The 226,068-nt window shown below is 66.5% G+C and carries 208 protein-coding genes, 12 tRNA genes, 9 pseudogenes and 1 riboswitch (1 of these 230 cut by a window edge); of the genes and pseudogenes, 105 read left to right on the top strand and 124 right to left on the bottom strand.

The annotated features are described in order from the left end of the window. Positions 1-379: 379 nt before the first annotated feature. The 3 genes from FQS62_RS08305 to rlmE form a co-directional block, all read right to left on the bottom strand. Positions 380-562, bottom strand: coding sequence for a hypothetical protein (locus FQS62_RS08305; protein ID WP_049447756.1), 183 nt, complete (start codon positions 560-562; stop codon positions 380-382). Between the two features lie 102 nt (positions 563-664). Next, positions 665-2,599: an ATP-dependent zinc metalloprotease FtsH gene (gene ftsH / locus FQS62_RS08300; protein WP_010485966.1), complete on the bottom strand. Its 1,935-nt coding sequence runs from the start codon at positions 2,597-2,599 to the stop codon at positions 665-667. Between the two features lie 69 nt (positions 2,600-2,668). Further along, on the bottom strand, positions 2,669-3,301 hold the full coding sequence (gene rlmE / locus FQS62_RS08295; RefSeq protein ID WP_005409014.1) for a 23S rRNA (uridine(2552)-2'-O)-methyltransferase RlmE: 633 nt from the start codon (positions 3,299-3,301) through the stop codon (positions 2,669-2,671). Positions 3,302-3,366: 65 nt separating this feature from the next. Here rlmE and yhbY point away from each other — a divergent pair, with 65 nt between their 5' ends. Together yhbY and FQS62_RS08285 are read left to right on the top strand one after the other, a co-directional pair. Continuing rightward, positions 3,367-3,672, top strand: coding sequence for a ribosome assembly RNA-binding protein YhbY (yhbY, locus tag FQS62_RS08290; protein ID WP_004152868.1), 306 nt, complete (start codon positions 3,367-3,369; stop codon positions 3,670-3,672). A 13-nt stretch (positions 3,673-3,685) separates the two neighbouring features. Then, complete coding sequence (locus FQS62_RS08285) at positions 3,686-4,060, top strand: Mth938-like domain-containing protein (RefSeq protein WP_208043831.1); 375 nt, start codon at positions 3,686-3,688, stop codon at positions 4,058-4,060. 322 nt (positions 4,061-4,382) lie between these two features. Here FQS62_RS08285 and FQS62_RS08280 read toward each other — a convergent pair whose 3' ends face one another. From FQS62_RS08280 to surE, 4 genes are read right to left on the bottom strand one after another with little or no spacing between them, the layout of a single operon-like run. Further along, a complete protein-coding gene (locus FQS62_RS08280; protein WP_088480345.1) occupies positions 4,383-5,168 on the bottom strand; it encodes a peptidoglycan DD-metalloendopeptidase family protein in 786 nt (261 codons plus the stop codon). Further along, positions 5,165-5,779 carry a YqaA family protein gene (locus tag FQS62_RS08275; RefSeq protein ID WP_005409010.1) on the bottom strand — a complete coding sequence of 205 codons (615 nt, stop codon included), beginning with the start codon at positions 5,777-5,779 and terminating at the stop codon, positions 5,165-5,167. Before FQS62_RS08275 ends, FQS62_RS08280 begins: the two co-directional genes overlap by 4 nt. 18 nt (positions 5,780-5,797) lie before the next feature. Beyond that, positions 5,798-6,475, bottom strand: coding sequence for a protein-L-isoaspartate(D-aspartate) O-methyltransferase (locus tag FQS62_RS08270; protein WP_010485977.1), 678 nt, complete (start codon positions 6,473-6,475; stop codon positions 5,798-5,800). Continuing rightward, positions 6,472-7,251, bottom strand: a complete 780-nt coding sequence (surE, locus tag FQS62_RS08265; RefSeq protein ID WP_010485979.1) for a 5'/3'-nucleotidase SurE — start codon at positions 7,249-7,251, stop codon at positions 6,472-6,474. Before surE ends, FQS62_RS08270 begins: the two co-directional genes overlap by 4 nt. Positions 7,252-7,460: 209 nt before the next feature. On the opposite strand from surE, the gene FQS62_RS08260 reads away from it, so the two are divergent. Further along, positions 7,461-8,000, top strand: coding sequence for a Smr/MutS family protein (locus FQS62_RS08260; RefSeq protein ID WP_049447759.1), 540 nt, complete (start codon positions 7,461-7,463; stop codon positions 7,998-8,000). 123 nt (positions 8,001-8,123) lie between these two features. Here FQS62_RS08260 and truD read toward each other — a convergent pair whose 3' ends face one another. The 10 genes and pseudogenes from truD to FQS62_RS08210 form a co-directional block, all read right to left on the bottom strand. Further along, positions 8,124-9,155: a tRNA pseudouridine(13) synthase TruD gene (gene truD, locus FQS62_RS08255; protein WP_208043323.1), complete on the bottom strand. Its 1,032-nt coding sequence runs from the start codon at positions 9,153-9,155 to the stop codon at positions 8,124-8,126. Then, entirely contained in the window at positions 9,152-9,649 is a 498-nt protein-coding gene (ispF, locus tag FQS62_RS08250) for a 2-C-methyl-D-erythritol 2,4-cyclodiphosphate synthase (RefSeq protein WP_208043322.1), read from the bottom strand. The genes truD and ispF overlap by 4 nt, the downstream gene beginning before the upstream one ends. A 34-nt stretch (positions 9,650-9,683) precedes the next feature. Next, positions 9,684-10,382 carry a 2-C-methyl-D-erythritol 4-phosphate cytidylyltransferase gene (gene ispD, locus FQS62_RS08245; protein ID WP_049447761.1) on the bottom strand — a complete coding sequence of 233 codons (699 nt, stop codon included), beginning with the start codon at positions 10,380-10,382 and terminating at the stop codon, positions 9,684-9,686. Further along, positions 10,379-10,732, bottom strand: a complete 354-nt coding sequence (ftsB, locus tag FQS62_RS08240; protein WP_049447762.1) for a cell division protein FtsB — start codon at positions 10,730-10,732, stop codon at positions 10,379-10,381. Before ftsB ends, ispD begins: the two co-directional genes overlap by 4 nt. A gap of 4 nt (positions 10,733-10,736) precedes the next feature. Further along, on the bottom strand, positions 10,737-12,029 hold the full coding sequence (gene eno, locus FQS62_RS08235) for a phosphopyruvate hydratase (protein WP_208043321.1): 1,293 nt from the start codon (positions 12,027-12,029) through the stop codon (positions 10,737-10,739). Between the two features lie 96 nt (positions 12,030-12,125). Continuing rightward, the gene (locus FQS62_RS08230) at positions 12,126-12,455 is read right to left on the bottom strand and encodes a hypothetical protein (RefSeq protein WP_049447765.1); all 330 of its coding nucleotides are present in this window, start codon (positions 12,453-12,455) and stop codon (positions 12,126-12,128) included. Beyond that, positions 12,455-12,802, bottom strand: coding sequence for a hypothetical protein (locus tag FQS62_RS08225; RefSeq protein ID WP_049447766.1), 348 nt, complete (start codon positions 12,800-12,802; stop codon positions 12,455-12,457). Before FQS62_RS08225 ends, FQS62_RS08230 begins: the two co-directional genes overlap by 1 nt. Continuing rightward, positions 12,799-13,628, bottom strand: a pseudogene (gene kdsA, locus FQS62_RS08220) (3-deoxy-8-phosphooctulonate synthase). The gene FQS62_RS08225 and the pseudogene kdsA overlap by 4 nt, the downstream one beginning before the upstream one ends. An 89-nt stretch (positions 13,629-13,717) precedes the next feature. After that, positions 13,718-15,382, bottom strand: a complete 1,665-nt coding sequence (locus tag FQS62_RS08215; protein ID WP_032130113.1) for a CTP synthase — start codon at positions 15,380-15,382, stop codon at positions 13,718-13,720. 400 nt (positions 15,383-15,782) lie between these two features. Further along, positions 15,783-16,016, bottom strand: a complete 234-nt coding sequence (locus FQS62_RS08210) for a hypothetical protein (protein ID WP_014036734.1) — start codon at positions 16,014-16,016, stop codon at positions 15,783-15,785. Between the two features lie 172 nt (positions 16,017-16,188). Here FQS62_RS08210 and parE point away from each other — a divergent pair, with 172 nt between their 5' ends. The 3 genes from parE to FQS62_RS08195 all read left to right on the top strand — a co-directional run bounded on the left by parE (position 16,189) and on the right by FQS62_RS08195 (position 20,438). Further along, on the top strand, positions 16,189-18,078 hold the full coding sequence (gene parE / locus FQS62_RS08205) for a DNA topoisomerase IV subunit B (protein ID WP_049447768.1): 1,890 nt from the start codon (positions 16,189-16,191) through the stop codon (positions 18,076-18,078). A gap of 177 nt (positions 18,079-18,255) precedes the next feature. Beyond that, entirely contained in the window at positions 18,256-18,831 is a 576-nt protein-coding gene (locus tag FQS62_RS08200; RefSeq protein ID WP_049447770.1) for a GNAT family N-acetyltransferase, read from the top strand. Between the two features lie 110 nt (positions 18,832-18,941). Next, complete coding sequence (locus tag FQS62_RS08195) at positions 18,942-20,438, top strand: S10 family peptidase (RefSeq protein WP_208043964.1); 1,497 nt, start codon at positions 18,942-18,944, stop codon at positions 20,436-20,438. A 364-nt stretch (positions 20,439-20,802) separates the two neighbouring features. On the opposite strand, the gene FQS62_RS08190 is transcribed toward FQS62_RS08195, so the two are convergent. Both FQS62_RS08190 and FQS62_RS08185 read right to left on the bottom strand, forming a co-directional pair. Then, positions 20,803-21,924, bottom strand: a complete 1,122-nt coding sequence (locus FQS62_RS08190) for an inorganic phosphate transporter (protein ID WP_057499497.1) — start codon at positions 21,922-21,924, stop codon at positions 20,803-20,805. Positions 21,925-21,937: 13 nt separating this feature from the next. After that, positions 21,938-22,564: a DUF47 domain-containing protein gene (locus tag FQS62_RS08185; protein ID WP_004152833.1), complete on the bottom strand. Its 627-nt coding sequence runs from the start codon at positions 22,562-22,564 to the stop codon at positions 21,938-21,940. Positions 22,565-22,856: 292 nt separating this feature from the next. Here FQS62_RS08185 and FQS62_RS08180 point away from each other — a divergent pair, with 292 nt between their 5' ends. Then, positions 22,857-24,161 carry a hemolysin family protein gene (locus FQS62_RS08180; protein WP_049448164.1) on the top strand — a complete coding sequence of 435 codons (1,305 nt, stop codon included), beginning with the start codon at positions 22,857-22,859 and terminating at the stop codon, positions 24,159-24,161. Continuing rightward, the gene (locus FQS62_RS08175) at positions 24,145-24,804 is read left to right on the top strand and encodes an exopolysaccharide biosynthesis protein (RefSeq protein ID WP_049448162.1); all 660 of its coding nucleotides are present in this window, start codon (positions 24,145-24,147) and stop codon (positions 24,802-24,804) included. Before FQS62_RS08180 ends, FQS62_RS08175 begins: the two co-directional genes overlap by 17 nt. Positions 24,805-24,896: 92 nt before the next feature. Here the strand turns inward: FQS62_RS08175 and FQS62_RS08170 are convergent, their stop codons facing one another. The 4 genes from FQS62_RS08170 to FQS62_RS08155 all read right to left on the bottom strand — a co-directional run bounded on the left by FQS62_RS08170 (position 24,897) and on the right by FQS62_RS08155 (position 28,341). Beyond that, a complete protein-coding gene (locus FQS62_RS08170) occupies positions 24,897-25,394 on the bottom strand; it encodes a pyridoxamine 5'-phosphate oxidase family protein (protein WP_154348824.1) in 498 nt (165 codons plus the stop codon). Between the two features lie 68 nt (positions 25,395-25,462). Beyond that, a complete protein-coding gene (locus FQS62_RS08165; protein ID WP_049448159.1) occupies positions 25,463-26,458 on the bottom strand; it encodes an LLM class flavin-dependent oxidoreductase in 996 nt (331 codons plus the stop codon). A gap of 380 nt (positions 26,459-26,838) precedes the next feature. Next, positions 26,839-27,606, bottom strand: coding sequence for a sulfurtransferase (locus FQS62_RS08160; protein ID WP_208043597.1), 768 nt, complete (start codon positions 27,604-27,606; stop codon positions 26,839-26,841). A gap of 369 nt (positions 27,607-27,975) precedes the next feature. Continuing rightward, the gene (locus FQS62_RS08155) at positions 27,976-28,341 is read right to left on the bottom strand and encodes a DUF6164 family protein (RefSeq protein WP_208043598.1); all 366 of its coding nucleotides are present in this window, start codon (positions 28,339-28,341) and stop codon (positions 27,976-27,978) included. Between the two features lie 69 nt (positions 28,342-28,410). Here FQS62_RS08155 and FQS62_RS08150 point away from each other — a divergent pair. Further along, positions 28,411-28,846 (top strand): annotated as a pseudogene (locus FQS62_RS08150) (FKBP-type peptidyl-prolyl cis-trans isomerase). Further along, positions 28,833-30,080, top strand: coding sequence for a TIGR03862 family flavoprotein (locus FQS62_RS08145; RefSeq protein ID WP_208043600.1), 1,248 nt, complete (start codon positions 28,833-28,835; stop codon positions 30,078-30,080). The pseudogene FQS62_RS08150 and the gene FQS62_RS08145 overlap by 14 nt, the downstream one beginning before the upstream one ends. A 26-nt stretch (positions 30,081-30,106) precedes the next feature. Here the strand turns inward: FQS62_RS08145 and FQS62_RS08140 are convergent, their stop codons facing one another. The 4 genes from FQS62_RS08140 to FQS62_RS08125 form a co-directional block, all read right to left on the bottom strand. Further along, positions 30,107-30,568, bottom strand: a complete 462-nt coding sequence (locus FQS62_RS08140; protein ID WP_049447500.1) for a GNAT family N-acetyltransferase — start codon at positions 30,566-30,568, stop codon at positions 30,107-30,109. Positions 30,569-30,670: 102 nt separating this feature from the next. Next, the gene (locus FQS62_RS08135) at positions 30,671-32,293 is read right to left on the bottom strand and encodes an FMN-binding glutamate synthase family protein (RefSeq protein WP_043402155.1); all 1,623 of its coding nucleotides are present in this window, start codon (positions 32,291-32,293) and stop codon (positions 30,671-30,673) included. A 55-nt stretch (positions 32,294-32,348) separates the two neighbouring features. Further along, a complete protein-coding gene (locus FQS62_RS08130) occupies positions 32,349-33,635 on the bottom strand; it encodes a nucleotide sugar dehydrogenase (protein ID WP_088479438.1) in 1,287 nt (428 codons plus the stop codon). A 141-nt stretch (positions 33,636-33,776) separates the two neighbouring features. Beyond that, positions 33,777-34,211 carry a BLUF domain-containing protein gene (locus FQS62_RS08125; RefSeq protein ID WP_049447502.1) on the bottom strand — a complete coding sequence of 145 codons (435 nt, stop codon included), beginning with the start codon at positions 34,209-34,211 and terminating at the stop codon, positions 33,777-33,779. A gap of 131 nt (positions 34,212-34,342) precedes the next feature. On the opposite strand from FQS62_RS08125, the gene FQS62_RS08120 reads away from it, so the two are divergent. After that, positions 34,343-34,429: transfer RNA gene (locus tag FQS62_RS08120), tRNA-Leu, on the top strand. 22 nt (positions 34,430-34,451) lie between these two features. Here the strand turns inward: FQS62_RS08120 and hemN are convergent. Further along, on the bottom strand, positions 34,452-35,861 hold the full coding sequence (gene hemN / locus FQS62_RS08115) for an oxygen-independent coproporphyrinogen III oxidase (protein WP_049447503.1): 1,410 nt from the start codon (positions 35,859-35,861) through the stop codon (positions 34,452-34,454). A gap of 44 nt (positions 35,862-35,905) precedes the next feature. Next, positions 35,906-36,347 (bottom strand): annotated as a pseudogene (locus tag FQS62_RS08110) (group III truncated hemoglobin). Between the two features lie 179 nt (positions 36,348-36,526). Here FQS62_RS08110 and FQS62_RS08105 point away from each other — a divergent pair. Further along, on the top strand, positions 36,527-36,814 hold the full coding sequence (locus tag FQS62_RS08105; RefSeq protein ID WP_049447519.1) for a hypothetical protein: 288 nt from the start codon (positions 36,527-36,529) through the stop codon (positions 36,812-36,814). Then, the gene (locus tag FQS62_RS08100; protein ID WP_164158735.1) at positions 36,811-37,860 is read left to right on the top strand and encodes a 4Fe-4S dicluster domain-containing protein; all 1,050 of its coding nucleotides are present in this window, start codon (positions 36,811-36,813) and stop codon (positions 37,858-37,860) included. The genes FQS62_RS08105 and FQS62_RS08100 overlap by 4 nt, the downstream gene beginning before the upstream one ends. A gap of 1 nt (position 37,861) precedes the next feature. On the opposite strand, the gene FQS62_RS08095 is transcribed toward FQS62_RS08100, so the two are convergent. Together FQS62_RS08095 and FQS62_RS08090 are read right to left on the bottom strand one after the other, a co-directional pair. Then, positions 37,862-38,098: a hypothetical protein gene (locus tag FQS62_RS08095; protein ID WP_032128931.1), complete on the bottom strand. Its 237-nt coding sequence runs from the start codon at positions 38,096-38,098 to the stop codon at positions 37,862-37,864. Positions 38,099-38,451: 353 nt separating this feature from the next. Further along, positions 38,452-38,661, bottom strand: a complete 210-nt coding sequence (locus FQS62_RS08090) for a helix-turn-helix domain-containing protein (protein WP_049447506.1) — start codon at positions 38,659-38,661, stop codon at positions 38,452-38,454. A 111-nt stretch (positions 38,662-38,772) separates the two neighbouring features. On the opposite strand from FQS62_RS08090, the gene FQS62_RS08085 reads away from it, so the two are divergent. Together FQS62_RS08085 and crcB are read left to right on the top strand one after the other, a co-directional pair. After that, positions 38,773-39,174 carry an XRE family transcriptional regulator gene (locus FQS62_RS08085; protein ID WP_049447507.1) on the top strand — a complete coding sequence of 134 codons (402 nt, stop codon included), beginning with the start codon at positions 38,773-38,775 and terminating at the stop codon, positions 39,172-39,174. 22 nt (positions 39,175-39,196) lie between these two features. Next, a riboswitch (Fluoride riboswitch) is annotated at positions 39,197-39,260 on the top strand. 82 nt (positions 39,261-39,342) lie between these two features. Further along, positions 39,343-39,735 carry a fluoride efflux transporter CrcB gene (crcB, locus tag FQS62_RS08080; RefSeq protein WP_049447508.1) on the top strand — a complete coding sequence of 131 codons (393 nt, stop codon included), beginning with the start codon at positions 39,343-39,345 and terminating at the stop codon, positions 39,733-39,735. A gap of 4 nt (positions 39,736-39,739) precedes the next feature. On the opposite strand, the gene FQS62_RS08075 is transcribed toward crcB, so the two are convergent. Beyond that, positions 39,740-40,573: an AraC family transcriptional regulator gene (locus FQS62_RS08075; RefSeq protein WP_049447509.1), complete on the bottom strand. Its 834-nt coding sequence runs from the start codon at positions 40,571-40,573 to the stop codon at positions 39,740-39,742. A gap of 134 nt (positions 40,574-40,707) precedes the next feature. On the opposite strand from FQS62_RS08075, the gene FQS62_RS08070 reads away from it, so the two are divergent. Then, entirely contained in the window at positions 40,708-41,202 is a 495-nt protein-coding gene (locus FQS62_RS08070; protein WP_088479436.1) for a DUF6265 family protein, read from the top strand. Positions 41,203-41,260: 58 nt separating this feature from the next. On the opposite strand, the gene FQS62_RS08065 is transcribed toward FQS62_RS08070, so the two are convergent. Together FQS62_RS08065 and FQS62_RS08060 are read right to left on the bottom strand one after the other, a co-directional pair. Next, complete coding sequence (locus tag FQS62_RS08065; protein ID WP_032959298.1) at positions 41,261-41,671, bottom strand: SRPBCC family protein; 411 nt, start codon at positions 41,669-41,671, stop codon at positions 41,261-41,263. Between the two features lie 20 nt (positions 41,672-41,691). Beyond that, positions 41,692-42,711, bottom strand: coding sequence for an aldo/keto reductase (locus tag FQS62_RS08060; RefSeq protein WP_107379381.1), 1,020 nt, complete (start codon positions 42,709-42,711; stop codon positions 41,692-41,694). Positions 42,712-42,813: 102 nt separating this feature from the next. Here FQS62_RS08060 and FQS62_RS08055 point away from each other — a divergent pair, with 102 nt between their 5' ends. Beyond that, positions 42,814-43,731 (top strand): LysR family transcriptional regulator, encoded by a 918-nt coding sequence (locus FQS62_RS08055; RefSeq protein ID WP_049447512.1) that lies wholly within the window; start codon positions 42,814-42,816, stop codon positions 43,729-43,731. A gap of 10 nt (positions 43,732-43,741) precedes the next feature. On the opposite strand, the gene FQS62_RS08050 is transcribed toward FQS62_RS08055, so the two are convergent. Then, positions 43,742-44,260, bottom strand: coding sequence for a P-loop nucleotide/nucleoside kinase family protein (locus tag FQS62_RS08050; RefSeq protein WP_208043751.1), 519 nt, complete (start codon positions 44,258-44,260; stop codon positions 43,742-43,744). Positions 44,261-44,521: 261 nt separating this feature from the next. Between FQS62_RS08050 and FQS62_RS08045 the strand changes: the two genes are divergently transcribed. After that, positions 44,522-45,595, top strand: a complete 1,074-nt coding sequence (locus FQS62_RS08045; RefSeq protein WP_208043750.1) for an alpha/beta hydrolase family protein — start codon at positions 44,522-44,524, stop codon at positions 45,593-45,595. A 119-nt stretch (positions 45,596-45,714) separates the two neighbouring features. Here the strand turns inward: FQS62_RS08045 and FQS62_RS08040 are convergent, their stop codons facing one another. Beyond that, positions 45,715-45,984 carry a hypothetical protein gene (locus tag FQS62_RS08040; protein WP_049447515.1) on the bottom strand — a complete coding sequence of 90 codons (270 nt, stop codon included), beginning with the start codon at positions 45,982-45,984 and terminating at the stop codon, positions 45,715-45,717. A 122-nt stretch (positions 45,985-46,106) separates the two neighbouring features. Beyond that, positions 46,107-46,811 carry an ArsR/SmtB family transcription factor gene (locus FQS62_RS08035; RefSeq protein WP_049447516.1) on the bottom strand — a complete coding sequence of 235 codons (705 nt, stop codon included), beginning with the start codon at positions 46,809-46,811 and terminating at the stop codon, positions 46,107-46,109. Between the two features lie 105 nt (positions 46,812-46,916). On the opposite strand from FQS62_RS08035, the gene FQS62_RS08030 reads away from it, so the two are divergent. Further along, positions 46,917-47,558 (top strand): flavin reductase family protein, encoded by a 642-nt coding sequence (locus FQS62_RS08030; protein WP_049447517.1) that lies wholly within the window; start codon positions 46,917-46,919, stop codon positions 47,556-47,558. A 4-nt stretch (positions 47,559-47,562) separates the two neighbouring features. On the opposite strand, the gene FQS62_RS08025 is transcribed toward FQS62_RS08030, so the two are convergent. The 5 genes from FQS62_RS08025 to FQS62_RS08005 form a co-directional block, all read right to left on the bottom strand. Then, the gene (locus FQS62_RS08025) at positions 47,563-48,075 is read right to left on the bottom strand and encodes a GNAT family N-acetyltransferase (protein WP_226053525.1); all 513 of its coding nucleotides are present in this window, start codon (positions 48,073-48,075) and stop codon (positions 47,563-47,565) included. Positions 48,076-48,157: 82 nt separating this feature from the next. Then, the gene (locus FQS62_RS08020) at positions 48,158-48,655 is read right to left on the bottom strand and encodes a GNAT family N-acetyltransferase (RefSeq protein WP_208043749.1); all 498 of its coding nucleotides are present in this window, start codon (positions 48,653-48,655) and stop codon (positions 48,158-48,160) included. Between the two features lie 123 nt (positions 48,656-48,778). After that, positions 48,779-48,852 (bottom strand) — tRNA-Cys (locus tag FQS62_RS08015). 66 nt (positions 48,853-48,918) lie between these two features. Then, a tRNA-Gly gene (locus FQS62_RS08010) sits at positions 48,919-48,994 on the bottom strand. A 142-nt stretch (positions 48,995-49,136) separates the two neighbouring features. Beyond that, a tRNA-Gly gene (locus FQS62_RS08005) sits at positions 49,137-49,212 on the bottom strand. Positions 49,213-49,342: 130 nt separating this feature from the next. On the opposite strand from FQS62_RS08005, the gene FQS62_RS08000 reads away from it, so the two are divergent. After that, complete coding sequence (locus FQS62_RS08000) at positions 49,343-49,744, top strand: hypothetical protein (protein WP_088479429.1); 402 nt, start codon at positions 49,343-49,345, stop codon at positions 49,742-49,744. Then, positions 49,737-50,165, top strand: a complete 429-nt coding sequence (locus tag FQS62_RS07995) for a hypothetical protein (RefSeq protein ID WP_049444656.1) — start codon at positions 49,737-49,739, stop codon at positions 50,163-50,165. The genes FQS62_RS08000 and FQS62_RS07995 overlap by 8 nt, the downstream gene beginning before the upstream one ends. Before the next feature lie 22 nt (positions 50,166-50,187). Here the strand turns inward: FQS62_RS07995 and FQS62_RS07990 are convergent, their stop codons facing one another. Genes FQS62_RS07990 through FQS62_RS07975 form a run of 4 tightly spaced genes read right to left on the bottom strand, consistent with a single transcriptional unit; the run spans position 50,188 to position 54,443 of the window. Further along, complete coding sequence (locus FQS62_RS07990; RefSeq protein ID WP_208043748.1) at positions 50,188-51,108, bottom strand: HlyD family secretion protein; 921 nt, start codon at positions 51,106-51,108, stop codon at positions 50,188-50,190. Next, on the bottom strand, positions 51,105-51,833 hold the full coding sequence (locus FQS62_RS07985; RefSeq protein ID WP_099589746.1) for an ABC transporter ATP-binding protein: 729 nt from the start codon (positions 51,831-51,833) through the stop codon (positions 51,105-51,107). The genes FQS62_RS07990 and FQS62_RS07985 overlap by 4 nt, the downstream gene beginning before the upstream one ends. A 10-nt stretch (positions 51,834-51,843) precedes the next feature. Then, positions 51,844-52,983: an ABC transporter permease gene (locus FQS62_RS07980; protein ID WP_208043747.1), complete on the bottom strand. Its 1,140-nt coding sequence runs from the start codon at positions 52,981-52,983 to the stop codon at positions 51,844-51,846. Further along, positions 52,980-54,443, bottom strand: coding sequence for an efflux transporter outer membrane subunit (locus FQS62_RS07975; protein ID WP_208043746.1), 1,464 nt, complete (start codon positions 54,441-54,443; stop codon positions 52,980-52,982). The genes FQS62_RS07980 and FQS62_RS07975 overlap by 4 nt, the downstream gene beginning before the upstream one ends. 189 nt (positions 54,444-54,632) lie before the next feature. Between FQS62_RS07975 and FQS62_RS07970 the strand changes: the two genes are divergently transcribed. Beyond that, a complete protein-coding gene (locus FQS62_RS07970; RefSeq protein WP_099589744.1) occupies positions 54,633-54,980 on the top strand; it encodes a hypothetical protein in 348 nt (115 codons plus the stop codon). Positions 54,981-55,047: 67 nt separating this feature from the next. Here FQS62_RS07970 and FQS62_RS07965 read toward each other — a convergent pair. From FQS62_RS07965 to FQS62_RS07895, 15 genes and pseudogenes are all read right to left on the bottom strand, one after another. Continuing rightward, a tRNA-Gly gene (locus FQS62_RS07965) sits at positions 55,048-55,123 on the bottom strand. A gap of 116 nt (positions 55,124-55,239) precedes the next feature. Further along, positions 55,240-56,346 carry an NAD(P)/FAD-dependent oxidoreductase gene (locus FQS62_RS07960; protein WP_208043745.1) on the bottom strand — a complete coding sequence of 369 codons (1,107 nt, stop codon included), beginning with the start codon at positions 56,344-56,346 and terminating at the stop codon, positions 55,240-55,242. Positions 56,347-56,484: 138 nt separating this feature from the next. Beyond that, positions 56,485-56,560: transfer RNA gene (locus FQS62_RS07955), tRNA-Gly, on the bottom strand. Between the two features lie 209 nt (positions 56,561-56,769). After that, on the bottom strand, positions 56,770-57,396 hold the full coding sequence (gene pgsA, locus FQS62_RS07950) for a CDP-diacylglycerol--glycerol-3-phosphate 3-phosphatidyltransferase (RefSeq protein ID WP_049444530.1): 627 nt from the start codon (positions 57,394-57,396) through the stop codon (positions 56,770-56,772). An 18-nt stretch (positions 57,397-57,414) separates the two neighbouring features. Beyond that, entirely contained in the window at positions 57,415-59,259 is a 1,845-nt protein-coding gene (gene uvrC / locus FQS62_RS07945) for an excinuclease ABC subunit UvrC (protein ID WP_049444528.1), read from the bottom strand. Then, entirely contained in the window at positions 59,256-60,668 is a 1,413-nt protein-coding gene (locus tag FQS62_RS07940) for a hypothetical protein (RefSeq protein ID WP_099590232.1), read from the bottom strand. Before FQS62_RS07940 ends, uvrC begins: the two co-directional genes overlap by 4 nt. Beyond that, the gene (locus tag FQS62_RS07935) at positions 60,665-61,153 is read right to left on the bottom strand and encodes a low molecular weight protein-tyrosine-phosphatase (protein WP_208043744.1); all 489 of its coding nucleotides are present in this window, start codon (positions 61,151-61,153) and stop codon (positions 60,665-60,667) included. Before FQS62_RS07935 ends, FQS62_RS07940 begins: the two co-directional genes overlap by 4 nt. Next, positions 61,150-61,923, bottom strand: a complete 774-nt coding sequence (gene kdsB, locus FQS62_RS07930) for a 3-deoxy-manno-octulosonate cytidylyltransferase (protein WP_208043743.1) — start codon at positions 61,921-61,923, stop codon at positions 61,150-61,152. The genes FQS62_RS07935 and kdsB overlap by 4 nt, the downstream gene beginning before the upstream one ends. Positions 61,924-61,997: 74 nt before the next feature. Beyond that, positions 61,998-63,019: pseudogene (gene lpxK / locus FQS62_RS07925) on the bottom strand (tetraacyldisaccharide 4'-kinase). Continuing rightward, the gene (gene msbA / locus FQS62_RS07920; protein WP_049444520.1) at positions 63,019-64,767 is read right to left on the bottom strand and encodes a lipid A export permease/ATP-binding protein MsbA; all 1,749 of its coding nucleotides are present in this window, start codon (positions 64,765-64,767) and stop codon (positions 63,019-63,021) included. Before msbA ends, lpxK begins: the two are co-directional and overlap by 1 nt. Continuing rightward, entirely contained in the window at positions 64,764-65,186 is a 423-nt protein-coding gene (locus FQS62_RS07915; protein WP_004152323.1) for an ExbD/TolR family protein, read from the bottom strand. The genes msbA and FQS62_RS07915 overlap by 4 nt, the downstream gene beginning before the upstream one ends. A gap of 3 nt (positions 65,187-65,189) precedes the next feature. Next, a complete protein-coding gene (locus FQS62_RS07910; protein WP_049444519.1) occupies positions 65,190-65,852 on the bottom strand; it encodes a MotA/TolQ/ExbB proton channel family protein in 663 nt (220 codons plus the stop codon). Positions 65,853-65,855: 3 nt separating this feature from the next. Next, the gene (locus FQS62_RS07905) at positions 65,856-68,255 is read right to left on the bottom strand and encodes a DNA internalization-related competence protein ComEC/Rec2 (RefSeq protein WP_208043741.1); all 2,400 of its coding nucleotides are present in this window, start codon (positions 68,253-68,255) and stop codon (positions 65,856-65,858) included. A 59-nt stretch (positions 68,256-68,314) separates the two neighbouring features. Beyond that, positions 68,315-69,658, bottom strand: a complete 1,344-nt coding sequence (locus tag FQS62_RS07900; protein WP_154348771.1) for a sensor histidine kinase — start codon at positions 69,656-69,658, stop codon at positions 68,315-68,317. A 1-nt stretch (position 69,659) separates the two neighbouring features. After that, on the bottom strand, positions 69,660-70,331 hold the full coding sequence (locus tag FQS62_RS07895; RefSeq protein ID WP_057500262.1) for a response regulator transcription factor: 672 nt from the start codon (positions 70,329-70,331) through the stop codon (positions 69,660-69,662). Positions 70,332-70,476: 145 nt separating this feature from the next. Between FQS62_RS07895 and FQS62_RS07890 the strand changes: the two genes are divergently transcribed. Further along, entirely contained in the window at positions 70,477-71,244 is a 768-nt protein-coding gene (locus FQS62_RS07890; protein ID WP_154348769.1) for a MipA/OmpV family protein, read from the top strand. Positions 71,245-71,274: 30 nt separating this feature from the next. Continuing rightward, positions 71,275-71,559: a hypothetical protein gene (locus FQS62_RS07885; protein WP_019337170.1), complete on the top strand. Its 285-nt coding sequence runs from the start codon at positions 71,275-71,277 to the stop codon at positions 71,557-71,559. A 10-nt stretch (positions 71,560-71,569) separates the two neighbouring features. On the opposite strand, the gene FQS62_RS07880 is transcribed toward FQS62_RS07885, so the two are convergent. Then, positions 71,570-71,710, bottom strand: a complete 141-nt coding sequence (locus tag FQS62_RS07880) for a hypothetical protein (protein WP_162838403.1) — start codon at positions 71,708-71,710, stop codon at positions 71,570-71,572. A 162-nt stretch (positions 71,711-71,872) separates the two neighbouring features. Here FQS62_RS07880 and FQS62_RS07875 point away from each other — a divergent pair, with 162 nt between their 5' ends. The 3 genes from FQS62_RS07875 to FQS62_RS07865 all read left to right on the top strand — a co-directional run bounded on the left by FQS62_RS07875 (position 71,873) and on the right by FQS62_RS07865 (position 73,336). Further along, a complete protein-coding gene (locus tag FQS62_RS07875; RefSeq protein WP_099590238.1) occupies positions 71,873-72,442 on the top strand; it encodes a TlpA family protein disulfide reductase in 570 nt (189 codons plus the stop codon). Positions 72,443-72,555: 113 nt separating this feature from the next. After that, a complete protein-coding gene (locus FQS62_RS07870) occupies positions 72,556-72,744 on the top strand; it encodes a hypothetical protein (protein ID WP_049444507.1) in 189 nt (62 codons plus the stop codon). 259 nt (positions 72,745-73,003) lie between these two features. Beyond that, positions 73,004-73,336 (top strand): hypothetical protein, encoded by a 333-nt coding sequence (locus FQS62_RS07865; RefSeq protein ID WP_088479415.1) that lies wholly within the window; start codon positions 73,004-73,006, stop codon positions 73,334-73,336. A 97-nt stretch (positions 73,337-73,433) separates the two neighbouring features. Here the strand turns inward: FQS62_RS07865 and FQS62_RS07860 are convergent. From FQS62_RS07860 to uvrB, 3 genes are all read right to left on the bottom strand, one after another. Then, positions 73,434-73,508 (bottom strand) — tRNA-Val (locus FQS62_RS07860). A 98-nt stretch (positions 73,509-73,606) separates the two neighbouring features. After that, positions 73,607-73,681, bottom strand: a tRNA-Val gene (locus FQS62_RS07855). A 107-nt stretch (positions 73,682-73,788) separates the two neighbouring features. Next, a complete protein-coding gene (gene uvrB, locus FQS62_RS07850; RefSeq protein ID WP_049445148.1) occupies positions 73,789-75,813 on the bottom strand; it encodes an excinuclease ABC subunit UvrB in 2,025 nt (674 codons plus the stop codon). 128 nt (positions 75,814-75,941) lie between these two features. On the opposite strand from uvrB, the gene FQS62_RS07845 reads away from it, so the two are divergent. Next, entirely contained in the window at positions 75,942-76,466 is a 525-nt protein-coding gene (locus FQS62_RS07845) for a GspH/FimT family pseudopilin (RefSeq protein WP_049445151.1), read from the top strand. 60 nt (positions 76,467-76,526) lie between these two features. Here the strand turns inward: FQS62_RS07845 and FQS62_RS07840 are convergent. The 11 genes and pseudogenes from FQS62_RS07840 to grxD all read right to left on the bottom strand — a co-directional run bounded on the left by FQS62_RS07840 (position 76,527) and on the right by grxD (position 90,794). Further along, positions 76,527-76,603 (bottom strand) — tRNA-Asn (locus tag FQS62_RS07840). Between the two features lie 73 nt (positions 76,604-76,676). Beyond that, complete coding sequence (locus tag FQS62_RS07835; RefSeq protein ID WP_154348767.1) at positions 76,677-77,090, bottom strand: type IV pilin protein; 414 nt, start codon at positions 77,088-77,090, stop codon at positions 76,677-76,679. Positions 77,091-77,113: 23 nt separating this feature from the next. Beyond that, the gene (locus FQS62_RS07830; RefSeq protein ID WP_208043535.1) at positions 77,114-81,793 is read right to left on the bottom strand and encodes a pilus assembly protein; all 4,680 of its coding nucleotides are present in this window, start codon (positions 81,791-81,793) and stop codon (positions 77,114-77,116) included. Further along, on the bottom strand, positions 81,790-82,272 hold the full coding sequence (locus tag FQS62_RS07825; protein ID WP_208043534.1) for a pilus assembly PilX family protein: 483 nt from the start codon (positions 82,270-82,272) through the stop codon (positions 81,790-81,792). The genes FQS62_RS07830 and FQS62_RS07825 overlap by 4 nt, the downstream gene beginning before the upstream one ends. 7 nt (positions 82,273-82,279) lie before the next feature. Further along, a complete protein-coding gene (locus FQS62_RS07820) occupies positions 82,280-83,407 on the bottom strand; it encodes a PilW family protein (RefSeq protein WP_243747339.1) in 1,128 nt (375 codons plus the stop codon). A gap of 53 nt (positions 83,408-83,460) precedes the next feature. Continuing rightward, a complete protein-coding gene (gene pilV, locus FQS62_RS07815; protein WP_049446490.1) occupies positions 83,461-83,931 on the bottom strand; it encodes a type IV pilus modification protein PilV in 471 nt (156 codons plus the stop codon). Beyond that, a pseudogene (locus FQS62_RS07810) lies at positions 83,928-84,444 on the bottom strand (Tfp pilus assembly protein FimT/FimU). The gene pilV and the pseudogene FQS62_RS07810 overlap by 4 nt, the downstream one beginning before the upstream one ends. A gap of 161 nt (positions 84,445-84,605) precedes the next feature. Continuing rightward, positions 84,606-85,994 (bottom strand): nucleotide 5'-monophosphate nucleosidase PpnN, encoded by a 1,389-nt coding sequence (gene ppnN / locus FQS62_RS07805; RefSeq protein ID WP_208043731.1) that lies wholly within the window; start codon positions 85,992-85,994, stop codon positions 84,606-84,608. A gap of 252 nt (positions 85,995-86,246) precedes the next feature. After that, positions 86,247-89,468 (bottom strand): TonB-dependent receptor, encoded by a 3,222-nt coding sequence (locus tag FQS62_RS07800; protein WP_049446486.1) that lies wholly within the window; start codon positions 89,466-89,468, stop codon positions 86,247-86,249. A 232-nt stretch (positions 89,469-89,700) separates the two neighbouring features. Further along, positions 89,701-90,477 carry an SDR family NAD(P)-dependent oxidoreductase gene (locus FQS62_RS07795; RefSeq protein WP_208043730.1) on the bottom strand — a complete coding sequence of 259 codons (777 nt, stop codon included), beginning with the start codon at positions 90,475-90,477 and terminating at the stop codon, positions 89,701-89,703. Further along, on the bottom strand, positions 90,474-90,794 hold the full coding sequence (gene grxD, locus FQS62_RS07790; RefSeq protein ID WP_005408852.1) for a Grx4 family monothiol glutaredoxin: 321 nt from the start codon (positions 90,792-90,794) through the stop codon (positions 90,474-90,476). Before grxD ends, FQS62_RS07795 begins: the two co-directional genes overlap by 4 nt. 120 nt (positions 90,795-90,914) lie before the next feature. On the opposite strand from grxD, the gene FQS62_RS07785 reads away from it, so the two are divergent. Beyond that, on the top strand, positions 90,915-91,493 hold the full coding sequence (locus FQS62_RS07785) for a superoxide dismutase (RefSeq protein WP_100442730.1): 579 nt from the start codon (positions 90,915-90,917) through the stop codon (positions 91,491-91,493). Between the two features lie 75 nt (positions 91,494-91,568). Here FQS62_RS07785 and FQS62_RS07780 read toward each other — a convergent pair whose 3' ends face one another. The 3 genes from FQS62_RS07780 to purE all read right to left on the bottom strand — a co-directional run bounded on the left by FQS62_RS07780 (position 91,569) and on the right by purE (position 93,670). After that, the gene (locus FQS62_RS07780; RefSeq protein WP_004152082.1) at positions 91,569-91,910 is read right to left on the bottom strand and encodes a carboxymuconolactone decarboxylase family protein; all 342 of its coding nucleotides are present in this window, start codon (positions 91,908-91,910) and stop codon (positions 91,569-91,571) included. Positions 91,911-92,021: 111 nt separating this feature from the next. Next, positions 92,022-93,170, bottom strand: a complete 1,149-nt coding sequence (locus FQS62_RS07775; protein ID WP_049446480.1) for a 5-(carboxyamino)imidazole ribonucleotide synthase — start codon at positions 93,168-93,170, stop codon at positions 92,022-92,024. Next, positions 93,167-93,670, bottom strand: coding sequence for a 5-(carboxyamino)imidazole ribonucleotide mutase (purE, locus tag FQS62_RS07770; protein WP_005412808.1), 504 nt, complete (start codon positions 93,668-93,670; stop codon positions 93,167-93,169). The genes FQS62_RS07775 and purE overlap by 4 nt, the downstream gene beginning before the upstream one ends. A 58-nt stretch (positions 93,671-93,728) precedes the next feature. Here purE and FQS62_RS07765 point away from each other — a divergent pair, with 58 nt between their 5' ends. The 4 genes from FQS62_RS07765 (at position 93,729) to FQS62_RS07750 (ending at position 96,436) form a co-directional block, all read left to right on the top strand. Continuing rightward, on the top strand, positions 93,729-93,998 hold the full coding sequence (locus tag FQS62_RS07765; protein ID WP_005408847.1) for a Trm112 family protein: 270 nt from the start codon (positions 93,729-93,731) through the stop codon (positions 93,996-93,998). After that, on the top strand, positions 93,995-94,846 hold the full coding sequence (gene nadC / locus FQS62_RS07760; RefSeq protein WP_088481072.1) for a carboxylating nicotinate-nucleotide diphosphorylase: 852 nt from the start codon (positions 93,995-93,997) through the stop codon (positions 94,844-94,846). The genes FQS62_RS07765 and nadC overlap by 4 nt, the downstream gene beginning before the upstream one ends. A 170-nt stretch (positions 94,847-95,016) precedes the next feature. Next, positions 95,017-96,018 carry a DUF2272 domain-containing protein gene (locus FQS62_RS07755; protein ID WP_208043359.1) on the top strand — a complete coding sequence of 334 codons (1,002 nt, stop codon included), beginning with the start codon at positions 95,017-95,019 and terminating at the stop codon, positions 96,016-96,018. Positions 96,019-96,085: 67 nt separating this feature from the next. Further along, complete coding sequence (locus tag FQS62_RS07750; protein ID WP_005408844.1) at positions 96,086-96,436, top strand: DUF3301 domain-containing protein; 351 nt, start codon at positions 96,086-96,088, stop codon at positions 96,434-96,436. 104 nt (positions 96,437-96,540) lie between these two features. Here the strand turns inward: FQS62_RS07750 and FQS62_RS07745 are convergent, their stop codons facing one another. The 7 genes from FQS62_RS07745 to FQS62_RS07715 all read right to left on the bottom strand — a co-directional run bounded on the left by FQS62_RS07745 (position 96,541) and on the right by FQS62_RS07715 (position 102,625). Then, positions 96,541-96,993: a ClpXP protease specificity-enhancing factor gene (locus FQS62_RS07745; protein WP_208043358.1), complete on the bottom strand. Its 453-nt coding sequence runs from the start codon at positions 96,991-96,993 to the stop codon at positions 96,541-96,543. A gap of 84 nt (positions 96,994-97,077) precedes the next feature. After that, on the bottom strand, positions 97,078-97,713 hold the full coding sequence (locus FQS62_RS07740; RefSeq protein ID WP_032128879.1) for a glutathione S-transferase N-terminal domain-containing protein: 636 nt from the start codon (positions 97,711-97,713) through the stop codon (positions 97,078-97,080). Between the two features lie 134 nt (positions 97,714-97,847). Further along, the gene (locus tag FQS62_RS07735) at positions 97,848-98,597 is read right to left on the bottom strand and encodes a cytochrome c1 (protein ID WP_208043357.1); all 750 of its coding nucleotides are present in this window, start codon (positions 98,595-98,597) and stop codon (positions 97,848-97,850) included. Beyond that, a complete protein-coding gene (locus FQS62_RS07730; RefSeq protein ID WP_032128877.1) occupies positions 98,590-99,849 on the bottom strand; it encodes a cytochrome b in 1,260 nt (419 codons plus the stop codon). Before FQS62_RS07730 ends, FQS62_RS07735 begins: the two co-directional genes overlap by 8 nt. Then, the gene (petA, locus tag FQS62_RS07725; protein ID WP_010486121.1) at positions 99,849-100,469 is read right to left on the bottom strand and encodes a ubiquinol-cytochrome c reductase iron-sulfur subunit; all 621 of its coding nucleotides are present in this window, start codon (positions 100,467-100,469) and stop codon (positions 99,849-99,851) included. Before petA ends, FQS62_RS07730 begins: the two co-directional genes overlap by 1 nt. Positions 100,470-100,689: 220 nt before the next feature. Then, complete coding sequence (locus FQS62_RS07720) at positions 100,690-101,610, bottom strand: lytic transglycosylase domain-containing protein (protein ID WP_049446472.1); 921 nt, start codon at positions 101,608-101,610, stop codon at positions 100,690-100,692. 46 nt (positions 101,611-101,656) lie between these two features. Continuing rightward, on the bottom strand, positions 101,657-102,625 hold the full coding sequence (locus tag FQS62_RS07715; protein ID WP_208043356.1) for a helix-turn-helix transcriptional regulator: 969 nt from the start codon (positions 102,623-102,625) through the stop codon (positions 101,657-101,659). An 80-nt stretch (positions 102,626-102,705) separates the two neighbouring features. On the opposite strand from FQS62_RS07715, the gene FQS62_RS07710 reads away from it, so the two are divergent. After that, complete coding sequence (locus FQS62_RS07710) at positions 102,706-103,326, top strand: glutathione S-transferase family protein (RefSeq protein ID WP_208043355.1); 621 nt, start codon at positions 102,706-102,708, stop codon at positions 103,324-103,326. 195 nt (positions 103,327-103,521) lie between these two features. Further along, a complete protein-coding gene (gene miaB, locus FQS62_RS07705; RefSeq protein WP_049446467.1) occupies positions 103,522-104,940 on the top strand; it encodes a tRNA (N6-isopentenyl adenosine(37)-C2)-methylthiotransferase MiaB in 1,419 nt (472 codons plus the stop codon). Between the two features lie 66 nt (positions 104,941-105,006). Here miaB and FQS62_RS07700 read toward each other — a convergent pair whose 3' ends face one another. The 3 genes from FQS62_RS07700 to FQS62_RS07690 are packed head-to-tail and all read right to left on the bottom strand — an operon-like array spanning position 105,007 to position 108,016. Further along, the gene (locus FQS62_RS07700; RefSeq protein WP_154348760.1) at positions 105,007-106,119 is read right to left on the bottom strand and encodes an ABC transporter permease; all 1,113 of its coding nucleotides are present in this window, start codon (positions 106,117-106,119) and stop codon (positions 105,007-105,009) included. Further along, on the bottom strand, positions 106,116-107,039 hold the full coding sequence (locus FQS62_RS07695) for an ABC transporter ATP-binding protein (protein WP_208043582.1): 924 nt from the start codon (positions 107,037-107,039) through the stop codon (positions 106,116-106,118). The genes FQS62_RS07700 and FQS62_RS07695 overlap by 4 nt, the downstream gene beginning before the upstream one ends. Before the next feature lie 20 nt (positions 107,040-107,059). Continuing rightward, entirely contained in the window at positions 107,060-108,016 is a 957-nt protein-coding gene (locus FQS62_RS07690) for an HlyD family secretion protein (RefSeq protein WP_099590245.1), read from the bottom strand. 482 nt (positions 108,017-108,498) lie between these two features. On the opposite strand from FQS62_RS07690, the gene FQS62_RS07685 reads away from it, so the two are divergent. The 8 genes and pseudogenes from FQS62_RS07685 (at position 108,499) to FQS62_RS07650 (ending at position 115,132) form a co-directional block, all read left to right on the top strand. Then, complete coding sequence (locus tag FQS62_RS07685; protein ID WP_057500244.1) at positions 108,499-109,485, top strand: PhoH family protein; 987 nt, start codon at positions 108,499-108,501, stop codon at positions 109,483-109,485. Next, a complete protein-coding gene (ybeY, locus tag FQS62_RS07680; protein WP_019659039.1) occupies positions 109,482-109,967 on the top strand; it encodes an rRNA maturation RNase YbeY in 486 nt (161 codons plus the stop codon). The genes FQS62_RS07685 and ybeY overlap by 4 nt, the downstream gene beginning before the upstream one ends. A gap of 48 nt (positions 109,968-110,015) precedes the next feature. After that, positions 110,016-110,624 (top strand): hypothetical protein, encoded by a 609-nt coding sequence (locus FQS62_RS07675; protein ID WP_049446460.1) that lies wholly within the window; start codon positions 110,016-110,018, stop codon positions 110,622-110,624. Positions 110,625-110,663: 39 nt separating this feature from the next. Then, on the top strand, positions 110,664-111,311 hold the full coding sequence (locus tag FQS62_RS07670) for a hypothetical protein (protein WP_226053652.1): 648 nt from the start codon (positions 110,664-110,666) through the stop codon (positions 111,309-111,311). Between the two features lie 27 nt (positions 111,312-111,338). Further along, positions 111,339-111,896, top strand: a complete 558-nt coding sequence (locus FQS62_RS07665) for a hypothetical protein (RefSeq protein WP_049446457.1) — start codon at positions 111,339-111,341, stop codon at positions 111,894-111,896. Between the two features lie 64 nt (positions 111,897-111,960). Beyond that, positions 111,961-112,842, top strand: a complete 882-nt coding sequence (locus FQS62_RS07660) for a CorC family transporter (RefSeq protein ID WP_005408827.1) — start codon at positions 111,961-111,963, stop codon at positions 112,840-112,842. Next, a pseudogene (locus FQS62_RS07655) lies at positions 112,839-114,103 on the top strand (DUF4105 domain-containing protein). Before FQS62_RS07660 ends, FQS62_RS07655 begins: the two are co-directional and overlap by 4 nt. A gap of 6 nt (positions 114,104-114,109) precedes the next feature. After that, the gene (locus FQS62_RS07650) at positions 114,110-115,132 is read left to right on the top strand and encodes a magnesium and cobalt transport protein CorA (RefSeq protein WP_208043583.1); all 1,023 of its coding nucleotides are present in this window, start codon (positions 114,110-114,112) and stop codon (positions 115,130-115,132) included. 125 nt (positions 115,133-115,257) lie between these two features. Here the strand turns inward: FQS62_RS07650 and FQS62_RS07645 are convergent, their stop codons facing one another. The 4 genes from FQS62_RS07645 to potA all read right to left on the bottom strand — a co-directional run bounded on the left by FQS62_RS07645 (position 115,258) and on the right by potA (position 119,610). Beyond that, complete coding sequence (locus FQS62_RS07645) at positions 115,258-116,622, bottom strand: NAD-dependent succinate-semialdehyde dehydrogenase (protein WP_049446452.1); 1,365 nt, start codon at positions 116,620-116,622, stop codon at positions 115,258-115,260. An 83-nt stretch (positions 116,623-116,705) separates the two neighbouring features. After that, positions 116,706-117,548: an ABC transporter permease subunit gene (locus FQS62_RS07640; RefSeq protein ID WP_049446450.1), complete on the bottom strand. Its 843-nt coding sequence runs from the start codon at positions 117,546-117,548 to the stop codon at positions 116,706-116,708. Next, positions 117,545-118,477, bottom strand: a complete 933-nt coding sequence (locus FQS62_RS07635; protein ID WP_049446448.1) for an ABC transporter permease subunit — start codon at positions 118,475-118,477, stop codon at positions 117,545-117,547. Before FQS62_RS07635 ends, FQS62_RS07640 begins: the two co-directional genes overlap by 4 nt. Beyond that, positions 118,474-119,610, bottom strand: a complete 1,137-nt coding sequence (potA, locus tag FQS62_RS07630) for an ABC transporter ATP-binding protein (RefSeq protein ID WP_019337141.1) — start codon at positions 119,608-119,610, stop codon at positions 118,474-118,476. Before potA ends, FQS62_RS07635 begins: the two co-directional genes overlap by 4 nt. A 275-nt stretch (positions 119,611-119,885) precedes the next feature. On the opposite strand from potA, the gene FQS62_RS07625 reads away from it, so the two are divergent. Continuing rightward, entirely contained in the window at positions 119,886-121,286 is a 1,401-nt protein-coding gene (locus FQS62_RS07625; protein ID WP_208043758.1) for a flavin-containing monooxygenase, read from the top strand. 39 nt (positions 121,287-121,325) lie between these two features. Here FQS62_RS07625 and FQS62_RS07620 read toward each other — a convergent pair whose 3' ends face one another. The 3 genes from FQS62_RS07620 to FQS62_RS07610 form a co-directional block, all read right to left on the bottom strand. Next, positions 121,326-122,435 (bottom strand): polyamine ABC transporter substrate-binding protein, encoded by a 1,110-nt coding sequence (locus FQS62_RS07620; RefSeq protein WP_154348755.1) that lies wholly within the window; start codon positions 122,433-122,435, stop codon positions 121,326-121,328. A gap of 91 nt (positions 122,436-122,526) precedes the next feature. Further along, entirely contained in the window at positions 122,527-123,924 is a 1,398-nt protein-coding gene (locus FQS62_RS07615) for a glutamine synthetase family protein (RefSeq protein ID WP_049446442.1), read from the bottom strand. After that, positions 123,921-124,682 carry a gamma-glutamyl-gamma-aminobutyrate hydrolase family protein gene (locus tag FQS62_RS07610; protein WP_208043193.1) on the bottom strand — a complete coding sequence of 254 codons (762 nt, stop codon included), beginning with the start codon at positions 124,680-124,682 and terminating at the stop codon, positions 123,921-123,923. The genes FQS62_RS07615 and FQS62_RS07610 overlap by 4 nt, the downstream gene beginning before the upstream one ends. 162 nt (positions 124,683-124,844) lie before the next feature. Between FQS62_RS07610 and FQS62_RS07605 the strand changes: the two genes are divergently transcribed. Continuing rightward, positions 124,845-126,122, top strand: a complete 1,278-nt coding sequence (locus FQS62_RS07605; protein ID WP_088479701.1) for an NAD(P)/FAD-dependent oxidoreductase — start codon at positions 124,845-124,847, stop codon at positions 126,120-126,122. A gap of 202 nt (positions 126,123-126,324) precedes the next feature. After that, on the top strand, positions 126,325-127,929 hold the full coding sequence (locus FQS62_RS07600; protein ID WP_170935767.1) for an MASE1 domain-containing protein: 1,605 nt from the start codon (positions 126,325-126,327) through the stop codon (positions 127,927-127,929). 115 nt (positions 127,930-128,044) lie between these two features. Here FQS62_RS07600 and FQS62_RS07595 read toward each other — a convergent pair whose 3' ends face one another. Further along, the gene (locus FQS62_RS07595) at positions 128,045-128,491 is read right to left on the bottom strand and encodes a hypothetical protein (RefSeq protein ID WP_129550549.1); all 447 of its coding nucleotides are present in this window, start codon (positions 128,489-128,491) and stop codon (positions 128,045-128,047) included. Between the two features lie 248 nt (positions 128,492-128,739). Between FQS62_RS07595 and FQS62_RS07590 the strand changes: the two genes are divergently transcribed. The 3 genes from FQS62_RS07590 to FQS62_RS07580 all read left to right on the top strand — a co-directional run bounded on the left by FQS62_RS07590 (position 128,740) and on the right by FQS62_RS07580 (position 132,279). Then, positions 128,740-130,293, top strand: coding sequence for an MASE1 domain-containing protein (locus tag FQS62_RS07590; RefSeq protein WP_208043194.1), 1,554 nt, complete (start codon positions 128,740-128,742; stop codon positions 130,291-130,293). 95 nt (positions 130,294-130,388) lie between these two features. Beyond that, a complete protein-coding gene (locus tag FQS62_RS07585; protein ID WP_208043195.1) occupies positions 130,389-131,732 on the top strand; it encodes a diguanylate cyclase in 1,344 nt (447 codons plus the stop codon). Between the two features lie 85 nt (positions 131,733-131,817). Next, the gene (locus FQS62_RS07580) at positions 131,818-132,279 is read left to right on the top strand and encodes a bacteriohemerythrin (RefSeq protein ID WP_004151683.1); all 462 of its coding nucleotides are present in this window, start codon (positions 131,818-131,820) and stop codon (positions 132,277-132,279) included. Here the strand turns inward: FQS62_RS07580 and FQS62_RS07575 are convergent. Then, on the bottom strand, positions 132,260-133,561 hold the full coding sequence (locus tag FQS62_RS07575; protein WP_010486179.1) for an MFS transporter: 1,302 nt from the start codon (positions 133,559-133,561) through the stop codon (positions 132,260-132,262). The two genes, FQS62_RS07580 and FQS62_RS07575, sit on opposite strands and share 20 nt — an antisense overlap. Before the next feature lie 147 nt (positions 133,562-133,708). On the opposite strand from FQS62_RS07575, the gene FQS62_RS07570 reads away from it, so the two are divergent. Next, the gene (locus tag FQS62_RS07570; protein WP_208043196.1) at positions 133,709-134,350 is read left to right on the top strand and encodes a hypothetical protein; all 642 of its coding nucleotides are present in this window, start codon (positions 133,709-133,711) and stop codon (positions 134,348-134,350) included. A 183-nt stretch (positions 134,351-134,533) separates the two neighbouring features. Here the strand turns inward: FQS62_RS07570 and FQS62_RS07565 are convergent, their stop codons facing one another. After that, a complete protein-coding gene (locus tag FQS62_RS07565; RefSeq protein ID WP_088479695.1) occupies positions 134,534-136,030 on the bottom strand; it encodes an aldehyde dehydrogenase in 1,497 nt (498 codons plus the stop codon). A gap of 104 nt (positions 136,031-136,134) precedes the next feature. On the opposite strand from FQS62_RS07565, the gene FQS62_RS07560 reads away from it, so the two are divergent. From FQS62_RS07560 to FQS62_RS07535, 6 genes are all read left to right on the top strand, one after another. After that, positions 136,135-137,487, top strand: coding sequence for an omega-aminotransferase AptA (locus FQS62_RS07560; protein ID WP_208043197.1), 1,353 nt, complete (start codon positions 136,135-136,137; stop codon positions 137,485-137,487). Positions 137,488-137,550: 63 nt separating this feature from the next. Next, positions 137,551-138,429: a ParB N-terminal domain-containing protein gene (locus tag FQS62_RS07555; RefSeq protein WP_010486183.1), complete on the top strand. Its 879-nt coding sequence runs from the start codon at positions 137,551-137,553 to the stop codon at positions 138,427-138,429. A 124-nt stretch (positions 138,430-138,553) separates the two neighbouring features. Further along, positions 138,554-139,840 carry a DUF445 domain-containing protein gene (locus FQS62_RS07550; protein WP_208043866.1) on the top strand — a complete coding sequence of 429 codons (1,287 nt, stop codon included), beginning with the start codon at positions 138,554-138,556 and terminating at the stop codon, positions 139,838-139,840. Between the two features lie 243 nt (positions 139,841-140,083). After that, positions 140,084-140,398, top strand: coding sequence for a DUF3649 domain-containing protein (locus FQS62_RS07545; RefSeq protein ID WP_049423314.1), 315 nt, complete (start codon positions 140,084-140,086; stop codon positions 140,396-140,398). After that, complete coding sequence (locus FQS62_RS07540) at positions 140,395-142,032, top strand: PepSY-associated TM helix domain-containing protein (protein ID WP_088479692.1); 1,638 nt, start codon at positions 140,395-140,397, stop codon at positions 142,030-142,032. Before FQS62_RS07545 ends, FQS62_RS07540 begins: the two co-directional genes overlap by 4 nt. Beyond that, positions 142,029-142,358 carry a DUF3325 domain-containing protein gene (locus FQS62_RS07535; RefSeq protein ID WP_088479691.1) on the top strand — a complete coding sequence of 110 codons (330 nt, stop codon included), beginning with the start codon at positions 142,029-142,031 and terminating at the stop codon, positions 142,356-142,358. The genes FQS62_RS07540 and FQS62_RS07535 overlap by 4 nt, the downstream gene beginning before the upstream one ends. Before the next feature lie 61 nt (positions 142,359-142,419). Here FQS62_RS07535 and rlmKL read toward each other — a convergent pair whose 3' ends face one another. Next, complete coding sequence (gene rlmKL, locus FQS62_RS07530; RefSeq protein ID WP_208043779.1) at positions 142,420-144,558, bottom strand: bifunctional 23S rRNA (guanine(2069)-N(7))-methyltransferase RlmK/23S rRNA (guanine(2445)-N(2))-methyltransferase RlmL; 2,139 nt, start codon at positions 144,556-144,558, stop codon at positions 142,420-142,422. 145 nt (positions 144,559-144,703) lie between these two features. Continuing rightward, complete coding sequence (locus FQS62_RS07525; protein ID WP_049446415.1) at positions 144,704-145,231, bottom strand: alpha/beta hydrolase; 528 nt, start codon at positions 145,229-145,231, stop codon at positions 144,704-144,706. Positions 145,232-145,303: 72 nt separating this feature from the next. Between FQS62_RS07525 and FQS62_RS07520 the strand changes: the two genes are divergently transcribed. Beyond that, on the top strand, positions 145,304-145,870 hold the full coding sequence (locus tag FQS62_RS07520; protein WP_049446413.1) for an N-acetylmuramoyl-L-alanine amidase: 567 nt from the start codon (positions 145,304-145,306) through the stop codon (positions 145,868-145,870). A 371-nt stretch (positions 145,871-146,241) separates the two neighbouring features. Here the strand turns inward: FQS62_RS07520 and FQS62_RS07515 are convergent, their stop codons facing one another. The 3 genes from FQS62_RS07515 to FQS62_RS07505 form a co-directional block, all read right to left on the bottom strand. Further along, positions 146,242-147,144 (bottom strand): sulfurtransferase, encoded by a 903-nt coding sequence (locus tag FQS62_RS07515; protein ID WP_208043780.1) that lies wholly within the window; start codon positions 147,142-147,144, stop codon positions 146,242-146,244. Continuing rightward, on the bottom strand, positions 147,141-147,944 hold the full coding sequence (locus tag FQS62_RS07510) for a CoA pyrophosphatase (protein WP_134958521.1): 804 nt from the start codon (positions 147,942-147,944) through the stop codon (positions 147,141-147,143). Before FQS62_RS07510 ends, FQS62_RS07515 begins: the two co-directional genes overlap by 4 nt. A 136-nt stretch (positions 147,945-148,080) precedes the next feature. Next, positions 148,081-148,782: an FKBP-type peptidyl-prolyl cis-trans isomerase gene (locus tag FQS62_RS07505; protein WP_032127896.1), complete on the bottom strand. Its 702-nt coding sequence runs from the start codon at positions 148,780-148,782 to the stop codon at positions 148,081-148,083. Between the two features lie 168 nt (positions 148,783-148,950). Between FQS62_RS07505 and FQS62_RS07500 the strand changes: the two genes are divergently transcribed. From FQS62_RS07500 to nth, 3 genes and pseudogenes are all read left to right on the top strand, one after another. Then, the gene (locus FQS62_RS07500) at positions 148,951-149,733 is read left to right on the top strand and encodes an enoyl-CoA hydratase/isomerase family protein (protein ID WP_154348745.1); all 783 of its coding nucleotides are present in this window, start codon (positions 148,951-148,953) and stop codon (positions 149,731-149,733) included. A 4-nt stretch (positions 149,734-149,737) separates the two neighbouring features. After that, positions 149,738-150,090 (top strand): annotated as a pseudogene (locus tag FQS62_RS07495) (hypothetical protein). Beyond that, positions 150,090-150,782 (top strand): endonuclease III, encoded by a 693-nt coding sequence (gene nth / locus FQS62_RS07490; RefSeq protein ID WP_057499821.1) that lies wholly within the window; start codon positions 150,090-150,092, stop codon positions 150,780-150,782. The pseudogene FQS62_RS07495 and the gene nth overlap by 1 nt, the downstream one beginning before the upstream one ends. 81 nt (positions 150,783-150,863) lie before the next feature. Here the strand turns inward: nth and FQS62_RS07485 are convergent, their stop codons facing one another. Further along, positions 150,864-152,096 (bottom strand): porin, encoded by a 1,233-nt coding sequence (locus FQS62_RS07485; RefSeq protein WP_014036551.1) that lies wholly within the window; start codon positions 152,094-152,096, stop codon positions 150,864-150,866. Between the two features lie 551 nt (positions 152,097-152,647). Between FQS62_RS07485 and pstS (FQS62_RS07480) the strand changes: the two genes are divergently transcribed. The 11 genes from pstS (FQS62_RS07480) to rnt all read left to right on the top strand — a co-directional run bounded on the left by pstS (FQS62_RS07480) (position 152,648) and on the right by rnt (position 162,415). After that, complete coding sequence (gene pstS / locus FQS62_RS07480) at positions 152,648-153,664, top strand: phosphate ABC transporter substrate-binding protein PstS (RefSeq protein ID WP_208043942.1); 1,017 nt, start codon at positions 152,648-152,650, stop codon at positions 153,662-153,664. Positions 153,665-154,266: 602 nt separating this feature from the next. Then, entirely contained in the window at positions 154,267-155,355 is a 1,089-nt protein-coding gene (gene pstS, locus FQS62_RS07475; RefSeq protein WP_057501775.1) for a phosphate ABC transporter substrate-binding protein PstS, read from the top strand. Between the two features lie 82 nt (positions 155,356-155,437). Beyond that, positions 155,438-156,406, top strand: a complete 969-nt coding sequence (gene pstC, locus FQS62_RS07470) for a phosphate ABC transporter permease subunit PstC (RefSeq protein WP_049444211.1) — start codon at positions 155,438-155,440, stop codon at positions 156,404-156,406. After that, entirely contained in the window at positions 156,406-157,269 is an 864-nt protein-coding gene (gene pstA, locus FQS62_RS07465; protein WP_208043782.1) for a phosphate ABC transporter permease PstA, read from the top strand. The genes pstC and pstA overlap by 1 nt, the downstream gene beginning before the upstream one ends. Positions 157,270-157,288: 19 nt before the next feature. Further along, positions 157,289-158,119 (top strand): phosphate ABC transporter ATP-binding protein PstB, encoded by an 831-nt coding sequence (gene pstB / locus FQS62_RS07460; protein ID WP_005408788.1) that lies wholly within the window; start codon positions 157,289-157,291, stop codon positions 158,117-158,119. A gap of 76 nt (positions 158,120-158,195) precedes the next feature. After that, entirely contained in the window at positions 158,196-158,903 is a 708-nt protein-coding gene (phoU, locus tag FQS62_RS07455; protein ID WP_049444209.1) for a phosphate signaling complex protein PhoU, read from the top strand. Positions 158,904-159,160: 257 nt separating this feature from the next. Continuing rightward, positions 159,161-159,517: an HvfA family oxazolone/thioamide-modified RiPP metallophore gene (locus FQS62_RS07450; RefSeq protein WP_057501774.1), complete on the top strand. Its 357-nt coding sequence runs from the start codon at positions 159,161-159,163 to the stop codon at positions 159,515-159,517. Continuing rightward, positions 159,504-160,379, top strand: coding sequence for an HvfB family MNIO-type RiPP peptide maturase (locus FQS62_RS07445; RefSeq protein ID WP_226053495.1), 876 nt, complete (start codon positions 159,504-159,506; stop codon positions 160,377-160,379). The genes FQS62_RS07450 and FQS62_RS07445 overlap by 14 nt, the downstream gene beginning before the upstream one ends. Next, a complete protein-coding gene (locus tag FQS62_RS07440) occupies positions 160,372-161,127 on the top strand; it encodes an HvfC family RiPP maturation protein (protein ID WP_208043886.1) in 756 nt (251 codons plus the stop codon). The genes FQS62_RS07445 and FQS62_RS07440 overlap by 8 nt, the downstream gene beginning before the upstream one ends. Positions 161,128-161,152: 25 nt before the next feature. Beyond that, a complete protein-coding gene (locus FQS62_RS07435) occupies positions 161,153-161,674 on the top strand; it encodes an HvfX family Cu-binding RiPP maturation protein (RefSeq protein ID WP_208043887.1) in 522 nt (173 codons plus the stop codon). Between the two features lie 156 nt (positions 161,675-161,830). Further along, on the top strand, positions 161,831-162,415 hold the full coding sequence (rnt, locus tag FQS62_RS07430) for a ribonuclease T (protein WP_049448385.1): 585 nt from the start codon (positions 161,831-161,833) through the stop codon (positions 162,413-162,415). 67 nt (positions 162,416-162,482) lie between these two features. On the opposite strand, the gene FQS62_RS07425 is transcribed toward rnt, so the two are convergent. The 3 genes from FQS62_RS07425 to FQS62_RS07415 all read right to left on the bottom strand — a co-directional run bounded on the left by FQS62_RS07425 (position 162,483) and on the right by FQS62_RS07415 (position 167,831). After that, complete coding sequence (locus FQS62_RS07425) at positions 162,483-165,509, bottom strand: ligand-binding sensor domain-containing diguanylate cyclase (RefSeq protein WP_208043888.1); 3,027 nt, start codon at positions 165,507-165,509, stop codon at positions 162,483-162,485. A gap of 177 nt (positions 165,510-165,686) precedes the next feature. Then, positions 165,687-167,096: an ATP-binding protein gene (locus FQS62_RS07420; RefSeq protein ID WP_049448383.1), complete on the bottom strand. Its 1,410-nt coding sequence runs from the start codon at positions 167,094-167,096 to the stop codon at positions 165,687-165,689. A 6-nt stretch (positions 167,097-167,102) separates the two neighbouring features. Further along, entirely contained in the window at positions 167,103-167,831 is a 729-nt protein-coding gene (locus tag FQS62_RS07415; protein ID WP_005408779.1) for a response regulator, read from the bottom strand. A gap of 203 nt (positions 167,832-168,034) precedes the next feature. Here FQS62_RS07415 and FQS62_RS07410 point away from each other — a divergent pair, with 203 nt between their 5' ends. The 3 genes and pseudogenes from FQS62_RS07410 (at position 168,035) to FQS62_RS07400 (ending at position 172,669) form a co-directional block, all read left to right on the top strand. After that, complete coding sequence (locus FQS62_RS07410) at positions 168,035-169,276, top strand: efflux RND transporter periplasmic adaptor subunit (RefSeq protein WP_208043889.1); 1,242 nt, start codon at positions 168,035-168,037, stop codon at positions 169,274-169,276. After that, entirely contained in the window at positions 169,273-171,231 is a 1,959-nt protein-coding gene (locus FQS62_RS07405; RefSeq protein WP_057501767.1) for a MacB family efflux pump subunit, read from the top strand. Before FQS62_RS07410 ends, FQS62_RS07405 begins: the two co-directional genes overlap by 4 nt. Beyond that, positions 171,228-172,669: pseudogene (locus tag FQS62_RS07400) on the top strand (efflux transporter outer membrane subunit). The gene FQS62_RS07405 and the pseudogene FQS62_RS07400 overlap by 4 nt, the downstream one beginning before the upstream one ends. 218 nt (positions 172,670-172,887) lie before the next feature. Here the strand turns inward: FQS62_RS07400 and rlmB are convergent. The 3 genes from rlmB to rnr form a co-directional block, all read right to left on the bottom strand. Continuing rightward, complete coding sequence (rlmB, locus tag FQS62_RS07395) at positions 172,888-173,631, bottom strand: 23S rRNA (guanosine(2251)-2'-O)-methyltransferase RlmB (protein ID WP_005408775.1); 744 nt, start codon at positions 173,629-173,631, stop codon at positions 172,888-172,890. Between the two features lie 94 nt (positions 173,632-173,725). Next, positions 173,726-174,208: a GFA family protein gene (locus tag FQS62_RS07390; protein ID WP_088479684.1), complete on the bottom strand. Its 483-nt coding sequence runs from the start codon at positions 174,206-174,208 to the stop codon at positions 173,726-173,728. Positions 174,209-174,273: 65 nt separating this feature from the next. Further along, entirely contained in the window at positions 174,274-176,733 is a 2,460-nt protein-coding gene (rnr, locus tag FQS62_RS07385; RefSeq protein WP_208043890.1) for a ribonuclease R, read from the bottom strand. A 128-nt stretch (positions 176,734-176,861) separates the two neighbouring features. On the opposite strand from rnr, the gene FQS62_RS07380 reads away from it, so the two are divergent. Next, positions 176,862-176,946, top strand: a tRNA-Leu gene (locus FQS62_RS07380). Between the two features lie 216 nt (positions 176,947-177,162). Continuing rightward, positions 177,163-177,247 (top strand) — tRNA-Leu (locus tag FQS62_RS07375). A 56-nt stretch (positions 177,248-177,303) separates the two neighbouring features. Here the strand turns inward: FQS62_RS07375 and FQS62_RS07370 are convergent. Beyond that, a complete protein-coding gene (locus tag FQS62_RS07370) occupies positions 177,304-178,050 on the bottom strand; it encodes a sulfite exporter TauE/SafE family protein (protein ID WP_208043891.1) in 747 nt (248 codons plus the stop codon). Positions 178,051-178,149: 99 nt separating this feature from the next. Between FQS62_RS07370 and FQS62_RS07365 the strand changes: the two genes are divergently transcribed. From FQS62_RS07365 to FQS62_RS07355, 3 genes are all read left to right on the top strand, one after another. After that, positions 178,150-179,061, top strand: coding sequence for a LysR family transcriptional regulator (locus FQS62_RS07365; RefSeq protein ID WP_268924297.1), 912 nt, complete (start codon positions 178,150-178,152; stop codon positions 179,059-179,061). 39 nt (positions 179,062-179,100) lie between these two features. Then, positions 179,101-179,187: transfer RNA gene (locus FQS62_RS07360), tRNA-Leu, on the top strand. A gap of 328 nt (positions 179,188-179,515) precedes the next feature. Next, positions 179,516-179,794, top strand: coding sequence for a hypothetical protein (locus FQS62_RS07355; protein ID WP_208043893.1), 279 nt, complete (start codon positions 179,516-179,518; stop codon positions 179,792-179,794). A 201-nt stretch (positions 179,795-179,995) separates the two neighbouring features. Here the strand turns inward: FQS62_RS07355 and emrB are convergent, their stop codons facing one another. The 4 genes from emrB to emrR are packed head-to-tail and all read right to left on the bottom strand — an operon-like array spanning position 179,996 to position 184,707. After that, positions 179,996-181,576 (bottom strand): multidrug efflux MFS transporter permease subunit EmrB, encoded by a 1,581-nt coding sequence (emrB, locus tag FQS62_RS07350; RefSeq protein ID WP_049447787.1) that lies wholly within the window; start codon positions 181,574-181,576, stop codon positions 179,996-179,998. Between the two features lie 7 nt (positions 181,577-181,583). Then, a complete protein-coding gene (gene emrA, locus FQS62_RS07345; RefSeq protein ID WP_088479681.1) occupies positions 181,584-182,762 on the bottom strand; it encodes a multidrug efflux MFS transporter periplasmic adaptor subunit EmrA in 1,179 nt (392 codons plus the stop codon). 11 nt (positions 182,763-182,773) lie between these two features. Next, positions 182,774-184,267: a multidrug efflux transporter outer membrane subunit EmrC gene (gene emrC / locus FQS62_RS07340; RefSeq protein ID WP_107379342.1), complete on the bottom strand. Its 1,494-nt coding sequence runs from the start codon at positions 184,265-184,267 to the stop codon at positions 182,774-182,776. Then, complete coding sequence (gene emrR, locus FQS62_RS07335; RefSeq protein WP_005408766.1) at positions 184,264-184,707, bottom strand: multidrug efflux system transcriptional regulator EmrR; 444 nt, start codon at positions 184,705-184,707, stop codon at positions 184,264-184,266. Before emrR ends, emrC begins: the two co-directional genes overlap by 4 nt. A 173-nt stretch (positions 184,708-184,880) precedes the next feature. Between emrR and FQS62_RS07330 the strand changes: the two genes are divergently transcribed. Both FQS62_RS07330 and parC read left to right on the top strand, forming a co-directional pair. Beyond that, the gene (locus tag FQS62_RS07330; protein WP_049447784.1) at positions 184,881-185,762 is read left to right on the top strand and encodes a helix-turn-helix domain-containing protein; all 882 of its coding nucleotides are present in this window, start codon (positions 184,881-184,883) and stop codon (positions 185,760-185,762) included. A gap of 60 nt (positions 185,763-185,822) precedes the next feature. After that, entirely contained in the window at positions 185,823-188,066 is a 2,244-nt protein-coding gene (parC, locus tag FQS62_RS07325; protein ID WP_049447783.1) for a DNA topoisomerase IV subunit A, read from the top strand. A 301-nt stretch (positions 188,067-188,367) separates the two neighbouring features. Here the strand turns inward: parC and bfr are convergent, their stop codons facing one another. Further along, positions 188,368-188,856, bottom strand: a complete 489-nt coding sequence (bfr, locus tag FQS62_RS07320) for a bacterioferritin (protein WP_005415872.1) — start codon at positions 188,854-188,856, stop codon at positions 188,368-188,370. A gap of 123 nt (positions 188,857-188,979) precedes the next feature. Here bfr and FQS62_RS07315 point away from each other — a divergent pair, with 123 nt between their 5' ends. Continuing rightward, the gene (locus FQS62_RS07315) at positions 188,980-191,307 is read left to right on the top strand and encodes a penicillin acylase family protein (RefSeq protein WP_208043894.1); all 2,328 of its coding nucleotides are present in this window, start codon (positions 188,980-188,982) and stop codon (positions 191,305-191,307) included. A 73-nt stretch (positions 191,308-191,380) separates the two neighbouring features. On the opposite strand, the gene asnB is transcribed toward FQS62_RS07315, so the two are convergent. Further along, entirely contained in the window at positions 191,381-193,072 is a 1,692-nt protein-coding gene (gene asnB, locus FQS62_RS07310) for an asparagine synthase B (RefSeq protein WP_049447781.1), read from the bottom strand. Between the two features lie 338 nt (positions 193,073-193,410). Here asnB and FQS62_RS07305 point away from each other — a divergent pair, with 338 nt between their 5' ends. Continuing rightward, positions 193,411-194,289: a tetratricopeptide repeat protein gene (locus FQS62_RS07305; RefSeq protein ID WP_208043895.1), complete on the top strand. Its 879-nt coding sequence runs from the start codon at positions 193,411-193,413 to the stop codon at positions 194,287-194,289. A 122-nt stretch (positions 194,290-194,411) separates the two neighbouring features. Here the strand turns inward: FQS62_RS07305 and dapE are convergent, their stop codons facing one another. The 6 genes from dapE to map are packed head-to-tail and all read right to left on the bottom strand — an operon-like array spanning position 194,412 to position 201,359. Beyond that, the gene (gene dapE / locus FQS62_RS07300) at positions 194,412-195,539 is read right to left on the bottom strand and encodes a succinyl-diaminopimelate desuccinylase (protein WP_154348737.1); all 1,128 of its coding nucleotides are present in this window, start codon (positions 195,537-195,539) and stop codon (positions 194,412-194,414) included. Beyond that, positions 195,536-195,907, bottom strand: coding sequence for a Spx/MgsR family RNA polymerase-binding regulatory protein (locus tag FQS62_RS07295; RefSeq protein ID WP_180839123.1), 372 nt, complete (start codon positions 195,905-195,907; stop codon positions 195,536-195,538). Before FQS62_RS07295 ends, dapE begins: the two co-directional genes overlap by 4 nt. A gap of 31 nt (positions 195,908-195,938) precedes the next feature. After that, positions 195,939-196,805, bottom strand: coding sequence for a hypothetical protein (locus FQS62_RS07290; RefSeq protein ID WP_049447779.1), 867 nt, complete (start codon positions 196,803-196,805; stop codon positions 195,939-195,941). A gap of 2 nt (positions 196,806-196,807) precedes the next feature. After that, a complete protein-coding gene (gene dapD / locus FQS62_RS07285) occupies positions 196,808-197,887 on the bottom strand; it encodes a 2,3,4,5-tetrahydropyridine-2,6-dicarboxylate N-succinyltransferase (protein WP_049447778.1) in 1,080 nt (359 codons plus the stop codon). Next, positions 197,887-200,514: a [protein-PII] uridylyltransferase gene (locus FQS62_RS07280; protein ID WP_049447777.1), complete on the bottom strand. Its 2,628-nt coding sequence runs from the start codon at positions 200,512-200,514 to the stop codon at positions 197,887-197,889. Before FQS62_RS07280 ends, dapD begins: the two co-directional genes overlap by 1 nt. 2 nt (positions 200,515-200,516) lie before the next feature. Then, positions 200,517-201,359 (bottom strand): type I methionyl aminopeptidase, encoded by an 843-nt coding sequence (gene map / locus FQS62_RS07275; RefSeq protein ID WP_014036515.1) that lies wholly within the window; start codon positions 201,357-201,359, stop codon positions 200,517-200,519. 173 nt (positions 201,360-201,532) lie between these two features. Between map and FQS62_RS07270 the strand changes: the two genes are divergently transcribed. The 22 genes and pseudogenes from FQS62_RS07270 to dnaE form a co-directional block, all read left to right on the top strand. Continuing rightward, entirely contained in the window at positions 201,533-202,063 is a 531-nt protein-coding gene (locus FQS62_RS07270) for a Csu type fimbrial protein (protein WP_049447776.1), read from the top strand. Next, entirely contained in the window at positions 202,063-202,812 is a 750-nt protein-coding gene (locus FQS62_RS07265; protein ID WP_107379337.1) for a fimbrial biogenesis chaperone, read from the top strand. The genes FQS62_RS07270 and FQS62_RS07265 overlap by 1 nt, the downstream gene beginning before the upstream one ends. Positions 202,813-202,819: 7 nt before the next feature. Continuing rightward, complete coding sequence (locus FQS62_RS07260) at positions 202,820-205,198, top strand: fimbria/pilus outer membrane usher protein (protein ID WP_208042880.1); 2,379 nt, start codon at positions 202,820-202,822, stop codon at positions 205,196-205,198. Continuing rightward, positions 205,195-206,229: a Csu type fimbrial protein gene (locus tag FQS62_RS07255; RefSeq protein WP_208042881.1), complete on the top strand. Its 1,035-nt coding sequence runs from the start codon at positions 205,195-205,197 to the stop codon at positions 206,227-206,229. The genes FQS62_RS07260 and FQS62_RS07255 overlap by 4 nt, the downstream gene beginning before the upstream one ends. A 225-nt stretch (positions 206,230-206,454) precedes the next feature. After that, the gene (locus FQS62_RS07250; protein ID WP_049447772.1) at positions 206,455-206,673 is read left to right on the top strand and encodes a hypothetical protein; all 219 of its coding nucleotides are present in this window, start codon (positions 206,455-206,457) and stop codon (positions 206,671-206,673) included. After that, a complete protein-coding gene (locus FQS62_RS07245) occupies positions 206,673-207,371 on the top strand; it encodes a fimbrial biogenesis chaperone (RefSeq protein ID WP_208042882.1) in 699 nt (232 codons plus the stop codon). The genes FQS62_RS07250 and FQS62_RS07245 overlap by 1 nt, the downstream gene beginning before the upstream one ends. A 219-nt stretch (positions 207,372-207,590) precedes the next feature. Further along, positions 207,591-208,397, top strand: coding sequence for a 30S ribosomal protein S2 (rpsB, locus tag FQS62_RS07240; RefSeq protein ID WP_005408748.1), 807 nt, complete (start codon positions 207,591-207,593; stop codon positions 208,395-208,397). A 126-nt stretch (positions 208,398-208,523) separates the two neighbouring features. Further along, a complete protein-coding gene (gene tsf, locus FQS62_RS07235) occupies positions 208,524-209,399 on the top strand; it encodes a translation elongation factor Ts (protein WP_049436477.1) in 876 nt (291 codons plus the stop codon). A gap of 259 nt (positions 209,400-209,658) precedes the next feature. Then, positions 209,659-211,197, top strand: a complete 1,539-nt coding sequence (locus tag FQS62_RS07230; protein WP_049445325.1) for a GGDEF domain-containing protein — start codon at positions 209,659-209,661, stop codon at positions 211,195-211,197. A gap of 121 nt (positions 211,198-211,318) precedes the next feature. Beyond that, the gene (pyrH, locus tag FQS62_RS07225; protein ID WP_010486325.1) at positions 211,319-212,047 is read left to right on the top strand and encodes a UMP kinase; all 729 of its coding nucleotides are present in this window, start codon (positions 211,319-211,321) and stop codon (positions 212,045-212,047) included. A gap of 96 nt (positions 212,048-212,143) precedes the next feature. Further along, positions 212,144-212,698, top strand: coding sequence for a ribosome recycling factor (gene frr / locus FQS62_RS07220; protein WP_032127942.1), 555 nt, complete (start codon positions 212,144-212,146; stop codon positions 212,696-212,698). A gap of 5 nt (positions 212,699-212,703) precedes the next feature. After that, on the top strand, positions 212,704-213,471 hold the full coding sequence (gene uppS / locus FQS62_RS07215; protein ID WP_049445328.1) for a polyprenyl diphosphate synthase: 768 nt from the start codon (positions 212,704-212,706) through the stop codon (positions 213,469-213,471). Further along, a complete protein-coding gene (locus tag FQS62_RS07210) occupies positions 213,468-214,304 on the top strand; it encodes a phosphatidate cytidylyltransferase (RefSeq protein WP_049445331.1) in 837 nt (278 codons plus the stop codon). The genes uppS and FQS62_RS07210 overlap by 4 nt, the downstream gene beginning before the upstream one ends. A 2-nt stretch (positions 214,305-214,306) precedes the next feature. Then, positions 214,307-215,497, top strand: coding sequence for a 1-deoxy-D-xylulose-5-phosphate reductoisomerase (locus tag FQS62_RS07205; protein ID WP_208042883.1), 1,191 nt, complete (start codon positions 214,307-214,309; stop codon positions 215,495-215,497). 55 nt (positions 215,498-215,552) lie between these two features. After that, positions 215,553-216,911 (top strand): RIP metalloprotease RseP, encoded by a 1,359-nt coding sequence (gene rseP / locus FQS62_RS07200; RefSeq protein ID WP_049445337.1) that lies wholly within the window; start codon positions 215,553-215,555, stop codon positions 216,909-216,911. Positions 216,912-216,985: 74 nt separating this feature from the next. Further along, positions 216,986-219,349 (top strand): outer membrane protein assembly factor BamA, encoded by a 2,364-nt coding sequence (gene bamA, locus FQS62_RS07195; RefSeq protein ID WP_049445340.1) that lies wholly within the window; start codon positions 216,986-216,988, stop codon positions 219,347-219,349. A gap of 368 nt (positions 219,350-219,717) precedes the next feature. Further along, positions 219,718-220,740, top strand: a complete 1,023-nt coding sequence (gene lpxD / locus FQS62_RS07190; protein ID WP_208043963.1) for a UDP-3-O-(3-hydroxymyristoyl)glucosamine N-acyltransferase — start codon at positions 219,718-219,720, stop codon at positions 220,738-220,740. Beyond that, the gene (fabZ, locus tag FQS62_RS07185) at positions 220,737-221,195 is read left to right on the top strand and encodes a 3-hydroxyacyl-ACP dehydratase FabZ (RefSeq protein ID WP_049445343.1); all 459 of its coding nucleotides are present in this window, start codon (positions 220,737-220,739) and stop codon (positions 221,193-221,195) included. Before lpxD ends, fabZ begins: the two co-directional genes overlap by 4 nt. A 16-nt stretch (positions 221,196-221,211) precedes the next feature. Next, positions 221,212-222,003, top strand: coding sequence for an acyl-ACP--UDP-N-acetylglucosamine O-acyltransferase (lpxA, locus tag FQS62_RS07180; protein ID WP_057499592.1), 792 nt, complete (start codon positions 221,212-221,214; stop codon positions 222,001-222,003). Positions 222,004-222,095: 92 nt separating this feature from the next. After that, a pseudogene (gene lpxB / locus FQS62_RS07175) lies at positions 222,096-223,259 on the top strand (lipid-A-disaccharide synthase); the annotation flags it as partial. After that, positions 223,256-223,918: a ribonuclease HII gene (locus tag FQS62_RS07170; RefSeq protein WP_057499594.1), complete on the top strand. Its 663-nt coding sequence runs from the start codon at positions 223,256-223,258 to the stop codon at positions 223,916-223,918. The pseudogene lpxB and the gene FQS62_RS07170, both read left to right, overlap by 4 nt. Positions 223,919-224,156: 238 nt before the next feature. Next, positions 224,157-226,068 carry the 5' portion of a DNA polymerase III subunit alpha gene (dnaE, locus tag FQS62_RS07165; protein ID WP_088480706.1) on the top strand. 1,682 nt of this gene lie beyond the right edge of the window, so 1,912 of the gene's 3,594 nt are visible here — the first part of the coding sequence; its start codon is at positions 224,157-224,159; the stop codon falls past the right edge of the window.

Genomic DNA, 226,068 nt, shown 5'->3' with positions numbered 1-226,068 from the left:
CCATGCTCGGCTCAGATCTCCCGGATATCGAGATGTTCGATTTAGATGGAGATTCATCCATGCATGGCGTGGATCTACGTGTCGACCAAGGTCGACACCTACCAACAGCACCAGGAAACTGTCAAAGGTGGGACGGTGTCGGAGGGCGGGGTGTCAGCCGCATGGGCCCGAGGCATGCCTCGGGCGGGTTGGGCTGGATGCCCAACCCCGGTCTTGCCGTGTGCGCAGGACAGCGCACACGAGCAAGCGGCTGCCAAGCTTACAGGGACGTACTTGCAGCGTCCCCGCACTCCGACACCGCCCCGCCAAATCATGGAATACCGCTGTTGCTGTTGCTCTGGCTCGTAGCAGGTGCAGGGCGCAGCCCTGCCGACACCACTCAACGGCGGCGCTTGCGGTCCACGTACAGGGTCTTGGCAATGCTCAGCACGATGCCGACACCGATACCCACCACGCAGCCCAGCAGCAGGTTGTCGGCCCCCAGGCCCACACCCACGCCGACCACGGTGGCGATGACCATTTCGGCAGTGTGGGAAATCGGTTCGGGCTTCGGGGCGGACATGCGGGCTCCAGCGTCAGTTCGGTTCTTCGGGATGGGCCAGTGGCCCGGAAACGACGAAGCCGGGTCGCCCCGGCCTCGTCTGGTGTCACGTGCAGCGGGCCGTCAGTGCGATTCGGCCGGGCCCGCGATCGGCGGCAGCGGACGGGCGTCGCCGCCCTTGTCGTTGCCACCATCCTTGTTCGACTTGTTCCAGCCGGCCGGCGGCGGCGGATCGCGGCCTTCCATGATGGCGTCGATCTGCGGCGCGTCGATGGTTTCGTACTGCAGCAGCAGCTGGGACATCGCGTGCAGCTTGTCCAGGTTGGCGGTCATCAGCTCGGTGGTGCGTGCGTATGCCTCGTCGAGGATGTTGCGCACTTCCTCGTCGATGCGGCGCGCAGTGTCGTTGGACACGCTCTTGTGCTGGGTGACCGAACGGCCCAGGAACACCTCGTCGTCCTCTTCGCCATACGCGATCGGGCCGAGCTGGTCGGACAGGCCCCACTTGGTGACCATGTTGCGGGCCATCTTGGTAGCGCGTTCGATGTCGTTGGAGGCACCGGTGGTGACCTTGTCGGCACCGAAGATCAGCTCCTCGGCCACGCGGCCACCGTACAGCGAGCACAGCTGCGACTTGATCGCCACGCGGTTCATCGAGTACTTGTCGCCTTCCGGCAGGTACATGGTCACACCCAGCGCACGACCGCGCGGAATGATGGTGACCTTGTAGACCGGGTCATGCTCGGGCACCAGACGGCCGACGATGGCGTGACCGGCTTCGTGGTAGGCGGTGAGGGTCTTCTCTTCTTCGCTCATGGCCATCGAGCGGCGCTCGGCACCCATCAGGATCTTGTCGCGGGCACGGTCGAAGTGATCCATGCGGACTTCCTTCTCGTTGCCACGCGCAGCGAACAGGGCGGCCTCGTTGCAGAGGTTGGCCAGGTCGGCACCGGAGAAGCCCGGAGTACCACGCGCGATCACCATCGGCTCGACGTCGTCGGCCAGCGGCAGCTTGCGCATGTGGACCTTCAGGATGTGCTCGCGGCCCTTCACGTCCGGCAGGCCGACCACGACCTGGCGGTCGAAGCGGCCCGGGCGCAGCAGTGCCGGGTCCAGCACGTCAGGACGGTTGGTCGCGGCGATCACGATCACGCCTTCGCCGCCTTCAAAACCGTCCATCTCGACCAGCAGCTGGTTCAGGGTCTGCTCGCGCTCGTCGTGACCGCCGCCCAGGCCGGCACCACGGTGGCGACCGACGGCGTCGATTTCGTCGATGAAGATGATGCACGGCGCGTGCTTCTTGGCCTGCTCGAACATGTCGCGTACGCGGCTGGCGCCGACGCCGACGAACATTTCCACGAAGTCCGAACCGGAGATCGAGAAGAACGGCACCTTGGCCTCGCCGGCGATGGCCTTGGCCAGCAGCGTCTTGCCGGTACCCGGCGGGCCCACCATCAGCACGCCGCGCGGGATCTTGCCGCCCAGCTTGGTGAACTTGGACGGGTCGCGCAGGAAGTCGACCAGTTCGCCCACTTCTTCCTTGGCCTCGTCGCAGCCGGCGACGTCGGCGAAGGTGACCTTGATCTGGTCTTCGCCCTGCAGCTTGGCGCGCGACTTGCCGAAGGACATCGCGCCCTTGGCACCGCCGCCACCGCCCTGCATCTGGCGCATGATGAACAACCAGAAACCGATGATCAGGATGACCGGCAGGAAATTCATCAGGATCGCGCCGAGGGAAATGCCGCTGGACGGCTCCTCCTGCACGATCTCCACGTTCTTCGTACGCAGCACGTTGATCAGGTCACGATCGAACGGCGCGGTGATGGTGGACGACTGCCCACCGCGGGTGGTGTAGGTCAGCTGGCTGGTGCCGCCGCGCATGTCGCCGCCAAAGGCGACCTTCTGCACGTTGCCGCTGTCCACCTGGTCCAGGAACTGCGAGTACGACGCGCCCTGCGCGCCGGCCCCGGAGGACTTCGGCGAGAAGCTCTGGAAGACCACCATCAGCACGACGGCGACGACCACCCATAGCAGGAGGTTCTTGGTCAAGTCGTTCATCCTCATTGGCTCCGGTGTTCCTCTCAGTGCTGGCGTTGCGTTGGGGTCGAACTTGCGTACGTTGCGAGCTTACTTCATGTGGGCGCGTTTTCCCTGACCCAAGGCATACACCTCGGGAGAGCGCTTGCGCGACGCTTCCGGCTTGCGGATGGAGACCTTGTCGTACCGGCGGCGCATGTCACGCACGTAGTCGTCAAAGCCTTCGCCCTGGAACAGCTTGATCAGGAACGCCCCACCGGTCTTCAGGTGGTTGTCGGCAAAATCCAGGGCCAGCTCCGCCAGGTGCATCATCCGCGGCTGGTCGACCGCGCCTACACCACTCTTATTGGGGGCCATGTCCGACAGCACAAGGTCTACCGGCTGATCCCCGAGCATGGCTTCAAACTGTGATAGGACGGCTTCTTCCCTGAAGTCACCATGAAGGAACTCCACGCCGGCCAGCGGCGGCATGTCCAGGATGTCCAGGGCCAGCACGCGGCCGGTGTCGCCGATCTGTCTCCGAACCTGCTGAGACCAGCCGCCCGGGGCGGCGCCGAGGTCCACGACCACCATGTGCGGCTTCAGCAACCGGTCACGTTCCAGCAGCTCTTCGAGCTTGTAGGCGGCGCGCGAGCGCATGCCTTCGGCCTGGGCCTTCTTCACGAAGGGGTCGGAGAAGTGTTCCTTGAGCCAGCGCTGGCTGCTTTTGCTGCGGGTAGCCATTGAAAATAGGGGCTGATGGGGTCCTCATGATACCCTGATCGCCCCATTCAACCGTGTTTTCCTGCATGTCCATCGCCCTGACCGCCTCCCAGACCCGTTTCCTGCGCGGCCAAGCCCACGACCTGAAGGCCCTGCTGCAGACCGGCGGCAAGGGCGTGACCCCGGCCTTCATCGCTGAGCTGAACGAAGTGCTGGAGCGCCACGAGCTGGTCAAGGTGAAGGTCGCTGCCGAAGACCGCGACGCCCGTGACGTGATGATCGGCGAGATCGTCGAAGCCACCGAAAGCGCGCTGGTGCAGCGCATCGGCCATGTCGCCGTGCTGTACCGCCCGAGCAAGGAACAGCGCCAGATCGTGCTGCCGCGCGGCTGATCGCCCTACCGCCATGCAGCTGAACCACGAACCGCCAGATTACGCCTACAGCCTGCGTGCCGCCGATGGCCGCTCGGCCAAGGTGAATGACCAGGCGCTGGGCAGCAGCTTCTTCCTGACCCCGGACCAGCTGGTCACGCAATGGCCGGTGGTGAGCGCCACTGCGCTGCAGCTGGCTGACCTGGAGCCGATCCTGGCGCTGAACCCGGCGCTGATCGTGCTCGGCACGGGTGACCGTCAGGTGTTCCCGCCGGCGGCGGTGATGGCCGCCTGCCTGTCACGCGGCATCGGCCTGGAAGTGATGAACAATCCGGCCGCCGCGCGCACCTTCAACATCCTGGCGGGCGAAGGCCGCAAGGTTGCCGCCGCCTTCATTCTGGAAGGTTGAGGCGCCGCCGCCGGGCATGGTCCGGCGCTCCTCTGGATCACACACCGCCTGTAGCGCCCGAGCTCATGCTCGGGCGTCGTCGTTTATCGGCGAAGAGCAGCCGAGCATGGGCTCGGCTGTACAGGTGAAGCACGCCGGGCCTGGCCCGGCGCTACCTACTCGATCACACGCGATCAGCGCGCCGGCAGGTACTGCTGCGGGTCGACCGGCTTGCCGTTGTAGCGGGTGAGCCGGCGGTGTTTGCGGCCCATGGGCCGCACCGTCGGCGAACGCCCGGCGCGCTGCGCCGGGCCGGGGATCCGCCCGGATTACGAATCGACGATCAGCGTGCCGGCAGGTACTGCTGCGGGTCGACCGGCTTGCCGTTGTAGCGGATCTCGAAGTGCACCATGTCGCGGTTCGCACCGGTACGGCCCATTTCGGCGATCTGCTCGCCAGCCTTCACGCTCTGCCCTTCATTCACCAGGCGCTTGCGGTTGTGGCCATAGGCCGACAACCACTGGTCGCTGTGCTTGATGATGATCAGCTCTCCGTAGCCGACCAGACCGGCACCGGAATACACCACCACGCCATTGGCGGTGGCCTTGACCGCCTGGCCGCTGGTGCCGGCGATGTCCACGCCCTGCTTGGTCGCGTCACCGGCCACGTAGCGACCAACGATGGCGCCGTCAGCCGGCCACCGCCAGGCGATGTTGCTCTTCACCGGTCCCACCGGCGCCGGGGCCGGTGTGGTGCTGCCGCCACTGCTGGCACCGGAACGCGGCGGGGTCACCACCGTGGTCGGCGCGCGGCCGGCGCCGGCACCGGCCGGATACAGCCGGATCACCTGCCCCGGATGGATGGTCGAGGGGTTGTCCAGGCTGTTCCAGGCAATCAGGTCGGCCGGGGTGATGTCATGGATGCGGGCCAGCGCATAGATGGTGTCGCCCTTGCGCACCACCACGGTCTGCCCGGGCTTGGGCACCGAGGTCTTCGGCGTGGTCACACCACCCGCGGTGCTGCCACCACCAGGACGAACCACAGTCGCGGTACCGCAGGCGGCCAGGGTGGAAACCAGCAACGCCAGCGCGCCGATGCGCACTCCTTTGCTCAGACGATCAGGACTCATGCGAACTTCGACCTCCATACAAGCCAGGCGATCAGCACCACCACCAACGCGGTGGCGATCCAGCCCAGCGGTTCAATCCAGCGACGCAGTGCCGCTTCAGCACGCGCACCACCGATACGGATGACCGCAGCCAGCACGAATACGCGCTTGCCGCGACCGATCAGCATGCTCAGCAGGTACTGCGGCATCGGTACGCCGACGATACCCGATGCCCACGTGAAGACCTTCATCGGGATGGGCATGAATCCGCCCAGCACCAGGAAGGTGAACACCGCCCACGGCGACTCGGCCATCTTCGCCTGCACGGTGGTGATGCCCTGCTCGATGGCCGGCAGCATGCCCAGTGCTTCGAACAACGGCTTGATCGCTTCGAAGGCGTAATGACCCAGTGCATAGCCAATCAGCGCGCCGACCATCGAGCCGGCCAGGCTGAGGGTGGCGAACCACCAGCCGCGCTTGGGCTGGGCCACGCACATCGGTGCCAGCATCACCTCCGGCATCACCGGGAAGATGATCGCCTCGAAGAAGCTCAACACCGTCAGGTAGGTCGGCGCGCGTTCGTGCGCCGCCCACTTCATCGCCCGCTCGTACAGCGGCCCGAAAATCTTCATGCAACCCTGCTCCGTGGATTAGTCGAGCATGCCAGACAGCAGCGGCACGAACGTGACCGGCGCCAACACGTGTTGTTCGATGCTGCCGTCGGCCTTGCGGTCCAGCTGTACCAGCGACTGCGCCCCTGGGCCACCGACCGGCGCCACCAGGCGGCCGCCCTCGGCGAGCTGCTCGATCAGGGCGTCGACCAGTGCCGGCGCCGCCGCAGTGACCACGATGGCATCGAACGGTCCGTGCTCGGCCCAGCCGACGCGGCCGTCGTCATGCTTGGTGCGGATGTTCATGCCCAGCGCACGGAAGCGCTTGCGCGCCTGGCGCAGCAGGTCACCGATGCGCTCCACGGTGTAGACCTCCAGGCCCAGCGCACCGAGGATGGCGGCCTGGTAACCGGATCCGGTGCCGACTTCCAGCACCCGCTTCGGCGCGACCTGGAGCACCGCCTCGGTCATCCGCGCGACCACCCAGGGTTGCGAGATGGTCTGGCCGTGGCCGATCGGCAGCGCGGTGTCTTCATACGCACGCGAGGCCAGTGCCTCGTCGATGAACAGATGGCGCGGCACCACCCGGATCGCGTTCAAGGTCGGCTCGTCGACAATCCCGGCTTCGCGAAGGCGGTCGACCAGGCGGTCACGCACGCGCTGCGAGGTCATGCCGATACCGACGGCTTCCGGTTGCAGGCGCAGGCGTGGGCTCATGCTGGCTGGTCCAGCGCGGCACTGAGGCCGCCGACCCAGCTGGCCACCTTCTCCAGTGCCTGGTAACGGGTCAGGTCGACCTGGATCGGGGTGATCGAGATGTGGCCGGTGCGCACCGCATGGAAATCGGTGCCGGGGCCGGAGTCCTGCTCACGACCGGCCGGGCCGATCCAGTACACCTCGTTGCCGCGCGGATCCTTCTGCGCGATGCAGCCTTCGGCGCGATGGCGGTTGCCCAGGCGGGTGACCTCGAAGCCCTTGACTTCGCTCCACGGCAGGTCAGGCACGTTGACGTTGAGGATGGTGTCAGCCGGCAACGGATCGGCCTTGAGCCGGGCGACGATCTCCACCGCGGCGCGCGCGGCGGTCTCGAAGTGCTTCGGATCATGGTTGCGGGTAACCAGCGAGACCGCCACCGCCGGCAGGCCGAGGAAGCGACCTTCCATCGCCGCCGAGACGGTGCCGGAATAGATCACGTCATCGCCGAGGTTGGCGGCATTGTTGATGCCGGACACGACAATATCGGGTTCGAACTCGAGCAGCCCGGTCAGCGCCAGGTGCACGCAGTCGGTCGGGGTGCCGGCCACCGAGACGGTGTAATGGTCGATGCGCTTGAGGCGGATCGGCAGGTCGAGGGTCAGCGAATTGCTGGCGCCGGAACGATCGCGGTCGGGCGCGACCACCGTGACTTCGTGACCGGCCTCACGCAACACCGAAGCAAGCATCCGGATGCCTGCGGCGTCGACGCCATCGTCGTTACTGACCAGGATTCGCATCTTCGATTTAACCGCTTGATTTTCCAAGAATTCGATTCCATCACCGTGCAGTGTGGGCGGGACCGTCGTACTTCCCTGCGGAAGCCGTCGACCCTGCAAGGGCATCGTCTATTGTGCCGCATGCGAGCCGCCGGTCCTACCCTGCCGGCGGTCACGGCCGACATCGAACCGTCATAGGCAGACCTGCGCCGGCGGTTTACCCTGTGCGCATGTCGCACCCTGAAGACGAAGACCCGGCCGCATTGTTCCGTGCGGCCATCGGCGAAGTGACGCCGCTGCGCAAGGATGCCGAGCCGGCACCGGCTGCGCCCCGGCCGAAGCCGCGCGCGCGCATGGCCGAACGTGACGAGGCCGAAGCCGCCGGCGAGTTCGCACGGCTGCTGCGCGACAGCACGCCACTGGAAGCCGGCGACGTGGCCAGCTATCGCCGCGACAACCTCCCACCTCGCATGTTCCAGCGGCTGAAGCGTGGCCAGTACTCGGTGCAGGACGAACTGGACCTGCACGGCGCCACCGCGTCGCAGGCGGAGACACTGCTGCGCCAGTTCCTGCTGGAAGCGCATGCACACGACTATGGCTGCGTGCGCATCATCCACGGCAAGGGATTGCAGTCCGATGGCGGTGCGCCGGTACTGAAGAACCTGGTCGACCGCCTGCTGCGGCTGCGCAATGATGTGCTGGCGTTCCACTCGGCGCCAACCGGGCAAGGCGGCACCGGTGCGATGCTGGTGCTGCTTGCACGGCGTTGAAAAAAGGGGACGCCGTGCATCCAGGTAGAGTCGACTGTCAGTCGACTGCTCTTCCAGCGGCAAGCGAATACCCCGCGCTGCGCGCGCAATTCGACTGACAGTCGACGCTACCGCGCGCCCTGCTCAGGCCTGCGAGGCGTCTTCGACCGGGCCGAGCTCGTGCAGCACGGCGGTGGCGTAGCAACCCGGTGGCAGCGCGAACGACAGCTCCAGCACGTCATCGGCCAACCATTGGTGCTGCAGCAGCGCCGGGCGCAGGCGCAGCGCGCGGCGCTCCTGCTTCAGCCGCGCGTCTTCCAGGCCGGCCCGCAGTGCCTTCGACTCTTCGTCGTCCAGCGCGGCCAGCTCCAGCTCGCGTGCCGCATCGGTGCTGCGCAGCTCGCCTTCGCCCCACAGCGGCGCGCTGGGATGGATGTCGAAACGCGCCAGGCGCTCGGCCAGGACATCGGTGTACGGCTCGGGTCCGAACACGCTGCGGCTGCCATCGAGCATCCACACTTCACCTTCAAGCGGCTGGTCCCAGTTGCCCTGCTCCACACGCGCGGCCAGCACCCGATTGAACAGCGCCGAACGAGCAGCTGACAGCAGCAGCGAACGCTGGTCCTTGCGCATGCGGCGGCCACCGAACATCGCCAGTGCCGCCGGCACATTGCCGCCGTCGCGGCCAAAGCGCTGCTCGCCGAACCAGTTCGGCAAGCCGCGCTCGGCAATCTGCTGCAGGCGTTCGCTGATTGCTGCGGCATCGCCCTGCACTTCGCGCAGCACCAGCTTGAAGCGGTTGCCGGCCAGTGCGCCACGCTGCAGCTTGCGGTTGTGCCAGGTGGCTTCGAGCACTTCGATCTCGTCACCGGCCAGCTCGGCCAGGTCCGGCGCGACGCGCTTGGGCAGGTGCACGCTGAAACGCTGGGTAGTGACCGCGTGGCGGTCTTTCATGCCGGCGTAGCTCACTGCCATTTCCGGCAGGTCCGCCCACTTGGCCAGCACCTTGGCCACATGCACGGTGTTGGCGCCGCGCTTGCGGATGTGCAGCAGCAGGTGCTCGCCTTCACCGGTGGCCTCGAAGGCCGGCAGCTCGTCAACCTGGAAATCGTCCGGCGTGGTGCGGATGCGCGCCGTCAACAACGGCGCACCAAACGCCAACGGCAGCGGAATCATGCCGCCACCAGCAGCACAACGGCCTGTGCAGCGATGCCTTCGCCACGGCCGGTGAAGCCCAGCTTCTCCGAGGTGGTGGCCTTGACGCTGACCGCATCCAGCGGCAGCTGCAGCAACCCACCGATGCGCTCCCGCATCGCCAGCGCATGCGGGCCGACCTTCGGACGCTCGCAGATCACGGTGATGTCGGTGTTGCCGACGCGCCAGCCGCGCTCGCGCAGCAGGCTGTCGCAGTGGCGCACGAAATCGCTGCTGTCGGCGCCCTTCCAGCGGTCGTCACTCGGCGGGAAGTGCTGGCCGATGTCACCCAGCGCCAGCGCGCCGAGCATCGCATCGCAGAGGGCGTGCAGGATCACGTCGCCATCGCTGTGCGCGAGCACGCCGCAGCTGTGCGGCACGTTCACGCCGCCGAGCATGATGTGATCGCCTTCACCGAAGGCATGGACGTCGTAGCCCTGGCCGATGCGGACGGGCGGGAACGGTGCGGTTCTCATGGATGCAACCCTTGCAGCAGGGCCGCGCGGACGGTCAGTCGGCGCGGCGGGAAAGTACGAATTCGAACCGGTCCAGATCGGCCGGGGTGGTGACCTTGAAGTTGTCCTCGCTGCCTTCCACCAGCAGCGGGCGCTGGCCCTGGCGCTCCATGGCCATGGCCTCGTCGGTGACTTCAACACCGGCGGCCGCGGCGTCGGACAGCGCGCGGCTGAGCTGGTGGCGGCGGAACAGCTGTGGGGTCAGTGCACGCCACAGGCGCTCGCGCGGCTCGGTGCCATCGATGCCACCGTCATCGCCAGCGCGCTTGAGTGTGTCACGCACCGGTGCGGCCAGGATCGCCCCGACCGGGTCGGTACGACCGACTTCAAGCAGGCGGCCGAGATCGGCCAGCGACAGGTTCGGCCGCGCCGCATCGTGGACCAGCACGAACTCATCGGCGCGCACCGAGTCCGGCAGCGCCTGCAGACCAGCCAGCACCGAAGCGGCACGGGTCGCGCCACCGATGCAGGTCAGCACCGGCTTGCCCGCCCACTCGTTCCAGCCTGGCCAGTCGGCGTCGTCCTGGCCGATCACCACCATCGCACCGGCCACGGCCGGGTGCGCCAGCAGTGCATCCAGGGTATGGGCGAGCAGGATCTGCCCACCTGCCTGCAGGTACTGCTTGGGCAGCGGCGCACCGAAGCGGGCACCACGGCCGGCGGCCGGAACCACCACCCAGATCGCCGCGCTCATGGCACGTCTGCCGGGTGTTCGCCGGCCTGGGCACTGACGCCAGCGGCAGGCTGCACCGGTTGGACCGGCGCATCCTCGACCACGCGGTAGAACTTCTCGCCGGGCTTGATCATGCCCAGCTCGCTGCGTGCGCGTTCCTCGATGGCGGACTGGCCTTCCTTGAGGTCCTTCACTTCGGCAGCCAGCGCATCGTTGCGCTGCTGCAGACCCTCATTGTCCCGCTCCTGGTTGGCGACCTGGGCTTCGAGCATCATCACTTCGCCCGAATTGCCCGGACCGAACCAGAAGCGGTACTGCAGCCAGCCCAGCAGCAGGGCCAGCACCAGCAGCATCCAGCGCCAGTCGCGCATCGGCTCAGCGCTTCAGCGAAACGAACGCGTCACGACCGGCGTAACGCGCGCCGGCGCCGAGGGCTTCCTCGATGCGCAGCAGCTGGTTGTACTTGGCCACGCGATCGCTGCGGCACAGCGAGCCGGTCTTGATCTGGGTGGCGGTGGTGGCCACTGCGATGTCGGCGATGGTGGTGTCTTCGGTTTCGCCCGAACGGTGCGAGACCACGGCGGCGTAGCCAGCGCGGTCGGCCATGGCGATCGCTTCGAGGGTTTCGCTGAGGGTGCCGATCTGGTTGACCTTGATCAGGATCGCGTTGGCGGTGCCCGAGTCGATGCCTTCCTGGAAGATCTTCGGGTTGGTCACGAACAGGTCGTCACCGACCAGCTGCACCTTCTTGCCGATGCGGTCGGTCAGCAGCTTCCAGCCAGCCCAGTCGTTCTCGGCCAGGCCGTCTTCAATCGTGATGATCGGGTACTGCGCGGCCCAGTCGGCGAGGAAGTCGACGAACTGCTCGGAGGTCAGGCGCTTGTTCTCGCCGACCAGGTTGTACTTGCCGTTCTCGAAGAATTCGCTGGAGGCCACGTCCAGGCCCAGCAGCACGTCTTCACCGGCGGTGTAGCCGGCCTTGCCGATCGCCTCGAGGATGGTGTCCAGCGCTTCAACGTTGCTGCGGAAGTCCGGCGCGAAGCCACCTTCGTCGCCCACCGCCGTGCTCAGGCCGTGGCCCTTCAGCACCGACTTCAGCGAATGGAAGATTTCGGTACCGGCACGCAGCGCTTCAGAGAACGAGGTGAAGCCGACCGGCAGCACCATGAACTCCTGGAAGTCCACGTTGTTGTCGGCATGCGCACCGCCGTTGATGATGTTCATCATCGGCACCGGCAGCGACGGGGTAACGCCGGTCTTGGCGGCCAGGTACTGCCACAGCGCCTGCTTGTTCGATGCGGCGGCGGCGTGCGCAGCGGCCATCGAAACACCCAGCAGTGCGTTGGCGCCCAGGCGGCCCTTGTTCTCGGTGCCATCAAGATCGATCAGGCGACGGTCGAGGCCGGCCTGGTCGGTGGCTTCAAAACCCTTCAGCGTGGCGGCAATCGTGGTGTTGACGTTATCGACGGCCTTGCGCACGCCCTTGCCCAGATAACGGGTCTTGTCGCCATCACGCAGCTCGACCGCTTCCTTGGTGCCGGTCGAGGCGCCGGAGGGAACCGCGGCACGACCGAACGAACCGTCCTCCAGGATGACTTCGGCTTCCAGCGTGGGGTTGCCACGGCTGTCGAGGATTTCACGGGCGTGGATGCTGCGGATCGTACTCATGGTCGGGCCGGTTACCTGTCTGGAGAGGGGGCGACAAAACGAATGCCGCGTGATTATCCCCGGCTGCCCGCCACTTGCCAAATGGCGTGGGCAACCTCAGCCCCAGCTGGACCCGATCACGATCAGGGCCAGCGACACCAGCATCACCAGCAACACACCGGCCAACGCCGCCGCGACGGGACCACGGCTGCGTCGCCAGGCCAGCACCATTGCCATCAGGCTGCCGACGAAAGACAGACCCAGCGTAACCAGTGCGGCCAGAATCCAGTACTGCATGGCCTGTATGCCATGGTTGCCGTCACCCGGCGAGCCGAAGCTTGCAGCAAAGGCCAGCACACCCATCAGCACCGATGCCCAGGCAAGCACGGACAGCCCCAGCGCGACCAGACCCCACGGCCAGCCACGCGCTGATGAGGTCGTATTCATCAAAGAAATCCGTAGAACAGGGCGCCCAGCCACAGCGAGAGCAGGATGATCGCCAGGCCCGCGGCCACCTTGCCGCGATTCAGCCGCCAGGCCAGCACTGCGGCAGCGACGCATCCCACGGCACCGAGCAGCTCTGCCACCAGCAGCGCAATGAAGTACGCCTGCAGATCGAGTGCGCTGCTGCCATCACCGGGTGGCCGCACGGACGCGGCGCCGATCAGCACCAGGCCGAACATGCCCACGGTGAACAGCACGGCCAGGCCCAGCGCGATCGGGCCCCACGGCCACTGACTCCAGTGGCGGCGGTGGCGCTGGGTTTCCAGCGCCAGCCACGGGTCTCGACTCACGCGAAGCGCGAGAAGCCGTGCTTCTTGGTCACCGCATCGAGTTCCATCAGGGTCTCGAGCAGCGCTTCCATCTGGTCCAGCGGCCACGCGTTGGGTCCATCGGACAGGGCCTTGGACGGATCCGGATGGGTCTCGGCGAACAGGCCGGAGATGCCCACCGCCACCGCGGCACGGGCCAGCACCGGCACGTGCTCGCGCTGGCACCGGAACTGGTGCCCTGCCCGCCCGGCAGCTGCACCGAATGGGTGGCGTCGAACACCACCGGGCAACCGGTATCGCGCATCACCGCCAGCGAACGCATGTCGCTGACCAGGTTGTTGTAGCCGAAGCTGGCACCACGCTCGCAGACCATGATCTGCTCGTTGCCGGTGGCCTTGGCCTTCTCCACGACCGGCTTCATGTCCCACGGCGCCAGGAACTGGCCCTTCTTGATGTTGACCGGCTTGCCGGCCGAGCACACCTTGCGGATGAAGTCGGTCTGGCGGACCAGGAATGCCGGGGTCTGCAGCACATCCACCACCGAGGCCACTTCGTCCATCGGGGTGTATTCGTGGACGTCGGTCAGCACCGGCACGCCGATCTGCTTCTTGACCTCGGCCAGGACCTTCAGGCCCTCCTCCATGCCAGGGCCACGGAACGCGGTGCCCGAGGTGCGGTTGGCCTTGTCGAAGCTGGACTTGAAGATGAAGTTGACGCCGAGCTTGTCGGTGACTTCCTTCAGCTTGCCGGCGGTATCGAGCTGCAGCTGCATCGACTCGATCACGCAGGGGCCGGCGATCAGGAACAGGGGCTGGTCCAGCCCGACCTCGAATCCACACAGTTTCATGGCGTTTCCTTGTTGTCCGCGGCACCGGCCGGGCCGGTGCGCAGGGGGTTGAAGCGTGCAAGATGGGGGCCGACGGCCCCCATCACAAGTCAGGCGCGGGCTTCCTGCAGCAGCTTGCCGCCGGCCTTGCGCTCGCGTGCGGCGCGGATGAAACCGATGAACAGCGGATGGCCGTCACGCGGCGTGGACAGGAATTCCGGATGCGCCTGGCAGGCCAGGAACCACGGGTGCGCATCGCGCGGCAGTTCCACCACTTCCACCAGGGTGTCGTCCATCGACTTGCCGGCGATCACCAGGCCCGCATCTTCCAGCTGGGTGCGGTAGCGGTTGTTGAACTCGTAACGGTGGCGGTGGCGCTCGGCGACCACATCCTTGCCGTACAGCTCGCGGGCCAGCGTGCCCGGCTTCAGGCGCTGCTCCTGCAGGCCCAGGCGCATGGTGCCACCCAGGTCGCTCTTGTCGTCACGCTTCTCGACATCGCCGGTGGCGGTGCGCCATTCGGTGATCAGGCCGATCACCGGGTTCGGCGACTGGCGATCATTCTCGGTGCTGTTGGCGCCTTCCAGGCCGACCACGTTGCGCGCGTAGTCGACGACGGCCGCCTGCATGCCGTAGCAGATGCCGAAGTACGGCACGTGCTGCTCGCGGGCGAACTTCGAAGTCAGCACCTTGCCTTCGAAACCACGGTCACCGAAGCCACCCGGCACCAGGATGCCGTCGACATCGGCCAGCGCGGCCATGTCGGTGCCTTCCAGGTCCTGTGCTTCCAGCCACTTCAGGTTGACCTTGGTGCGCTGGCGCAGGCCGCCATGCTTGAGCGCTTCGCCAACCGACTTGTAGGCGTCCTGGTGATCGACGTACTTGCCGACCACGGCGATGGTCACTTCGTCCAGCGGATGCAGGGTCGCGTCGACCGCGTCCTCCCACATCGACAGATCGACCGGACCGACCTTGTCAGCCAGCTTCAGCTGGTTGACCACGATCTCGTCCAGGCCCTGCGCGTGCAGGCCCGACGGGATGCGGTACAGCACGTCGACGTCCGGCACGCTGATCACCGCGCGCTCGGAAACGTTGGTGAACTGGGCGATCTTGCGGCGCTCCGAATCCGGCACGGCCTGTTCCGAACGGCACAGCAGCACGTCCGGCTGGATGCCGATCGAGCGCAGTTCCTTCACCGAATGCTGGGTCGGCTTGGTCTTCAGCTCACCAGCGGCGCCGATGTACGGCACCAGGGTGAGGTGCATGAACAGCGCCTTCTCCGGGCCACGCTCGGTGCGCACCTGGCGGATCGCTTCCAGGAACGGCAGCGACTCGATGTCGCCGACGGTGCCGCCGATCTCGACCAGCGCCACGTCGTAGCCTTCGGTGGCTTCGTCGATGCAGCGACGGATCTCGTCGGTGATGTGCGGAATGACCTGCACGGTCGCGCCCAGGTAGTCGCCGCGACGCTCCTTGCGGATCACGTTCTCGTAGATGCGGCCGGTGGTGACCGAGTTCTTGCGGCTCAGGCGGGTGCGCACGAAGCGCTCGTAGTGGCCCAGGTCGAGGTCGGTCTCGGCGCCGTCGTCGGTGACGTAGACCTCACCGTGCTGGAACGGGCTCATGGTGCCCGGGTCGACGTTGATGTACGGGTCGAGCTTCATCATCGTGACCTTCAGGCCACGGGCTTCAAGAATGGCGGCCAGCGACGCGGCGGCAATGCCTTTGCCGAGCGAGGACACCACGCCGCCGGTTACGAAAATCAAGGGAGTCATGGCTGCAAGCATCCTGTCTGGAAATGGAAAACGGCAGCACCACGCGCGCCCGTAGGGCGGGCATGGTGCTCAGAGGGGGTTTTCCGGTTCGCTGGGACAGCGAGGGAGGTGCGGATCCGTGCGGCGACAGGCGCCGTACAAGGACCCCCGTGCGAGGTCGGGGCGACCGTGCCGGTCAAATCGACCGTCACCTGCGACCCGCCATGCTGGAAGCCACGCTTGGCCGCTCCAGCCCATTCGCAAAGGGTGGACACGCACTTACTCCCGGAAAGCCATAGTTTACAGATTGATGGCCGCCAACCCAAGGGGCAGACGCCACGTTCCTAAAAAGAAACGCCCCGCAAAGCGGGGCGTTCCGGAGCGCAACCCTTGTCGCAAGGGCGCCTGGCAGGTCGCGAGATCAGCGCTTCTTGCGCGCTTCTTCCTCTTCTTCCTTCTGCGGGGCCGGCTGGCCCTGCGCCTTCATTTCGGCATTGGCCTGGGCACGGCGCTTGGCCTTGGCGTCCGCCTCGGCCTGCGCCTTGTCGGCCTGGTCGCCCTGCTGCGGGGCCGGCTGGCCGGCGTTCTGCGCCACCACCAGCGGCACTGCAACAGCGGCAGCGGCCAGGATCGCAATGGTCAGCAACTTCTTCATGAGGTCCTCCTCGCGGTATGGCTTGGATGTTTCGACCCAACGGGGGTCGCCGGCGTTCAGATTCCAGCGGCTGCCATTTTACCCCCTCTGCGTCGCCGAGACTGAACCGCAGGCGTGCAAAATCCCGTGCCAGACCCCACACTTGCCCGTCGCTCCAAGCTTTCGAAGACAGATGAACGCCCGTTATAACGCCGCCGATATTGAAGTCCTGTCCGGCCTTGACCCGGTCAAGCGCCGTCCCGGCATGTATACCGACACCGCGCGCCCGAACCACCTGGCGCAGGAAGTGATCGACAACTCGGTGGACGAGGCCCTCGCCGGCCACGCCCGCTCGATCGAGATCACCCTGTACAAGGACGGCAGCGTGGAGGTCAGCGATGACGGCCGCGGCATGCCGGTGGACATCCATCCGGAAGAGAAGATCCCGGGTGTCGAGCTGATCCTGACCCGCCTGCATGCCGGCGGCAAGTTCAGCAACAACAACTACACCTTCTCCGGCGGCCTGCACGGCGTCGGCGTCAGCGTGGTCAACGCGCTGTCGACCCTGGTGGAGGTGCACATCAAGCGCGAAGGCGCCGAACACCGCATCACCTTCCGCAATGGCGACCGCGCCACGCCGCTGGAAGTGGTCGGCAGCGTCGGCAAGAAGAACACCGGCACCCGCGTGCGCTTCTGGCCCGACCCGAAGTACTTCGACACGCCCAAGTTCGCGGTGCGCGCGCTCAAGCACCTGCTGCGCGCCAAGGCTGTGCTGTGCCCGGGCCTGACCGTGAAGCTGACGGATGAAGCCACCGGTGAAGTCGATACCTGGTACTACGAAGACGGTCTGCGCGATTACCTGAAGCTGGAACTGGGCGATCGCGAGATGCTGCCGGCCGAGCTGTTCGTCGGCAACCTGAAGAAGGACACCGAAATTGTTGACTGGGCCGTGGCCTGGCTGCCGGAAGGCGAGCTGGTGCAGGAAAGCTACGTCAACCTGATCCCCACTGCCCAGCACGGCACCCACGTCAACGGCCTGCGTACCGGCCTGACCGAGGCGCTGCGCGAGTTCTGCGACTTCCGCAACCTGCTGCCGCGCGGCGTCAAGCTGGCGCCGGAAGACGTGTGGGACCGGGTGTCGTTCGTGCTGTCGCTGAAGATGACCGATCCGCAGTTCAGCGGCCAGACCAAGGAGCGCCTGTCCTCGCGCCAGGCCGCCGGCTTCGTTGAAGGCGCCGCCCATGATGCCTTCAGCCTGCTGCTGAACCAGAACGTGGACCTGGGCGAGAAAATCGCGCAGATCGCCATCGAACGCGCCAGCGCGCGCCTGAAGACCGAAAAGCTGGTCGTCCGCAAGAAGGTCACCCAGGGCCCGGCCCTGCCTGGCAAGCTGGCCGACTGCATCAGCCAGGACCTGTCGCGTACCGAGCTGTTCCTGGTGGAAGGTGACTCGGCAGGTGGCAGCGCCAAGCAGGCGCGCGACAAGGATTTCCAGGCCATCATGCCGTTGCGCGGCAAGATCCTGAACACCTGGGAAGTCTCGTCCAACAGCGTGCTGGCCTCGGAGGAAGTGCACAACCTGGCCATCGCCATCGGTTGCGATCCCGGCAAGGACGACATCAGCGGCCTGCGCTACGGCAAGGTCATCATCCTGGCCGACGCGGACTCCGACGGCCTGCACATCGCCACCCTGCTCACCGCTCTGTTCCTCAAGCACTTCCCGGCGCTGGTCGATGCCGGCCACGTGTTCGTGGCGATGCCGCCGCTGTTCCGCATCGACGTGGGCAAGCAGGTGTTCTACGCCCTGGACGAGGAAGAAAAGCGCTCGATGCTGGACAAGATCGAACGCGAGAAGATCAAGGGCGCCATCAACGTGACCCGCTTCAAGGGCCTGGGCGAGATGAACCCGCCGCAGCTGCGCGAGTCGACCATCCACCCCGACACCCGCCGCCTGGTGCAGCTGACCGTGGACGATCGCGAGCAGACGAGCTCGCTGATGGACATGCTGCTGGCCAAGAAGCGTGCGTCCGACCGCAAGGGCTGGCTGGAGTCGAAGGGCGACCTGGCTTCGCTGGAAGTCTGATCCAGCCCCATCACCCGGTAGTGCCGGCCACTGGCCGGCACCCTCGGCATCCGCGTGATCCAGGCAGATCTGCCGGCCAGCGGCCGGCACTACCGGTCCATGCGCCGCGGGGCATTACACCCCCATCGGCAAACCCGGCGGCGCCATAATGCGCGTCCATCCGTGTGGACCATCGTATTGGCCAGCCACTCGCTACTGTTCCCGGGCCTGCCACTGCACAGCGCGCGCCTGGTCCTGAGCCCGATCCGCCGCGACGATGCGGCCGCCCTGTTCGCGATCCAGTCCGATCCGGACGTGATGCGGTTCTGGAACCACCCGGCGTGGACACGACCGGCCGAGTCGCGCGCGCAGATCGACGATGACCTGGCTGCACAGGCCACTGGCACCCAACTCAAGCTGGCCGTGCGCGAAACGCTGGACGGTCCGTTGCTGGGCATCTGCGTGGTGTTCGCGCTGGACCGCGATGCCGCACGTGCCGAGATCGGCTACCTGCTGGCCCCCGACAGGCAGGGCCGGGGCTACATGCACGAAGCGCTGCAGCACCTGCTGGACTACCTGTTCCAGACCCTGCACCTGCATCGCGTGGAAGCCGAGGTCGACCCGCGCAACCAGCCCTCGGCACGCGTGCTTGAACGGCTGGGCTTCCACCTGGAGGGCGTGCTGCGGCAGCGCTGGCGCATCCAGGGTGAACTGTCCGATTCGGCGGTATACGGTCTGCTGGCGGACGACGTGCGCACACCCCTGCCCGCTTGACCCAATCTGGCCAGTGGCGGCCTCGACCGGCGGGCATGCCTTTGGACACATACGGCATGCCCGCCACCGGCCTAGCATCGGAACCCCCCTTCCGCTGCCGATCCGGTGCCATGAAGTCCCTGCTGCACACTGCCGCGCTCTGCGTCGGCCTGCTCATCGCCCCTGCCAGCGTGCTGGCCGCGCCCGACGCCGACACCAAGGCCGATCCGAAAGACGACAAGACCGAAGCGCCTGCGCTGCCCACCGATGCATCGGCCCGCCAGAGCATGCGCCTGGCCGGCCGCACCCTGGACTACACCGCCACCGTCGGCACCCTGCCGGTACGCGATGCCAATGGCAAGGTGATCGCCGATGTGGTGTTCACCGCCTATACGATGCCGGGCAAGGACCGGCCGGTGACCTTTGCGCTCAATGGCGGTCCCGGGGCGTCGTCGGTCTATCTCAACATGGGCGCGATCGGGCCCAAGGTGGTCACCTTTGGTTCGGAGGGTGACAGCGCATCGGCGCCGGCCACCCTGCACGACAACCCGGGCACCTGGCTGGACTTCACCGACCTGGTGTTCATCGATCCGGTCGGCACCGGCTTCAGCCGCGCACGCATCAGCGATGACGAGGCGAAGAAGCAGTTGTACAACCCCAGTGCCGACATCGAGTACCTGTCGCGCTCGATCTACGACTGGCTGCTGCGCAACCAGCGCATGGGCGCACGCAAGTACCTGACCGGCGAAAGCTACGGCGGCTACCGTGGCCCGCGCATCACCCACTTCCTGCAGACGCGGCTGGGCGTGGCGATGAACGGCCTGGTGCTGGTCTCGCCGTACCTGAGCCCGACCCTGGAAGACAACGCCGATGTCTCGCCGATGGCATGGATGCAGACACTGCCGTCGATCGCCGCCGCGCACCTGGAGCGCCAGGGCAAGCTGACCGATGCAGCAATGCGTGAGGTGGTGGAGTACACCCGTGGCGACTACGCCACTGCGCTGATGAAGGGTCGCAGCGATCCGCAGGCGACCGAGGCGATGCTGCGCCGGGTGACCGCGCTGACCGGGCTTGACCCGCAGTTCGTGCGCCGTGCCGGTGGCCGTCTTGAAACCCAGGCCTACCTGCGCGAAGTATTCCGCGACAAGGGCACGCTGGGCAGCCGCTACGACTCCAATGTGACCGCGTTCGATCCGTTCCCGAATGATCCGGAGCAGCGCGCCAATGACCCGCTGCTGGACAGCATCATTGCGCCGACCACCACGGCGATGGTCGACTTCGTGACGCGCGTGGTCGGCTGGAAAGTGGATGCGCGCTACCAGGCGCTGAACTACGACGTGAACCGGCTGTGGGACCGCAACGGCGAACTGCGCCAGGGTGCGGTGACCCAGCTGCGCCAGGCAGTGGCGATCGACCCACATCTGCAGGTACTGATCGTGCACGGTTGGAATGATCTGTCATGCCCGTTCATGGGCTCGATCCTGACGGTGGACCAGATGCCGGCGATGGGCAGCAACCCGGACCGGGTGCAGGTGCGCAGCTATCCGGGCGGGCACATGTTCTACAGCCGGGCGGACAGCCAGGCGGCGTTCCGGAAGGATGTGCAGGCGCTGTTCCAACGTAATTGAGGGGTTCGGCCGGGCCTGCGGCGCGGCACCCGCTGACTGCCACGGCCACTGCAACTGCAAAAGCTGGCATTCCGTGGGTTGGCGGAGCGGGTCCGGTTGCGGGGGACGCCGTAAACCCGTCCATGGGGGCTTGGTCGCGGCATCCATGCCGCTCACACCCCCGCAACCGGACCCACCCCGCCTTCGACAGTTTCCCGTTGCTGCTGGTGGGTGCCGACCGTTGGTCGGCACGGGATCGGATCCCTGTTTCTGCTCTGGTAGGTGTCGACCTTGGTCGACACGATGTGTGCGGAAAAATTCTTTGCCCATGAAAAAAGCCCGCCGGTACCGGCGGGCTTTTTCGTTTGCAACCTTGGCGTGGCGATCAGGTCCAGCCGAACAGCTCGAACAGCTTCAGGATCAGGTATGCGCAGCCGCCGGCTGCCGGGATGGTCAGGATCCAGGCCCAGACGATGCGTTCGATCACGCCGAACTTCAGCGAACGCGGGTTCTTGGCGAAGCCGACGCCCATGATCGCGGTGGAGATGCTGTGCGTGGTCGAGACCGGCATGCCGAAGTGCGCGGCCAGGGTCAGGATGGTGGCCGAGCTGGTCTCCGCGGCGAAGCCGTGGATCGGGTGCAGCTTGACCATCTTGTGGCCCAGGGTCTTGATGATCTTCCAGCCGCCCGAAGCAGTACCGGCCGCCATCACCACCGCACAGGTCAGCACGATCCACATCGCGATGCCGTCACCGGCGTGCGCGTCCGGGTGCATGAAGGCCAGCCAGGACGGCAGGTCGTTCAATGCGCCGGTGGCTTCGGCACCGATCAGGGTCATGGCGATGATGCCCATGGTTTTCTGCGCATCGTTGTGGCCGTGGGCGAAGCCCATGTAGGCCGCCGAGGCGATCTGCGCCTTGCCGAAGAAGGCATTGACGATGCGCGGGCGGGCCAGGCGGCCGATGGCACCACCGATCTTGGCCAGGCCGGCGATCAGCGCCCACAGCAGCACCATCACTACGATGCCGAGCAGGAAGCCGGCGATCGGCGAGGTGATCATCGGCACGAACACCTTCCACAGCAGGCCCTTGTTCTGCGCCCAGCTGCCCAGGCGCTCGGACCAGATCAGGGCGTCCCAGTTGTTGTGGGCCGCGGCCAGGCCGGCGCCGCAGAGACCACCGATCAGGGCGTGCGAGGACGAGGACGGCAGGCCCTTCCACCAGGTGATCAGGTTCCAGATGATGCCGCCCAGCAGGGCGCACAGGATCACCTGCGGGGTGACGTCGACCACGTTGGTGTTGAGCAGGCCCGACGCGATGGTGAGCGCTACCGCGGTACCGGTCAGTGCACCGAGGAGATTCATGAAGGCGGCCAGCATCACCGCCCAACCGGGCGAGAGCACCTTGGTCGCCACCACGGTGGCAATGGAGTTGGCGGTGTCGTGGAAGCCGTTGATGAACTCGAAGACGAGTGCGGCCAGGATCACCACCAGGACAAGGGTCAACATGCGGCGGCGTCCGTCAGCTGTTCTTCAACACGATCTGGTACGCCACCACGCCGGCCTCGCGGCAACGGTCGATGGCCTTTTCCAGGATCTCGAAGAATTCCTTCAGCAGGAACATCTGCAGATTGTCCAGGCGGCCCGAATAGATGTCGCGGTACAGCTCGAGCATCAGGCGGTCGGCCTCGTTCTCCAGCGAGCGCAGCTTCTCGTTGAGCGCGGTCATCCGGTCCAGGTTCATGTGGCGCAGGTCGGCCACCATCTCCACCACCACGCCGGCGGCCTGTTCCAGCATCGCCGCGCGCGGCGCGAAGTCGATGTGCTCCAGGTGGGTCGTGGCCAGCGAATAGCGATCGGCGAACTTCTCGATCTGCTTGGGAATCTTGTACAGCGCCGAGCCCAGCGCTTCGATGTCTTCGCGCTCGATCGGGGTCATGAAGCTGTCCACCAGCGCCTGGCTGATCTTGTCCGAGGCCGCGCGTTCGCGCAGGCGGGCCAGCTTGAAGGCGTCCAGCGCGGGCTGGCGATCGGCCTCGCGCAGCATGGAATGCAGCGCCTTGGCGGCGTCGGAAGCCGCGACGGCAGCCTCATCGAGCAGGGTGTAGAACTGTTTGCCGGAACCGAAAATGGTCTGCAGAGAGAACATTGAGAAACCTGTCAGCCGTCGCGGGAAGGACGGCACCAGGCGGAATTATGACGGCTAGATGACCATCACGGGTATCCCCGACCTCTTTTGGGGCTCTGGAACCCCCAACCTGAACAGGCGGTTGCCACCCTGCCATGCCCCTTTGCTAAGATGCCAGCGCGCCTTCGGGCGCACCTTATGGACGACGACCCTTATCCCCCTGCGCCGCGCCGGACCCTGTTCCTGAGCGCCTGCCGCCATCGCCAGCACACGCCCTCCCTGCCACCAACCGGGGACGACGCCCGTGTTTGAAATGATCCTGATTGTCTTTGCGCTTGTTCTGCTGAACGGCTTCTTCGCCATGTCCGAGATGTCGGTCATGACCTCGCGCAAGAGCCGCCTGAAGCAGATGGCCGCCACCTCCAAACGGGCCGCCAAGGCGCTGGAGCTGTCGGAGAAGCCGGAGAGCTTCCTGTCCACCGTGCAGATCGGCATCACCGTGATCGGCGTGCTGACCGGCTATCTCGGCGGTGATGCGATCGGCGACGCGATCGCCGGCTGGCTGCAGGGCCTGATGCCCGGCTTTGCGTACGCGCGCGAGGTAGGCACCGCCCTGGCGGTCTCGCTGATCACCTTCATCACGCTGATCTTCGGTGAACTGGTGCCCAAGCGCCTGGCACTGACCCGCTCGGAAGCCATTGCCGGGCTGGTCGCGATGCCGATGAGCTGGCTGGCCAAGCTCGCCCTGCCCTTCGTCTGGCTGTTGTCCAAGACCACCCAGTTGGTGCTGCGCCTGTTCGGCCTTGGCAAGGACGAAGTCGCCTCGGTGACGGAAGAAGAGATCCGCATGCTGGTGGCCGAAAGCCACGAGGCCGGCGTGATCGACGCCCACGAGCGCGACATGATGAACCGCGTCATGCGCCTGGGCGACCGCACCGCCGACAGCCTGATGACCCCGCGCAACCGCATCGCCTGGCTGGATACCCAGGGCGGGCTGGAGCGCAATCTGGAAATCATGGCCGAGCACGAGTTCTCCCGGTACCCGGTGTACCGCGACAACGACATGGACGTGGTCGGCGTGCTGGAACTGAAATCGCTGGCCACGCGCATGGCGCGCGGTGACAACGCGTTGTTCCAGACCCTGCGCGAGCCGCTGTATGTCTCCGAATCGACCCACGCGATGAAGCTGCTGGAGATCTTCCGCGAGGAACAGCAGTCGATGGCGCTGGTGGTGGACGAGTACGGCGAGATCCAGGGCCTGGTGACCATCAGCGACCTGATGGGCGCCGTGGTCGGCCGCCTGCAGGCAGTGGAGAATGCCGACGAAGATGCGCTGGTGGTGACCCGCGAGGACGGCTCGTTGCTGGTGGACGGCTCGCTGCCGATCGAGGACCTGCGCGAGCTGATCGGCAGCAACGACCTGCCCGATGCCGAGGATGGCGACTACTACACGCTGGCCGGCATGTGCATCCACTACTTCGGCCGCATTCCGCATGCAGGCGAGTACTTCGACTGGGCCGGCTGGCGCTTCGAGGTGGTCGATCTGGACGGTGCACGGGTGGACAAGCTGCTGCTGCGCACGCTGTCCGACGAGCAGGCCGATGAGCTCACCGCCTGAGGCCGGCCAGGGTCCGGGCGCTGATCGCCCGGCCTACCGCAATGAGGGCATCCGTACCCTCCTGGAGATGTTCGCCTCCGGCGATCCCGCCGAGCACATGCCGCTCGGCCAGATCCTCAGCAACCTGCAGCAGAGCGCGTTCGGCGTGTTCCTGTTCGTGGCGATCCTGCCCTCGTTCATCCCGATTCCAGGCCTGGGCGGCGCGGTCAGCGGTCCCCTGGTGATCCTGATCGGCCTGCAGATGCTGTTCTGCCTGCGCCGCCCCTGGCTGCCCGGTTTCATCGCCCGCCGCGGGCCCAGGCGCAGCACCATGCACCGTTTCCTGGACCGCATCGACCGCCCGCTGCGGCGGCTCGACCGAATGCTGTCGCCGCGCCTGCCGCAACTGCTGACACCGCTGCCGGCGCACGCCTTCAGCGGCCTTCTGCTGGTGCTGCTGGGGGTCCTGCTGTCGTTGCCGATTCCGTTCACCAACTTCCTGTTCGGCTTCCAGCTGCTGCTGTTCTCGCTGGCGCTGCTGGAACGTGACGGCGCGCTGATGCTGTTCAACTGGATCGCGGCGTTGGTGGCGATCGCGTTCTTCGGTTTCAGTTCGGGGCAGCTGGTGGGTTACATCGTGGATCTGTTCCAGCGCTGGTTCTGAACCGGACTCCGCTGGAGCCGGCATCTGGCCGGCTGCCACGTTTCCAGTGTTGCCGGCCAGTGGCCGGCACTACCAACACCGGACCTCAGCCATCACCGTAGGTCGATGAATCCGTTGTCGGCCAACGCCGCCGGTTCATCCTGCACCGCCGACAGCACGAACGTCAGCGCCTTGCCCAGCAGCGTACCCGGACCATCCCAGTATTCGGCGCTGTCGGCGCGTACATGGATCAGGCGCAGGTTCGGGTCGTCCTTGCCGCCCGGGAAGAACAGCTTCATCGCCGGCGACCACAGCGCCTCGATCTTCGCGCGATCATCGACAACCCGCGCGCGCCCCGCCACAGACACATAGGTATTCTTCGATGGCGAGGCATAGGCCACGTTGACGCGCGGGTCGAGCGCGATCTCGGCCACCTTCGGGCTGTCGGCAGTGATGACGAACCAGAGGTCACCGTCAAAGGTGACCTGCTGGGTGGCCAGGGGCCGGCTGTAGAGCCGTCCGTCGACGCCGGTGGTAGCGAACATCGCCACCTCTACGTCCTTGATCAGTTCTGCCAGTTGGGCGATGTGTTCGGCGCGGGTGTCGGCCATGTGGGGGCTCCATTGGTGTGAGCCCCCATCAGACGCGGTTCGGCCGCAATGGGCCGTGACGCAATTGTTCAGCCCGCGTGGCGGGCGTGCCAGGCCTGCATCGCCAGTTCGAACGAGCGCAGGCGCGCGCGGTGGTCGTACAGGTTGGCGGTGAGCATCAGCTCGTCCGGCTTGTGCCGCTCGACGAACGCGGCGATGCCATCCGCCACCTGCTGCGGATCGCCCAGCACGGTGCAGGCCAGTGCCCGCTCCACGCCCAGTTTTTCGTGCGGCTCCCAGAAGGACTCGATGTCGTCGATGGGTGCCGGAATCTTGCCCGGTCGGCCGCGACGCAGGTTCACGAAACTCTGCTGCTGGCTGGTGAACAGACGGCGCGATTCGGCCTCGCTGTCGCTGGCGACAACGTTCAGGGCCAGCATCGCGTGCGGCTGCTTCAGCGTGGCCGAGGGGCGGAACTCGCGGCGGTATACCGCCAGGGCTTCGTCCATCACATCGGGCGCGAAGTGCGAGGCGAACGCATACGGCAGGCCCATCGAGGCCGCCATGCGCGCACCGAACAGGCTGGAACCGAGGATCCAGGTCGGCACCCGCAGGCCACCACCCGGAACGGCCTGCACCGCCTGCCCGGGCTGTACCGGCTCGAAGTAGTGCAGCAGCTCGCGCACGTCCTGCGGGAACTGGTCGGCGCTGTCGAAGTAGCGGCGCAATGCGCGCGCGGTGGGCTGATCGGTGCCCGGCGCACGGCCCAGGCCGAGGTCGATGCGGTCCGGATACAGCGAGGCCAGCGTGCCGAACTGCTCGGCCACCTGCAGCGGCGCATGGTTGGGCAGCATGATGCCGCCGGCACCGACGCGGATGCGCTGGGTGCCGCCCGCCACGTGGCCGATCAGCACGGCCGTGGCCGCGCTGGCGATGCCGGGCATGTTGTGGTGTTCGGCCAGCCAGTAGCGGCGGTAGCCCAGCGCATCGGCGTGCTGGGCCAGTTCCAGCATGTTGGCGAAGGCGGCGGTGGTGTCACTGCCCTCGCAGACCGGGGCCAGGTCAAGGATCGACAACGGGATCATCAGGTGTTTTTCCGTCACAGGATCCCCCATGCATGGGGTCGGCCAGCCGCCGCGGCCAGTGACGGTGGCGGGATGCTGATTCCCGTGGGATGGATTCAGGAGAACAGGGTCGACGGATTACGGGCCACGGACGGCGGACGGCGGACGGCGGACGGCGGACGGCGGACGGCGGTAGAGTCGACTGTTAGTCGACTGCTTTTGGACGGCGGCTGGACTGCTCCTGAACTGCTCTCGGCGGGAGACTGAAACCCCCGCGCTGCGCGCGATAGTCGACCAACAGTCGACTCTACCGGCGCCCCGTCAACCGTCGTCCCCGCCGGCCCGCATTTCCGTCAACCTGCGTCCCGGTCAACCTGCATACCGGTCAACCGACGTCCCGGTCAGAACGCGCTGGGGCGCGGCTCCGGCAGCGGCTGGTCGACCATCGGCTTCAGCTCGGCGTCCAGCGCCACGCGCTCATCGAACACGAAGCAGCGGCCTTCGTAGCCCTCGCCGCCCACCTCCTCGAAGTAGCCGAGGATGCCACCGTCCAGCTGCAGCACGTTGTCCATGCCGTCGTTGACCATCCACAGCGCAGCTTTCTCGCAGCGGATGCCGCCGGTGCAGAAACTGACCACGGTGCTGTCCTTCAGCGCTTCGCGGTGCGGTGCCAACGCCTCGGGCAGGTCGGTGAACTTGTGGATGGGCAGCACCAGCGCATCCTTGAAGGTGCCGTACTCCACTTCCTGCAGATTGCGCGTATCGAGCATCACCACCGGCTTGCCGGCGTCGTCATGCCCCTGTCGCAGCCACCGCTGCACCGTGGCCGGATCGACCGCCGGCGCGCGCGGGTACTCCAACGGCTGGCCGTCATCGCGGCGGAAGCTGATGATCTCGTCCTTCACCTTGGCCTTCAGCCGCGCGAACGGCTGATGCTGACTGAGGCTGGTCTTGACCCGCATATCGGCAAACCGCGCGTCAGAACGCAGCGCCGCGTAGAAACCCTCGACCGCCTCCGGCGCACCCGCCAGGAACAGGTTCAGTCCCTCGCCCGCCACCAGGATCGTGCCGCGCAGCTGCGCCGCCTCGGCGCGCGCCAGCAGCTGGTCGCACAGGGCCTGGGGAGCGTCGATGACGGCGAAATGATAGGCGGCGGTATTGGCGATCATCCCGCCATTTTAGCGCCTCCCGCCCGCACAGACAGATTCAGGGGTCAGTGCCCTCTGCGCAGCAGAGGGATCCGACCCCAAGCCCGGCAGACACCCGGAATCTGTCAGGGGTGGGGCGGTGTGGGCAGGCGGGGGCGCAGAGCGCCATGGGCCCGGGGCATGCGCTGGGCGGGTTGGGCAGGACGCCCAACCCCGGTCTTGCCGTGTGCGCAGGACAGCGCACACGAGCAAGGCGCTCTACGAGGCACGCAGGAGCAGCTTTTGCCGTCCCCCGCCTGCCCACACCGCCCCACCCTCCCACTGAAGCCCGGCTTTTGACGTTGCCGTTGCGTCTGCGGGTGCCGGGTGCAACCCGGCCAGAAGCCCCCTTTACCCCCGCAACAGCACGAACGGCAGCAGCACCAGCGCCGCCGCAGCGGCCATCGCCAGCAGCACCAGCACCACGAACAGCGGCCGCCGCCGGAACAGGCTGCCGAACGTCTCCGCCGTGCCCTCGCGCAACGCCTCCTCACGCTCGGCACGGATGCGCGGCCCGCGTTCGGCCTGGTATTCCGCCATCAGCGCCTTCGCACGCGGATGATCGGCGTCCTCGCGCAGCCAGAGGCCGCCATTGGAAATGCCCCAGGGGCTGGGTTCGGTGCGGTACCAGGCGATGCCGTGCTGGTCGAGCAGCGTGCAGACATCGGCATATTCGTCGTCGCCGACATTGCGCAGATTGAGCAGGAGTTTTGCCATGCCCCATGATACCCGGCGTCAATGCGCTACCCTTGCCGCCCTCGCCCTGCGCCTTAACGGAGACGCCCGATGCGCCGCCTGCTGCTTCCCCTGCTGCTGTCCCTCGCCGCCGCTGGCTGCTCGACCGAACCGTCCGGCCCCCCCCCCCGGCGGCACCCTGACCACCTTCGAACGCATCGACACCGTGCCCGGTACCGGCGCCGAAGCCGTTGCCGGCAACAAGGTCACCGTGCACTACACCGGCTGGATCTACGACAACCGCACCGAAACCAAGCACGGCAAGACCTTCGACAGCTCGGTCAGCCGTGGCGAACCGTTCACCTTCACGCTCGGCGCCGGCCAGGTCATCCGCGGCTGGGATGAAGGCGTGGCCGGCATGAAGGTCGGCGGCAAGCGCACGCTGATGATCCCGCCGGACTACGGCTACGGCGACCGCCGGGTTGGCCAGATCCCGGCCGGCTCGTCGCTGGTGTTCGATGTCGAGCTGCTCGATGTCAAACCGTAATACCGCAACGCCCCATCGGGTCGCCGTCATCGGCGGCGGCCCGGCCGGCCTGTTCGCCGCCGAGCGCCTGCGCGCCGCTGGGCTGGACGTGGACCTGTACGAGGCCAAGGGTTCGCCCGGCCGCAAGTTCCTGATCGCCGGCAAGGGCGGTCTCAATCTCACCCATTCCGATCCGCGGCCGCTGTTCGACAGCCGTTACCGCGAGCAGGCCTCTGCCGTCGGCAGCTGGCTGGATGGCTTCGACGCGCAGGCGCTGCGCGACTGGGCTGCCGGCTTTGGCGTGGAGACCTATGTCGGCAGCTCCGGCCGCGTGTTCCCGGTCGACCGCAAGGCTGCGCCGCTGCTGCGCGGCTGGGTGCGCCGCCTGAAAGAACAGGGGGTGCGCCTGCATGCCAACCACCGCTGGATCGGCTGGGGCAACGACGGCGCCCTGCGATTTGAAACCGAAGACGGCGCCGTTGAAGTACATGCCGATGCCACGCTACTGGCGATGGGCGGCGGCAGCTGGCCGCAGCTGGGCAGCGACGGCGCCTGGGTCCCGCCACTGCTGGCCCGTGGCGTGGGCATCTCACCGCTGCAGTCGGCCAATTGCGGTTTCGACGTGGACTGGACCCCGTTCTTCGCCCAGCGCAATGCCGGCGCACCGTTGAAGCCGGTGGTCGCACACTGGATCGATCTGGCCGGACGGCCACAGTCGCTGCAGGGCGAATGCGTGGCCAGCGAGTACGGCGTCGAAGGCAGCCTGATCTATGCGTTGGCAGCGGACCTGCGCGAGACCATCAACCGCGATGGCCACGCGATGCTGTGGCTGGACCTGGTGCCGGGCCGCGACGAGGCGCGCCTGTTGGCCGATCTGTCACGCCCGCGCAAGGGCCGCAGCTTCGGCGAGCACCTGCGCCGCCAGGCCGGCCTGGATGCAGTGAAGGCCGCACTGGTGTTCGAGATTCTGGGTAAAGAAGCGGGCAACGACCTGCCTGCCGTGGCGGCTACGCTCAAGCGCCTGCCGCTACGGCTGCTGCGTCCCCGGCCGATGGCCGAGGTGATCAGCACCGCCGGTGGCGTACGCCTGGATGCGCTGGATGATGGCCTGATGCTGCGGGCAGTGCCCGGCGTGTTCTGTGCCGGCGAGATGCTGGACTGGGAGGCACCGACGGGTGGCTACCTGCTGACCGCGTGCTACGCCAGTGGCCTGCGTGCTGCGGAAGGCGTGATCGGGTGGCTGGCGGAGCGGTGACGCCTGCCTTGTAGCGTCGAGCTACATCACCACGGCCGGCGCATGCTCACCGAGGCCAGCGCCACGCCGCTGGGATGTGGGTAGGCCTCTTCGCGCACGCTGACGAAGCCTTGCCGTTGATAGAACGGCACGGCATTGAGCGACGCCGACAGCACCACCTCACGCTCAGGATCGGCCATTGCCAGCAACCGCTGCATCAGCGCCTGGCCGATGCCCTGGCCGCCACGATCGGGATCAACGAACAACGCATCGACTTCATTGGCATCGACATCGAACACCCCGAAACCAAGCAGGGCACCCTCGCGGTCCTCGGCCACCACGCAACCGCCCTGCGACAACAGCCGCGCGTACTGCAACGGTGGCGGCGAGGCCGACCATGGCGCGATGACCTCGTGTGGGTAATGACTGCTGCAGGTCTCGCGAACGCACCGCGTACGCAATACCCACAGCGTGGCCACGTCGTCCATGGTGCCGGTCCTGAACTGCATGACATCTCCTTGTAGCGTCGAGCCATGCTCGACCGTTCTTCGTTTCGACGTCGCGATGCCCGATCGAAAGGCAGTCGAGCATGGCTCGACTCTACAGAATCGTTATCGCGACTTGCTGGCGCGCAGCGCCTGGATCTTCGGCGGCGGCTGGAACGAGTCGCTGCGCGCATCGGCCCAGAACGCATGGAACACCGCATGGTCTGGCACCTTGTGCAGCAGCTCGCCCGGTTCCAGGTAGCGGTACAGCGAGGCCAGCGAACGGATCTCCACCGGCGAAACACGGCGCAGGATGTGTTCCGGCCCCAGTTCCGCCGGATCGTTCAGGCCCGCGGCACACAGCAGTTCCTTCAAGGCATGCAGCGTGTGCTCGTGGTAGCTGTACACACGGGTGGCCTTGTCCGGTGCATCCAGATGCTTCCAGCGCGCGGGATCCTGGGTCGCGATGCCGGTCGGGCACTTGTCGGTGTGACAGCTCAGTGATTGGATGCAGCCCAGCGCGAACATGAAGCCTCGTCCGGCATTGCACCAGTCGGCCCCCAGCGCGATGGTCCGCGCGATATCGAACGCGCTGGTGATCTTGCCCGCCGCACCGATGCGGATGCGGTCGCGCAGGTCGAGGCCGACCAGGGTGTTATGCACCAGCAGCAGCGCCTCGTGCATCGGCACGCCGACATGGTCGACGAACTCTGCCGGTGCCGCACCGGTGCCGCCCTCGGCGCCGTCGACCACGATGAAATCCGGCAGCAATCCGGTTTCCTGCATCGCCTTGGCAATGCCGAACCACTCCCACGGGTGGCCGATGGCCAGCTTGAAACCGACTGGCTTGCCACCAGAAAGCTCGCGCAGGCGGGCGACGAACTGCAGCAGCTCGACCGGCGTCGAGAACGCCGAGTGACGCGATGGCGACACGCAGTCCACCCCCATCGGCACGCCACGCGTCACCGAGATCTCGGCCGTCACCTTCGGCGCCGGCAGCACGCCACCGTGGCCCGGCTTGGCGCCCTGCGACAGCTTGATCTCGATCATCTTGACCTGGTCATGGGTGGCGTTGGCAACGAAGCGCTCCTCGCTGAAACCGCCCTTCTCGTCACGGCAACCGAAGTAGCCCGAGCCGATCTCCCACACCAGGTCACCGCCCATCTCGCGGTGGTAGGGCGAAATCGAGCCCTCGCCGGTGTCGTGGTAGAAGCCGCCCTGGCGCGCGCCTTCGTTCAGCGCACGGATGGCGTTGGCCGACAGTGAACCGAAGCTCATCGCCGAGATGTTGAACACGCTGGCCGAATAGGGCTTGGCACAGTTCGGGCCGATCAACACGCGGAAGTCATGCTTGGCGATGGCGGTTGGCGCCAGCGAATGGTTGATCCACTCGTAGTCCACCGCATAGGTGCTGCGCAGGGTACCGAACGGCACCGTGTCCATCTCGTTCTTGGCGCGCTGGTAGATCAGTGCTCGCTGCTGGCGCGAGAACGGCACGTCTTCCAGGTCACTCTGCACGAAGTACTGGCGGATCTCCGGGCCGATCGATTCCAGCCCGTAGCGGAAGTGCGCCATCACCGGATAGTTGCGGCGCAGCGTGCTGCGCTTCTGCAGCAGATCCCAGGTCCCCAGCGCCACCATCGCGGCAGTCAGGCCGACGCCCCAATACCAAGCCGGCCAGATCGTGGCCAGCCACAGGCATATCGGGAACATCAGGATGGCGAGCAGGTAGACGATATACCGGTGCATGGCTTTCCTCGGTTGCAACTGCCCCCGAGTCTACCGCGCCGCTCGCTGCCAAGGCTTACAAACGATCGTCAACCACGTTGCGCGGCCAGGCCGACTTCACGTCGTAGACCAGGCCACCTGGCGCCAGCAGCGCCCGGATTGCACCTTCATCCATCGCCTTGAAGCGGGCATGGGCCACTGCCAGCACCACCGCGTCATAGCGCCCCGCCCCAGGCTCGGCCAGCCAGTCCAAGCCCTCGCCGGTCAATGCCGCCGGGCCGACCCACGGATCGCTGACCTCCACCTGCGCACCGGCATCGCGCAGCCGTTGCGCCAGTTCCAGCGCGCGGCTGTTGCGCAGGTCCGGGCAGTCCTCCTTGAAGGTCACGCCCAGCACCAGGATGCGTGCGTCCGCTGGCACACGGCCACGCTCGGCCAGCATCGCCAGCACCCGCGCCGCCACGTGCTCGCCTACGCGGTTGTTGACCTGTCGCGCGGTGTGGATCAGGTCCGGGTGATAGCCCACGCTCTCGGACTTGTGCAGCAGATAGTACGGATCGACGCCGATGCAGTGACCACCAACCAGCCCCGGCCGGAACGGCAGGAAATTCCACTTGCTGCCGGCGGCGTCCAGCACGTCCTGGGTATCGATGCCAAGCCTGTCGAAGATCAGGGCCAGCTCGTTGACCAGCGCGATGTTGACGTCGCGCTGGATGTTCTCGACCACCTTGGCCGCTTCGGCCACCCGCATCGAAGGCGCCGGGAACGTACCGGCGGCGATGATGCGCTGGTAGAGACCATCAATCACCGCAGCGACTTCCGGTGTCGAGCCGGAAGTGATCTTGCGGATGTCGGCCAGGCGCCGCTGGCGGTCGCCGGGACTGACCCGTTCCGGGCTGTAGCCGCAGTAGAAGTCTTCGTTGAAGCGCAGGCCCGAACCCTGTTCCAGCAGCGGCACGCACACTTCCTCGGTGGTACCGGGGTACACCGTGGACTCGTAGATCACCAGATCGCCGGCGCGAAGATGACTGGCAATCAGCCGTGTCGCCGAACGCAGGGGCTCCAGATCAGGCTGCTCGTATGCATCGATCGGGGTCGGCACGGTGACGATGTAGACGTTGCATGCATCGAGCAGGACCGGATCGCTGCCGTACTGCAGCTGCTGTGCACTGGCCAGCTCGTCGGCTTCCATTTCCAGCGTGTGGTCCTGGCCGCTGCGCAGCTCGGCGATGCGACCGGCATCGATATCGAAGCCCAACGTCGGCCACTGCCGGCCAAACGCCACCGCCAACGGCAGGCCGACGTAGCCCAGGCCGATCACCGCAAACCGGGGCGCGCTGGCCGCCGCTACCGGCGCACTCATCGGCACATCCCGTGCAACGGATGCAATCGCACACACGCTGGCAGGGTTTCGGCCAACACACTCATTTGCTGCACCACTCCGGAAACCTGCGCCAGAAAGGCTACAGCCTACCGGCCCCGGCACCCTGTCGCCAAGGCGGGCTCAGGACCCCAACGCCACCGCGGCCGGTTCCAGTTCACCGTCGGCGCCGGTCCAGGCCTGCAGCAGACGCTCGAATCCACCGCTGCCAAGCAGGAAGCCGGGCCACGCGGCATCGGCAATCTGCGCCAGCAGCTCCGGCTCGATCCGTCGCGTGCCCATCGACCATCGCGGAAATACGCGCTGCACCACGGGGGCACGGCACAGCACTTTCAGCTGCCCGTGGCTGCGCGCATTGAGGATGCGCTGGAACACCGAATCGATGCCGTCCTCCGGGCCTTCCAGATGCTGGAGGAAGCGTGCTCCGTCGAACATCAGGACACCGGTGACACCGGCTACACGATTGAATGCCGTGGCGTCGGCCAGCAGGCGGTCAAGATCGGTTGCCTGCAGATCGGCGCGGGCCTCACTGGTATAGGCGATCGCGTGCAGCGACATCAGGTGGCTCCCCCCCTGGGAACGGTGGCAGGGACTATGACATGAATGCGATCGACAGTTAAGCACGCTGCCGCCGCGATGGAATCCGGTTGCGCTACCGCAGGTGGGCTACAATCGGCGCCGCGCTGCAGGCCCGGATGGCGAAACTGGTAGACGCATCGGACTTAAAATCCGCCGGGGGCAACCCCATGCCGGTTCGATTCCGGCTCCGGGCACCATACGCGCGCAGCGCCCCCCCTCTCAGATCGCCCGCGAGTAACGCGGTTGCTCGTGCGCGGCACGCAGATACGGGTCGAAGCACATCGCCAGCAACCGCAGCAATGGTCGTCCAGGTTCGCTGGCACGCACCACGCCATCGCGGTACTCGGCCAGTCCGTCTTCCTGCAGCCGCTGTACCGAATGCAGGTCCTCGGCGAAGTACTGCGCGAAATCGATGCCATGGCGCCGCCCCAACAGGGCGCCATCCACCTCGCCCTGGCACATCAACTGCTGGATCAGTTCCGCGCGCAGCTGGTCGTCGGCACTCAGCGCCACGCCGCGCCAGACCGGCAGCTGGCCCTGGTCCACCGCATCCTCCCACGCCGGCAGGTCGCGCGGATTCTGGCTGTAGGTGGCACCGATGTGGCTGATCGCACTCACGCCCAGGCCAAGCAGATCGGTATCGGCGTGGGTGGTATAGCCCATGAAGTTGCGATGCAGCTGGCCGGCGCGCTGTGCGCGCGACAGATCCTCTTCCGGCAGTGCAAAGTGATCCATGCCGATGTACTGATAGCCTGCGGCAGAGAGCTTCTCCACCGCCAGACCCAGCAATGCCAGCTTTTCTTCGGGCGAAGGCAAACGGCTTTCGTCGATCTGTTTCTGCGCGCGGAACAGGTGCGGCAGATGCGCATAGCCATACACCGCCAGGCGATCCGGGCGCAGCGCCAGCACCCGTTCGAGGGTTCGGCCGAATCCTTCCAGGCTCTGTCCCGGCAGGCCATAGATCAGGTCGACGTTGACTGAACGCATGCCGCTGTCGCGGCAGGCGCGCAGGATGTCCAGCGTCTGCTGCACGCCCTGTAAGCGGTTGATCGATTCCTGCACCTGCGGGTCGAAATCCTGCACGCCCAGGCTGGCCCGGTTGAAGCCCAGTCGCGCCAGCATGGCAACGTCGCGGGTATCGATGAAACGCGGATCGAGTTCGATCGAGAAATCGCGCTGTGGCGAATCGCTGAAATCGAAACGCCGGCGCAGCCCTTCCACCAGCGTGGTCATCGCCTCGGCATCAAGAAAGTTCGGCGTACCACCGCCCAGATGCAGCTGGATCACCTCGCGACCATCCTCGAACTGCGGCGCCAGCAGATCGGCCTCGGCCAGCACGCGCGAGACGTAGCTGTGGCCACGACCGCGATCGCGGGTGATCACCCGGTTGCAGCCGCAGTAGAAGCACGGGCTGGAGCAGAACGGCACATGCACGTACAGCGACAGCGCGCGGGCCAGCTGGTTGCTGTCGGCGATCGCCTGGCGCAGTGCCGGCGCGTCGAAGCCATCATGGAAATGCGGTGCGGTCGGGTACGAGGTGTAGCGCGGGCCCGGCCGGTCGTGCCGGCGCAGAAGGTCGGGGTCGAAGGTCCAGGCCAGGCCACCGGCGGCGGGAGAGAACGTGTCCATGCCGTCAGCATCGCGCCGGACGGCCCGCGCCGCCTTGACCCAGATCAATCCTTGGCGGGCATACCCAGCACCGGCAGGCCGACCTGCGGCCAGCGCAGCATCTGGTAGCGCTTCCAGAAGGTGTCACCGATGCGCGCGGCCACGTCGTTGGCTAGCTCCTGCATCGGCGGGTTGTTGCATTCGGCGGTGGTGATCCGGAACAGCACCAGCCAGCGGTCGAACAGGTCTTTGTCCAGCTCGATGGCCATGTGCTTGGACATCGGCGAACCCTTGAAGCGCCGGGTGCCGCGCAGCATCGCCGACCAGAAGTCGACCAGCTGCGCCAGATGGTCCGGCCAATCATGCACGTGCGCCTCGAACACCGGTCCCAGCCGCTCTTCCTCACGCACACGGGCATAGAAATCGTGGACCAGGCGGGTCACTTCCTGCTCGGTGCACAGCTCGGGCGAGGCGACGGGGGGGGACGGGCGGCGGTAGTGCGTTCATCGGGGTATCCAAAGCGTGCCGGCAATGTGCCGCACCCAGGCGGCAGCGCCGTTGATCCAGATCAATGTCGGTGCAGTCCGCTGCACCTAGGCTGGCACGCTTGCAGGAAGCATGCCCTGCGGATGCTGCGCCAGCTTTGGCGGAGTATACGCGCCGCCCACTTTTCGATCCGGGACAGCATGAACAGACCTTTTTCCAACCGCCGCCAGCGGCTGATACAGCATTGGGGCGCCATCCTCTGGCCCAGCTTCATCGCAGCCGGCGCGGCCAGCGTGGTGTTCTTCGCTTTCGTCGATCCGTTGCGCCTGCAGGCGATCAGCTTCCCGGACACCACCATCAGCCGTGAGCTGGGCTATACCGCAGGCTTCTTCATGTTCTGGACGGTAACGGCGCTGTCCAGCGCGGTCACCTGGTACCTGCAACGACCGATGCCGAGCGACGACGACGAGGAGCTGCCGCTGGGATGAGCACACCCTGCACAACGACACCGCGCCCCTTGCATTGGCGCGGCACCTTCCACGCTGTTCTGCTGGCCCTGTTCTACGCGCTGCCGTGGTTACGCTGGGACGGGCGCCAGGCGTTGCTGCTGGACATCAATGCCCGGCGCTTCGACCTGTTCGGCTGGACGTTGTGGCCCAGCGACGTCGGTGTGCTGATCGGACTGCTGGCGGCGATTGCGGTGGGCCTTGCGCTGCTCACCCACGTCGCCGGGCGCATCTGGTGCGGCCACGCCTGCCCCCAGACCCTGTGGCGCCGGGCCTTCGACGGGATCGCCCGTGCCGCGTCCCGGTGGCTTCCCGCCTCGGCTGCGCGCCCGGCCACCCAGCTGGCTTGGGGGCTGTTGTCGCTATGGACCGGGATCACCTTCGTCGGTCTGTTCAGCCCCATCGCCGAACTGGTGGTCGCTGCACCCAACGCTGGCTGGAGCAGCTGGGAGACCTTCTGGGTGCTGTTCTACGCCGCTGCCACCTGGGGAAACGCCGGGTTCCTGCGCGAGCAGGTCTGCCGTTCGTTGTGCCCGTTCGCACGCATGCAGCCATTGCTGACCGATCCGCATACGCCACGCATGCTGTACGACGCCCGCCGCGGCGAGCCACGCGGACCGCGTCCGTCCGGTCTGGGCGGCGTGCTCGGTCGCGGTCGTGGCCTGCTCGATCCAACAACTGCGCAGGACTACGTGTTCCGCGCTGCGCATCCGCTGCTGGCCGGACCGACGCCGACCTTCAGCGCCGATCGTCTCGGTGACTGCACCGACTGCGCTGCGTGTGTCAGCGCCTGCCCAATGCAGCTGGACATCCGCCAGGGGCCGCAGGCCGATTGCCTTGCCTGCGGCGCCTGCCTGGAGGCCTGCGCACAACAACAGCACCGGGCCGGCTTCGGTCCGGGGCTGGTGCGTTACTGCAGTCCGCAGGCGATGGCCGGACAACCGCGGCGCTGGTGGCGACCACGAACCCTGGCCCTGTTGTCGATGCTGTTGGCGCTGCTTGCCTGCGGCCTCTGGCGCCTGCTCTGAATCAACGCGACCCGCTGGCGTGCGGCGGAACCAGCTGCGCACGTCGCACGATGCCCAACTGCTCGATGATCAGCGCCATTTCGTTGGTGACTTCGGTACGCTCGGTCCCCTGCGGGACCAGGCGGTCCAGCACCTGCTGGTAGGTATCCCAGAACGCCGGACCGCATCCGTGTTTGTGATAACTGGCTTCCAGTTCGCGGCGTACCCGTTCAGCCAAGCCATGCATGCCGTATTCCATACGACCTCCGTTGGACTTGTTCTGCATCGTTGACGGTCTACCGACTCACTTGCGTGCTACTGAAAGACTCCCGGGCTTCACACCCGGTTGATGCCAATTAGTCATAAATTTCACGACAGGTCAATTACATGCAGCGACTTTCGTGATTGAAATTATTAATCGTTCACGAAACTACATACCGGGACCTGGTTCCCCCGGATGGGGTGAAGCCGACAGGTAGCGGGAACCATGGACCGACTCCCCCAGTAGATGGCACCGATTGCGCCCTTCAGATCGATCGATTTTGCCTATTTTGCTAAGCATACTTAGCAAAATACGCTTAGCGTGCTAGATGCGACAAAAGGCGGCGCAAGTCAGATGGATTCGCCCGTCGACGCCTCTGTCGTGGGGAACAGGTTCGGATAGCGCTGATGCAGGATGTACTGCCGCAGGGCCGGAATCGGAAAGTCCCTCGGCCATTGCGACACTGCAGAACGGCTGATGCCAAAGAAGCGGGCCAGTTCGGCGTCGGTGCGGAATCCCAGCCGGGTGCGCACCTGCCGTTTGCTCCAGAATTCGGTCACGGTCGGTCCTTCTGTTAACCAACCTTATTCTTGTGACAAGGCTTCTTCGCATTCCACGCGTTAAGCTGGCTTGCATAGATGAATACTCTCGGCCAACGACTCGCTATCGCCATGAAGAAAGCCGGGCACCCACGCCCGGCCGCTCTGGCCCGCGCCGCCAAATCAACGACGGCAACCATCAGCAACTGGCTCAACGACCATGTGAGCGCTTCGCATGTGAAGGCCGAACAGCTGTTCCGTATCGCCGATGCGGCCAAGATGGACGCGCGCGAACTTCTGTACGGAGTGAGCGGGCTCGGCGTCGGCGAACCTGGCAGCGCCTACATCCCCAGCCAGGCCCATCTGGATGTCTGGCAGGACGCCTACGAGCTGGTCAGCCATCTGGTGGCCGAGAACGGGCTGGAGATCGACCATCGCCGCCATGCGGCGCTGGATCTGCTCGCGTTCGAACTGCTGATGGACGGCTTCAGCCGCAGCAAGGTGGCTCGCGTTCTGACGACCTCGATGACGTGAATGCACCGCCGCTGGTAGCATGGACCGCGATGGGGATGGGGCTCCCCCGATAACCGCCTGAGAAGGCTGATGGCTCCTGCCAGGACGAACCCGGTGTTCGTCGACGGCAGGTCGTGCCTGCCCTCGGCGTTCGCCATTGACCCTGCGAAGCCGCATTCGAGGCACGCCATGCAAGCATTGAACAATTATTTCCTGGTCTTCGTCGGCGGCGGCATCGGCGCCTGCCTGCGCCACGCCTGCAATCTGATCGGCGCGCGGGTGGCGGTGGGCAGTCCCTGGCCCTGGTCGACCTTCCTGATCAACATCAGCGGTGCGCTGCTGATGGGCGTGGTGGTCGAGGTCTTCGCCATGCGCAATGGCGCCTCGCCGCAGCTGCGCCTGTTGCTGGCCACCGGCATCCTCGGCGGCTACACCACATTTTCCACCTACGCGCTGGAGATCGGCCTGCTGCTGCAGCGTGGCCAGCATGGGCTGGCCGCACTGTATGCCGGTGGCTCGGTGGCGCTGGGCCTGGCCGGTCTGTTCGGTGGCATGAAGCTGACCCGGCTGGTGCTGGGCTGACCGATCAGGCGGCGCTGACCCGTACCTGCCCGCGCCATTCCCGCGGCGACTGCCCGGTGTGCGACTTGAACGCACGCGACAGCGCCGCTTCGCTGCCATAGCCCACATCATCGGCGATCCGCTTCAGCGGCCGTCCCTGTCGCAGGGCCTGCTGCGCGAGCCCGACCCGCCAACCCTGCAGGTACTGGCCCGGCGTGGTGCCCATCGCCTCGCGGAAGCTGGCGGCGAACACGCTGCGTGACATGCCGGCAACCTCGGCCAGGTCTTCCAGGGTCCAGGACCGTGCGGGCGCTTCATGCATCGCCACCAATGCCAGCCGCAACCTCGGATGACCCAGCCCGGCGAACAGGCCGCCACGCATCTCGCCGCCTTCCATCAGCTGGCGCAGCACCTGGATCATCACCACCTCGAACAGCCGGTTGACCATCGCCGCCCGCCCGCAGCGCTGCTCGAACGCCTCTTCGAACAGCAATTCCAGCGCCGCGTTGCCGCCATACAGATCGGCCAGCGGCAGGCAGATGAAATCAGGCAGTGCAGCGCTGATCGGATTGAGCCGGCCGCCCTCGAAATGCAGGTTGGCGCAGGCCATGTCGGCGCCCTGCTGCGGGTCGGTACTGAAGCGATGCGGCATCGGCCGCGGATACAGCAGCAGACTCGGTACTTGGACCTGCACGGTCTGTTGCCCGTGGCTGACCTGCAGCGGCCCGCGCCGCACCAGATGCAGCTGGCCGGCCTCGTCCTCGCCGTCCAGCGTGTTGATGCCGCATAGCGCACCCGCATGGAATACCGAGGCGGTGACCGCAAAACGTTCAAGCAGGATGGCGAGGCGGTCGACCATGACGGGACTCCGGGTCAAGCGAGACAAGCTCAATGCGACAGATCGTATCGGAATCAACACTGGAAAGGACGGCACTGGCCGCGTGATCGCCCGGGCGCTATACAGGCCGCACATTCCCACGCATGGAGGCACCGATGTCGCTCCGCATCGCTCTGGCCCTGTTGCCGCTGCTGCTCGCGGCCCCGCACGCACTGTCCGCCTCACCATCAAAGATCGAACACCTGGCCTGGCTGGCCGGTTGCTGGCAGCTTGATGGCCAGCCGGCCGGAGCCGGCGAGCAATGGTCCAGCCTGGCTGGAAACACCCTGTTCGGCAGCAGCCGCAGCCTGCGTGACGGCCGTACCGTGGGCTTCGAGTTCATGCAGCTGCGCCAGCATGACGACGGCCGCTTGGTGCTGACCGCCCTGCCCTCTGGCCAGAACGCCACGGACTTCAACGCCACCCGGGTCGATGGCAATGAAGCCGTGTTCGAGAATCCCGCCAACGACTTCCCACAGCGTATCCACTATCGGCGCCTCGACGACCAGCGCGCGCATGCACGCATCGAGATCGCGCGGGACAATCCGAAACAGGCAATGGACTTTCCCATGCATCGCGTCGCCTGCGGTGGGCCGACGCCCGCACACTGACACGCAAACGCCCCGGACCGGCCGGGGCGTCTGCATGCGGCCAACGCCACGCGGGTATTCACCCGGCCAGCGTGGTTTCCAATGCCTTCAGGCCATCGCGGTAGATGCCCTCGAACAGCGCGGACGCTTCTTCGTTGCTGACGCCCATCGGAGTGAACTCACCGGACCAGTCGATCCGCGAACCGCCGCCCTGCTCGACCACACGCAGCGTGGAGCGATAGCCGGTAACCGGGAACGGCGCCTGCAGGATCGAGTAGGTGTAGCTGCGATCGGCCTGGTCGAAGGCTTCCAGGCGCTCGACGATGGCATCGCCGTCGGGATTGGCCAGATGGCGCACGCGACCGCCATCGCTGAGCGTGCTCTGGGGAATGTACGGAAGCCAGTCGGGCAGTGAATCGAAGCCGCCGATGAGGTCCCAGACCTGGTCGGCCGGGGTCGGCACGGTGATGGATACAGAAGCAGTTGCCATGGGAATGTCTCCTTCGTGACTCAGATGTTGTCGATCGGCAGCGGGGCGTTGGCCGCGACCAGGCGCTGGGCGCGCAGTTCCTGCCAGAACCCGGCCGGGATGATTTCCTTCAGTGCGGCGTAGTCTTCGGCGATGCGCTCGGGACGGCTGGCGCCCGGAATCACTGCAGCCACTGCCGGGTTGGCCAGCGAGAACTGCAGGGCGGCCGCCTTGATGCTGATGCCGTACTCGGCCGCGATGGCCTTGATGCGCTCGACCTTGGCCAGGATCTCCGGCGACGCCTTCTGGTACTCGAAGTGGCTGCCACCGGCCAGCACGCCGGAGCTGTACGGACCGCCGACCACGATGCCGGTGTTGCGTTCGGCCGCCTTCGGCATCACCCGCTGCAGCGCACGCTCGTGGTCGAGCAGCGAGTAGCGGCCGGCCAGCAGGAAGCCGTCCGGACGGGCTTCGTCCAGATCCAGGGTCAGCTCGATCGGCTCGACACGGTTGACGCCCAGGCCCCAGGCCTTGATCACGCCTTCCTCGCGCAGGCGGGTCAGCACCTTGAAGGCGCCGCGGCGTGCGGTCTCGAAGTACGACAGCCACTCATCGCCGTAGAAGTCCTGGGCGATGTCGTGCACCCAGACGATATCGAGACGATCGGTCTTCAGGCGCTTGAGGCTGTCATCGATCGAGCGCAGGGTGGCATCGGCCGAGTAGTCGTTGACCAGCTTGTTGGGGCGGCCGGCGACGAACAGGCCGCCCTTCTCGCCAAGATCGCGGGCGCTGGTGTCTTCCACTTCGTCCAGGATCAGGCGGCCGACCTTGGTGCTGAGCACGAAGTCGTCGCGGTTGCGCTTGGCCAGCGCTTCTCCGAGCCGGATCTCGGCCAGGCCGGCGCCGTAGAACGGGGCGGTATCGAAGTAGCGGGTGCCCTGTTCCCAGGCCGCGTCCACCGTGGCCTGGGCCTCGGTTTCCGGGATGTCACGGAACATGTTGCCCAGCGGCGCGGTACCGAAGCCCAGGGTCTTGCCAGCCAGCAGTGTGTTGATGCTCATGGGGTTCCCCTTGGGGAGGTTGTTGAGGTTGGGACACAGGCTAGGCTTGCCGATAAGACTGTCCAAGACATAATTTCTCAATCTTGAGTCCCGCACGGTCTTATGCTCGATCTCCGCCAACTGCGCTATTTCGTGGCCGTCGCCGAAGATGAACACGTTGGCCGCGCCGCCGAACGCCTTCACATCTCCCAATCCCCGCTCAGCCGGCAGATCGCCCAGCTGGAGGAACGGCTGGAACTGCAGTTGTTCGAACGCTCGCAGCAGCGCATCCGGCTGACCGCCGATGGCCGCACCTTCCTCGCCGAGGCGCGCGCCCTGCTGACCCACGCCAATCGGCTGGAATCGCTGGCACGCCGGCTCGGCCGCGGCGATGAAGGTGGCCTGTGCATCGGCTATCTGGAGTACGCGATGCACTCCGGCGTATTGCCCGCCGCCCTGCGCGAACTGCGCGGCGGCCGTCCTGCCGTACACATCGCGCTGTACAACCAGCAGTCGGACGTGCAGCTGGAAGGCCTGCGCCAACGCAGCCTGGACATCGCCCTGGTCTGCGAACCACCCGCGTTCGACGATCCAGACCTGGAAGCCACGCAGGTGCTGAACGATCCGATGCTGCTGGCGCTGCCGGCCGGCCACCCATTGGCCACTGCAGAGACCATCACGCCCGAGGATCTGGCCAGCCAGCAGTGGATCGGCGTGATGCACAAGGAAAGCGCGCTGCGCCATGACACCTTCGTCGCCGCCTGTGCGAAGGCCGGTTTCACCCCGACCATCGCCATGGAGGCGACCGAGCCGCTGGCCGCGCTCGGTCTGGTCGCCGCGGGGCTGGGACTGACCACCCTCCAGCGCAGCCTGGACCACCAGGCACCAGAGGGTGTGGTGCTGCGCGAGCTGCCGTGGTTCAGCTACCGCACACCGCTGTGGGCGGCCTGGCACCGCGTCAACCTGCGCCCGCTGGTCGAGACCTTCCGCAGGACGCTGGTGCAGACCGCAACTGAGGGCAAGCCGGCCTTCGTCGACTGAACTGACCGCGCTATGCCTGGCATGCCTCGGTGTAGCGCATCACCACGAAACCCTCTTCCGGGGCCGGTGCAACGAAGTGGCGGGTGATCCGTTCGAACTCCTCGTCGCTGGCCTGGAACGGATGCTCGCCAAGTGCATTGCGCGCGCGCAGCCGCGCCTTGCAGACTTCGTCGGCAACATCGAGGAAATGCAGTTGATGTGCAGCGCCAGCCGGCGAGAACACTTCACGCGCCCACGCGCGACTGCCTGGCGTATTGAATGGAAAATCGAGCACCACCGAAACACCCGCCTGCAGCAATGCGCGCAGATGATCGGCCAGCACATTGCGCAACGTGGCCGCACGCTGCAGATAGTCGGCAATGGAATGGATCTCGCCCGGATACAGTGCCGCCAACCATGCATCTTCGCTGATCAATACGTGGCGCGGCTTCAACGCCAACTGCTGCGACAGGGTGGATTTGCCAGCACCGATCTTGCCGCACACCAGGTGCAGGGTCGGCGAAGGGTCGTTCGATGAAAGGTTGTGCATCTGCGTTCTCCTTGGTGGATTCCATTACCCGGAAGAGCGCTGTATGCAACCCGCCTTCCCGGGCGGGTTGCTTGGCCGTGATGACCGCGCGCTACCCCGCCTTTCCGTGGGGAATGCGGATAATCGACGCGGTCCTGTGCAAGACCATGCCGCCAGCGTAGAGCGCAGCACGGCCGACCGGCAATGCCCTGCGGCAGTGCAGCGCGCGCAAGGTTGTGCGGGGATCTATGCTCGGCGCCATTCCCGCATGGAATGACCCCGATGCGACCCTTGTTTCGATGCGCACTTGCCCTCTGCCTGCTGCCCTGGATGACATCGCTGGCTGCACCGCCGCCAGCACCTCGCACGCTCAGCGGCGAGCTGCAGGGCGCACCGTGGCGGCTGGATGTGCCTGCCGACTGGAACGGCGACCTGGTAATGCTGGCCCATGGCTATGAACCGGTCGGCGTGCCGCGCACCGCCCCAATGGCGGCCAATGACAGCACCGCACCACTGCTGGCAGCAGGTTACGCCGTCGCGCAGAGCGCCTATGCCAGCCAGGGCTGGGCGGTGGCCGATGCGATCACCGATACGGAACGCCTGCGCCAGCAGGCAGTGGGTGAACTCAAGCATGTCCGCCACACCTGGATGCTGGGATTCTCGATGGGCGGTGCCGTGGCCATCGGCAGCCTCGAACGCTTCCCGCAGCACTACACCGGCGGTGTATCGCTGTGCGGCGCCAATCTCAGTGGCGAACAGATCGCGACCGATCTGCTGACCACGCTGGTCGCGTTCGACTACTTGTTCCCCCAGGCCGATGGGCTGCCGCCCACCGGCCTGCTATCGCGCGAAGCGGCGGCGCTGCCGCAGGGCGAGTTGTACCAGGGCATCGCCAATGCACTGCAACGTGACCCGTCGCACGCCGCAGTGCTGGCACGGCGGCTGCAGGTCTCCGCTGATGCACTGGCCGGCACGATCAGCCTGCACGCGCTGGTCCTGCATGAACTGGTTGCACGGAGCGGCGGCATGCCGATGGGCAACATCGGCGTGGTCTACAGCGGCTTTGGCGATGACACCGCGTTCAATGCCGGCGTGCAGCGTGTCAACGCTGTTCCCGCGGCGCAGGCGCATGTCCGCAACTCGCTGGCAATGACCGGCGCACTGAAGCGACCGCTGGTGATCCAGTTCAATCACAACGACCCGACCATCGTGCCGCACATGCAGGCGGTGTATCCGCAGATGGCTGCACGAGCCGGCGCGCGCCCGCAACCACGCGTACTGCCGCCGGTTGGCGAAGGACACTGTGGCTTCTCCGGAGCGCAGGTAATAGCCGCCTTGAAGACAGTGCAACGTTGAGTCCATCGCGTACCGTAGGGCGTCCGCCCCGCTGCCAACGCTTACGATGCAGGAACCCGCGCAGCATCTGCTGCCTTCCCCATGCGCTGACCTTGCGCCCGTAACCCCAAAGGGCGGCGTCAGCCGCCCAGCGTGCCCATGGTGAAGGTGTAGCCGGAGCTCATCAGGAATTCGCGCATGCGCATCTCCGCGCGCCGCGGTGAGGCCAGGTTGGCCGGACCATACAGCGCGTAGACCGTCCCTGCACCTTCGATGGACTCACGGCGCACGCCGCAGTGGCGGGTTTCCGAAGCAATCACCCATCCGTCCTTCAGTCGATCCGGTCCGATCGATTGGCCGTTCATCAGCCGGAACGTCAGCCAGCGTACTTCCACAGAAGATTTGTTCATTGCTGGCGTACCACCAGCGTGCCGCGATCGTTCATGTCCTTGCTCGCCATTGCAGCTCCCTAAGACTTGGAACTCGACCATAGCGCCTTGCCATGTCGTGGGCGAATGAGACTGGTGGGTACTTATGTTGTCAGGTTGAACCGCTTCCATAGTGCTTCGCGCCCCAGGTGTGTCAGCCGCAGTTCGCGTCGGCCCTCAACACGCCGAAGCCAATCGTTCTTCACGAAGCTGTCCAGCATGGCCTCGCCGACCAGGCCAGCCAGATGGGAGCGCCGCTCGGTACAATCCAGGCATCCTCGGCAATAACGCGCAGGCTTGACCGTCACTGGAAGCCGCAGCAGCTCAGCCAGCGGCTGGCCGAGCTCCCGCAGGAACGCCGCCCCCTCCACACTTACCTGCCAATGCGCCTCGCGCGGGATCAGGTGTCCTGCATGCAACAAGCGGTCGGTGATCGCCACCGCATGCACGCCGGCCAGATGCCGGTAGCAGGAACGCGCCTGGCGCAACGCCGGCATGCTGCGTGATGCCACAGCGGTGCAGGACGGCGTGCGGTCGGCAACGCGCAGGATGCCCTCCAGCATGTCGGCAACCTCGTGCGAGGCCAGCCGGTGGTAGCGATGTCGCCCCTGCGCGACGGCGACCAGCAGATCACCCTCGACCAGCCTGCGCAGATGCGTGCTCGCCGTCTGCGGTGTCACCCCGGCCACGCGGGCCAGCTCCATCGCGGTATAGGCACGCCCATCCATCAACTGCAGCAGCATGGATGCGCGCGCCTGGTCGCCGACCAGGGCACCGACGCTGACAAGGGAACCGGAGGTGTGGACCATGCCCGCATTGTGGCACGCCATTGCGGGCCGACAGTTCGACGCAGGCCGAAGCATCGGCACCCGCTGGCAAGGCACAGTGGCCAGCCCGACAGCGCAAGGCCTGCCATGAAAACCGCTCCGATCCCCCGCCGCCGCATCACCCCTTCGGTCCTGTACCCGGGCACGCCGGTGCTGCTGATGACCACGCTGAACGACGACGGCAGTAGCAACATCAGTCCGCTGTCTTCGTTCTGGGCCCTGGGCAACCGGGTGGTGCTGGGCCTCGGCGTGCAGGGCCAGGGCTATCGCAACCTGCAGTTGCGCAACGAGTGTGTACTGAACTTCCCGTCGTCCGCGCAGGCCGCACAGGTCGAGGCCATCGCGCGGGCGACAGGCTGCGACCCGGTGCCCACTGCTAAACAGGCGATGGGCTACGTGCACGTCCGCGACAAGTTCGCGCTGGGAGGCTTTAGTCCGGTCGCCTCGACCCACGTCACGCCAGAGGCGATTGCCGAGTGCCCGCTGCAGGTGGAAGTCAGCGTGATGGCGATGCACCCGCCCGGCGAGGATGACGGCCAGGGCTTCGTGATCGTCGAAGGCCGCATCCGTTGCGTGCATGCCCACGAAGCGATCACCGTAGCTGGCACCCAGCACATCGACGTTGCGCACTGGAAACCGCTGATATACCTGTTCCGCCACTACCTGGGCGTAAGCCAACCGGTCGGGCGCAACTTCCGCGCGGAGACGCCCACGGGCGCTTCTGCCTAGCGGCCTAGACCGTTTCGCCCTGCAGATCGAGCACGGCGGTGGTCCAGCCGCGCTCTCCCAGCGCGGCCACCATGCCGCCTCGATAGACGAAACGGCGCGCGTGACCGTCTTCGATGAAGCAGGTCGCGTTCTGCATCGGTGAATATCCGGCCGAGGCGTAGTGCCGCTGATCCAGGGCGAACAAGACGGCGAAATCGATCCCGCGCTGGCGCAGTTCGGCGTGCGCAGCCGCGATCAAGCGTGACGCGCCCCCCCCCCTCCTGCGAACATCAGCACGCACCACCACCCCGCCGATCAAGCCTATGCGTTCCGGCTCGCCGTCCAGCAATACGTTGCGTTCGTACAGTGCAAGGTGAGCGACCACGTGATCGCCTTGCAACGCCAGGACCAGGGCGACCGGCACCGGAATGGCGTAACCCTCGCCCTGCATGTCCGGGAACGCCTGGCGGAGCAGATCCACCGCCTGCTGACGGTGATCCGGCGCTACGCCTTGCCAGCGGCATACCTGAACGCGCATTGCCCTGTCTTCGTCGAATGAATATATGTCCAGGCCCATCCTGCCACGGAAACATGACCGCGCCTGCGGCAATGTTTCATCGTCACTGCAGGGCGATCGAGTACGAGACGATATCCGTGTAGCAGCCCGCGCGTTTGACTGCCCGCGGCTCCGTGCCGAATGCACTGAAGCCCAGCGATTCGTACAGCCCGCGCGCGGCAGCGTTGTCCGCCAGCACCGTGAGGGTGAGCGATTCAATGCCTCCCGCGCGCGCAGCCGCGAACGCGGCAAGAAGAAGCTGACGGGCTAGGCCCTGGCCACGATGGCCAGCACCCACGTAGACACTGTGCACTGCGGCCACATGCCGTCGCGCCATCCGCACCGGGCGTACATAACGCAGGAAGCCCACCAGCATGCCGTCAACGAACGTGCCGAAGTAGCGCGTACCAAGATCCGCAAGCTGGGCGCGCATCACGTCCGCCGAGCCATTCTGCGCCTCGGCCAGCGTGGACAGGAACGCAGCGGGCGACTCGTGAAGCGCCTGCAACCGTGCCTGCCAGAGAACATCGGCGTCGTCAGTGCTGAGTTGCCGGATAAGCATGCGCCGCACCCGTGAGGTTGCTGATGCACAGGTGCCCAGCCTAGCGCGGGGTCGCCTGATGTGGCGTGCATGCAAGGCAGCAGAAAAAGAAAAAAGCCCTGACCGGAGTCAGGGCTTTTCAATTGGAGGCCTCAAGCGGAATCGAACCGCTGTAAACGGATTTGCAATCCGGTGCATAGCCACTCTGCCATGAGGCCAACGTACCGCGCGTCAGGAACGGATCCCTGACAAGACAAAACCCCATGATGGGGCCTGTCGGAACATGGAGCGGGAAACGAGACTCGAACTCGCGACCTCAACCTTGGCAAGGTTGCGCTCTACCAACTGAGCTATTCCCGCGTAAGCCGCCATGGTACCGGAAATCCGGAACACACACCAGCGATTTCATCTTTCTGACTGCGCGCAGAGCCTTGTGGCTCAACGTGCCCCGCCTTGCCAGAGCGGCAGAAAAACAAGGCCCCTACCGGGGCCCTGTAGAATCTGGAGCGGGAAACGAGACTCGAACTCGCGACCTCAACCTTGGCAAGGTTGCGCTCTACCAACTGAGCTATTCCCGCAGATTCCGTTCGACCTGCGTCGAAGGAGCGCTATTGTGTCCAAATTCCTTCACGCCGTCAACAGTCTTCACATCATGCGGTCACGGGCGTCCGCACTGGGGTACGCTGCCCCGCCCAGCCCCGTGCGCCCATGTTCCTTCGCGGCAAGCCCCTGTTGATCGCCCTGGCGCTGCATCTGCTGGTAGCGCTGCTGTACTGGGCATTGATTCCGCTGGGAATGAACTGGTATCGCGACCATTTCGGCTTCACCTCCCATCGCGACATCGGCCTGGGCATCGCCCAGTTTTATCTGTTCTGGATGTTCCTCTGCGCGCAGCCGCTGATTGCGGTGCTGCGGCCGCTCTCCGCCAAGCTGTCCGTGCTGGCCATTCCCTTGGCATTCGCAACCTGGACGCTGATGCACAACCACCCGCTGCGCCTGCTTTACTTCACCGTCGGCCCCGGCCTGCTGGCACTGGCCGCGATTGCCATATCCGCGTGGCATGCATCACACAACCGCCTGCCTGCCACCACGGACACCGCCGATGCCTAGACGCTACGTCCGCCTGTTCTGGTTGCTGGTCGCGTTGACCTGGCTGGCGCTGATCGCTGCACTGGTCAATGCCGGCTTCACCCCGGACTATTGGCTGCTGCATCACCTGGAGGGCGCCGAACTGCCCTACCCGACCAGCACCGTCATCGTGTTCGCGCTGCTGGGCACCGTCGAACTGGTGGTAGCCGCCTTGATCGTACGTCCGTGGCGACTGAAACGACTGTGGCTGCGCCTGCTGATCGCCTTCGCCCTGCTGCTGGCGTGGTCGGTGCCGTGGATGCTGTCGGCCATGCACCAGCCACCGGTGCATGGCATGCATCTGCTGTGGTTGCTGCTGCTGGACGTGGGACTGCTGCTGGCGCTGTGCATGGTGTCGGCGGTGAGTGCGTGGCGGGCGTTCAGGCGCCGAGAGGTCCCGTAGCGGCCCCTCCACGACGCCAGACCTACTTCCGGAACTCCACCCGCACATGCTGGCCAAAGCGCGCCTTGGCCTCGCCATCGAACTCCAGCACGCACTCCACCACCTTGGCCACGCCGCGCCCTGCGTCTTCAGGCAGGCGTGCCTGCGCGAACACCGGGCTGATGCGCACCACGCGTGCAGTTGGCAGCGTGCCGGTGTTTTCGGCGCCATCGCTGTCCGGCACGACGGTAGCCTTCATGCCCACCTGCACGGCATCGGCATAGGCGGCGCTGAGTTCGGCACGCACCTGCAGCGGGCGCGCCGGCAGCAGCGAGATCGCTGGCTTGCCGGCCTGCACGAAGGCACCAAGGCCCGGCACCTGGCCGACCACGGTGCCGGCTTCCGGCGCGCTCAACGACATCTGCTGCAGTTTCAGCCTGGCGTGTTCCAGCTTGTGCTGGGCCATGTCCACCTGCGCACCGGCCACGTCGACATCGGCGCGTACGCCGGCCAGCTGCTGCTTGGCCGCATCGGCCTGCTGGTTGGACGTCACACCTTCGCTCGCCCCCGTGGACAGGCGGGTGGCATTGCGCTCCAGTTCGCGCAGCTGTGCCTGACTGCCCTTCAGGCGGTCATTGGCCAGGGCCAGATCGGCGCTGGCCATCGCCACCTCCTGCTGCAGCAGGGCGCCATCGAGCGACAGCAGCAGCTGTCCCTTGTTCACCGTGGCGCCTTCCTTCACCGGCGCGGCGGTGATCGAGCCATCCACCGGCGGTGCCAGCGCGATCAGACCACCCTCGACATCGATGATGCCGCGCGCGACTGCAACCTTGCCGGGGCCAGCTGCATCAGCCTTGCCCGAAGGCGCCGGTGCAGGCGCGGGCGCGTCCTTGGAACAGGCTCCGAGCAGCAGTGCCGCGGACAGGGCCAGGCTGAGGGGAAGCAGGTGCGACGTCTTGGTCATGGGGCGGACTCTACAGTTTCATTTTGGCGGCGGTCATCACGGACCATGCCGTCTTCCATGGCGATCACCCGATCGGCATGCCGGATCAGGCGCGGATCGTGGCTCACGCACAGCACGGTGGCACCATGCGCACGTGCGTAGCGATGCAGGATGTCGATCACGCGCTGGCCGTTCTCGGCGTCCAGCGCGCTGGTGGGTTCGTCGGCGAAGATCAGCGTCGGCGACTTCGCAAAGGCACGGGCAACGGCCACACGCTGCTTCTCGCCGCCGGACAGCTGCGCCGGGCGCATGTGGCTGCGATGGCTGAGGCCCACTTCTTCCAGCGCCTTGCGGGCCAGCGGCTCGCTCTCGCGATTGCGCATGCCACGGTAGCCCAGCGGCAGCTGCACCTGCTCCAGCGCGGTCAGCGCCGGGAACAGGTTGAAGCCCTGGAACACGAAGCCGACATGGTGCAGGCGGAAGCGCTCGACCTCGCTGCGGGTCATGTGCCCCACATCCTGGCCGAGTGCGTGCACGCGGCCACCATCGGGCGCGGACAGGCCAGACAGCAGCGACAGCAGCGTGCTCTTGCCGCAACCCGACGGGCCCGACACCAGGGTCAGCTCGCCAGGATAGATGTCCAGCGACAGGCCACGCAGCACCGGCACCTGCACATCGCCGGACATGAAGCCCTTTTCCAATGCGTCGGCCTGCAGGGTCGGGGCAACGGCGCGTGTAGAAGTCATCGGCCGGCCCTCAACGCAACAGCAACGATGGATCGGAGCGGACGACACTGCGCACCGCCATGATGCTCGACAGCATGGCCATCACCGCAACCAGCGCAACGCAGCCAAGGATCACCATTGGCGTCAGCTGCACCGGCACGCGCTGGGTCTGCGCGATCAGCAGCACCACGGTACTGAAGGCCGCCGCCAGCAACATGCCCACACCGCCGATCAGCAACGCCTGCTCGAACACCACCCGCGCCAGCGCATAGCGACCGGCGCCGAGTGCATTGAGCGTGGCGTACTCGCGAACCGAGCCGGCCACCACAGAGGCGAACGACTGGTTGGTGATCACCGCGCCGACGAAGCAGACGATGACGGCCATGAACAACACCGCAATGCCGGCACCGGTATCGAACAGCCAGTACTGCTGCGAGCGGCTGGCGAACTGCGGCGCGGTCCAGAACTCGACCGGCGTGGCCTGGCCCATCGACGCGGACAAGCGGTCGCGCACCCGATCGGCCAGGTCCGGCGAGCGCAGGCCCGCCACGAAGTAAGTGCTGCCCTCGTGTGGGTCGGTGCCGGCGATGGCGCGCGTGGTATCCAGCGAGGCCAGCACGTTGACGCCGCCAAGGCCACGCAGTCCCGGTTGTGCAGCGACCACGCGCACGGCCTTGCCGTTGATCCAGGCACGGTTGTTCTGCAGGTTCACGCCCAGCGTATCCAGGTCGGCGCTGTCCACGATCACGGCCCCCGGTTCGCGCAGCTGTGCACGCAGGTCGGCCGGCAGGATGCGCGCGAACATCATTGCATCGTCGCGGGTGGAGATGCCGGACAGATACACCGACACGTTGCCGGTACCCTGCGCGCTGGAGCGCCATTCGCCATCCACCCACTCGTAGGGTCCGACGCGGGTGACATCCGGATCCATGCGCAGGTGGCTTTCCACATCGGCGCTGATCGCGTGGCCGTAGTTGACGCTCTGGGTGCCGGGGAAACCGGCCCAGATGTCGGCCGAGGATGCCTTCACATAGATCGCGGCGGTGCCGAAGATGCCCAGCACCAGTGCGGCCTGCACGATCAACAGCACGCCGGCGAAACACATCGCCAGCACCACCGGCAGGAACCGGCGCCACTCATAGGCCAGGGTCTTGCGGGCCAGCGCGATCATTGCTGTTCGCCCTCAGCCTCGACCGGCAGCGGTGCGCCGCCAAGAGCGCGGTACAGCGAAGCAAACGCCAGCACGCGTGCGCCCTGCGCACCGATCAGATCCGCCTGCGAAGCGAGCGCGGCACGCTGCGTATCCAGCCCATCGAACTCGCTGGACAGGCCCAGCTGCACCTGCCGCGCCTGGCGCCTGACCTGCTGGTTGGCGGCATCATTGGCCGCACGCAGCGACTGGATGCTGCTGTCCTGGCGCGCCAGGCTGCCCAGCGCGCCTTCCACTTCGCTCACGCCTTCCAGCACGGCCTTGCGATACCCGAGCAGCGCGGCGTCCAGTTGCTTCTCATCGGCATGGAAACGCGCACGGCGTTGGCCCCAGTCCCACAGCGGAATATCGACGTATGGACCGATCGACGGGCTGGAGTCGGAATTGGAGCGCGCGTTCTGGGTAAGGTTGTAGGCATAAAGAATGGAGCCGCCGAGGCTGATCCGCGGGTACATCGCGGCGCGCGCCGAGCCCTTGCTGGCGGCGGCCTGCATCACCTCCGATTCGGCCAGCAGGATCTGCGGACGGTGGCGCAACAGGTCCGCCGGGACCTGCTGCAGCGAGAACGCGCCCAGCTTCGGCGGCGTGCGATAGGCGCGCCAGGCCGGATCCGGGCCATCTCGGCCCAGCAACACTGCCAGCGCGCGGGCCGCGTTGTCAGCGTTTTCCCGGGCCTGTGCCGTGGCAGCGCGGGTGGCGGCCTGGCGTGCACGCAGGCGATCCAGTTCGGTCGGCTCGTCCAGGCGCAGGCGCTGGCGGACCAGCGCCAGCTGTTCGCCGCGATCATCCACGGCCTGCTGTCGGGCCAGCAGATCCTGCTGGGCCTGCGCCACGGTCAGGTCCAGATAGCTGCGCACCACGTCGGCAATCACCGCCACCTGCGCGGCATTGCGCAGCGCCTCGGCATTGCCGGCCGAGGCCTGCGCGCTCAGCTGCGCACTCTCGGCGGCGCCGAACAGGCCCAGGTCCCAGATCGCTTCAATGCCGGCATGGAAGTAGGTATCGACAGCGGCGGCGTCCTGCACCTGCTTGGCGCTGGCGGAGATTTCCGGCAGGAAACGCGAGTCGGACGTGCCAGCGACGATGCGAACGGCCTGCAGGCGCAAGGTGGCCTGCTGCAGGTCGAGATTGCCGGCGACCGCCTGATCGACCAGGCCATCCAGCGCCGGGTCGGACAGCACTTTCCACCATTGCCTGGCGTCCACCGCTACGCCCTGCCCCTGCGGCACCTGGGTCCAGGTGCTGGGCGTGCGGTCAGGCAGGTCTGGCACCGGCACCGACATGCAACCGGCCAGGGCCAGGCTTGCCAACAACGCACCAGGGCGCAGGACTGCATGCAGGGAGAGTCCGCGCCCGGTCCTGGGCACTGCCACTGAAGTGATACGCCTGACCACCAGCCCGCCAACGTGTAGAAGGAGCATGAAGGCTACCGTGCGATTGTGGAGCGAACATGGAGAAATCGTCCGAAAAAGGTCACAGCACGCGCGCGGTTCAGGCAACGCCGACCCAGCCTTTCACTACGCTTTCAATGCGTTCCTGGCACGGAACACTGGACGGCATTTCCGGCGCATTGCACATTGCGGCATTGCCTTGCTTGATGCTGCCCGACCATGAAACGTCCCCACCGCTGGCTCTTGATTGGCTCGGTCACGACAGCGACTGTCGGTGCGATCGTACTCGTCCTGACCACCCCACTGGTCTCGAACGCCATGCTGCTACTGATGGAGCGCAGCAATTTCATCCCGGGTGAATCTTCGATCTTCACCTTCGAGCCATATGCCATCAACCAGGGCTCGTCGAACTACTGGCTGTACGGGAAGGATCACACCTACTACTACCACTTCACCTACGAAGATGACGTTCCCTACGTCTACATCCCGCAGGACAACCGCTGCCCCGGTTTCGACCCGCAGGATGCCCGCACCTGGTGCAGCGCCCTGCCCGGCAAGCCACGCTAGCGCGGCAGCGGTGCAACCGGTGTGACAAACGAAAAACGCCCCCTTGCGGGAGCGTTCTTCTTGAATCTGGAGCGGGAAACGAGACTCGAACTCGCGACCTCAACCTTGGCAAGGTTGCGCTCTACCAACTGAGCTATTCCCGCAGATTCCGTTCGACCTGCGTCGAAGGAGCGCTATTGTGTCGATATTGCTGCACGGCGTCAACAGGAGTTTTCACGTGAAGTGAAGGGCAGCGTTCAGGCGCCTCCGCCTGCTCCCTTCACGTGCGCAGGCCGCGGCGGTGAAAGTAGACCTGCTCGGCGATGCGCCGCGTGGCCGCCGTGTGCAGCAGTGCGTTGAGCGGCCACTCGGCCTGCAGATGATCCATCGCCCAGCGCAGCAGGCGCTTGCCATGGAACGCCGGCGCCACCTGCCGCGCCACCCGTTCCGCTTCCGGCCCTTGCCCACGCAGATGGCGGGCAATCGCCTCGCCTACCGCCCAGCCGTGCCGCCATGAGGCGTGGATGCCCCCGGCGGAGAGCGGCGAGACGATGCCCGCTGCGTCACCGGTCATGATCAGGCGGTGGCCGGTGATTGGGCCATCCGGTCGGCCGCACGGGACCAGGCCGGCGCGGGTACCCGTAGGGCGCGCCGAAGACGGAATGCCGACTACATCGCGCACGTGGTCGAGGAATCCCTCAATATCCGGCAGCCGCACCTGTTGCGGGTCATGACGCAGCGCCAATCCCACCTGAAGGCCGGTTGGATTCTGCGCGACCCAGCCGATGTAGCCCGGCGCGTAGCGCTTGCTGACGAAGCAATGCAGCGCGTCACCCTGCGGCAATTGCAGGTCGGCGAACTCACGCTCGACGCCGTAGAGGTTGTCACGCACCTGGCCGAGCCCGGTGCGCTGGGCAACGCGTGAGCGTGCGCCATCGGCTCCGACCAGATAGGCGCAGCGGCCTGCCCCATCTACCTGCCAGCCGTCATCACTGCGATTGGCGTCGGTGAAAGACCGTTGCAGGCGCAGGTCGACACCATTCGCGCGCAGCTCGCTGGCCAGCCAGCGCATCAGGTTCGGCGTATCGGTGGTGAGGAAGTAATAGCCCGATGCGGCCAGCAATACGCTGCGCAGGTTGGGCGAATACAGGCGCACGTTCGCGACCCGCAGCACGAGATGCTCGGGCATACGCCCCAGCCAGGTCTGCTCCATCGCTTCCTTCACCACGATGCCGGTGGTGTGCAGGCGCTCGCCGGGGTCAGCCTTGCGTTCCAGCACGCAGACGCGCAGGCCGTATTGGGCAGCGGCCAATGCACAGGCGGCACCGGCGAAGCTGGCGCCGACGATGACGACGTCGTGATCGTAGGCGGAGGGAGTGTGAGGCATTGCTGCATCGTCCTGGAGGAACGGAGATGCAGCTTCGGACGGTAGCGTGGCGGGGTGATGGGGTGGCGGTGAAGCGGGGATGAAGTGCGGAACACGCAAACGAAAAACGCCCCCTTACGGGAGCGTTTTTCTTGAATCTGGAGCGGGAAACGAGACTCGAACTCGCGACCTCAACCTTGGCAAGGTTGCGCTCTACCAACTGAGCTATTCCCGCTTGGGAGGCGAAATTTTACCTATTCCAAGGATGGCGTCAAGCGCTTTTTTCAGGGTCTACCGAGGCACCTGGCACCGCGTATCCACGCATGGCGTGGATCTACTACAGCGTCTCCGCAAACTGATGGATCCGCCCCCTCCTTGGATGCGGCATTTCCAGTAGATCCACGCCATGCGTGGATAGACGCATCGATGGGGTCAGACCCCAGGTCAGTTGCCCAGCTTCTTCTGCCGCGCCCGCTCGCGCGCCGCGCGCTCGTCATCGCGCAGGCTCGGCCAGGCAGCGTGCAGGTACTGCAGGCCCGACCACAGGGTCAGCACCGCGGCAATGGCCAGGGTCCAGTCGCCGACATGGAACACCGGCCAGCCCATCCAGATGTCTTCCACCGGCACGTTCGGGGCCACCGAATACAGCAGGCACAGCAGCGCGACCATCTGCGCGGTGGTCTTGACCTTGCCGATCATCGCCACGCGCACCTTGGCGCGCTGGCCCAGCTCGGCCATCCACTCGCGCAGCGCCGATACCGCAATCTCACGGCCGACGATGACCGCTGCCCAGAAGGCCATCCACGGCGTCGGGTGGCCCTGCACGATCAGGAACAGTGCCACTGCCACCATCAGCTTGTCCGCGACCGGGTCGAGGAAGGCGCCGAAGGCCGACTCCAGCTGGTAACGGCGTGCGATCCAGCCGTCGAGCCAGTCGGTGATCGCGGCCATACCGAAGATCGCCGCCGAAGCGAAGTTGGTCCAGGTGTAGGGCAGGTAGAACACCAGCACCAGCACCGGGATCATCACGATCCGCAACAACGTCAGCCAGGTGGGCAGGGTCAACTTCATGCTTGCGTGCTTCTCTCTCTACTCGGCCGCATCAGGCGTGGCCAACCCGTGCAGGTTAGCGTAGATGCGTGCCGCAAGGGCGTCATTGATGCCTTCCACCTTGGCGATTTCCGCTTCACCGGCCGCTTTCAGGCCCACCAGGCCACCGAAATGCTTGAGCAGGCTGGCACGCCGGCGCGGCCCGATGCCGGGGATGTCCTCCAGCTTGCTGGTCATCCGCGCCTTCTGGCGGCGGCCGCGATGGCCGGTGATGGCGAAGCGGTGCGCCTCGTCGCGCACCTGCTGAATGAACTGCAGCGCCGGGTTGGCCGCGCCCGGGCGCAGCTCGCGGCCATCGGGCATCACCAGCGCTTCGTGGCCGGCGCGGCGCTCCACGCCTTTGGCCACGCCCACCAGCAGCACGCCTTCCACGCCCAGATCGGCCAGTGCGGACTGGGCCTGCGCCAGCTGCCCGGCGCCACCGTCGATCAGCAGCACGTCCGGCAGCACGCCCTGCTCTTCCACCGCACGGCGGAAGCGGCGGTCGATGGCCTGGCGCATGGCGGCGTAGTCATCGCCGGGCTCGATGCCGCTGATGTTGAAGCGGCGGTACTGCGCACGCACCGGGCCGGCCGCATCGAACACCACGCACGAGGCCACGGTAGCCTCGCCCAGGGTGTGGCTGATATCGAAACACTCGACCCGCTTGACCGGCTCGGCCAGGCCCAGCATCTCGCGCAGCGCATCACTGCGCGCGTGCTGCGCGTTGCGGCTGTTGAGTTCGGTGGCCAGGGTCAGCTGCGCGTTGCGGCTGGCCAGTTCCACGTAGCCGGCGCGCTCGCCGCGCACGTTCCACTTAAGCTGCACCTTGCGCTCGGCCGAGGCCGACAGCGCGGCAACCAGCAGGTCGGCGTCGGGAATCTCGCGGTCCAGCAGGATCTCGCGCGGCGGCTCGAATTCGATGTAGTACTGCGAGACGAACGCGGCCAGCACCTCTTCCGGGCTTTCTTCACCGTTGGTGCGCGGGAAGAACGGACGGGTACCAAGGTTGCGGCCATCACGGAACGCCAGCAGCAGCACGCAGGCCTGCGAGCCCTGCATGGCCACCGCCAGCACGTCCAGGTCGGCGGCGCGGCCATCCACGTACTGCCGGGTCTGCATGCTGCGCAGCGAGGAAATCAGGTCGCGCAGGCGCGCAGCCTGCTCGAATTCCAGTGCCTCGCTGGCGGCCTGCATCTGCTCGCCCAGCTCGCGGGTGAGCTCGTCGCTCTTGCCTTCGAGGAACAGCGCGGCGCGGCGTACCGACTCGGCATACTCCGCTGCCGGCACCAGCTCCACGCAGGGCGCGCTGCAGCGTCCGATCTGGTACTGCAGGCACGGCCGCGAGCGGTTGCGGAACACGCTGTCCTCGCAGCTGCGCAGCTTGAACAGCTTGTGCATCAGGTTCAGCGTTTCGCGCACTGCGGTCACGCCGGGATACGGCCCGAAATAGCGGCCGGGAATGGCGCGCGGACCACGATGCAGCGCGATGCGCGGCCAGTCCTCGCGGGTCAGCAGCACATGCGGGTAGGTCTTGTCGTCGCGCAGCGAGACGTTGTAGCGCGGCGACAGCGACTTGATCAGCTGGTTTTCCAGCAGCAGCGCCTCGGCTTCCGAGCGCGTCACGGTCACGTCCATGCGCGTGATCTGCGAGATCATCGACATGATCCGCGCGTTCTTCGGGCTGCCGTTGAAATAGCTGCCGACGCGATTGCGCAGCGCGCGCGCCTTGCCCACGTACAGCAGAGTGTCGTCGGCCGCGTACATGCGGTATACGCCGGGGGCGGTGCTGAGCTGGGCCGCGAAGGCCTTGCCGTCGAAGACCGGAGCAGGAACGTCGGTCATTCGCTGATCGGCACTTCGCTGAGCACGCCGCTGTCGGGGTCGAATCGCAGCACGGCGTGGGCGTCGGTCTCGGCGATCCACACCGCCCCGGCGCCCACCGCCAACCCGGCCGGGCCATGCAGGCGACGCGGCAGGGGCTGGGTGGTCAGTTCGCCACCGCCCAGGCGCAGCGTGCGCAGGCGGCCGTTGCCGGTATCGGCAATCCACAGCAGCGGGGCGTCCGCGCTCAATGCAATCGCCTGGGGAAACTGCAGGCTGGCCTGCGCACGCGGGCCGTCTTCACTGCCGAAGCGCCACGGCCCCTGCCCGACCAGCGTCTGCACCAGGTCGCCGCGCAGTTGCAGCGCGCGGATCGAGGAACCCAGCGCATCGGCCACGTACAGCACCTGCTGCACCACGGCCAGCGCGGTTGGCTGGGCAAAGGCAGCCAGATGGCCGCTGCCATCCCGCTCGTCGATGGAACCACTGCCCGCGCGCCATTGCAGGCTGCGCTGGCCCAGGTGGTAGCTCCAGATGCGGTTATCGCCGGCCATGGCGATATGCAGCTGGTTGTCGGCGATGGCCAAGCCAACCGGATGGTCCAGCGAGACCTGCCGCGCCTGCGCGACCGGACCTTCCACCGGCGCCCCGGGACGACCGTTGCCACACAGCGTGTCGACGATGCCGGTCAGCAGGTTGATGCGGCGCACCGCGTGGTTGCCGGTGTCGGCGACGTACAGCGAATCGCGCTCCAGCACCAGCGCCTGCGGGCGATGGAACGCCGCTTCGGCGAGGTTGCCGTCCATGAAATCGGCGGTGCCGAGGCCGAACTGGCGCAGGATGCGGCCACCATGGCTGCATTCGAGGATGCGGTGATGGCCGCTGTCGGCGATGTACAGGCGTTCGGTGCTGACCGCCAGTCCCTGCGGGAAGCGCAGGGACTGGCGCGGTTCCGGATGCAGTTCGCTGCCGCCGCGCGGCGGCGCCGACGGTGCGCCTTCGCACAGTGCGTTCAAGGCACGCTCCAGTTCGCCGGGCGCGCCCTGGCCGACCAGCCGCTGCTGTTCGCGGCCCTGCGCATCCAGCAGCACCAGGGTTGGCCAGGCGGTGATGCCGAAGCGGCGCCAGCCATCCCAGTCGGCATCGAGCAGGACCGGCATCGTCAGGCCCTGGCGACGCAACAGCTTCAGTGCGGCACCGGCGTCGCGTTCGAAGTCGAAGCGCGGCACCTGCAGCACCAGCGGCTGCAGCTTGCCGGGGTGGCGCGACAGCCATTGGCCGAATTCGGCCAGGCGTTGCGCGCTCCAGGCGGAGGCGGCGTTGACGAACAACAGCGCCACCGGCCGACCGCGCAGTTCGGTCAGGGTGCAGGGGGTGGCATTGAGCCAGGTGGCGAACTCGGGCAGGTCCGGGACGGGCTGGACGTTCATGACCCGATTATGCCGGAGTCGGCGTCATGCAACAGTCGTGCCACGGCACGTTTTGCAGCATTGTCGACCAGCGACCAGACCTGTTCGAAATGATCACTGCCGCCGGTGTAGGGATCCGGGATCGCCATCCGGCCCTCTCCGCCCGACCATGGCAGGTACAGTGCCAAGCGTTCGCGCTGGGCAGAGGTGGCCAAGCCACCGGCATCACGCAGGTTGGCTTCGTCGGCGCACAGGATCCAGTCGAAGCGGTCGAAATCCGCGGCCTGCAGCTGGCGCGCACGCAGGCCGCCTATGTCCACACCGTGCCCGGCCGCGCAGGCGATCGCGCGCCGATCCGGTGGCTCGCCCTCGTGCCAGTCGCCGGTGCCAGCCGAATCCACCTGCACCCGCCCGGCCAGCGGCGAGGCCTCCAGGCGGGCGCGCAGCGCACCTTCGGCCATCGGCGAACGGCAGATGTTGCCGAGGCAGACGACCAGCAGCTTCATCGCGCGGCCATTGCCTGCAGCAACGCTTCGGCGCGCTCCAGGTCCTCGGGGGTGTCGATGCCGGGTGGGAACGGCTCCGGCGAGATCGCCACGCTGATCGGGAAGCCCGCTTCCAGCACGCGCAGCTGTTCCAGCGATTCGACCTGCTCCAGCTGGCCCGGCGGCATCGCCGCGAACTGCTGCAGGAAGCCGGCGCGGTAGCCGTAGATGCCGATATGGCGCAGCCAGTTGTGACCGGCCGGCAACGTGTCGCGGCTGCGCGCAAAACCATCGCGGTGCCACGCAATCGGCGCGCGGCTGAAGTACATCGCCTCGTTGCGCACATTGCGCACCAGCTTCACCACGTTCGGGTCGAACAAGGTATGCGCGTCCTCGACGGTCGTGGCCAGGGTCGACATCGGCGCATTGCCTTCAACCAGCGCCTCGGCCACCGCGCGGATGCCCGCCGCGGGCGCGAACGGTTCATCGCCCTGCACATTGACCACCACGGTGTCGTCGACCCAGCCAGCGATGCGCGCGCACTCGGCCAGGCGGTCGGTACCGGAAGCATGCGAGGTGGCGGTCATTGCCACCTTCACTTCGGCCAGCCCGGACAGTGCGTCGGCAATGCGCTGGTCGTCGGTAGCGACCCAGACCTCTCCGGCACCGGCCTGCAGCGCGCGGCGCGCCACGTGCAGCACCAGCGGCTCACCGCCCAGCAGGCGCAGCGGCTTGCCCGGCAACCGCGAGGCGGCATAGCGGGCCGGGATGGCGACGACGAATTCGGTCATGGGGCGGTACTCGGCAGGCTCGTTACAACGGGAATGCGGCCGGCGGCGCATGAATGCAAGCGCCGCCGCGCCATTCAGTTCGGTCGCAGCTTGTCCAGGCGGTCGGTCAGCGCCACCCAGAATGCGGCAGGCAGCTCGGCACGCAGCGGGACCGCGTAATGCCAGTCATTGCCGAACGCGCGGCATTTCACCGCATCCTTTTCGGTCATCAGCACCGGCAGCTGGCTGCCGAAGGACAGGTCCTGCGGCTGATAGTCCTGATGGTCGGCGAAGGCGTGCGGTACGACGCCGATACCACGCGCGCGCAGCATGTCGAAAAAAACGCTGCGGATGCGCGATGCCGGCCACGGCGTGCACGCGCTGGCCCTTGAAGTACGACAGCGGACGGGCACGGCCTCCGGCCAGCGGTTGTGCGCTGTCGATGTGCAGTGCCATCGGCCACTGGCCGAAGCCACAGGCTTGGGCCGCAGATTCCTCATCGGCCTGGCCGAGATTGACCACGCGGAAATCGCACTCGCTGGCGCGGCTGACCGGCTCGCGCAGTGGTCCGGCCGGGATCATCCGGCCATTACCGTAGCGGCGCTGCGCATCAACCACCTCGATTTCGATGTCGCGCGCCAGCCGGTAGTGCTGCAGACCGTCGTCGCAGACGATCACATCGCAGCCGGCCTCGATCAGCGCCTTGCCGGCAGCAACGCGGTCACTGTCCACGCGCACCGGCACGCCGGTCTTCCAGGCGATCAGCACCGGTTCGTCCCCCCCCCTTGGCGGTCGGCGTATCAGCCTTCACCCACAGCGGCTTGTCCGCATCCTCGCGGCCGTAGCCACGACTGGCCACGCCCGGCTTCCAGCCGGCGGCACGCAGGCGCTCGACCAGGGCGATGGTCAGCGGCGTCTTGCCGGTGCCACCGGCGGTGATGTTGCCAACCACGATGACCGGTACCGGCAGCGTGTAGCGCTTGCGCCAGCCACGCCGATAGGCCCGGCGGCGCAGCGCGGTGACGCCGGCATACAGCGGCGCCAGCAGACGCATCGCCCACGGAACCGGGCTGCCGTCGTACCAATACGGCGGGGTCTGGGTACCCTTGCCGGCCATCAGTCCTGCCTTTCGCGGAACTGCATGCTGTGCAGATGCTGGTACAGGCCGCCCATGGCAAGCAGCTCCTTGTGGGTGCCACGTTCGACGATGCGCCCGTGGTCCATCACCAGCACCAGGTCGGCGTGCTCGATGGTCGACAGGCGGTGCGCGATGACCAGCGTGGTGCGCTCCGGCATCAGGCGCTGCAGCGCATCCTGCACCAGCCGCTCGGATTCGTTGTCCAGCGCGGCGGTGGCTTCATCAAGGATCAGGATAGGCGCATCCCGCAGGATCGCGCGGGCGATCGCCAGGCGCTGGCGCTGGCCGCCGGACAGCAGCGCGCCGTTCTCACCCACCGGGGTCTGCAGCTGCTGCGGCATGCGTGCGATGAATTCCCACGCATTGGCCGCTTCGGCCGCCGCGCGGATCTGCTCGTCGCTGGCCTCCATGCCGTAAGCGATGTTGGCAGCGATGGTGTCATCGAACAGCATGACCTTCTGCCCCACCATCGCCACCTGGCGACGCAGGTCGGCCAGCGGATAATCATCCAGCGCGACGCCATCAAGGGTGATGCGTCCGCCGCTGGGTTCATAGAAGCGCGGCACAAGCCGGATCAGGCTGGTCTTGCCGCTGCCTGAGCGGCCGACGATGGCGGTGACCGTTCCGGGCTTGGCAACAAAGCTGATGTCGTCCAGCGCAATGCCACTGTCCTCGCGGTAACGCAGCATGACGTGGTCGAAGGCCAGTTCGCCACGCACGCGCTGCACCGTCCTGCGGCCCTCGTCGCGCTCCACCGGCATGTCGAGAATGCTGAACAGACGCTCGGCAGCCGCCACGCCCCGCGAGATCGAGGTCTGCACGCTGGTCAGACGACGCAGCGAAGGAATGATCGCCATCATCGAGGTCATCAGGCCCATGAACTGGCCCGCATTGAGACGACCGGCCAGCGCTTCGCGCGTAGATACCCAGACGATCACCGCCAGTGCCAGGGCGGCGAGGAACTGGACCACGCTGGACGCCGCGGCACGGGTGACTTCCACCTTCATGTTCAGCGACAGCATGCGGTTGGCCAAGCGCGAATAGCGTGTGATCTCGTGCTGCTGGGTGCCATGCACCTTCACTTCCTGCTGCGCGGCCAGCGACTGCTCGGCGGTCTGCGCCATCGAGCCCATGCCGTCCTGGATGCCACGGCTGATGCGGCGGTAGCGCTTGCCCACGAAGGACACGATCACGCCGATCAGCGGCACCACCACCAGCATCGCCACGGTGACCTTGACGCTCATCTGCAGCATCACCGCCAGCATGGCGATGATGGTCAGGGTATCGGCGACCACGGTCTTGAGCGCGTCGGCGCTGGCCTGGGTGACCTGTTCGGTATCGAAGTTCAGGCGGCTGACCATCACCGGCGTCGCTTCGGTATCGAAATGCGAGGACGGCAGGTGCAGGTACTTGGCCAGCACTTGTTCGCGCAGGTCGCGCACCACGCTGCGGCCGGTCTTGGCCAGCGCATAGTCGCTCACCCAGGTGGCAATGCTGCGCATCAGGAACAGGCCGAGGATCGTCAGCGGCAGGATCACCGCCATGCGCGGTTCCGGGTTGACGAAACCACGGTTGACCAGCGGCTCCATCAACTTGGTGAAGTGATAGCCCGCCAGGGCTTCGACCACCATGGCGATGACCGCGGCCACCATGAATACCCAGTAGGCACGGGTGTACCCCAGCAGACGTTTGTAGATCGGCCACACCGGCGCGTGATTGGAACTCATGGACGCACCTCGGGTGCTGTTGCAATGGCAATACGGCGGAAACCGAGCTGACCCAGCGCGTCCTGCGCGGTCACCACGGCCTGGTAGGGAGTGCGTGCGTCGGCACGCAGCAGCACGGTCTGCTCGCGATCGCTGCCGGCCACGGCGGCGATGGTCTGCTTGACCGACTCGACGTCGCTGCGCAGCACTTCCTGGTCATTGATGAAGTAGCGGCCTTCAGCGTTGATCAGCACGCTGAGCGAGCGCGGCGGTTCGTTGGTCTGCTGCTGGCTGGCCGTTGGCAGCTGCACCTGCAGCGTCGAACGCGCATCGAAGGTGGTGGTGACCACGAAGAAGATGATCAGCACCAGGATGACGTCGATCAGCGGCACCAGATCGATATGCGGCTCATCCTGGGATCGGTCGTTGCCGATACGCATCGATCAGGCCTTCGCCGTGGCGGCGCCGGCCGGACGCGCGGCCGGGGCCGGGTTCATCACCCCGGGGCGGCCGTCGAGCGTATCCAGCAGGGCGCTCGCTTCCTGTTCCATTTCCACCACGTAGCCGTGGATACGGCCCTTGAAGTAGCGATGGAACATCAGCGCCGGGATGGCCACGATCATGCCGGTGGCGGTGCACACCAGCGCCTTGCCGATACCGCCGGCCAGCTGGTTCACGTCGCCCACGCCGTGGTCGAGGATGCCCAGGAACATCTGGATCATGCCGATGACCGTGCCAAGCAGGCCCAGCAGCGGGCCGGCCGAGGCGATGGTGCCCAGCGCGTTCAGGAAACGCTCCATGCGGTGCACCAGGTGACGGCCGGTGTCTTCGATGCGTTCGCGGATCTGGTCGCGCGGGCGGTTGCGCGCTTCCAGTGCGGCGGCCAGCAGCGCGCCCAGCGGCGAGTTGCTACGCAGGGTCTGCAGGTGGGCCGGGTCGAGCTTGCCGCGCGCGGCCCAGTTGCGCACTTCCTGGCCGAGGCCGGGCGGCAGCACCTCAGTTCGCCGCAGGGACCAGAAACGCTCCAGGATGATCGCCAAAGCCAGTACGCCCAACAGCAGCAGCGGCACCATCGGCCAGCCACCGGCCTTGACCAGTTCCCACACGTTTCAACCCTCCGGCCCAATGGCCGCTTGTTCGATCGGCGATAGGATAGCAGCCGACCGCGCCCGCCCAGCGGCATCCCACCACCGGGATGCGTGGATACGCTGTTCACGCAGCTGCAGCCCTTGTGCACCAAGCCATACGCGGATCGCCCCGGAATCGGCCGTGGCCAGCACTTCCGCCCCCTGCGCCTGCCAGCGCTGGACCACGTCCCGGCGTGGATGGCCGAAGCGGTTGCGGTGCCCGGCCGAGACCACCGCCAACCGTGGCGCCACGGCGGCCACCCACGGCGCGCTGGAGCTGCCACCGCTGCCATGGTGCGGCACCAGCACCACATCCGCCTTCAATGCCGCCGGAGACGCCTGCAACAGCACCTGCTCGGCCGGGCGGCCGATATCGCCCGGCAGTAGGACCACGCCATGACGGCTGGCGACGCGCAGCACGCAACTGTCTTCATTCTCAGCCTGCCGGCTGCCCGGTGCCGGGTGCAGCACCTGGAAGTCGACACCGTCCCACTGCCAGCGCATCCCCTGCTGGCAGGGCGTGGCTCCGGCGATGGTGCTGCCGGGCGGCGCCATCAGCTGCAACCCAGGCAATTGCCGGCGCAGGCTCGGCAGGCTGCCGGTGTGGTCCAGATGGTCATGGCTGAGCATCGCCCGCTGCGGCGGCCCCTGCCCCAGCGAACGCAACACCGGCACCAGGATCCGTTCATTGCCATCGCCTCCGGTCGGCGGCCCCACGTCGTACCAGAGTGCGTGCCGCGCCGTGCGCAGCAACACCGCGGTGCCCTGGCCGACATCGTGCACCAGCAGTTCCAGTTCCCCTTCGGCCGGTGCATGCCGGGCGGGCCACAGCAGTGGCAGGCACAGCAGCAGGCCCGCCAGGCCACCGCCGCCGCCGCGCGGCAGCAGCCACCAGAACACACCCAGCAGCGCCGCCGGCACTGCCCAGCGCGGCGCCTCGGCCAGCCACCACATCGCCTGCGGGTGCAGTGCCAACGGCTGCAGGACCTGCCAACTGAGTTCGAACAGCCAGGCGGCGGCGCGCCATGCCCAACGCCCGGCGCCGTCATGCAGCGCGTGCAGGCCGGTACCCAGCAGCGACAACGGCACCACCAGCAACGTCCACCACGGGATGATCGGCAGATTGACCAGCGGGCCCAAACGCGCGGTGCCACCGAACAAGGCCACGCATAGCGGCAGCAGGCCGAGGCTGGCCACGCCCTGCGCGGCCAGGAAGCCGCGCAGGCCGCCGCCGACGCCCTCCGGCGCGGTCCGCGGCAGGCACCACAGCAGCCACAGCACCCCGCCAAAGCTGAGCCAGAACCCGGCCGACAGCACCGACAGCGGCGCCGGCAGCAGCATCACCATCGCGGCCAGGGCCAGCCCCTGCCCCGCACCCACCGGGCGACGTCCGGCACGGGCCAGTGCCACCAGCACGATCATCAGCGCCGCGCGCACCGTTGGCAGCGCGCCGCCGGCTGCCACGGCATAAGCGGCTGCGGCCAGCGCCGCGCCCCACGCCGCCGCCTGCGGCCGTGGCCAGTACCGTCCCAGCAGCGGACACAGCCACCACGACAAGCGGCACAGCAGTACGCCGAAACCAGCCACCACGCCCACGTGAAACCCGGAAATGGCGACCAGATGGGTCAGGCCCAGCGCGCGCAGGTGCTCCCAGTCGGCATCGGACAGTCCGCGGGTGTCGCCCAGGGCCAAGGCCTGCACGAACCGTGCGGCAGGATATGCCACCTGCGTGGCGATGGCGTCACTACTGCGCTCGCGCCAGGCCGGCAGGCCCTGCGCGGGCGTGCGCTCATGCGCAGCGCCCGGATCGCGCACCGTGCCATTGCCGGAAATGCCGCGCAGCAATGCATGGCGTTCGCCATCGAAGCCGCCGGGATTGATTCGCGAGCGTGGCGCACGCACGCGCAACGACAACTGCCAATGCGATCCCGCACGAACTGCATGGCGTCCGCCCTCGGCCTCGTGCGCTGACGATCTGCGCCACGGGTCGTTCCAGGTGAGCTGCAGGCGCCTGCCACGCAGTGCTGGCAGCGTATCGGCCTCATCCACGTGCAACACGAAACGCGTGTAGCCGGGCCCGCGCTGTGGAAGATCAGCCACCCGCCCGCGCACCTGCACATCCTGCGGCGGCGCGCCCGGTGGCAGCTGGCCGTGCAGGGCCCACTGCCCGTGCAATGTGGCCCATGCCAGGCCGAGCACGATTGCAGCCCAGGCCCGGCCGCGCCAGCGCAACAGCCAGCCCGCGCCGCCGGCAACCGCCATCGGCACGCTCAGCCACAGCGGCAGCAGCACCGGCATCTGCACGCAGGCCAACGCACCCAGCACCAGGCCGGCGGCGCAGCCGGGGCCGAACACGGCCGGCGCGGAACGTTCGGAAACCATTCCACCAGCCTGCCGCCAGGCGTAACAGGCTGCCTATCGGGATTTTCCCCGCGTGGCTGTCAGCGCCGGACGGTGCCGCGGTGGAAGTTGACCCGGAAGCTGGCACCGCCGCCGGCGGCCTCGCCCACACTGACCGAGCCGCCGTGGTGCTGCACGATTTCCTTCACCAGGTGCAGGCCCAGGCCACTGCCGCTGCCCGCCGCGCGGAGGCGATGGAAGGGTTCGAAGATCGCCTCGCGGTCGCTCACTGGAATACCGGCGCCCTGGTCGCTGACTTCCAGCAGGCCGCGCGTGTCCAGGCGCACGCAGATGGTGCCGCGTCCGCCGCCGTGGACGATGGCGTTGTGCACCAGGTTGGCGATCACCCGGCCCAGCGCCAGGCTGTCGCCGTGGATCCACACCGGAGCCTCCGGTGCATCCACTTCGAAGCCATAGCCGGCACCGACCACCAGTGGCGCCAGATCAGCGGCTGCCTCACGCACCAGCAGCGCCAGGTCCAGCCGCTGCAGCGCGCCGACGTTGCGATCGAGCCGCTGCAGATCCAGCAGATGCTCGGCAACGTTGCCCAGCCGCGCAACATCGGTCAGCAGCTGCGACTTGAGCTCGCCCTGCGGCAGCTGCGACAGGCGCGCCTGCACCACCGCGATCGGCACCCGCAGTTCGTGCGCGGCGTCGGCAAGGAACTTGTCACGCGCCGCATAGCCCTGCTGCACCTTGTCGATGGCATCGTTGAAGGCCTCCACCAGCGGCGCAACCTCGGTCGACACCAGCTGTGCATCCAGCCGCGCGCCGGCCTGGCCGATGTCCAGCTCCTTGGCCTGCTGTGCGGACCGGCGCACGCCACGCATCGCACGGTGGATCACGGTCGGCATCACCAGCAGCGTGACCACGATCAACGGCAGGAAGAACCACAGGCCGATCAGGCGCAGCACCATCAGCGCGCCATCCAGCAACCCGCCCTTCGGTGCCCCGCCCACCATCACCGTGATGCGCCGCCCATCTTCGTTGCGGATCATCACCCGCGCCACGTCCAGATAGGGCGGCACCAGTGAACCCAGTTCGGTTGCACCCACTGTCGGCAAGCGTGCCAGCAACGGCGCGTGGATCGCCGGAATCGTGCCGCGTTCCAGCCACATGCCCTTGTCATCGACCGCCGCGAACCAGAGGTTGCCGCCGGCCCCGGCATTGAGCTTTTTCCAGCGCGCCTGGTCCAGCACCAACCTGCCACCTTCGCTGTGCACGGCTTTGGCCACTGCCTCGGCGGTGAACATGTCCATGCCCCAGGAGTCTTTGTCGCCCCAGGTCAGGATCAGCGCGACCACCGCGAACAGCACGGTGAAGGCCTGCGCCAGGAACAGCCGCCAGGCCAGGCCAAGCGTGATGGAGCGGATCGGACGGGCCATCTCAGGCCTCCGCCAGCAGGTAGCCGACGCCTCGGATCACATGGATCTCCACGCCGGCCCCGGCCTGCTGCAGCGCCTTGCGCAGCTTGGAAATGTGCGCATCAAGCGCATTGGACTGGATCTCATCATCAAAACCGTACACCGCCGCCTCCAGTGCGCTGCGGGTGACCGTGCGCCCCTGGCGCATCGCCAGCGCCTGCAGGACCAGTACCTGCCGGCGTGGCAGCGCCAGTGCCTGTCCCTCCACCTGTGCCTGCAGCGATTCGAAGTCGAATTCCAGCCGGCCCAGCCGCAGGCTCGGCGTCACCATTGCCGAGGGCCGCCGCGAGACTGCACGGATGCGCGCCATCAGTTCTTCGATCGCCACCGGCTTCACCAGATAGTCATCGGCACCGACGTCCAGCCCCTCGACCTTGTCCGACAGCGTGCCCTTGGCGGTCAGCATGATCACCGCCAGGTTCGGGCGCAGTGCGCGCGCGGTCGCGACGAACGCCACGCCATCGCCATCAGGCAACTGGCGGTCGAGCAGCATCAGCTGGTGCACCGGCTCGCGCAGCGCGAGCGCGGCTTCGGCCAGGCTGCCGACCACGTCGGCGACCACGCCCTGCCGCTCCAGGCCCGATTGCAGGGCACGGGACAGATCGGGATCGTCTTCGACCAGAAGGATGCGCATCAGGGGCTCGGCAACCGGAAACGGTGCCGATCATAGTGCCTGGCGCCGGGTTTGGGCGCGTTCGCGTGCCGATTGCCAAGGCGCAATGTTCTGACAATGTTGTGCCCCCACCATGCGCAGCCATCCCCCGCAAAGTGGCTGATCGATGCCGTCGCTGTCCCCGACCCTGCTGCGCCCGTTGCTGTTCTCCGCTGCCATCGGCCTTCCGTTGATCGCCCACGCCGCCGACCGCAACACGGGGGTGCAGGCCGGCATCAGTGCCGGCGCGACCTCAGGGGCGTACGCCCACTACGACGTCAAGCCGCTGGTCGTACCGTCCATTGCCTGGCAGGGCGAGCGCTTCTTCGCCAGCCCGGGCTCGTTGGGCATGTACCTGTACAAGCGCGAGGGCCTGCGCCTGTCGGCGGCAGTCACGCCCTACACGCTGCGCTTCAAGACCGACGACGTGAACGATCCTCAGCTGCGTCGCCTGCACAGCCGGCAGATGTCCGCCATGGCCGGCATCAATGGTGAATACAGCGCCGACTGGGGCATCGTCGAGGCCAGCCTGATGCGCGAGGTCACCGGGCACGGAGGTGGCATGGAGACGCGCCTGCACTACAGCTATCCGATCCAGGCCGGTCGCTTCACCTGGGTGCCCAAGGTCGGCGTGGTGCACTCCAGTGCGCGCCTGCTCGACTACTACTACGGCATCACCGACGAAGAAGCGCTGCGCTCGGGACTTGCCGCCTACACCCCGGGCAGCGCGACATCACCGAGCCTGCAGATCGCCGTCAGCACGCCCCTGGGCACGAAGTGGCGCGCGACCGGCGTCGTCGCCAACCAGTGGTTCGGCGATGCCGTAAAGGACAGCCCGATGGCCCGTCGCGGTACCCAGACGTCGGCCTTCATTTCCCTGATGCGCTCGTTCTGATCGAGCGCCCGCAACGGACAAGGACCCCCCATGGCCTCCGTCTCCCCTGCTGCTGAAGCGCACGCGATCCTGCGTGCCCCGGACCTGGACAGCGCCGAGCGCGCCTACCTGGGGCTGCTGCCCGACCTGGAGCACGTGAACGCGCTGACGCGCCGCGCACTGGGCCTTTCGCGCGCTGCCGATGCAGCGCGCGGCTATGCGTTGTCGATGACGCTGGTGGGATTGCGCCTGCAGGAACTTGAGATGGGCGAAGCGACCGCAAAGGAACATCGCCAGGCCACCCTGCGCAGCCTGCGCCAGGCCTTCAGCGCCTGAGCGACCGCGCTCAGCGGAACGTGGTCCACGCCAGCACTGCCGCAAGCAGAGCCACCCAGATCACCGCCTTGAAGGTGCCCTCCAGCATGTTGCCGCCGAACAGCAGTTCGAAGAACGGATTGGGTCTGGAAACCGGTACGTGATCGCTCATCGTTGTTTGATCCTGGTGGTGGTTGCGGGGTGCGCGTGCCTGACCGCGCAGGCACCACTCTAGTCCAGGTGGCGCCTCTACGGATGTGCGGGGAACATCGCCTTAACATCCTACGCGCCCGTTCGGGTATGTTCGGTCCAACGCTGTGTTCAAGGATGATCGATGCTCAAGCGCGTCCTGTTCCCCGTTGTCGCCCTGCTGCTGTCCGCACTGATCGTGGCGCTGGGATGGCAGAACCACCAGCTCCGGCAGATCAACGCGCAGATGGCTGCCCAACTGCAGAACATGCGGCTGGAAGCACATGGTCCCGGCCTGGGCAGCCGCCCGGATGCATTGGCGCTGCGCACGACCCAGCACACCCACGTCGATATCGGCGGCGCGCGCGACGCACCTCAGATCCTGTACTTCTTTTCCACTACCTGCCGCTACTGCCTGGCCTCGATGCCGCAGTTGCAACAGATCGCAGCAGCGCGCGGCCGCAGTGAGCTGATCGGTGTGGGACTGCCTCCCTACGACCAACTGGCCGACTACGCCGGACGGCATGCGTTGCAGTTCCCGATCGCCATCGACAGCGAGGGCGATGCGTCCAATCGCTACCGCGCCACGGTCACGCCGATGCTGATGGTGCTGGCCACCGATGGCAGCGTGATCTACAAGCATGTGGGCCAGCTTGATGAGCAGGTGGTGCGCGCCGCCATGAACTCGCTGACGCCAGTCGCCGCACTGCCCTGAGATACCGCGCGCCGCATCAGCGCGCGCGTCATCGTTTACCGCATACGCGCCACAACCGGCACTCCAGTGCCTTCGGCAACTGCAACACCACTACGCCAACCAAGGAGATACACATGATCGGAAAGAAAGTGCTTTCGTCCGTCGCCGGTATCGTCGTTGTTGCGGCCATGGCCTTCGGTGCCAGCCAGGCCTTCGCCGTCGCCCCCAAGACCGGCTATGCGCCCGGTTGCGAGCCGCATCCGAGCTGCCCGTTCGGCAACTCGGGCAAGCCTGGCCAGGTGCTGTGCTGTGATCCGCTGTAATCGAAGCCGCGCCGCAGGCCGGCCCCGCTGATCTGCTGCAGGTGCCGCAGCGCTGAGCCAGCCCTGCGGCGATGATCGGTGCCCACCCGCACATTGGGCACCGCGCCGGGCCGCCTCCAGGGGCGGCCCGGCACTTCCGGCCCCGGATTCATCCTTCCTCGAGTGTCTTGGCGCGCGCTTTACCCGCTTTCGTCGCAAATCGGTTTCACACCGCAGGGGGCAGTGCCACGCTGGACTCCCTTCTCCGGAGCACCGTGCCATGCCGATGCTTGCCCTGCTGCTGTTGTGCGCCGGCCTGTTCGGCCGCGATACCGACGCCGGGGATGCCTCCCTGCGCAGCCAGATCCTGCAGGCCGACGCCGGGCAGGCAGAAACATCATCGATACCGGATCGGAAAGCGGATCCGGCAACCCTGCAGCTATACCGGCTACGCCAGGATCGCGTACTGCGCGTGGGCAATCAGCCACTGCAGGCCGACGCCCCGCAGCGGAACCCCGGTTCGGCCCGCTTCGCGCAGGTCTGGGAACGCGTGGACGGGCACTGGAGGCTGCAGCGCATGATCAGCATCGACGAATGGGTGGCCCAACGCTGACCGCGGGTTGCAGTCCACCAGCGCAAACGAAAAAAAGCCGGCCCAAGGCCGGCTTCCATCGTGATCCACCGCTGCACCGGCAATGCCGGGAGCCAGGTGGTGGGCGGTACAGGGTTCGAACCTGTGACCCCTACCATGTCAAGGTAGTGCTCTACCGCTGAGCTAACCGCCCATCTTGTTCTTGCCGCCCGAAAGCTGGCCTTGCTACGTAAAAACCCGGCGCCAGGGCCGGGCTTTGCAGTTCACGACAGCCCCCTTCCGGAGACTTCGTGGTGGGCGGTACAGGGTTCGAACCTGTGACCCCTACCATGTCAAGGTAGTGCTCTACCGCTGAGCTAACCGCCCGTTTTTGCTTCTGAACGTCCGCGATTGCGTCGGTGCAGGCCGCGTATATTACGGATGCCGGCCGTGAAGCGCAACACTTTTGTGCAGAAGATGCTGCACTGCCGCGTTCAGCCCAGACTCGCTTCCTTCAGCTGCCGGATCTGGTCGCGCACGCGGGCGGCATCCTCGAATTCCAGGTTCTTGGCATGCTGGTACATCTGCTGTTCCAGCGCCTTGAGACGGGATGCCAGCTGGGCCGGATTGAGTGAACGGTAGTCGGCCCCCACTTCAGCCACTCCCGCCCGGCCCTTGCCCTTGCCTTTCTTGGCTTCCTTCTCGGCGGCGTCCGAACGCGCCCCTTCCAGCACGTCGACGATCGGACGCGCCACCGAGCGCGGCACGATGCCGTGCTCCTCGTTGTACTCGACCTGTTTGGCACGACGGCGGTCGGTCTCATCGATCGCGGCCTGCATCGAACGGGTGATCTTGTCCGCATACAGGATCGCCTTGCCACGCACGTTGCGCGCGGCGCGGCCGATGGTCTGGATCAGCGAACCGGTGGAGCGCAGGAAGCCCTCCTTGTCGGCATCCAGGATTGCCACCAGTGATACCTCGGGCATGTCCAGGCCTTCGCGCAGCAGGTTGATGCCCACCAGCACATCGAACTTGCCCAGGCGCAGGTCGCGGATGATCTCCACGCGCTCGACCGTATCCACGTCCGAGTGCAGGTAACGCACGCGGATACCGTGTTCGGTCAGGTATTCGGTGAGGTTCTCGGCCATGCGCTTGGTCAGCGTGGTGACCAGCACCCGGTCACCGGCCTTGATGCGCGCGTTGGCCTCGCTCATCAGGTCGTCGACCTGGGTGCCCACCGGGCGGATCTCCACCACCGGGTCGATCAGGCCGGTGGGACGTACGACCAGTTCGGTGATCTCGTCGCCGGCCTCGCGGTATTCATAGGGGCCCGGCGTGGCCGACACATAGATGCTGCGCGGGCAGCGCTCTTCCCACTCCTCGAAACGCAGCGGCCGGTTGTCCAGCGCCGAGGGCAGCCGGAACCCGAACTCGACCAGGGTCTCCTTGCGCGAGCGGTCACCCTTGAACATGGCACCGATCTGCGGAATGGTCACGTGCGATTCGTCGATCACCAGCAGTGCGTCGGCCGGCAGGTAGTCGAACAGGGTCGGCGGCGGTTCGCCGGCGTTCTTGCCGGTCAGGTGCCGGGAGTAGTTCTCGATACCGTTGCAGAAGCCGACCTCGGCCATCATTTCCAGATCGAACTGGGTGCGCTGCGCCAGGCGCTGCGCTTCGACCAGCTTGTTCTGAGCGTACAGCTGCTCCAGCCGCTCCTTCAGCTCGACCTTGATCGTCTCGATCGCCGCCAGCACACGCTCGCGCGTGGTCGCGTAGTGGGTCTTCGGGTAGACCGTGAAGCGCTGCATGTTGCGCAGTGTCTCGCCGGTGAGCGGGTCGAACAGGGTGATCTTCTCGACCTCGCCATCGAAAAGTTCCAGGCGCAGCGCCTCGCTGTCCGACTCGGCCGGGAACACGTCGATCACTTCGCCACGCACGCGGAACGTACCACGCTGCAGCTCGTACTCGTTGCGCGTGTACTGCAGCTGGGTGAGGTGATTGATCAGGTCGCGCTGGTCGATGCGCTCGCCCTTGGACAGGATCAGGCGCAGCGACAGGTAGTCTTCCGGTGCGCCCAGGCCGTAGATTGCCGACACCGTCGCCACCACGATCGCATCCGGGCGCGACAGCAGGGTCTTGGTCGCCGCCAGCCGCATCTGCTCGATGTGCTCGTTGATCGAACTGTCCTTCTCGATGAAGGTGTCCGACGACGGCACGTAGGCTTCCGGCTGGTAGTAATCGTAGTAGCTGACGAAGTACTCCACCGCGTTGTGCGGGAAGAACGCCTTGAACTCGCCATACAGCTGCGCGGCCAGCGTCTTGTTCGGCGCCATGATCAGCGTCGGCTTCTGCACGTTCTGGATGACGTTGGCGATGGTGTAGGTCTTGCCCGAGCCGGTCACGCCCAGCAGCGTCTGCTTGGCGATGCCCGCTTCGAAGTTGCTGGTCAGCTTCGCGATGGCATCAGGCTGGTCGCCCGCCGGCGAGTACGGCGAAACGAGTTCAAAACGGTCGCTCATGGTGGTGCCAGTTCCCGGGAATGGTGAGTATACGGGGCATGAAGTGACGGCCCGCTGAGGGGTTTCCGGGCAGGCGAGCGCGGCGGTGCCTGATGGTGAATGCCCCGGCGTACGGCGAGGCTGTAGGCATGTCCCTTCGCCATCGCCCTGCCCGCCTCCACCGCGGGCTCCATCTGATCGAGTTCCTGATCGCCGTCATGGTGTTGGCGGTCCTGCTGGCGTTGGCGTGGGGCCCTTGGCAACGCATGTTGCGGCACTTCCAGGCGGAAACGCTGCGCGCCGAACTGGTGACCAGCCTGTCGATGGCACGCAGTGCCGCCATCACCGAACGCCGCCGCGTGACGGTCTGTGGCTCGTCGGATGGCATGACCTGCGACCAGGCATGGCGCCAGGGCTGGCGGGTACAGGTCGAACCGGCCAACAGCGCAACCGGCGCCGGAAGGGAACTGCGCGTGCACAGGACACGCCAGCGTCATGTCGACCTGCGTACCAGCGATCATCGGCCCGACGTGCGGTTCCGGCCCGACGGCCGCAATGCCGGCACCAACCAGTCCATCGTACTGTGCGTGGACGGGCAGGAGCACAGCCGCGTCATCATCAGCGTCCCGGGACGGGTCAGGAGCCAGCGCCCGCAAAGGCCCACCGCCTGCTGAAACCTGCGACGTCATCGTGAAAACGAAAAAAGCCGCGATTTCTCGCGGCTTTTTCGAATCTGGCGCCCGAAGTTGGACTCGAACCAACGACCCCCTGATTAACAGTCAAGTGCTCTAACCGGCTGAGCTATTCGGGCGGGGTGCGCATTTTAGCCAGCGTTCGGTGGGGAGTGCAAGCCTTTTATGCGATGCCGCCCAAAGGCCTGCCCTTTACCAGCATCCGGGCCTCTTGCTGGCATTCGGCGTCTTTCGCCCGGCCTGGTCCAGGGTCAGCGTGCCGCAGTCATCCTTCTTCTGGATCTCGGTCGGTGCCGCCTGGAGGGTAAAGGAGGTGCCATTCGGCGTTCCCACGTAGGAAAGCGTGTATCTGGCGGTACCGTCCCGTGGCGATTGAGAGAACGGCAGCGTCATGCCCGCATAGGTGTTCTCCACGGTATGCCGCCGCTCCAGCATCTGCGCCAGCTCGACCAGATCGGCCTTGGCCTGGGCACGATTGGCCTTGCGCACATAGGCCTGGTACGAAGGCAACGCGATGGCAGCAAGAATGGCGACCACGGCCACGGTGATCATCAGCTCGATCAGGGTGAAGCCGGTGGCGGTTCGACGCCTGCTGTACACATGCATGGGCAACCTCGATATCGGATTCATCAACGGATCTGCCGCCACGATTGCCGCCCACAGGGCCGTGGCATGTAAAGCGGATCGGCGCCGGCCGCACGCAGCACAAACGTACACTGGCTGGCCTGCAGCATCTTGTCGACCGTGCACCCGGTGTCGCCAGGTTTGCAGGGCGTAAGCTTGGGCACAAAGATGTTGGTGTCCTTCACTGGCGGCCCTTGGCTGAGATCACCCTTCTTGGTCAGGGCGACACCACCGCAGTTGCCGGTGCACAGCGCTTCTCCGCCGATGGTTGGGCTCAAGCCGGACATCTGGCCACCACCGGTCAGCAGATTCAGACCGTACAGCCAGTTCACGCCACCGCCGCTGCCGCAGATGGCGGTACCTGGCACATAGGACGTGAAGAACACGATGCCGTTCTGCACACGGGGGTTGCCGACGAAGCGTTCGCCTTCGACTGCCGATCCGGCCTGCAGGTCCACATACCAGCCGCGGGCCGAACCATAGTTCACCGCATTGCGGGTGACATCACGCAATTGATAGCCGCTGGCCGATGTGCCGGTAGTGATCACCTGCTGTACCAGATTGTCGCGCGTGCCAACCGCACTGGCGAGGTTATCCCAGATGCCATACAGCGACTGCACTGGCGAGGTGCTGCTGACCGCATTGTCATCGGCGGCGAAATACTGGCCGGTACCGAAGAACAGACTGATGCCGCCGCCCGGACCCGTGCTGATCTCGATGCCGCTCATGATCGGCTGCGGGCTGTTGTTGCGCGTAGCGGTGAACAGCGGCGTTCCAGACAGGGCAATGTTCCAATCGGTCGGATCGGTGCTGGAAAGATCGAACTTCCAGATATTGCCCTGCATGTCACCGCCATACACAGTGTCGGTGATGCCGTCATTGTTCTTCAACGCCACCGTGGCGATGTTGATCAGGCCATTGCGTGCCGCGTACTTGGCACCTACCGGCGAAAGCCGCTTGAGTACCTTGCCGGTCTGGATATCAACCACGAACAGCGCTGCCTTGCCGCTGGTGGAGTTGACGCCATTGCCGAAGATCGCAACGAAGCGCGGCGCAGCATTGGCATCGGCGCCCTTCACCGCCACCACAGCCGGCTTGCCCAGCACGAACCCGAGATCCGACTCTGTCTTGCCCGAGACCTCCCACAACACACTCGATGCACCGAACGCGGTCGGATCGCTGACATTCAGCGCGAACACGGAGCCATTGCCTACGCTCGTCGCATTGGGCGCCTTGCTGGAGCCACCACCACCCGTGGTGCCCACCAGCACCGTGTTCCAGGCATCCCCGTAGTAGACGTCGGACGACGTCAATGGGCCATCCACGTAGTAGCGATGCCCATACTTGGGATTGGCCAGCTCGGCAATGTGCTGCATGGCAGCTGACGGAATGAAGGCCAGTTCTTCGGTACCGCCGGATGCTCCATTCGAACCGTTGAAACCATGCACCATCCCGTCATTGGCGCCAACATAGATCATCGTCGGCGGCCCCGAGGTCGCGCGCTTCGCTTTCAGGAAGGTGTCATAAGACGTGCCCAGCGTCGCCTTCCACTTGACTGTCGACTGCCTCGCCCAGCCTGCATAGCCGAAGTCATCCGTTTTGGAGACGATCTCGGTGGTGGAATTGACGATGTCACCCAACGGCGAAGTACGCGAACGGAGTCCGCTCACCGCCGCGCCGCGCAGATAGTTGACCAGGGTGGTCGAGGTCTGATTCGCGAACCATGCGGGAATCGAGTCACTGAATCCCAATGCCGACAGCTTCGCCCGCTCATCGTTGCCCGGCAGATTGGTGGCCAGGAACTCGTTCGCATTGACCGGGGTCACCGTGCCATCGGACGCGGTCTTGGTCGGGGACGTCGCCATGTAGATGCGGCGCGTGGCACTGCCGATGCTGCTGGACGCCTTCCACAGCACGGCTCCATCCGCACCCTGGCCATCGACCTGGGTGGCAATGACATCACCGGTCCAGTCCACAGTACCAGAGGGCACGCTGTAGTGGGACGATACGGTGAACGAGTTGGTCGAAATGCGCGCGCCACTGCCGCTGCCACCGACCGGCGCATCACCTTCCGCTGCGCTGTTGAAGATCGCCTCCAGCGCCTCCTTCAGTTTGGTCGGATTGCGTGCCAGGAAGTAGTTATCCGGCACCCCTGGCTTCTTGCTGTCCCACTTCTTGCCGGCCGGGACACCGTACTTGGCGGCATACCACAGCGGGCTCTGCAGCTGGCCCGCCGCAGTGGTAGAGGCCTTGTACTTGATGACTACCGGCCTCTGCCAGTTGCTCGGGAAGTTGTTTGTGCTGGTCAGCACGGAGCCATTGCTGTTACCCGGACGCAGTGCCAGACGCTGCACGGTGCTGGAGGCATTTGAGCCTGTGATCGTGTAGCCCGTCAGCATTGCGTTGCCAGCGTACGCCGACAGGTTCTCGATCCGGATGAGCACTTCATCCTCCTCGACCTTGCCGGCCAAAGTCGTGCCAATCCAATCCACCCCTTTGTTTGCAGTTGTGTAGTCGCACAGTCGCGTACTGCCCGCGGCACTGTTGCTCACTTTCGCATCAGCACGCCAGCAGATGTTGTTGAAGGTGCCGGTATCGTTGCACGCGGCGCCCACGCAGTAGCTCAGCATGGCAACGACGTCGTTGTCATGGTCATTGCCCCACAGCGAGTCTTCCCACACCAGCGAGAAGCTGCCGGACTTCGCATCTGTCCGGTAGGGACGGCCATAGACCAGCTTCCCGCCAGCGTCGTTGGCCTGCTTGGTGCCAATGCCGACCGAACCCAGGAAACAGCTGCGCCAGCCCGTGCTCGCTGCCGTTGCGCCTGCGGTGTTGTTGGCTTGGCAGAGTGGGGCCAATCCGATCTTGCTGTTGCCCACCGCGATCTCGAACTGCGGGAGGTTCTCCGCCATGGCAACGGCATAGGTGGTGGCAGTGACCTTGTACGTGCTTGGTTTGTTCTGCACGTTGGGACGCAGATCGGTCTCAGCTGCGGCCTTGGCCAGTCCCGCCATCAGGAAGCTGCCTTCCATCGAAGGAATGTCGGGGCAGATGCCACGCGCCTTGCTGAGGCCGCTGATTGTCTGCCCTTGGCAGATATCGCTGTGGGTATCAAGTGAGGTGTAGCGCGGCGTATCACCCACGCGACCGATCATGTAGCTCTTGCCAGCGATTCCTTCGGCCGTGCCGACTGCATCGGTCGCGGACACCGCAGACGCAAGGCCGGTCACGGAACCGACGTTATCACTGTCGAAGGACGGCAGGCCCGAAGACAGCACCAGGATGTTGCAGGTCGCACAATAAGAGTTGCCACCTTCTGCGGGCAGGCGGTAGGGATCCTTCCAGCTGATATTGGTTGGCAGGCCGCTGAGATCTCCGCTGTCACTATAGACCTTGGAGCCCGCAGTGATGTAGCGCAGCGCCTCCGCATACATTTCCGCCAACGGATTGCCCCAGGCACTGCACTTCTGGCCTCCGGTTCCCGGATCGGTCAGATTGCCATTTCCCTTCTGGTCCTGGCGGTTGAGGATGCCGTAGGTGTTGCAGTCATTCCAGTTGTTGGACCAGTTCCAGTTGTCCAGACGGAAGCTTGAAATCGCATTGATCACGCCCTCATCGTCGGCTTTGGCGCTTCCCGTCAGATTCAGGTAGCAGAACTGCCCCGTAGACAGGTCGATTTCATCACCCACACCGCAGAACTTCGTACCGTTGCCCGCGATCTTGCCGATGTTCCGCCGCAGGACACCGCCATCCCGCGGGTTGGCGTAGGTTCCCGTCACGAGCCCAAAGCGCAGTCGCCCGCTCTCACCGTAGGTCTGCAGCAGCCCGGCCGGCTTGAAACGGTCGGTGATGCCATCGTTGTATTTGCGGCAGAAACTCTCACGCACCGTTGAGCTGGCATCACACACCTCCACGCGCACGGTGTAGTCCGTGGCCGAGCGGGGAATGTCCGCGTAGCCATCGGCGGTGCTGGCACGTCCGGTATCGCACTGGTTGCTGGCCGTCGAGGCCCACTCGCCCAGTGCACCTTCGGCCACGCGCATCAGCGGCGCCCCGGTTGCAGAACGGGTCACACTGCAGAAGCTGAAGGTTGTCCCGCTTCCAGCAAGGTTGGCGAACTCGCGAAGATTCGATCCACTGTAGACCTTGACCCACGCATGCAGATCGCTGGGGATCGGCGCCCGCTCCAACACCGTCTTTTCCTTCGTATCGGTGAAGCGCTGGCCGCCGTACAGCACGTAGCGCATCACATCCAGGCGACTCATCGTCACCCAGTTGAGGAAGTTGCCCGACCACGCGCCGCTGCAGCTGTGCTTGTTGGCGCCCTTTGCCTCTGCACTGGCCTTGAAGACACCGCTGTTGTACGAGTAACAGAGGTTGTAATCGAAGTAGCCTGAGTAATCGAACTTGTCCTGGTAGGTGGTGTCCAGCACCCCGTCCCCGTCCAGGTCGCTGTAATCGCTGTAGGCCTTGTTGAACAGCTGCTCGTCACGCGACATCACCATCATCATCAATGGCGGCTGGCTCTGCTTGCTGTACAGCGGCTCCTGCGCGATGTCGTAGTCACCAAGCGCGGCCTGCAGCGGAATGATCAACGCGGCAAGGCCGGCAAGCGCAGCAACACCCACACCGGCCCGCAGCCAGGTGGAGGAACGAAGTCGAAGGAAACGGCGCTCGCTGTTCATGGGATGAAGATCGTATCGATGACCGCACTGGCGGACGCATTGGAGGGATCGTCACTGGCAAGCGCCGTGACCTGGTAGATGTTCCCGGTTTCTTCGTTCTGTCGGCCGCCGGTGCGCCGGCTGGACGCTGCAAAGCACTTGTCGATGCGACGCGTATAAGTGGACTTGGTCTCGCTGAGACCATCGGCCCAGGTCTGCGGATCGTAGGAGGGACTGCATTCCTCCTGGCTGGCCTTGAAGATGCCCCCGTCAGCCAGCGCCTTCTCGATGGATTTCTCGGTCTGCCGGGCGTCGGCCTCAGCATTCTGGAAGGCAACGTTGCTGCGCAGATAGTTGGCAGCCATCCGTTCCTGCATGCTTGTGACCTGCATGCCGGCGATGCCCAGCAGGGCCATCAGCACCAGCATGATCAGCACGACGTACAGCACCGCGCCGCGCTGGGAACGCGGTGAATGGCGGCGGGCGGGATGGGTACGCATGGTGGCCTCAGTTGCCATACAGGCGATTGCGCAGAGCGATCGTGCTCTGGTAGGCGGCGCGCATGCGGCCGTCAGAAGGCGCGGTGTAGGTCACGCCGAGCGCGGTCAGCGGCGTGCTTGAACTGGCCTGGACAGATGCGGCCGGGTCTGGACTGGACACCACCAGCCCCAGTTGCACCGTGCCCACGCGCTGCCAGCCACGCGAGGCCGGCACGATGGAGGCCTGAACATCGGTCGCGGTACCCTGGCGATCGATGTAGCCGGTCGGCGACACCGTGCTCAGACCGTGATCCTGGCCATACAGCAATTGCATGTTCTCCACACCCTCGACCAGCGCCTCTGCTGGTCCCGCGACCAGGGCAGCACCGGGCTTGGCGGTGAATCGAAGGCGATACAGCGACGATTGCTTGGTCGTAGCGTCGTAGCCCACGTACAGGATGGACGTCTCGGCGCGATACAGCACCGCCTGGCCGGACTGGTAGTTGCGGGCGATGGCCACGTCGTTGTTGGGTGCAGTGCCCACTGTCACGGTACCGGCCTTTGCGTCGATCGCACGAGCTTGGAAGACCGTGGCGGAAATGCAGTCGGCCACACCGAACAGCCCCGGGTCGGTAACTCCGCTATCAAGCACGGCAAGACGTTTTGGATCAAAACTGAAAACCGGCTGGGCAACCGTTCCGGCTACCGCGGTGACCGGCACACCGGTCGGCACCAGATAGCGCAGAGCGACGATATCGCTGCCATCGACCCGGTTCTTGATGGCCGCGGCGAACTCACTCGGCAACGCCGGGGAGTACTTGGTGCCCCCCGTTGACGGCGTTGCCGCCAACGTCACTGCGTCGCCCGGCTTGGTATTCGTTGCTTCGTAGCCCTGAATCGACCGCGCGAAGTCCAGAGCGGGGTGTCCTCCCGCAGCAAAGGTGGTTGCCAAGGTGCCCTGCGGATCATGCGCCTGATCGTTCACGCAACCGAAGTGCCCCGCCATGCGCAGTTCGCGTTGCAGGGAGTCCATCGCGAAACGACTGTTCTCCTGGACCCGCGCAAGCCCTTCAGACAGCTGGTAGGCCGTGCGTGAAGCGGCGAACACCTGGACCACGCCCAGCATGATGATCAGGCCGATGGTCAGGGCGATCATCAGCTCGATCAACGACAGGCCACTCATCGTTTGGCGGGAGCGCATTCTGGTCATCACAGCAGGCTCTCGGCAGCAAAGGTGGTGTCAGCCTTCGAATCGGGATTCCAACGCTCATCGCCCCAGCTGACCGATACCCGTACCCGGCCGTCATTGACAGTCACCGTTCCGGACGCCGAGTCACCCAGTGCGCGGCCGAGGCGACAGCGCCAGTCGCGGGTGAAGTCATCCTTGCCGATATCCTTGCCGATGGACGGCGCGCAGTCCCCCTTGCCGGTGGTAGCAGCATAGGTACCGGCATAGCTGAGCGCGTTGATCCGGTTGGCACGGATCTGATCAAGCAGTTCGTACCCCAGGTTGGTGGCCTGGGTGCGATAGTTCGCGCTCTGCACGAACCGTACATTCATCGTCTGCAGCAGCGCGAAGCCCAGCAGGCCGATACCCATCACCAGGATCGCGATCATGACCTCGATCAGGGTGAAACCTCCCTGCGCCGCACGGTGCGGCTGGAAGCCGATCTTTCTCATGAGCAACTCTCCTTCAACAGCCGCACCTGTCCCGTAGGCGATATGCGCAGCGTTCGCTGCAGGGGCTGCTCGCCACACTTTTCAGGGCGCAGTGTCACATCGACTTCCGCGTTGGCGCGATTGCGGCCACGGCCATCGAAGCCGATGGTCAACGCTTCGGTTGCGGACTTCATGGTCGGGCGACCTTCGCTGTAGCGCAGCACGTTCTCACCGGAATCAAGCGCCCCGTTGCCGTTGCGATCCTCCCAGACCATCCAGCCGTCGGCCCAGCTGCTGCCATCACACTCTTTGCCCGCTGTGGATGCGCATACAGCCCCACCACGCGTGTTTTTTTATCGCCTCGGAACGGGCAAGCGCCAGCGACGCGATCAGTTCGTTGGTCGTCGTGGCCACACGATTTGAGCGGATCGTACTCTGGAAGCTGGGATAGGCGATGGTGCTCAGGATCGCCAGTACGGCAACCGTGACCATCAACTCGACCAGCGTGAAGCCGTTTTGCCGGCGCAAAGACATTGGACGCTCCCCAGCGTGTTGGTGGCCACGATGGGCCATCGCCCCGCCACCGGCAAGCGGCGGCAGGATGAACGGTCAATCCGGGGCGACGGGCGTCAAAGGCTTGACGACCCGCCCTCCCCTGCCCGTGCCGGCGCGATCCCCATCGCGCCGGCGCAGGCTCAGGCCAGCACCTGGTAGCAGGGCTGGTATTCGCCGGAGATCTTCATGCGGCGCTGCTCGACGAAGGCGCGCAGCAGCGCGTCCAGGGCCTGCATCATGTCGGTGTCGCCATGGATCTGGAACGGCCCGAACTGCTCGATGCGGCGCATGCCGTCTTCCTTCACGTTGCCAGCCACGATGCCCGAGAATGCCCGGCGCAGGTCGGCCGCCAGCGCGTGCGGGGCACGCCCGTGGTGCAGGTCCAGCGCAGCCATCGCCTCGTGGGTCGGCACGAACGGCTGCTGGTACTCCCACGGAATCTCGATCGACCAGTTGAAGAAGAACGAGTCCTTCTGCGCCAGGCGGTGCTCACGCACGCGCTTGATGCCGTTGGCCATCTTCTTGGCCACTGCCACCGGGTCGCCGATGACGATCTCGTAGCGCTCGGCGGCTTCATCGCCCAGGGTCAGGCGGATGAACCGGTCGATCTGCTCGAAGTACGGCGCTGCCACCGTCGGGCCGGTCAGGATCAGCGGGAACGGCAGGTCCTTGTTTTCCTCGCGCAGCAGGATGCCGAGCAGGTACAGGATTTCCTCGGCGGTGCCGACGCCACCGGCGAACACGATGATGCCGTGGCCAATGCGGACGAAGGCCTCCAGGCGCTTCTCGATGTCCGGCATGATCACCAGATGGTTGACGATCGGGTTCGGCGACTCGGCGGCGATGATGCCCGGCTCGGTCAGGCCGATGTAGCGCGTCACGGTACGGCGCTGCTTGGCATGGGCGATGGTGGCACCCTTCATCGGGCCCTTCATTGCACCCGGGCCGCAGCCGGTGCAGATGTCCAGGCCGCGCAGGCCCAGTTCATAGCCCACCTGCTTGGTGTACAGGTATTCGTCGCGCGAGATCGAGTGGCCGCCCCAGCACACCACCAGGTTCGGGTCGCCCGGGTTGAGGATGCGCGCATTGCGCAGCAGGCCGAACACCGCGTTGGTGATGCCTTCGGACGATTCCAGCTCGGCCGCGTAGGCCGGGCCCATCTCGATGGCCATGTAGGCCAGGTCGCGCACCACTGCGAACAGCAGTTCGGCGACACCACGGATGATCTCGCCATCGACGAAGGCCATCGCCGGTGCGTTGACCAGGTCGATGCGCACGCCGCGATCCTGCTGCGCCACCTGGATGTCGAAATCGGGATACAGATCGCGCGCCGCACGCGGATCGTCAGAGGCGCTGCCGCTGGTCAGCACCGCCAGCGCACAGCGGCGCAGCAGTTCGTGCATGCCGCCGGCGGAGGCATCGCGCAGGCGGGCCACTTCGGCCCGCGACAGCACATCCAGCCCACCGCGCGGGTAGATCCGCGCATCCTGCACCGGCAGTGCACGGGCTGATTTTTCGTTCGTGGTCATGTCCAATTTTTTGCTTCCTTCAAGGTTTCCGACTGTACTGCCGCCCCCTTAAAAAGCAAAACGGCCGGGAAGCCCGACCGTTGGATGTGTGCTCCCCGCGTTCGCCTTTCCGGGACCGCATCGGCGGCATTGGCACCGCGCACATTTCTGGATCCTACGCCGATACCAGGAGACCTGCAAGGACTTTCGCCTGAACGGAAAACGGCCGGGTTTCCCCGGCCATTTTCACTTACTGCTTCAGGTTCTGACGGATCAGAACTTGTACTTCAGGGTCAGCTGCATCGACCAGCGCGACACTGCGGTGTTGCCCTTGTCGTTGTTGTTTTCCTGCACCTGCGCGTTGTCGGTCGAACCCGTGAACGAGTACACGTACTTGCCGGTGGCCGGATCGATACCCGCGTAGTTGGCAACGCGACGGGTCGAGTAGAAGCCGTAGTCGTCGATCAGGCCCCACTTCTTGTTCAGCAGGTTGCCGACATTCATGATGTCCAGGGCAACTTCACCCTTGTGACCCTTCATGAAGCCCGGGAATTCCTGGCTGACGCGGACGTCGAAGCTGTTGACCCACGAGGCGCGGTGCGAGTTGGCCGGGACCACGCTGCCACGGTAGGCATCCAGCTCCGGGTTCTGCGCCAGCCAGTCGAAGAACGCCTTCTCCATCGTGGCGCCGCCGGTGAACTTCACGTCGCCCGGGCCCTTCGGCACGTAGAACAGGTCGTTGGTGGTCGCACCGTCGCCGTTGGCATCGTTGTAGAAGATGTAGCTGTACGGACGGCCCGAACGGCCTTCGTAGAACAGGCCGACGCGGGTGGCGTTGTCACCGAAGAAGTTGTGCTTCCACTCCAGGGTGCCGGTGATACGGTCCTTCATCGCGTAGCGCGAATTGTAGGCGACGTTCTCGTTGGCATTGAAGATCAGCGTGTTGTTCCAGTTCGAGGTGTTCTGCGAGCTGGACAGCGGGCTGACTTCGGTCGACTTGGTGTAGGTGTAACCCAGCGACCAGCCCCAGTTCTCGGTCAGCGGCTTGGCCAGCGAGAAGGTAGCCTGGGTGCCGCGGCCCTTGTCGGTGTTGCGCAGAACCAGCACATCGCCGATGTCGGACGGACGGTTGGCACGGTCGACCGCATTCTTGGTGCCGGTGGAGATGCCGTAGTCGACACCCTTGTCGATACGGGTATTGGCCTGGTTCTGGCCAGCAGCATTCCAGTAGATCGCACGGCCGTCCTGACCGGTGGCGGTCGGAGCCGACACGTCCAGACGGTCGAAGTAGATGCCGTCCTTGACCTTGGTGAACAGCACTTCGGCCGACGCCACGATGCCGTACCACGGCAGCTCATGGTCGAACGCCAGGTTGGCCTTCCACACCGACGGCAGGCGGGTGCCCGGCGCGATGATGTCGACGTTCTGACGGGCCGAAGCCGGGCCACCGGCCGGGATGTACGGGTTCTTGCCATCCGGGGTGAAAGCACCGGCCGGGATGCTGCGCTCGTCGTACTCGATGTAGTTCAGGCCGGTGTTCTGGTAGGCACCTGCCAGCCACACGTTCGGGGCAGCGCCACCGAACAGGCCCACGCCACCGCGCAGCTGGGTCGGGCGCTCGCTGTCGAAGGTGTAGTTGAAGCCGACACGCGGCTGCACCAGGTTCTTGTCCACCAGCTTGGTGTTGTTGAAGCCGTACAGCTGCTCGATGCGCGGGTTGTACAGACGCTGGGTGCTGAAGTCAGGCATGTCGATGCGCACGCCGAACATCAGGTTCAGGTTGTAGTTGATCGCCCAGGTGTCCTGGATGAATACACCGGTGTTCTTCAGGGTGAAGTCGGCCGGGATGTCGCTGCGGCTGCCATCAGCACGCGGCGCACGCAGCTGGTAGCGCGACGCCTTGCCTGCCAGGAAGTCGTTGACGCTGTTGAACTCGTACACGCCGTTGAGATTGCGGCCGTAGAAGTTCATCAGCTCGTTCTTCGAGTAATCGAAACCGAACTTGACGGTGTGATCACCGATGTACCAGGTACCGGCACCGAAGGCGCTCAGTTCCTTCGACTCGACGATGTTGACGTGGGTGTTCTGCTCGGTACCGACGTACAGCGAGTCATTGCCCGACTTGATGCGGATCTGCGGCATGTCGACCAGCGGAACGCGGTTGGCCGAGTAATCCTTGTGCGAGACCTTGAACTCGGTCGAGAAGTTCTCGGACCAGTCACTGAACAGTTCACCCATCCAGGTTTCGTATTCGGTCGGCTGCTGGTACCAGAAGTTGCTCAGCGAGATGGCGCTGCTGCTGACCTGCGGGAAGCGGACGACGTTCTGCTCCATCTTGTTGTAGCGCAGGGCCGCACGGTGGTTCTCGTTGATGTTCCAGTCCAGCTTGACCGCGTACTCTTCGATCTCGGTCTTGCTGTTCGGCGCCGACAGGCTGCCCGGGTCGTAGCCCAGCTTGCCCAGGAAGTTCTGGACATCGGTGATCTGCTGCTGGGTGATGGTGCCACGGCCGATCGGCGTGTCGCTCAGGGAAACGCCGGCAGCCGCGCGCTCGTACTTTTCATAGTTGGTGAAGAAGAACAGCTTGTCCTTGACGATCGGGCCGCCGAAGGTCATGCCGTAGGTCTTCTCGTCCTCGAAGCCGTTGAAGTCCTGCTTGTCACCTTCCAGGCGCGAACGGACCATGTCCTTGTCGCGGTACGAACCGTACACGGTGCCGTGGAATTCATTGGTGCCCGACTTGGTCACGGCGTTGATCACCGCACCGGTACCACCGGCGATGGTGGTGTCGTAGTTGGCCAGGTCGATGTTGATTTCCTGGATGGCGTCCATCGACACCGGCTGACGCTCGGTCGGCAGGTTGTTGGAGCCCAGGCCGAACGGATCGGAGGCGCTGATGCCGTCGATGCGGATGGCGTTGTAACGGGTGTTCTGGCCACCGGCCGAGATCGCGCCGTCAGCTTTGCTGACCTGCGAGATGCGCGGATCCAGGCGGACGTAGTCCTGGATGTTGCGGCTGGCCGACGGCAATGCATCCATCGTTTCGCGGGTCACGTTGGTGCCGGTGCCCATCTTGTTGGCGCTGAACAGGTCCAGGCCGCCGGCAGTGGCGACAACGTTCACCGCGTCCAGGTTGGTCGCAGCCAGATCACCGCCCAGGTTGGCATTGACGGTGTTGACCTGGTTCAGGTTCAGGTAGACACCTTCTTCGGTCTTGGTGCCTTCACCGGGCTTGTTGATGGTGATGGTGTACGGACCACCCACGCGCAGGCCGCGCGCGTTGTAGCGACCCGACGCATCGGTGGTGGCACGCGAAACAGTGCCCGACTCGGTGTGGGTGATGGTGACTTCAGCGCCGGCAACAGGCTGGCCTGCGGCGGACATCACCTGGCCGCCGACACCGGCGGAGGTGCTGCTCTGAGCGAAGGCGGGAGCGGCGGCGAGTGCGGCCACGAGACCAAGGGTAAGCTTGGACATCCGGAGTGGGTGGGTCATTTTTCGGTAGCCTCGATGCGAGTTGGCGATGGCGGAAAAAAAGCGCATCCAAACAGCCCTGCGGGTGGCTGGTCGGAGAGTTATCTGGGGTTCCCTACCGCCTGGCTGAAGGCAGCCATAACGGTTAACACTAGATTAACACGCTACGCCATCAATGTGACGGTTGTGCGACAGACGGCACCGGATCGCAACGCAATCGTGACGGGTTCTTCACTCCGTCTTCCCCCCGGCCTCACTCCGACAGGGGTGCCTCACTGGCGTCGAGAATCCGGCCCCGCCAGGCATGCCCTGCGCTGGACAGCAGAGTCACGGCCACAGCAGCGGCGGCCTCCGGGCCTTGGGCGGCCGGGTCCTGGTCGACGGAATAGGCACGGGCGCGCAGCGCCGTGCGCAGCGGGCCGGGGTACAGGCCACTGACCCGTACCGGGCTGCGGCCGAGTTCGTCGTGCAGGCTGGTGATCAGCCCGCGCAGACCATGCTGGGCGACACCATACCCACCCCAATAGGCCTGCCCGACCCGTTCGGGCGCATCCACTGCAAACACCAGCGCCGCGTCTTCGCACTGCCGCAGCAGCGGCAGGCAGGCCTGGGCCAACCAGGCGGGCGCAGTCAGGGTGACATGGATGGCACGGGCGAAGCTGGCCGGGTCGGCCAGTTCGAACGGGGTCAGGCCCGGGAAGTGAGCGGCACAGACCAGCAGGCCGTCCAGCCGCCCCAGCTCGCGCTGCAGGGCCTGGGCCAGCTCGGCATAGTCATCGGGGCCTGCGCCTTCCAGGTCCAGCGGGTACAGCAGGGGTTCCGGTCCGACAGCCTGGACCTGGGCATAGACACGGTCCAGGCGACGCGGCTTGCGGCCCAGCAGGACTACAGTGGCCCCGGCGGCCGCAGCGGCCACTGCCGCTGCACTGCCCAATCCGCCACCGGCGCCGGCAACCAGCACCACGCGATCCTGCAACGGGCGGCCATCGAGCGCCCCGTCGGTCGGTGACGTCGATGGCCAGGCACTCATCCCTGGGTCGCCTCTTCGACGATGCGCTTGAGCTCGCCGGCTTCGAACAGCTCCAGCACGATGTCGCAGCCGCCAATCAACTCGCCGTTGATGAACAGCTGCGGGAATGTCGGCAGGTTGGAGAATCGCGGCAGGTTGGCGCGGATCTCGGGTTCTTCCAGCACGTTGACGGTGCGCAGGGTGACGGCGCCGGCGGCCATCAACGCCTGTACGGCGCGGCTGGAGAAGCCGCACATCGGGTATTGCGGGGTACCCTTCATGAACAGCACGAGCGGGTAACGATCGACCTCGGCCTGGATTTGCTGCATTACCGCCACAACCTCACTCCTTGCTTCGCCGGACAAACCGACCGTGATGGTCGGCTAGACTGCCCACGGTAGCCGCCATTGTAAGCGGATGGAACCGGCTGCCGCCGCCCCCTGGCCACGAACCTGTCCATGCCTGTCGAATTGCCTGCCCTGCCCTATCTTCCCGGCTCCCTGCAGCCGCACCTGTCCGCACAGACCGTGGAACTGCATCACGGCCGCCACCATCGCGCCTATGTGGATGCCGTCAACGCTGGCATCCTCGGCACCGAGTGGGAGGAAGCGTCGCTGGAGGAGATCGTCCGCCATGCCCAGGGCACGCTGTTCGATGCCGCTGCCCAGGCCTGGAACCACGGCTTCTACTGGCAGTGCCTGCGCCCGCGCGGTGGCGGTGAGCCCCAAGGGCGGTTGGGCGAGCAGGTGAAGCGGCAGTTCGGCGACGTGCAGCGCCTGCGCGAGGAGTTCAACCGCACCGCGCTGGGCCTGTTCGGCTCCGGCTGGGTATGGCTGGTGCAGCACCCCGGCGGCCAGCTGGGCCTGCAGGCCACCCGCAATGCCGGCACGCCAATGACCGGTGAAAGCACCCCGCTGCTGTGCTGCGACGTCTGGGAGCACGCGTACTACACCGACTACCAGAATGACCGCGCACGTTACCTGGACGCGTTCTGGCAGATGGTCAACTGGGAATTCGCCGAGAGCCAGCTGCGCTGACGCCCTGTAGAGCCGAGCCCATGCTCGGCTGGCCGGACAGCAGCCGAGCATGGGCTCGGCTCTACAGATGAAGCTTCACGCGCTCTCGTGCGCGGCCACCGCGTCCATCACCCGCGCTGAATACACCAGCGCAGCGCCGGCATTGAGCGACACCGCCACACCGAGCGCCTCGGCGATTTCCTCGCGGCTGGCGCCATGCTTCAGCGCCGCGTCCACGTGCACGGTGATGCAGCCGTCACAGCGGGTCGTGACTGCCACCGCCAACGCGATCAGCTCGCGGGTCTTGGCATCCAGGTGGTTGGTCTGGGCGCCGGCGTTGGCCAGGGTGGCGTAGCCCTTGACCGTGTCCGGCGAGAGCTTGCCGATCTCGCCGATGCGGCCCTTCAGTTCCTTGCGATAGGCATTCCAGTCGAGCATGGGGGTGACTCCTGTGAAAGGAGCTCCACGCTACCACCGGAAATGTTGCGCCAATGCCTGCACCGGCGCGCCACATCGTTGCATTGCCGGCCAGCGGCCGGCACTACCGGCTCAGCGGTTGCGCAGCGCGTGTACCGCCGGCGCCACCTGGGCCTGGCGGTCCAGCTCCAGGCCAACCTGGTCCAGCGCATCGGCGAGTGCAGCGGCATCATCGTCACGCAGGGTGGCATGGCCGACCTTGCGGCCCGCGCGCGCTTCCTTGCCGTAGTCATGCCAGTGGCCGCTGGCCTGGGCCAGTACCGGTGCCGGGTCGGGCATCGCGCCCAGCCAGTTCAGCATGCAGGCATGACCGAGCATGCGGGTGCTGCCCAGCGGCAGGTCCAGCACGGCACGCAGATGGTTCTCGAACTGCGAGGTCTCGCTGCCTTCGATGGTCCAGTGGCCGGAGTTGTGCACCCGCGGCGCCATCTCGTTGGCCAGCAGTTCGCCATCGCGGCAGAACAGCTCCAGCGCGAACACGCCGACGTACTGCAGATGCTCGGCGACGCGACGGGCATAGCCGATCGCGGCCTGCTGCTCGGCGTCGGACAGCACCGCCGGTGCCACGCTGGCAGACAGCACGCCGTCGACATGCCAGTTGCCGGTGACCGGCCAGGCCTCGAAGCTGCCATCGCGGCCGCGCACGGCGACCACGCTGACCTCGCGCTGGAAGGCAACGAAGCCCTCCAGGATCAGCCCGGTACGCTCGACCTGCGCACCCAGCGCATCCCACGCGGCGTCGATGTCGGCCTCGCTGCGCAGGCGGAACTGGCCCTTGCCGTCGTAGCCAAGGCGGCGGGTCTTGAGGATGCACGGCAGGCCGAACTCGACAGCCTTCGCAGCCAGCTCGTCACGGCTGCGGATGTCAGCGAAGGCCGGCAGCGGGATGCCCAACTGCTGGAACAGGGTCTTCTCGCTCAACCGGTCCTGGGCCACCGCCAGCGCGGCCGGCGGCGGGTAGACCGGCACGCGATCGGCCAGGAACTGGGCACTGTCGGCCGGCACGTTCTCGAAATCGAAGGTGACCACGTCGACCTTGGCGGCGAAATCCGCCAGCGCCTGGCGGTCATCGAAGGCACCGACGGTGAGCGGCGCCAGCGGGCCGCTGCAGGCGTCGGCTGCCGGGTCGTACAGTTCGAAGCGCAATCCCAGCGGCGCACCAGCCAGAACCATCATGCGGGCGAGCTGGCCGCCGCCCAGGATGCCGACGGTCAGGCTCATTGGCGCGGATCGTCGTGGGCCATCACGTCTTCGGTCTGGCGCGCACGGAAAGCGTCGAGCGCCTGGCCGATCGCCGGCTGGTCGCTGGCCAGCATCGCAGCGGCGAACAGCGCTGCGTTGGAGGCGCCGGCATTGCCGATGGCGAAGGTGGCAACCGGAATGCCGGCCGGCATCTGCACGATCGACAGCAGCGAATCCATGCCGTTGAGGGCCTTGGACTGCACCGGCACGCCCAGCACCGGCACGGCGGTCTTGGCGGCGATCATGCCCGGCAGGTGCGCGGCCCCACCGGCACCGGCGATGATCGCGCGCAGGCCACGCGGGCCCGCCTGCTCGGCGTAACTGAACAACACATCCGGCGTCCGATGCGCGGACACCACCTTCACTTCGAACGGAACACCCAGGGCTTCAAGCTTCTGGGCGGCGTGCTGCATGGTTTCCCAGTCGGAACGGGAACCCATGACGATGCCGACAAGCGGCGCGATCGGGTTGGGGGTCATTGGCCGTCACCTGCCTTAAAGACGTATTCTAGCCATCTTCCACGCAAGACGAAGAACCATGGATCGCAAGCTGCTCGACCTGCTGGTGTCACCGGACACCCGCCAGCCCCTGTCCCTGCTGGATGGCAAGGGCCTGGAAGCCCTCAACAAGGCCATCTCCGCCGGCGCGGTGAACAAGGCCGATGGCAACCCGCTGGCGCAGCCGCTGCGCGAGGCGCTGGTCACCCGCGACCGCAAGCAGGTGTTCCGCGTTGACGACGGCATCCCGGTGCTGCTGGCCGAAGAAGCCATCCCCACCGCTCAGATCGCCGACTTCCCGGCCGCATGAGCACGCTGCCGACGCCGGATGCGGCCGTTGTCGCCGCCGATGTCGCGCGTGCGCTGGCCGAGGACCTGGGCAGCGGTGACGTCACCGCCGCTCTGCTGCCCGACCAGGCCGACAGCGCTTACCTGCTGTGCAAGCAGGACGGGGTGATTGCCGGCCGCCCCTGGTTCGATGCCACCCACCGCGCACTCGACCCGGACGTGCGTATCGAATGGCAGGTTTCCGAAGGCGACGCCGTCACCGCAGGCACCGTGCTGGCCGTGCTGCACGGGCGCAGCCGCAGCCTGGTCAGCGCCGAGCGCACTTCGCTGAACTTCCTGCAGACGCTGTCCGGCACCGCCACCACCACGGCCCGCTACGTGGCCGCTGTGGCCGGCACCGGCACGCGCATCCTCGATACCCGCAAGACCCTGCCCGGCCTGCGCCTGGCGCAGAAGTACGCCGTGCGCTGCGGCGGCGGCGAGAACCACCGCTTCGGCCTGTACGACACGGTGATGCTGAAGGAAAACCACATCCGTGCCGCCGGTTCGCTGGCCGCGGCGGTGGCTGCCGCGCGGCGGCAATGGCCCGCGCTGCCGCTGGTGGTCGAGGTGGAGGACCTGGCGCAGCTGCGCCAGGCGCTGGAAGCCGGTTGCGAACGCATTCTGCTGGATGACTTCAGCCCAGACCTGCGCCGCGAGGCGGTGCGTATCACGGCCGGCCGCATTCCGCTGGAAGTGTCCGGCAGCGTGGGCCTGGGCGGCCTGCGCTCGATCGCCGAGGATGGCGTCGACTGCATCTCCATCGGCGGCCTGACCAAGCATGTGCAGGCCATCGATCTGTCGCTGAAGCTGGGCCCGCCGCCGGGTTGAGGCCGGCAGGACTTGTAGAGCCGAGCCTCCGCTCGGCTGCTTATCGATGTGCGGCGCGCCCTGCACGCGCTTCGCGCGATGAGCCGGGCATGGGCCCGGCTCGACACGCCTTCACGGCTCGGCTACGGCCGCCTCTGCGACGCTGCGGGCACCCCCCACAGGAGCCGCGCATGCGCCGGATGCTCTTGCCTGCCTGCCTGCTGCTGGCCGCGGCCCCCTTGTCCGCAGCGGCGGCCGAAGCCTGCGATGTGCCACCACGTTTCGGCCTGAGCCCATTGGCGGTGGCCATCCGCAATACCACCTGCAACGAGCACCGGCTGTGGTTCCGGCCCTTCATTGATCGTGATGGCCGCGCCGCCAGCCTCAGTGTCACCGAGGCCGAAAGCGATCACCTGGCCGACAACGGGCTGATCGCCTGGCAGCGCGTGGCCGGCTACTGGCGCAACAGCGGCACGCTCAACGCGATGGGCAGCATCGCGGGCGCCAGCAGCTGCCTGACACCGCTGGGCACGCGCTACACCGACAGCGACTGCCGCGCCTTCCTGGTCGACAACCCGTGGTCGGCCGCGTTCATTTCCTGGGTGATGGTGCAGTCCGGCGTTCCCGGCTTCAACACCTCGCCACGCCACATCGACTACATCCGTGCCGCGTACCAGAGCGGCCCCTCGGGCGTGCCGTACCGGTTGGTCGATCCTGCGACCACAAAGCCCGCACCGGGTGACCTGCTGTGCTTCCTGCGCGACCGCAGCAGCACGCTCAGCTACAGCGGGTTGGTGCAGGCGCTGGGCAACGGCTCGGTGGGCCACTGGAAGTCACATTGCGAAGTGGTGGTGGCGGCAAATCTCGGGGGCGACCAGACCCTGTACCTGGTGGGCGGCAATGTGATGAACACGGTGGCGATGCGGTTGCTGCAGCTGGATCGTACGGGGCTGATCAAGCTGCCTCCGGCACGCGAACGCAACAGCACCGGCATCGACCCCGGCTGCACGCCGGGCCGAGAGGACGAATGCAGCTTCAACCGCCAGGACTGGGCAGCGCTGCTGCAACTGACCGCCACGTCACCGCTGGTGATGCCCTCGCCCACTGCGACGCCGATGCAGCCCGCGCCTGCGCCGCAGCCGGTCGTCGTGCCCGCGCAACCGGTGTCCAGCGAACCGCAGCCGCGGCGGTGAATGCAGCGCTTGATCCAGCGCGCGTTCGCCGCCATCTTTGCGGGATCGACCTCTGACGGCTGACGCCATGCCCACCCTGCTGCTGTTGCTGATTGCCGGCGGAATCATCTATTTCTTCTGGAACGCGGCGCGTTCGGCCGCCGAGCGCGCGGTCGAGCTGGGACGCAATGCCTGCCGCGCAGCCGACGTGCAATGGCTGGACCAGGCGGTGCACGCCACCGGCCTGCGCCTGTCGCGCGGCGAGGATGGCCGGCTCGGTTTCGAGCGCACCTTCAAGTTCGAGTATTCCTACGATGGCATCGATCGCCACGTGGGCCGCATGGTGCTGCGCGGCGACCAGCTGATCTCATTTACCGGCCCGGGCGCAGCGCGGATCAGCCAGATCCGCGCGGACGTGGACGATGCCGAGGATGTGTAAGCACTGAAGGTGTGCCGACCAACGGTCGGCACCCACACAATTCCGGCACCCACCGGTGAATCCTGCAAAGGAAAACGCCGCCCATCGGGGCGGCGTCGGAGACATTACTTGACCACGCGCAGGTTCGGGCGCCCCTTCGGCGGCGGACTGGCCGGCGGCGTATCGTCCGGCGGCGTGCTTTCCTCGTGCAGCAGCTCGTCGCTGGTCGGAGCGGTTTCGCTGCCCGGAATGTCATCCGGCAGCGCCATGCCCTGCCCGGTCTCGCGGGCGTAGACGGCCAGCACGGCGCTGATCGGCACCTGCACGGGGTAGCTGGTACCGGAGAAGCGCGCCGAGAAGCTCACCATCTCGTTGTCGATCATCAGCCGCACGACAGCACGTTCGGCGATGTTGAGCACAACCCGGCCATCCTTGATCGCCGAAGGCGGCACCTGCACGCCGGGGACGCCGGCGTCGACCAGGATGTGCGGGGTCAGCTGGTTGTCGTTGATCCATTCCACCAGCGCCCGCAGCAGGTACGGGCGGTGGCTGGTCATGTGGAAGAAGTCTTCGGTCATGCGTGAAGTGTACGCGCCCGGCGCCCTGCCGGGGCGGATCGCCTGCACGCCGGTCGGCGTGCAGACGGGTAAGGCGAGGCAGGATCAGCCCGGCAGATCGCGCAGCTTCTTTTCCTGGTCGGTCAGGCTGCGGACAAAGCCCGGATGGCGGAAGATGCGGTTGCCGTAGTCTTCAATGGCCTTGCCGTCCTTCGGCAGCGGCACATCCAGCGACTGCAGGCGCCAGATGATCGGCGCCATCGCGCAGTCGGCCAGGCTCATTTCCGGGTTGAGGAAGAACTTGCTGGCCTTGAACAGCGGCAGCGAGGCGGTCAGCAGTTCCTTCAGGCGCTTGCGGCCGGCCTCGGCCTGGGTCTTGTTGCCCAGCTGGATGGCCTGCACCTGCGGCACCCAGTCGTGCTCGATGCGCAGCATGGCCAGGCGGATGCGCGCACGCGAGAGCGGATCGACCGGCATCAGCGGCGGATGCGGGTAGCGCTCGTCGAGGTATTCGCTGACCACCGACGCGGCGTAAAGCACCAGTTCGCGTTCGACCAGGGTCGGCACCGAGTGGTACGGATTGAGGTCGATCAGGTCTTCAGGCGGGTTCTGTGGATCGACCGGAACGAAGTCGAAGGTCACACCCTTGGCCGCCAGGACCAGGCGTACACGGTGGCACAGTACATCGTCGTTCGAGGAAAACAGCGTCAGTGTATTGCGCATGCGTACGCTCGCCGCCATCAAAGGCTCTCCCACGACAGGAGACCGCCTGCCGCATCGGCGCCGCCGGCACCGTGCCGGCGATCGACTCCTCCCCGAGTGTGCAACCGACCATCACAAAAGCCAATAGGCCCGTGCAATGGCCGGCGGCAGATTCAGTGAACGTCCTTCCAGTATTCCTTCTTCAACAGATACAGCAGGAAGGTCAGCAGGGCCAGGAACAGGATCACCCACACGCCCAGCTGCTGGCGCTTGAGCGCGGCCGGTTCGCCGGCATATTCGAGGAAGTTGGTGATGTCACGCACTGCCTGGTCGTACTGTCCAGCATCGACGTTGCCTGGCGTTTCCAGGCGCAGTCCGCTCACCGGCGGATCCATGCCCGGCGCCTCCGGCTTGCCATGCACGGCATGCTGCAGGCCCTGCATTTCCCACAGCGGGTTGGGCATGGACGCGTTGGCGAACAGCGCGTTGTTCCAGCCCAGCGGCCGGCTGCTGTCCAGGTAGAACGACTTGAGGTAGGTGTAGACCCAGTCACTGCCGCGCACACGCGCAATCAGGCTGAGGTCCGGTGGCATCTTGCCGAACCACTTCTCTGCGTTCTCCTTGGGCATCGCCACCGGGATCGGATCGCCGATCGCCGAGCCGGTGAAGTTGAGGTTGTTCATCACCTCCTCTTCGGTCAGGCCCAGGTCCTGCGCCATCCGCGAATAGCGCAGGTATTTCAGCGCGTGGCAGCCGGAGCAGTAGTTCATGTACAGCTGCGCGCCGCGCTGCAGCGAAGCGCGGTCTCCGAGGTCGTTGCCGGCCTGCAGCAGCTTGGTGCCGCCCTCGGCGGCGGAGGCCAGGAAACTGCCCAGCATCAGGGCGGCCGTCAGGGCCAGCCGGACCATCCAGCGTTCAGTCATGGGTGGTCACCCTCTCCGGTACCGGCTTGGTCCTGTCCAATCGTGTCCATAGCGGCATGGTGATGAAGAACGCGAAGTACAGGAAGGTCAGCACCCGCCCGATGTAGGTCTCGTGCACGTCGGTGCCGGGGCCGGAACCGATCACGCCCAGCCACACGAAGCACACCGCCAGCACGCCCAGCATCACCTTCGAGATCCAGCCGCGGTAGCGCACCGATTTCACCTTCGCCTTGTCCAGCCACGGCACCAGGAACAGGATCGCGATGGCCGAGAACATCACCAGCACGCCGCCCAGCTTGTTCGGTACCACGCGCAACATCGCGTAGTACGGCGTGTAGTACCAGACCGGTTTGATGTGTTCCGGGGTCACCAGACGGTTGGCCTCGGTGAAGTTGTCGTGCTCCAGGAACAGGCCGCCGAAACCCGGCGCGAAGAAGATGATGAAGGCGGCGATGATCAGCAGGAAGCCGGCGCCGACACCATCCTTGAGCGTGTAGTACGGGTGGAACGGAATGCCGTCGGCCGGTGCGTTCGGCGACCAGCGGTTGCCCTTGGGCCCCTTCTTGATCTCCACGCCGTCCGGGTTGTTCGACCCCACTTCATGCAGCGCACCCAGGTGCAGCACCACCAGCAACAGCAGCACCAGCGGCAGGGCGATGACGTGCAGTGCGAAGAAGCGGTTGAGCGTGGCGTCACTGGGCAGGTAGTCGCCCATGATCCATTCGGTCAGGCCGTTGCCGATCACCGGTATCGCGCCGAACAGCGAGATGATCACCTTGGCGCCCCAGAACGACATCTGGCCCCACGGCAGCACGTAGCCCATGAAGGCTTCGGCCATCAACACCAGGTAGATCAGCATGCCCAGGATCCACACCAGCTCGCGCGGCTTCTGGTAGCTGCCGTACAGCAGGCCACGGAACATGTGCAGGTAGACCACGATGAAGAACAGCGAGGCACCGGTGGAGTGCATGTAGCGGATCAGCCAGCCCCACTCCACATCACGCATGATGTATTCGATGGAGCCGAACGCCTCGGCGGCGTTGGTCTTGTAGTGCATCGTCAGGAAGATGCCGGTGACGATCTGGTTGACCAGCACCAGCAGCGCCAGCGAACCGAAGTAGTACCAGATGTTGAAGTTCTTCGGCGCGTAGTATTCGCTGACGTGCTTGCGGTAGACCGGCATCAGGCCGGGCGCGCGCGCGTTGACCCAGTCGGCCACGCCGCTGGCGGTACGGCTGAGGATATTGGCCATCAGGCAGCCCCCTGCGGATCGACACCGATGATGATGGTGTTGTCGTCCTGGTAGTGGTGCGCGGGCACCTTCAGGTTGATCGGCGCCGGCACGTCCTTGAAGACACGACCGGACATGTCGAAGCGCGACTTGTGGCAGGGGCAGAAGTAGCCGCCCTTCCACTGCGGGTCGTAGGGCTCAGGCCGGATCTCGGCGACCATTTCCGGCGAGCAGCCCAGGTGCGTGCACAGGCCGACCAGCACGGAGATATCCGGCTTGATCGAGCGCAGCTCGGGGTTCTGCTTCAGCACGTACTCCGGCTGCTGGTCCTTCTCGCCGGACTCGGGGTCCTTGAGACGGCCGTCCAGCCCGTGCAGCGCATCGAGGATCGCCTTGGACCGTTTGACGATCCAGATAGGCTGGCCACGCCATTCCACGATCAGGCGTTGGCCTTCCTGCAGGGCGCTGATGTCGGCCACCACCGGTGCGCCGGCAAGCTTGGCGCGGGCACTGGGGTTCCAGGATTTGATGAAAGGAACTGCGGTGAATCCGACGCCGACGGCGCCCACCACGGCTGTGGTGGCAGAAAGAAAACGCCGACGTCCGGTGTTGACTGGATCGTGTACCCCATCGTTGGCCATCCGGCACTCCGATATTGATTAGGTAGCTTTAAGGCTGCCAGCGGATCCGGTGGGGGCCAGAGCCGCATTGAATCACGGTCGAGTGTAGCGGAACCGTCGCGCGCCACACAACGCTCTTTGCAAGGAGTGCCGACTGACAGTCGGCACCTACCAGTTCAAGGGCGTGCCGACCAACAGTCGGCACCTGACATTCAAGGGTGCGCCGACCAAAGGTTGGCACCTACTGGTGACTCAGGGCGGTGCGGTAACGCTCGGCCAGCTGGCCGACCCGCCGCACGTAGTACTGGGTCTCGCTGTAGGGCGGCACGCCACCGTGGCGGTCGACCGCGCCTTCGCCAGCGTTGTAGCCGGCTGCGGCAAGGGTCAGATCGCCATTGAAGCGCTTCAACAACCACGCAAGATACTGTACGCCGCCGCGGATGTTCTGCCCGGCATCGTAGGAGTCACTGACCCCGAAGCGCGCTGCGGTTGGCGGCATCAGCTGCATCAGGCCCTGCGCACCAGCGCGACTGAGCGCGGTCGGGTTGTAGGCCGACTCGGCGTGGATGATGGCCCGCACCACCGCCTCTTCCACGCCGAACTCGCGCGCGGCCGAGGTGATCTCGGTCTGGAAGGCCGAGGTGTTCAGGCGCACGGTGCCGAAGTCCACGCGTGGATTGACCCCGCACGCGTAGCAGCGCTCCATGAAGCTGTAGCGGATGGTCCGCACCGGGCCGAGGTTGGCGACCTGGGTCGGGCGCGCACTGGTGTAGTGCCGCACGCCGTCCTTCATGAAGGAATAGACCTGGCCGCTGACCATGCGCCCGGCGCGCGAGGCGGCCGGCTGTGCCGGAGCAGCTGCGGGCGCGGGTGCAGGCGCAACCGTTGCCGGCGTTGCCGCGCTGGCGGCAACGGCAACCGGGTTGCGTTCGATGCTGGCAACCGTGGTCGGCGCTGGCCTGGGTGCGGCCACTACCGGACGCGGTGCCGGGCGGGTGTCCCGGCTGTAGCTGATGGTGCTGCAGCGCGCGCCAGCCACCCGCTTGCTCACATAGCTGGTGACGCCGTCAGCGCCCTGGCACTTGTACAGGGTTCCAGCGCTGGCCGGCGCAGCGGTCAGCGCAGCGATGATGATCGCCGTTGTCCCCAGTATCCCCTTCATGGCGGCGAGTGTCCCAGCTTCGCCTGGGCTTGCCAAGCGATGTGGCTCAGCCTGTGACCGGCGGCACAGCCAGCAGCTGGCCGAGGCCCGCCAGCCGCTGTGCCAGCTCGTCGCGCAGGCCCGGCGGGGTGGTCCAAAGCGCCACAGGTATGCGGTCCAGGCTGAGAATCTGCGCCAGCATCATGCCGCGGCTCTCGGCGCCCATGCGCAGCAGGCAGTGATCGGAGCCATCCGCTTCCAGTACTCCACACCATGGCGGGATGCGGCCTTCCAGCTCGGAATGACTGCCGGCCAGGCGGAGGATGGCCTGCAGCGCGAACGGCGCCTGGCTGACCGCCTGCCGCACCATCACATCCGGCGGCGCCGGCGTGCGCCGGTGCATACCCGGCTCGGAGCACTCGCGTAGCGCGCCCATCCGGTCCACGCGCAGTGTGCGCCAGTCCTGCCGGCCCAGATCCCAGGCCAGCAGGTACCAGCGCCGCCCGTAATTGACCAGGTGCTGGGCCTCGACCTCGCGCTGGGTCACCGCCTCCTGCGCGCTGCGGTACTCGAAGGCCAGCCGGGACGCCTGCCGGCAGTGCTGGGCCAGCCGTCCGAGCAGGCGTGCGTCGGTGGACGGAAGGTCGGACAAGGTGGCCGTCGCTGCATGCACTTCGCCAGCCTGCTGCCGGCGACGGGTCGGTACCAGCGGGTCGAGCTTGGACAACAGACCGCGCGCGGTGTCGTCGATGCCAGCGACGGTCGCGGACGCGGCACGCAGGGCGATCGCCAGGGTGGTCGCCTCCTCCTCATCCAGCAGCATCGGCAGTACCGGTGCCCCCGCCCCCAGCTGGTAGCCGCCACCGACCCCGGACGAGGCCTGGACCGGATAGCCCAGTTCACGCAGTCGCTCGACATCACGGCGGATGCTGCGCCGGTCCACGCCCATGCGCTCGGCGAGCTCGGCCCCGGACCACTGGCGGCGGGCCTGCAGCAGGGCGATCAGGCGCAGCAGTCGATGGGCGGTATGGCGCATGAAGGATCGAGGACAGAAGTCGTCCGCAATAGTGCCTCAGGATGACCTCCAGTTCACCACCCACCGCAAGGAGCAATGCCATGAATTCACGCCGGATCACCCTGTACCACGCCGCCCGTTCCCGCTCGAGCGGCGCGGTGGCCCTGCTCGAAGCGCTGGGTGCCGACTACCACATGCAGGTGCTGGACCTGAAGGCCGGCGCCAACCTGGCCCCGGCCTACCTGGCCATCAACCCGATGGGCAAGGTGCCGGCCATCGTCCACAACGGCGCGCTGGTGACCGAGCAGGTGGCGATCTACCTGTACCTGGCCGACCTGTACCCGGAAGCCGGGCTGGCCCCGCCGATCGGCGATGCCCTGCGCGGCCCTTACCTGCGCTGGATGGCCTTCTACGGCGCCTGTTTCGAGCCGGCGATGATCGACAAGGCGATGCATCGCGAGCCGCCGCCGCGCCTGTTGTCGCCGTACAACGATGCGGAGACCGTGCTGCAGGTGGTCGAGGCCCAGCTGGCGCAGGGCCCGTACCTGCTCGGCGAGGTCATGAGCGCCGCCGATGTGCTGTGGGGCAATGCGCTGGGCTGGACCACGGCCTTTGGCCTGGTACAGCCTGCAGCAGCCACGGCTGACTACATCGCACGGATGAGCGCGATGACCGCGTTCGACCGTTCGCGGCAGATCGATGCGGAGCTGGTGGCGGCGTAAGGCGCCGGCTGGGCTTCCTTTGTAGAGTCGAGCCCACGCTCGGCTGCTCTTCCCGCTTCCCCTGGGGCAGCCAGGCATGGCCTGGCTCTACTGAAACCAGCCGAGCGTGGGCTCGGCGCTACAAAGGGCGCGGCGGGTGGCGCGGGATGCGGGTAGAATTGCCGGCTTTCCCGCCACCCGAATGGATTAAGCGCCATGACCGGGACGCCAGACGTCTTTCCGCCCGCCACGCCGGGCGGTACCCCGCTCGTTGCCCTGCCCGCCGGTCCGCGCAAGCCCGACCAGGTCAAGGGCAAGCTGTACATCAAGACCCACGGTTGCCAGATGAACGAGTACGACTCGGCGAAGATGGCCGACGTGCTTGCCGCCAGCGATGGCCTGGAACTGACCGACAGCCCGGACGACGCCGACGTCATCCTGGTCAACACCTGCTCCATCCGCGAAAAAGCGCAGGAGAAGGTGTTCAGCCAGCTGGGCGTGTGGAAGGGCCTGAAGAACAAAGGCCGCGAGGTCATCATCGGCGTGGGCGGCTGCGTCGCCTCGCAGGAAGGCGAAGCGATCATCAAGCGCGCGCCGTTCGTCGACCTGGTGTTCGGCCCGCAGACCCTGCACCGCCTGCCGGAGCTGATCCGCGCCCGGCGTGAGCAGAAGCGTCCGCAGGTAGACATCAGCTTCCCCGAGATCGAGAAGTTCGACCGCCTGCCGGAACCGCGCGCCGAAGGCGCTTCGGCGTTCGTGTCGATCATGGAAGGCTGTTCCAAATACTGCTCGTTCTGCGTGGTGCCCTACACCCGCGGCACCGAAGTCAGCCGCCCGTTCGAGGACGTAGTGGTGGAGGTGGCGCAGTTGGCTGCACAGGGCGTGCGCGAGATCAACCTGCTCGGCCAGAACGTCAACGCCTATCGTGGTCCCTATGGCGACGGCGAGTTCGCCGACCTCGGCCTGCTGATCCGTACCATCGCCGAGATCGATGGGGTCGGCCGCATCCGCTTCACCACCTCGCACCCGCTGGAATTCAGCGACTCGCTGATCGACGCGTTCCGCGACGTCCCGCAGCTGGCCAACTTCCTGCATCTGCCGGTGCAGGCCGGCAGCGACCGCGTGCTGTCGGCGATGAAGCGTGGTTACACCGCGCTGGAATTCAAGTCGAAGATCCGCAAGCTGCGCGCGGTGCGCCCGGACATCTCGATCAGCTCGGACTTCATCGTCGGCTTCCCCGGCGAGACCGATGCCGATTTCGAGAAGACCATGAAGCTGATCGAGGACATCGGCTTCGACCACAGCTTCTCCTTCATCTATTCGCGTCGCCCGGGCACCCCGGCCGCGGACCTGGAGGACACCATCAGCGATGCCGAGAAGCACGCGCGCCTGTCGCGCCTTCAGGAGCGCATCAATGCGCATGCCGCCGGCATTTCCCAGAAGATGGTCGGCACCGTGCAGACCGTGCTGGTGGAAGGGCCCTCGCGCAAGAACCCGAACGAGCTGACCGGCAAGACCGAGAACATGCGTTCGGTGAACTTCCCGGCGCCGGCACGCCTGATCGGCCAGTTCGTGGACGTGGTGATCACCGAAGCGCTGACCAATTCGCTGCGCGCGCGGGTGGTGGCGGAATAAGGTGTGCCGACCAACGGTCGGCACCTGCCGGGGTAGTTGTGGATGCCGACCGTTGGTCGGCATGCATTAATCCAATCGTTTGCGGAAACGCAGGATCGCCAACGTCATCATCACCACGATGAAGGCCAGCAGCGCCAGCGCGTCGTGCCACAGCTCCCACAGCGAGGCGCCGCGCAGCATGATGCCGCGCACCAGGCGCAGGAAGTGGGTCAGCGGCAGCACTTCGGCCAGCCATTGCACCGGCCGCGGCATGCCCGCGAACGGGAACATGAAGCCCGACAGCAGGATCGACGGCAGGAACAGGAACAGCGTCATCTGCATCGCCTGGAACTGCGAGCGCGCGCGCGTGGAGATCAGCAGGCCCAGCGCCAGGTTGGCAAGCACCAGCAGCACCGCGGCCAGATAGATGTCCAGCAGGCTGCCGCGGATCGGCACCTGGAACAGCCAGGTGCCCAGCACCAGCACCAGGGTGGTCTGCAGCAGGCCGATGGCTGCATAGGGCAGCACTTTGCCGACCATCAGTTCGCTGCGCGACACCGGCGTGGCGATCAGCAGTTCCATGTTGCCGCGCTCGCGTTCGCGCACCACCGCCACCGCCGTGAACATCACCAGGGTCATGGTCAGGATCACCCCGATCAGGCCCGGCACGATGTTCACCGCCGAGCGCCGCTGCGGGTTGTAGAAGCTGGTCACGCTGACAGGACCACTGGCGATGCTGCCTTCGCGCAGGGGACGGGTGTTGCTGGTCGGGCGCGTATCCAGCGGCACCTGCGCCAGCTGGATCGCTGCGCTCTGCACCACGGTGTCGCTGCCATCGACCAGTACCTGCACCGCTTCGCGACCGTCGAAGCGGCGACGTTCGAAGTCGGCTGGCACCACGATGCCGACACTGATCTCGCCACGGCGCAGCGCCTGCATCAGCTGGTCGGGCGTATAGGCTTCGCTGCGCGGCGTGATCACGCCGGTGGCGACCATGTCCTGCACCACCGCGCGCGAGGCGGCACTGTTGGCCTGGTCGGCGACACCGGCGTCGAGGTGGCGCAGGTTGAGATTGATCGCATAGCCGAACAGCAGCAGCTGCATCACCGGAATGCCGACGATCATCGCCAGCGTGATGCGGTCGCGGCGCAGCTGCCGCAGCTCCTTGAGCATGATCGCCCACAGCCGGCGCAGGTTCATGCCGCCGGCTCCCGGCCTCGCCCGCGGGTAGCAGCGACGAACACGTCTTCCAGGTTCGGCGCCACCGCCTCGATGCGGGCCTGCGGATCGGCGCTGACCAGAGCGCGCCGCAACGCTGGCGTATCGGCGGCCCCCTCGCTGCACAACACGCGCAGCTGGGTACCGATCTGCGCCACGCTCAGCACGCCGGGCAGCTCGGACAATGCGCGGCTGGCCTGGCGCGGCTGCGCCGACGTGACCTGCAACGTGCGGCCGTCCAGCCGTGCACACAGCTCGGCCGGCGTGCCATCGGCGACCAGCGCACCACGATCCAGGATCGCCAGCCGGTGGCAGCGCTCGGCCTCGTCCATGTAGTGGGTCGATACCAACACGGTGGTACCGGCGTCGGCAAGTTCAAACAGGGCCTCCCAGAAATCGCGGCGCGATTCGGGATCAACGGCGCTGGTCGGCTCGTCCAGGAACAGCAGTTCGGGCGAATGCACCACGGCACCCGCCAGGGCGAGGCGCTGCTTCTGCCCACCACTGAGCGTGCCGGCCAGTTGTGGTTGGCGGTCCTGCAACCGGTACTGCTGCAGCAAACTGTCGACCCGCTGCCGGGCCTGCGCGCGTGGCAGGTCCTGGATGGCGGCGAGGAATTCCAGGTTCTCGCGTACCGACAGGTCTTCGTACAGCGAGAAGCGCTGGGTCATGTAGCCGATGCGACGGCGCAGCGCTTCGGCCTGCTCGGGAACCGCCAAGCCCAGCACCTCGATCTGCCCTGCGCTCGGTTCAAGCAGGCCGCACAGCATGCGGATGGTGGTCGACTTGCCCGACCCGTTCGGGCCCAGGAAGCCATAGACCTGCCCACGCGGCACGGTCAGGTCGACATTGTCCACGGCCAGCAGATCGCCGAAGCGGCGGGTCAGGCCCTGCGCATGCACCGCGATGTCCGCACCGGTGTTCAGAAGCGCACCTGCACCGGCAGCCCGGCCGGCAGCTTCTGCATGTCGGTGGCTTCGGTCACTTCGATTTCAGCCAGGTAGCTCAGGCGCTCGACGTCGTCGCCGGTCAGCGCGTAGTACGGGGTGAACGACGGTTCGCTGCGGATCGATCGCACGCGCCCCTTCAGCACCGTGCTCCGACCCTCCAGCTGTATCTGCGCGGCCTGACCGACCTTTACCTGCAGGCGCAGCGGCTGCGGCAGGTAGACGCGCGCATAGGGACGCTCACCGACCAGCATCACCGCCAACGGCGCACCGATCGGCGCCTGGTCGCCCTGTCGGTAGGGCAAGGCATCGACCACACCATCGCGCGGTGCACGCAGCCGCAGCTTCTGCAGGTTCACGCCCTGCACCACCTGCTGCGCGCGCGCGGCATCGGCCGCGGCCTTGCCCTGGGTGATGTCCTGCGCACGGCTGCCGTGCACCCGCTCCAGCCAAGCCTGCTCGGCCGCGCGCGCACTGGCCTCGGCGTTGCCGGCGGCGGCCCGCGCACGGTCCAGTTCAGCAGCAGCGACCAGCTGCTGGCGTGCCAGCGGCTGCACCCGGCGATAGTAGGCGCTGGCTTCGACGGCCTGGGCGCGAAGCGCGGCGAGCTGGGCCTGGGCCTGGGCAATCTGTTCGTTGCGCGGGCCGATCTCCAGCGCTTCCAGCTGTGCCTGCGCGCGCAGCGTATCGGCCTGTGCGGCAGCGAACTGCGCGTCGCCACGGGCGGGATCAAGCTGCATCAACACGGTGCCCGCCTTGACCGGCTGACCTTCGCGCACCTCCACTGCAGCGATCACTTCGGCCGCCGGTGCCGGCACCGTGATCCGGTCCCACTCCAGCGTTCCCAGCGCAGTCGGCGTTGACTGCCCACACCCCGCCAGCAGGCCGATGCCCACCAGTCCGATTCCACGCATCCCGTTGCCGATGCCCATGCCATCCCCTCCAGCGACGGCGACACGGTGCCATGTGCCCCGTGCACCCTCAATGATTCCGATCAGCCCTGACGGTTTTTTCACCACGTGCGGGCAAGCCTTTTGCTGCAAGGCTCCGCACCACCTATCCACAGGTTGATTCGGCATCATTCCACAACCGTTGTGGAAATCCGGCAGGACGTGGCGTTGTTGCTCGCCCGGCAACGAAACCTGCACTGCCATCACGATGAATGCTCCCGTGCAGGCCACCCGCGGCAGTGCTGCGGCAGCGACGAGCGACCATGACGCTTTTTTCACCAGGACCTCATGGGCCTTGTGGCACAAGCATTGCGAAGGTCTATCCACAGGTTTCCGCGCGCCCCGTCCACACCGGGTGTGGAAAACGCTGTATCGACCGTCTGCTGGCCGTGTGCCCCGCACGCGCGCTACCCTTGTCCTCCCTGAATACACTGCGGTGGAAGGCGTCCGCCCCACCCCAAGCAATGAAAAGCATCGATCATCGAGACTTCACCCTGTCGCCGGAAGACAACGAGCGGCTGGCCAACCTGTGCGGCCCCTTCGATGGCCATCTGCGCCAGATAGAGCTGAAGCTCGGCGTGGAGATCGCCAATCGTGGCTTCGTGTTCCGCATCAGCGGGCCCAACGAGGCCATCGTCGAGGCGCAGAAGCTGGTTGAAGCGCTGTACGCCGAAGCCGCCGAAACCACCTTCGACAACCACGCCATCCATCTGCGCCTGGCGCAGGCCAATGTCGATCAGATCGCCGAGCGCTCCTATGAAGCGCAGGACGTGGCGATCAAGGTCAAGCGCGGCACGGTGCGCGGCCGCGGCGCCAACCAGGGCCGCTACCTGCACCAGATCGCCACCCACGACATCAACTTCGGCATCGGCCCGGCCGGTACCGGCAAGACCTTCCTGGCCGTGGCCAGCGCGGTCGAAGCACTGAACGAATCGCGGGTGCAGCGCCTGATCCTGGTGCGTCCGGCGGTGGAGGCCGGCGAGAAGCTGGGCTTCCTGCCCGGCGACCTGAGCCAGAAGGTCGATCCCTACCTGCGACCGCTGTACGACGCCCTGTACGAGATGATGGGCGTGGAGAAGGTGGTCAAGCTGCTGGAGAAGAACGTCATCGAGATCGCGCCGCTGGCCTACATGCGCGGCCGCACGCTCAACGATGCGTTCGTGATCCTGGACGAGGCACAGAACACCACCATCGAGCAGATGAAGATGTTCCTGACCCGCCTGGGTTACGGCTCCACTGCGGTGGTCACCGGTGACCTGACCCAGACCGACCTGCCCAAGCACGTGAAGTCCGGCCTGCGCGACGCCATCGACGTGCTGCGTGAAGTCGAGGGCGTCAGCTTCACCTTCTTCGAATCCCGTGACGTGGTCCGCCACCCGCTGGTCGCGCGCATCGTGAGCGCCTACGACCGCCGCGACCTGCATCAGATCCAACCAGGAGCAACTCCATGACCCGTGGCCCCGTGCGACTGGACGTCGCCGTCAGTTATGCCCTGCCACGTGCCGGCCTGCCGGCGGCAGTGAGCTTCCGCAAGTGGGTGGCCGCCGCGCTGAAGGGCCGCATCCGCGAGGCCGATCTGGCCATCCGCGTGGTCGATGCCAAGGAAGGACAGTCGCTGAACCGCCATTACCGCGGCAAGGACTACGCGACCAACGTGCTCAGCTTCCCGGCCGAAGTGCCCGAAGGCCTGCCCAAGGGCGTCAAGTTCCCGCTGCTGGGTGACCTGGTGATCTGCGCACCGGTGGTGGCACGGGAGGCCGACGAGCAGGGCAAGGCGCTCAACGCCCACTACGCGCACCTGACCGTGCACGGCGTACTGCACCTGCTCGGCTGGGACCACGAGGATGACAAGGAAGCCGAGGCGATGGAGCAGCTCGAGCGCGACATCCTGGCCGAGCTCGGCATCGCCGATCCCTACGCGGGCGAGCGCTGACACCGGGTTCTGTTCCGAACCCACGCACTCACGGAAGAGGAGCGCAGCATGACCCTGGCCGCACTTGTGCTTGCCGTGCTACTGCAGTCCGCGGCAGGCCTGATGCCCGATCCTGACCGTCCCTCACCGTTCCCCACCAGCGACAGCGAGGCCGACATCGCCGCAAAGATCGCCGAACTACGGGCGTTCTTCGGCAGCAGCGAGCGCGACACCCGCAATATCGTCGCCACTGCCCAGCAACGGGCGCTGATCGAGCGCCTGGAAGCGCGGCACGCGGCACGTCTGGCCGGCATCTGGGTGGACAATGCGAGGGGCTGGAACGTTGTGGTGCGACTGACAGGCGCCGCAGCCGAGGCCGATGAGACACATCCAGGGGCGGATGGCCCGCAACGCGTGCGCTACATCACCGGCGCCGCGATGACCGAAGCGGAGATGCAGCGCCGCCTGCACACACAGCGGGACTGGCTGCTGGCCCAGCTGCCCGACCTGTTCGGCTATAGCCTGGACGTCAAGGCCGGAGAGCTGGAGGTTGAGCTGCGGGATACCCCAGCCAACCGCGCGACGGCGGCGGCCGTACGCGACCACCTGCAGGTGCAGCTGGGCTACCCGGTCAGGCTGCGCTGGTACCCAGCGACCACGCGCTGGAATCCGCCTTGACTGCGCCCGGGCCGGAACGCCCGCCCATGCGCTGCGCTATTGTTCAACACCGGCCAGGACGCGGAAGGAAAAAGGATGAACCCAGGGTACGGTTTCACGACGATCATGGTGGCTGCCGGTCTTTTCGCCACTCTCCTGGTGCTGGGCGCGCATGCCGTGCGCCGTGTCAGTGCACGCGACCCCAGCGGGCAGCACTGGCTGCTGCGCACGCTGGCACTGCTGTCACCGGCGTGCGTCATTGCCAGTCTGGCGGTCGGCGTGATCGGGCCTCAGCTGCTGCAACAGCGGCACGGAATGAGCACCACGATGGGCCTGGTGACGAGCGCGCTGCTGCTGATGCTGATGGGCGCGCTCACCGCGCCGGTGGCCTGGCGCGTGGTGGTCCAGCAGCGCCTGCGGCGCTCAGCGGCGACCTTGCCGTTCTTCCATGCGTCAACCGCCTCACTCTGGCTGTTGTACGCGCTCTGCGCGATGTACATGCCACTGGCGAAGGCCGCCGAACCGGCACTGATGCCCTGGTTCGAACAATCGGGCCTGCTGCCGTTGGCGGCCCGCGGATTGGTCACGGTCCTCCACGCTTCGATGCAGGCGGTGCTGCTCACCCTGCCGGTGATGGGGCTACGCGCCCTGCTGACCCGCGGCAGCCGCAACAGCAAGGCTGAGAAGCCGCCCCCGTCACCGTTATGATGTCCGGCCCGCCTGCGGAACCTGCCCGTGTCCCTGCGTTGCTGCCTGCCCCTGCTGTGTGCCTTTGCGGTGCCTTCGGCCCTCGCCTCCAGTCTTGACCTGCCGGCCCTGATCGAATGCCGCCAGGGGGTGGCCGAGCAGGCCGCGCTGGCGCCGCTGCTGGCCGATCCGCTGAAGGCCGTGGCCCAGGGCCTGCAGCCGCTGCCGCAAGGCAACCAGTTCATGAGCGAGTACCGGCTGGCCAGCCCGATCACCGTCTTCGGGCAACAGACCGAGCGGGTGGCGGTGGCCGGCGCCAGCATCATGGCCGTCCTCGACCAGGCTGACCCACGCCCGCTGGCAAAGCGCCTGGCACTGGAGACCGCCTACGACCAGGACGGCAAGTTCATGGCCGGCCGCGAGCTGGTCAGCCGCGACGTGACCGACCCGAAGACCGGCGAGGCCCAGATCGAGTCGATCATCCTCAGCGTCTCCACCGTGGCCTCCCACCCTGGCAAGACTCTGGCCGGCTGCACCTACAGCCTGGACCTGCCCGAGGAGGAGCCGGCCCCTACCGCCCCTGCCCCGGCCACCGGCAGTCACTGACAGGCCGTCACATCCTGCTAGACTTGGGCCAACGCCCGGCCTGCCGGGTGCCTTTTTTCCAGAGATGTCAGAAGACGACAGTAGTAGCTCCCCTGCGGAGCACAGTGAAAAGAAGCGCGGCTGGCTTGAACGCCTGACCTCCGCCTTCTCCGGCGAACCCCATACCCGCGACGAGCTGGTCGCTGTCCTGCACACCGCGCAGGAAGAGGGTCTGATCGCCGCCGATACCCTGAAGATGATGGAAGGCGCCATTTCGGTGGCCGAGCTGACCGTGGGCGACGTGATGATTTCGCGCTCGCAGATGGTCTCGCTGCCGGTTGAAGCGCCCTTCCTGGAACTGATGAAGCAGGTGGTCGAATCCGGCCATTCACGCTTCCCGGTGCACGGCGAGAACAAGGACGACATCCTTGGCATCCTGCTGGCCAAGGACCTGCTGCGCGGCGTGGTTGCCGACAACGGTCCGGCCAACGTGCGCGAGCTGCTGCGCCCGGCGGTGCTGATCCCGGAGGCGAAGAAGCTCAACGTGCTGCTGAAGGAGTTCCGCCTGTCGCGCAACCACATGGCCATCGTGGTGGACGAGTACGGCGGTGTCGCCGGCCTGGTCACCATCGAGGACGTGCTGGAACAGATCGTCGGCGAAATCGACGACGAGCATGACGAGGCTGAAGATCCCTCGGCGCAGATCGCCATCCAGTCCGACGGGCAGTACGTGGTCGACGCACTGACCCCGATCGGCGACTTCAACGAGCGTTTCGGCGCGACGTTCTCCGACGAGGACTACGACACCATCGGCGGCCTGGTCACCGAGGCCGTGGGCCATCTGCCGGAAGTCGGTGACGAGCTGGCGCTGGACCGCTTCATGTTCCGCGTGGCCCGCGCCGATGCGCGCCGGGTACAGGCCTTCCACGTGACCGTGCTGCCGCCGGACGCGCAGGACGACGCTTGAAGCGCCGCGGCCTGATCCTCATGGTGTGGCTGGCACTGTGCGTGCTGGCCATGGCCCTGCCGCTGGCCGCCTTCGCGCAGCCGGCGGCAGCCACGCCTGCACCAACTGCACCAACTGCACCCAGCGCCAGCACCGAGGTTCCTGCCCCGCGCATCGGCGTGGTGACCATGCAGCCCGGCACGGTGTTCTTCGAACGCTTCGGCCATGACGCCATCGTGGTGCTTGATCCGGTCAGCGGCGAGGCAACTTCGTACAACTTCGGCTACTTCGACCCGTCCGAGGACGATTTCATCAGCCGCTTCGCACGCGGCGACATGATGTATTACCTGGTGGCGCTGCCGCTGCAGCAGGATCTGTCGTACTACGACGAGACCGGCCGCGGCGCCAACGTGCAGTGGCTGGACCTGCGCCCCGACCAGGCACGTGCGCTGGCTGCAGATCTGGCCGAGCGGGCCAAGCCGGAAAACGCGCGCTACCACTACGACTACTACACCGCCAACTGCGCCACGATGGTGCGCGACACCCTCGACAAGGCATTGGGTGGCGGCCTGCAGTCGCAGCTCGCCGGGCGCTCGCGTGGCAATACCTACCGCAGTGAATCGGTCCGCCTGGCGTCGCCGGCACCGTGGATGTGGCTGGGCTTCGATGTAGGCCTCGGACCGTTCGCCGACCAGCCGCTGTCGCGCTGGCAGGAAGCCTTCGTGCCGATGCGCCTGGCCGATGCGCTGCGCCAGGCACGCAACAGCGATGGGCGTCCGCTGGTGCAGTCCGAACAGGAGCTGCTGCCGCACCGCATCGATCCGGAGCCGAAGGAGTTCGCACGCCGCTGGTGGCCGTGGCTGCTGTGCGGCCTGGTGATCGCCGCTGGCGTGCTGGCGCTGCGCAACCGCCCGCGCCTGCTGGCGGGGCTGGCACTGCCGTTCTGGCTGCTGTGCGCCCTGTTGGGTGGCGTGCTGGTGTTCCTGTGGGGCTTCAGCATCCACTACGCCGCCTGGGCAACCGCAACCTGCTGCTGCTCTCGCCGCTGGCGGTGCTGCTGCTGCCGGGTGCGATCGCCCTGCTGCGCCGGCGCGTGCCGGGCCGCATGTTCAGGATCGTGCTGTGGCTGCTGGCGGTACAGGCAGTGGCCGCGCTGGTGCTGCACTGGCTGAGCCTGCAGGCACAGTACAACGTGCAGTGGATCGTGCTGCTGCTGCCGGTGCACGTGGCGCTGGCCTGGGTGCTCGGGCGCCGTCCTCACTTGTCCGAAACACAGCCCTGACGCACGATGGCGGGCATGTCATTGCCCGCCTCCGCTTCCGCCCCTACTTCGGCCAACCCCGCCTGCGTCATCAACTGCGTCCACTACGATGACGAAGGCAAACGCCACGACATCAGCCTGGACGCCATCAGCGATGTCATTGCCAGTGGCAATGGTTTCGTCTGGGTTGGCCTGTACGACCCCAACGACGATGTACTGCTGAAACTGCAGGAGGAATTCTGCCTGCACGACCTGGCCATCGAAGATGCGCGCAACGCGCACCAGCGGCCAAAGGTCGAGACCTACGGCAATTCGATGTTCGTGGTGGTGACCACCGCGCAGATGGTCGACGAGCGCATCCAGTACGGCGAAACCCATGCTTTCCTCGGCCCGCGCTTCCTGGTGACGGTGCGTCATGGCGCCTCGCTGTCCTACGCACCGGTGCGTGCGCGTGTCGAACGAGAGCCGCAGCTGCTGAAGATGGGCCCCTCGTACTGCCTGTACGCGGTGGCCGACTTCGTGGTCGACAACTACCTGCCGATCGTGCACCGCTTCCGCGACACCCTGGACCTGCTGGAAAAGGACATCTTTGCGGACAACTACAAGCGCAGCACCGTGGTGCGGCTGTACGAACTCAAGCGCGAACTGAACAAGATGCGGATGGCGGTGGCGCCACTGCAGGATGTACTGGCGCAGCTGCGCCGCTATCAGGGCGAACTGATCCCCGACGAAGTGAAGCTGTACATCCGCGACGTGCACGACCATGCAGTACGCATCAGCGATGTGATCGACACCCTGCGCGAGATGCTGGGCACCGCACTGAGCGTCAACCTGTCGCTGGTGACGCTGGCGCAGGGCGAGACGGTCAAGCGGCTGGGTGCATGGGCGGCGCTGCTGGCGGCGCCGACGCTGATCACCAGCTGGTATGGCATGAACTTCAGCCACATGCCGGAGTTGAACCAACCCTGGGCCTACCCGCTGATGATTGTTGGCGTGGGTGGCGTGTGCGTGGGCCTGTACCGGTTGTTCAAGCGCGCGAAGTGGTTGTAGCGCGTATCGACCAACGGTCGATACCCACCACACCGGTATCGTGGCGCATGACCCGCATCTGGTAGCGCCGGCCGCTGGCCGGCAACCCGGCAATGCCGGCCAGCGGCCGGCACTACCGTTCGGGATCAAGCCACGTAGACGGTCTTGATGTTCATGAACTCATGGATGCCATGGTCGGCCAGCTCCCGGCCGAAACCGGACTGCTTGCTGCCGCCGAAGGGCAGCCGCGCATCGCTCTTGACGATGGCGTTGACGAACGCGGCGCCGCATTCCATGCGCTGGGCGAAACGCTCACCGCGAACCGGGTCGCGCGTCCACACGCTGCCGCCCAGGCCGAAGCGGGTGTCGTTGGCCACGCGCAGTGCCTCGGCCTCATCAGCAACCCGGATCACCGCAGCCACCGGGCCAAACAGTTCCTCGTCATACGCCGGCATGCCCGGACCGACCTGATCGAGCACCGTGGCCGGATAGCCGGCATGCGTGCCCGCAATCGGCTCACCACCCACCAGCACCCGTGCGCCCTTGGCCACGCTGGCCTGCACCTGCTTGTGCAGTTCGTCGCGCAGGTCGGCACGGGCCATCGGCGCCAGCGTGGTACCGCGCTCGTCGGGATCACCGTACTGGCGCTCGGCCGCGGCTTCAACGAAGCGGCGGGTGAATTCATCGGCCACCGCATCGACCACGATGAAGCGCTTGGCCGCAATGCAGGTCTGCCCGCTGTTGTCGAAGCGCGACTTCACCGCCGCCGCCACGGTCTTGTCGAGATCGGCGTCATCAAGCACCACGAAGGCATCGCTGCCACCCAGCTCCATCACCGACTTCTTCAGCTGGCTGCCGGCATTGGAGGCGATCGAGCGCCCTGCCCGCTCGCTGCCGGTCAGTGTCACCGCCTTCACCCGTGCGTCGCGCAGCACCTCGGCCGCCTGGTCATTGTCGATGTGCAGCACGTCGAACACGCCATCAGGCAGGCCTCCGTCACGACACACCGCAAGGATCAGGTCAGCGCACTGCGGCACGTTGCTGGCGTGCTTGAGCAGGGCGACGTTGCCAGCCATGAACGCCGGGGCCAGGAAACGGAACACCTGCCAGATCGGGAAATTCCATGGCATCACCGCGAACACGCAGCCGATCGGCTCGTAGCGCACGTAACTGCGCTGGGCCTCGGTATCGATCAGCTGCGGCTTGAGATAGTCGGCCGCGTGGTCGGCGTAGTACTCGCAGGCGGCAGCGCACTTGTCGACCTCGGCCAGCGCCTCGGCCTTGAGCTTGCCCATCTCGTGCGTCATCGCCTGCTGCAGGTCGTCGCGACGCGTGCGCAGCTGCGCGGCGATCTGGCGAAGGACGGCGCCGCGATCCTGCAGCGAGCGATCGGCCCAGCCGGGGAAGGCATCGGCGGCGGCCTGCAGGCGCTGCTCGATGTCAGCAGCGCCCATCAGTTCATGGCGGTAGGTCACCTGGCCGGTGGCCGGGTCGATGATCTCGACGGTCATGGGGGATCTCCATCTGGAAGACCCCCATTGTGCGCCGCTGTCCGTGAGCCGGGTGTTGCCGGCGCTGTCGACAGGCCGTGTACTCAGCCGTTGTCCTGCCGCGCCAGCTGCAGGTCGCGCTGGCGCCGCTTCTCGGCGCGGGCGTTGATGTACCAGCCGATCACCGCAGCGATCGACACCGCCGACACCAGCAACGTGGCCAACGCGTTGATCTTCGGACTGATGCCCATGCGCACCGAGGCGAACACCTTCATCGGCAGCGTGGTCGAGCCCGGCGTGGCGACGAAGCTGGCCACCACCACGTCATCCAGCGACAGAGTGAACGCCAGCAGCCAGCCCGCCACCAGCGCCGGCGCAATGATCGGCAGGGTGATGCGGCCGAACACGGTCAACCGGCTGGCACCCAGATCCATCGCCGCTTCCTCCAGGGACAGGTCCATTTCCTGCAGGCGCGAAGACACCACCACGGTGACAAAGCACAGGGTGAAGGTGACGTGGGCGATCCAGATGGTGGCCAGGCCGCGCGCCGGGAACCCGGGAATCGCGCCCATCGAAGCCAGCAGCGCCATCAGCGAGAAGCCCAGGATCACATCCGGCATCACCAGCGGCGCGGTCACCAGCGCGCCGAACAGCGGCTTACCGCGGAAGCGCTTGAAGCGGGTCATCACCATCGCCGCCAACGTGCCCAGCACGGTGGCCGTGCAGGCAGTCCAGAACGCCACCACCAGGCTGGTCCACATCGCATCCATCAGCGCGCGGTCGGCGAACAGGTCACTGTAGGCACGGGTGGAGAACCCGGCCCAGACCATCGCCAGCCGCGAGCTGTTGAACGAGTAGAACATCAGCAGCAGGATCGGCAGGTACAGGAAGGCGAAGCCGAGCAGCAGCACACCCAGCCCCAGGCCCCTTGCGCTACGCGGGCTCATGCCTGTTTCCCTTCCAGCAGGCGCTGCTGGGAACGGTTGAACAGCAGGATCGGCACCAGCAGCAACAGGATCATCGCCACCGCCATCGCCGAGGCGCCCGGCCAGTTGCGGTTGTTGAAGAACTCGTTCCACAGCTGGCGGCCCACCATCAGCGTTTCCGAGCCACCCAGCATTTCCGGGATCACGAATTCACCGATCGCCGGAATCATCACCAGCATGCAGCCGGCGATGATGCCGGCCTTCGACAGCGGCAGGGTAATGCGCAGGAACGCCTGCCACGGCTTCGCACCAAGGTCGTAGGCGGCTTCCAGCAGGCGGTGGTCATGCTTGACCAGGTTGGCGTACAGCGGCAGCACCATGAACGGCAGGTAGCAGTAGACGATGCCGATGTAGGCCGCGGTGGGCGTGTCGATCAGCTGCAGCTTGGGCAGGCCCATCGACGTCATCAGCGTCTGCAGGCCGGTGAACTGTAGGAACTGGTCGAGCAGGCCGTTGCGGTCCAGGATCGCCTTCCACGCATACACGCGGATCAGGAACGAGGTCCACGACGGCAGCACCACCAGCATCATCGCCACGTTGCGCGCGGCCGGTGACAGGCGGGCGATGGCATAGGCCATCGGGTAGCCGATCAGCAGCGTGAAGAAGGTGGAGATGGCCGCGATCCTGATCGAGCTCAGGAACGCCTGCGCATAGATCGAATCGCGGAACAACGCCAGGTAGTTTTCCAGGTTCAGCTTCAGCGAGAAGCCGCCGTCGGCGTACTGCAGCAGCCAGGTGTACGGCGGCGAGCCGACCCGGCTGAGCGAGAAGCTGATCATCAGCACGATCAGGAACGGCACCGCGAAGAACAGCAGCAGCCACAGATACGGAATGCCGATCACCGTGGCACGCAGCCCCGGCAGCCAGCGCTTCAGGCCGGCCGTGCTCATGAGGTCAGCACCACGCCGTCGTTGTCACGCCAGTGCACCCACACCTCGTCGCCCCAGGTCAGGCCATCGCTGGCCCAGCGCTGCGAGTTGGCGAAGTTGGCCAGCACTTTGGCGCCGCTGGGCAGGCGCACGTGGTAGACCGAATGGCTGCCGAAGTAGGCGATGTCCTCGATCACGCCCTGCGCCTTGTTGGTGTGCCCTTCCGGCTCGTCCTTGCCGATCATCACCTTCTCGGGGCGCAGCGCGAACGCGACCGGCTGCCCTTCATACCCGGTGATGCCGTGCGCGATGTAGATCGGCGCCGGGAACAGCGGCGAGCGCACGGTCACGTATTCGGGCAGGTCCTCGTCGATCACCCCGTCGAACAGGTTGACCGAGCCGATGAACTCGGCGACGAAGCGGTTGGCCGGCTGCTCGTAGACCTCGTCCGGCTTGCCGACCTGCTGGATCCAGCCGGCATCCATCACCGCGATGCGGGTGGCCATGGTCATTGCTTCTTCCTGGTCGTGGGTGACCATCACGCAGGTCACGCCGGACGATTCGATGATGCTGACCAGTTCCAGCTGCATCTGCGAGCGCAGCTTCTTGTCCAGCGCGCCCATCGGCTCGTCCAGCAGCAGCAGCTTCGGCCCCTTGGCCAGCGACCGCGCCAGCGCCACGCGCTGCTGCTGGCCGCCGGACAGCTGGTGCGGCTTGCGCTTGCCCAGATGGCCCATCTGCACCAGGTCCAGCATTTCGCCGACGCGCTTGCTGATCGCGTCCTTGCCCAGGCCGTCCTGCTTCAGGCCGAAGGCAATGTTCTGCTCGACCGTCATGTGCGGGAACAGGGCGTAGGACTGGAACATCATGTTGACCGGCCGCTGGTACGGCGGCAGCGCGTCCAGGCGCTGGCCATCGAGGGTGATGCTGCCCTTGGTGGGCGTCTCGAAGCCGCCCAGGCAGCGCAGCAGGGTCGATTTGCCACTGCCGGAGCCACCGAGCAGGGCAAAGATCTCGCCCTTGCGCACGTCCAGATTGACGTCGTCGACGGCGACGAAACCGTCGAATTCCTTGCGCAGGTCACGAATGGAGAGATAGCCGGGCGCACCGGTCGTGTCGACGACGGCGGCTACCGGCTGGGCTTCAACGGGCATGGGGGCTCCGGGAGCGGGCGGTGGACAGCGGCCGCCATTCTAACGGCCGGGGGCCGCAGGGGATATGACGGGAGCAGGTGGAAGCGGCCGGTGGGCAGCCCCGGGGGCCCCGAGGGGGTGTCGGTTTTCCCCCGCCGTGGTGGCCTGTCCGCTCAAAGGCCCCGCCTCCCCTGGACCATCCTGCGGCCGTCCCGGCCAGGCCCCACGGGCGTTGGCCCGATCTACAACGTTTTTCAGAACCGGATCTGTTGAAGGCCTCGGCCATTGCCCGCGCAATGGCCCGGATCAAAGCCTTGCATGGACCCACACTGGTGATTTCTCCGGACAGCTCCTCCCCCTTCCCGCCCCGCCTGCCGGGCGCCCTGCCTGCAAGGCTGCCGCTGGTCATCATCGGCGCCGGCCAGGCCGGGTTGTCCCTCAGTGCGCTCCTGCAGGAGGCCGGCGTCGAGCATCGCGTGCTGGAGGCCGAAACCGTGGGTGCCAGCTGGCAGCGGCGCTGGGAGTCGTTCCAGACCAACACTGCCAACGCGACGATGGCCCTGCACGGTCATGCCTATGCCGGCGATGATCCGGAAGGCTTCATGGGGGCCCCGGAGGTGATCCGGCGGCTCCGCGACTATGCCGACGAGCGCGCGTTGCCGATCAGCGAGGGGTGCGTGGTGCGCCAGGTCGCGCCTGAGTCCGGCGGTTATGCCATCGACAGCAGCCAGGGGCTGGTCCACGCCCGCGCGGTGGTGGTCGCCACCGGTGAATATCGCCGCGCGCGGATGCCCCGGGTGCCCTTCGCGCCCGCGTCAGGCCTCACCATGCTGCACTCGGGCGACTACCGCAGTGCCCGCCAGCTGCCCGATGGCGCCGTGCTGGTCATCGGCGGTGGGCAGTCCGGCGCGCAGATCGCCCATGACCTGCGCGACAGCGGTCGCAGCGTGTACTGGTCACTGGCCCAGCGTCATTCGCATACCCGCCGGCTGCGCGGCAAGGACTCGATGACCTGGTGGGACATGGCCGGGCGCATCCACCAGCATGTGAGTGAAGCGGCCGCGGTACTGGCCGGAGAACCGGATGCGCTGCGCAAGGCCCGCACCGCGGAGTTCCCGCTGATTTCCGGCAAAGGACGTGCTGGCCTGGGCAGCTCGATCAGTCTGCTGGCGATGCACCGCGCTGGCATCAGGTTGCTGGGCCGGTTGCAGGAATTCAGTGGAAACATCGCCCGCTTCGCCGATGTCCGTCCGCAGCTGCGCACCGCGATCGAGGCGACACGGACCGAATATGCCTATCTCGATTCGCTGGCCAGCGCGTACTACGCCACGCGGCCCGAACCGCGCACCGACGATGCCCGCTACATTCCCGAAGAGGTCTACCTGCACTGGGAGCCGGAACCGTCTCCGTGCGAGCTGGATCTGCAGGCCGCAGGCATCCGCTCGGTGGTGCTGGCCACCGGCTTCGTCGCCGAATGGCCGTGGCTGGACGTGCAGGGCGCGCTGGATGCACACGGTTATCCGCTCGGAGAGTTCGGCGTTTCACCGCAGCCAGGGTTGTTCTTCATCGGCATGCACAACCTGCAGCGGATGAGTTCATCGTTCCTGTGCAACGGCGGCCGCGATGCACGCGACCTGCTGCCGGCCATCCTGCGGCACCTTGGCCAGGGCGGCGATACCGGCCCCGGCCAAGGGTGAAGCGTTCCGCCGGGCAAGGCCCGGCGGCGCCGGACCGGCTCAGCGGCCGGTCTTCACCTCGGTCCACAGCCGGGTGTAGAGCTTGTCGGTCTCCGGCGTGTTGATCGAATAGGTGAACATCTTCTCGGCCACGTCGGCCGGCGGGTAGATGGTCGGATCGGTCCGGATCGCCTCATCCACCAGCGGGGTCGCGGTCGGCACCGGGTTGGCGTAGTGGATGAAGTTGGTGTTGGCCGCGGCAACCTTCGGCTGCAGCAGGTAGTTGATGAACGCGTAAGCGGCTTCCGGATGCTTGGCATCCTTCGGGATCGCCAGCATGTCGAACCACTGCGGGGCGCCTTCCTTCGGGATCGAATAGGCCACGTGCACGCCATTGCTGGCTTCCTCGGCGCGGTCGCGGGCCTGGATGATGTCACCCGACCAGCCGACCACCAGGCAGGTACCACCGTTGGCCAGCGACCCCACGTACTGCGAGGAGTGGAAATTCTGCACGTACGGGCGGATCGACTTCAGCAGGTCGGCCGCCTTCTGCAGCTCGGCCGGGTCACCGCTGTGCGGGTCCAGGCCCAGGTAATGCAGCGCGATCGGGATCATGTCCGCCGGCGTGTCCAGGATGGTCACGCCGCAGTCCTTCATCTTGCTGATGTTCTCCGGCTTGAACACCAGGTCCCAGCTGTTGGCGATGTCGGTGCTGCCGCCAAAGCGCTGCTTCAGCATCTCCACGTTGTAGCCGATGCCGGTGGTGCCGATCATGTACGGCACGCCGTACTGGTTGCCCGGGTCCTGGGTGGCGATGCGCTTCATCACCGCCGGATCGAGATTGGCCAGGTTCGGAATCTTGCTCTTGTCCAGCGGCAGGAACACGCCGGCCTGGATCTGGCGGCCGAAGAAGTTCAGGGTCGGCACCACCACGTCGTAGCCGCTGTTGCCGGCCAGCAGCTTGGTCTCGACCATCTCATCACTGTCGAACACATCGTAGGTCACCTTGATGCCGCTCTCCTTCTCGAAGGTCGGGATGGTGTCCTCGGCGATGTAATCGCTGTAGTTGTAGACGTTCAGGACCTGGCTGTCCTGCGCGCCGCCGTTGCCACCGCTGCAGGCGGCGAGCATGGCAGAGGCCAGGCTGAGCGTGAGGATACGCAGCTTCATCGGGTGCTCCAGAATGCGGAAAGGGGGGCCAGCGGGGCCGGCAACGGGTGCCAGCCTACCCCCCGGCGGCGGATTTTTCTATTCCAGATGCTCAGACGTTCAGCAGCAGGAACTCACGCTCCCACGAGCTGATGACGCGGAAGAAGGTCTCGTATTCCTTGCGCTTGACCGAGATGTAGGCGCGGCAGAAGCGCTCGCCCAGCAGTGCCTGCAGCTCGCTGCACTGCTCCAGTCCGTCCAGCGCCTCGCCCAGCGAGCGCGGCAGGTTGTAGCCCAGTTCCTTGGCGCTGCCGGTCACCGGCGCGTCCGGTGCCAAGCGCTCGCGGATGCCCAGCAGGCCGCAGGCCAGGGTCGCCGCCATCGCCAGGTAGGGGTTGGCGTCGGACCCGGCGAAACGGCTTTCCACGCGCATGTTCTCCGGCGTGTCCAGCGGCACGCGCAGCCCGCAGGTGCGGTTGTCATAGCCCCAGTGCACGTTGCTCGGCGAGACCTCGCCGAACACCAGCCGCCGATAGGAGTTCACGTTCGGCGCGAAGAAGGCCATCGCCTGCGGCACGTACTTCTGCAGGCCGCCCAGGTAGTGGCCGAACACCGGGCTGAACTCGCCCTCGGCATGGGTCTCGCCGGCGAATACATTGCTGCCATCGCTCACCCGCACCAGGCTCTGGTGGATGTGCATGGCGCTGCCCGGCTCGTTCTCCATCGGCTTGGCCAGGAACGTGGCATACACCCCGTGGCGCATCGCCGCCTCGCGCATGGTGCGCTTGAACAGGAACACCTGGTCGGCCAGGTCCATCGCATCGGCATGGGTGAAGTTGACCTCCAGCTGCGCTGCGCCGGATTCGTGGATCAGCGTGTCCACGTCCAGCTTCATCGCATCGGCGTAGTCGTACATCAGGTCGAGGATCGGGTCGAATTCGTTGACCGCGTCGATCGAGTACGACTGCCGCGCGGTTTCCGGCCGCCCGGAGCGGCCGGCCGGTGGCAGCAGCGGGAAGTCCGGGTCGGTGTTCTTCTGTACCAGGAAGAACTCCAGCTCCGGCGCCACCACCGGGCGCAGGCCCAGCTCGGCGTAGGCTGCCAACACGCGGCGCAGCACGTTGCGCGGCGCCAGCTCGTGTGGCTCACCGTTCTTGGTGTAGCAATCGTGGATGATCTGCGCGGTGGCGTCTGCTGCCCACGGCACCATGCGCACCGTGTCCGGATCGGGGCGCAGCATCATGTCCGAGTCCGACGGCGAGGTGAGGTCGTAGTAATCGTCAGGGAACTCGCCGGTGACGGTGGTGGCGAAGATGCCTTCGGGCAGCCGCGTACCGTAATCATGCGAGAACTTGTCGGCGGGAATGATCTTGCCACGCGCGTTGCCGGTGATGTCCGGCACCAGGCACTCGACCTCGGTGATGCGCCGTTCCTTCAGCCAGCGCAGCAGGCTGCTTTCCTGCGGTGCGGGGGGCGTGGCCGTCTTGCGCGGGCGCGTTCGGGAACTCATCGGGAATCCAGTCGGTTCTGTTGGTGCTGCCGGCAAGCTTGGCCGAACGCACGGAAAATAGCGTGATAGAACGGCGCCTGCATGACACGCCACTCCGGGTGCCACTGTACGCCGAGCACGAAACCATGGTGCAGGCTGCGCGCCGCCTCGACCAGTCCATCATCGGCCACGGCCTCGACCTGCAGGCCCTGCGCGAGGCGGGCAATGCCCTGCCCGTGCACCGAATTGACCTGTGCGCGGTTACTGCCGTGCCACTGCGCCAGCCAGCCATCGGCGACCAGGGTAACCGCGTGGGCCGGCCCGTACTGCACCTCCACCGGCGCCTGTGGGTCTTCGCGATGGTCAGACAGGCCAGGCACCGCGTGTACCTGCGGATGCAGGCTGCCACCCAGCGTGACGTTCAGTTCCTGGAAGCCGCGGCAGATCGCCAGTACCGGCAGGTCCAGCGCCAGCGCCTCGCGCAGCAGCGCGAACGCATTGGCATCACGGGCCGGGTCATGCGGATTGCCCGGCCAGCTGCGGCCGCCCTCGTAATGCTGCGGTTCGATGTTGCTGACCGCGCCGGTCAACAGCAGGCCATCAAGCCCCTGCAGCCAGTCGCCAGCCGGCAAAGGAGGCTGCAGGCTCGGCAGTACCACCGGGGTCACTTCTGCGGCCTCGGCCAGCGCGCGCACGTACTTCTCGCCAGCCACCGCGAAACGGTGGTGGCCGAGCACGGTACTGTCGGTGGGCAGGCCCACCCAAGGCAGGCGGCGCATGGGAAAACTCCTTGGCGTGCGAACACGTTACCCGCCGTCCAACGAAGGCGGCAAGTCTTCGCCGTCACACCATGGCTGTCACGCATCGGCGAAACTACGCGGGTGAATGCTGATCGTTCTCCCCCGCTCCCCCCCTCCCGCACTGCGCCCGCGAGGCCTGCAGTGAGCGCCGCCTTCCCGCCCAGCTGGTATGCCGCCAGCCTGCCCGAACCGGCCGCAATGCCTCCGCTGCAGGGCGAGGTTCAGGCCGATGTTGCAGTGCTTGGCGCGGGTTACACCGGGCTGACCGCAGCACTTGAACTGGCTACGCGTGGCCAGCGCGTGGTGGTACTGGACGCGCAGCGGATCGGTTGGGGCGCGTCCGGTCGCAATGGTGGCCAGGCGCTGGTCGGCTATGGCTGCGAGGTGGACGAACTGGAGCGTCAGCTCGGTCGTGATGATGCGCGCCACCTGTTCGACTGGTCACGCGACGCGGTGCAGGCAATGCGCACACGCATCGATCGCCACGGCATCGACTGCCATTGGGTGGAAGGCCACGCCAGCGTCGCGATCCGCGAACGCCATGAGCGCGACCTGCGGGCCAACTGCGAGCATCTGCAACGCCACTACGACTACCCCATGCAGTGGTGGGACCGTGATGCCCTGCGCGCACAGCTGGACAGCCCACGCTACCGCGCCGCGATGTTCGATCCGCTCAGCGCGCACCTGCAGCCCCTGGCCTATGCCCGCGGACTGGCCGATGCGGCGCGTGCGGCCGGCGTGGTGATCCACGAGAACTCCGCAGTGACCCGCGTGCAGCGCGGAACGCAGCCCACCCTGCATACCGCGCAGGGAAGCGTGCGCGCCGCGCATCTTGTGGTGGCTGGCAACGCCTGGCTGCAGGGCCTGCTACCCGAGCTGGAACGGCGGATCATGCCGGTCGGCACCTATATCGGCGCCAGCGCGCCGCTGGGTGCCGAGCGCGCCCGCGCCCTGATCGGCAACAACATGGCCGTGGCCGACACCGCCTGGGCACTGGACTACTTCCGTCTCAGCCACGACGACCGCCTGCTGTTTGGTGGCCGCGCCAGCTACTCGGCACTGCCCCCACCTGGCCTGCGCGGCGTGATGCAGCGGCGCATGCACCAGGTGTTCCCACAGCTGGCCGACGTGGCCCTGGAGCAGGTCTGGGGCGGTTATGTGGACATCACCCGTAACCGCGCCCCACATTGGGGCCGGCTGGACGGCAACCTGTACTTCGCACAAGGGTTCTCCGGCCATGGGGTGGCCGCCGCCGGGCTGGCCGGCGAGGTGATCGCCGCCGCCATTGCAGGCCAGAGCGAGCGCCTGGACGTGTTCCAGCGCCTGCGGCATGCCCCCTTCCCCGGCGGTCGGCTGCTGCGGATGCCGCTGCTGGTGGCGGCAATGTCGTGGTACAAGCTGCGGGATGCGTTGTGGTGAGCTGATCAGGGATCACACCAAGTCAGCTCCCTCGGAAACTGTGAAACCCGTCGCCACGGGAAATCATGTGATGATTTTCTCACTTGCCCGGCGCTGCGCTGAGGTGATTGCATAATCGAACGCGTGTCGATACCGTCGGTAAGAACCGGGTCCCGCGGCGAATGGATGCTGACAGGGAACGTACTGTGAAGGGGTAGTGCGATTGAACTGGTGGAATGAAGGCCTGCAGCTGAAGTTGCGCATCCATCCGGCAGGACTTGCCCTGGCTGTGCTGTATGCCATTGCCTGTTGGGCAACCCGCCAGTTGTCCCTTGATCAGTTCTATCTGCCCGCTGGTGTACGCGTGGCTGCGGTACTGCTCTGTCCTCCTCGGCTTTGGCCCTATCTCCTGCTGGGCGAGTACGCCTATTTCGCACAGATGCGAGTGCCGATGATCGAACGGTACGGGCTGACATGGGTCATTCTCGGCTCGGTCTTCCAGATGCCGGTTGTAATGACGATCGTCTATCTCCATCGCAATGTAATCTCGGCAGTAAAGAACGCTTGGCTCATCTCGATTGCTGCCTTCGCTGCAGTTTCCGTCACACTGATCAACCTGCTTCTGGCGAACTCCCTCTGGCCAACACCTCCCGCTTTTCCGCTGCTGACCGGAATCGTCCGCCTGGTAGTAGGTGACTTCATCGGCATACTCACGTTTGCGCCGCTTGTGCTGCTGTGGTCGCGAGGCAAGGCTGAAGTGCAGGTCCGAAAACGGGATATCGCACAGATGGCAGGAGCACTTGCGCTGATGGTCGTGTTCGGCCTTTGGGCTGCGGACGTACCTGCTGATGCAGTGACTACAAAAGTATCCCTGCAACTCCTCATGGCGCTTCCCGCCGTTCTTCTCACATGCGTGTATGGGTGGCGGGGCGCCGCTATCGGCGTGCCGACCCTGAACATGATTATCGGTCTGACAACACCCTCGTCTCACCCTGAGTCATTCGATCCTGCATCGTTCGCAACCCAGCAGATCATGGCCGTCACGGGCGCAGCACTGCTCATACTGGGCTCCCGGATCACTCACTACTATCACCGTTATCGACTGCGGGAGGTCGGCGAGAAAAATGCCATCAGACTTGCTCGGAGCTCCCATGTCGCCAGTGAGCTGGATCTCCGCGAACGCGCGTTGCATCTGCGGAAGCTTGGGGATGGCATAGATCATGCGCTTGACGAGGTTATCAACTGGCTTACTGCACAAGGCCATCATGCGATTGCGGAGAGCCTTGTACATGTGGCGTCGATTCATTCGCGCCAGTTCCGCGAGCAGACAAGCATGATTTATCCGACCGCCCTGGAGCAGCTCGGCCTTTATGTTGCCCTCCGAGCAGGTGGCGTTCGCGAAGCATGGGAAAAAACGGCTCGCGTAGCCAATCCGTCGTTGCTTGGCGACCCCTGTCAACTCAGTGTCGGACTGCAGCTTGCTGCCTACCGCACTGTGATAGATGCGGTGTCACTGCTGATCCAGGGTGAAACGGGACAGATCCACGTGCGGGCGCGTTGCGGACGGATGGGTTCGCATCGTGGAATCCTGATAGCGGTGACAATGCTGGATCAACATCAACGCCTTTCGGACACGACCGTCGCCGCCGCGATGGAAAGACTGGCCGGCAGGACGCTCGCCTACGGCGGCACACTGAAATGCAACCGAAATCGCATCGTGCTGGCAATGAAGGAAACGGGTACAGCCGCTCCTCTGGATGCTTTTTCATCAGATGCCCGGAACAGCCTTTCGGGACTCGAAGCGGGTCCCTCACGCGCTCAGGCTTGAACGACAAGGTCTACTGACTTCTGTCTCGATAGCGGGCATTCCCCCCTGAGCGTGACCGCAGAAACGTGCAAGCGGTTTTGATCGCTCGCACGCCTCAAGCCCTCCGGTCCGGGCGCTACGGTGTTTCGACAGACCAGATGTCGCCATCCGCGGTGGCATACCGCACCAGTACCACGTCCTGCGCACGATACACCTCGGAACGCTTTGCACTGGATGGGACAGTGAGTCGCTGACCGGGAAGCGAAACAAGTGCTGCGGACTTGCCGGCAGGCAATGCAAAGTACGCACCCGCGGCATTGCCGATGATCAGCTTCACCTGACCGGTCAGATCGTTGACCTGCAGGTAGACCATGCCATCGCGTTGGAAGGCATACACCTGCCAAGCGGGATCGGCACTGATGTCTGCGGCAGCAGGGTTGGTTTCACCAAGGCCTGCCTTCGAAACTGCGGCACTTGCCAAGGGACTGCCGTGGTAGTCACCGCCCCCTTTATCACCCGCGAATACCGGCGCTGCGGCGAACAATGTTGCCCCGGCTACAACACCAACAAGTATGGATCGCACAATGACCTCCTGGTCGGGATAAGAGCAAACAACCTCAAAACGATAATAGCGTCTTCCCGCCACAACAAAGTGATTGACGGATAATCCGGACGATTTAGTTTCATTCGTGCCCCCCTCTCCCCTTCCCCCCTGCCCGCACCATGTCATCTGCAGAAGAAGGAGGATGCTGATTGCGCCTGCGACGATCTAGTGGATAGTGTCCAGTAGCGGGCCAGCGGTAGCTGAGCGCGAGCAAAGGAGGCTTGTTTTTGGACCGATTCAAGAAGGCAATTGAACTGAGCTTCCGGATCCGGCCGGTCGGGATCACACTCGCGGCCGCCTATGCCTTGAGCTGCCTCGCCTCGCGCCAATTCTCGCTTGATCAGTTCTTCCTGCCCGCAGGCATCCGGGCAGCAGCACTGCTGATCGTCCCGCCCCGCTTGTGGCCCTACCTTTTGCTGGGGGAGTACGCATACTTCGCAACACTGCGCATCCCCATGATCGACAGCTATGGCTTGGCCTGGGTCATTCTGGCCTCGACGCTTCTGATGCCGATGGCGATGCTGGTAGTCCACCTTCACCTCAGGAGAATGCCGTCCGACGCAGCCACCGGCCTCTGGCTGCTGTCGTTGTCGATCTGCACGGCACTGTTCGTCCCGGCTCTCAACCTGAGCATTTCATATGTCCTCTGGTCGAATCCTCCGCCGAGCAACCTGCTGGACGCGGTCGACCGAACGATCTTTGGTCACTTCGCGGCCATCATTACCCTGCTTCCACTGGCCTTCCTTTGGGCGCAGCGGCACGTGGATCCCAGTTGGAGCACTCGCTTTGTCGCGCCTACAGCTGCGGCGATCCTGGCGATGCTGATACTGGGGTTGGGCATGCAACTGACGGACAGCAGCGCCCATACCACCCGCACACATCTTGTCCTTCTGTCGGCCCTGCCTGCCATCGCCCTGACCTTCATGCATGGCTGGCGCGGCGCGGCCATCGCAATTCCGCTGTTGAATCTCCCACTCCACGGCGCTACGCCCAGCACCGGCCTGCCCTCCTCTTTCGACCTCGGTACGTTCGCCACCCAACAGAACATGGCTGTGATCAGCGTCGCGTTGCTCGCACTCGGATCCAGCATCAGCTATCACCATCAACGCGCGCGGGCCCGTTGGCAGGCTGAACGGAACGCCCTGCGCCTGGCACGCAGCTCCCACCAGACCAGCGAGCGCGAGCTGCGTGAACGGGCCGCCCATCTGAAGCATCTGGGCGAGGGCATGGACAGTTCGCTCAGCGAGATGGTCAGCTGGCTGAAGGCTCAGGGCCATCATGCCGTGGCGAACAGCCTGCAACACGCGTCATCCGTGCACTCACGCCTGTTCCGCGAGCAGGCCAGCATGGTCTACCCCACCGGACTGGAGCAGGTCGGGTTGTACATCGCCCTGCACGCAGGCGGCGCATGCGAGATCTGGAACAACACGCATCGCGTCATTCCGCCCAGGCTGGCGGGGAACCCCTGCCTGCTGTCCGTGGATCTGCAACTGGCCATCTACCGCTCCTTGATCGAGGCGGTGTCACTGCTGCTGGAGCTGGAGACCGGGCAGGTCTGCGTGCGTGCCCGAAGTGGCCGGGCGGGCGGACGTCGCGGCATCGTTGCTGTCGTGAGCCTGCTCGACCGTGGTTGCACGCTGTCGGCACGCACCACCGACCAGGCCGTCGAGCGCCTGGCCGGTCGAATGCTTGCCTACGGCGGTACGGTTCACTGCCGGGGCAACCGGCTGCGACTGGTCCTGCATGAATCGATCACCCACGCGGCGCCCGCGACGGCCTGACACGGAATCTGGCGCGGCGCGCGACGTTCGCCGCTAAAGTTACACCCGAAACCGCCGCTATCCGTGCCGAGCCCTCCTTCGTGAGCCACCGCATCATGCCCGTCCTGCCGCAGGCCGCCGTCGATGGCGACCTGGCCGATCCGTTGCCACAGCGGATCCTGCTGGTCGAAAATTCCCGTGCGTTCACCGGCATGCTGCGCGAAGCCATCGAGCAGCGCCTGGAACTGCCGGTGGTGGTCGCCTCCACCCTCGCCGAGGCCGACCGCCTGCTGAACGAAGGCGGCGGCTGGTTCCTGGTGCTGACCGGGTTGGTGCTGGCCGACGGCGACCGCGATGCGGTGGTTGAGTTCTTCCTCAAGCGCGACCTGCCAACGGTGGTGGTCAGCGGCGTGTACGACGAGGACCTGCGCAAGCGCGTGCTGCAGCAGCAGATCATCGACTACGTGCTGAAGAACACTCCCGGCAGCATCGACTACCTGGTGTGGCTGGTGCAGCGGCTGGAACGCAACCGCCGCATCGCCGCGCTGGTGGTGGACGATTCGCCGTCTGCGCGTGGCTACGCTGCGGCCCTGCTGCGCATGTACGGCCATGAGGTGCATGAAGCCGCCGACGGCAACGAGGGTCTGGCTGCCATCGAGGCGCATCCGGCAATCCGCCTGGCGGTGGTCGACCAGGAAATGCCCGGCATGCAGGGCGTGGAGTTCACCCGCCGCCTGCGTACCCTGCGCTCGCGCGACAAAGTGGCGGTGATCGGCATCTCCGGCAATACCGATGCCTCGCTGATCCCACGCTTCCTGAAGAACGGCGCCAACGACTTCCTGCGCAAGCCGTTCTCGCGCGAGGAATTCTTCTGCCGTGTCTCGCAGAACGTGGACCAGCTGGAACTGATTGGCACCCTGCAGGATCTGGCCACCCGCGACTTCCTGACCGGCCTGCCCAACCGCCGCTGCTTCCTGGAACAGAGCCAGCGCCAGCTGCCGCAGCTGCAGCTGCATGGCCAGTGCGTGGCGGTGGCGATGATCGACATCGACCACTTCAAGCACATCAACGACACCCACGGCCACGAGGCCGGCGATGATGCGCTGCGCGCGGTGGCCGGCGCGGTGGCCGCACATGCACGCAGCCAGGACCTGATCGCACGCTTCGGTGGCGAGGAGTTCTGCCTGCTGGTGCCGGACATGGAACAGGACGAGGCGCTGCTGTACTTCGAGGAACTGCGCCAGCGCATCGCCGCGCTGGAAGTGGACATCGGCACCGCCACCCTGCGCATGACTGTGAGCATCGGCCTGTGCTGCCTGCGCCCGCAGCGTGATGCGCTGCACCGGCTGATTTCCGAGGCCGACCGCCAGCTGTACCTGGCCAAGGCCGGTGGCCGCAACCGGGTCAGCTGCACCACGGTGGCCAGCCCGCTGCGCCCGCGCGAGCCTGCCCTGCCCTGACCGGCCCGCTTTGATCCAGATCAACGCCGCACCCGCGCGGCGGCTCTACAGTCGGCCCCGACATACGCATGAAGGGGAGCCGGGGATGGCACTACTGGTCTGGCAGGACGATCTGAACATCGGCATCGATGTGATCGACCAACAACACCGCCGCATCATCGAGATGCTCAACCACCTGCACGTGGCCCAGGCCAGCATGCAGCGTGCGGCAGTGGGTGAAGTGATCGACGAGGTGGTGGACTACACCATGTCGCACTTCGCGTTCGAAGAGGAGCTGATGGAGGAAGCGGGCTACCCGTTCTGTGCCGCGCACAAGCGCGTGCATGAGGTCTTCATCAAGCGGGTATCGGAATACCGCATGCGCTTCCAGGCCGGCGAGGACATCAGCGACGAGCTGCGCACCATGCTCTCGCGCTGGCTGTTCAACCACATCCGCGGCGATGACCAGGCCTATGCCGAGCAGGTCAAGGCGCACCTGAACCAGTTCGCCCGCGAACACCAGGGCGGTGGTTGGCTGGGGCGCACGCTCAAGCGCTTCTTTGGTTGAGCCGCAGGGCGCGCCGGTGCAGTGCCACCAGTGCGCACAGGGTCGCCACCGCGGTCAGGCACAGGTAGTAGCCCACCGCGACCAGGCCGAAGCGTTCGGCCAGCCAGGTGGCCAGGTACGGCGCCGGTGCCGCACCGAGGATGCCGGCCAGGTTGAATGACAGCGAAGCACCGGTGTAGCGCACCTCCACCGGGTAGATCTCGGCCAGGAAGGTGCCGCAGGGACCGTAGGTCAGGCCCATCAGGAACAGGCCCAGGCACAGGAAGCCAGTGACCAGCCACGGGCTGTGCGGCTGGAACAGCGGTGCGAACAGCACGCCGAAGCCGACGATCAGTACGCTGGCGACGATCATCGTGCGCCGCGTGCCCCAACGGTCGCCATAGCGCGCCGACAGCGGAATACCCAGCGCGAAGAACAGCATGCCGGCCATCTGCATCAGCAGGAACTGCTCGCGGCTGTAGCCCAGCACCGCAGTTCCGTGGCCCAGGCTGAACACCGTCATCAGGTAGAACAGCACGAAGGTGGCGAAGGCACCGAGGGTGCCCAGCAGCATCGGCACCGGATGGTCACGCAGCACCGTCCACATCGGTAGCCGCACCGGCGCCTTGCGCTCCAGCGCCTTCTTGAAATCGGGCGTCTCGTGGATGTTCAGGCGCACCCACAGGCCAAGGCCGACCAGCAGCGCGCTGGCCACGAACGGAATGCGCCAGCCCCACTGCAGGAAGTCGTCCTGGCTCAGGCAGCGGCCGAGCACGAGGAAGATGCCGGCCGACAGCAGGAAGCCGAGCGGTGCGCCCAGCTGCGGGAACATGCCGTACCAGGCGCGCTTGCCCGGCGGCGCGTTCTCAGTGGCCAGCAGCACCGCCCCGCCCCACTCGCCGCCCAGCCCCAGGCCCTGGCCGAAGCGGCACAGCGCCAGCAACGCGGGGGCCCACAGCCCGATCTGGGCATGGGTGGGCAGCAGGCCGATCAGCACCGTGGACAGGCCCATGGTCAGCAGCGCGGCCACCAGCGTGGCCTTGCGGCCGATACGGTCACCGAAGTGGCCGAACACTGCCGAGCCCACCGGGCGCGCGATGAACGCGACCGCAAACGTTGCCAGTGACTGCAGCAGCGCCGCCTGTTCGCTGCTGTCCGGGAAGAACAGGTGCGGGAACACCAGCACCGCCGCCGTGGCGTAGATGTAGAAATCGAAGAATTCGATGGTGGTGCCGATCAGGCTGGCCAGCAGGACTCGACTGGGGGAATTCACGGGCGGCGCGGCAGCGGTGATCGTCGACATCGGCAACACGGGTAACGGCGGATCGCCCGATTCTGCCACGGGCTGGTGGCCGCACGGGGCGATGGTTTCAGCCGACACCGATGCCAACGAGATTTTTCGGGCGTCCGGCTAGGCTGCGTCACCGGTCCCTGCATGGATGCTTTGCCGATGGATGCAGTCACGCTGTCGTGGTCCGATTCGCCGAAGCTGCCGCGCATGGCGGCATGGCTGGTGGTGCTGCTGGTGCATGGGTTGATGGCAGTGTGGCTGCTGGGCAGTGGCAGGATGACGCTGCACAGCGACGAAGCTGCCAGGATTTCATTGCGCTGGTTACCGCCGGAGCAACCCGCGGCGGTACAACCACACCCGGCGCTGCCCTCCGCATCGGCGGCGCGACCAGCCGCATCGACAGCGCCACGTCCGGCCCCGGCCGCACCCACGGATGCCATCGCGCCCGCGTCCGAGGAACCGCCTGCAACGGCGCCACTGTTGCTGGGCCTGCCTGCGGGCAGCATCGATGGCGGTGACGGCATCAGCGCAGCGGGCGTGGCGCCGCGCCTGATCGGTCGGCGCGAGGTCCATCCCGCGTTCGGGCCGCGCCGCAATTACTTCCGGATCCGTCGGCAGATGAGCCCCGAGCAGATCGTGCATGGCGTGGCGCAGCTGCTGGGCCTGTGGCCACCCGGGTACACCGTCGACCCGTGCGAGCTGGGCAAGCAGGACATGGACTATTTCCAGAACGCGGTCGAAGAAGCCGATCGCGACGTGCTGCGTGCGGCAGTGCTGCAGGTGAGTGCCCGCTGCCGGTAGCGGGCACGCCTTTGTAGAGTCGAGCCATGCTCGACTGCGCTTCGCGAGATGCAGCCGAGCACGGCTCGGCTCTACAGAAGAGCGAACAGCAGCCGAGCATGGCTCGGCTCTACAGAAGAACGAACGGCAGTCGAGCAAGGCTCGACTCTACAAAGGGCGAACAGCGGTCAAGCAGCCACGTGGTTACAACTGGATCCAGGTAGCCTTGATCTCGCTGTACTTGTCGAACGCATGCAGTGACTTGTCCCGCCCATTGCCGGACTGCTTGTAACCGCCAAACGGCGCGGTCATGTCACCGCCATCCCAGCCATTCACCCATACGCTGCCCGCGCGCAACTGTCGCGCGACCCGATGGGCGCGGCCCAGGTCACGTGTCCACAGGCCCGCGGCCAGTCCGTAGCGGCTGTCATTGGCCAGGCGCACGGCTTCGGCCTCGTCGTCGAAGCCGAGTACAGCCAGCACCGGCCCGAATACCTCCTCATGTGCCAAGGCCTGCTCCGGGCGCACCTGGTCGAATACGGTGGGTTGCACGTAGCAACCGCCAGCCTCCACCTCGGCACGATGGCCGCCCAGCAACAGTCGGGCGCCCTCACCTTCGGCCCGCGCGATATCGGCCAGCACCTTGTCCACGTGCGCGGCATCCACCAGTGCGCCCATCGGTGCATCCGCCTCCAAAGGGTGCCGCGGTTGCATGCGCTGGCCGTAGGCGATTACCTGGTGCACGAAGTCCTCGCGGATCGAGCGTTGCACAAGCAGTCGCGAGCCAGCGGTACAGACTTCACCCTGGTTGAAGAAGATGCCCTGTGCCACGGCCTTGGCGGCGGCGTCCAGATCGGGAGCATCGGCGAACACTACGTGCGGGCTCTTGCCACCACATTCCAGCCAGACCCGCTTGAGGTTGGATCGCCCGGAATACTCCAGCAGCTTCGCGCCGGTGGCAGTGGAACCGGTGAAGGCCAGCACGTCCACATCCATGTGCAGCGCCAGCGGTTCGCCGACGCGCGCGCCATGGCCCGGCAGCACGTTCAGCACGCCCTCCGGCAGGCCCGCCTCGGCGGCCAGCGCCGCCAACCGCAGCGCACTCAGCGGTGACCGCTCAGAAGGCTTGAGCACCACCGAGTTGCCCATGGCCAATGCAGGCGCGATCTTCCAGCACGCCATCAACAGCGGGAAATTCCACGGCACGATGGCCGCCACTACCCCAGCGGCCTCGCGCGTGACCAGCCCCAGCTCGTGCGGGCCGGTGGGTGCGACCTCACCGTACAGCTTGTCCACCGCTTCGGCGGTCCAGCTCAGGCAGCGCACCACGCCGGGCAGGTCGATACGGCGCGCGTCACGCACCGGCTTGCCCATGTCCAGGGTTTCCAGCAGGGCCAGCTCATCGGCGTGCGCTTCCACCAATGCCGCCAGCGCCAGCAACACGCGCTTGCGATGGGCCGGGCTTGCCTGCGACCAGTGGCCCGCCTCGAAGCTGCGCCGCGCTGCCAGTACCGCGCGCTCGACATCCTGCGCGTCGCAGTCGGCAACCGCTCCCAGCACGCGACCGTCGATCGGGCTGATGCAGTCGAAGCGGGCGCCGCTGGCGGCATCGACATAGCGGCCGTCGATGAAGGCCTGGCCCGGCATCGACAGCTGGAGAGCCAGCGCCTGCCAGTGGCTGCGGTCGGGGAAATCGGCCATGGGAAGCTCCAACATTCAACGAGCCCTGGTTATACCGGGGCCGCCGCGACTCCGCCGTGACGCAGCTGCGCTACATTCATCGCATCGGACCCGATGGAGCTGGCATGAAGCGTCCCGAAAGCGACCTGCACGACCTGGCCACCCAGCGCCCCGAGTCACTGGACGCGTACTGGATGCCGTTCACCGCCAACCGCCAGTTCAAGGCTGCGCCGCGTGTGCTGGTGCGTGCCGAGGGCATGCACTACGAGGATGTCGACGGTCGCCAGATCCTCGACGGCACCGCCGGCCTGTGGTGCTGCAACGCCGGCCACGCGCGCCCACGTATCGTCGAGGCCATCGTCGAGCAGGCGCGCACGCTCGACTACTCGCCGGCCTTCCAGATGGGCTCGCCGCCGGCCTTCGCGCTGGCGCAGCGACTGGCCGCACTGGCTCCGGGCCCGCTCAACCATGTGTTCTTCACCAGCTCCGGCTCCGAGGCGGTGGATACCGCGATGAAGATCGTGCTGGCCTACCATCGCCAGCGTGGCGAGGGCCAGCGCACGCGCTTCATCAGCCGCGAGAAGGCTTACCACGGGGTCGGCTTCGGCGGCATGGCGCTGGGTGGGCTGCCCAACAACCGCAAGTCGTTCGGCCTGCAGCTGGGCGGCGTGGACTACCTTCGGCACACCCTGGACCTGCCACGCAATGCATTCAGCAAGGGTCTGCCGCGCCAGGGTGCGGAACTGGCCGACGACCTTGAGCGGCTGATTGCGCTGCACGACGCTTCGACAATCGCCGCCGTATTCGTCGAACCCATTGCCGGCTCCGCCGGGGTGATCCTGCCCGCACCGGGTTACCTGCAGCGACTGCGCGAGCTGTGCGACCACCACGGCATCCTGCTGGTGTTCGATGAGGTCATCACCGGTTTCGGCCGGGTCGGCATGCCGTTCGCCGCGCAGCGCTTCGGGGTCACCCCGGACCTGCTGACCTTTGCCAAGGCGGTCAGCAACGGCGCGGTGCCACTGGGCGGCGTGCTGGCCAGCGACGCCGTGCATACCACGCTGATGCAGGCCCCGCCGCAGGCCATCGAGCTGTTCCATGGCTATACCCATTCCGGCCACCCGCTGGCCTGCGCCGCAGCGCTGGCGACGCTGGACGTCTATGCCGAGGAGCGCCTGTTCGAGCGTGCCATCGAGCTGGGCGAGTACTGGCAGGAACGGCTGCATGCGCTGCAGGGCCTGCCCAACGTGATCGACATCCGCAACTTCGGGCTGGTCGGCGCGGTCGAGCTGGCACCGCGCCGCGATGCTCCCGGCAGCCGTGGCTACGAGGTGTTCCGGCGCTGCTTCCACGACGGCCGGTTGCTGGTGCGCTGCACCGGCGACATCATCGCGCTGTCGCCGCCACTGATCGTGGACAAGGCACAGATCGACCAGATCACCGGCACCCTGGGCGAGATGATCCGGGCCACCGCCTGAGCCCGGGCCAGCGGTGGCGAGCGGGTACAATGGGCGGTTCCGCTCCTGCTCGCTGCCGTGCCCATGGATATCGTCGTCAAAGAAGAACTCAAGGCCTACATCGACCCGCTGACCGCGGACGAACATGACGCGCTGGAGCGCAGCATCCTGGCCGAAGGCTGCCGCGATGCGCTGGTGCTGTGGGGTGATGTGCTGGTCGATGGCCACAACCGTTTCGGCATCTGCCAGAAGCACGGCCTGCCCTTCAACACCGTGCAGAACACCCGTTTCCAGAGCATGGAAGACGTGCACCTGTGGATGATCGAGCAGCACCTGGGCCGCCGCAGCGTGTCCGATTTCCAGCGCGGTGTGCTGGCGCTGCGCAAGCGCGACATCCTGGCCGCCCGCAAGCAGGTCGAGCAGGCCCAGCTGCAGCGCGAGAGCGACGGCACCGCCGACGTCGTCGTAGACGCGGGCGAGGACAGCCCGCCGTGGGAACCGGCGCCGAAGATCAGCCGCGCCGAGCTGGCCCGCGAGGCCAAGCTGAGCACAAGCCAGGTCGGCATGATCGAGCGCATCCACGCCCAGGCCGCGGCCGAGGTGGTGGAAGCGGTGAAGGCCGGCGTGATCTCGATCAGCGCCGCTGCGGCCGTGGCCGACCTGCCGGAAGACGAGCAGCGCGCTGCCGCCGCCGGTGGCAAGGACGAGCTGAAGCAGGCCGCCAAGCGCGTGCGCGAGTCCAAGCGCAAGCCGCGTGCACCGAAGCCTGAACCAGCCGAGATGGATTTCGAAGAACCCAGCGAGGACGAGGTGGCCAGCCGCGATGCCGAGGTTCTGTCGGCACTGGAACAGCTGGGCGAGGATGCACCGGCCCTGCGCCGTCGCGTGGTCGCGCTGACCCGCGAGAACGACACCCTGCGCGCGCAGCTGGCCGCGCTGCGCAAGCAGCTGGAAGCGCTCTAAGCGCTCTCGACGCGCTTCTGTAGAGCCGAGCCCATGCTCGGCTGCTCTTTTCCACGCGCAAGGCAGCCGAGCATGGGCTCGGCTCTACAGACAGGCGTCACCAAGCTGCGGTTAGACTTTCCGCATGACGCCTGCCCACGATCCGCGCCGCGCTCAGCTGCGGCGCCTGAAAGCCCTCGCGCTGGGCCTGTTGCTGTTGATGCTGGCCGGTTTCGCAATCAGCCACTGGCAGGGCGAGCGCGGCATCTGGGCCTGGGTCTCGGCCTTCTGCGAAGCAGCGGCCGTGGGCGCACTGGCCGACTGGTTCGCAGTCGTCGCGCTGTTCCGGCGGCCGATGGGGCTGCCGATCCCGCATACGGCAATCATCCCGCGCAGCAAGGAACGCATCGGCGACAGCCTCGCCCTGTTCGTGCGCGACCAGTTCCTGGAACCACAGGTGCTGCTGGCAAAGCTGCAGGTGTTCGATCCGGCCAGCCGCCTCGGCAGCTGGTTGGCCGACCCGGCGCGCTCACGGATGCTGGCCGACATGGCCCGCGGCTGGGCGCTGCAGGCGCTGGATTTCTTCGACGAAACTGCCGTACGCCGGCAGCTGCACGCCTTCGTGGTGCAGCAGCTGCGGCAGTGGAATGCCGCCGCCACCGCCGGTGAGCTGCTGGCCCTGCTGACCGCCGATGGGCGCCACCAGCGCGTGCTGGACGAAGGCCTGCAGCGGCTGGGGCGCTGGCTGGAGCAGCCGGAAGTGAAGGAGCGCGCCTCGCAGTTGATCGTGCGTTACATCCAGCGCGAGTGGCCGACGCTGTCAAGCACGGTGAACTGGGTCAAGCCGATCGACGAGATCGGTGACAGCCTGGCCGAGCGCCTGGCGCGGGCGGTGCTGGAAGAACTGCAGCAGGTGCTGGCCGAGCCGCAGCATCCGCTGCGCCAGGATTACGAGAGCTGGCTGCAGAACTACGTGCAGCGCCTGCGCGAGGACCCGGCCCTGGCCGAACGCATCGAACAGCTCAAGCAGGAAATGATCGACCACCCGGCCCTGCAGGACTACGTGCAGGGGCTGTGGGCGCGCATCCATGCCAGCCTGCGCGCCGATCTGCAGCGCGAGGATTCGGCGCTGGTCGGCCACGTGCAGCGCAGCCTCGCGTCACTGGGCAGCAGCCTTCAGGCCGACCCCGCCCTGCGCGACGCGCTGAACCAGCATCTGCTGGAGGGCGCCCAGCGTCTGACCGGCCGTCTGCGCGAAGGCGTGACCACGCACATCGCGCAGACCGTGAAGAGCTGGGACGAGCGACACCTGGTCGAGCAGCTGGAACTGAGCGTGGGTCGCGACCTGCAGTTCATCCGCTTCAACGGCACCCTGGTGGGTGGCCTGATCGGCCTGCTGCTGCATGCGGCGACGGTGGTGTTCAGGTTCTAGGCCCAGCTGCGCCATCAGGATCGTCACGCTTGATTCATAAAATGCGAATGCCTATCATTTACTGATCGGTTGTGCGCTTAGCCAAAGGGTACGGAGACGTGCCCATCGCCCGTGTACATCCCCGACCTCTGGGCCGCCCGTCCGCGCGGGCCGTGCCTCGTCGATGGGACACGCTGGGCAACATGCGCAGGGCGCAAGGGGCCGCGGACGCGTTCCATCCCTTCTCCAACCTGCAGGACCTCCGTGGACCGCTCGCCCGCAACCGCCAGCCCCCGCACCTTCTTTTCCAACCCGCGCTGGGGCGTGCTGTCACGCTCGTTGGCTGCAATCTTCGGCGGCTACGCGCTGGCCTCGGTGACCAGCGTGTTCTGCGCGGTGGCCCTGCCCGGTGCGCGCGGCCAGACCGTGCTGACCGGCATGCTGCTGGCGATTCTGGTGGCCGCCTGCGCAGCGCTGTGGGCCTTCGCCACCCGCAGCGCGCTGCGTGCGTGGGTCGGCATTCTCGCTCCCACCCTGCTGATGGCGGCCATCGCGCGCATGCTGGGGGCCTGGGCATGAAGAACGGGTTCCGCCAGTCAATGGCTTGGCTGCACACCTGGACCGGGCTGCTGGTCGGCTGGTTGCTGCTGCTGATTTTCATGGCCGGCACGGCCAGCTACTACCGCGAGGAAATCAGCCGCTGGATGCGCCCGGAACTGCCGTCCAGCAACGTCAGCATCGACGTCGCCGCGCAACGCGCGGTGGACTACCTGCAGGCCAACGCCGCGCAGGCCGAGAACTGGTTCGTCACCTTGCCGCAGCCGCGCAACCCGGCCATGCAGATGTTCTGGCGGTTGCCGCCGGAACTGGCCGACCCCAGCCGTGGCCGCCGCGGTGGCTTCGGCGATGCCACGCTTGATCCCAACACCGGACAGGCATTGAAGGCGCGCGAGACCCGCGGCGGCGACTTCTTCTACCGCCTGCACTTCGACCTGCACTACATCCCGGTGCTGTGGGCGCGCTACCTGGTTGGCTTCTGCGCGATGTTCATGCTGGTGGCGATCATCACCGGCGTCATCACCCACAAGAAAATCTTCAAGGACTTCTTCACCTTCCGCAAGGACAAGGGCCTGCGCTCCTGGCTCGATTTCCACAACGTCAGCGCAGTGATGGCCCTGCCCTACCACGCGATGATCACCTACACCGGCATCGTCACCCTGATGGTCATGTACCTGCCCTGGGGCGTGAAAGTCGCCTACCCACAGGACGAGGACCAGTTCTTCTTCGAGGCCTTCGGTGGCATGCCGGAGGTGACCGCACCGGCCGAAGGCCGCGCCGCGCCGCTGCCGATCGCACAGCTGCTGGACAGCGCACGCGCGCATTGGCACGGCGTGGAAGTGGCCGGCTTCACCGTGTCCAACCCGGGTGCGGCCAATGCGGTGATCGACATCCGCCAGCGCGACGGCAAGCGCCTGTCCACCGACACCCCGGCCGTGCGCTACGACATGGTGAGCGGTGCGCTGCTGGAAGAGACGCCACCGTCGGGCGGAGCTACCGCGACCCGTGGCGTGCTGTATGGCCTGCACCTGGCCCGCTTCGCCGACTGGGGCCTGCGTGCACTGTTCTTCCTGTCCGGCCTGGTCGGCTGCCTGATGGTCGCCAGCGGTGTGGTGCTGTGGGCGGTGAAGGAACGCCCGAAGCATGCCAAGAGCGGCCGCACCGGCTTCGGCCTGCGCCTGGTCGATGCGCTGAACATCGGCACCGTGGCCGGCCTGCCGATCGCCTTTGCCGCCTACTTCTGGGGCAACCGCCTGCTGCCACTGGACATCGCCGAGCGCGCGAGTGCGGAAGCCAACGTGTTCTTCTATGCCTGGGGCGCGGCCCTGCTGGCCGCCTTCATCTGGCCCAAGCGGATGATGTGGGCGTGGCAGCTGTACCTGGGCGCAGCCGCGTTCGCACTTGTGCCGGTGGTCAATGCCCTGACCACGCACGCGCATCTGGGCATCACCCTGCGCAATGGTGACTGGGTGTTGGCTGGCTTCGATCTGTCGATGATCGCCTTCGGTGCGATGCTGGCGTTGTGCGGCTGGCGCATGCAGCACTGGACGCCACCGCTGAGCGCGGCCGAGAAGAAGAAGCGCGCGGCGGCTGCGGGGGCGCCCAAGGCACCGGTCGAAGCGGCGGACGCTGCCGAAGCGGAGGCCAGCGCATGATGCTGCTGGCGTTGACCCTGTCGTTCTCCGCGTTCACCGCGCTGTCGCTGGCGATGGAAAAGCACCAGCACGACCTGCATGGCAAGGCGGCAGCCCCCGCGGCACGGCGCACGCAGTGGCGGGCGCTGGGCTGGGCCCTGCTGACGGTGGCGTTCGCGCTGTGCGTGGCCGACCACGGCTGGGCGATGGGCCCGGTGCTGTGGCTGGGCGCGATGACCGTGGGCGGCGTGGTGCTGTCGTTCGGGCTGTACCCGTACCGACCGAAATGGATCGTGCCACTGGCGATCGCGCTGCCGGTGGCCGGGCTGCTGGTGGCGTTGGTGTAGCAGAGCCATCGGGGTCGGATCCCCTGCGCTTCGCGCAGGAGATCCGACGCCGGACGTCGACTTACCCCAACCGCTTCAATTCCCACGCGCGGTGGATGCGCGCGTTGCGCTCGAAGTCCGGGCCGATGGTGCGCGCGGTGATTTCGCGGCACTGGGCGAATTCGGCGATGGCGTTTTCTTCCAGCTTGAAGCGGCGGAAGTTGTTGGAGAAGTACAGCACGCCGCCGGGCGCCAGCCGCGCCACGGCTGCACGCAGCAGCTTGATCTGCTCGCGCTGCACGTCGAAGTCATCGGCGCGCGCCGAGTTGGAGAACGTCGGCGGATCGCAGAAGATCACGTCGTACTGGCCACGGTCACCCTCCAGCCAGGCCATCGCATCGGCCTGCACCAGAAGGTGCTGGTTACCGCCCTGCCCGTTCAACGCCAGGTTGTCGTAGCACCACTGCAGATAGGTGGCCGACAGGTCGACGCTGGTGGTGCTGGCGGCACCAGCCACGGCCGCCTGCACGCTGGCCACACCGGTGTAGCAGAACAGGTTGAGGAAACGCTTGCCACGCACCTGCTCGGCCATCATCCGGCGCAGCGGGCGGTGGTCGAGGAACAGGCCGGTGTCCAGGTAGTCGAACAGATTCACCTGCAGCAGCGCGTTGTTCTCGCGCACCACGATGAACTCATCGCGCTGCTCGAAGCGTCCGTACTTGCTGCCGCCCTTGCCGCGCTCGCGCGACTTCATCGAGACCTGCTCCGGCGGCACGCCGAACACTTCACGCGCGGCCGCCAGCAGTTCGTTGCGGCGACGGCGCACGTCGTTCTCGGGAATTGCAGCCGGTGCAGCGTATTCCTGCACGTGCAGGAAGGTACGGCGCTTGCCACCGTCTTCCTCGTAGACGTCGATGGCGGCCGCGTACTCCGGCAGATCGGCGTCATAGGCGCGGAAGCAGGTGATGTCCTCGCGGGCACGCCAGCTCTTGAACTTCTTCAGGTTCTTGCGCAGGCGGTTGGCCACCATCTGCGCACCTTCGCTCAACTCGCGCGGCTGCGCCGGGTCACGGCCCGGCACGGCGATCGGGTCGCAGACGATCAGCGCACATTCCAAGGCACCGTTGAACATCTGGTACTTCTTGCCGGCACGCAGGCCGGTGGCGAAGGCCAGTTCGTCGTTGCCGCACAGCAGGCTGGCGCGCCACTGCGGCACCGCCTTCTGCAGGGCATTGCCCAGTGCACGGTACAGCGCCGGATCGGCGGCCAGGCGCTCGTCGTACGGCGGGTTGCAGACCACCGCACCGATCTCCTGTTCCGGCGCGGCCAGGTCGGCCACATCGGCGCGGGTGAAGCGGATCGCGTGGGCGACGCCCGCGACCTCGGCATTCTCGCGTGCCGCCTGGATCGCGGTCGGGTCGATGTCGCTGCCGTGGATGACCGGCTTCAGCGCGGCCAGGCCTGCGGCCTCACGATCACGCGCTTCGCTCTGGATGGTCTTCCAGGCGGCCTTGTCGAAGCCCAGCCAGCGGCTCGGCGGCAGGCTGCCATGACGCATCAGGCCGGGAGCGACGTCGGCGGCCATCAGCGCACCTTCGATCAGCAGGGTGCCGCTGCCGCACATCGGGTCCAGCAGGCCACCACCGGCAGCGTGCAGGCGCGGCCACTGCGCGCGCAGCAGCAGCGCGGCGGCCAGGTTTTCCTTCAGCGGTGCCTCGTGGGCGGCACCACGCCAGCCACGGCGATGCAGCGGGCCGCCGCCGAGATCGATCGACAACGAGGCACGGCCCTTGCGCAGCGACAGGTTGACGCGCACATCGGGCAGATCGGTGTTGACCGAGGGGCGTTCCAGTCCCTCATCGCGCATGCGGTCGACGATGGCGTCCTTGATCCGCTGGGCGGCAAAGCGGGCGTGGGTGATCTTGTCGCCGGACACATGTGCGTCCACCGCCAGGGTCATCTCCGGTTTGATGTGTTCATGCCACGGCAGCGCACGCACGCCGTCGTACAGGGCCTGCTCGTCCGGGCACTCGAACTCGTCGATGGGCCACAGCACGCGGCTGGCCAGGCGCGACCACATCACGATCCGCAGCGCCTGCTCCAGTTCGCCCTCGGCGTTGACGCCGGCAATGGTGGCAGTGGCTTTGCCAAGGCCCAGGGCCGACAGTTCGTCGGCAAGCAGGTATTCCAGGCCCTTGGCGCAGGAGACGAAGAATTTCACGGGATCGGTTCGCAGGTGGTCGGGCGCGGCACAGGGGCCGGGCCGGTCGGAAAGGAGGGCCGCAAGCACGGCCGGCAGGCCCGCGCCGGGGGCGGCGGGGCTGCCATTGTAGTCAATGCGGGCGGGCGCGCCGTGCGCCCGGGCTTCACAGTTGCCGCAGCAGGCGCTCGAAGGCCTGCGCGGAGGCCTCCACGTGGCGTTCCAGGCGGTGGCCGTCGTCGACCAGCAACAGCTGCGCCGAACGCGCCTGCGCCCAGGCGATCACCCCGGCGGCCGGGACCACGTCGTCATGCCAGGCCTGCACCACGGTGGTCGGCACGGCAGCGGCATCCAGCGCCGGCATCGGGCCCATGGTGGTCGGCGGCACCATCAGGAACAGGCCGGCCACCGGCACCTGCAGCGAGGCGATGGCGGAGATGTAGGCGCCCAGGCTGGAGCCGGCCAGCACCACCGGGCCCTGTTGGGCGGCGATGGCAGTGCGTTCCACCAGGCGCTGCAGCCGGGTGCGCACGTCGCCTACCCGGCTGACCTCGCTCATCGCGTCCAGGTCGGTGTAATCCGGGCGCTCATGGGTCCAGCCCAGGCGCTGCGCCACGTCGGCCAGCGCGGTGACCTTGGTCGCCTCCGGGCCGCTCTCGAAACCGTGGGACAGGATGCAGTGGCCGCGGCTCATGCGCGCGCTCCGTGGGAGCGGGTCGGCGAGGAAAGGGAAGGCAGGTTCATGCCGCAATGCTAGCATCGCCGGATGTCCAACCCGCTCCTGCCCGGCCTGCAGCTGCAGCCCCTGCCCTACGAAGACCGCCTGCCGCTGCGCGACCCGGCCACGCTGGAGATGGTGGTGATCCACTGCACCGAGCTGCCGGATCTGGCGATGGCCCGCGAGTACGGCGAGCGTGTGCTGTACGACAGTGGTGCCGGCAACAGCGGGCATTTCTACATCGACCGCGATGGCAGCGTGGTGCAGTACGTGGCGCCGGAACGGGTGGCCCACCACGTGCGCGGCATGAACGCACATACGCTGGGCATCGAACTGGTCAATACCGGGCGCTACCCGGACTGGTTGGACAGCCGCCACCAGGCGATGGACGAGCCGTACACCGAAGCACAGTTGCAGGCGCTGGAGCAGCTGCTGCAGGCGCTGGTGGTGCGCTATCCCTCGCTGCAGCGGATGGCCGGGCATGACCAGCTGGATCTGGAGCAGGTGCCGGCCAGCGATGACCCGACGCTGATGGTGGCGCGCAAGCGTGATCCGGGGCCGTTGTTCCCGTGGGCGCGGGTGCTGGCGAAGGTGCCACTGCAGCCGGTTGGGTGAGGGCTTGCAGGGCTGCGCCCTGCACCTGCAGAAGCAACGTCAACGTCAAGAGCTCGCATTCCGAGGGATGGCGGGGTGGGTCCGGTTGCGGGGGACGCCGTAAACCCGTCCCTGGGGGCTTGGCCGCGGCATCCATGCCGCAGACACCCCCGCAACCGGACCCACCTCGCCTTCGACAGATTTCTGCCGCTGTTGGTGGGTGCCGACCGTTGGTCGGCACGGAGTCGGATCGATCGAAGGGTGCCTTTGTAGAGTCGAGCCGCGCTCCATGACCTGCGGGCGCCGATGATTTGAACGCATCGCCATGCGCGTGGAGCCGGCCGCTCGGCTCTGGAGAGGCTCCGCGCTCGACTGCTTTTTGCTCGGATCGCTCAGGCGCCGGTTGCCACCGGGCGGCTGCTGTCGCTGACCCATCCGCTCCAGGAATCGGCATAGATGCGGGCGCCGGACAGGCCGGCCGCTTCCATCGCCAGCAGCAGGTGGCAGGCGGTCACGCCGGAGCCGCACATCAGCACCACCTGCTGCGGATCACGGTTGCCGATCACGCCCTGCAGTTCGGCGCGCAGCTCCTGTGCATCACGCAGGCGGCCGTCGGCGACGTTCAACGCAAACGGGCGGTTGACCGCGCCGGGTACGTGGCCGGCGACCGGGTCCAGCGGCTCGACTTCGCCGCGGAAGCGCTCGCCCGCGCGTGCGTCGACCAGCCAACCCGGCGCGTGCTTCAGGCGTGCGCTGATTTCATCGGCATTGGCAATCTGGGTGGTGTCGAAACGGCCCGGGTAAGCCGGCAGCGCGGTCACCTCACCCTGCCCCGTCGCCAAAGGATGTCCTGCGGCCTGCCACGCGGCGATGCCACCATCAAGCACGGCCACCTTGGTGTGCCCGATCAGGCGCAGCAGCCACCACAGGCGCGAGGCGGCCATGCTGCCGTCGCTGCCGTCGTAGACCACCACCTGGGTATCGGGGCCGATGCCCCACTGCCCCAGCCTTGCGGCAAAGGCATCGCTGTCCGGCAGCGGATGACGGCCGTGGCCGCTGCGGGTCAGGTCCGACAGGTCCCGATTGAGATCGGCATACACCGCGCCCGGAACATGCCCCGCCAGATACTGGCCGCTACCCGCCTGCGGGTCGGCCAGCGAGGACCGTGCATCGACCACGCGTACGGCGGTGCTGGCGGTGGCGCGCGCGTCGACCACGCGCACGCCCTCGCCCATCGCGGCGGCCAGGGTGGCGACATCGACCAGGGTGGTCCACGGCGGATCGATCGGCTTCATTGCACTTGCTCCAGGCGGCGACGCAGGTTGTAGAGAATGGCGGCGGTCGCGCCCCAGATACGCTGGCCGGGCCAGCCGTACTCAAGGACGTGGCGGATGCGGCCACGGTGATTGATTTCGACCTGGCGCAGGTTGTCTGCGGCCATCAGGTAATCCAGCGGCACCTCGAACACCTCGGCCACTTCGCTGGGCTGCGGCACCGGTACGAAGTCCGGATCGACCACGGCCACCACCGGCGTGACCCGGTAGCCGGTGATCGTCACAAAGGGATCGAGATAGCCCAGCGCCTGCACCTGGCCGGGCGCCAGTGCGATTTCTTCCTGGCTCTCGCGCAGCGCGGCCGCCAGTGCGTCGCGGTCATCGGGTTCGGTGCGCCCGCCGGGGAAGCCGACCTGGCCACCATGCTGGCGCAGGGTTTCGGTGCGACGGGTAAGGATGACCTGTGCGCCATTGGCGCGCGGCACGATGCCGGCCAGTACGGCGGCTTCCACAGGTGGCCCCGGCGGCAGCAGGTCACTCAGTTCGCTGCGGTTCCAGCCGTCGCCGGCCGGCGGCTCGGCCAGTGGATGCAGCGCGCGCATCAAGCGTTCGTGATCGGCCAGCGAGCCGCGCAGTGATTGCTGCAGCTGTTCACGCAGGGGTTGCACGCGATGCAGGATGCGGCTTCGCTCCTCGTTGCTCATCGACGACCACCGTGCGATTTCATCGATGTGCCGCCCGCAGCCGGTGCATTGCCGGTCCGGATCCAGCGTGCACACTCCGATGCAGGGACTTGCGACAACACGCGCCGTTTCTTCCATTGTTTGCACCCGGCAACAGTAGCGCGATCGGGCTGAATTTGCGCGGGGTGCAGATGCGGTGCGTGGCACCGTCGCGCTCCGCGCAAACAAAAACGCGCCGGTGGAATCACCGGCGCGTTTCGTTTACGGCTTCGATTTACTTGACGCTGACCAGCTTGATCTCGAACTGCACAGCCACGTTCGGCGGGAACGGGGTGCGCGGGTCGGCACCGTAGGCCTGGTCCGGCGGCAGGGTGACTTCCCACTTCGAGCCTGCCGGCATCTGCAGCAGGGTCTCGCGCATGGCCTTCATTTCGACTTCGCTGACCTTGATCGACGGAATCTGCTGGGCCGGACGGGCTTCGGTCGGGCGCTGGCCGTACGGGAACGGACCGGCCACTTCCAGCTGCACGGTGCTGGCCTGGGTCGGCTTGGCGCCCTTGCCGGCTTCGATCACGCGGTACTGGACGCCGCTCGGCAGGGACTGCACGCCGGCCTTGGCCTTGTTCGCCGCGATGAACTGATCGCTCTTGGTCTTGTTTTCGGCAGCAGCCTTTTCGTACTCGGCCTTGGCAGCCTGGGCACGGCCCTGCTCGCGCTTCTGGAACGCTTCAACGGCCGGCTTCAGCTGGTCGGCGGTGATCGCCGGCTGCTTCTTGGCGTAGGCGTCCTGCAGGCCCTTCACCACCGAGTTGATGTCCAGCTGCTCACCACGACCGGTCAGCTCCGCCAGGTTGTTGCCGTAGTCGTAACCGAAGTAGTAGCTCAGCTTGCCCTTTTCGGACGAGACGTCCTGGGCGAAGGCATTGCCCGTCAGGGCCAGGGCCGCGACGGCGACCGCGATAGAACGCAACTTCATCAAACAGTTCTCCAGGGGTGGTAACTCAGGGACGTTCTGCGCCGCCCTGAGGCGACGGGTTAGGATAACGGGCACAACGTGTAACCGCTACTCACGATGCAGGCTAAGACCCGTCTGCGTTGGCGGAGTTCAATCTCACTTTTTTTTTAACGTTTCAGGAGTTTTCCCGTGGCCGATGCCCTGATCGCTGTCGCCGACGACGGCGCCATCCGCACCGTGACCGTCCAGCGCCCGGACAAGCTCAACGCCTTGAATGCCGCGACCCTGCAGGCGCTGGCCGAGGCATTCAGCGCCGCCGCTGCCGACCCGGACGTGCGCGTGGTGGTGCTGACCGGTGCCGGTCCGAAGGCGTTCGTGGCCGGAGCCGACATCGCCGAGATGAACACACTCAGTGCGGTTCAGGGACGTGATTTCTCCCTGCTCGGCCAGGCCCTGATGCGCCAGATCGAGCGCATGCCCAAGCCGGTGATCGCGCGCGTGAACGGTTTTGCCTTGGGCGGCGGCCTGGAACTGGCGATGGCCTGCCACCTGCGCATCGCGGCCGATACGGCCAAGGTCGGCCAGCCGGAGATCAATCTCGGCCTGATTCCCGGCTTCGGCGGCAGCCAGCGCCTGCTGCGCCTGTGCGGCCGCGCCGCCACCCTGGAGCTGTGCCTGCTGGGTGCACCGATCAACGCCGCGCGTGCGCTGGAACTGGGCATCGTCAGCGAAGTGGTGCCGGCCGACGCGCTGGACAACCGTGTGCAGGACGTCGCCCGCCAGTTGGCACGCTCGGCGCCGCTGGCCCTGCGTGGCCTGCTTGATGCCGTGCACGTGGGTGGCGAATGCAGCCTGGAGGCAGGGCTGGAGTACGAAAGCGCGCAGTTCGGCCTGCTGTTCGCCACCGAGGACATGCGCGAAGGCACCAGCGCGTTCCTGCAGCGCCGTCCGCCGGCCTTCCAGAACCGCTGACGCCATGGCATCCCGACCCAACCCCGCGCAGCTGTTTGCCCGGGTCCAGGCAGACGATCTCGATGGCGCCCTGCAGGCCGGGCTGATGGACTATGTCGCCCGCGCCGACGACGCGCAGTTGCTGCCCGGTCACCCGGAACTCCCGCAGCGGTTGCAGCAGGCCCAGCGGCAGCTTCAGGCCGCCTGGGCGGCCCGCGAACGCTACCGCGCCCGCGCGGTGCGACTGGCCCGCCGCGAAGCCGAACGCGACGCGCGGCGCACGCCGCCCCGGCGCCGGACGTGAAGCCTACCCTGCCCGCCGCAGCGGCCGCCATCCTCGCCCGGGCCAAGGCCCGCGCCAGCGGCAAGGAGCAGTAATGGCCACCACGAAGAAGACTGCACGCGCCCCGGCGCGGCGTGGCGGCACGATGCCACGCGCCGACGTGGTGGAGATGTTCACCCGCCTGCGCGAACTCAACCCGCACCCCAAGACCGAGCTGGAATACAGCTCGCCGTTCGAGCTGCTGGTAGCGGTAGCGTTGTCGGCACAGGCCACCGATGTCGGCGTCAACAAGGCCACGCGCCGTTTGTTCCCGGTGGCCAACACGCCGGCGAAGATCCTCGCCCTGGGGGAAGACGGCCTGAAGCAGTACATCGCCACCATCGGCCTGTTCAACGCCAAGGCGAAGAACGTGATCGCCACCTGCGCGATCCTGCTGGAGAAGCACGGCGGTGAAGTGCCGCGCGATCGGGATGAACTGGAAGCGCTGCCGGGCGTGGGCCGCAAGACCGCCAACGTGGTGCTCAACACTGCATTCGGTGAGCCGGTGATGGCGGTGGACACGCACATCTTCCGCGTCTCCAACCGCACCGGTCTGGCACCAGGCAAGAACGTGCGCGACGTGGAAGACAAGCTGGTGAAGGTGATTCCGGCCGAGTTCCTGCTCGACGCGCATCACTGGCTGATCCTGCACGGGCGTTATGTGTGCAAGGCGCGCAAGCCGGATTGCCCGGGCTGCGTGATCGCCGACCTGTGCCGGTTCAAGGAAAAGACCACGGCGGAGGCGTGACCGCGTTCATGGTGTGACAGAACAAAGACGGCGGGCACAAGGCCCGCCGTCTTTGCTTGTAGACAAGGGTGCTTCAGGAGATCAGAACGACAGGTCGCCCCAGACGCCGAATTCCTTGGTCTTGTCGTTCTTCTTGTCGCCGGCGTTGGCCAGGTGCGTGTACTTGTACACGGTCGACAGCTTGAGGTTCTTCATGACCGGGAACTCGACGCCGACGTTCCAGTACTTGTCGCTCAGGGTCGGGTCCAAGGTCTTGCTGACGTCGGTGTCATCGTAACGACCGAACACGTTGATGCCGCCGTCGGTGACGCGCACGCTGCCCCACACCGACCAGCCGCTGGTCTTGTCGGTGGCAACGGTCAGCACGTTGTTGAGGTTCTTGGCCTGGAAGTACTCGCCACCGACGCGGAAGTTGCTGTCGGCGTAGGCCACCATCGCGTTGGCGCGGGTGTAGGTGTTCTCGGCGCTCTGGATGTCGGTTTCCTTGCCCAGCTTGCCGCTGTAGCCGCCGACGGCGACCACGAAGTTCTCGTTCGGGGTGTAGGCCACGCGGCCTTCCACGTCCATGCCCTTGCTGCGGGTCGGGTTCTTGTAGCCGGCGCCGGACACGACCGACACGGCGTAGTTGAAGTTGTTGCCCAGGTTGCCGAAGCCATGCAGGCCCCAGTCAGACGAGTTGCCGTACTTCAGGCGGTCGGTCAGGGTGTTCTCGACATAGCGCATGCCGTAGAACTTCTCGACGTACGGGATCCACGGCATGTCGGCGGCACCGACGCGCAGGTTGAAGGCCGGGTCGAAGCTGCCCTGCACGTAGGCCTTCTTGACGAACAGTTCGGTGTTGCCGATGGCCGAGCTGTACTGGAAGTCGGTGGTCAGGTTGGCCGACCAGATGTCGTTGAACTTGTGGTCCACGGTCAGGTAGAAGCGCTTGACGTCCAGACCGGTGCCGCTGGCGGCGGTGTCCTTGCCGTTGCTGGTCTTGTCGATGTTGGTCAGGTCGAAGAACATGCGACCGCCAATCTTGTTGTCATTGACCAGCTTGGCCAGCTTGTCGACGCTGGTCTGGGTCTTCTGCGCACCTTCCAGGGCCTGGGCCTGGGTGATGTTCACTTCGGACTGCGCGTCGGACTGCGCCTGCAGCGCCTGCGAATCGTTCTGCAACTGCTGGACCTGGGCCTGCAGCGCAGCGATCTGTGCCTGCAGCTGCTGCAGCTGTGCCTGGGATACGCCCGAGCTGGCGGGAGCTGCGAAGGCGTCGGCGGAAACCAGACCGAGGCTTGCAACGACCGCGGCGGCGAGCAAATGGGAACGCATTTTGGATTTCTCCAGAGGGTTGGAATGGCTTGGGCAGAACGCCACGCCGGCAGGCCGGTCAAGCGTTTTGCGAACGTTCCGTTAAAACCATGACAGCCGAATGACAGATTGAGCACCAACCACAGATTTCTTCGTGCGGTCATGCGTACGACTCATTTGTGGCCACATGCGTGTCGATGCCTTGTGGCACAGGGCGTCACGTATCAGCGTCCCGGCCCGGGCCGATCGCCGCGCAGCCCTGACCTGCATCGATGGTTTCGTGTGGATGACGCGGCATCACTGCGGAATGCCGGGCCGGGACGGCATGACGACCACAGCGGACAGGTCATCAGCGACATATAGAACGTGATCGCAACCGGCTTACGTCCGTGTCCGGCGCATTGGTCATCACGTTGCCCGCGGTACGCAGAACCTTCACGCCCCTGCTGTACGGGCACCGGGCAGCGCTGTAACGGCTGCGTCATACAACGGTCCCTGCGTTGTCATCGAACCGTTATGGAATGTGCGCCGGGCGGGTAACCCCGCATCCCAATCAACCCAGGAGCCACCCCGTGATCCACGCCTTCAAGTCGCGCGTTGCCGTTGCCGTCTTCGCAGCGTCGTCCGTGTTCGCCGCCAACGCCGCTGAAATCACCGGCGCGGGCGCCTCGTTCATCTACCCGGTGATGTCGAAGTGGTCGGCCGACTACAACGCCGCCACCAGCAACAAGGTCAACTACCAGTCGATCGGTTCCGGCGGCGGCATTGCGCAGATCAAGGCCAAGACCGTTGATTTCGGCTCGTCCGACGCCCCGCTGAAGCCGGAAGAACTGGCGGCTTCGGGCCTGGCGCAGTTCCCCTCGGTGATCGGCGGCGTGGTGCCGGTGGTCAACGTGGCCGGCATCGCCCCGGGCGCGCTGAAGCTGGACGGCACCGTGCTGGCCAACATCTTCTTGGGCAAGATCAAGACCTGGAACGACCCGGCCATCGCCGCGCTGAACCCGGGCGTGACGCTGCCGAGCGCCAAGATCACCGTCGTGCACCGTTCGGACGGCTCGGGCACCACCTTCAACTTCGTCAACTACCTGTCCAAGGTCAGCCCGGAGTGGAAGAGCTCGGTCGGTGAAGGCACCTCGGTCCAGTGGCCGGCCGGCATCGGCGGCAAGGGCAACGAAGGCGTTGCTGCCTACGTGAAGCAGATCAAGGGCGGCATCGGCTACGTCGAACTGTCCTATGCGCTGCAGAACAAGCTGTCGTACACCTCGATGAAGAATGCCGCCGGACGCTTCGTGCAGCCGAGCGACACCTCGTTCGCCGCCGCCGCTGCCAGCGCTGACTGGGCCAGCGCCAAGGACTTCTACCTGGTGATGACCAACGCCCCGGGCGCCGAGTCCTGGCCGATCACCGCCACCAACTTCATCCTGGTGCACAAGAAGCCGAAGAACGCTGCCAACGGCAAGGCCACCCAGGAGTTCTTCCGTTGGGTCTACAAGAGCGGCGACGCCCAGGCCCGCCAGCTGGACTACGTGCCGCTGCCGGACAGCCTGGTCCGCCAGATCGAGACCTACTGGTCGCAGAACCTGAAGTAAGCGTTCCCCCGCAGGAACGGGATCGGCGGGTCCTCTCTCCCCCGCCGATCCCACCCGGGCGCGAGATCCTCGAGATCTCGCGCTCTTCTTGTTTTTTGGGGTTGGTCGTGAAGAGCGTTGCGCCTGCGCTGATCCATGGGGGAGTCGGTGGGCCAGGGCGTGCAGGACACGCCGTAAACCCGTCCCTGGGGCTCGTCCACGGCATCCATGCCGTGGACGGTCCTGCACGCCCTGGCCCACCGCCTCTGGACAGTTCATCGCGGGCGCTGTGGGGTCATGGAAGGCAGGAGCAGAGGCAGGAGCGTTTGTAGAGCCGAGCCCATGCTCGGCTGGGTGCTGGAGCGTGCGGACCAACGGTCCGCACCTACCGGGGCAGGGAGCAGTCGAGCATGGCTCGACTCTACAAGGGCCAACCGGCCGTCATATCGGTGCGCAGATCGGGGGTTTCCGGGCACCTGCCGGATTGGTGCCAACCCTGTGAAACCCTTGTCAGAACGTGATCCAGGGCACCTCTGTCATGGTCGTAATACGGCTGTAACAAAAACATCATTTCATAGCCGCATCCGCCGACGCCGTCGGCTCTACCCCGCTATGGAGTGACCATGAAACTGCACTCGGCCGGCCTTGCCGCCCTTTCCCTGGCCATCGCCCTGGGCCTGTCGGCCTGCGGTGGCGACAAGCAGGCAGCGCAGCAGCCGGCTGCCGACGGTGCCGCCGCTCCGGCCGCTGCCGGTGCCAAGGTGACCGCCGAAGTGTCCGGTGCCGGCGCTTCCTTCATCTTCCCGCTGGTCTCCAAGTGGTCGGCTGACTACAACGCCAGCACTGGCGCCAAGATCAACTACCAGTCGATCGGCTCGGGCGGCGGTATCGCCCAGATCAAGGCCGGCACCGTCGACTTCGGTTCCTCCGACAAGCCGCTGAGCAGCGAAGAGCTGGCCCAGGCCGGCCTGGCCCAGTTCCCGTCCGCCATCGGCGGCGTGGTCCCGGTGGTCAACATCGAAGGCCTGGAAGCCGGCAAGCTGCGCCTGAGCGGCGCCCTGCTGGCCGACATCTTCCTGGGCAAGGTCAAGACCTGGAACGACCCGGCCATCGTCGCCGCCAACCCGGGCGTGAAGCTGCCGGAAGGCAAGATCACCCTGGTTCACCGTTCGGACGGTTCAGGCACCACCTTCAACTTCTCCAACTACCTGTCCAAGGTCAGCCCGGAGTGGAAGAGCAAGGTCGGCGAAGGCACCTCGGTGCAGTGGCCGGACGGTGTTGGTGGCAAGGGCAACGAAGGCGTTGCTTCCTACGTGAAGCAGATCAAGGGCTCCATCGGCTACGTCGAACTGGCCTACGCGCTGCAGAACGGCATGCCGTACACCGCCATGCAGAACGCGGCCGGCAACTGGGTCGAGCCGAGCGCGGAAACCTTCGCCGCCGCGGCCGCCAGCGCCGACTGGGCCAGCGCCAAGGACTTCAACCTGGTCATCACCAACGCCCCGGGCGAGCAGGCGTGGCCGATCACCGCCACCAACTTCATGCTGATGCAGAAGCAGCCGAAGGACGCCAAGCGCAACCAGGACACCCTGGCCTTCTTCAAGTGGGCCTTCGAAAACGGCCAGGCCCAGGCCAACGAGCTGCACTACGTGCCGCTGCCGGCCGAACTGGTCAAGCAGATCGAGGCCTACTGGGCGACCGACCTGAAGTGATGGACACGACGGTGCCCGCCCCGCGCGGGCACCGCCTCTTCCACGCCGTGCCGCCCCGCCCCTTCCTGGCCCTGCCGTCCCCATGAATGCCATCGCCCAGCCTGTAGCAGCCCCGTCCACGCGTGATACGCGTGATGCCCGCAACGACAAACTGTTCCGATGGGTGCTGGTCGGCACCGTCATCTTCGTCCTGATCGCCCTGGCCTGCGCCGCGCTGTCGATGCTGTGGGGCGGCCGTCACGCCCTGCAGATGCAGGGCCTGAGCTTCTTCTTCTCCGCCGACTGGAATCCGGTCGAAAACAAGTTCGGCGCCCTCGCCCCGATCTACGGCACCCTGGTCACCGCGCTCATCGCGATGGTCATCGCCGTGCCGGTCAGCTTCGGCATCGCCTTCTTCCTCACCGAAGTCGCGCCGCGCTGGCTGCGTGGCCCGGTCGGTACCGCCATCGAACTGCTGGCCGGCATTCCCTCGATCATCTACGGCATGTGGGGCCTGTTCGTGCTGGTACCGGTGATGACCGAGTACGTCACCCCGTTCCTCAACGAGACCTTGGGCGAATGGCCGATCATCGGCCCGATGTTCCAGGGCCCGCCGCTCGGCATCGGCATGCTCACCGCCGGTTTCGTGCTGGCCATCATGGTCATTCCGTTCATCTCCTCGGTGATGCGCGAAGTGTTCCTGACCGTGCCGACCCGCCTGAAGGAATCGGCCTACGCGCTGGGCTCCACCAAGTGGGAAGTGAGCTGGGACATCGTCCTGCCCTACACCCGCTCGGCGGTGATCGGCGGCATCTTCCTCGGCCTCGGCCGCGCCCTGGGCGAAACGATGGCGGTGGCCTTCGTGATCGGCAACAGCGTGCGCCTGTCGCCGTCGCTGCTGGAACCGGGCACCACCATCGCCGCGCTGATCGCCAACGATTTCGGCGAAGCCACTGAAACCTACCGCTCGGCGCTGCTGCTGCTCGGCTTCGTCCTCTTCATCGTCACCTTCGTGGTGCTGGCCATCGCCCGCCTGATGCTGATGCGCCTGTCCCGCAAGGAGGGCAACTGATGTCCACCACCGCTGATTCGCTGTACCTTCGCCGCCGCATCGGCAACGTCGTTGCGATCACCGCTTCCTGCGCCACCGCGCTGTTCGGCCTGTTCTTCCTGGGCTGGATCCTGTTCACCCTGGCCTCGAAAGGCCTGGCCGGCATCAACTGGGATCTGTTCACCAAGATGACGCCGCCGCCGATGCAGGAAGGCGGCCTTGCCAACGCCTTCTTCGGCAGTGCAGTGATGTGTGCGCTGGCGATCGGCATCGGCACGCCGCTGGGCGTGCTGGCCGGTACCTGGCTGGCCGAGTATGGCAACGCCCGCAAGGTCGGCACCGTGGTCCGCTTCGTCAACGACATCCTGCTGTCGGCCCCGTCCATCGTGCTCGGCCTGTTCGTCTACACCCTGTACGTGATGCAGACCGGCGGCAACTTCTCGGCGTTCGCCGGTGCCCTGTCGCTGGCCTTCATCGTGCTGCCGGTGGTGGTGCGCACCACCGACGAGATGCTGCGGCTGGTGCCCTCGCAGATGCGCGAAGCGGCCCTGTCGCTGGGTATCCCGCAGTGGAAGGTGATCGTGCAGGTGCTGTACCGCAGTGCCTCGGCCGGCATCATCACCGGCATCCTGCTGGCGCTGGCCCGCATTTCCGGCGAGACCGCGCCGCTGCTGTTCACCGCCTTCGGCAACCAGTACTGGAACAACAACATCTTCCAGCCGATGGCCTCAGTGCCGGTGGTGATGAACCAGTTCGCCGGCAGCCCGTATGAATCCTGGCAGGTCCTGGCCTGGGCCGGTGCCCTGGTGCTGACTGTCTTCGTGTTGCTGGTCAGCCTTGCCGCCCGCGGCATCCTGCTGCGCAACCGTATCTCCCATGACTGACCTTTCCGTGGATAACGCCATGAACGACCTTTCCAACGCCGTGCCGATGCAGCGCATCGCCGTGCCGTCCTCGCACGAGAGCCTGCACACGCCGTCGCCGGTGAAGCTGGCTGCGCGTGGACTGGACTTCTACTACGACAAGTTCCACGCCCTGAAGGGCATCAACCTGGAGATTCCGGAAAAGCGCGTGACCGCGCTGATCGGTCCCTCCGGTTGCGGCAAATCGACCCTGCTGCGCATCTTCAACCGCATCTACGCGCTGTACCCGAAGCTGGAAGCGCGCGGTGAAGTGCTGCTGGACGGCGAGAACATCCTGTCGCCGAAGTACCCGATGAACCGCCTGCGCAGCAAGGTCGGCATGGTGTTCCAGAAGCCGGTGCCGTTCCCGATGACCATCTTCGAGAACGTCGCCTACGGCATCCGCCACCACGAGAAGCTGAGCAAGGCCGACATGGCCGACCGCGTCGAGCAGGCGCTGCGCCAGGGCGCGCTGTGGGACGAAGTGAAGGACAAGCTGGGGCAGAGCGCGCTGGGCCTGTCGGGTGGCCAGCAGCAGCGACTGTGCATCGCCCGTGCCGTGGCGCTGCGCCCGTCGGTGCTGCTGCTGGACGAGCCGACCTCGGCGCTGGACCCGATTTCGACCAGCCGCATCGAGCAGCTGGTGGAAGAGCTCAAGCACGAGTACACCATCGTCATCGTTACCCACAACATGCAGCAGGCCGCGCGCGTGTCCGACTACACCGCCTTCATGTACCTGGGCGACCTGATCGAGCATGACCGCACCGAAGTGATCTTCTCGCAGCCGTCGCAGCGGCAGACCGAAGACTACATCACCGGTCGCTTCGGCTGAAACGCCAGTCGAGCGTGGCTCGGCTCTACAGACAACGCCAGTCGAGCATGGCTCGACTCTACAGAGTGGAACAACCATGAACCTTCCCAACGACCACATCGTCAAGAGCTACGACGAAGAGCAGCAGCGCCTGGTGGCCGAAATCGTGCGCATGGGCGAGATGGCCGTCGCCCAGCTCGAAGCGGCGATGGACGTGATCGAGAAGCGCGACGAGAACGCTGCCCATCGTATCATCGCCAACGACGAAGCGATCGATGCGCTTGAGCAGCAGATCAGCCACGACGTGATGCGCCTGGCGCTGCGTGGCCCGATGGCGCGCGACCTGCGCGAGATCCTGGCGGGCCTGCGCATCCCGGCCGACATCGAACGCATCGGCGACTATGCGGCGAACGTGGCCAAGCGTTCGATCGCGCTAGGCAAGGTGCCGCCACTTCCGCAGATCCAGGGCCTGCGTGCGCTGGGCCGCCTGGCCGCGCAGCAGGTGCGCCGCGCCATTGCCGCCTACCGCGACAACGACGCCGATGCCGCGCTGGAACTGCGCGAGGACGATGCCCGCCTGGACGCGCAGTACACCGCGCTGTTCCGTGAGCTGCTGACCTACATGATGGAAGACCCGCGCAACATCACCCCGTGCACGCACCTGCTGTTCATGGCCAAGAACCTGGAGCGCGTGGGCGACCACGCCACAAACATCGCCGAGAACGTCTGGTTCCTGGTGCACGGCGAGCAGCCGCTGCCGCCGCGCGAGAAGCGCGACGAGACCTCCAGCACCGGGCAGATCTGACGCTGCACTGCAACACCAGAGTTGGATCCAGGGTGGCCGCTGTCCTTGTGACGGCGGCCTTATTTTTTGGGGTATTCCCCCGGATTGTGGGCGCCGGGCTTGCCCGGTGCGAACCTGCCGGATGCTTCTGTAACAAACCTCACGAAAATTTGAGTTCTTGGCGAGGATTCGTTGAGTAGGATCGCTGCACCATCGTTTCCACCGGCATCCCTGCCGGCCACCCGGGCACCCGCCCACACCACCCAGGAGCACGACCGATGAGCAGTTCCAACAAGACCCTGTCCCTGCTGACTGCTACCGCCCTGGCCGCCGGCCTGGGCATGACCGCCAGTGCCTCGGCCCTGAGCATGAGCGACCTCGCCCAGGGCTACCTGGTGGCCGGACAGGCAGCCAAGGCCAGTACCGACGCCAAGGCCGCCGACACCAAGATGGCCGCTGACGCGACCAAGCATGCCGAAGGCAAGTGTGGCGCCGACGGCAAGACTGCCGAAGGCAAGTGCGGCGCCGACAAGGGCAAGGCTGCCGGAGCGGCAGCTGGCGCCAAGGCCAAGACCGGCGACAAGAAGGCGGCCGAAGGCAAGTGTGGCGAAGGCAAGTGCGGTGCCAAGCACTGACGTCCGCGCCAGCGTCGTCAGCCCGCGGTCGCCGCTTCGTGCGGCGGCCGCAGGGTTGGGGCTGCGCCGGGCGCTGTTGCAGGAGCTGCGTGATGCACCGGCCGGCGACTTCGATTTCCTCGAATGCGCGCCGGAGAACTGGATTCACGTCGGCGGTCCCGCCGGTGATGCACTGGCCGAACTGGCGCAGCGCCATCCGTTGAGCTGCCACGGCCTGTCGTTGTCGCTGGGCGGCAGCGCGCCGCTGGACACCCGTCTGCTGGAACAGATCGGCCAGTTCCTGGAGAAGCACCGCGTGCCGCTGTACAGCGAGCACCTGAGCTACTGCAGCGACGACGGACACCTGTACGACCTGCTGCCGATTCCGTTCACCGACGAAGCGGTGCGCCATACCGCCGCACGCATCGCCCGCGTGCAGGACCTGCTGGGTCGCCGCATCGCGGTGGAAAACGTGTCCTACTACCTGGCACCGGAACCGGCGATGGACGAACTGGCCTTCACCCTTGCCGTGCTCGCCGAGGCCGACTGCGACCTGTTGCTGGACGTCAACAACGTCTACGTCAACGCCTGCAACCATGGCTACGACTCCGACACCTTCATTGCCGGGCTGCCCGCTGAGCGCATCGTCTGCCTGCACGTGGCCGGGCACCTGGACGAGGCACCGGACCTGAAGATCGATACCCATGGCAGCGCGGTGATCGATCCCGTCTGGGACCTGCTGGCGCGTACCTACGCGCGCATCGGCCCGCGCCCCACCCTGCTCGAACGCGATTTCAATTTCCCGCCCTATGCAGAACTGCAGGGCGAACTGCAGACCATCCGCCGCCTGCAGACCGCACACGCCGGGGCTGCACATGGCTGACGCCACCGACACCCTGCGCGCGCAGCAGCACGCGTTCACTGCCCATCTGCGCGATCCGGAGAGCGTGCCGCCACCGGCCGGCCTGGAGCCACGCCGGGTGGCGGTGTACCAACGGCTGCTGTTCAACAATCTGCTCGGCCTGTTGAGCAACGGCTTCCCGGTCTGCGTGCGCCTGCTCGGCGAACCGGCCTGGAGCGGACTGGTGCGCCAGTACTTCGCGACCCATCGCTGCCAGACGCCGCTGTTCACCGAACTGGCCGCCGAATTCGTGGAGTGGCTGCAGGCGCAGCCACAGCTGCCGCACCCGGCGTTGGCCGAACTTGCTCATTACGAGTGGGTGGAAACCGCGCTGTACCAGCTTCCTGCCGAGCCGCTGCCGGTGCCAGGTGACATCGACCCGCTGCGGGTGCCGCTGCAGCGCTCGCCGCTGGCGTGGCCGCTGCTGTACCAGTGGCCCGTGCACCGGCTTGGTGCCGGGGACGCACCGTCACAACCGCCGGCCGAACCGACCGGCCTGCTGGTCCGTCGCGAGGTCGATGGCGAGGTGCGCTTTGCCGTACTCAGCCCACTGGCGGTGTACCTGCTGTCCAGCATCGGCGAACGCCCCGGCCTCGATGGTCATGCCTACCTGCAGCAGCTAGCTGCTGCGCACGGCCTGGCCGATGACGCGCTGGCCCTACCCGGTGCTGCGCTGCTGCAACAGTTCCTGCAGGCCAGCGTGATCGGCCCGCTCGCAGTCCCCAGCTGACACCCCTTCCCCCGGAGAACCGCCGATGAACCTCCCGACCCTGGCCACCGCGCGCGGCCAGCTGGACTGTCTCGCCCCTTGGTTGGCCCCGCTCGGCCTGCGCCTGCTGCTGGCCTGGGAATTCTTCGAATCCGGCCGCGAGAAACTGCACGGGCAGAACTGGTTCGCCGATCTGCAGGACGCCTTCCCGTTCCCGTTCGACCAGCTGCCGGCTGCCCTGAACTGGCAGCTCGCCACCTGGTTCGAACTGATCGGCGCGGCCTGCCTGCTGGTTGGCTTCGGCACCCGGTTTGCCGCAGCCAGCCTGCTGGTGCTGACCATTGTGGCGACCTATGCAGTGCATTGGCCGATGGAGTGGAACTCGCTGGCCGACCTCGCCATGGGCTATGCGATCACTGACCAGGGCTTCGGCAACTTCAAGCTGCCGGTGCTGTTCATGGCGATGCTGCTGCCACTGATCTTCACCGGCGCCGGCAGACTGAGCGTGGATGCGTGGTTGGCGCGGTGGTCTCCCTCGGCCACACCTGCGCGGCCAGCGGTTCGGTAGGTGTCGACCCTGGTCGACACACGCCCACGCCGGGAACCCATGCACAGAAGGCTGGCCGGGCACTCAGGGTCGCTCTGCTAGAATTCACGCATGACTGACCCCACTCCCGCACCTGCCGCCGCTCCCGATTCCGTAGTACCCCAGGCGCAGCGCGCGATGTCACAACGCTTCCGCGGCTTCCTGCCGGTGGTGGTGGATGTGGAAACCGGCGGCTTCGACAGCCAGCGCAACGCGCTGCTGGAAATCGCTGCCGTGCCGATCGAGATGGACGAGAACGGCCTGCTCTACCCCGGCCAGACCGCCAGCGCCCACGTGATACCGGCCGAAGGCCTGGAGATCGACCCGAAGTCGCTGGAAGTGACCGGCATCATCCTCGACCACCCGTTCCGGCTGGCCAAGGAAGAGAAAGCCGCGCTGGACCACATCTTCACCCCGGTGCGTGCGGCGATGAAGAAATACGGCTGCCAGCGCGCGATCCTGGTCGGCCACAACGCACATTTCGACCTCGGTTTCGTCAACGCGGCGGTTGCACGTACCGGTCACAAGCGCAATCCGTTCCATCCGTTCAGCGTGTTCGACACGGTGACCCTGGCCGGCATCGCCTACGGGCAGACCGTGCTGGCGCGTGCAGCCACGGCCGCCGGGCTGGGCTGGGACGCCAACGAGGCGCACAGCGCGGTGTATGACACCGAGCAGACTGCACGGTTGTTCTGCACCATCGCCAACGCCTGGCCGCGGTAAGCCAGTCAACGGCGCAACCGCACCCACCACTCACCGCACGGTGGATCCACGCCATGCGTGGATGCAATCAACCAATGCTCGTACGATCCCGGCCGTCGCTCTTGGCGCGGTACAGCGCGCGGTCGGCGCGCTGGTACAGCAGCGCCGGGGTGCGGTCATCGGCATCCAGTTCCACCAGGCCTGCGCTGAAGGTCACGCGCAGGCCCGCCACGCCGGCCCAGTCGGGATGGTCATGGAACAGGCCGCGCAGGCGCGCGCACAGCTGTGCGGCTTCCTCCAGGCGGGTGTCGTTGAGCAGCAGCGCGAACTCTTCGCCACCGGTCCGCGCCGGCAGGTCCGAATCGCGGCTGGCGGCGGCGATCAGCCTCGCCACCTGCACCAGCACCGCATCGCCGATGCTGTGGCTGTGGCGATCGTTGACGTCCTTGAAGTGGTCGATGTCCAGCACCACCAGGCACAGCGGATGACCACTGCGCTGCGCACGCGCGAAGTCGCGGGCCAGGGTTTCATCGAAGGCACGGCGGTTGGCCAGGCCGGTCAGCGCATCCTCGCGGGCCTGCCGTTCGAAGGCCTCGGCCTGGCGTGCCAGACGCTCGGCCAGTTCGGTCTTTTCCTGGTTCAGCGCCTGCAGGTGCACGGTCTTGGCCTGCAGGTCGAAGGTGGCTTCATCCACCCGCCGCGCCAGGCGCAGGTTGCTGGCCTTCAACTGCTGCAGCAGCAGGCGGTACAGCGCCACCAGCCCGGCCAGCAGCAACAGGCCACCCAGCACCTGCACGCTGCGTCGCTGCCACCAGAACGGCTCCACAGTGAAGCTCCATACCGCCTCCTGCTGGCCCCAGCTGCCACCCGGATGGGCAGCGGCCACGTGCAGGGTGTAGTCGCCCGGCGGCAGGCCGACGAACTCCACGCTGCGCTGCGGGCCGCGTTCGACCCATCCCGCATCCAGGCCGTCCAGCCGCGTGCGGTAGCGGATCCGGTCAGACATCAGGTAGCTCAAGCCGACGTAGCTCACCGTCAAGCGGCGGCCGCCGGGAATGTAGTTCCGGTCCGGACCTTCCCAATGCACCGGTGCGCCATCCACCTGCACGCTTTCAATCGCTGCCGGCGGTGAAAGGCGCTCGCGGAAGCGTTGCAGGCGTTGCGGGTCGACGGTGCTCAGGCCTCCGGCGGTGACCACCCAGAACGTGCCGTCCTGGCGCAGGATGGCCGATGGCCCGGAGCTGCCGTTGGCCTGCGCGTTGGCCATCCCGTCGATCTCGTTGTAGCGCTCCACCACCACCCGCGGTGCGCGGCCATCGGCCACGGCATTGAGGGTCGCCATGTCGGTGCGCAGCACGCCGCGGTTGCTGCTGATCCACACGTTGCCAAGACGATCCGGCACCAGCTGGAACACCGCATCCACCGGCATGCCCTGCTCCAGCCCCACCCGCGCCAGCGTGCCGTTCCGCCAGCGGTATAGGCCACGGTCACTGCTGATCCACATCGCGTCGCCCAGCTGGTGGAAACCGAACACACTGCGGCCCCCGCCCAGCGGCGCCAGGTCGATCGACTGCACGTGGTCACCGCGCAGCACGCGGATTCCCTCGATGGTGCCGATCCACAGGTTGCCCTGATGGTCGTGCTCAAGCGCGGTGATCAGGCCACCGGGCATCCCCGCAATGTCTGATACCTGCACGCGGTCGCCATCGATGCGCACCACGCCCTTCTGCGTGCCGGCCCAGACCACGCCCTGCGGGTCCACGCTGATCGCGCGGATGTTGCCGCCCGGCATGCCATCGGCTGCGGCATAGTTGTGCCGCAGCCTGCCATCACGGCCAAGACGGTAGACGCCATCGCCGAACGTTCCGACCCACAGGTCACCGTCCGGGCCCTGCGCCAGGCTGAGCACCGAAGGTGCCTTGCCGCCGCGGTTGTGCAGCGGCATCGCGCGGAAGCGGCCATCGGCGGTCTGCAGGTCGAGGCCGCTGGCACTGCCGACCCACAGCTGGCGGTCGCGGTCCTCGAACACGGTGCGCACATAGTCGCCACTGAGGCCATCGCGCTCGGTGTAGCTGCTGAACAGTGTTTCGCGCAGCCGGTACAGGCCACCATTGGCACCCACCCAGATGCTGCCTTCGGCGTCCTCGCGCAGGCTGACCACGCGCCCACCCGGCAGGTTCAGGCCCGCCGGCAGCCGCTCCAGGCCATGTGCGGAGATCCGCAGCAGGCCCTGGTTCTCGGTGCCCAGCCACAGGTCACCGTGGCGGTCCTGCAGCATCGAGGTCATGTGCAGCTGGCCCGGCAGACGGTGCATCAACACCAGCTGGTCATCCTCCACCCGGTACAGGCGCTCGCCGGCGACGATCCACAGCGCGCCATCCGGAGCGCGGTACGGCCACGACAGCCCACTGCCGGCGCCCAGCCCCCAGGCTGCAGGGGCCCGCTTGAGCACGCCGTCGTTGTCACGCAGCACCAGCCCGTCCAGCGTGCCGGCCCAGACCCGGTCCTGCGCATCGACCACCAGCTTGGTGAAGCTCATCGCCATCGGCAGGTCGGCCGCCGGCGCCCGGTAGACGATGCCGGTGTCCGGTGTCAGATAGCCGATGCCCTTGCCTTCATACAGCAACCACAGACGGCCCTGGCTGTCCATCTGCATGGACTGGATCAGCACCTGCGGGGTATCGGCCCGATGCTCCCAGACACGCCACTGCCCATCGTTGCCGCGGTGGCTGACGTTGCCGCGCGAATCACTGATCCACAGACCACCCTGGCGGTCGACCAGCAGCGCGCCGATGCCGTTGTCGCGCAGGCCCGGGCGGGTGCTGCGGTCGAACACGGTGAAATCTAGGCCGTTGTAACGCACCAGGCCTTCCCAGGTGGCGAACCACAGGTGGCCTTCGGGGGTCTGCGCGATGTCGCGCAGCGAGTTGTGCGGCAGGCCGTTGCGCGACGTCCATACATCAATGGCGTAGTCGCGCAGCGGTGGGGCACCGTCCTGTGCGGCCAGCGGCAGCGCGACCGCCAGCAGCAGCCACAGCAGCCCCTGCCGCAGCGCCCGCCTGAATCCCGATACGTGGCACTCCACCCAGCGCCCGTTGCCCCCCTGTCCGCCCATCAGTGCAGCGGCGGTGGCCAGATGCAGCCGCCGGAGCAGGCAGGGTGCGGGAACGGCCGGGCAGCGCGGAACGGCATGCCGGCGGGAACAGGCTGGCTCATCGACGGGAAACTTGGGAGTTGCGCAGATGATAGGCCAAACCCCGGCCCTGGCGTCACCGCTGGCCGGCGGGCGGACTCAGCCGGCCCGGCCCGGAGGAACCACCTGCGCGCTGGCCGGCCACTGCACCACCGCCTCCAACCCACCTTCGGCGCGGTTGCGCAGCCACAGGCGAGCGCCGTCCTTCTCGGCCAGTGCGCGGGCGATGGTCAGGCCCAGCCCGGCACCGCCGGTTTCCCGCGAACGGGAGGTTTCCACCCGCACGAACGGGTCGAACACCGCCTCCAGCTGATCCTCGGCGAGGCCGGGACCGTCATCGGCCACCACTACGGTGATCGCACCGCCACTGCGCTCCACCCGTACACGCACCCGGTAGGCATACATCACCGCGTTATCCACCAGGTTGGAAAACAGGCGGTGCATGGCCAGCGGACGCAACATCAACACCGCTCCGCTGCCGCCTTCGAAGACGACATCACCGCCGCCCTCGGCCGTGTCTTCAACAATGCTCTCCAGCAGCGAATCCAGGTCCAGCGCGGCACGCTGTTCGGCGCTTTCGGCACTGCGGGCCAGCTCAAGGCCTTCGCGCACCAGTGCCTGCATCGCCGCCAGATCACCGATCAGGCGCTCGCGCAGCGCTTCATCGCCGACGTTTTCCAGGCGCAGACGCAGGCGGGTCAGCGGCGTCTGCAGGTCATGGGTGATCGCCGCCAGCATCTGCGTGCGCTCAGCCAGATGCCGCTGCAGGCGGTGCTGCATGGCGTTGAAGGCTTCGGCGGCACGCTGCACTTCGCGCGGCCCGCGCAGGGGCAAGGGATCACGCTGCAGGTCATCGCCAAGGTCCTCGGCGGCAGCGGCCAGTTCCTGCAGCGGCGCGCTGGCCATGCGCGCGACGATGTACGCCAGCACCGCAATCGCCAGCACCAGCAGGGTCAGGAACCATGGGTCCACGGCAAGGATGCCGTTGTGCGCCACGGCCGGTGAATCCAGCGCCAGCTTGAGCAGCGTACCGTCGTTGAGGGTCACGTCCACCGCACGGCACTTGGGTGGGATGAACGCCGGATCGCGTTCGCGCGGATGCCGGCGGTGCCCGGGCGGCGGTGGCGGCAGCAGATCCTGCAGCTTGGGAATGCACGAGCGGAACGAAGCAAAGTGCACGTGGGCGCGGGACACCGGCCCCGGACGGTCTTCCAGTACCTCCATCAGCGCGGTGTCGGCGCGTCCCAGGCGAGCACCCGGCTGCAGCGCACGCACGCTCGGCCCGCCGATCTCGAGCAGGCGCTCGCGCAGCTCCGGATTGCCATCGAGCAGATTGACGTAGCCCTGCAGGCGGTCGGCGATGCGGTTCAGGTTCTGCCGTTCGAACTCCTGCTGACGCTTGGAGGTGGCCAGCATGGTCGCGCCGATCGCGGCCACGCTCATGCCCAGCAGCAGAATCACGAACAACCGCCCGACCATCGAGGACAGGAAATGGCGCAGGCGCTTCATCGAGGCTTATTCCAGGTTCACCGACGAGGCCAGTACATAGCCTTCGTTGCGCACGGTCTTGATCAGGCCATCCGGGCCACCGTCGTCACCCAGCTTGTTGCGCAGCCGGCTGACCTGCAGGTCGATGGCGCGGTCCTGCGCTTCGTAGTTGCGGCCACTGCTGAGCGCCACCAGCTGTTCGCGCGACAGCACCTTGTTGGCATGGGCGATGAACACCCGCAGCAGCCGGAACTCGGCGCCGGACAGCACCACCACGCGGTCGTCCGGGTCCACCAGGTGGCGATGTTCCAGGTCGAACACCCAGCGCGAGAAACGTGCGCGGCGCACCGCCAGGGGCTCGAGATTGGCCGGCAGCGCCTCGGTCCGGCGCAGCACGTTGCGGATGCGCGCCAGCAGCTCGCGCGGTTCGAACGGCTTGGCCAGGTAGTCGTCGGCACCCATTTCCAGGCCCAGCACGCGGTCGATCGGCTCGGCGCGTGCGGTCAGCATGATCACCGGCGTGTTCGAGCGCGCGCGCAGGTCGCGGCACAGGGTCAGGCCATCCTCACGCGGCAGGTTGAGGTCGAGCACGATCAGGTCCACGTGCTCACGGTCCAGCAGCTGGCGCATGGCGGTGCCGTCGGCGGCCGTGCTCACCTGGTAGCCGGCACGGCCCAGCTGTTCTGCCAGCAGGGTGCGGATGTCGTTGTCGTCGTCGACGATCAGCAGTCGATGCATCGTGTTTTCAGTCTCCATGTCGCGATCATCCCGTGTCGGCAGCTGAACCGCATCCGGGGCAATGCGTACCAGTGTATCCAGCCATGGGCGGGATACCTGTGGTTACGCGTATTCACCGACAGTGTTACATACAGACATACCCCGAGGATTGGCCCCCCGTCGGTCGATCTTCACAATGCCCACCAACGCCGCCACCGCGGCCCCGAGAGTGAAGCCACGACGTGACGTTCCGCCTGCTGCCCGCGACCCGCCCAGGTCGCCTGATACTGATCGCCCTGTTTGCCCTCGCCGTCGCCGCAGGTGCCTGGTGGCTGCTGCGCAAGCCCGCCGCCCCGGCCGTAGCGACCACCCCGGTCAGCCGCGGCGACATCGAGCAGACCGTGGAGGCCACCGGCGTGATCGACGCCTACAAGCTGGTCAGCGTCGGTGCGCAGGCCTCGGGCCAGATCAAGTCGCTGAAGGTGCAGCTGGGCGATACCGTGAAGGAAGGCGACCTGATCGCCGAGATCGATGCCACCACCCAGCAGAACCAGGTGCTCAACGCGCAGGCCTCGCTGGACCAGGTCACCGCCCAGCGCGCCGTGCAGCAGGCCACCCTGCGCCAGGCCGAACTGGAGTTCGCGCGCCAGAAGCAGATGCTGGCCGCCGAGGCCACCTCGCGCCAGGAATACGATGCCGCCGAAGCACAGTTGAAGACTGCCCGCGCCCAGCTGCAGTCCTACGAGGCGCAGATCAAGGGCCGCGAAACCGAGCTGGGCACCGCACGCGCCAACCTGGCCTACACCCGCATCACCGCGCCGATGGATGGCACCGTGGTCGCGGTGGTGGCCGAGGAAGGCCGCACCGTGAACGCCAACCAGACCGCGCCCACCATCGTGATGCTGGCGCGGCTGGACGTGGTCACGGTCAACGCCGAGATCTCCGAGGCCGACGTGGTCAAGATCAAGGCCGGCATGCCGGTGTACTTCACCACGCTGGGCGAGCCGGACCGCAAGTACCACGCCACGCTGCGCCAGATCAATCCGGCGCCAGCCTCGATCGCCAACGAGAACTCCTCCAGTTCCAGCAGTTCGTCCAGCTCCAGTTCCAGCAGCGCGGTGTACTACAACGCGCTGTTCGATGTGGAGAACCCGGACGGCACGCTGCGCATCGACATGACCGCGCAGGTCTCGGTGCTGCTCAAGCAGGCCAAGGGTGTGCTGATGGTGCCGGCGGTAGCGCTGGGGCCGAAGCGCCGTGGCGACGAGCGCATGGTGCGGGTGCTGGACGACAAGGGCCAGCCGCAGCCGCGCAAGGTCACCGTGGGCATCAACAACGGCGCCTCGGCCGAGATCCTGTCCGGGCTGAAGGAAGGCGAGCGCGTGGTGGTCGGCGAAGCCGGTGCGGCCGGTGCCAGTGCCGGCGGTGGCAACCGCGGCGGCATGCAGATGCGGGTCGGCGGCCCGGGCATGGGGCGCCGATGAGCACGACGGCGCCGCTGCTGCGCCTGCGCGACCTGCGACGCGAATTCCCGGCCGGCGATGATGTGATCGCCGTGCTGCGTGACGTCAATCTCGACATCCACGCCGGTGAGATGGTGGCCATCGTCGGCCAGTCCGGCTCGGGCAAGTCGACGCTGATGAACATCCTCGGCTGCCTCGATCGTCCCACCCGTGGCAGCTACCAGGTAGCCGGCCGCGAAACCGGGAAGATGGAACCGGACGAGCTGGCCGAACTGCGCCGCGAGCATTTCGGCTTCATCTTCCAGCGCTACCACCTGCTGGGCGACCTGGATGCGCGCGGCAACGTGGAAGTACCGGCGGTGTATGCGGGCAGCCCCGGGCCCGTGCGCAACGCGCGTGCCGAGCAGCTGCTGCAACGGCTGGGCCTGAGCGACCGCATGCATCACAAGCCGGGCCAGCTGTCCGGTGGCCAGCAGCAGCGCGTGTCGATCGCACGTGCCCTGATGAACGGCGGCGAGGTGATCCTGGCCGACGAACCGACCGGCGCGCTCGACACGAAATCCGGCGAGGAAGTGATGGCGATCCTCGGCGAGCTGCACGCCGAAGGCCACACCATCATCATCGTCACCCACGACATGAGCGTTGCCGAACATGCGCAGCGCATCATCGAGATCCGCGATGGCGAGATCATCGCCGACCGCGCCAACCCGAACGCACCGAGCTACCGCGCACAGCGCGAGGCCAGCACCGGTGTTGCCCACGGCAACAGCTGGCGGGCGGCGCGCGACCGTTTCACCGAAGCGTTCCGCATGGCGTTGCTGGCGATGAACGCACATCGGCTGCGTACCTTCCTGACCATGCTCGGCATCATCATCGGCATCGCCTCGGTGGTCTCGGTGGTGGCGCTGGGCAATGGCTCGCAGCAGCAGATCCTGCAGAACATCAGCGCGCTCGGCACCAACACCATCGACGTCTATCCCGGCCGTGGTTTCGGCGACATGCGCTCGGCGCGGGTTCAGACGCTCAAGGCCAGCGATGCCGATGCACTGGCAAAGCAGAGCTACGTTGACAGTGCCACCCCCAGCGTGTCGACCTCGGTCACCGCCCGCTACCGCAACCAGTCCTCCACCGCCCAGGTCAGCGGCGTTGGCGAGCAGTTCTTCCGGGTCAAGGGTGTGACCCTGCTCAGCGGCAGCTTCTTCGATAGCGATGCGGTGAAGGGCCTGGGCCAGGTGGCTGTGATCGACGAGAACACCCAGACCCAGTTCTTCCCCGATGTCGATCCGGTCGGCCAGGTGATCCTGCTCGGCAACGTGCCGGCGCGCGTGGTCGGTGTGGCCAAGCGTCAGAGTTTCGGCTTCGGCGGCAGCACCAGCCTCAGCGTGTGGGTGCCGTACACCACGGTGATGTCACGCATGCTCGGTCAGAGCCACGTCTCCAGCATCACCGTGCGCGTGGACGACGACACGCCGATGGATGCCGCACAGGAAGCGATCACCCGACTGTTGACGATGCGCCATGGCACCGAGGACTTCTTCCTCAGCAACAGCGCCGAGATCCGCGAGACCATCGAGCAGACCACGCGCACGATGACCCTGTTGATCGGCGCCATCGCCGCCATCGCGCTACTGGTGGGCGGCATCGGCGTGATGAACATCATGCTGGTGTCGGTGACCGAGCGCACCCGTGAGATCGGGGTCCGCATGGCCGTGGGTGCACGGCAGAGCGACATCCGCCAGCAGTTCCTGATCGAAGCGGTGCTGGTGTGCCTGCTCGGCGGCGTGCTCGGCATCGGCCTGGCCCTGCTGCTGGGCTCGATGATCGGCCGCTTCGCCAGTGACTTCCAGGTGCTGTTCTCCACCGCCTCGATCGTTGCCGCGTTTGCCTGCTCCACCCTGATCGGGGTGGCGTTCGGTTTCCTGCCCGCGCGCAACGCCGCGCAGCTCGACCCGGTGGAGGCCCTGGCCCGCGAATGAAGATGATGATGACCCGACTGCCCTTGCCGCTCCCTCGCGCCTGCTGCTGGCGGGCGCTGTTCTGCTCGCCCTCTCAGGCTGTGCCTCGGTGGGCCGCTACCCGGTGCAGGCCCCCGACGTGGCGGCCAGCTACGGCCGTGGCGATGCCACCCTCAACGCACCGGCCGACGACCCGCGCAGCAGCCTGGACACACCAGGCCGCGACATCCGCCAGGACACCTGGTGGACCGGCTTCGGCGATGAACGTCTCGATCGCCTGGTGGCGCAGGCGCTGGCCGCCAACAGCGATCTGACCGCCGCCGGCCTGGCCGTGCAGCGTTCGCGCCTGCAGGCCGGCCTGGCCAGCAACGCGCTGTGGCCGCAGCCTTCATCCTCCGGGGTCAGCGGCAGCGCCAGCCGCGCCACCGACCAGGCGGATGACTGGCGACGCAGCTATTCCACCGGCGTCTCGCTGGGCTGGGAGGTCGATCTGTGGGGCCGCCTGCGCACCCAGCGCGACATCGCCCGCTGGGAAGCCGAAGCCAGCGAGGAAGACCGGCAGAACACCGCGTTGCTGGTGATCGGCGACACCATCACCCAGTACTGGAACCTGGCCTATCTCAACCAGTCCATCGCCACCGGCCAGGCCAACCTGGAACGGCTGGAGCGCACCCGCGAACTGGTGCAGGCCCGCTTCGACGCTGGTGCGGTATCGCGCCTGGAAGTGCGCCAGGCACTGCAGAACCTGCAATCGCAGCGTGCCTCGCAGAGCGCACTGGAACAGCAGCGGGTGGAGGTGCGCAATGCACTGGCAGTGCTGCTGGACGGCACGCCCTGGCCGCAGCAGGACGAACCGCAGGACCTGCTGGCCGCACGCAGCCCCGGCATCAACGAAGGACTGCCGGCCGACCTGCTCGGCCGCCGTCCCGACCTGCGCGCGGCCGAACTGCGCCTGCGCAACAGCCTGAAGACCATCAAGGTGACCGCTACCCAGTACTACCCGGCGCTGAGCCTGACCGGCAGCCTGGGCTCCAGTGCAACGTCACTGGGTGACGTGCTGCGCAACCCGGTGGCCACGCTGGGCGCCGGCCTGTCGCTGCCGTTCCTCAACCTGCAGCGCGCGCAGCTGGATACCGACATCGCCGGTACGGCCTACCAGATTGCTGCGACCAACTTCCGCAAGACGCTGTACACCGCACTCTCGGAAGTGGACAACGCGCTGTCGGCACGCGAGCAGCTGGCGCGCCAGGTGGCGGCCTCGCAGGCGTCGTATGACGAAGCGGTGGAAGTGGAGCGCGCGCAGGAAGTGCGCTACCGCGTGGGTGCCACCGACCTGCGCACGTGGCTGGAAGCGCAGCAGACCCGGCGTGATGCCGAGCTGTCGCTGGCACGCGTGCGCCAGGGCCAGCTGAACAACGACGTGACCCTGTTCAAGGCACTGGGCGGCAGCGCTGGGTGAGGCGATGCGGGGCTGCGCCCCGCACCCGCCGAAACAACGTCAACGTCAACAACGGGGCATTCCGTTGAATGGCGGGGTGGGTCCGGTGGCAGGGGGCGCCGTGAACTCGACTGATTCCAGCGCGTTGTCGGAAAGCCGTCATGCACGCTTTGGTAGGTGTCGACCTTGGTCGACACGATCCTTCCGATCAAAAAAAGGGCTCAGATCACGCCGGCCGATCAACCGCGCTGGCGCACGGCCTCGAACAGGCTGACGCCGGCGGCGACGGACACGTTCAGGCTCTCGATCTCGCCCGGCATCGGGATCTTGACCAGGCCATCGCAGTTCTCGCGGGTCAGGCGGCGCAGGCCATCGGCCTCGCCACCCAGCACCAGGGCGATGTTGCCCTTCAGGTCAAGCTGGTACAGCGAGGCGGTGGCTTCGCCGGCCAGGCCATAGATCCACACGCCCTGCTTCTGCAGGTCCTTCAGGCAGCGCGACAGGTTGGTCACCGCCACCACCGGGATGAGATCGGCGGCACCGGCCGAAGTCTTGCGCACAGTGGCATTGACCGTGGCCGACTTGTCCTTCGGGATGATCACTGCAGTGGCGCCGGCCGCGGCGGCCGAGCGCAGGCAGGCGCCCAGGTTGTGCGGGTCCTGCACCTCGTCCAGCACCAGCAACAGGGCCTTGCCCTCGGCTGCAGTGACCAGGCCTTCCAGCTCGTTCTCGCTGTAGGTGCGGGCGGCGGCATAACGCGCGGCCACGCCCTGGTGGCGCACCGAACCGCCGACACCGTCCAGCGCCTGGCTGTTCACCTTGCGCACGTCGATGCCCTTGCGGCGGGCGTTTTCCTCGATCTCGGTCAGGCGCGGGTTCTTCGCACCGGCCTCGACCAGCACTTCGCGGACGTTCTCGGCGTCGTTCTCGATGGAGGAGGCGACGGCGTTGACGCCGACAATCCACTGGCTGTTCTTGCTCATGCGGGCGGGGACCGGAAAGGGGGTGGCTATGGTAGAGCATCGGCGGCGGCCGCGCTTCAAGGCAGCCGAGCATGGGCTCGGCTCTACACAAACCTCAACGGCTGCGCGGCGGCCAGTGCGGCGTGTCGTGGTCGGGGTGCTGGTGGGACACGATCGTGGCCAGGAAATCCAGCGCGGCGATGTCATCCTCGGTACGTCGCGCCGGGAGGCTGGCCAGGCTGTCGACGAAGGGCAGCTTGCGTTCGACCCCGTACTGGATCGTCGGCGGCAGGCGTTCGGGCTCGTCAAACGCGCCGGCAGCCACCGCCACGCCATCGGGCGCCTCGTAGGTCAATGGCGTACCACAGTCGGCGCAGAAGCCGCGCCGCACCACGTTGGACGACTGGAAATAGCGCGGCTGGCCCCGGGTCCAGCTGAACTGCACGCCGCGCACCGACACCAGCGGCGCGTAGTAGGCACCGAAGGCCTTCTGGCACATCCGGCAATGGCAGATCGAGCTGTCGGTCAGCTCGCCACGCGCCTGGAAGCGGATCGCGCCGCACTGGCAGCCGCCACTGTATTCGGGTTTGCCCTGCATGGTGGGTTCCTCCAGAAGATCGTGCCGACCGGGTGAGGTGGGTGCCGACCGTGGGTCGGCACCTTTCAATATTGCTTCTTGGTGCGCTTGGCCGGCTTGCCACGCTCGGGCAGCGGCGGCAGGCCATCACCCTCGTCCTCGCCCTTGTGCTCGACCAGGCGGAAGTCGATCTTGCGCTCTTCCATGCTGGCCTTCAGCACCAGGATCCGCACGCGGTCGCCCAGCCGGTAGCTGCTGCCGCGGCGCTCGCCGGTCAGCGTCTTGCGGGTCGCGTCAAACTTGTAATAGTCCTGCGGCAGCTGGGTGACGTGGACCAGGCCCTGCACCTTCGACTCATCCAGCTCCACGAACAGGCCGAAGCTGGTCACGCCGCTGATCACGCCATCGAACTGGCCACCCACGTGCTTTTCCATCCACGCCGCGCGGTAGCGTTCGTCGACTTCGCGCTCAGCCTCGTCGGCACGACGCTCGCGCTCGGAACACTGCAGTGCCAGCGCGGCCATCTCGCGGGCGCTGTAGGTGAACTTGTCCAGCGGCTTGCCGGACAGCGCGTGCTTGATCGCACGGTGCACCAGCAGATCGGGATAGCGACGGATCGGCGAAGTGAAGTGCGCGTACGCCTCCAGTGCCAGGCCGAAGTGACCGTGGTTTTCCGGGCTGTAGATCGCCAGGCTCTGGCTGCGCAGCAGCACCGATTCCAGCAGCGTGGCATCGGGGCGGTCGCGGATCTTTTTCAGCAGCTTGGTGTAATCGCCCGGGCGCACCTTCGACCACGGCGGCAGGCTCAGCTTGAACTCCTTGAGGAATTCCAGCAGGTCGGCGTACTTGGTTTCCGGCGGCTTCTCGTGGATGCGGTACGGAGCCGGCACGTGGCGCGACAGCAGGTATTTCGCCGCCTCCACATTGGCCGCGATCATGCATTCCTCGATCAGCTTGTGCGCGTCGTTGCGCACCAGCATGCCGGCCTGGGTCACTTCACCGCGGTTGTCCAGCACGAAGCGCACTTCGCTGCTTTCGAACTCGATCGCGCCACGCTTGGCACGTGCCTTCGACAGCACCTTGTACAGTTGGTGCAGGCGCTGCACCTGCGGCAGCAGATCGCCCATCCAGGCCTTGGTATCAGCATCGTCCTCGCCCACCGCCTTCCACACCTGGGTGTAGGTCAGGCGCGCGTGCGAGTTCATCACCGCCTCGTAGAAGCGCGAATGCGTGACCAGGCCGTCGCGGTCGATCTGCATGTCGCAGACGAAGCACATGCGGTCGACCTTCGGCATCAGCGAGCAGATGCCGTTGGACAGTGTCTCCGGCAGCATCGGTACCACGAAGCCCGGGAAGTACACCGAGGTGGCGCGCTTCTGCGCCTCTTCGTCCAGCGGCGTACCGGGGCGAACGTAGTTCGAGACATCGGCAATCGCCACCACCAGGCGGAAGCCATCGGCATTCGGCTCGCAGTACACCGCGTCGTCGAAGTCCTTGGCATCTTCACCGTCGATGGTGACCAGCGGCGTACTGCGCAGATCGACGCGGTCGCCGATCATCGCCGGCTCGACCACCAGCGGCACCGAGGCCGCTTCGTCCAGCACTTCCTGCGGGAACTCGAACGGCAGTTCATGGCCGTGGATGGCGGTTTCCACCACCAGCGAGGCGGTCAGCTTGTCGCCGAGCACGGCGATGATGCGACCGATCGGCGGACGGCGGCTGTCCGGCGCCTGGGTCAGCTCGCAGACCACCAGCTGACCGTCGCGCGCGCCACCAGTCTGGTCTGGCGGCACCTGCACGTTGCGCTGCACGCGCTTGTCGTCGGGCACCACGTAGTTGATGCCCATCTCGATGCTGAAGCGACCGATCAGACGGGTCATGCCGCGCTCAAGCACGCGGGCGATGCTGCCTTCGCGGCGACCACGGTGATCGATGCCGGTCACGCGGGCCAGCACCTTGTCGCCGTGCATGACCTTGCGCATTTCATACGGCGGCAGGAACAGGTCGTCACCGCCCTCGACCGGGCGCAGGAAGCCGAACCCTTCCGGGTTGGCGATCACCACGCCGGTGATCAGGTTCAGGGTCTGGATCGGGGCAAAGCCACCGCGGCGGTTCTGCACCAGCTGGCCATCACGGACCATGGCGCCGAGCCGGCGCGACAGCGCCTCGGCCCGGTCGGGTGCGGTCAGGCCCAGGCGCGCGCCCAGTTCTTCAGCGGTCTGCGGCCCTTCGCAACGCTCCAGCAGGGCCAGGATGGCTTCGCGGCTGGCGATGGGCTGTTCGTATTTCTCGGCTTCGCGGGCGGCATAGGGATCGTCGATCACCTTGCCGGTCGGCGGCAGCTTGCGGCCCGGGGCCGGGCCCGGGGCGTCGGCACTACGGACCTTGCGGCCTCGCGGTGGCGCGCCGCTTTCATTCAATTCAGGGAACCAGCCCGGCAACGGCTTGCCCGGCTTGGTGGTGCGGGCTGCGCCCGCCTTGGCGCCCTTCTTCGGGGCCTGGCTGCGGGAGGTGCTCCCGCCCTTGCTTGGTTTTTTGGTAGTCATCGCCTTACATGGTAGCCGCTGACGGCGTGCAGAACGGGTCAGTGACCGTCTTCAAGGCCTTGCGTGAAAAATATTCAGGAAGTCGTTGACAGCCTGCGGGTTCATCTTCACAATTGCGCCTCTGGAACGCCCAGGTGGCGGAATTGGTAGACGCACTAGTTTCAGGTACTAGCGGGTAAAACCGTGGAGGTTCGAGTCCTCTCCTGGGCACCAACGAAAAAACTCCTCGCTTTGGCGGGGATTTTTTTTGCGTGTAATCCGGCAATGGGGCCGACCCTTGGGTCGGTTCCCTTTCCACAGGAAAAGGCTCTGACCCAACGTGAGCCCCCTGCCGTCAGAGTCCGCTTCGCAGACGAAACGGGATCCGACCCCGGATCTGCAAAAGTGTTGACACCCCCGTAACAACACCCCATAATCTCGCTCCTCGACGCCCAGGTGGCGGAATTGGTAGACGCACTAGTTTCAGGTACTAGCGGGTAAAACCGTGGAGGTTCGAGTCCTCTCCTGGGCACCACGTCGAGAATGAGAAAAACCCGCGAAAGCGGGTTTTTTCATGTCCGGAACCCGGCATCAGAACAACGGCCGCAGCACCAGCTCCAGGCCGAGCAACAGCAGGAACGCAAGGAAGCAGGCGCGAAACACCCGCGCACTGATCCGCTGCCGGATCACCTGCCCCAGCCACATGCCCAGCAATGCCGGCAGCACCGCCAACGCACTCAGCCCCAGCTGCTGGATGCCGAATGCGCCGTGCAGCACCAGGCCAGTTGTCAGCGAAATCGTCGATACGGTGAACGCCAGCCCGAGCGCCTGCACCAGCTCCTCGCGCTGCAACCCCAGCGACTGCAGGTACGGCACCGCCGGCATCACGAACACGCCGGTGGCGCCGGTCACTACGCCCGACAACGCGCCCACCAGCGGCCCCAGCCAACGCTCGCGCCGCTGCGGCACGCGGAACACCGGCGCAAGCAGGGCATAGGCCGCATAGACCACCAGCGCTACACCCAGTGCAACGCGCGACCCGGTGCGATCGACCCGCACCAGCAGCGCTACCGAACCCAGCGTCACCGCCACCACCGCCAGCATCATCGGCCACAGCCGCCGAACGATGTGGCCCAGCGACGGCCCGGACAACAGCTGCCACGCATTGGTGACGAAGGTGGGAATGAACAGCATCGACGCCGCCGCCACCGGCGACAGCGTACTGCCGAGCAGCCCCATCGCCACGGTCGGCAGGCCCATGCCGGTCACGCCCTTGACCACACCGGCCAGCACGAACACCACCACCAGCAGCACGTAGAAGTACATCGATTCATTCATGCCTTCATTGGATCGGGCCGTCGCACGGCGCACAATGCGGTCTTCCCGGCCCACCCTTCGGCTGATCCGAAGGCTCGGGCATTGCGATGAGGGCATCACATGCGGATGGATATCGCCGACCTGCGCCTGTTCCTGGCGATTGCCGAGGCGGGCAGCATCACGGCCGGCGCAGCGCAGGCAAACCTGGCACTGGCGTCGGCCAGCGAACGCCTGCGCACGATCGAAGCCGATGCCGGCACCCCGCTGTTGAACCGTCATCCACGTGGCGTCAGCCTGACCGAAGCCGGCGCCGCCCTCGCCCACCATGCACGCCTGATCCTGCAGCAGCAGACGCAGCTGCGCAGCGAACTGCAGGCATTCGCGCATGGCGCGCGCGGCACCCTGCATCTGTATGCCAATACCGCAGCACTGACCAACTACCTGCCCTCGCGGCTGGCACCGTGGCTGGCCGAACGCCCACGCCTGCACGTGGAACTGCTGGAGCGCACCAGCCCCGAAGTCGTGCGTGCGATCAGCGCTGGCCAGGCCGAGGCCGGCATCATCAGTGATGCAGTCGACGCTGCCGGCCTGCAGCAGCATGTGGTGGCCGAGGACCCACTGGTGATGCTGCTGCCCGCAGACCACCGCCTTGCATCGAAGCGCAGCGTGACCTTCGCCGATGTTGCCGGCGAGACCTTCGTCGCCCTCGCGGATGGCAATGCACTGCAGACCTACATCGAGGACCAGGCGCGCGACATCGGGCGACGCCTGGATGTGCGTATCCGCATGAAGACCTTCGAAGGCGTGTGCATCATGGTCGGCCACGGTATCGGTGTCGGCATCGTGCCGCGGACCATCGCCCATCAGCATCGGCGCAGCACGCACACGGTGGGCATAGGGCTCTCGGATGCGTGGGCACAACGTCGCCTGTGTGCGTGTTTTGCCGAGTGGGCGCAGCTGTCACCGGCGATGCGCAGCCTGCTGCATCACCTGGGCGTGCAGCCGCAGAAAAAAAGTGTGAAATGTTGTTGACACATCCTCTGTCGTTCCCCATAATTCGTCTCCTGAGTCGCCCAGGTGGCGGAATTGGTAGACGCACTAGCTTCAGGTGCTAGCGGGGGCAACTTCGTGGAGGTTCGAGTCCTCTCCTGGGCACCATGACTCAGCAAATGATCAAACCCGCGAAAGCGGGTTTTTTCATGTCCGGGGTTTGGGTGCACGTTGCATTGCGATTGCCGCTCAATGTGTCGTATCCGGCACCTCCTTGGCAGCTACCTGCTCGCGCGATCTCCCGCCGGCGCGTCGCTATCGCGCCCAGAACGACAACCTTTTCGGGACCCATTCCACGTTTCGTTCGAACTCGTACTTCTCCTGGATGGAATCCACTCGCGATTCCTCGCCCCCGGCAGGCAGATTCTCGGATGCCGGGTGCAGGCACTCCATCATGCCCTGCCCCTGCGCGCCTTCCTCCAATAAAGGACGCTCCATGCAGCGCAGCATCATCTGTCCCCACTGCCACACCGCCTCCCACCACGGCGTAAGTGTCTGCGTGGGATGCCAGGCCGAAGTCCACTATGGCGCATCCCGGGAAGCGTACGCGGTTGTCTTTGTCGCCGCCCTTGTCTGCGGCGCATTCGTCGGCAGCCACCTGCAGGCCACTGCCGGCTGGATCAGCGGCGGCGTCGTACTTGTGGCAGGAATGTGGGCGATGGCCCAGCTGTTCCGTGATCGCGTGGTGTTCAAGCGCGTGTATCGCACCCGCTAGACTTGGCTAATGCTCTTGGCCTGGATGTACTTCGGTACGCCACCAGATAGACACGGCGCGACGTTGCCAGCAACGCACAAACAAGAACCCCGCCATCCGGCGGGGTTTCTGCATCTGCATCCAGTAGATCCGCGCCATGCGCGGATGCATTCTGCGGGAAATCCGCCGGGCGTGGCCCGGCGCTACCGAGTGGCAGATCGATCAGTGCCCACCGCCCGCAGAGGCCGCACCCGCGCCCGCACCAAACGGCGGCTTGGCCAGCCACAGGAAGGTGATGATCGCCAGGAAGATCCAGCCCAGCAGGAAGAAGATGTCGTTGAAGCCCATCTGCGATGCCTGGTGGTTGATCATGTTGTTCAGTACCGCTGCACCGTGTTGCAGGTCGCCCTGCCCCATCGCGGCAACCTGGTCCTGCATGCCCGGCTGATAGGCCGAGATGTGCTCGGTCAGGTCGGCATGGTGCACCTGGGTGCGCCGCGCCCACAGCCACGTCGTCAGCGACGCCGCGAAGCTGCCGCCCAGCGTACGCAGGAACGTGGCCAGGCCGGAGCCCGCCGCGATCTCGCGCCCATCCAGGTCCGACAGCAGGATCTGCAGCACCGGCATGAAGAACAGCGCGACGCCGATGCCCATGATCAACTGCACGCCGGCCACATGCTGGAAGTCCACCTGCAGGTTGAAGCCGGAACGCAGGAAGCTGGTCATCGACAGGAACACGAAGGCGATGGTCGCCAGCATGCGCATGTCGAAGCGCGACGCATACTTGCCCACGAACGGCGTCATGATCACCGGCAGGACGCCGATCGGCGCCGTCGCCAGGCCCGCCCAGATCGCGGTGTAGCCCATGTCACGCTGCAACCACTGCGGAATCAGCAGGGCCACGCTGAAGAACGCCGCGTAGGCCACCACCATCGCCAGCGTACCGGCACGGAAGTTGCGATGGCGGAACAGCTTCAGGTCGACGATCGGATCCTTGTCGGTCAGTTCCCAGATCAGGAACACCGTCAGCGTCACCACCGCCACGCAGGCCAGCACCACGATCTTCATCGACGAGAACCAGTCCTCGTCGTTGCCAAGATCAAGCACCAGCTGCAGCGCACCGACACCAATCACCAGAGTGATCAGGCCGACGTAGTCCATCTTCGGCTTCTCGATCTGCTCCGGGCGCCCCTTCAGCTGGTTGCCCACCACCAGCGCAGCGAAGATGCCCAGCGGCACGTTGATCAGGAAGATCCATTCCCAGCTGTAGTTGTCGGTGATCCAGCCACCGAGGATCGGGCCACAGATCGGCGCCACCACCGTGATCATCGCCAGCAGCGCCAATGCCTGTCCGCGTTTCTCACGTGGATAGATCGAGACCAGCAGCGACTGCGTGATCGGGTACATCGGGCCGGCCACGAAGCCCTGCAATGCACGCGACAGCACCAGCATGCCCATGCTCTGCGCCAGGCCGCACAGCAGCGAGGTGATGACGAAGGCCAGCGTGGCCCAGACGAACAGCTTGCGTTCGCCGAAACGGCGGCTGAGCCAGCCGGTCAGCGGCAGCGCGATGGCCGTGCTGACCGCGAACGAGGTGATGACCCAGGTTGCCTGCTGTGAACTGGCGCCGAGGTTACCGGCGATGGTCGGCAGCGAGACGTTGGCGATGGTGGTGTCGAGCACCTGCATGAACGACGCCATGGCCAGGCCCACGGTGCACAGGGCGACGCTGGGCGGCAGGAATCCGGAGGCCGCACCCGGCGCCGCCGGAGCGCCGGGCGCGGCTGGAGCTTGTGCGGACATGGCGACCTCAGCCCACCTTCGCCTGCTGCGGCAGGTTGCCCTGGATGATCGTGTGGATCACCTCGTCGGCATCATGCAGCTGCTTGGCATACACGTCGGTGTCGAACACCGTACCCTTGGCCGGGGCGCTCGGCAGCACTTCACCCTTCTGGTCGCGCAGGCTCACTTCGGCCTTCATCGACAGGCCGATGCGCAGCGGGTGTTCGGCCAGCTGCTTGGCATCGATGGCGATGCGCACCGGCACGCGCTGCACGATCTTGATCCAGTTGCCGCTGGCGTTCTGCGCCGGCAGCAGCGAGAACGCCGAGCCGGTACCCAGGCCCAGGCTCTGGATGCGGCCCTTGTACTTCACGTCGCCGGCGTACAGGTCCGACTTCAGCTCCACTTCCTGGCCCAGGCGCATGTGGCGCAGCTGGGTTTCCTTGAAGTTGGCCTCGACCCACATCTGCTCGGTCGGCACCACGGCCATCAGGGCATTGCCCGGCTGCACGCGCTGGCCGACCTGCACCGAACGACGGGCGACATACCCGGTGACCGGCGCGACGATGCCGGCGCGGGCGTTGTTGAGGAAGGCTTGGCGCAGCTGTGCGGCGGCCGCCTGCACGTCCGGCTGGGTGGCGATCACGGTGTCGTCGACCAGCGCGCGGTTGCGCTCGACGGTCTCGCGCGAACCGGCCACGGCCGCTTCGGCAGCAGCCAGCTCGTCACGCGCGTGGGCCAGTTCTTCGTTGGAGATGGCGCCGGTGGCGGCCAGGTCCTTGCGGCGGGCGTAGTCTTCGCGCACGCGCTTCAGGGTCACCTGGCGGGCGTTCAAGTCTGCCTGCGCGCCTTCCACGCTGCGGTACAGGCCTCGAGTCTGGCGCACGGTCTTGGCCAGGTTGGCTTCGGCCTGCTGCAGCGCCACTGCGGTGTCGGACGGGTCCAGCTGCACCAGCAGCTGGCCGCGCTCCACGCGCATGCCGTCATCGGCGTTGATGGCAACCACGGTACCGGCCACCAGCGGGGTGATCTGCACCTGGTTGCCCTGCACGTAGGCGTCGTCGGTTTCTTCGAACCAACGGCCGAACATGAAGTACCACAGTGCCAGTGCGGCAAGCAGCAGCACGACGATCACGAACAGGCCGCGCAGCAGGTTGCCGCGGCGGTTGGAGGCGGCCGGGGCCGCGGTGTCTTGGGTCTGGCTCATGGCGGAGGTCTTCAGGAATGCGAGGAATCGGAATGGGAGGCGATCGGTGCGCGGTCGGCGTCAGCGGGCTGGAAACCACCACCCAGCGCCTTGCTCAGGCGCACCGAGGTCTGCACCTGCTGCGATTGCAGGCCGGCCAGCTGCTGCTGCGACTGCAGCAGGGTGGACTGCGCGGTCAGCACGTCCAGGTAGCTGCCGATGCCGGCGCGGTAGCGCTGCTGGGCCAGGTCGAAGGCCGAGCGGGCGGTGTCCACCGCCTGCTGCTGCGAGTGCGCCTGCTGTGCCAGCGAACGCACCGCGTTGACCTGGTCAGCGACATCGCGCAGTGCGTCGAGCACGGTCTGGTTGTAGTTGGCCACCGCCAGGTCGTACTGCGCATCGGTGTTGGCCAGGTTGGCGCGCAGCTTGCCGCCTTCGAAGATCGGCAGGCTCAATGCCGGGCCGATGTAGGCGAAGGTGGAACTGCTCTTCAACAGATCGCCCACGTTCGGGGCAACCACGCCGGCCAGTGCGGTCAGGTTGAAGCTGGGGTAGAACTTGGTCTTGGCGACCTTGATCTGCTTGTTGGCCGCTTCCACGCGCCAGCGTGCGGCGACGATATCCGGGCGACGGCCCAGCAGTTCGCTGGGCAGCACGCCCGGCAGCTGCAGCGCCATCGGGTTCAACGGCTGCGGGCGCTGGATCGACAGGCCACGGTCCGGGCCTTTGCCAACCAGTGCGGCCAGCGCGGTGCGGGCGGCGTCGATGCGCTGCTGCGCGGCCAGCACCTGCTGCTGCGCGGCCGGCACGCGGGCCTCAGCCTGGCGCACCTGCAGATCGCTGTCGATCCCGGCGCCGCGGCGCTGGCGGGTCAGCTGCAGCGACTTCTGCGAGCGGCTCAGTTCTTCCTCGGCCACGTCGTTGAGCTGCCATGCGTAAGCCAGGTCGGCATAGGCCTGGGCAATACCGGTGGACAGGTTCAGGCGTGCGGCCTGGGCTTCGACGGTGGCGGCATGCGCGCCATCCACCGCAGCTTCCCAGGCAGCGCGCTTGCCGCCCCATAGATCGACGCCGTAGCTGAAATCGAAGGCGACCTGGCTGCTGCCGCCATAGCGACCGCCCATTTCACTGCCGACCATCGACTCGGGCAGGCGCAGGCCGGTGTAGCCACCGGACACCGACAGGCTGGGCAGCTCATCGGCGCGTGCGGCGCCGACCTGGGCCTGTGCCTGGCGCAGGCGCGCATCGGCGGCATCCAGGCTCGGGTGGCCCGCCAGGCCCTCGGCAATCAGCGCGTCCAGCTGCGCATCGCCCAGCGCCTTCCACCAGTCCTGCGCCGGGAAGCCGGTGGCGCTCAGATCGGTATCGGCCAGGGTGCGTTCGCTGTGCAGGCTGTCCACATCAAGCACGTGGCCCTGCGGGTTGAGGCCACGGCTGCTGGCGCAGGCGGCCAGGGCCAGGGCCAGCGCTGACACCAGCAGCGCGCGCCCGGACCGGCGGAGAGTGGAATGCGGGATCGGGTTCATGGGGTCGTCAGGGAATCGCGGATTCGGGTAAGGAGGGACAGCAGCAGCGTGCGTTCGTCGGCGGAAAGATCACGCAGGGCGTAATCCATCACCGCGTCGCCGCGCAGCTTCAACCGCGCCCACAGCGCGCGGCCTTCATCGGTCAGCACGATCTGCAGCGCACGCCGGTCCTGCGCATGCGGTTCGCGGCGGACGCAGCCCAGTGCCTCGAGCTTGTCCAGCAGGCGGGTGACTGCGCTGGGCACCTGGTCGATGGCCTGGGCCAGTTCGTTGGCCGTGCACGGGGCCATGTGCGAGAGCACCTTCAACCCGATGTAGTGGGTGAAGCCGATACCCAGGTCTTCTTCGGCCATGGACGCGTCCAGTTGCCGGACCAGGCCGTCGCGCACCTGGCGCAGCAGCAGGCCGAAGCTGGGGGGAGTGGTTGCAGGACAGATCATGGGGGAGCATTCTCTTCCAAAAAAAAATATTTCTCAATGGAAATATTCGATCTGGCATCGAATGCTGTGTTGCAGCAGCGGGCTGGATCAGTAAAGGCGCCTACCTTAATGATCTGGTCAGGTGGCCCGGTAGTACAATTCAGCCAATGGATGTCACATTTCAGCCAGCGAATATGATGAACAAGGCAGAAATCCCCCCTTCCAAGCGCCTGCTCAGGGATGACGCACTGGACTGGTTCGAGCGCAATGACGGCCCACCGATTGTCGCCTTCCGCTTTGACAGCCCGCAGGGACTGGTTCGAGAAGTGGACTGGCATCATCACCAGCGCGCGCAGCTGATCTGCGTGGAGCGCGGTCTGTTGACCACCCGCACCTCGCACGGCACCTGGTCACTGGCACCGGGCTCGGCCGGCTGGATGCCGCCACTGGAGCCGCATACGGTCACTCTCGACGGCCCACTGCGTGGCTGGGGCATGGCATTGGCTGCACCGGACTGCGCCCCCCTGCCTTCCGACCCGTGCGTGCTGGGCCTGTCCAAGCTGGCACAGGCGTTGGCCGACCGCATCTGCGAGTGGCCCCAGGGCTACGACACCACGCCCGAGCGCCAGCACATCATCAGCGTGCTGCTGGACGAGATCCGCACCGCGCCGCGCCAGCGCATGCACCTGCCGATGCCGCACGACCGGCGCCTGCTGAAGATCGCCTCACAGCTGCTGGCCGACCCGTCCGACGAGCGCAGCCTGGCCGAATGGGCGCATTGGGCTGGCCTGTCGCCGCGCAGCCTGACCCGTCACTTCCGCGACGAGACCACCCTCAGCTTCGCGCAGTGGCGGCAGCAGGCCCGCCTGTCCGAGGCCCTGCGCCAGCTGACCGAAGGCCGCAGCGTGGCCGATATCGCCCATGCACTGGGTTTCAGCAGCGCCAGCGCCTTCGTCACCGTGTTCCGCCGCCACTTCGGGCTGCCGCCGGGACGCTACCTGGCACGGGCCGGGCATGGCCTGGAAACCGGGCTGGACCCTGCACGTGGCTTGGCATCCCCCGCCGCATCCGGATAATCACAGGATTGCGAGCGGCGACCGCCGTCGCCGCCTCCCGACAACAGGTAACAACGCCGCATGACCGAACTTGCCCGCCCCGTGTTCCACGGATTCGAACAACTGCCGCTGCGCGAGTACGCCGAACGCGCCTACCTCGACTACTCGATGTACGTGGTCCTTGACCGCGCCCTGCCGTTCATCGGCGACGGCCTGAAGCCGGTGCAGCGCCGCATCATCTATTCGATGAGCGAGCTGGGCCTGAATGCCGCGTCCAAGCCGAAGAAGTCCGCGCGTACCGTCGGTGACGTCATCGGTAAGTACCACCCGCACGGCGACAGCGCGTGCTACGAGGCGCTGGTGCTGATGGCCCAGCCGTTCTCGTACCGCTACCCGCTGATCGAGGGCCAGGGCAACTTCGGCTCCAGCGACGACCCGAAGTCGTTCGCGGCGATGCGTTACACCGAATCCAAGCTGACCCCGATCGCCGAAGTGCTGCTGGGCGAACTGGGCCAGGGCACCACCGACTGGGCACCGAACTTCGACGGCACCCTGCAGGAACCGACCTGGATGCCGGCACGCCTGCCGCATCTGCTGCTCAACGGCACCACCGGCATCGCCGTGGGCATGGCCACCGACGTGCCGCCGCACAATCTCAACGAGATCGTCAGCGCGCTGCTGCACCTGCTGGACAACCCCGAGGCCAGCGTGCGCGACCTGTGCGAGCACGTGCAGGGCCCGGACTATCCATCCAGCGCCGAGATCATCACCGCGGCCAACGACCTGCGCACGATGTACGAGACCGGCAACGGCAGCGTGCGTGCGCGTGCGACGTTCGCCAAGGAAGCCAACAACATCGTGGTCACCGCGCTGCCGTTCCAGGTGTCGCCGTCGAAGGTGATCGAGCAGATCGCCGCACAGATGCGCGCCAAGAAGCTGCCGTGGTTGGAAGACATCCGCGATGAGTCCGACCACGCCAACCCGGTGCGCGTGGTACTGGTACCGCGCTCCAACCGTGTCGATGCCGAGCAGCTGATGGGCCACCTGTTCGCCACCACGGACATGGAGCGCAGCTACCGCGTCAACCTCAACGTGATCGGGCTGGACGGCCGTCCGCAGGTGAAGAACCTGAAGATGCTGCTCAGCGAATGGCTGACCTTCCGCAGCAACACCGTCACCCGCCGCCTGCAGCACCGCCTGCAGAAGGTCGAGCGCCGCCTGCACCTGTTGGAAGGCCTGCTGGTGGCCTTCCTCAACCTGGACGAGGTGATCCACATCATCCGTACCGAGGACGAACCGAAGGCAGCGCTGATCGCGCGCTTCGGCCTGTCCGACGACCAGGCCGAGTACATCCTGGAAACCAAGCTGAAGCAGCTGGCGCGCCTGGAAGAGATGAAGATCCGCGGCGAGCAGGACGAGCTGGCCAAGGAGCGCGAGAAGATCCTTGGCATCCTCGACAGCAAGGCCAAGCTGAAGAAGCTGATCCGCGACGAACTGACCGCAGATGCCAAGAAGTTCGGCGACGCGCGCCGTTCGCCGCTGGTGCAGCGCCAGGCCGCGCAGGCCATCGACGAGACCGAGCTGGTACCGAGCGAGCCGATGACCGTGGTGCTGTCGGAGAAGGGCTGGATCCGTGCCGCCAAGGGCCACGACGTCGATGCATCCGCCCTGTCCTACCGTGATGGTGACGCCCTGCAGGGCGCGGTGCGTGCGCGCAGCACGCAGCAGGTCGCGTTCCTCGACAGCGAGGGTCGCGCCTACTCGACGCCGGTGCACACCCTGCCCTCCGCGCGTGGCAACGGCGAACCGCTGACCGGCCGCTTCTCGCCGGCAGCGGGCACCAGCTTCGTGACCCTGGCCAGCGCCGAGCCGGACACCCGCTTCGTGCTGGCTTCCACCCACGGCTACGGCTTCGTCACCCGCTTCGAGAACCTGATCGGCCGCAACAAGGCCGGCAAGGCGATGCTGAACCTGTCGGCCGGCTCCACGGTGCTGACCCCGTCGGTGGTGGCCAACGTCGCCACCGACCGCATCGTGGCGGTGACCAGTTCCGGCAACCTGCTGGCGATCGCCGCCAACGACCTGCCGGAACTGGACAAGGGCAAGGGCAACAAGATCATCGAGATCCCGAAGGCCAAGCTCGCCACCGAACGCGTGGTCGCCATCGTGGCGATCAGCCCGGGGCAGACCCTGCAGGTACGCAGCGGCCAGCGCATCATGGGCCTGAAGTTCAACGAGCTCGACGCTTACCTCGGCGCCCGCGCCACCCGCGGCCACCTGCTGCCGCGCGGCTGGCAGAAGGTGGAAGGGTTGTCGGTGGAGTAAGGGCTGGGGCCCTGCCCCTGCGGGTGTCAACCTTTGTTGACACGCCTTGCCGGAGATCAGGCACGAAAAAGCCGGGGCATTCCCCGGCTTTTTTGTTGTCGGCTGGCGGGCGGCGGAACGGCTGGCTGGCGTAGGCTGGCTGGCGGTGCTCCGGTGCTGGCGGGCGACAGAACGCTGTGCTTCGTCTGGTAGAGCCGACTGTTAGTCGGCTGCTTCTGCCTCTGGTAGAGCCGACTGTTAGTCGGCTGCCGTTTGGAGAGCGGCCGACTAACAGTCGGCCCTACCGGATCGGGGTGCCGGCTCAGTGCGCCGGGGCGCCGCTGCCGTCGATCTTGCTCAGCTGGTACAGCTCCAGGCCGATGCGCTTGATCAGGCCCAGCTGCTGCTCCAGCCACCAGGCGTGGTCTTCCTCGGTGTCCTTCAGCTGCGCCAGTAGGATGTCGCGGCTCACGTAGTCGCCCTTCTCTTCGCACAGCTTCATGCCGGCGGCGAGATTGTTCCGAACCGCGTATTCAGTGTCGAGATCCTTCTGCAGCATCTCTTCCACGGTCTTGCCCGGCTCAGTGGCATGCGGGCGCATGTCCGGATCGCCGCCCAGGAACAGGATCCGGCGCAGCAGCGCATCGGCGTGCTGGGTTTCCTCTTCCATCTCGTGGTTCAGGCGTTCGTACAGCGCGAACAGGCCCTGGTCCTCGTAGCGGCGGGAATGGATGAAGTACTGGTCACGGGCAGCAAGCTCGCCGCGCAGCAGTTCCTTCAGGCAGGCGATGACGTCCGGGTTGCCTTTCATGGGGGGCTCCTGTGAATCGATGTGACATAGGGTGCCGCATTTCAAAATACGGTGATCTAATCGGAATCAGTCGCAGTTGCGCCTGCGGCTACAATCGGCCCACGAGTTCGGAAAGGACGTGCGATGCGACGTACATGGCGTTGGGTGCTGGGCGTGTTGATCGCCATCGTGCTGGTCACCGCACTGGTCCTGTGGCTGCTGCTGCGCGGCAGCCTGGCCGACCTGGACGGCGAGCATGCGCTGCCGGGGCTGGCCAAGCCGGTCACCATCGAGCGCGATGCGCTGGGCGTGGTCACCATCACTGCCGGCAGCCAGGCCGACGCGATGCGCGCACTCGGCCGCGTGCATGCGCAGGAACGCTATTTCGAGATGGATCTGATGCGCCGCAGTGCCGCCGGTGAGCTGTCAGCGCTGTTCGGACCCAAGGCCATCGACGCCGACAAACGCATGCGCGTGCATCGCCTGCGCGCACGCACCGAGGCGAATCTGCAGGCCGCGTTGGGCGACAACGGCGCGGCCGTGCGTGCCTATGTCGACGGTGTCAACGAAGGGCTGTCCGGCCTTTCCGTACGGCCCTGGGCGTACCTGCTGCTGCGGCAATCGCCGCAGCCCTGGCAGGCCAGCGACAGCGTGCTGACCGGTCTGGCCATGTACGCCGACCTGCAGGACCCGAACAACCAGACCGAGCTTGCGCTCAGCCGCATCCGCGCGGTGGTGCCGCCGGCGCTGTACGCGCTGATCGCCCACGACGGCACCGAATGGGATGCGCCACTGTTCGGCGAACCGACCGGCAACGCCGCCCTGCCCGATGCCAGCCAGCTGGATCTGCGCACATTGAAGGCGAAACCGAGCACCGAGCAGGAAGAGGCCGATGTCATCGGCAGCAACAACTTCGCCGTGGCCGGCGCGCTCACCGCCGACGGTCGCGCGATCGTCGCCGACGACATGCATCTCGGCCTGCGCGCGCCGGGCCTGTGGTTCCGCGTGCGCCTGCGCTATCCGGACCCGCAGGCGGCCGGAGGCCAGGTTGACGTCACCGGCTTCTCGCTGCCCGGCCTTCCGGCGGTGATCGTCGGCAGCAACGGGCACGTGGCCTGGGGCTTCACCAACAGTTACATCGACACCGCCGATTACCGCGCTGAACCGGCCAACGCCGCAGTCACGGTGCATGAAGAGCGCATCGCCGTGGCCGGCCAGGCCGACGTGCTGTTGCCGGTGCGCGAAACCGACTGGGGGCCGATCCTGCATACCCATGCTGATGGCAGCGGCGATGCGCTGCGCTGGGTCGCACACCTGCCCGGCGCGGTGCGCCTGGACTTCGGTGACCTGGCCCGCGCCGGTGACCTCGACGGTGCACTGCACTTCGCCGACCGTGCTGGCATTCCCGCACAGAACCTGGTGCTCGGCGACCGCAGCGGGCGCATCGCCTGGCGCCTGATCGGCGCCCGCCCCGACCGAGGCCCCGGCTGTGCACCGGCCGGCTTCACTGCGGCCAGCAACCAGGATTGCGCGCCGTGGCCGATCCGCAGCGATGCCTCGCCGGCACTGATCGATCCCCCCAACCATCGCCTGTGGACCGCCAACGGTCGCGTCCTCGACGGCGAAGCACTGGCCAGCGTTGGCAATGGCGGCTATGACCTTGGTGCCCGGGCGCGGCAGATCCGCGACCTGCTGGCAATCCAGGAGCGCTTCGACGAGCACGACCTGCTGGCGATCCAGCTCGATGATCGTGCAGTGTTCCTGCAGCGCTGGTGGGCGCTGCTGCACGACGTCATCGAACGTAGTGACGACCCTGCGCTGAAGCGTTTGAAGGCGGTCAGCCATCAATGGGGCGGCCGCGCTTCGGCCAGTTCGGTCAGCTACCGGGTGGTGCGTGAATTCCGCACGCAGGTGATGGCGACGTTGTCCGATGCGCTGCTGGCACCGGCCAACGCGGCACTGGGCGATGACTATCTGGACCCACGTCTGGCGCAGCTGGAAGGCGTGGCCTGGCCCATGCTGCAAGAGCGTCCGGCCAATCTGCTGCCGCCCGCCTTCGATAGCTGGGACGCGTTGCTGATCGATGCCGCCCGCCGTACCGAGAGCGAGCTGTCCAAGCAGGGCCCTCTGGCCAAGCGCAGCTGGGGCGAACGCAATACTGCGGCGATCTGCCATCCCATCGCCCGAGCGTTGCCCGACATCGCCAAGCGCTGGCTGTGCATGCCCGCCGACCGCCTGCCCGGCGACCGCGACATGCCGCGCGTGCAGACCCCCAACTTCGGGGCCTCCGAGCGCATGGTGGTTTCACCCGGCCACGAGGCCGACGGCATCGTGCATATGCCCGGTGGCCAGAGCGGGCATCCGCTCTCGCCATACTGGGGCGCCGGCCACGAGGACTGGGTGCATGGGCGGCCGACGCCGTTCCTGCCCGGCACGGCGCAGCACTCGATGACGCTGGTGCCTGCACGTTGACGATCGGGGGCAGATCCCCTTTCCAAGGTAGAAAAGGAACCTGCCCCCTGCTATTGCCGGCCAGCGGCCGGCGCTAGGCCAGCGCCTGTTCGTGCACGCCGGCAATCGCGCGGCCAGAAGGATCTGCAGCCGCAGCAAAGCTGGCATCCCAGGCAATGGCCGCTGGCGACGAACACGCGATCGACTTGCCGCCCGGTACGGTCTCGGCCGCCGCGCGGCTCGGGAAGAACTGCTCGAACAGATGGCGGTAGTAGTACGCCTCCTTGGTCTGCGGCGGGTTGTGCGGGAAGCGCTTGTCGGCGGCGGCCAGCACGCGATCACTGACCTGCGCCTCGGCGTGCGCCTTCAGCCCGTCGATCCAGCCATAGCCGACGCCGTCGCTGAACTGCTCCTTCTGCCGCCACAGGATGCTGTCCGGCAGGTAGCCATCGAACGCCTCGCGCAGCACCGCCTTCTCGATGCGGCGGCCACCAAAGCCGGCGCCGACCATCTTGTGCGCGGCATCGAAGCGCATCGCCACATCGAGGAACTCACGGTCCAGGAACGGTACGCGCGGCTCCACGCCCCAGGCCATCATCGACTTGTTGGCACGCAGGCAGTCGTAGTTGTGCAGCGCGTCGAGCTTGCGCACCAGCTCGTCGTGGAATTCACGCGCGTCCGGCGCCTTGTGGAAGTACAGGTAGCCACCGAAGATCTCGTCGCTGCCCTCGCCGGACAGCACCATCTTCACCCCCATGGCCTTGATCCGCCTTGCCAGCAGGAACATCGGCGTCGATGCGCGGATGGTGGTGACGTCGTAGGTCTCGATGTGGCGGATCACTTCTGGCAACGCGTCGAGGCCTTCCTCGAAGGTGTATTCGAAGCCGTGATGCACGGTGCCGAGTGCCTCGGCAGCGATCGCCGCGGCCGCCAGATCGGGCGAGCCCTTCAGGCCGATCGCGAACGAGTGCAGGCGCGGCCACCAGGCTTCGGTCTGCCCACCATCCTCGATGCGGCGACGCGCGTAGCGTGCGGCAACTGCCGCCACCAGCGATGAATCGAGGCCACCGGACAGCAGCACGCCGTACGGCACATCGCTCATCAGCTGGCGTTCCACCGCGTGCTCGAATGCCTGGCGCAGCTCGACCAGATCGGCCTGGCGGCCTTGTACGTCGGCATAGTCGCGCCACGGTTGCTGGTAGTAGCGCACCAGCTCACCGCCGGCACTGTCGAAGTAGTGGCCCGGCGGGAACTGCGCGACGTCGGCACAGGTATCGACCAGTGCTTTCATTTCCGAGGCTACGCGCAGGCGCCCCTGGGCATCGTGGCCCCAGTACAGCGGCACCACACCGACCGGGTCGCGCGCCACCAGCACGCGTCCACTCTCACGGTCCCACAACGCGAAGGCGAAGATGCCGTTGAGCTGTTCCAGCCACTGCGCCGGCGAGCCGCCTTGGCGGTACAGCGCGTTGATCACCTCGCAGTCCGAGCCGGTCTGGAAGTCATAGGCGGTGGTCAGCGCCGCCTTCAATGCCTGATGGTTGTAGATCTCGCCGTTCACTGCCAGCGCCAGCTGGCCATCGGCCGACAGCAGCGGCTGCGACCCACCGGCCGGGTCGACGATGGCCAGCCGCTCGTGGACCAGCAGCGCACCTTCGTCGAGGTACACGCCGCTCCAGTCCGGACCACGATGGCGCTGGCGCTGCGACAGTTCCAGCGCATGGCGGCGCAGGGCCGGAAGATCGTCACCGGCCTGCAGGCCGAAGATTCCGAAGATCGAACACATGGGGGAGCTCCTGTTGGGGAATTTCACGGGTGGGAAGGTGTTCGACCGGCCATCCTGGCCCGGGTGGGGCTGCGCCCGGGCACAAAAAAACCCGCATCGGCTGATGCGGGTTTTCTGGTGTCCGGGCGTGTGTTGCTGTCTATCTACCCAGGGCGCAGTCCCGCATCGGCCGCGCACGATTATTCGCGCGCAGATTATTGCGGTTGTTGTTATTGACGGCGGTGGCCAGGTGGATCGACATGGCATCGACCCTACCCCGGTTTCCGGCGCGGTGCAACAGTTGCGTTAGCAACCACGCCTGGAGCGCATAATGGCGCGCCCTGAACCGTGTAACAGGAATGCAACAGCGCAATGGACGCACCGGGGCACTGGCCGCCCTGCTCTGCCTGGGCCTGGCGGCCTGCCAGACCCTCCCCCCGCCTTCTACGCTGCCGCAATCCCAGCAGCAGGCATTGGAACAACGCGGAACCGACGGCAGCTTCGAAGGTGCCTTTGATGCCGCGGAAACCTTCGAGCGCTTCAACGATCCACGCGCCATCGCCTACTACGAGCGTGCCGCAGCGATCACCCCCTGGACCTTCCACAACACCAAGGCGGAAGAAGCACTGGGCCGGATCTGGATCTCCGGCACGCTGCGCCATGCCGACGGCCCCCACATCAACCCGGCACCGGTGCTGCACGCATCCTGGCGACGTGGCGAACGCGCCTATCTGGCAGCTGCCAACCATGGCAATCCCTACGCGTTCTTCGGGCTCGCCAAGGCCTATCGTCAGCGTGGCGACGCGCAACAGGCGCTGCGCTGGGACCTGCGCGGAATGATCTACGAGCGCTACCCCAGTTCATCGTCACGGCTACCGGATGCGGTGGCCGCACAGGGTGACACCGTGCATCCGCTGCTTGCGCAGATCCAGCGTCGCGCCGAGCGTGGCGATGCCGAAGCGCAGGTGGACCTGGGCGCGCTGCTTGAGAAAGGCATGGGACTGCCGCGCGATCCGGCGCGTGCGCTGCAGCTGTACCAGCGCGCCGGTGAGAAGGGCAATGTGTTCGGCCAGTACTTCGCCGGGCTGCTGCTGGGCCGCAGTGCGCCAGGGGTGGAGAAGGACACCGAGGCGGCGGCACGCTGGTTTGCCAAGGCCGATGCGCAGCACTTCTACATGGCCGCGCCGGGTTACTGGAAGAAGGCGGTCGAGCCGCCGTTCTTCCTTTTTTCGGAATAGTGGAGCCGGGCCATGCTCGGCTGCTCCTGCCGGTAGACATCAGCCGAGCATGGCTCGGCTCTACAGGAAAGCGGTGCCGGCGAAAGGCGTGCCGACCAACGGTCGGCACCCGCCGTCGCAGGTTACGCCAGCAGCCGTTCCACCAGACGCTGGTACAGACCCGGCAACGCTTCCAGATCGTCCACGCGCACGTTCTCGTCCACCTGGTGGATGCTGGCGTTGACCGGCCCCACTTCGATGCACTGCGCACCCAGCGGCGCGATGAAGCGGGCATCGGACGTGCCGCCGCCGGTGCTTTCTTCCGGGGCACGGCCGATGTGCTCGGCCAGCACCGCACGCGCGGTGGCGCGCAGTGTGCCTTCCGGGGTGTAGAACGGCTCGCCGCTGCGATGCCACTTCAGCGCGTACTGCAGGCCGTGCCGGTCCAGCAGTGCGGTGATCTCCGCCTCCAGCTTCGGCGCGTCCCAGTGCGGGTTGTAGCGGATGTTGAAATCCACCTCCAGCTCGCCGGGAATGACATTGTTGGCGCCGGTGCCGGCGTGGATGTTGGAGACCTGCAGGCTGGTCGGCGGGAAGCTTTCATAGCCCTCGTCCCAGCGCCGCGCGCTCAGTTCAGCCAGGGCCGGAGCGGCCTGGTGGATGGGATTGCGCGCTTTCTCCGGATACGCCACGTGGCCCTGCACGCCCTGCACGCGCAGCTTGGCCGACAGGCTGCCACGACGCCCCACGCGCAGCAGGTCGCCCAGGATCGCGGTCGATGACGGCTCGCCGGTGATGCACCAGTCGATGCGCTGGCCGCGCTCGGCGAACAGGCGCGCGACGTGGCGCACGCCATCAATGGCGTCGCCTTCCTCGTCGCTGGTCAGCAGCACCGCCAGCGTACCGGGGTGATCGGGATGCGCGGCGACGAACTGCTCGGCGGCGACCACGAACGCGGCCACGCTGCCCTTCATGTCGGCGGCGCCACGGCCATACAGCACCCCATCGCGGATCTGCGGCGTGAACGGGTCGCCGGTCCAAGCCTCGCGCGGACCCGTCGGCACCACGTCGGTATGGCCCAGCAGTACCAACACCGGTGCGCCTTGGCCGTGGGTCGCCCACAGGTTGTCGACGTCGCCCAGGCGAAGGTGATCGCACTGGAACCCGGCCTGCTTCAGGCGTGCCGCCAACAGTGCCTGGCAGCCAGCATCATCGGGGGTCACCGAGGGCCGTGCGATCAGTTCGCAGGTCAGGTCGAGGACCGCGCTCATGCGTCACCCACACCGAAGCGGGCCTTGAAGCCGTTGTCACTGAAACCCTGGCTGACCGTGCCATCGGCAGTGACCACCAGCGGACGCTTGATCAGTTGCGGGTACTCGCGCAGCAGCAGCTTCCATTCGGCTTCGGAATCAGCGGCCTTGCGGTTGTCCGGCAGCTGCCGCCAGGTGGTCGAGGACTTGTTGACGATCGCGGCCAGGCCACCCAGCTGCTCAGCCCACGCCACCAGTGTTTCCGGGCTGGGCTTGTTGTCGCGGTAGTCGACGAAGGTGTACGGCATGCCGAAGCGGTCCAGCCACTTGGTCGCCTTCTTGCAGGTATCGCAGTTCTTCAAACCGTAGACAGTGGTGCTCATGGCCATCTGTGATGCTGGAAAACAGAGGGTCAGAATCTCACAACAGGCGCTCGGACACGACCCGGAACGGGACCCGTGGCAGCCGGAAGGCCAGCCCCTCGTGCAACGCCACGCCCATCGCCTGCAGGCGCGGGCACTGCAGTTCGTCTTCCAGCTGCAACGGCTGCAGGCGGTCGATCTCCACCGGCAGCGCGATACGGGTGCTGGCCCAGCGGCGATCACAGGTGCGGGCGATGGCCTCGTCCTGGCAGGTCAGGAAGCGCAGCAGGGCCTGATGGCCACCGAAGGCAGCCGTCCACGCCGCGTCCTCCCAGCCCGCTGCGGCCTGCCACTTCAGGTGCAGCCCAGGCGCACTGCCCTGCCCGCCTTCGATCAGGGTGTACCCACCGCCATCGGCGCGCACCACGTGCTCGAAGCGCCCGGACAGGTGTGGCTGCATGGCATCGCTGAAAGCACGCGCGCCGGCGACGAAGGCCAGCTGGTCCATCACGTTGCGGTCGAACAACACCACCGGTGTCCCGTCCGGATCGTCATCACGGCGCAGGTACCAGCGCCAGTTGCTCTGCCTTGGGGACGGCATCAAGGAACGCAGTGGCCCGGCCAGCGCCGGCCCGAAGTGGCCGTGGCGGTAACTGAGGATGGTGTAAGGCGTACATCCGGCATGGACCACGTAATGATGACCCGACGGAGGCGTTGGTGCGTGGCGCACGTCGACCCACCAGCTCACGTAGACCACGTCGCGCACATCACTGGCCAGCGCCGGCATCGGCCAGCGCCGCGACAGTGCGCGGCGCAGCCAGGTCCAGCGCGGGGCGTGCAGCAGGCGCGGCAGCATCCGCCCGAACAGGGTGTCCGACGGATGCTGGTAGATCGCGGACTGCGCCAGGTCCTCCGGCGCAGTCACCTTCAGTCGGCCAGGCCGCGCAGCAGGTCGTTGACGCTGGTCTTGCTGCGGGTCCTGGCATCAACCTGCTTGACGATCACCGCGCAGTACAGCGAATGGGTACCGTCCTTGCTCGGCAGCGAGCCGGACACCACCACGCTGTACGGCGGGATGTAGCCGTAGGTGATCTCGCCGGTGGCACGGTTGTAGATGCGGGTGCTCTGGCTGAGGAACACGCCCATGCCGATCACGCTGTGGTGACCGACCACCACGCCTTCCACCACTTCCGAACGCGCACCGATGAAGCAGTGGTCCTCGATGATGGTCGGGCTGGCCTGCAGCGGCTCCAGCACGCCACCAATGCCAGCGCCACCAGACAGGTGGCAGTGCTGACCGATCTGCGCACAGGAACCGACGGTGGCCCAGGTATCGACCATGGTGCCTTCGCCGACGTAGGCGCCGATGTTGGTGAAGCTCGGCATCAGCACCACGTCCTTGCCGAAGTAGGTACCGCGGCGGGCGATCGCGCCGGGTACCACGCGAACGCCGCTACGGCGGAACTTCGCCTCGTCATAGCCGGCGAAGCGCGATTCGACCTTGTCCCAGAACGGCGCCGGGCGGGCGTCGACCACGGCCATGTCGTTGACGCGGAAATACAGCAGCACGGCTTTCTTCAGCCACTCGTTGACCTTCCAGCCACCCTGGCCGTCCGGCTCGGCGACGCGGAACTCGCCGCTTTCCAGGCCGTCGATCACGCGGTTGACCAGCGGCTTGGTCGAGCCTTCCAGCTCATGCAGGGTCAAGGTGGCGCGGCGCTCGAAGGCACTCTCGATGCCGAACTTCAGTTCTTCCACGCCTGGGGCCGACGGCTTGCGCAGCGACTTGCGGGCGATGGTTTCGGCGCGGACGGCTTCGGCGCTCCTGGCCGGCGCCGGCTTCTTCACAGCACGCTTCACCGCAGCCGTTTTCTTCGCCGGGGCCTTCACCGCAGCAGCCTTCTTCGGCGCGGTGGTCTTCTTCGCGGCCGGTGTGGCGGCAGCAGGTTTCCGGGCCGCTGCGCTCTTGGGGGTCGCGGCGGTCTTCTTGGCGGGCTTGGTGGCCATCAGGCGGGGTCTCCGGCGTTTCGATCAGGGTCCAGGCAGGCCAGCATCGCGTCATGCAGCTGCTGCCGGGCAGGTTCAGTCAGGGGGAGGTCGTGTTCGTCACTGATCACGAAGGTGTCTTCGGCGCGTTCGCCGAACGTGGCAATGCGCGCATCATGCACGCGCAGGCCCTGGTTGCGCAGAACGAACGCCACATCGGCCAGCAGACCGGGGCGGTCGGGGGCGACCAGGGCAAAACGGGTTGCGCCGGGCTCATCGCGGAACTCGATGCGCGGGGCGAAGCGGAAGTGCCGCAGCTGCCGTGGCACCACCCGGCGTGACGGCCGCAGGCGCGACAGGTCACCGCTGAGTGCCTCGCGCAGCGCCGCTTCCAGGTTGGCACTGCTGCCATCGGCGAAGGTATCGGCCGGGTTCACTTCGAAGGTATCGAAGATGGTATCGGCCGGACCATCCAGCACGCGTGCGCGGTGGATGCCGTAGCCCTTGCGGTCCAGCGTCATCACGATCGCGGCGAACAGGCCGTCGCGGTCCGGCGAATGCACGAACACTTCCAGCGCCGGATCATCGACGCTGATCCGGCGAACCTTCACCAGCGCCTGGCCCTGCTTCACCGGCACCAGCGCGGCGGCCTGCCAGGCCAGCTGCTCAGGGCGCAGGCGGATGAAGCCCTCATCCGGCATCACCGCGAACTGGCGGTCGATGGTGGCATCGTCGTAACCCCGTTCGCGCACCAGCGCGCGCACGCTGTCGCGCGCCTCGGCCACGCGCTCGGCCGCCGGCACCGGGTGCTCCAGCCCCTCGCGCAACGCGCGCCGGGTGGCGAAGTACAGGTCGGCCAGCAGGCGGTCCTTCCATGCATTCCACAGCTTGGGGCTGGTGCCGGCGATGTCGGCGCAGGTCAGCAGGTACAGATAGTCGAGGCGGTCACGGCTGCCGACCAGGGTGGCGAAGCGATGGATCACCTCCGGGTCGGCGATGTCCTGCTTCTGCGCGGTCACCGACATGCGCAGGTGCTGTTCGACCAGCCATGCCACCAGCTCGGTATCGGTGCCACTCAGCGCATGCGCATGGCAGAACGCACGTGCGTCCACCGCCCCCAGTTCCGAGTGGTCGCCACCACGGCCCTTGGCGATGTCATGGAACAGGCCGGCCAGCAGCAGCAGTTCCGGCTTGCGCAGGCGCGGCCACACTTCGTGCGCGATCGAGAAGCGCTCGTCGGCACGGCTGCTGGCAAACAGGCCGATGTTGCGCAGGACCATCAGCGTGTGCTGGTCGACGGTGTAGACATGGAACAGGTCGAACTGCATGCGCCCGCTGACCTGGGCGAAGGCGGGAATCCACTGGCCAAGCACGCCCAGCCGCGCCATGCGCGAGAGCGTATCGACAGGCCGCTGGCCGCGCAGCAGCGCCAGGAACTGTTCGCGCGCATCGGCATCGGCCTGGTCGTAGGCCGGCAGCAGCGGTAGCGCTTCAGCCAGCGCGCGCGCGGTCAGCGAATGCAGTCCACGCACCTGCGGATTGTTGGCCCAGCTGGCAAACAGCGCGAACACCTGGCCGATATCACCGCGCGGCCAGTCGGCCTCGTTGGCGGCCAGGTAGCCACGGCGCAGGGAGAAGCCCACGGTCAACGGCTCGGGCTGCGCCTCGCCGTCGAACTGCTCCTCGAAGCGCTGCAGCAGGCGGTCGCTGATCCGGCGCACCACCAGCGCGGCGCGGTAGAAGCCCTGCATCATCTTCTCGACACCGAGGTTCTCGGCATCGTCTTCGAAGCCCAGGCGCGCGGCCAGGGTCTTCTGGTAATCGAAACGCAGGCGCTCTTCCGGGCGGCGCGCGACCAGATGCAGGCCGAAGCGCAGCCGCGCCAGCACCGCACGTTCGCGCTTCAGTGCTGCCGCTTCGTCGGCGCCCAGATGGCCGAGCCCGACCAGCGCCTCCAGGTCACGCACGCCGAAGGCACGCAGTGCCATCCAGCCCAGCGTGTTCAGATCGCGCAGGCCACCCGGGCCATCCTTCAGGTCAGGCTCCAGGTTGTCGGCGGTGTCGCCGAAACGCTGGTGGCGGTTACGCAGCTCTTCCAGCTTGGCCAGGAAGAACGCGCGTGCCGGCCACAGTTCCCGATCGTCGATGGCCTCGCGCAGCGCGCGACGCGCCACATCATCGGCCAGGATCGGGCGCGCCTCGATTAACGCGGTCAGCACGGTCTGGTCCGCCGCCGCCTCGCGGCACTGCGGCGCCGAACGCACCGCATGGCTGACCGCCAGCCCGCAGTCCCACAGCAGTGCAAACAGGCGTGCCAGGGCGGATTCGTGCGCCAACTGTGCCGGCGGATCGCCGAACACCAGCAGGTCGATGTCCGATCGCGGGAACAGTTCACCACGACCGTAGCCACCCACCGCGAACAACGACAGCCCACTATCGGCCGGCAGGCAACGCTGCCACGCCAGGCGGATCAGATGGTCGGCGGCACGCGCGCGCAGCGCCAGCAGGCGCTCGATGTTGTCGCCCTGGTCGAAGCGGCGGTACAGGCGCGCGTCGGCCTGCTGCAGCGCCTGGCGCGCGGCAGCAGCCCAGTCCGGGTCGTTGAGCGACGCGGCCGGCGTGTCCAGCAGCGAACTCGCCGGCAGCATCTTCAGGAGACCTGCGACTCGCCCGGCGACAGGGTCAGCACGTCCACGCCGGTCTCGGTGACCGCGATCATGTGCTCCCACTGTGCCGACAGCTTGCGGTCCTTGGTCACCACGGTCCAGCCATCCGGCAGCACCTTGTTGTAACGGGTGCCCTCGTTGATCATCGGTTCGATGGTGAAGGTCATGCCCGGCTGCAGCACCAGGCCCTGGCCCGGGCGGCCGTAATGCACCACCTGCGGCTCATCGTGGTAGACCTTGCCGATGCCATGGCCGCAGTACTCGCGCACCACGCTGAAACGCTCGCCTTCGGCGTAGCTCTGGATGGCATGGCCGATGTCGCCCAGAGTGGCGCCCGGACGCACCGCACGGATGCCACGCCACATGGCTTCGTAGGTGGTTTCCACCAGGCGGCGCGCCATCACCGACGGGGTGCCGACGAAGTACATGCGGCTGGTGTCGCCGTGCCAGCCATCCTTGATGACGGTGACGTCGATGTTGATGATGTCGCCATCCTTGAGCACCTTCCCTTCGCTGGGGATGCCATGGCAGATGACGTTGTTGACCGAGGTGCACACGGTCTTCGGGAAGCCGCGGTAGCCGACGTTGGCCGGAATGGCGCCCTGCACGTTCACGATGTGGTCGTGGCAGATGCGGTCCAGTTCCTCGGTGGTGACACCGGGCTTGACGTGTGGGGTGACGATGTCGAGCACTTCGCTGGCCAGGCGGCCGGCGATTCGCATCATCTCGATTTCCTGCGGGGTTTTCAGATTCACGCTCATGGCCCCCATTATCGCCGATCCGGCCGCAATCTGAACGAACGCCACCCAACTGGCGATCCGGGCCATGCACAGTTCCGGCAAGGAAAGTGAAAGCGTGATGGCATCCGCTCTTTCGACTGCCTATTTATCACGGAATACAGACACTTGCGCCTCCTAAGCTGGCCTTGCAGTCATCAAAGCGGCGCCGAGCGTGCCGTCTTCGCCTTGTTCAACGGACCTTCGGGTCAGGGAGGTTGTCCATGCGATTCCCGCTTCGTTCCCCGCTTGCCTGGACCTTGGCCGGGATCCTCCTGTCCAGCCCGGCCCTGGCCGCAGACACCACCACATTCAACGTCACCCTGGTGGTCACCAAGGCCTGCACCATCACCGCGGCAGCGGCCACGAACGTCGATTTCGGCACGGCGGCCTCGACCACCGCCACGCCAACCCTCGGCCAGGGTACGGTGACCGCGCAGTGCTCGGCACTGACCCCCTACACGATTGCGCTGAATGCGGGCGCCAATGCCGGTACCGCCAATGACGTCACCACCCGGCGGATGAAGAACACCAATGCTGCGGTGACTGCCAACAACTATGTCGGCTACCAGCTCTACCAGGATGCCGCGCATACCCTGGTCTGGGGCGCCACAACCGGCACCAACACCCAGGCGGGCATCGGCACCGGCCTGGCCGTGCCGTACATCGTCTACGGCCAGATCCTGAACCTGAGTACCAACAACCCGGCCACCGGCAACTACCTGGATACGGTCACCGCCACGATCACCTATTGATGGAGCACGCCCGCATGGCCGGACCCCGCCCGTGGCGCGCCACCGGCGTGGCGCTGCTCGCCCTGTGCCTGCTGGCGGCCGCTACGGCAGGTGCCACCAGCCTGCAGGTCGCCCCCACCAGCCTGCAGCTGGAAGCCCGCCAGCGTGCCGGCGAGCTGTGGCTGACCAACAGCGGCACCTCGCCGGTGAAGCTGCAGGTGCGGGTCTTCCGCTGGGTGCAGCAGGGCGGCCAGGAGCAGCTGCTGCCCACCGACGAACTGATGGCCTCCCCGCCGATGCAGGAGCTGGCGGCCGGCCAGCAGCAGCTGGTGCGGGTGATGCGTCCGACCCGCGAGCCACCGGTCGCGCAACAGCATTACCGTCTGATCGTGGACGAGGTGCCGGACCTGGCCACCCGTGCCGAGGGCATGCAGTTCGTCCTGCGCTACTCGATTCCGGTGTTCGTACAACCCGCGTCCGGCAAACTCGCCCCGCAGCTGCAGGCGCGCCTGGTGACGCTGGATGATGGCCGCAACGGCGTCGAGGTGGCCAATTCGGGCAACAGCTATGCACAGATTGCCGATCTCGCACTCGGCAGCGCCACGCGTCCGCGCATCGTGCATCCCGGCCTGCTGGGCTACGTGCTGCCCGGGCAGGTGATGCGCTGGCCGATCGAGCGCATGGCGATCGACCGCGACAACGACCAGATCACGGCCAAGCTCAATGGCGAGTCGGAACAGACGCCACTGTCGCCCCCATCGGCTCGCTGAGGCGTTGATGGGCGCGCTGCTTGCTGCCCTGGCTCCTGCGGCGACCGAAGCCGCCGATGTGTCCGGCGCAACGGCCACCGGGGCCGCCGACGTATCCGGCATCTCCGCCGATGCGATCCTGCCGCCCCCCACCCCGCTGACCGCCAGCCAGACGCTGTACCTGGACGTGTCGCTCAACAGCACCCCACGCGGGCTGCTTCCCCTCATCGAGAACCGCGGCCGCCTGCAGGCCAGCCCCGAGGTCCTCCGCCAGCTCGGCTTCAACGCCAGTGGCGATGCACCGGTCTACCTGGACCAGATCAGCGGCGCGGTGGTGCGCTACGACGCGCACCTGCAGACCCTGGCGCTGGACGTGCCACTGGACCAGCTGACCCTGCCGACCACCGTGCTCAGCCGCCCGCAGACGCGCGCACCCGCCGGCAGCGCCTCGCCCGGCGTGCTGCTCAACTACGACCTCTACGGCAGCCGGGTGGACACGCTCGGCAACCTCAGCCTGAGCTCGGAGCTGCGCCTGTTCGGCATCGGCGACGGCACCTTCGAGAACACCGCGATCAGCCGTCGCTACCAGCAGCCCGGCGACCGTCGCTGGCGCGGCGAAAGCGTGCGACTGGATACGCGCTGGCGCCTGGATTTCCCCGACCAGGCGATGACCCTGGAGGTGGGCGATTTCTACAGTGGCTTCGTCGACTGGACCCGCCCGGTGCGTCTGGGCGGCCTGCAGATCGGCCGCAACTACGGGCTGCAGCCCTATCGCGTCCTGACCCCCACGCCCAGCTTCCTCGGCCAGGCGGTGGTGCCGTCCACGGTCGAGCTGTACGTCGATGGCCTGCGCCAGTACAGCGGCCAGGTGCCGGTCGGACCGTTCCAGCTGGCCGCGCAGCCCGGCATCAGCGGCACCGGCAGCGCCCAGGTGGTGGTCACCGATGCGTTCGGCCGCATGCAGACGCTGGACTTCAGCTTCTACGGCACCCAGCAGCTGCTGGCCAAGGGGCTGTCGGACTGGTCGGTCGGCGTCGGCCACCTGCGCGAGGACTTCGGCCAGCGCTCCTTCGCCTACGACGACCGTACCGTGGCCAACGCCAGCTGGCGCGGCGGCATCAGCGATACCTTCACCGGCGAAGCCCATGCCGAAGGCGGCGGCGGCCTGGCCCAAGCCGGGATCGGCGGCTGGTGGCTGCTGGGCGGTGCCGGCGTGTTCAACGCGGCCTATGCACACAGCAATTACCACGGCCTGCAGGGCGGGCAGTGGGCACTGGGCTACAGCTGGAACAACCGCCGTCTCAACTTCAACCTGCGCAGCGTGCGCAGCCACGGCGACTACCGTGACCTCGGTGCGCTGCAGGGCAACCTGCCGCCGAGCGTCAGCGAACAGGCCACGGTCGGGCTGGATCTGCTGCGGCTGGGCACGCTCAGCGCCAGCTACCTGCGCCTGCGCTATCCGGATGGCGAGGACAACCGCTACGCCAACCTGTTCTGGTCGCGCAGCTGGAGCCAGCGCTGGTCGGCCTACCTGTCGGTGAACCAGAACCTGGACCAGAGCAACGACCGCAGCATCTATCTGTCACTGACCGCCAGCCTGGGCAACAACCGCCAGGCCAGTCTGTCCAGCCAGCGCAACGGCGACAGCCAGAGCTGGGTGGCCGACGTCACCCAGCCGGTGCCCGGTGACGGCAGCGCTGGCGGTGTCGGCTGGCGTGCACAGGTACGCCATGGCGAGGACGGCAATGGTGGCCTGGCCGAGGTCGGCATTCTCAATGACATCGGCCGCTACTCGGTCGGCGCCTCGCGCCAGGGCGGGCTCAACTATGCCTACGGCAGCGCCAGTGGCAGCCTGGTCTGGATGGGCGGGCACGCGTTCGCCACCCGCGAGGTCTCGGACGCGTTCGCGGTGATCAGCACCAACGGCGTCGGCGGCGTGCCGGTGCGGCTGGAGAACCGCCTGATCGGCGTCACCGATGATCGCGGCCTGCTGCTGGTCAGTCCGCTGCTGTCCTGGCAGCGCAACCGGGTCTCGATCGACACGCTGGATCTGCCCGAGGACATGCGTGCCGATCGCATCGAGGACTGGGTGACGCCGCGCCAGCGTGCCGGCACGCGATTGACGTTCCAGCTGCGCTCGCGTCCATCGTTGAGCCTGACGCTGCAGGACATGGACGGAAAACCACTGGAAGTCGGCAGCGAGGTGCAGCTGCCCGATGGCCGCCGGGCCACTGTCGGCTATGACGGCCTGCTGTACCTGGAGGACGTCGCTGCCGGCAGCGTGCTGTACATCACCACCAGTCGTGGCCAGTGCCGGGTGAAGATGCCCGACCTGCCGAAGGTTGTGGCAGCCGGCGCGCGACCGAAGCCGGCACCGCTGGCGTGCATCCCGGAGGTAGCGCCATGAGGACGTTGCTGCTCGGCCTGCTGCTGGTCCCAGGCCTTCTGGCGGCAGCACCGGCCCGCGCCGTCGCGGTGTGCGCCGCCATCGCGGATCCGACGCTGCCGTTCGGCAACGTCAACAGCAATGCCCCCGGTGCGACCACCGGCACGCTCAACATCACGGTGACCTGCACCACTGCCGCGCTGAGCGTGCTGGCCACTACCGGCGTGCGGGTCTGCGTGGGCATCGGCGCCGGCAGCGGCGGCGGCAGCAGCTCCAGCTGGCGGACGATGAAGACCAGCACCAGCGACAGCATGAACTTCCAGCTCTACAACACCTCCAACTTCAGCCAGGTGACGGGGTTGACCCCGCGCGGCTCGCCGCCGGCGCAGGAGTTGACCTTGACCTACAACGTGCCCGTGACGGGTGGCAGCGGCACGCAGACCACGCAGCTGTCCGCGCAGATCCCCGCCAATCAGATCCTGGCGTCAGGCGCCTACAGCAGCGCCTTCAACGGCGCCAACGTGGTGCTGACCTGGGCCTGGAACGAGGTCCTGCTCGGCAATGCCACGGTGCCCGCCAACTGCAACGGCGGCGCCACCGGCACCAACAGCATCAGCAATGCCTTCAGCTTCACCGCCACCGCCAACGTGCTGCCGCAGTGCGGCAGCTACGTCACCACCAACATGGACTTCGGCAACGTCACCGGCGGCATTCCCGCCAACATCGACCGGACCGCCACCTTGACCCTGACCTGCCTGAAAAACACGGCCTACCAGGTCAGCCTCAACAACGGCCAGAACAACCCCTCCGCCACCAGCACGCGGCGCATGGCCACCACCATCGGCGGCAGCACCTACTACCTCACCTACGAGCTGTACCGCAATGCCGCGCGCAGCCTGCGTTGGGGCGATACCCTCAACGTCGATACCGTTGGCGGCACCGGAAGTGGCAGCGCACAGCAGCTGACCATCTATGGCCGGGTGCCGCCGGTCACCGGCCAGCCCCCGGCCGGCACCTACAACGATCTGGTGCAGGTGACCATCACCTATTGACCATCATGCCGACCAACGGTCGGCACCCACCAAGCGCCTCCTGGCAGGTGGATGCTGGCCGTCTCCTGGTGGACCCACGCCATGGCTGGATGCTGGCATCACTCCTGCGCCAGGCGCAGTCGACTGACAGTCGACTCTACAGATTCGGCCGATCCAGCCGATACCGCGCAACGGGTCCTACAGCACGGTGGATGGCAGGTGGTTCGCGCATTTCTGATCGGGGCGATGCTGGTCGCCAGTACGCCCGCGTGGGCCGATCCCAGCAGCAATGCCCTGCAGATCCGGCTGATTGTGGTCGAGGGCTGCAGCGGTGATGCCGGCAGCAACCACTGCCCCGCACCCCACCAGCGCAGCGACACACCGCAACTTCCGCCCCAGGTCCGCGAGCTCGCGCCTCCCGTTGACAACGAAGACACGACGTCCGCCGTGACCGTCATCTACTGATGCGTGCACTTCTGACCCTGCTGGCGATGCTGCTGGCGTTGCCTGCCGCGGCATTGGACCTGTTGCCGACCACACTGCAGCTGCCCACCGAAGGGGGGCATGGCGAGCTGTGGCTGTACAACCCCGGCCCCGGCCACTGGCAGGGAGAAGTACGGATCCTGGCCTGGGAACAGCAGGCCGACGCGGAGACGCTGCGGCCCAGCGACCAGATCCTGGCCAGCCCCACCCGGCTCGACATCCCGCCCGGCATCCGACAGCGCATCTGGTTGCTGCCGCGCCAGCCTGCCCCCGTTGCCACCGAACGGGCTTACCGGGTCGTGCTCGCCCCCGGCGCCCCCGGCCTGGCGCGCTACTCGCTGCCACTGTTCCGGGGGAATTCCGGGCCACTGGCACAGCCACGACTGCATGCCGGAATCGAGCCCCATCCGTCGCATCCATCGTTGCGATTGAGCAATACCGGTAACCTGCACGCCCGCCTGAACGATCTCGCCTACATCACCAGCGACGGCCAGCGCACCCTGCTGCTGCCGGGTCTGGCCGGGTATCTGCTGGCCGGCCATGAGCGCCGCTGGGCCCTGCCCGCCCGCGCTGATGGCTACGCCGGCGGCCATTTCCAGGCCCGGCTGCAGGACGGCCGCGTGGTCGATCTGACCGCACCGGACCCGGCCATTGCAGCGAGCGCTCCCAGCGGGCTATAATCGACCGGATCCCTGCTGCCTGCGTGCGCGGGAACCCGTCCACACCGGACGTCACCGGTGAATCCACACCTGCTGCCCCCATCCGTGCCGGGGTGCTCCGCAAGGAGTTCGGCCACGGAGGCAACAGGGAAGCCCAACCCCGGAACCGATCGCGCTTCCACGCGTCCCGCATACCTATCCCGCGGGCGGAATCGCTGGTTCCATATCAGGAGTATTGCAATGCCCCAGGTCACCATGCGTCAGATGCTGGAAGCCGGCGTCCACTTCGGCCACCAGACCCGCTACTGGAACCCGAAGATGGCTCCGTACATCTTCGGCGCCCGCGGCAAGATCCACATCATCAACCTGGAAAAGACCGTCCCGCTGTTCAACGACGCGATGAACTTCATCTCGTCGGTTGCCCAGAAGCGCGGCACCGTCCTGTTCCTGGGCACCAAGCGCAGCGCCCGCGAAACCATCAAGGAAGAAGCCGAGCGTTGCGGCATGCCGTTCATGAACCAGCGTTGGCTGGGCGGCACCCTGACCAACTTCCGTACCGTCAAGCAGTCGGTTGCCCGCCTGAAGGAACTGGAAGCCGGTGAAACCGACGGCACCTTCGAGAAGCTGGTCAAGCACGAAGTGCTGGGCCTGCGTCGCGAGCGCGACAAGCTGGAAGCCTCGCTGGGCGGCATCAAGGACATGAACCGTCTGCCCGACGCCATCTTCGTGATCGACATCGGCCACGAAGACATCGCGATCAAGGAAGCCAAGAAGCTGGGCATCCCGGTCATCGCCGTGGTCGACACCAACTACAACCCGGAACTGGTGGACTACGCCATCCCGGGCAACGACGACGCCATCCGCGCTGTGCAGCTGTACGCCCGCGCTGCTGCCGACGCCGTGCTGGAAGGCAAGGCTGCTGCTCCGCACGCCGCTTCGGTGCGTGAGGAAGAGTTCGCTGAAGCCGCTGCTGAAGGCGAAGAGAAGCCGGCCCGCCGCGCTCCGGCCAAGAAGGCTGCCAAGAAGGGCGACGACGCCCAGGCCTGATCCAGGCCCCGGGGTGGACGCCCGGCGTCCACCCTCCCTGCACGCAGCCTTTGGCGCGTGACAGGACCGTGTCACACGGGCCGGCCACCATGCCGGCCCAACCCCTTTCTTTCGTGAGGTAATCCCGTGGAAATCACTGCTTCCCTGGTCAAGGAACTGCGCGAGCGCACCGGCGCCGGCATGATGGAATGCAAGAAGGCGCTTACCGAAGCCAACGGCGACATCGACGCTGCTGCTGAAGCCATGCGCAAGTCCGGCGCTGCCAAGGCCGACAAGAAGGCTGACCGCGTGGCCGCCGAAGGCCGTCTGGGCCTGGCCCAGGATGGCGGCAAGGCCGTGCTGGTCGAAGTCAACTCGGAAACCGACTTCGTCGCCAACGATGACAATTTCAAGTCCTTCGTCAATGCCGTTGCCGCTGCCGCCCTGGCATCGGGCGCCACCGACGTCGAAGCCGTGAAGGCTGCCAAGCTGGCCGATGGCCGCACCGTTGAAGAAGCCCGCGCGACCGCCGTGCAGACCCTGGGTGAGAACATCCAGATCCGTCGCATGGTGAAGGTTGATGGCAACAACACCGTCGGCGCCTACGTCCACACCAACGGCAAGGTTGGCGTGCTGGTCGACCTGGTCGGCGGCGACGTCGAGCTGGCCCGTGGTCTGGCCATGCACGTGGCTGCCCTGAAGCCGCCGCACAACAAGGCTTCGGACGTTCCGGCCGACTTCGTCGAGAAGGAAAAGGAAATCGAGCTGGCCAAGATGTCCGAAAAGGACAAGGCCAAGCCGGCCGAGATCCTGGAAAAGATCATCAGCGGCAAGATCAACAAGATCGTCAGCGACGTGACCCTGTACGGCCAGACCTACGTGCTGGGCGATACCACCGTCGAGCAGGTGGTCAAGGCCGCAGGCGCCGACGTGGCTGGCTTCAAGCTGCTGATCGTCGGCGAAGGCATCGAGAAGGTGGTGGAAGACTACGCCGCCGAAGTTGCCAAGGCGATGCAGGTCTGATTCCAGCCTTCCGGCCGTGAAGCGACCATAAGGAGCCGCGGGAAACCGCGGCTCTTTTTTTTTTGCATGGCCCAAGGGATGAACCCATGCCCGACCGGTGGGTACGCACCGTTGGTGCGCACACCGGCACCTTTGCGTTGTGCGCGATTCAAGCCGATACTCAGGCGCAGGGAATCCACAGTCACATAGCAGGAACGAAAATCGCGGACTGTGATGCATTCCTAGGTATTCTTGTCCCAATGGAATTGAACGACCCGACATGCCTCCCGAGCTGACAGCTGCCCTGGCGCTCTGCCGCAACCTGCCTTCGCCACCCGGTATTGCCCTGCGCATCATCGAACTGGCACAGGACCCGGAAGCGGACATCGCCACCGCCGCCGACATCATCGCCATCGACATGGCGCTGAGCGCTCGCATGCTGCGCATCGCCAATTCACCGCTGTACGCCAGCCGTCGCCGCATCGAGAACCTCGGCCAGGCGCTGACCATGCTGGGCCTGAATGCCACGATCAGCCTTGCTCTGGGCTTCACCGTTACCCAGGGCCTGACCGGCGGTGCCGGTGCCGACCACGACCTGCGCCAGCGCGCGTGGAAACGCAGCATCCTCAGCGCCCTGGCCGCCAGCCAGCTGGGCCAGGCCCGCGGCCTGCGCCGGCTGGAGGAACTGATGCTGGCCGGGCTGCTGCAGGACCTCGGCGTGCTGTGCCTGGCCCAGGCCGAGTCGGAGCGCTACCTGCCGCTGCTGCGCGAAGCCCGCGACAACACGGATCTGGTCGCCCGCGAGCGCGAGGAACTGGGCTGCAGCCATGCCGATGTCGGCGCCTGGGTGGCCGAGCAGTGGGGCCTGCCGCGCTATCTGGTGGAAAGCATCAGCCACAGCGAGGACGAGGACGCTGCCGAGTCGCCGTTCCAGGCCTGCGTGCAGCTGTCCGGCGCGGTCGCCGACATCTGGCTGGACGACGACGCCGATGCCGCCCGCGAGCGCGCCCTGCACCAGGTGCACGACCGCCTGGAACTGGACAGCGCCCGATTCGACCAGGTGCTGACCCGCATCAGCGAGGCCCTGCCGGACATCGCCAGCCTGTTCGAGGCCGGCCTGAACTCGCCATTGCGGGTGCGCGAACTGATCGACCACGCGCAGGAGCTGGCCACCCTGCGCAACCTGCGCGAGTTGCAGGATGCCGACCAGGCGCGCCGCCGCGCCGACGAATTCGAGGCGCGGGCCAAGCGCCTGGCCGACCAGGCCCACCGCGACGCTCTGACCGGCGTGCTCAACCGCCGCCAGCTGGAGGCGGTGCTGGAGCAGGAGTTCCTGCGCGCCGGGCGCCAGGGCTGGCCGCTGTCGGTGGCCTTCATCGACCTGGACGACTTCAAGAAGATCAACGATGCCCACGGCCATCTGACCGGCGACGAAGTGCTGCGCGCTTTTGCCGGCAAGCTGCAGGGCCAGCTGCGCAACAGTGACACTGTGGCCCGCTTCGGTGGTGAGGAGTTCGTCGCACTGCTGCCCAACACCAGCGAATCGGTGGCGCTGGACGTGATCCGCCGGGTATTGGCCAACATCGTCGCCACGCCGATGGCCGAGCTGGAGGGCGGCCCGCTGTTCGTCACCTTCTCCGCCGGCGTAGCCACCCAGGGCGGCTACGAGCGCTTCGCCGACGTGCAGGACCTGCTGCGTGCGGCCGACGATGTGCTGTACCGCTCGAAGAACCTGGGCCGCAACCGGGTGATCGCCCGCTCCCCCGGCGCCCTGGGCCACGACGAGCTTTCGGCCACCGCCAGCGCCGAGCTGGGCTGAACCGGAAGCCCCGCATGACCGGGGCGAACGCCAGGATTTTGCGCCGCAGTGCACAAAACACTTTGGCCCGACGCCGCATGCGCGTAGAATCGCCCGCGATTTCCACGCACCCGAGGTCCCCATGTCCAAGCTCGCCTATCGCCGCATCCTTCTGAAACTGTCCGGGGAGGCGCTGATGGGAGATGAGGACTACGGCATCGACCCGAAGATCATCAACCGCCTGGCCCGTGAGGTCATCGAAGCCCAGCAGGCAGGCGCCGAAGTCGCGCTGGTGATCGGCGGCGGCAACATCTTCCGCGGCGCCGGCCTGGCCGCGGGCGGCATGGACCGGGTCACCGGCGACCAGATGGGCATGCTGGCCACGGTCATCAACGCCCTGGCCATGCAGGATGCCCTGGAAAAGCTGGGTGCCAAGGCCCGCGTGATGAGCGCGATCAAGATCAACGACGTGTGCGAGGACTACATCCGCCGCCGCGCCATCCGCCACCTGGAAAAGGGCCGCCTGGTGATTTTCGCCGCCGGCGTCGGCAGCCCGTTCTTCACCACCGACTCCGGTGCTGCCCTGCGCGCGATCGAGATCGGCGCCGACCTGCTGCTGAAGGCCACCAAGGTTGACGGCGTGTACGACAAGGACCCGAACAAGCACAGCGACGCGGTCCGCTTCGACAGCCTGAGCTACGACGAAGTGATCCGCCGTGGCCTGGAGGTGATGGATACCGCCGCCTTCGCACTGGCCCGCGACAGCGATCTGCCGATGCGCGTGTTCGACATGGGCCAGCCGGGCGAGCTGCTGAAGATCCTCAGCGGCGAGAACATCGGCACCCTGGTCCAGGGCCGCGACCCGGCCTGAGCCTGAGTGCCAGGCGAGCTCCGGGCCGATTCAGGCCCGGCAGCGTCCCGTATTCGCCTATAATCGCCCGATTCCAGTTACACCCAGGACCGGGCGATGCTCAACGACATCAAGAACAACGCGCAGACGCGCATGGCCAAGAGCATCGACGCTCTGAAGCACACCCTCACCTCGATCCGCACCGGCCGCGCCACCCCGGCCCTGCTGGACCGCGTCACGGTCAGCGCCTATGGCAACGCCAGCACCCCGCTGAACCAGGTCGCCTCGATCTCCAACGCCGACGCCCACTCGCTGCTGGTGACGCCGTTCGACAAGAGCATGATCAAGGAGATCGAAAAGGGTCTCTACAACGCCGAGTTCACTCCGAACACCCTGGGCACCGCGATCCGCATCAACATGCCGCCGCCGACCGAAGAGCGCCGCAAGGAGCTGGCCAAGCAGGTGCAGAAGGAAGGCGAAGGCGCCAAGATCGCGATCCGCAACATCCGTCAGGACGCGAACAAGGAAATCGCCAAGCTGGTCAAGGACAAGGCGATCAGCGAAGACGAGAAGAAGCGCGGTGAAGACGACATCCAGAAGTTGACCGACACCAACATCAAGGACGTCGACAAGGTCGTTGCCGACAAGGAAAAAGAACTGCTGTCGGTCTGAAGTCGATGCCTTCAGTCCCGCCTCCGTTGCCGGCCGCCCTGCCCCGCCACATTGCCATTATCATGGATGGCAATGGGCGCTGGGCACAGCAGCGCCGTCGTCCGCGCGTGATCGGCCACCGGGCCGGCGCGCGTGCGGTCAACCGCACCATCGAGCGCTGCCTTGAACTGGGCATTCCGGCACTGACCCTGTTCGCATTCTCCAGCGAAAACTGGGGCCGGCCGCAGGAAGAAGTCGATGCGTTGATGAAGCTGTTCCTCGGCGCGCTCGACCGCGAAGTGGACGAGTTGCATCGGCGTGGCGTGCGCGTGCGCTTCATCGGCGAACGCGAGCGCTTCGGCGCCGGTCTGGTCAGCCGCATGCAGCTGGCCGAACAGCGCACCGCCGACAACACCACCCTGACCCTGTCGATTGCCGCCAGCTACGGTGGCCGCCAGGACATCGCCCGCGCCGCGCGCGCCCTGGCAGCTGAAGTCGCTGCCGGCCGCCTGCTGCCCGAACAGATCGACGAATCACTGCTGGGCCGCCAGGTTGCCCTGGCTGACCTGCCGCCACCGGACCTGTTCATCCGCACCGGTGGCGATACCCGCATCAGCAACTTCCTGCTGTGGCAGCTGGCGTACACCGAGCTGTGGTTCACCGAGGCCCTGTGGCCGGACTTCGATGCCGCGCTGCTGCAGCAGGCACTGGACGCCTATGGCGGCCGCGAACGTCGTTTCGGTCTGACCAGCGCCCAGATCGCCGCACTGGCCACCGAGACCTCCAGCCCATGACCAAGATCCGAGTCCTCGCCGCGCTGATCATGGCGCCGGTCGCCATTGCCGCGATCCTGCTGTTGCCGACGCAATGGCTGGCAGCCGCCGCCGCCGCCGTGCTGCTGATCGGCCTGTGGGAGTGGCTGAAGCTGGCCGGCATCGAAGACACGCTGGCGCGCACCGTGCTGCTGGTGCTGAACCTGCTGCTGATGGTGCTGCTGGTGTGGGCCGATGGCAGCACGCTGGTGCTGTTCCAGATCACCACGTTGGCCGGTGTTGCCTGGTGGTTGGCGGCGCTGGTCTGGCTGCGTTTCTTCAACTTCGGCGCGCAACCGTCGGCCCCCTCGCGCATCGTGAAGATGCTGGCCGGCACCCTGGCCATCGTTCCGGCCTGGGCCGCGCTGGTGCTGATCCACGCCGGCGGCGATCCGCCGGGCAAGCAGGGCCACCTGTGGCTGCTGGCGGCGCTGGCACTGGTCTGGGCGGCCGATTCGGGCGCCTATTTCGCCGGTCGTCACTTCGGCAAGCACAAGCTCGCCCCGCGCATCAGCCCCAACAAGACCTGGGAAGGCCTGTTCGGCGGCCTGCTGGCCGGTGTCGCCGTGGCCCTTGGCCTGGGCTGGCTGGCGGGCATCGATGCGGGCCACCTGCCGGGCCTGCTGATCACCTCGGTGGTGGCGGTATTTGCCTCGGTCCTGGGTGATCTGTTCGAAAGCCTGATCAAGCGTCACGCCGGTGCCAAGGACTCGGGTCACCTGATTCCGGGCCATGGCGGCGTGCTCGACCGTGTCGACGGCGTCCTGGCCGCAGTGCCGGTGTTCGCACTCGGCAAGGAAATCTTCGGGTTCTGACCATGAATGCTGTCGCAGACCTGCGCCGGGTCGCCGTATTCGGCGCCACCGGTTCAATCGGTGCCTCCACGCTGGACGTGATCGCCCGCCACCCGCAGCGCTACCAGGCCACGGTGCTCGCCGCCGGCCGCCAGGTGCAGGCGCTGCTGGCACTGTGCCGCCAGCACAGGCCAGCTCACGCGGTGATTGCCGACGAATCGCTGTTCGGCGAACTGCGTGACGGCCTGCGCGATGCCGGCCTGGCGACCGAGGCCCATGCCGGCCATGCCGCGCTGGACCAGCTGGCCGCCAGCGATGCCTGTGACACCGTCGTCGCCGCCATCGTCGGCGCCGCCGGGCTGTCTTCGACCCTGGCGGCCGCGGCCGCCGGCAAGCGCATCCTGCTGGCCAACAAGGAATCGCTGGTGCTGGCCGGCGAGCTGCTGACCCGCACTGCCGAAGGTGCCGGCGCCGAAATCATCCCGATCGACAGCGAACACAGCGCGATCTTCCAGTGCCTGCGCTCGCGCGACGCCAGCATTGACGGCGCTGGTGTGCGCCGGATCCTGCTGACCGCCTCGGGTGGCCCGTTCCGCGGCCGCAGCCGGGCCGAGCTGGCCCAGGTGACACCGGCGCAGGCCGTGGCCCATCCGAAATGGTCGATGGGCCCGAAGATCTCGGTTGATTCGGCGACGTTGATGAACAAGGGCCTTGAAGTGATCGAGGCTCATCACCTGTTTGCGGTGCCGGGCGAGCGCATCGAGGTGCTGGTGCACCCGCAGAGCCTGGTGCATTCACTGGTCGAGTTCGTTGACGGTTCCACCCTGGCGCAGATGGGCCTTCCGGACATGCGCACCACCCTGGCGGTCGGCCTCGGTTGGCCGCAGCGCATCGAATCGGGCGTGGCCGGGCTGGATCTGCTGGCCCAGGGCCGGCTGGATTTCGAGGCGCCCGACACCGACGCCTTCCCCTGCCTGGCCCTGGCCTGGCAGGCGATGCAGGCAGGTGGCACCGCGCCGGCGGTGCTGAACGCTGCCAATGAAGAGGCCGTTTCAGCGTTTCTTCAGGGCCGGATCGGTTTCCTGACGATCCCGGAGCTGGTTGCTAACGCTCTTTCAACACTGCCGACGCAAGCAGCCGATACACTGGAGGTCCTGTTGTCCGCCGACCAGCGGGCCCGCCAGCTGACCCTGAACGCCATCGCCGCCGCCTGAACGACCGCCTCGCCCAGCATGACGACGCCGCCCCTGCCCGCCACTGTGAGCCTGCATGACTGACTTCATCGGATCGGTCTGGTGGATGATCGTCAGCCTCGGGCTGCTGGTCACGTTCCACGAATTCGGTCACTACTGGGTCGGTCGCCTGTGCGGGGTCAAGATCCTGCGCTTCTCGGTTGGCTTCGGCCGCCCGCTGTGGTCGCGCCGGGACCGGCACGGCACCGAGTTCGCGATCGCCGCCATCCCGCTGGGTGGCTACGTGAAATTCCTCGACGAGCGCGAGGTCGAAGTCCATCCGCACGAGCGCGGCCAGGCCTTCAACCACAAGACCGTCTGGCAGCGCATCGCCATCGTCGCCGCCGGACCGATCGCCAATCTGCTGCTGTGCATCCTGCTGCTGTGGGCGATGTTCGTGATCGGCAAGCAGGACTATTCGCCGACCATCGGCCGTGCCGATGGCATCGCCGCCAGCGCCGGCCTGGCCAGTGGCGACCGCGTACTGCGCGTGGATGAGCGCCAGGTGGCCACCCTCGGTGAAGCCAGCATGGCGCTGACCGCTGCCGCGATGGACCGCCGCGATGTGAAGCTGGAAGTGCTCGACCGCGCCGACCAGGTACGGGTTCGCACCCTGTCGCTGTCGCAGCTGCCGGCCGGCTTCGATGAACGTCGCGTGCCGATCCTGGCGGGTCTGTACTGGCAGTCGTGGCTGCAGCCGGCCCTGGTCGAGTCGCTGACCCCGGATTCGGTCGTCAGCGGGCAACTGCAGCCGGGCGACCTGATCGTGGCCATCGATGGCCAGCGCATCGACAGCGTCGACCAGGTGATCGGCGAGATCCAGGCCCTCGGCCGTGCCGGTGGCCCGGGGATGATCGAGGTTCTGCGCGGCGGTGAACGCCTGGCGCTGGAAGTGACCCCCCGTCAGGGCAAGGATGGCAAGGGCAACCCGGTCTGGCAGATCGGCGTCGGATTCCCCACCAGCTACAGCCCCGCCTACGACACCCTGCTGCGCTACGGGCCGCTCGATGCGGTGACCGTGGCCGTACGCGAAACCGGCCGCCTGGCCGCAGATTCGCTGGGCATGATGGGCCGCATCGTCACCGGCAAGGCCTCGCTGCAGAACGTTTCCGGGCCGGTCACCATCGCCCGCGTGGCCAATGTTTCGGCCAAGCGAGGCCTCGATTGGTTCCTGCAGTTCCTTGCCCTGCTGTCACTCAGCCTGTGCATCATCAACCTGTTGCCGATCCCGATCTTGGACGGCGGCCACCTGCTGTATTACCTTATCGAGTTGGTCAAGGGCAGCCCGCTGAGCGAGCGTGCCATCGCCGCCGGCCAATACATCGGCCTGGCGTTGCTGGCCGGGCTGATGGGGTTGGCGTTCTACAACGACATCCTCGGCCTGGTCCCGCGATGAACTTTTCCACGTTGTTGCCGTCTACAGCGTCGGCATCCCGCACCAATGAAATCGACCTTCCTACCGGACGTGACATGACGCGACTCCCCAATCGCCGCCTGCTGGCCCTCGCCCTCGCCGCCGTCACCGGCGCTCCCGCCCTGGCCCAGGCAGCCGAGCCCTTCACTGTCAGCGACATCCGCGTGGATGGCCTGCAGCGCATCAGCTCGGGCACGGTGTTCACCTACCTGCCGGTGGAACGTGGCGAGACCATCACCGACAACAAGGTCGGCGAGACCATCCGCGCCCTGTACAAGACCGGCTTCTTCGAAGACGTGCAGCTGGACCGCCAGGGCAGCATCCTGGTGGTGACCGTCAAGGAACGCCCGGCAATCAACAAGCTGACCGTCACCGGCAACAAGGACATCAAGTCCGAGCAGCTGCTCAAGGGCCTGTCCGACATCGGCCTGACCGAAGGCGGCACCTTCGACCGCCTGAGCCTGGACCGCGTGACCCAGGAGCTTCGCCGCCAGTACAACGACCGCGGCAAGTACACCGTCGAGATCACCCCGACCGTGAGCCCGCTGGACCGCAACCGCGTGGACATCGCGATCGCGATCAAGGAAGGCAAGGCGGCCAAGATCCGCCACGTCAACCTGGTCGGCACCGAGAAGTTCGAGAGCAAGGACATCCTGGAGACCTGGGAGTCCAAGGAGCACAACTGGGCGTCGTGGTACCGCCGTGACGACCAGTACTCCAAGGAAAAGCTGTCCGGCGACCTGGAAAAGCTCAACTCCTGGTACCTGGACCGCGGCTATGTCGACTTCAGCATCGATTCCACCCAGGTCTCGATCAGCCCCGACAAGCGCGACATGTTCCTCACCGCCGGCGTGACCGAGGGTGCGCAGTACAAGATTTCCGAGATCAAGGTCAGCGGCGACACCATCCTCCCGCAGGAGGACGTCGAGCGCATGGTGATCCAGAAGCCGGGCGACACGTTCTCGCGTGCGCTGCTGGAGTTCAGCTCGGACACCATCACCAATTCGCTGTCCAACATCGGCTACGCGTTCGCCAAGGTGAACCCGATCCCGACCACCAACCGCCCCGACCAGACCGTGGCGATCAACATGCAGGTCGTCCCCGGCCCGCGCGTGTCGGTGCGTCGCATTCTGTTCCGTGGCAACACGCGCACCTCCGACGAAGTGATGCGTCGCGAAATGCGCCAGTTCGAGAACAGCTGGTACTCGCAGGCCGCGATCGACCGTTCCAAGATCCGCCTGCAGCGCCTGGGCTACTTCGAGTCCGTTGACGTCGAGACTCCGGCCGTCAGCGGCAGCAACGACCAGGTCGACGTCGTCTACAACGTCAAGGAAACCACCTCCGGCAGCTTCGTGTTCGGCCTGGGCTATTCGCAGTCCTATGGCATGACCACGTCGGTACAGCTGTCGCAGAACAACTTCCTCGGCGGCGGCAACCGTGTGTCGGTCGAAGCCTCGCGCAGCAGCTACCTGCAGCGCTATGGTTTCAGCTACACCAATCCGTACTTCACCGATGACGGCGTGTCGCTGGGCTACAACCTGTCCTGGCGCGAACTGGACTACTCCGACTTCAACACCGCGCAGTACAACAGCACCAATGGTTCGGCGCAGGTGGTGTTCGGCGTACCGATCACCGAGACCGATACTGTCTCGCTGATGTTCGGCATCGACAGCAATCAGATCACCACCTACCCGGGCTCCACCCCGCAGTCGATCATCGACTACATCAACGTGCTGGGCAGCAAGACCTTCCACGCGTGGCGCACGGAGCTGGGCTGGGCACGCGACTCGCGCAACGACTACTTCATGCCGACCCGCGGTACCTACCAGCGCGTTGGCCTGGAGACGACGCTGCCGGGCTCGACCATCGAGTACTACAAGCTGAATTACCAGATCAGCAAGTACTGGCCGATCATGCCGTCGCTGGTCATCAACACCCGCGCTGAAGTCGGTTACGGCGACAGCTACGGCAAGGACAAGACCGCGATGGTGCCTGACAAGGACGGCAACCTGCGTCCGGTCACCGCATCGGGCCTGCCGTTCTACGAGAACTTCTATGCGGGTGGTACCAATTCGGTGCGCGGTTTCGAGGACAACACCCTCGGCCCGCGTGAAGTCACCAACGGCTATCCGGAAGGCCAGCCGCTGGGTGGTTCGCTGAAGACCGTCGGTTCGGTCGAAGCCTACTTCCCGCGCCTGTTCGACAGCCCGTCGGCACGCGTGTCGGCCTTCGTCGACTTCGGCAACGTGTACAACGGCACCAAGAACTTCAAGGCCAACGAACTGCGCGTGTCTACCGGTGTGGCCCTGCTGTGGCGCGCCCCGGTCGGCCCGATCTCGATCAGCTACGCCTTCCCGCTCAAGAAGGAAGACGATGACAAGGTCGAGCGTCTGCAATTCACGTTCGGTGGGCAGTTCTGACGAACCGCCCTGCGGTTCATCAGAACTGCACGCGCATCCCTCCTATCCCCCGCGCCGCTGGCGCGCCCCCCTTAACAAAGGGGGGGTCTCCACCAGACGGGGTGCGAAGCGCCGGGCATTGCCCGGCGTTTTCGTTTTGCAGATGACACTGCACGGCACGGGCTTTTGGCCGCGCTCGCGGGAAATTGTCCAGAGGCGGCGGGCGGCCCTGGACAGGACCGTTGGCGCCATGGATGGCGCCATCGAGCACCATGGAGGGGCTTTTGCGTGTCCTGGCCAGGGCCACCCGCCGCCTCCCGCTCGTACCAGGCAGGCGCCAAGCCCTGCCCCCGCATGACCGAAATGGCGTCTCACGTTAAACTCCCGCCGTGAATACTCCCACCTACACCGCCCAGCAACTCGCCGAGCAGTTCGGCCTGCAGGTCCATGGCGACCCCGCCACCGCCATCCATGGCGTGGCCACCCTCGCCCATGCCGGTCCTGGCCAGCTGACCTTCCTCGCCAATCCACGCTACCGCGCCCAGCTGGCCGACAGCCACGCCTCGCTGGTGGTCCTGCGTGCCGACGACGCAGAGGCCGCCCCCGGCACCGCGCTCGTGGCCAAGGACCCCTACACCACCTTCGCCAAGATCGCCGCGCTGTTCGACATCGCGCCGACGCGGTCGCCGGGCATCCACCCCAGCGCCGTCATCGATTCCAGCGCCCAGGTTGCCGCCAGCGCGCATATCGGCCCGTTCGTCTCCGTCGGCGCACGCAGCGTGGTCGGCGAGAACTGCATCATCGGCACCGGCAGCGTGATCGGCGAAGACTGCAGCCTGGACAACGGCTGCGAGCTGATCGCGCGGGTCACCCTGGTCACCCGGGTCAAGCTCGGCAAACGCGTCCGCGTGCACCCCGGTGCCGTGCTCGGCGCCGATGGCTTCGGCCTGGCAATGGACGCCGGCAAGTGGATCAAGGTGCCGCAGCTCGGCGGCGTCCGCATCGGCGACGACTGTGAGATCGGCGCAAACACCTGTGTCGACCGCGGCGCGCTGGAAGACACCGTGCTGGACGAGGACGTGCGCCTGGACAACCTGGTGCAGATCGCACACAACGTGCAGATCGGCGCGCACTCGGCCATCGCCGGCTGCACCGGCATCGCCGGCAGCGCCAAGATCGGCCGCTACTGCCTGCTCGGCGGCCACGTCGGCGTGGTCGGCCACCTTGAGATCTGCGACAAGGTCGTGATCACCGGCAAGTCGGTGGTCCGCAACTCCATCCATGAGCCGGGCGAGTACTCGTCCGGCACCCCGTTGACCGATAACCGCACGTGGCGCAAGAACGCCGCGCGCTTCAAGCAGCTGGACGCATTGGCTCGCCGCGTCCTGGCCGCTGGCAAGGAGAAAGAATGAACGACACGCTGCAGCTTCCTATCGACGTCTGCGAGATCCAGGAACTGCTCCCGCACCGTTACCCGTTCCTGCTGGTGGACCGGGTGCTTGAACTCGACATCGAGGCCAAGCGCATCCTGGCGCAGAAGAACGTCAGCATCAACGAGCCGTTTTTCCAGGGCCACTTCCCCGGCCGCCCGATCATGCCCGGCGTGCTGATCATCGAAGCGCTGGCCCAGGCCGGTGGCGTGATGACCCAGCTCACGCTTGGCCGCGATGCGCAGTCCAAGCTGTTCTACATGGTCAAGGTGGAAAACGCCCGCTTCAACAAGCAGGTCGTGCCCGGCGACGTGCTGATGCTCGATGTGCAGATGAAGCGTCTGATCCGCAACATGGGCTGGTACTACGGCGAAGCCAAGGTCAACGGTGAAGTCGTTGCCTCGGCCGAAGTCATGTGCGCCGGTGCCAAGGGCTGATCCACTGGAGGCAGGAATGACTGACAACGCACCGCGGATCCACCCGACCGCCGTCATCGACCCGGCCGCGCGCCTGGCCGATGACGTGCAGGTGGGCGCCTTCACCCTGATCGGGGCCGATGTGGAAATCGGTGCCGGCACGGTGGTTGGCCCCCACTGCAGCATCCACGGCCCGACCCGGATCGGCCGCGACAACCGCTTCATCGGCCATGCCGCGATCGGTGGCGAACCGCAGGACAAGAAGTTCGGCGGCGAGCGCACCGAACTGGTGATCGGCGACCGCAACGTGTTCCGCGAGTTCGTCACGCTGAACCGCGGCACCGGCGGCGGCGGCGGCATCACCACCATCGGCAACGACAACTGGATGCTGGCCTACACACATGTGGCGCACGACTGCCACGTCGGCAACTTCTGTGTGTTCTCCAACAACACCACGCTGGCCGGCCACGTGACCGTAGGCGACTACGTGATCATCAGCGGCTTCGCCGGCGCCCACCAGTTCTGTCGCATCGGTGCCCACGCCTTCCTCGGCATGGGTGCACTGACCAATGGCGACGTGCCGCCCTTCACCATGGTCGGCACCGATTCGCTGGGCCGCCCGCGCGGCATCAACAGCGAAGGCCTGAAGCGCCGCGGCTTCGACGCCGAGCGTATCTCCGCCATCAAGCGTGCCTATCGGACGCTGTACGTGGCGGGCCTGCCGCTGGCCGAAGCCAAGGTGCAGCTGACAGAACAGGCGCGTGACAGCGATGACGTGAAGGCGATGCTGGACTTCATCGAGCACGCCGAGAGGCCCTTGCTGCGATGAGCAGCATGACCGGCCAGGCGCCGGCCGGCGCCGCCGTGATTCCGCTGGCCTCGATGGCCGGCAGCGTCCCCGCGCAGCGGGTGCTCAGCGAGCGTCCGTTGCGCATAGCGCTGGTGGCGGGCGAAGCCTCCGGCGATCTGCTCGGTGCGGGCCTGGTACGCGAACTGAAAGCGCGTTTTCCGAATGCCGAGTTCGCCGGCATCGGTGGCGATGCCATGCGCAGCGCCGGCTGCCAGACCTGGCACGATGCCAGCGAGCTGGCGGTGATGGGCCTGACCGAAGTACTGCGCCACCTGCCGCGCCTGCTCAAGCTGCGCTCGGCGTTCCGGCAGCGTGCGCTGGACTGGCAGCCGGATGTGTTCATCGGCATCGACGCGCCCGACTTCAACCTGGGCATCGAGCGTTGGCTGAAGCAGCGCGGCGTACGCACCGTGCATTACGTCAGCCCCTCGGTCTGGGCCTGGCGCGAGAAGCGCGCCGAGAAGATCGGCAGCAGCGCCGACCTGGTGCTGTGCCTGTTCCCGATGGAACCGCCGATCTATGCCAAGCACGGCATCGACGCGCGCTTCGTCGGCCATCCGATGGCCGATGACATCCCGCTGCAGGGCAACCGCGAGGAAGCGCGCGCCGCGCTCGGTCTACCGACCTCGGCCAAGGTGCTGGCGGTGTTGCCCGGCAGCCGCCTGGGCGAAATCTCGCGCCTCGGTGAACCGTTCTTCGAGGCGGCCTGGCAGGTCTCCGAACGCATCCCGGGCCTGCACGTGGTGGTGCCTGCCGCCAACCCCGCCTGCAAGCGCCTGATCGAAGAGCAGCTGTCGCGCTCTGCATTGCCGGTTGCGTACTCGCATGTGCTCGACGGCCAGGCACGCAACGCGATGATCGCCGCCGACGTGGTGGTGCTGGCGTCCGGTACCGCGACGCTGGAGGCAATGCTGGTGAAGCGACCGATGGTGGTCGGCTACCGTGTCAATGAACTGACCTACCGTCTGGTCAAGGCATTCGGCCTGATCAAGGTCGACCGCTTCGCCCTGCCCAACATCCTGGCCGGCCAGGACCTGGCACCGGAACTGATGCAGCACGACTGCACGCCGGACAAGCTGGCTGCGGCCATCCAGCAGTGGTTCGACCACCCACAACGGGTAACCGACCTGCAGGACACCTACGCGCGCCTGCATGAGCGCCTGCGTCGCAACGCCTCGGCCCGCGCCGCCGATGCCGTCGGCGAGCTGCTGATGCGCAACCAGGCCCAGGCATGAGCCGCCGCCACGCCGCAGCGGCCAGCCTTGCCCTGTTCGACGGCGCAGCCGTGGTCGAGCCAGAACGCCTGGTCGCCGGCGTCGACGAAGCCGGCCGGGGTCCGCTGGCCGGGCCGGTGGCGGTGGCCGCCGTGGTGTTCGATCCATCCCGGCCGCGCATCAATGGCCTGGACGATTCCAAGCAGCTCACCGCGGCCCGCCGCGAGCAGCTGCATGACCGCATCATCGAACGTGCCCTGGCCTGGCACGTGGTGCTGGTGGACGTGGACACCATCGACCGCCTGAACATCTACCAGGCCACCCTGCAGGGCATGCGCGATGTTGTTGCTGCGGTGGCCCACGTGGCCGGCTTCGCCCGCATCGATGGCAACGTGGTGCCCAAGGGCCTGGTACTGCCGGCACAGGCGCTGGTCGGCGGCGATGGCATCGATCGCGCGATCATGGCCGCCTCGATCCTGGCCAAGGTCTCGCGCGACCGTTACATGCAGGACGTGCATGCCCGCCACCCGCAGTACGGTTTCGAACAGCACAAGGGCTATGGCACCCCGGCCCACCTGGCCGCCCTGCGCGAGCACGGGCCCTGCATGGAGCACCGGCGCAGCTTCGCCCCGGTACGCGAGTGCCTGGAAGTGCCACAGGTTGTGGCAGCCATCGCCTGAGCCTGCTGGAGTTGTAGAGCCGAGCCCATGCTCGGCTGTCCACAGCAGCCGAGCATGGGCTCGGGTCTACAGAAGGCGGCCTCCCGCACGCCTGAATCCGGCGCCACGCCGTGCCCCTGTCAAGCCTTGTCGCAACCCCCTGCCCTCGCTACCCTGACCGGGCACTCCAGCGCTTCCCGACCCCGGCGACGATTTCCCCGTCAGCACCCGGGGCCCGCGCGCTCCAACCTGGTCCGGCATGTCCAACTCCCGCTTCGTACATCTCCACGTCCACACCGAGTTCTCGCTGGCGGACTCCACCATCCGTGTGCCGGCCAAACCGGACCAGGCGGACCCGAAGAAGGCCAAGCAGGCCAACCTGCTGTCGCGCTCGGTCGAGCTCGGGCTGCCCGCGCTGGCGGTGACCGACCTCAACAACCTGTTCGCGCTGGTCAAGTTCTACAAGGCCGCCGAAGGCGTAGGCATCAAGCCGATCGCCGGCGCCGACGTGCTGATCGCCGAAGAGGGCCAGGACCCGTGGCGGATGACGCTGCTGTGCCGCGACCGCGAGGGCTACCTGAGCCTGTCCCGGCTGCTGACACGCGCCTGGATGGAGGGCCATCGCCCCGAGGGCGGCGTGGCCGTGCACCCGGACTGGCTGAAGGCCGGCAACGCCAACCTGTTCGCATTGGCCGGGCGGCAGAGTCTGGCCGGGCGCCTGGCGCTGGACGGCAAGCATGAACTGGCCGAGCAGCAGCTGGCCGACTGGCAGCGCGTGTTCGGCGATGGCCTGCACCTGGAGCTGACCCGCACCGGCCGCGAGGGCGAGGAAACGTTCAACCAGTTCGCGCTGATGGCCGCCGGCCAGCGTGGCCTGCCGGTGGTGGCCAGCAATGACGTGCGCTTCCTGTCGCCGTCGGATTTCGACGCGCATGAAGCGCGCGTGTGCATTTCCACCGGCCGCGTACTGGACGACCCCAAGCGCCCGCGCGAGTACAGCGACCAGCAGTACCTGAAGTCGGCCGAGGAGATGTGTGCGCTGTTCGCCGACATCCCCGATGCGATCGACAACACGCTGGCGCTGGCCGAGCGCTGCAACATCGAGATGCGGCTGGGCACCTACTTCCTGCCCAACTACCCGGTGCCCGACGACGAGACCCTGGACACCTGGATCCAGAAGATGTCGCGCGACGGCCTGGAAGAGCGCCTGGAGAAGAATCCGCTGGCGCCGGGCAAGACCCGCGAGGAGTACTTCGAACGCCTGGAGTTCGAGCTCAATACCATCATCAAGATGGGCTTCCCGGGCTACTTCCTGATCGTTGCCGACTTCATCCAGTGGGGCAAGAACCAGGGCATTCCGATCGGTCCCGGCCGTGGTTCGGGTGCCGGTTCGCTGGTGGCGTGGGCGCTGAAGATCACCGACCTGGACCCGCTGCCGTACAACCTGCTGTTCGAGCGCTTCCTGAACCCGGAACGCGTGTCGATGCCCGACTTCGACATCGACTTCTGCATGGACCGCCGCGACGAGGTGATCGACTATGTCGCGCGCAAGTACGGGCGCGAGCGCGTCAGCCAGATCATCACCTACGGCACCATGGCCGCCAAGGCGGTGGTGCGCGACTCCGGCCGCGTGCTCGGCTTCCCGTACGGCCTGGTCGACGGTGTTTCCAAGCTGATCCCGAACATCCTCGGCATCCACCTGAAGGATGCGCTGGGCAAGGGCAAGGAAGGCCCGAGCTCGGAAATGGCCTCGGCCGAACTGATCCAGCGTTACGAGACCGAGGACGATGTCCGCGACCTGATCGACCTGGCGCTGCAGCTGGAAGACCTGACCCGCAACGCCGGCAAGCACGCCGGTGGCGTGGTGATCGGGCCCGAGCCGCTGAGCGAGTTCTGCCCGCTCTACGCCGAACACGACGAGAACGGCCTGGGCAAGAACCCGGTCACCCAGTTCGACAAGAACGACGTGGAAGAAGTGGGCCTGGTGAAGTTCGACTTCCTCGGCCTGCGCACGCTGACCATCATCGACTGGGCGGTGAAGGCAATCAACAAGCGCCATGAGCGCGCCGGCATTCCGCCGGTGGACATCGCCGCGATTCCGCTGGACGACACGCCCACCTACAAGGACATCTTCGCCAACGGCAATACCGGCGCGGTGTTCCAGTTCGAAT

Origin of the sequence: Stenotrophomonas sp. SBJS02 (genome assembly GCF_020428325.2) — a bacterium.
Classification (GTDB): domain Bacteria; phylum Pseudomonadota; class Gammaproteobacteria; order Xanthomonadales; family Xanthomonadaceae; genus Stenotrophomonas; species Stenotrophomonas africana.
This window is presented reverse-complemented; position numbering and strand designations above follow the sequence as displayed.

Bases quoted from the DNA above. Each gene is read 5' to 3' on its own strand.
- ybeY (WP_019659039.1), top strand. From the start codon at position 109,482: ATGACCCGTGGCCCCGTGCGACTGGACGTCGCCGTCAGTTATGCCCTG.
- FQS62_RS07260 (WP_208042880.1), top strand. From the start codon at position 202,820: ATGGGCGCGCTGCTTGCTGCCCTGGCTCCTGCGGCGACCGAAGCCGCC.
- potA (WP_019337141.1), bottom strand. From the start codon at position 119,610: ATGCCCGTTGAAGCCCAGCCGGTAGCCGCCGTCGTCGACACGACCGGT.
- FQS62_RS07740 (WP_032128879.1), bottom strand. From the start codon at position 97,713: ATGGCGGCGAGCGTACGCATGCGCAATACACTGACGCTGTTTTCCTCG.
- FQS62_RS08160 (WP_208043597.1), bottom strand. From the start codon at position 27,606: ATGATCGCCAATACCGCCGCCTATCATTTCGCCGTCATCGACGCTCCC.
- FQS62_RS08155 (WP_208043598.1), bottom strand. From the start codon at position 28,341: ATGGCAAAACTCCTGCTCAATCTGCGCAATGTCGGCGACGACGAATAT.
- FQS62_RS07895 (WP_057500262.1), bottom strand. From the start codon at position 70,331: ATGCGCATCCTTCTGGTCGAAGACGATCCCGATCTGTCCCGTGCCCTG.
- FQS62_RS08095 (WP_032128931.1), bottom strand. From the start codon at position 38,098: ATGGAATACGGCATGCATGGCTTGGCTGAACGGGTACGCCGCGAACTG.
- FQS62_RS08180 (WP_049448164.1), top strand. From the start codon at position 22,857: ATGATCCTGATTGTCTTTGCGCTTGTTCTGCTGAACGGCTTCTTCGCC.
- FQS62_RS08285 (WP_208043831.1), top strand. From the start codon at position 3,686: ATGCAGCTGAACCACGAACCGCCAGATTACGCCTACAGCCTGCGTGCC.
- FQS62_RS07635 (WP_049446448.1), bottom strand. From the start codon at position 118,477: ATGAGCACGGCCGGCCTGAAGCGCTGGCTGCCGGGGCTGCGTGCCACG.
- FQS62_RS07645 (WP_049446452.1), bottom strand. From the start codon at position 116,622: ATGACCGTCGAGATCATCGACCCGGCCACCGGCCAGGTGACCTACCGC.
- fabZ (WP_049445343.1), top strand. From the start codon at position 220,737: ATGAACGACACGCTGCAGCTTCCTATCGACGTCTGCGAGATCCAGGAA.
- FQS62_RS07970 (WP_099589744.1), top strand. From the start codon at position 54,633: ATGAAACGTCCCCACCGCTGGCTCTTGATTGGCTCGGTCACGACAGCG.
- FQS62_RS08270 (WP_010485977.1), bottom strand. From the start codon at position 6,475: ATGAGCCCACGCCTGCGCCTGCAACCGGAAGCCGTCGGTATCGGCATG.
- FQS62_RS07355 (WP_208043893.1), top strand. From the start codon at position 179,516: ATGCAGCGCAGCATCATCTGTCCCCACTGCCACACCGCCTCCCACCAC.
- emrC (WP_107379342.1), bottom strand. From the start codon at position 184,267: ATGAACCCGATCCCGCATTCCACTCTCCGCCGGTCCGGGCGCGCGCTG.
- phoU (WP_049444209.1), top strand. From the start codon at position 158,196: ATGAACCTTCCCAACGACCACATCGTCAAGAGCTACGACGAAGAGCAG.
- FQS62_RS07795 (WP_208043730.1), bottom strand. From the start codon at position 90,477: ATGAGTGCCTGGCCATCGACGTCACCGACCGACGGGGCGCTCGATGGC.
- rnr (WP_208043890.1), bottom strand. From the start codon at position 176,733: ATGACTACCAAAAAACCAAGCAAGGGCGGGAGCACCTCCCGCAGCCAG.
- petA (WP_010486121.1), bottom strand. From the start codon at position 100,469: ATGGCCAACGATGGGGTACACGATCCAGTCAACACCGGACGTCGGCGT.
- FQS62_RS08105 (WP_049447519.1), top strand. From the start codon at position 36,527: ATGAACAGACCTTTTTCCAACCGCCGCCAGCGGCTGATACAGCATTGG.
- FQS62_RS07560 (WP_208043197.1), top strand. From the start codon at position 136,135: ATGAAGCGTCCCGAAAGCGACCTGCACGACCTGGCCACCCAGCGCCCC.
- FQS62_RS08215 (WP_032130113.1), bottom strand. From the start codon at position 15,382: ATGACTCCCTTGATTTTCGTAACCGGCGGCGTGGTGTCCTCGCTCGGC.
- FQS62_RS08025 (WP_226053525.1), bottom strand. From the start codon at position 48,075: ATGCGCGTTCAGGTATGCCGCTGGCAAGGCGTAGCGCCGGATCACCGT.
- FQS62_RS07825 (WP_208043534.1), bottom strand. From the start codon at position 82,272: ATGCGTACCCATCCCGCCCGCCGCCATTCACCGCGTTCCCAGCGCGGC.
- emrB (WP_049447787.1), bottom strand. From the start codon at position 181,576: ATGTCCGCACAAGCTCCAGCCGCGCCCGGCGCTCCGGCGGCGCCGGGT.
- pstA (WP_208043782.1), top strand. From the start codon at position 156,406: ATGTCCACCACCGCTGATTCGCTGTACCTTCGCCGCCGCATCGGCAAC.
- pstB (WP_005408788.1), top strand. From the start codon at position 157,289: ATGAACGACCTTTCCAACGCCGTGCCGATGCAGCGCATCGCCGTGCCG.
- FQS62_RS08260 (WP_049447759.1), top strand. From the start codon at position 7,461: ATGTCGCACCCTGAAGACGAAGACCCGGCCGCATTGTTCCGTGCGGCC.
- FQS62_RS07915 (WP_004152323.1), bottom strand. From the start codon at position 65,186: ATGCGTATCGGCAACGACCGATCCCAGGATGAGCCGCATATCGATCTG.
- pstC (WP_049444211.1), top strand. From the start codon at position 155,438: ATGAATGCCATCGCCCAGCCTGTAGCAGCCCCGTCCACGCGTGATACG.
- FQS62_RS07330 (WP_049447784.1), top strand. From the start codon at position 184,881: ATGATGAACAAGGCAGAAATCCCCCCTTCCAAGCGCCTGCTCAGGGAT.
- pilV (WP_049446490.1), bottom strand. From the start codon at position 83,931: ATGAGAAAGATCGGCTTCCAGCCGCACCGTGCGGCGCAGGGAGGTTTC.
- FQS62_RS08140 (WP_049447500.1), bottom strand. From the start codon at position 30,568: ATGCAGTTCAGGACCGGCACCATGGACGACGTGGCCACGCTGTGGGTA.
- FQS62_RS08190 (WP_057499497.1), bottom strand. From the start codon at position 21,924: ATGTTGACCCTTGTCCTGGTGGTGATCCTGGCCGCACTCGTCTTCGAG.
- asnB (WP_049447781.1), bottom strand. From the start codon at position 193,072: ATGTGTTCGATCTTCGGAATCTTCGGCCTGCAGGCCGGTGACGATCTT.
- FQS62_RS08000 (WP_088479429.1), top strand. From the start codon at position 49,343: ATGTTCCTTCGCGGCAAGCCCCTGTTGATCGCCCTGGCGCTGCATCTG.
- parE (WP_049447768.1), top strand. From the start codon at position 16,189: ATGAACGCCCGTTATAACGCCGCCGATATTGAAGTCCTGTCCGGCCTT.
- ppnN (WP_208043731.1), bottom strand. From the start codon at position 85,994: ATGACCACGAACGAAAAATCAGCCCGTGCACTGCCGGTGCAGGATGCG.
- FQS62_RS08060 (WP_107379381.1), bottom strand. From the start codon at position 42,711: ATGAGCATCAACACACTGCTGGCTGGCAAGACCCTGGGCTTCGGTACC.
- FQS62_RS08040 (WP_049447515.1), bottom strand. From the start codon at position 45,984: ATGAACAAATCTTCTGTGGAAGTACGCTGGCTGACGTTCCGGCTGATG.
- FQS62_RS07575 (WP_010486179.1), bottom strand. From the start codon at position 133,561: ATGTCGACGATCACCGCTGCCGCGCCGCCCGTGAATTCCCCCAGTCGA.
- FQS62_RS07610 (WP_208043193.1), bottom strand. From the start codon at position 124,682: ATGCGCCGCCTGCCTTGGGTGGGCCTGCCCACCGACAGTACCGTGCTC.
- rlmE (WP_005409014.1), bottom strand. From the start codon at position 3,301: ATGGCTACCCGCAGCAAAAGCAGCCAGCGCTGGCTCAAGGAACACTTC.
- FQS62_RS07975 (WP_208043746.1), bottom strand. From the start codon at position 54,443: ATGCTCCTTCTACACGTTGGCGGGCTGGTGGTCAGGCGTATCACTTCA.
- FQS62_RS07535 (WP_088479691.1), top strand. From the start codon at position 142,029: ATGATGCTGCTGGCGTTGACCCTGTCGTTCTCCGCGTTCACCGCGCTG.
- FQS62_RS07990 (WP_208043748.1), bottom strand. From the start codon at position 51,108: ATGACCAAGACGTCGCACCTGCTTCCCCTCAGCCTGGCCCTGTCCGCG.
- FQS62_RS07885 (WP_019337170.1), top strand. From the start codon at position 71,275: ATGGCCTCCGTCTCCCCTGCTGCTGAAGCGCACGCGATCCTGCGTGCC.
- FQS62_RS07525 (WP_049446415.1), bottom strand. From the start codon at position 145,231: ATGAGCCGCGGCCACTGCATCCTGTCCCACGGTTTCGAGAGCGGCCCG.
- FQS62_RS07765 (WP_005408847.1), top strand. From the start codon at position 93,729: ATGGATCGCAAGCTGCTCGACCTGCTGGTGTCACCGGACACCCGCCAG.
- FQS62_RS07750 (WP_005408844.1), top strand. From the start codon at position 96,086: ATGCCCACCCTGCTGCTGTTGCTGATTGCCGGCGGAATCATCTATTTC.
- FQS62_RS08280 (WP_088480345.1), bottom strand. From the start codon at position 5,168: ATGAGTCCTGATCGTCTGAGCAAAGGAGTGCGCATCGGCGCGCTGGCG.
- FQS62_RS07565 (WP_088479695.1), bottom strand. From the start codon at position 136,030: ATGGCCGATTTCCCCGACCGCAGCCACTGGCAGGCGCTGGCTCTCCAG.
- FQS62_RS07540 (WP_088479692.1), top strand. From the start codon at position 140,395: ATGAAGAACGGGTTCCGCCAGTCAATGGCTTGGCTGCACACCTGGACC.
- rnt (WP_049448385.1), top strand. From the start codon at position 161,831: ATGTCACAACGCTTCCGCGGCTTCCTGCCGGTGGTGGTGGATGTGGAA.
- frr (WP_032127942.1), top strand. From the start codon at position 212,144: ATGCTCAACGACATCAAGAACAACGCGCAGACGCGCATGGCCAAGAGC.
- pstS (WP_057501775.1), top strand. From the start codon at position 154,267: ATGAAACTGCACTCGGCCGGCCTTGCCGCCCTTTCCCTGGCCATCGCC.
- rseP (WP_049445337.1), top strand. From the start codon at position 215,553: ATGACTGACTTCATCGGATCGGTCTGGTGGATGATCGTCAGCCTCGGG.
- lpxA (WP_057499592.1), top strand. From the start codon at position 221,212: ATGACTGACAACGCACCGCGGATCCACCCGACCGCCGTCATCGACCCG.
- FQS62_RS07715 (WP_208043356.1), bottom strand. From the start codon at position 102,625: ATGCGCCATACCGCCCATCGACTGCTGCGCCTGATCGCCCTGCTGCAG.
- FQS62_RS07960 (WP_208043745.1), bottom strand. From the start codon at position 56,346: ATGCCTCACACTCCCTCCGCCTACGATCACGACGTCGTCATCGTCGGC.
- FQS62_RS07660 (WP_005408827.1), top strand. From the start codon at position 111,961: ATGTCAGAAGACGACAGTAGTAGCTCCCCTGCGGAGCACAGTGAAAAG.
- FQS62_RS07230 (WP_049445325.1), top strand. From the start codon at position 209,659: ATGCCTCCCGAGCTGACAGCTGCCCTGGCGCTCTGCCGCAACCTGCCT.
- kdsB (WP_208043743.1), bottom strand. From the start codon at position 61,923: ATGACCGAATTCGTCGTCGCCATCCCGGCCCGCTATGCCGCCTCGCGG.
- FQS62_RS07710 (WP_208043355.1), top strand. From the start codon at position 102,706: ATGAATTCACGCCGGATCACCCTGTACCACGCCGCCCGTTCCCGCTCG.
- emrR (WP_005408766.1), bottom strand. From the start codon at position 184,707: ATGATCTGTCCTGCAACCACTCCCCCCAGCTTCGGCCTGCTGCTGCGC.
- FQS62_RS07510 (WP_134958521.1), bottom strand. From the start codon at position 147,944: ATGGAAGAAACGGCGCGTGTTGTCGCAAGTCCCTGCATCGGAGTGTGC.
- FQS62_RS07305 (WP_208043895.1), top strand. From the start codon at position 193,411: ATGCAACAGCGCAATGGACGCACCGGGGCACTGGCCGCCCTGCTCTGC.
- nadC (WP_088481072.1), top strand. From the start codon at position 93,995: ATGAGCACGCTGCCGACGCCGGATGCGGCCGTTGTCGCCGCCGATGTC.
- FQS62_RS07250 (WP_049447772.1), top strand. From the start codon at position 206,455: ATGCTGGTCGCCAGTACGCCCGCGTGGGCCGATCCCAGCAGCAATGCC.
- FQS62_RS08125 (WP_049447502.1), bottom strand. From the start codon at position 34,211: ATGTCGCTGCACGCGATCGCCTATACCAGTGAGGCCCGCGCCGATCTG.
- FQS62_RS07520 (WP_049446413.1), top strand. From the start codon at position 145,304: ATGTCCAACCCGCTCCTGCCCGGCCTGCAGCTGCAGCCCCTGCCCTAC.
- FQS62_RS07980 (WP_208043747.1), bottom strand. From the start codon at position 52,983: ATGATCGCGCTGGCCCGCAAGACCCTGGCCTATGAGTGGCGCCGGTTC.
- FQS62_RS07580 (WP_004151683.1), top strand. From the start codon at position 131,818: ATGGCACTACTGGTCTGGCAGGACGATCTGAACATCGGCATCGATGTG.
- FQS62_RS07435 (WP_208043887.1), top strand. From the start codon at position 161,153: ATGAACCTCCCGACCCTGGCCACCGCGCGCGGCCAGCTGGACTGTCTC.
- map (WP_014036515.1), bottom strand. From the start codon at position 201,359: ATGGCCCGGATCGCCAGTTGGGTGGCGTTCGTTCAGATTGCGGCCGGA.
- yhbY (WP_004152868.1), top strand. From the start codon at position 3,367: ATGTCCATCGCCCTGACCGCCTCCCAGACCCGTTTCCTGCGCGGCCAA.
- FQS62_RS08145 (WP_208043600.1), top strand. From the start codon at position 28,833: ATGTCAAACCGTAATACCGCAACGCCCCATCGGGTCGCCGTCATCGGC.
- FQS62_RS08065 (WP_032959298.1), bottom strand. From the start codon at position 41,671: ATGGCAACTGCTTCTGTATCCATCACCGTGCCGACCCCGGCCGACCAG.
- parC (WP_049447783.1), top strand. From the start codon at position 185,823: ATGACCGAACTTGCCCGCCCCGTGTTCCACGGATTCGAACAACTGCCG.
- FQS62_RS08170 (WP_154348824.1), bottom strand. From the start codon at position 25,394: ATGGCCGACACCCGCGCCGAACACATCGCCCAACTGGCAGAACTGATC.
- FQS62_RS07880 (WP_162838403.1), bottom strand. From the start codon at position 71,710: ATGAGCGATCACGTACCGGTTTCCAGACCCAATCCGTTCTTCGAACTG.
- FQS62_RS07265 (WP_107379337.1), top strand. From the start codon at position 202,063: ATGGAGCACGCCCGCATGGCCGGACCCCGCCCGTGGCGCGCCACCGGC.
- FQS62_RS07995 (WP_049444656.1), top strand. From the start codon at position 49,737: ATGCCTAGACGCTACGTCCGCCTGTTCTGGTTGCTGGTCGCGTTGACC.
- ispD (WP_049447761.1), bottom strand. From the start codon at position 10,382: ATGAGCGCGGCGATCTGGGTGGTGGTTCCGGCCGCCGGCCGTGGTGCC.
- FQS62_RS07835 (WP_154348767.1), bottom strand. From the start codon at position 77,090: ATGCATGTGTACAGCAGGCGTCGAACCGCCACCGGCTTCACCCTGATC.
- FQS62_RS07650 (WP_208043583.1), top strand. From the start codon at position 114,110: ATGGCGGGCATGTCATTGCCCGCCTCCGCTTCCGCCCCTACTTCGGCC.
- FQS62_RS08070 (WP_088479436.1), top strand. From the start codon at position 40,708: ATGTCGCTCCGCATCGCTCTGGCCCTGTTGCCGCTGCTGCTCGCGGCC.
- FQS62_RS08055 (WP_049447512.1), top strand. From the start codon at position 42,814: ATGCTCGATCTCCGCCAACTGCGCTATTTCGTGGCCGTCGCCGAAGAT.
- FQS62_RS07700 (WP_154348760.1), bottom strand. From the start codon at position 106,119: ATGAACCTGCGCCGGCTGTGGGCGATCATGCTCAAGGAGCTGCGGCAG.
- FQS62_RS07615 (WP_049446442.1), bottom strand. From the start codon at position 123,924: ATGAGTTCCCGAACGCGCCCGCGCAAGACGGCCACGCCCCCCGCACCG.
- FQS62_RS08100 (WP_164158735.1), top strand. From the start codon at position 36,811: ATGAGCACACCCTGCACAACGACACCGCGCCCCTTGCATTGGCGCGGC.
- FQS62_RS07505 (WP_032127896.1), bottom strand. From the start codon at position 148,782: ATGAAGTTGCGTTCTATCGCGGTCGCCGTCGCGGCCCTGGCCCTGACG.
- FQS62_RS08135 (WP_043402155.1), bottom strand. From the start codon at position 32,293: ATGCACCGGTATATCGTCTACCTGCTCGCCATCCTGATGTTCCCGATA.
- FQS62_RS08185 (WP_004152833.1), bottom strand. From the start codon at position 22,564: ATGTTCTCTCTGCAGACCATTTTCGGTTCCGGCAAACAGTTCTACACC.
- FQS62_RS07890 (WP_154348769.1), top strand. From the start codon at position 70,477: ATGCCGTCGCTGTCCCCGACCCTGCTGCGCCCGTTGCTGTTCTCCGCT.
- msbA (WP_049444520.1), bottom strand. From the start codon at position 64,767: ATGAGTTCCAATCACGCGCCGGTGTGGCCGATCTACAAACGTCTGCTG.
- ftsB (WP_049447762.1), bottom strand. From the start codon at position 10,732: ATGCGCGACTGGCGCTGGATGCTGCTGGTGCTGGCCCTGCTGCTGGGC.
- uvrB (WP_049445148.1), bottom strand. From the start codon at position 75,813: ATGAGCGACCGTTTTGAACTCGTTTCGCCGTACTCGCCGGCGGGCGAC.
- FQS62_RS07720 (WP_049446472.1), bottom strand. From the start codon at position 101,610: ATGAAGGGGATACTGGGGACAACGGCGATCATCATCGCTGCGCTGACC.
- FQS62_RS08165 (WP_049448159.1), bottom strand. From the start codon at position 26,458: ATGATCCCGTTGTCGATCCTTGACCTGGCCCCGGTCTGCGAGGGCAGT.
- FQS62_RS07935 (WP_208043744.1), bottom strand. From the start codon at position 61,153: ATGAAGCTGCTGGTCGTCTGCCTCGGCAACATCTGCCGTTCGCCGATG.
- FQS62_RS07205 (WP_208042883.1), top strand. From the start codon at position 214,307: ATGAATGCTGTCGCAGACCTGCGCCGGGTCGCCGTATTCGGCGCCACC.
- FQS62_RS08030 (WP_049447517.1), top strand. From the start codon at position 46,917: ATGAAAACCGCTCCGATCCCCCGCCGCCGCATCACCCCTTCGGTCCTG.
- hemN (WP_049447503.1), bottom strand. From the start codon at position 35,861: ATGGACACGTTCTCTCCCGCCGCCGGTGGCCTGGCCTGGACCTTCGAC.
- FQS62_RS08230 (WP_049447765.1), bottom strand. From the start codon at position 12,455: ATGAATACGACCTCATCAGCGCGTGGCTGGCCGTGGGGTCTGGTCGCG.
- FQS62_RS07745 (WP_208043358.1), bottom strand. From the start codon at position 96,993: ATGACCGAAGACTTCTTCCACATGACCAGCCACCGCCCGTACCTGCTG.
- FQS62_RS07800 (WP_049446486.1), bottom strand. From the start codon at position 89,468: ATGACCCACCCACTCCGGATGTCCAAGCTTACCCTTGGTCTCGTGGCC.
- FQS62_RS08305 (WP_049447756.1), bottom strand. From the start codon at position 562: ATGTCCGCCCCGAAGCCCGAACCGATTTCCCACACTGCCGAAATGGTC.
- pgsA (WP_049444530.1), bottom strand. From the start codon at position 57,396: ATGAAGTTGACCCTGCCCACCTGGCTGACGTTGTTGCGGATCGTGATG.
- FQS62_RS08050 (WP_208043751.1), bottom strand. From the start codon at position 44,260: ATGCACAACCTTTCATCGAACGACCCTTCGCCGACCCTGCACCTGGTG.
- FQS62_RS08130 (WP_088479438.1), bottom strand. From the start codon at position 33,635: ATGAGTGCGCCGGTAGCGGCGGCCAGCGCGCCCCGGTTTGCGGTGATC.
- dapD (WP_049447778.1), bottom strand. From the start codon at position 197,887: ATGGCCACCAAGCCCGCCAAGAAGACCGCCGCGACCCCCAAGAGCGCA.
- FQS62_RS07550 (WP_208043866.1), top strand. From the start codon at position 138,554: ATGACGCCTGCCCACGATCCGCGCCGCGCTCAGCTGCGGCGCCTGAAA.
- FQS62_RS07585 (WP_208043195.1), top strand. From the start codon at position 130,389: ATGCCCGTCCTGCCGCAGGCCGCCGTCGATGGCGACCTGGCCGATCCG.
- crcB (WP_049447508.1), top strand. From the start codon at position 39,343: ATGCAAGCATTGAACAATTATTTCCTGGTCTTCGTCGGCGGCGGCATC.
- uppS (WP_049445328.1), top strand. From the start codon at position 212,704: ATGCCTTCAGTCCCGCCTCCGTTGCCGGCCGCCCTGCCCCGCCACATT.
- eno (WP_208043321.1), bottom strand. From the start codon at position 12,029: ATGAGTACGATCCGCAGCATCCACGCCCGTGAAATCCTCGACAGCCGT.
- surE (WP_010485979.1), bottom strand. From the start codon at position 7,251: ATGCGAATCCTGGTCAGTAACGACGATGGCGTCGACGCCGCAGGCATC.
- miaB (WP_049446467.1), top strand. From the start codon at position 103,522: ATGACCGGGACGCCAGACGTCTTTCCGCCCGCCACGCCGGGCGGTACC.
- FQS62_RS07270 (WP_049447776.1), top strand. From the start codon at position 201,533: ATGCGATTCCCGCTTCGTTCCCCGCTTGCCTGGACCTTGGCCGGGATC.
- FQS62_RS07625 (WP_208043758.1), top strand. From the start codon at position 119,886: ATGGCCCGGATCAAAGCCTTGCATGGACCCACACTGGTGATTTCTCCG.
- FQS62_RS07845 (WP_049445151.1), top strand. From the start codon at position 75,942: ATGTCCCTTCGCCATCGCCCTGCCCGCCTCCACCGCGGGCTCCATCTG.
- FQS62_RS07830 (WP_208043535.1), bottom strand. From the start codon at position 81,793: ATGAACAGCGAGCGCCGTTTCCTTCGACTTCGTTCCTCCACCTGGCTG.
- FQS62_RS07390 (WP_088479684.1), bottom strand. From the start codon at position 174,208: ATGCAGGGCAAACCCGAATACAGTGGCGGCTGCCAGTGCGGCGCGATC.
- ispF (WP_208043322.1), bottom strand. From the start codon at position 9,649: ATGAGAACCGCACCGTTCCCGCCCGTCCGCATCGGCCAGGGCTACGAC.
- FQS62_RS07415 (WP_005408779.1), bottom strand. From the start codon at position 167,831: ATGGAGACTGAAAACACGATGCATCGACTGCTGATCGTCGACGACGAC.
- nth (WP_057499821.1), top strand. From the start codon at position 150,090: ATGGCCACCACGAAGAAGACTGCACGCGCCCCGGCGCGGCGTGGCGGC.
- rlmB (WP_005408775.1), bottom strand. From the start codon at position 173,631: ATGAGCAAGAACAGCCAGTGGATTGTCGGCGTCAACGCCGTCGCCTCC.
- FQS62_RS07440 (WP_208043886.1), top strand. From the start codon at position 160,372: ATGGCTGACGCCACCGACACCCTGCGCGCGCAGCAGCACGCGTTCACT.
- bamA (WP_049445340.1), top strand. From the start codon at position 216,986: ATGACGCGACTCCCCAATCGCCGCCTGCTGGCCCTCGCCCTCGCCGCC.
- FQS62_RS07210 (WP_049445331.1), top strand. From the start codon at position 213,468: ATGACCAAGATCCGAGTCCTCGCCGCGCTGATCATGGCGCCGGTCGCC.
- emrA (WP_088479681.1), bottom strand. From the start codon at position 182,762: ATGAGCCAGACCCAAGACACCGCGGCCCCGGCCGCCTCCAACCGCCGC.
- FQS62_RS08175 (WP_049448162.1), top strand. From the start codon at position 24,145: ATGAGCTCACCGCCTGAGGCCGGCCAGGGTCCGGGCGCTGATCGCCCG.
- FQS62_RS07780 (WP_004152082.1), bottom strand. From the start codon at position 91,910: ATGCTCGACTGGAATGCCTATCGCAAGGAACTGAAGGGCCGCATCGGC.
- FQS62_RS08035 (WP_049447516.1), bottom strand. From the start codon at position 46,811: ATGGTCCACACCTCCGGTTCCCTTGTCAGCGTCGGTGCCCTGGTCGGC.
- FQS62_RS07735 (WP_208043357.1), bottom strand. From the start codon at position 98,597: ATGACTGAACGCTGGATGGTCCGGCTGGCCCTGACGGCCGCCCTGATG.
- FQS62_RS07905 (WP_208043741.1), bottom strand. From the start codon at position 68,255: ATGGTTTCCGAACGTTCCGCGCCGGCCGTGTTCGGCCCCGGCTGCGCC.
- FQS62_RS07755 (WP_208043359.1), top strand. From the start codon at position 95,017: ATGCGCCGGATGCTCTTGCCTGCCTGCCTGCTGCTGGCCGCGGCCCCC.
- FQS62_RS07315 (WP_208043894.1), top strand. From the start codon at position 188,980: ATGCGACGTACATGGCGTTGGGTGCTGGGCGTGTTGATCGCCATCGTG.
- FQS62_RS07485 (WP_014036551.1), bottom strand. From the start codon at position 152,096: ATGCGTTCCCATTTGCTCGCCGCCGCGGTCGTTGCAAGCCTCGGTCTG.
- FQS62_RS07620 (WP_154348755.1), bottom strand. From the start codon at position 122,435: ATGAAGCTGCGTATCCTCACGCTCAGCCTGGCCTCTGCCATGCTCGCC.
- dapE (WP_154348737.1), bottom strand. From the start codon at position 195,539: ATGAGCGCGGTCCTCGACCTGACCTGCGAACTGATCGCACGGCCCTCG.
- FQS62_RS07730 (WP_032128877.1), bottom strand. From the start codon at position 99,849: ATGGCCAATATCCTCAGCCGTACCGCCAGCGGCGTGGCCGACTGGGTC.
- FQS62_RS07170 (WP_057499594.1), top strand. From the start codon at position 223,256: ATGAGCCGCCGCCACGCCGCAGCGGCCAGCCTTGCCCTGTTCGACGGC.
- FQS62_RS07685 (WP_057500244.1), top strand. From the start codon at position 108,499: ATGAAAAGCATCGATCATCGAGACTTCACCCTGTCGCCGGAAGACAAC.
- FQS62_RS07295 (WP_180839123.1), bottom strand. From the start codon at position 195,907: ATGGCCATGAGCACCACTGTCTACGGTTTGAAGAACTGCGATACCTGC.
- ftsH (WP_010485966.1), bottom strand. From the start codon at position 2,599: ATGAACGACTTGACCAAGAACCTCCTGCTATGGGTGGTCGTCGCCGTC.
- FQS62_RS08085 (WP_049447507.1), top strand. From the start codon at position 38,773: ATGAAGAAAGCCGGGCACCCACGCCCGGCCGCTCTGGCCCGCGCCGCC.
- FQS62_RS07865 (WP_088479415.1), top strand. From the start codon at position 73,004: ATGCCGATGCTTGCCCTGCTGCTGTTGTGCGCCGGCCTGTTCGGCCGC.
- FQS62_RS08045 (WP_208043750.1), top strand. From the start codon at position 44,522: ATGCGACCCTTGTTTCGATGCGCACTTGCCCTCTGCCTGCTGCCCTGG.
- FQS62_RS07365 (WP_268924297.1), top strand. From the start codon at position 178,150: ATGCGGATGGATATCGCCGACCTGCGCCTGTTCCTGGCGATTGCCGAG.
- FQS62_RS07775 (WP_049446480.1), bottom strand. From the start codon at position 93,170: ATGAGCCTGACCGTCGGCATCCTGGGCGGCGGCCAGCTCGCCCGCATG.
- FQS62_RS08275 (WP_005409010.1), bottom strand. From the start codon at position 5,779: ATGAAGATTTTCGGGCCGCTGTACGAGCGGGCGATGAAGTGGGCGGCG.
- FQS62_RS08210 (WP_014036734.1), bottom strand. From the start codon at position 16,016: ATGAAGAAGTTGCTGACCATTGCGATCCTGGCCGCTGCCGCTGTTGCA.
- FQS62_RS08020 (WP_208043749.1), bottom strand. From the start codon at position 48,655: ATGCTTATCCGGCAACTCAGCACTGACGACGCCGATGTTCTCTGGCAG.
- FQS62_RS07675 (WP_049446460.1), top strand. From the start codon at position 110,016: ATGACCCTGGCCGCACTTGTGCTTGCCGTGCTACTGCAGTCCGCGGCA.
- FQS62_RS07450 (WP_057501774.1), top strand. From the start codon at position 159,161: ATGAGCAGTTCCAACAAGACCCTGTCCCTGCTGACTGCTACCGCCCTG.
- FQS62_RS07425 (WP_208043888.1), bottom strand. From the start codon at position 165,509: ATGGGCGGACAGGGGGGCAACGGGCGCTGGGTGGAGTGCCACGTATCG.
- purE (WP_005412808.1), bottom strand. From the start codon at position 93,670: ATGACCCCCAACCCGATCGCGCCGCTTGTCGGCATCGTCATGGGTTCC.
- FQS62_RS07555 (WP_010486183.1), top strand. From the start codon at position 137,551: ATGGATATCGTCGTCAAAGAAGAACTCAAGGCCTACATCGACCCGCTG.
- FQS62_RS07570 (WP_208043196.1), top strand. From the start codon at position 133,709: ATGGATGCAGTCACGCTGTCGTGGTCCGATTCGCCGAAGCTGCCGCGC.
- FQS62_RS07255 (WP_208042881.1), top strand. From the start codon at position 205,195: ATGAGGACGTTGCTGCTCGGCCTGCTGCTGGTCCCAGGCCTTCTGGCG.
- FQS62_RS07690 (WP_099590245.1), bottom strand. From the start codon at position 108,016: ATGGGCATCGGCAACGGGATGCGTGGAATCGGACTGGTGGGCATCGGC.
- FQS62_RS07405 (WP_057501767.1), top strand. From the start codon at position 169,273: ATGAGCACGACGGCGCCGCTGCTGCGCCTGCGCGACCTGCGACGCGAA.
- rpsB (WP_005408748.1), top strand. From the start codon at position 207,591: ATGCCCCAGGTCACCATGCGTCAGATGCTGGAAGCCGGCGTCCACTTC.
- FQS62_RS07420 (WP_049448383.1), bottom strand. From the start codon at position 167,096: ATGAAGCGCCTGCGCCATTTCCTGTCCTCGATGGTCGGGCGGTTGTTC.
- FQS62_RS07785 (WP_100442730.1), top strand. From the start codon at position 90,915: ATGCCTGTCGAATTGCCTGCCCTGCCCTATCTTCCCGGCTCCCTGCAG.
- FQS62_RS08195 (WP_208043964.1), top strand. From the start codon at position 18,942: ATGAAGTCCCTGCTGCACACTGCCGCGCTCTGCGTCGGCCTGCTCATC.
- uvrC (WP_049444528.1), bottom strand. From the start codon at position 59,259: ATGACCGACGTTCCTGCTCCGGTCTTCGACGGCAAGGCCTTCGCGGCC.
- FQS62_RS07370 (WP_208043891.1), bottom strand. From the start codon at position 178,050: ATGAATGAATCGATGTACTTCTACGTGCTGCTGGTGGTGGTGTTCGTG.
- truD (WP_208043323.1), bottom strand. From the start codon at position 9,155: ATGATTCCGCTGCCGTTGGCGTTTGGTGCGCCGTTGTTGACGGCGCGC.
- pyrH (WP_010486325.1), top strand. From the start codon at position 211,319: ATGTCCAAGCTCGCCTATCGCCGCATCCTTCTGAAACTGTCCGGGGAG.
- FQS62_RS07640 (WP_049446450.1), bottom strand. From the start codon at position 117,548: ATGAGCCCGCGTAGCGCAAGGGGCCTGGGGCTGGGTGTGCTGCTGCTC.
- FQS62_RS07820 (WP_243747339.1), bottom strand. From the start codon at position 83,407: ATGATCGCCCTGACCATCGGCCTGATCATCATGCTGGGCGTGGTCCAG.
- bfr (WP_005415872.1), bottom strand. From the start codon at position 188,856: ATGAAAGGCAACCCGGACGTCATCGCCTGCCTGAAGGAACTGCTGCGC.
- FQS62_RS07940 (WP_099590232.1), bottom strand. From the start codon at position 60,668: ATGAACGTCCAGCCCGTCCCGGACCTGCCCGAGTTCGCCACCTGGCTC.
- FQS62_RS07875 (WP_099590238.1), top strand. From the start codon at position 71,873: ATGCTCAAGCGCGTCCTGTTCCCCGTTGTCGCCCTGCTGCTGTCCGCA.
- FQS62_RS07280 (WP_049447777.1), bottom strand. From the start codon at position 200,514: ATGCTGCCGGCGAGTTCGCTGCTGGACACGCCGGCCGCGTCGCTCAAC.
- FQS62_RS07900 (WP_154348771.1), bottom strand. From the start codon at position 69,658: ATGGCCCGTCCGATCCGCTCCATCACGCTTGGCCTGGCCTGGCGGCTG.
- FQS62_RS07515 (WP_208043780.1), bottom strand. From the start codon at position 147,144: ATGAAGCCGATCGATCCGCCGTGGACCACCCTGGTCGATGTCGCCACC.
- FQS62_RS07870 (WP_049444507.1), top strand. From the start codon at position 72,556: ATGATCGGAAAGAAAGTGCTTTCGTCCGTCGCCGGTATCGTCGTTGTT.
- FQS62_RS07245 (WP_208042882.1), top strand. From the start codon at position 206,673: ATGCGTGCACTTCTGACCCTGCTGGCGATGCTGCTGGCGTTGCCTGCC.
- FQS62_RS07985 (WP_099589746.1), bottom strand. From the start codon at position 51,833: ATGACTTCTACACGCGCCGTTGCCCCGACCCTGCAGGCCGACGCATTG.
- FQS62_RS08075 (WP_049447509.1), bottom strand. From the start codon at position 40,573: ATGGTCGACCGCCTCGCCATCCTGCTTGAACGTTTTGCGGTCACCGCC.